Here is a 230,686-nt window from a genome sequence, read left to right as displayed (position 1 = left end):
CTAAGATTCAGGCCAAAGGCGACTGGCTGGTGGTCGATATGCCCGGGGAAAGCCAGGCGGTGTTCAATCGCAAAACCGGCTTGCTCGAACAGCTGCGGGTGAAAGGGGAGATGCTCCTCTCGCCCGAGTCCGATTTGCCGGGCATCGAGTTTAACCCGAACGTTTGCTTTACCGACGACCGGACCGTTTGGCAGTCGCCGAATATGAAGAAGGATATTGCCGCCGGTCTCAATGATTTCGTGCGCAAGAACGGCACGGTTAGTGTGGTCGATGCGCCCGCCGGTATGGTTCGGATCAAAGCCGAATGCGACTACTTGGCGAATGGACACGAGTACGGTTTCCGCCATATCGCCTACTATACAATCCTGTCCGACGGCACGATTCAGGTCGATAACGATGTGCGCAAGCTTGATTTGGCTGTCAGCTCCATGCAGATGCGTATCGGCGCCCGCCTGCCACTCAAGAAGGCGTTTGACCGGGTGGAATACGCGGCGCTTGGGCCGTATGAAAACTACAAGACAAGGAGGACCTCCGGGCGTTTTGGGCACTACAAAGCGGATGCCGAGTCGATGAAGGGCCGCTACGTGCGTCCGCAGGAGAGTGGAAACCGAGGCGATCTCGAATGGATGGCCATGCAAAACAAGAAAGGCGTCGGTTTGATGATTATCTCCGACGAAACGGGGAACGGTTCCGTGATGGGGCATACCGCCCAGGAGATGAAACAGGTTCGTCACTGGAGCGCGCTGCCGCAGAGCGATCGTTGGATCCTGCGATATGACGCCGCGCTCTCGGTGTTGAATAAACAGCCGAATCTCGACTTCGCTGATCGGTACCCCTTTAGCTACACGATTCGCCTGCTCGATGGCAGCGAACCGGTCGAAACCCGCGCCGCGCGCCGCGTGCCTGCCGGGGTTAAATATGAGATTTCCAACACGCAGGCGCTGAAGATGGACGGCAAAGTGATCGAGCTGCCCTGCATTTCCGAAAAGGCGAGCGTTGAGTTTAGTGGGCTCAAGGAATCAAAATATGTCGACACACTGCTGACCACCCAGAGCGCGACCGCTGCGTTCATCTCAAACAAAGCGAACGATCCGTGGGTGATTGTCGATTTGGGCGCAGCGCAAAAAATCCGTGCGGTGACGATTCTAAACCGCATGGATGGTGGAATGAAGCACGCCAAGAATTTGCACGTTTGGGTTTCCAGCGATAAGCAGAAATGGAAGCAAGTGTTCCAGGGCGAAGAGGCGCAAAAAGATTGGACGATTTCGGTGAATCCGGCGAAGGAAGCTCGCTACGTAAAAGTGGGGCTGGTAGGTGATCGGGTGACCTTTAGCCTCAAAGGCATTAAAATCTTCGGCGAAGCCAAGTAAAAGAGACGCACTCTACCCAGTTCCAGCTCAGCGAATTTAAATTAGTTTAGTAAGGAGATAAAATGAGTAAGAAAAAGGTACGTTGTCCCGCCTTTCGTGTCCACCATAGCCCTTGGGCGACGGCTGGAAGGCGGAAGATGAGCATGGGAATGCTCTGTTTAATAGGCGCGGTCTGTTCCTTTGGCGGGCAGGTTTCTATGGGTGGAGCGTCACGCTCCCCCCTTCGAGAACCTCAGGACAGGCCGAATGTGATTTATATTCTGGCGGACGATCTCGGCTACGGCGAGGTCGGGTATAACGGGCAGAAAAAGATCAAAACGCCGGAGCTCGACGCGATGGCTAAAGCGGGAATGAAGTTTCCCGCTCACTACACCGGGAATGCGGTTTGTGCGCCGTCGCGCTGTTCACTGATGACGGGAAAGCATCCGGGAAATGCTTATATTCGAGCCAACAGCAAGCTCTACCCGAACGGGCAAACGCCGATTCCGGAAGATTCGGAAACCGTCGCCAAGCTGATGCAACGTGCGGGCTACGAAACCGCGCTGATTGGAAAGTGGGGGCTCGGTGGCGTGCTGGAAAACGTGGATAATCCGGTGCTGAACAGCGGCCATCCGCACAAGCAGGGGTTTGACTATTTCTTCGGCTATGCCGATCAGCGAAGGGCGCACAAGTATTATCCCGATTTTCTGTGGCGCAACACCGAGCGGGTGATGCTCAATAATAAAGCCAACGGTGCGGATAGCGATAACGATTACAGTCACGACCTGATGACCGAAGAGGCGGTGACGTGGATTACCGAAAACAAAGATAAACCGATGTTCCTTTATCTGGCCTACTGCATTCCGCACACGGAATGGCGAGTGCCAGATCTCGGCGAATATGCCGATAAGGACTGGCCCGAAGAACATTTCAAAATCCAGGCGGCGATGGTTTCGCGGATGGATCGCGATATCGGGCGTGTTAAGCGCTTGCTCGAAGAGCTCGGCATTGCGGACAACACGCTGATCATGTTCAACTCCGATAACGGCACACACGCCCTGAAAGGAACGCGCGAGTTTTTCGAGGCGACCGGCGGGCTCAAAAAATCGAAACGCTATGTGTATGAGGGCGGAATCCGCTCGCCGATGTTCGCCTATTGGCCCGGCAAAGTTCCCGCCGGAACCACCTCCGATCACATCTCTGCCTTTTGGGATTTTCTGCCGACGATGGCGGAGTTTACGGGTGAGCCGGTTAACGGCCCGACCGACGGCATTTCGATGCTGCCGACGCTGCTTGGGTTGCCGGAAAAGCAGAAGCAACATAAATATCTTTACTGGGAAAACTATGCCGGTCGCCCCTCAGCGGCGGTGCGGATGGGGAACTGGAAAGGGGTTGTGCCAGATTTCAGATACCCAGAAAAGATTGAGCTCTACAATCTGGAAGGCGACGAGCTTGAAAACCAGAATGTGGCGAAGCAACATCCCGAGGTGATGAGCCAGATCAAAGAAATTATGGCCGAAGCGCATACACCGAGCCCGTTGTTTGATATAAAATTCGATGGATTTTACAATGTTGAAGAGGCTTGCCGGATCAACGGCGTTAAAGTGATCAATCCCGAAGAGCAGAAGTTAAAGAAGCAGGCCGAGAAAAAGAAAAGGCAGCTTGAGGCGAAGAAGAAAAAGCAGAGCGCGAATAAGAAGAAATAGAGTTCTACATAGCGTCTAGGATTCAAAGTTTAAATGCAACGGATTGCTTGGCTGTATCGTTTTAGACTGGATAACAGGATTATCTGGATTTGATCCGGTAAATCAGAAAGCATGCGAGCACCGGAATGGAAATGAAACGAGGTCAATTTATAAAAAAATTGTGGCGTGCCAGCTGTGATTGAACAGGATTCATTCAGAACCATCATGTATATCCTGTTCATCCTGTAAAAAAAAGCGTTCGCACCGTTTCCGTAGAAATATAAAAAGGAGCATAACTATGAAAAACATTAGACGACGTAAATTTATGCAGCTCTCCGCGCTGGGTCTCGCGGCGGGTGCTGTCGCGAAAGCTGACGGCCTGGTTCCCGTTGCGCCAACAAAGAAAGCGGATGCATCGCTTAAAAACGAGGTGGACGTGTTGGTGGTCGGCGGCGGAACCGCCGGTGTGGTTGCCGCGATTCAAGCAGCGCGAGCGGGCGCAAAGACGATGATCGTAGAGCGCGGGACGCAGTTGGGCGGAACGATGACCACCGGCGGCGTGGCGTGGCCCGGAATCTTTGGCGCGTGGGGCAAGCAGGTGATCGGCGGAATCGGCTGGGAGCTGGTGAAAGAGAGCGTCGAACTCGATGGCGGCGAAATGCCCGACTTTTCGGTTTATCTGAAACCGCACTGGAAAAACCAAGTCATGATCAACCAATTCCTCTATGCGCTGCTGGCCGAGGAAAAGTGCGAAAAAGCGGGCGTGGATATCGCAACCTACGAATTTCCAACTCAGGTGACTAAAACGGGTAAAGGCTGGACGGTCACCTGTGCCGGATTCGGGACGCAGCGTACGGTGAACTGTAAGCAGATCATTGACTGTACCGGCGGTGCCGCAGTGGTGGGGCTGATCGGGGGCGAGCGCTTGCGCGAAGCAGAGACTCAACCCGGCTCCTATCTCTTCAAGATAGGCAAACCGCTTGATCCCGGTCGGGGACAGTGTAAGCGCTTTGCTGTCGAGGGGGCCGATTCGACCAACTCTCGCACGGTAACAGCTGCGAATCTCTTTGGTCGAAAAATGCTTCTTGAACGGTTGCGCGGCAACCCTAAAAAGCAGCTCATGCATATGCAGCCCGAAACCTCGTTCCGCGAGAATTATCGCATTATGGGCGAAGCGTTTATTACCGAGGCGGATTACGTCGCCGGCAAGTCGTATGACGATGGGGTCTGTAATGCCTTTTATCCGATTGATCTCCACACCATGTCGGGGCTGAAGGGCAAAAAATTGAAGTCAGGCATTGTGCCGATCATTCCGTTGGGCGCGCTGATCCCGAAAGGCTGTAAGAATATTATGGTGGCGGGCCGTTGCGTATCGAGCGACCGCATGGCCAACTCCGCGTTGCGCGTTCAGGCGCCTTGTATGGCGATGGGTCAGGCGGCAGGAGCCGCCGCGGCGCTGGCGGTTGAGAAGCAGACCACGCCGGGCGCGGTTCCGCTTCCCGAACTCAGAGCGCTGCTGGAAAGGAACGGCGCCATCTGGGCCGGAGAATCCATCTAAAAAAAACGTCCACCCATTGGAGCTTTTATTCCAGACCTTGGAAAACGTGAAAGGCGGGACGACATACCGCCTCCCCCTACTGATTTCAGTAGGTTTCGCGATCTTCTGAGTCGGGTATATTAGATGCTGTTTTTATTCCACTGCATTCTTGCAGGAGCATGATGAAAAATTCTGGACGACGTAAACATATGAAGAAAAAAACGATCATCAAACTGGCGGGCTTGTGCCTGGTTGTGGCGGGTGCGCGCGCCGATATCGCGCCGGAATCATTTATGAATCCGCCCGACTCCGCCAAGCCCGGCACCTTCTATTTCTGGATGAACGGGCACGTTTCCAAGCCGGGCATCACCAAGGATCTCGAGGCCTTCAAAAAGGTGGGCATCCGCAGCTTTGTTACGTTTGATATCAATTGGTTTATTCCGCATGGGGGAGTGACCTACAATTCTGACGAATATCACGACTGTTTGGATCACGCCGCGTCCGAAGCCGATCGACTCGGGTTGGAAATGGCGATGAAAAACTGTTCCGGCTGGACCTGTTCCGGCGGGCCCTGGATCATGCCGGAACACTCGATGAAAACCGTGGTCTGGACCGAGGCCCGGGTTAAGGCGGGCGACAAGTCGGTTCAGCTGAAGCAACCCGAAGCTACGCGTGAGTTCTATCGCGATATCGCCGTGCTGGCGTTCCCCACGCCGAAGAATAACGACTACCGCCTCGAAAACTGGATCGGCAAGTCGCTGAACGACAAAAAGTCGATGGAGCTCCTTAAAATGAAGGCGGTGCAATACAATATGTTTGCTCCGCAGACTGCGGCATCCCCTCAAGACGCGTTGATTTCGCCGGAGGAGGTAATCATCCTTTCGGACAAAATGGATTCATCCGGGAAGCTGAACTGGAAACCGAAATCCGGCGACTGGACTGTTCTGCGCTTCGGCTACACCAGTACGGGCATAGAAAACAAACCGCCGTCGGATGGCGCGAAAGGGTTGGAAATCGATAAAATGAGCCGAGCCGCCGCCGATGTGCATTGGAAAAATTTACTGGATCGGGTGGCCGCGACCGCGAAAAAACACGAATCCTTCCAGTCGATCACCATCGATAGCTGGGAAGTACATCATCAGAACTGGACCGACGGATTTGACAAACTCTTCGAAGAGCGCAATGGGTATGATTTGATTCCCAAATTGCTCTGCCTCAGCGGTCGGGTGCTGGAAAGTACCGAAACTACCGAGCGCGTTCTTTGGGATCTGCGCCGGACTATCAGCGATTTGGTGTACGAGAATTATTTCCTCTATTTCTACGAAAAATGTCACGCTAACGGCCTCGATTTGATGGCGGAACCCTACGGCCCGGGTCCGTTCGATACTTCGCGTGTGGCGAAGCTGGTCGATTGGCCGATGACCGAGTTTTGGTTTAATACGCAAAAAATAAACCAAGTGTCAAAAGGGTGGAGCTGGACCAGCCAGGTGGTCGGGGGCGCTGTACGGCTGAGCGGCAAAAAAGTACTAGGCGCCGAGTCCTATACGCGTAGCCATGGCGACTGGACCGCGCATCCCTATCTGATGAAAACGACGGGCGACCGGATGTTCTGTCAAGGGGTCAACCGTTTTATATTTCACACGTCGGTGCATCAGGCGTTCCGCGATGATGTGAAGCCCGGCGTAACCCACGGGCGGTTCGGATTCCAGAACCATCGCAACAACACCTGGTTTTATGAAGGCGAGGCGTGGATTAAATACATCACGCGTTGTCAGCACATTCTGCAAACCGGAGACCATGTCTCCGACCTGTTGGCACTTGAAGGCGAAGAGCGCGCCTTCCGCTCTTTTGCGGGAAGCGAAGGGCTCGATTTAGACGGGGTTAGGGGGCACAAGATTGATTTTGGGGAAATCGGCACCCTTGACGAATTGTCGGTGGACAAAGAAGGCTTTCTGCGCGCGAGTTATAAAGGGAAGCTGTTGCCCAACCGCTATAAAATGCTGGTAGTAAACAAGGCTTCACTGATGAGCGTGGAAACCGCCCGGAAACTGGGCGAACTGGCGGAGCAGGGCGTTCCCGTGTTTGCCGCGCGACCGATCCGTACCCCGCACTTTACGAATGCAAAACGCAATGATGCCGAACTGCAAAAGCTCGTCGCAACATATTGGGATTCCGGCAAGATCCAGGACCCGAACGACGTCAAGCAGGCGCTGGATAAAATCGGCGCGGATTGCGAACTGCCCGACCAGATGGAATATGTGCACCACAAGCTGAATGGCGCCGACTATTATTTTGTGAGCAATCAGACGTTTGGCGAACGCCAGGAACGGATTCGCTTCCGCCAAAGCGGCAAACAGCCCGAATTGTGGCATCCGGAAACGGGCGAGATTGAACCGGCGCAAAACTGGCGCATAACCCAGGACGGGCGAACAGAGGTTGAACTCCAGCTGGAACCCGCCGAATCGGTATTTGTCGTTTTCCGAGAGCCGACCGCCGAAAAAGGTGGCGCAGCGCCCAAAATGGAATATCACGCCGGAGCGGAGCTGAAAGGACCGTGGACCGTCGCATTCTCCCGACCGTTCGGCCCGAAAAAACCGCAGGTTTTCGACAAGCTGATCCCGTGGAATGAACACACGAAAGAGGAGATCAAATACTTCTCTGGCACCGCGAGCTATCGCAAAACGTTCAACCTTTCCGCCATCCCGAATCAGGCGATCTATCTCGACCTCGGTCAGGTGGACGTGATGGCGCGGGTTTTGCTCAACAGCAAAGATCTCGGAGTTTTGTGGAAACCGCCGTTCCGTGTAAACCTTTCCGGCGCGCTTAAAAAAGGCAAAAACGAATTGGAAATCCGCGTCACAAACCTGTGGGTCAATAAACTGATCGGAGAGTCCCGCTTCCCTGAAAGCGGCAAAATCCACGGCGCGGGTGCCTGGCGAAAATACGCCTACCAGAAGTTTCCCGATTGGGTGCTTTCAGAAAAGCCGATCCCGGAGGGGCATCGCAAAACCTTTGCCGTCTGGAGTCACTATGAGGAGGGCGGCGAGCTCCTTCCCTCGGGGCTAACGGGACCTGTCCGTTTGATGGAAATGTCTGAAACCAAATAACTACGAAGGAAAAAAAGAGTTCTGCGTGTTCGAGAATCGGGCACCGTTTGCCAAAGCCGTAGAGGCGGCACGCGAACGCAACAGAAACGCTGGAGTCGAAGCTGGCGAAAATAAAAACGCGAGGTCGTATATCAAAGGCGCGTCAGAAATCTTTTTTGACCTGCTGGCTCAAGGGACGTCGAAAGACAAAAAGCAGGAGATAAAAAATGAGGACAATGAAATCTAAAATTATAATGATGGTGTTTTGCCTGGCTTCAGTCAGCAGTTTGTATGGGAAAACCATCTCGCTTGCTGGAGAGTGGAGCCTGGCGCTCGATCCGGAAAACAAGGGGCAGGAGCAGGGGTGGCATGCCGCATTGCCTTTGGGATGCGGTTCACTCAAACTTCCCGGGACGCTGCAGGAGCAGGGCTACGGAAACATACCCAATTTCGAAACGAAATGGATCGCCAAGCGCGTTATTAAGCAAAACTTTCCCAACTATTTCGTTCATCCGATGTACAGCCGCTATCGTGAAGACGCGCATTTCCGTTTCCCGTATCTGCTGAACCCCGAACGTCACTATGTCGGCCCGGCATGGTATCAGCGCACGGTAACCATCCCGGAATCATGGAAAGGCCAGCGCATGTCCCTCTTTCTGGAACGATGCCACTGGCAATCGAGTCTCTGGGTCGATGGCAAAGCCGTCGGCACAAACGACGCGATGGGCATGCCGCACATCTACGACCTGTCGTCGCTGAAGCCGGGCAAGCATACGCTCACCATCCGTATGGATAACAGCATGCTGTTCAACCTCGGCATTGATGCGCACAGTATCTCCGACCAGACCCAGTCCGCGTGGAACGGAATCATCGGCCGCATGGAGCTGCAATGCTCCGCGCCGGTGTTTATTGAAGACGTGAAAATAGTTCCCGACGTGGCGAAACGGCAGGCGCGGATGACGGTTATAATCGGCGACCAAACAAAAAAACCGGGTTCCGGCACACTGACCGCCGTCGTTTCGCATAAGGGCAAAACCGTGCTCAAAAAAGAGTTTCCAGCAAAATGGGCCGCGAACGGCGGCGAGCAGGAAGTCGTGCTTGAGCTGGGTAAAAAAGCGGTGCTTTGGGACGAGTTCAATCCGCACGTTTATGATGTGGCCGTCTCGCTCAAAAACAAAAAGATGAGCGTGGACTATGCAACCTCGTTCGGGTTGCGCGAAATCAAGCGCAGCGGAAACCGGTTGTTGCTGAATGGCAGCCCGATCTTCCTGCGGGGTACGCTCGAATGCTGCGTTTTTCCGCTTACCGGATACCCGCCGACCGATCTGGAATCGTGGCTCAAGATAATGCGTAAAGCCAAAGAGTACGGGCTGAACCACCTCCGCTTCCACTCCTGGTGTCCGCCCCGCGCCGCTTTTCAGGCCGCCGACCTCGAAGGGGTTTATCTCCAGCCGGAAGTGAGTATGTGGGCGGGTCTGACCGAAGAGGAAAAATTCCAGTGGGCGCTGGCCGAATCCAAGCGCATGCTCGAAACCTACGGCAACCACCCCTCGTTTCTGCTGATGGCGCTCGGCAACGAAATGCATGCAGAGCCGGAATATCTAGCCGAAATGCTGGGAACCTGGCAGCAGGACAATCGCCGGATCTATTCCGGGGGCTGCAACTACAACCGCGCGCTCAAGGACAAGGCCGTCGGCGAAAAGTATGACTTCTTCGTGGGCGTAAAAGGATACAGTGCAAAACTTAAAACCACCGATTCCGCGCGCTACCTCGCGGCAGGTAAAAACTACTTCATCACCCGCCCGCCGCAAACAACGATCGATTGGCGCGAAGTGATCAGCTCGTTTAATATGCCATTCATCTCCCATGAAACCGTACAGCGCGCCAGTTATCCGGATCCCGCATGGCAGGCAAAGTATACCGGCAGTTTTCAGCCGGCCTATTTGGCGATCGCAAAAGATCAGCTCGCCGAACGCGGTATGCTCGACCAAGTCCCCGATTTTGTCGAACACTCCGGCCGCTGGCAGGTTCAGCAGTTCAAGGAAGAGATCGAAGCCTCGCTGCGTACACCGAATATGGCCGGCTTCCAGATGCTGGGACTGCAGGATTTTCCGGGGCAGGGCACCGCGCTGGTCGGCGTGTTGGATGCCTTCTGGGAAGATAAAGGCTATGTGACCGGTAAGGAATTCCGCCGCTTTTGCGCACCGACCGTTCCGTTGGCCCGGATGGAAAAACGGATCTGGTCGCCCAACGAAACCTTCGAAGCGACGGTGGAAGTGACGCATTACGGCGCCGAACCGATCCCGAACGCGAAGGTAGAAGTTCAGGTTTTGGGGCCGGATAAAAAAGTGCTCTTCTCTGAGCAACTGACAAAAGCGGTTTCCATCGGCGGCGCCATTCCGCTGACCACCATCAGCGTTCCGCTGTCGAAATATACCGCGCCGGCAAAATACAAACTCGTTGTGCGGGTCGATGCGCACGAAAATGACTGGGATTTCTGGGTCTACCCGCAAAGCCTACCGGCTGAAAAGAAAGGCGACGTGTATATCACCCCGGTTATGGATAAGCGTGCAATGGACCGTCTCCAGTCGGGCGGCACGGTGTTGCTGTTGCCCAAGCTTCAGCTCTTGAACGGAAACCTGCCGCAATGCTTCACCAGCACCTACTGGTGTACAGTCTACGCCAGCAGAGCCGCACAAACTATGGGCCAGATTTGCGACCCCAACCATCCGCTCTTCGCCCATTTCCCGACCGACAAAACCACCAACTGGAACTGGCACGAACTGCTGGTCACCGCACGTCCAATGATTCTGGACGAATGGGAGATGGAACATGCCTGGCCCAAAACGTATCGGCCTCTCATCCAACCGGTCAATGACTGGAACACGAACTACAAGCTGGCGCTGCTGGCTGAAGCCAGGGTCGGCAACGGCCGGCTCATCGTCTGTTCCATGGACCTGACATCCGATTTGGATACACGTCCGGTCGCCCGTCAGTTCCGCTATTCGCTGTTGCAATACATGAACAGCGACGCATTTGACCCCGATACAGAAATCACTCTCGATCAACTTAATGCCCTGTATCTGGTTAAAGCGGTCGAAAAGAAACAATAGGAATATAGAAAAAGTGAAACATATGAAAAAACTAGTTGCAGCTGTTTTAAGTCTGGTGATTTTCACAACGGCATATGCTGCCCCAGATAATCAAAGCGGAACGGATGCAGACAAGCCCAACATCATTTTTGTTCTGACCGATGATATGAGCTGGGGCGAAATGGGCTGCAGCGGTAACAAGATCATTCGCACACCAAACCTTGATCGGCTCTATGAGCAGAGCCTTCGATTCAGGAATTTTCATGTGGCATCCTATTGTGCGCCGACCCGCGCTCAATTGATGAGCGGAAGGCACGAGTTTTTTGCCGGGGTCACCGACACGCGGTATGAGCGCGATAATCTGCGCGACGACATCACCATCCTGCCGCAGTACTTCAAACAAGCCGGATATCGCACCGCTATGATCGGCAAATGGCACCTTGCCAGCGTAGAGACGGGGCTGACGGGCAAGCCGCTCGCCCCTTACAAGCGTGGATTCGACATGGCGCTTTACGTCCGCAATCAAGTGAATCGCTTTAATCCTTTCTTGAGCAGAAATGGAACGCTGGAAAAATTTGAAGGCTATTGCGGGGATATCCTTTTCGCTGAAGCGATGAAGTGGATTGAAAATGGCGATGTGGAACAACCCTATTTTCTTTATCTCGCCACCAGCATTCCACACGGCCCCGTGGCGGCACCCGAAGAGTATCTTGCCCTTTATCAGGACTCCGGCTTAACCAAGAAACAGGCGGGCTATTACGCGATGGTATCCAACGTTGATACCAATATGGGGCGGTTGATGCAGTGGCTCGAAAAACGGCAGGGGAAACGAAAAACGATCCTTATTTTTATGACCGATAACGGACATGCGATCAGTGGGTATCAAGGAGCCGGCCACAATGCCGATGGTACGCTTCAGCCGGACGGGCTGTATAACGCCGGACTTCGAGGCGGGAAAAACCAGCAGTGGCAGGGCGGCACCTGCGTTCCGTTTTTCCTCTATTGGCCCGGGGTCGCGGATGCCGCTCGGGATAACACTACGCTGGCTAGCGGAATGGATATTCTACCCACGTTTTGCGATATCATTGGGGTCAAGCCCGATGATCCGGGGCTTCAGGGACACAGCCTGCTTAACGATGTTTTGGGCAAACCAACGAGCGTCCCGAAAGATCGCATTCTTTACAATCACTGCGGTCGCTGGACCTACCCCGCGGAGTTGGAAAGCTTTAAATATAATGCCTCTGTCATTACAGATCGATACCGCCTGGTGTGGGAGAGGAAGGGGAAGTCAAACAAGGACGCTGAAAGGAGTTTGGCGCTCTACGATTACCGGTCAGACCCAGGCGAGAAACAGAACGTGATCGACCAGCACCCCGAAGTCGCGAAACGCCTGCAGGAAGCGTTCGAGCCCTGGTGGGAGGAGGCAAAGAGGGGGATGGTCAACGACCTGCATCAACTCAAAACGGGCAACCTCATTGGGACTAAACCCAAAAAAAATAAAGATGACGCATTGAAAAAACGGAAAGAGAAAAAATGAAAAATGAAGTGAATGTATGCTTGCCGTCTCGCTCAGCGGGACGGCGAGTGATCATTGGTGCACTATGTTTCATGGCCGCGCTTTCGGCCTTCGCAGGTCAGGGCAGGCCGAATATCGTCTTGATCAATGCGGACGATATGGGCGTGGGCGATGTGTCGGGGCTGAACCCGGAAGGAAAAATCCCTACCCCACATATCGACAGCATGATCGACAATGGGCTGGCGCTCTTAAATGGGCACAGCAGTTCGGGCGTCTGTACCCCGAGCCGGTACAGTTTGTTGACTGGGCGTTACAGCTGTCGCGCTTCAATTAGCGGTCAGGTTGCGAAAGGAAACAGTCCGGCACGTGTCGAAGAGGGGCGCACGACCCTGGCTTCGCTTCTCAAAAAGTCCGGATATCGAACGGCCATGATCGGCAAGTGGCATCTGGGTTTAGATTGGAAGCCTCTTCCGAATGCAAAGCAGAGTAAAAAAGGTGTCATTGCTCTTAAGGATATCGATTACAGCAAGCCGTTTGGCGGCGGGCCAGTCGATCGCGGTTTTGACAGCTTTTTTGGTATTGCCGCCTCGCTCGATATTCCGCCCTATGTTTGGTTGATCGACAACCGCGTGAGCGAAGTGCCCACAGAAACACAGCCCGCCGTCAAGGGTAAGCAGGCACCGGGTGGCTATATGCGCGAAGGCCCGAAAGCCGCCTCGTTTGAAATGGTGGATGCGTTGCCCCGTATGGGCGATGAAGCGGTGGACTTGATTAAGGCGTGTGCACCCGAAGCAAAAGCGGGCACGCCCTTCTTTTTATATCTCGCGCTGAACTCGCCGCACACCCCGATTGTCCCGTCGGCGGAATGGGAAGGCAAAAGTGCGATTGGCACAAAGTATGCCGATTTCGCGATGCAGACCGACGGCGTGGTGGGTCAGGTTTTGAACGCACTGCGCGAGGCGGGTCTGGAAGAAAACACCATCGTCATCTTCACCGCCGATAACGGCTGTGCGCCCCACGCAGATTACACCGTCCACTTGGAAAAGGGACATAATCCAAGCTACATCTATCGGGGGCAAAAAGGGGACCTGTACGAAGGCGGAAACCGAGTGCCCTTTGTCATCCAGTGGCCGGCCGGCGCACCGAAAGGGCGCAGAAGCGACCAGCTGATTTCCCATGTCGATTTTCTGGCTACCTTCGCCGAACTCACCGGACAAAAACTGGCCGACAACGAGGGCGAAGACTCGATCAGTTTTCTCCCGCTCCTGAAAGGAGTCTCCGACACCTCGCCGCGTAAAAGCGCCATTTATAATACGATTAGTTCTAAACTAGCGATCACCGACGGCGACTGGAAACTGATCGTCGGAGAGGGGTCGGGCGGTTGGACCCGCCCCGGCGAACGCTATATGAAAACCGCGTTCGGAGCCGTGAAGGATGAAAACCCGTTGCCGATGGGCCTATTCAACCTTAAGGACGATGTCGGCGAATATAAGAATCTTCTGCTGGAATATCCCGAAGTGAAGCAGCGCGTGTTCGAGAAATTGAAACACGATCTGGAGCGGGGCCGTTCGACTCCGGGGAAACCGCAGGCAAGTAACATCAATCGCCTTGACTATCTAGACCGAGAAAAGGGCAAAGGCAAAAAGAGCAAAGCGAAATAGGGCAAATCATGAGAGCGAAAGCCATAAAAAGCTGAAATGGTCGGGCCGCTTAATTCGTCATTTCGAGTTTTCAGTTCCGGTTTTTGCGGTTCAAAAGCTGGCGCCCGGTAAATCGTTAAAGTCGTTGAAGCCGGAGGAGGGGATTTTTTCGCGGGAATTGGCGTGATTCGCGGTCAAAACATGAGCCCGCACCGCCTCTACGTTTTGCAGCCCTCCCTTGGAACCTTCCGTGTTTTCAGCGTGTTCCGTGGTGAACCTCTTTCAACCTCCCTGGAAACTTTGGCCTTCGTTTTTCCAATGCTTGGAAAAGCTGAGTTCCATTTTTCCAATGTCTGTAAGAATCTGTTCCAGGGGTTGGAAAGGTTGATTTTTTGCGTTTTGCGGCTCCTAACAGCCGTCGCATGAAAAGGTACGTTGTCCCGCCTTTAGGCGGCTCGGTTGAGCGGCTTTGCGGAATGGCCGCCTTCCAGCCGTCGCTCTGCGAGCTATGGCGGACACGAAAGGCGGGACAACATACGGTATTACCCCTACTGATTTCAGTAGGTTACGCGGCCTGCTGAATCGGGTATACTGACCACAGTTTTTATTGAAAAACAGTGTAAAAAGAGTAAAGTATAACCATGAGCAGCAGAGGAAGAAATCATATCAAGATGAGTGGTCTGGATGTCGTTTTGCGGGGTAGAAGATATGGCCTGATTCTGAGTGTTTTTATGAGTATGATCCTGTGCGGTCCGCTTGCCGCATATGCTGAAATGGAGGTCGGCTTTACCCCGCAGGCTGGGGATGGCCCGGCATGGACCACGAACAATCTCGCCATGCTCCTTGACGTCGAGAAGAACTGGCCGAAGTCTTTTCAGCATGTCGATTCGATATGGTTGAACATATCCATTCTAAAAACAAATCCGATTAATACCTCTGACGCTATTTTAACGGAACTGATCAATTTCATAGATGAACATGATCTGAAGACAGGATTTGGGATGTCAGGCTATAGTCTCATAAGAATAGCCCCCGACGAATTCGAAACGGGCGCGGCGTATCAGCAGAGAGTGGAGATCCCGTTACTTCAACGGTGGGTGGACCTTGGCGGAAACGTCGACGCTACGCAGTGTGACGGCATTTTTGGGAAAGCTTGCAAAAATGCGGTGACATCCCGGAAGAGTTCCGGTGAATTTGCAATAGATGGCACCTACTTTATTCCCAACGGGGACACCAATAGTATTTCGGCAGGAGACCTCAATTTCGGCATTAAAGTTGATGATTCTACCAGTACTTCTAATAGGAACGGATATATTATGTACAGCGCTGAAAGCATACATACTCGTTTCGGCACGGGGTTCCCCGCTTCATCTCCTTATCCTGACAATGCGGACCACTTCATCGGTGTTTTTTATGAGGAAAATCAATGGTGCTGGTCGAACCATAAAACCGGGTCGAAATGGACTTTCACCCCTGAAGCTACAGATATCCTTGTCGCCACTGCGTCTTTTGCCGATTCGGCTTCGACGGTTTCTTCTCTGGCCGGTGTAGATACGAACGAATATGGCATTAACAAAGGTTATGCAAGCGGCGATCTGGAATTTTTAGCTAATTGTTGGGGTCCCGATATGAGAGTGGAGCTGGATGATGTGACAAATATATGTGCCATAATTGCAGATGCATTTAAAGAGTTACAGACCGCATTCCCCGGTGTCGAACACGGCATAAACGAAAGCTTAATGGCTACTTTCGCGTTCGAGTATGAGGGGTATGGCACGAATGACATGAATGTCAGTGAGTATGTCCCCCCATTATTTTTCAGAGACTACATAGACATCTTATTGGAGGAATGCACCAACAACGGAGTCGTGCTCTCGCGCTTTTGTTCGACGCCACACGTAGTCGCGGAATCGAATTTTCTGTTGGGCACGAAACTGGACACTAGTGCGATGCTCGATCCAGAACTCCATTGCCTTGAACGGATGCGCCAGGCCTTTGCGTACCTCCATGATCGCGGCGTTGATACCGGTATCTTTCTGGTAGGCAAGTCCTTCGGTGGCCACTCCGACCTCTACTGCCAACTGGCTATCAGGGCTATGTTTAAGGGCTTTGCACAGGCAAACATCCATCCGGGGACCGATCTTATGTTTTCGGGCTGGCACACGTATCCGACCTACCTCGGCCCGGAAACACTGCAATACTCGCAAATGAACACCATGATGAAGGTTTTGGAATCTGAAGAGTTCAGAACCATGATCGACGGTCTGCCCTCTCCCTGGTGGAACCAGGACGTTGGCGCTCCGGGCGCAGCGGGCGGCGCCAGTCACACGGGCGGCACGTTCACCGTGATCGGCGCCGGCGACGACATCGGGGGCACCGCGGACAACTTCCACTATCTCCATCAGACGTTGAGCGGCGACGGCGAGATCCAGGCGCGTGTGGTCAACCATGATGCCTCCAACGCCTGGGCGGAGGCCGGCGTGATGATCCGCGAGACGGTTGCTGCGGGTTCCAAGCACGCGTGTCAGAGTATCACCATCGGCAACGGATCGAGCTTCCAGTACCGGACGGCCACCGACGGCAGCAGCGGGAATACGACGCCGGGCGACGGCATGGTTGTGCCGTACTGGGTAAAGGTGGTGCGCAGCAACGACACGTTCACGGGATACAGTTCGAGCAACGGGACCAATTGGAACCAGATCGGCACGCAGAGCATCTCCATGCAGGACGATATCTGCATGGGGCTGAGCGTAACATCGCACACCACCGGCACGCTCTGCACCGCGACTTTCGACAACGTGACCGTCGTCGGCGCCCCGACAACACCCACCAACACGATCCCCATCACGCCGAGCCCGGCGGTGGGGTCGGGGAAAATCACAAGCTCATGTGATAATGAATATGAGATATGGGTAAATGGTGAATATCTGGGTTCAGCGGGCGGGTGGAAGTCAGCTGAAAGCTATTATCCCGATCTTGATAACGGCGATGTGATTGCCGTAAAAGCAATAGATTCTGGTGGAGGTGCAGGATGCTTAATGGCAGAGCTGGAAGTGGGTGAAAGCGTCATAGGCACCAGTACGGACTGGAAAGTAAGTTTAAGCGGCCCGACGAATTGGCAAGACCAGACCTTTGATGACTCAGGCTGGACGAATGCTACTGATTATGGCGCATATGGTGTAAGCCCATATAGGTATCAAGTTGTCGGAATGCCTACAAATACCCCTGCGCACTGGATTTGGTCGTCTGATAAAGAGAATGACGATACGGTGTATTTCAGGTACACCGTTGCTGGTGCCACCACCACCATACCCGCGACCTCGACGACGACCGGGGATTCCAAATTCATCCTTCAGTGGAATGCGGTCACCGGCCGTGTCTACAGTGTTTGGGGAACCACAAACCTGTTTGTGCCGTTTGAGCCGTGGGCAACCAACATCGTTCATCCCGATGCCGCCTTCACGGACGCCGTTCATTCGCTGGAGAGCAGTGCGTTCTACAAGATCAAAGTTGAAATGCAGAAGACCCAGCAGGTTAATGAATAAAAGCCGTCCCAAAAGGCTTCCCGAAGATCGAAGAAGAAATAGCGGAGGCATCGCCGCCGCTGCAGGGTTGACCGCAAAGCCACTCAACCGAGCCGCCTAAAGGCGGGACAACATACCTTTTCATACCCTACTGATTTCAGCAGGTTGTGCGGTTTTTCAGGTCGGGTATATTAAACGCTGTTTTCGTTGGAAAGTTTGAAGAATCTGGATCTGAGTAGGGTGTGGGAGAATGGAACAAAGACCTAAACGTCGTTATTTCGCAAAGCATGCCAAGTCGAGCGCCGCCCTGGTGAGTCTGGGGATCCATGCCGTGCTTATCGTTGTTGCGCTTTCATTTGTGGCGGTTACCGTCATAACGAAAGAGGATCAGATCTTTGAAGCGAAAAAGGTGAAACGCCCGAAAATGGCGCTCAAAAAGCTTCAGGTTCCGGTGAACATTAATAAGAAAAAAGTGCAGAAGCCCAAGTTGCGCAAGCGCCTTGTTGTGCAACCCAAACTTAATCAGCCCATTCCTGATATCAAGATGCCCGAAATTACGGGCGTCAAGGGCGGGCTTGGTTCGGCCGGTGACGGATTGGGCGGTGCGGGAAGCTTGGGATTCACCATGCCGGAAATCAATATTTTCGGCCTGAAGAGTCGCGGGGAAAAGGTCTTCCTGATTCTGGATTGCGGCCCCTCCATGATGGTGGATGAGCGCGGCGGCATCCCTGCCTTCAACATTATCAAGAACGAGCTGCTGGCCATTGTCGAAAACCTGCCCGACACAACCCTCTTCAACATTTCCGTCTACAGCAAGAGCGGTACCTATCTGCTGTTTCCCAAGATGGTGTCGGCCACCCCGGGCAACGTGGCCAAAGCCGAGAAGTGGTTGCGCCCCTTGAACCAATTCAAGCCGGGGATGGGAAACCGGGACTACGGCCCCAGCACCCTCGGATCCGGTGGCATGGGCTTAACCAGGACCGACGTTGCGGAACCACCGCTGCGCAGCGCCAGCTACTGGCTCCGTTCCGCCTTGATCGCGATGCAGCAACAGGCCGATACCGTGTTTGTACTCACGGAAGGCTGGGGCGCCTTGCATTATGTGAAGGAGGTTTTTGAGGGGAAAGCGTGGTCGGAATCCAAAATGGCGCAGTTCAAGGAAGCGGTCGAGAAGGCCAAGCGTATGTTTGCGGAGGAAAACCGTCAGCGGCGCGAGAAGGGATTGCCGCCGAAGGTGCTGCCCAGTACACGCGCGATCGTCAACACCTATGTGCCCGGTACCAAATTCCCGCCCGGCAATAAAAAGAAGCATCAATATGGTCCCGGCGAGGTCGAGGAAGGCATGAAAGCCGTCCGGAAAAAGCATGCCAATGGGGCCGGGAGCCAGATCCGCAGCGGCGTGAAGAAAAAGAAGGATAAGTTTTCCTTCAACGTCGTCCATTTCACGACCAAGGCGAACAATGCGCCCATCGGAAAGTTCAAGACGCTGACCAACGATCTGGATGGCGACTACAAGCGGCTCGAGGGCCTCGACGCCATCCGCTTCAATGCCTCTTCCGCGCCCGAAGCGGTTGCCCCGGCACCGCAGCCGGAATCCGCGCCCGAAGCGGTTATCCCGGTACCGCAGCCGGAATCCACGCCCTCAAATCCGGAACCAGAGAAATCCACGGTTCCGGCCCCGACCGAACCCGAAAAGAGATCCGGACTTTCAGATTTCTCGAATCCTTTGTATGCAGGCATTGAGTTAAGTGAAGAGCAGAAGGCGAATATCCTTGCCACCGAGGTCGATGTGACCGGAATGGATAAGAAGGCAAGGGCCGTTGCCACTAAAGGACGTAAAAAACAGATATTTAAAATCCTTACAGCGGAGCAAAACAAGATATTTGCTGAAAATGCTCAACGGATTAAACGGGGGTAGAAAGAGACGTAGCTCGCAGAGTAAAGTCACCCCCATGCGTTTTACCCCTACTGATTTCAGCAGGTTGCGCGGTTTTATGAGTCAGGCATAATGAATGCTGTTTTTTATCAAAATCCCTATCAGAGGACTTAAATATGAATACGCTGTGTTGTTCCGCCCTTCGGCGGCGAGTGATTATTGGTGCGCTTTGTTTGGCGAGCGCATTTTCGGCGTCTTCCGCAAAGAAGCCCAATGTGTTGTTTATTCTGACCGATCAATGGCGGGCGCAGGCACTGGGCTATGCGGGCGATCCGAATGTGAAAACGCCGCGTCTCGATAAACTCGCCGAAGAGGGCATCAATTTTGATACGACGGTTTCGGTCTGCGCGATTTGCACGCCGTATCGTGCCGCACTGCTGACCGGACGTTTTCCGCTCAGCACGGGAATGTATGCCAACGACCTCTATCTGCCGGCCGAAGAGATCACGATGGGCGAACTCTTCAAAGCGGCGGGCTACAATACGGCCTATATCGGCAAATGGCATCTCGACGGACACGGCCGCAAAAGCTATATCCCGCCGGAACGCCGTCAGGGTTTCGATTACTGGAAAGTGCTCGAATGCACACACGTCTATAAGCAATCGCAATATTACGATAACAACGACCCGAAGATCAAAATGTGGGACGGCTACGATGCGTATGCTCAAACGAAAGACGCGCAGGCCTACATCCGCAAGCATGCGACCGACGACAAACCGTTCCTCTTCTTCTTCTCGTTCGGCGGTCCGCACTTCCCGCATAAATCGGCGCCCGAGGATTTGAAGGCACTCTATCCGCCGGAATCGTTGAAGTTGCGTCCGAATGTTGAGTTCACGGAAAAATATCCGGAAGCCAAAGTCCGCGAGGAGCTGCAAGGCTATTACGGACACTGTACCGCCATCGATAAATGTGTTGGCGATTTGATGGATACTCTGGATGAGCTGGGGATCGCAGACAATACGATCGTTGTTTTCACGTCTGATCACGGCGAAATGATGGGCTCGCACGGGAAAGTACCCAGCGCAAAGCTCCATCCGTATGATGAGGCGAACCTGGTTCCGTTCCTGTTCCGCTATCCTCCGTTGACTGACGGAAAAGCGCGGAAAATTAAAACCCCGCTCAATACGCCCGATATTCTGCCGACCTTGCTCGCGCTGACGGATATTGAGATCCCGGACACGATTGAAGGCGAAGACCTTTCGGTATTGATTAAAGAACCGGGCAAAGAGATCGGCCGCGCGGCATTGACGATGCAGATCAAGCCTCAATCGACTTTACGCATCCCGTACCGCGGCGTTCGCACCGCCCGCTACTGGTATGCCGAGCAGGCGGATAACGGAGAAAAACTCCTGTTCGATTGCGAAAAAGATCCGTATCAAATGAACAATCTGTATGGAAATCCGGAAGCAAAAGCGCTTCAGACGAAGATGGCAGAACGGCTGAAAGAGGAGTTGGTTAAGGTGGGCGATTATCCGTTCAAAGGCGCCGGTCATTATAAGGGATATCTGGATCGTAAAACCGGAATCCCGAAAGACGGTCCGGGAACAGAGCGCAAACTGAGCGCAAAGAATCTCGAAAAGATGAAGGCCAAAAAGAATAAAAAGGCAAAAGAGTAGGGGGAAGGCATGTTGTTCCGCCTTTAGGCGGCCATTCCGCAGAGCTGCTCAAGCGAGCCGCCTGAAGGCGGAACAACATACTTATGGGAAGAATCAAAAGGATGAATAGGAGATAGGTATGATGAAAAAAACGATGACCGCGGCATTAGTCGCAATGATGTGGATGGGTGCGCTTTCAACGCTGGCCGCGCCGCGCCCCAATGTAGTGATTCTTTACGGCGATGACGTCGGATGCGGCGATGTCGGATATGGCGGTTCTAAACTGATTCCGACCCCGAATATTGATGCCCTCGCGAAACGCGGCATCATCTTCACCGACGGACACTGCTCCTCTTCGGTTTGCTCGCCTTCACGCTTTGCGATGCTGACCGGATCGCATCCGCTTCGCAGCGGATTGAGCGTTATTGCTCCGGGTGGCCCGCTTGCCATTCAGCCGGACACCTTCACCCTGCCGGACCTGTTCAAAAAAGCGGGCTACAACACCGCCGTTATCGGTAAATGGCACTTGGGTATCGGCCCCGGCGAAGGCCGTGTTGGTAATGCGGACTGGAATGGCGAAGTGAAGCCGGGGCCGCTCGAAATCGGATTCGATTATTCCTTCCTGATCCCGAGCACGAACGACCGCGTGCCGTGTGTCTTTTTGCGGAATCACCGCGTAGTGAATCTGGATCCGAACGACCCGATCTATATCTCCGGCAAGCCGATTACTGATAAGCCGAACAGCACGCAATATCCGAATGGGAAAGCCAATCCGGAAGCGATGACGACCATGAAAAGCGCCAAAGGCCACAACGGCAGCGTGATCAACGGCATCGGGCGTATCGGCCATATGGTGGGCGGAAAAGCCGCACTTTGGGACGATTACACGATCTCGGATGTAATGGTTGATGAGGCCCGCAAGTTCATTGCCAAGCAGAAAAAAGACGAGCCCTTTTTCCTCTACTTCCCGTCGCAGGCGATCCACACACCGCGTACGCCCAATAAGCGTTTTCAGGGAAAAACCAAGCTCGGTCCGCGCGGCGATTCGATGGTCGAGTTCGACTGGAAAGTCGGCGAAATCATCAAGGCACTCAAGGAAAAGGGCGTGCTCGAAAATACAATTGTTGTCTTCAGTAGCGATAACGGCCCCGTTTATATCGACGGCTACGAGGACGGCGCCACGATCGATAGAAAAAATAATCCCGGCGAGGAATTCGATCGCGGGCACGACGGATCGGGTCCGTATCGTGGCGGAAAGTATATGCCGCACGATGGCGGTACGCGCGTACCGTTTGTGGTCAGCTGGCCGGCCAGAATCAAGCCGGGCGTTTCCGCTGCGACCGTGGGGCAAATCGACCTGTTCGTCTCGTTTGCGAGCTTGCTCGATATGGAGCTTCCCGAAGGCGCAGCCAAGGATAGCCGTGATTTGCTTCCGGTATTTATGGGCGAGTCAGACCAAGGCGTCGACTACCTGCTCCAGGGGTTTAAAGCGCAAAAGGCGCTTCGCTACAAAAACTGGAAATATATTCCGGGTCGTAAGAAGACAAAGGATCCGGAACAGCTCTATAACCTCGCTGAGGATATCGGCGAGCAGAACAACCTTGTCGAGAGCAACCCGGAAATGGCTCAACAACTGCGCGAGATGTTGAGCAAAATCCTGGCCGCAGATTCGATGAAGGACTTTGAATAGAGGGTAAAAGGTACATCTTTGAAGAACACAAATAACACTCGAATGAATATCGCGATCCTGTGCTGTGCAATATCGATTGGCAGTCTTTGCACGGGAGAAGAACTGCAACCAGCCCCATGGAAGCAGAGGCATACGGTCTTATCCCATACGCCGGCAAAAGAATGGAGTGAAGCACTGCCTGTAGGAAACGGCCGTCTGGGGGCCATGGTGTTTGGCTCTTATCCCAAAGAACATATCCAGCTGAATGAGGATACGATCTGGGCCCAGGCTCCAATTAACCGGCATAAGCCGGGTACAGAGTCCAGCTATGACAAGATGTGGAACCTTTGCCTGAAGGGGGATTATCGGGCGGCTCATGAGATCATGGAAAAAGAGGTTATCGTGAGGGGGCGTCAGGGATCCTATCAGACCTTGGGGGATTTATGGATCACGCATGTAGAGCCTGCTTCGCAACACACATTGACAGAGGGAACCCTCCGGGAACTTGATCTGAACACCGGACTGATTACGGTCAATCAGGCACTGCAAGGTGGTGGCTCATTGATTCAGAAAATTGTATCCAGTCCGGTAGACGATTGTATTGCAATCGAGATCCGTTCAACTGAAAAGAAGGGACTGAACTTCGACTTGTCGATGACTCGGCCTGAACTGGAAACCCGGGGGAAAGCGCGATCGGATCATGAGCTTGTTTTTGAGGGGCGTGCACAATACGCCAAGGAGCCATATCAGTTTGGCACGTCTTTTTATACGCTGATCAAGGTGGTTCCTGAAGGCGGCGTTGTACGCGGAGTCGATGATCATCTGGAGATTCGTGGTGCGCAATCGGTCGTGATCTTGATCACCTGCGCGACGGATTATAACCGGAAATCACCGCGAGAGCCTCTTTCCGACGGCTGGAAAACGCGCGCGGAAGACGATTTGGCTGCTGTTGCAGCAAAAAGCTGGGATAGCATCTACAATGAGTCGGCGTCGAGTTTGTCTGCCTTAATGGCGAGATGTGAGTTTGATATTGGAGATAGCCCGGAAGCGATCACCGCGCTTTCAACACCAGAGCGGATCAAACGACTCAAGGATGGGCATGCCGACCCTGACCTGCTCGAGACGTACTTTCAGTTTGGCCGATACCTCTTGGCATGCAGTTCCCGTCCGGGAACGATGCCGGCGAATCTGCAAGGCATATGGGCGCACAAATTACTGAATCCGTGGGGCGCTGATTTTCATTTTGATGTGAATGTCCAAATGAATTATTGGCCGGCCGAGGTGTGCAATCTGTCGGAATGTCATCGTCCGATGCTATGGATGTTGGATAAATTGCGGGATGAAGGCCGGGTCATGGCGGAAAGTCTTGGGGCCGAAGGAGTGTGCTCTGCCATTACAGCGGATGGGTGGTTTGGTGCCGCGTCATTGCCACGTAGGCCGCGTTGGGGCGGATCCATGGTAAACGGGCACTGGGCGATGAGTCATCTCATGGAGCATTACCGCTTTACGCAGGATTCGGACTATCTGAAAAACGACGCATTCCCAGTACTCAAAGAAGCTGCGGAATTCGCCGTGAGCTGGTTGAAGGAAGACCCGCGTACCGGAAAACTGGTCGGCAGGGTGAGCTGTTCACCTGAGAATACGTTTTCATACAAAACCGAGACCGGTGAAGAGGTCGAGGCGGAGGTCGCCATTGGCACGGCGTATGATTTGTCGATCTTCTGGCAATCCTTGACCGACTATCTGGAAGCCGCCGCGATCCTGGGCGTTGAGGATGCCTTTACGACTGAAGTGGAAAAGGTATTAAAGAACTTGGAGGAACCGCGTATCGGCGCTGACGGGTCAATCCTCGAGTGGGGAGTGGAAGTGACGGAAACACAGCCCTATCATCGGCATCTTTCCCATATCATCGGCCTGTATCCGTTAAGCCAGATCACAGCCAAGCGCACCCCGGAACTATACGAGGCTGCTGAAAAATCATTTTTGAAGAGGGGGGACTACGGAACGGGGTGGAGCGGGGCCTGGAAAGTGAGTTGTGCTGCGCGCTTGTATGACGGGAATAAAGCACGGTTTCTTCTCTCAAACCTTTTAGCGCAAAACACCATGGACAACCTGTTCAGCAAGATTAAGCCCAAGGGCGTGTTGTTCCAGATCGATGCGAATTTCGGTTTCACGGCCGGGGTTGCCGAGTTGTTGATCCAATCCCATGAAGGGGAGATTCACCTGTTACCGGCTTTGCCGGATGATTGGAAGAATGGATCGTTCAAAGGCTTGAAGGCACGCGGCGGATTTGTGGTGGATGTTTCCTGGAAAGACGGCGAACTGGAACAGGCGGCAATCACCTCATTGGCAGGTACCCCCTGTAAGGTGCGTTACGGGTCAGAAGTGAAATCCTTTGAAATCAAGCAGAACGCGAAGCGAACGATTCAACGATCTGAGTTTTAAGAGGGATATTGGCTTGCTAGGGCAATACGAGGAGATGAAGTGATAGGATTTAGGACAACAACGATTATTTCAGCCTTGCTGATGGTTACAGCGGCATATGCCGCGCCGGAAAGTCGCAGCGGGACGGATGCAGACAAGCCCAATATTATCTTTGTCCTGACGGATGATATGAGTTGGGGCGAATTGGGCTGCAGTGGCAACGAAATTATTAAAACACCCAATATCGATCGACTCTATGACCAGAGCCTGCGGTTCAGGAATTTCAATGTGGCGGCCTATTGCGCGCCGACGCGCGCCCAGCTGATGAGCGGGCGGCATGAATTTTATGCCGGGGTTACCGATACGCGCTATGAACGCGACAATTTGCGCGATGACCTTAAAATCCTGCCTCAGTATTTTAAGGATGCCGGCTACCGAACCGCCATGATCGGGAAATGGCATTTGGCCAGCTTGGAGACGGGGACAACGGGAAAGCCGCTCGCCCCTTACAAGCGCGGGTTCGATATGGCGCTTTACGTTCGCAATCAAGTGGGTCGGTTTGACCCTGCTTTGAACCGAAACGGAAAAGATGAGAATTTTAAGGGCTATTGTGGGGATATCCTGTTTGAGCAGGCGATGAAATGGATTGAAGAGGGAAATCAGGAACAGCCCTATTTTATGTATCTCGCCACCAGCATTCCGCACTCGCCGCTTAAGGCTCCCAAAGAATACCTCGCGCTGTATGAAGACGCTGCCTTAGGCAAGGGGCAAAAGAGCTATTATGCGATGGTCTCAAATATCGATGAGAATATGGGACGCTTGATGAAATGGCTGGAGAACCGACCCGATAAAGACAATACGATTCTTATTTTTACGACGGATAACGGACATACGGTTAGGTGGGGCGGTCATGACAAGGATGGGTTTCTTATGGAAGATGGCCTGTATAACGCCGGACTGCGGGGCGGAAAAAATCAGCAGTGGCGCGGAGGATCCTGCGTTCCCTTTATTTTCCACTGGCCCGGCGTTGCGGATAAAGCGCGCGATAACAATACGCTTGCCAGTGGGCTGGATATCATCCCTACGTTCTGCGATATCATCGGAGTCAAGTCAGATGATTCGGGGCTTCAGGGATACAGCCTGTTCAACGATATCCTGGGCAAACCTTCGAGCATTCCAGAAGACCGCATGCTTTTTAATCACTGCGGGCGTTGGACCTATCCCACAGAGATCGAGAGCTTCAAGTATCATGCAGCCGTCGTCACCAAACGATTCCGCTTGGTATGGGAGACGAAGCAGAAATCACAAAAGGACGCGAAAAGAACGTTGGCACTCTACGATTACCGATCCGATCCCGGCGAGAAACAGAATGTGATCGAGCAACACCCGGAAGTTGCAAAACGGTTGGCGGCCGCATTCGAGCCTTGGTGGGAAGAGGCGAAGCAGGGGATGGTTAACGATCTGCACCAACTCGAAACGGGTAATCTGGTTGGACCCGAATCCCAAAAAGCCGCGAGTGACGCAACGCCGAAAACAGAGAAGGGCAAAAAGATGACCCTCGAGGAAAAGAAGGCCCAGAAGCGTGCAAAATTTATGGCGGCCAAAAAGGCAAAAAAAGAAGCGGCTGAAAAGGAGTAGAAGAAAATGAGCAATAGAAATATGACTATCAGAAAAGTATGGATGACATTCTCGATCCTTTGCGTTGGTTCCCTGTGTTCCTTCGCGAAAGCGAATCCGGCATTGGAACCGGCCAGGGCGGATCGGGTGCTCTGGAGCAACAAACCTGCAACCGATTGGAAACAGGAAGCCTACCCGATCGGCAACGGCGGTTTCGGCGCAATGCTCTTCGGTGGTGTACCCAATGAGCGTGTTCAGTTTAATGCCGACACGCTCTGGGTCGGGGACGAGAACTATAACGGCGTCTACCAGTCGTTCGGCGACCTGTTCATTGAACAGCCCGCGCACGAAACATTTACGGATTACCGCCGCGAGCTGGATCTTCCCAACGGGATTCAGCGTACGCGCTACACCAGCGGTGGTGTGACCTATACCCGTGAGGCCTTTGCCAGCCGTCCGGCCGGTGTCGTGGTGATCCGCCTGACTGCCGACAAGCCGGGCGCGCATACTGGGCGCATTCGCCTGACGGACAATCATGAGGCAACGATCACTGCCACAGGTAACAGTATGGTTTCCGCCGGATCCATGAAGGATCATAAACCCCTCCAGGGAAAGGATAAAAAGCAATTACGGCATGGCACCACAAGATATGAACGAAATCTCGAGACTGCTCCCTACGAATACAAAATCCACCTCGATTATGAATCGCAGGTCCGGGTGCTGAACGAAGGCGGAACCCTTGAAGCCGGGGACGGTGCGATTTCCTTTAACGGTTGTGACAGCGTGACGATTCTGCTGAGCGGTGATACCAACTTTGAGATGGACCGGAACAAGGGCTGGACCGGGGCGCATCCGCATGACGAGCTTGAAAAAGCCATGAAGTCGGCAAGTGCGCAGGGAGTCGACGCCCTGCTGACCGCGCATCTTGCGGATTACCGGACGCTGTATGACCGTTTCGCTCTGGAGCTGGGAACAACCCCGGCCGATGTGCTGGACCTTCCGACATACGAACGGGTTTTACGTGTCCGTGAAGGCGCGGCTGACCCTGATCTGGAGGAACTGCTTTATCAGTTTGCGCGCTACCTGATGATAGGCTGTTCCCGCCAAGGGAAAGCGCCGGCCAACCTGCAGGGCCTGTGGAATGACCTCGACAAACCGCCATGGCGCGGTGACTATCATTCGGATGTCAATTTGCAGATGAACTACTGGTTTGTCGACCAGGCCAACCTGTCCGATTGCTTCTCACCCCTGGCGGAATGGATCCATGCGATTCGTGACGTCAAGAAAGAGTTCACCAAGGAGCATTTCGGGGAAGAGACGCGCGGCTGGGCCACGCGTGCCGCCAACGGGCTTTTCGGCGGCTCCTGCTATCTTATTTCGAAGGGTGATGCAGCCTGGTTGGCGCAGAACCTTTGGGACCATTACGCCTTCACGCTGGATGAGGACTATCTGCGCAACCGGGCCTACCCGGTGATGAAGGAGCTGTGCGAATTCTGGCAGGACACGCTCAAGGAACTTCCGGATGGTCCGCACAAGGGCAAGCTGGTCTCTCCGGACGGATTCTCGCCCGAGCACGGCCCGATCGAGGACGGGGTGAGTTTTGACCAGCAACTGGTCTGGGACCTGTTCACCAACTTCATCGAGGCGTCCGAGGCGCTGGGCGAAGACAAAGCCTTCCGCAAGCAGGTCGCTGACATGAAAAGCCGTCTGCTGGGGCCGCAAGTTGGGAGCTGGGGCCAGCTCCAGGAGTGGATGGTCGACCGGGACAGTAAAAAGGGGCACCGTCATGTCTCGCATATGATCGCCATTTATCCGGGCCGCCAAATTTCCCCTCAGCGAACACCTGAATTCGCAGAGGCCGCCCGCGTTGCTCTTAATGCACGCGCCGCGACGAAAGCCACCGGCTGGGGCAAAATGTGGAGGGTCAGCCTCTGGAGCCGTTTGGGAGATGGAGAGCGGGCTCACGACATTAATATGGCGTGGATGAAAGGACATTTGCCGCTCAACCTGCTGGCGGAAATAAATCGAAGCGGCTCTGCTTTTCAGATTGACGCAAATTTTGGTTATGCGGCGGGGGTCAACGAAATCCTGCTCCAGTCACATCTGGGCTATATGGAGCTACTGCCAGTCCTGCCCAAGGCCTGGGCGAACGGTTCTGTCAAAGGGATGAAAGCCCGCGGTGCCTTTGTGGTCGATATGGCTTGGGAAGACGCAAAACTGAAACAGGCCACGATTCTTTCCGGGAAAGGAGCCGATTGCAGGCTCAAGACCAGCGCCCCGGTGACGGTGACGCACAAGGGGAATGCCGTTAAAGTAACAAAGAATGATGACGGCAGCATCTCATTTCCGACCGAAAGCGGTAATTCCTATACGATTGCGCCGCGTTGAAGAGATTAGAGTGGAGAGAAAATGAACAATAGAATGAATAGGGTATGTTTTCCGTTCCGCTCAGCGGGACGGCGAGTGATCATCGGTGCACTATGTTTCATGGCTGCGCTTTCAACGTTTGCGGCGAAGTTGCCCCTTCGACAAGCTCAGGACAGGCCGAATATCGTGTTGATCAATGCGGACGATATGGGCGTGGGGGATGTGTCGGGGCTGAACCCGGAAGGAAAAATCCCGACGCCACATATCGATAGCCTGATCAATAACGGGCTGGCGCTCTTAAACGGGCACAGCAGTTCGGGCGTCTGCACGCCGAGCCGGTACAGCTTGTTGACAGGGCGTTACAGCTGGCGCGCTTCAAATAGCGGTCAGGTTGCGAAAGGAAACAGTCCGGCACGTGTCGAAAAGGGACGCACGACGCTGGCTTCGCTCCTCAAAAAAGCGGGATATCGGACGGCGATGATCGGCAAATGGCATTTGGGGTTGGATTGGGAGGCGCTCCCGGGGGTAAAGAAGGGCAAAATCATTGCGCTTAAAGATATCGACTATACCCAGCCGTTTGGCGGGGGACCGGTTGACCGCGGTTTTGACAGCTTTTTCGGCATTGCCGCCTCGCTCGATATTCCGCCCTATGTCTGGCTGATCGACGACCGTGCAAGCGAAGTGCCCACAGAAACACAGCCCAACGTCAGGGGTGAGCAGTGTTATATGCGCGAAGGCCCGAAGGCGAAATCGTTCGAGACGGTAGATGTATTGCCGCGTATGGGCGATGAGGCGGCCGCCCTGATCAAAAAGTGTGGGCCCGAGGCAAAAAAGGGAACGCCCTTCTTTTTATATCTCGCGCTGAACTCGCCGCACACCCCGATTGTCCCGTCGGCGGAATGGGCCGGAAAAAGTGCGATTGGCACAAAGTATGCCGATTTTGCGATGCAGACCGATGGCGTGGTGGGTCAGGTTTTGAACGCACTGCGCGAGGCGGGCCTGGAAGAAAACACCATCGTCATCTTTACCGCCGATAACGGCTGTGCGCCGCATGCCGATTACACCGTCCACTTGGAAAAGGGTCATAATCCGAGCTACATCTATCGGGGTCAAAAAGCCGATTTGTACGAGGGTGGGAATCGTGTGCCGTTTGTCATCCAGTGGCCGGCCGGAGCACCGAAAGGGCGCAACAGCGACCAGCTGATTTCCCATGTCGATTTTCTGGAGACCTTTGCCGAACTCACCGGACAGCAACTCGCCGACAACGAGGGGGAAGATTCGATCAGTTTCCTCCCGCTCCTGAAAGGAACCTCCGACAGCTCGCCGCGTAAGAGCGCCATTTATAATACGATTAGTTCTAAACTAGCGATCACCGACGGCGACTGGAAACTGATCGTCGCGCAAGGGTCGGGCGGTTGGACCCGTCCCGGTGAACGGTATATGAAAACGGCGTTCGGGGCCGTGAAGGATGAAAACCAGTTGCCGATGGGCTTGTTCAACCTCAAGGACGATGTCGGCGAATATAAAAATCTGTTGCTGGAATATCCCGAAGTGAAGCAGCGCCTGTTCGACAAATTGAAACACGATCTGGAGCGGGGTCGCTCCACGCCGGGTGCGCCACAAATCAACAACCTCAATCGGCTGGATTACTTGGACAAAAAGCCGTCCAAAAAGGCTTCCCGCGAAGCGAACAAGAAGAAAAAATAGCGGCGCTCGCCGAGCGCTTTTTAACTCACGCAAAGGCGCGTGAAAGACCTTTGCATGCAACAATACGATGGAGCTGCTGCGGAAAGCCGGATTCATGATTGGCGGAGCACCGCAAGCTGAAACGGAGAGGAGAGAGTGTGGACTCAAAAGGGAAAGTTCTAAATGCGCTGAGCCATAAAGGCGGGGCGGTTCCGGTGGATCTTGGTGCGGGGGGGCAGACCGGTCTGCACTGCACCTGCGTGGCGCAGTTGCGCGATCACTACGGGCTCGAAGAGCGCCCGGTCAAGGTGCATGAGCCGTTCCAGATGCTTGGCTGGGTGGATGAGGATTTGCAGGATGCCATGGGCGTTGACGTGGCTGCGCCGATGCCGGGCGGCACGATGTTTGGAACCGCCAACGAAAACTGGAAAGAGTGGCGTACGCCGTGGGACCAGGTCGTTTTGATGGCGGGAGGCTTCGAGACCCTTGAAAACGAAAAGGGCGTGTTTGTTTATCCGCAGGGGGATCGCTCGGTCGAGCCCTCTGCGCATATGCCGGACGGCGGTTTTTTCTTCGATGCGACGAGCCGCGGCAGCGGCTTCGATGAGGACGAATTGGACGTTGAAGAAAACCTGGAAGAGTTTGGTCCGGTTTCTGATGAACAAATCCAGAACATGCGCATGGCGGCGGATGAGGCCGGTAAGACCGGGCGCGCGGTTTTCGGCGGACTGCCCGGAACTGCCCTTGGAGATGTGGCACTCGTGCCCGCGGTGCAATTGAAGGCGCCGAAGGGTATTCGCGATGTGGAGGAGTGGTATGTCTCCACCGCGATTCGCCAGGACTATATTCACGAGCTGTTTGAAAAACAGAGCCAGATCGCGGTGGAAAACATTAAACGCATCGCACCGGTTCTCGGGGATTCAGTCGATCTGGTGTTCTTGTGCGGCACCGACTTCGGAACTCAAAGCGGAACATTCTGTTCGCCGGAAACGTTCCGCGAGCTGTGGCTACCCTATTACCGGAAGATGACGGATTGCATCCATGAGCTGACGAACTGGAAGGTCTTTAAGCACTCCTGCGGCGCGGTAGAGACCTTTATGCAGAACTTTATCGATGCCGGGGTGGATATCATCAATCCGGTCCAGTGCTCCGCGACCGGGATGGATCCCAAAGCGCTGAAGGCGTGCTATGGCGACAAACTTGTTTTTTGGGGCGGGGGCGTGGATACACAAAAGACGCTTCCATTCGGAACGCCGGAGGAGGTGCGCAAGGAGGTGCTGGAACGTTGTAAGACCTTTTCTCCAAACGGCGGATTCGTGTTTAATGCCGTTCATAACGTGCAGGCGCAGACGCCGATCGAAAACATCGTCGCCATGATTGACGCCGTTAAAGAATTCAATAAAAGGCAATCATGAACACAAACTATACATTCAACGTCAGATATATCTTTCAAATCTCACTGGTGGCTGCGCTGGGCGGACTGCTGTTCGGATACGACTGGGTCGTAATCGGCGGCGCCAAACCGTTCTACGAACCTTTCTTCGATCTGGTCGGGGAAAGTAAGGCGTGGCTGGCCGGATGGGCCATGAGCTCGGCGCTGGCCGGTTGTCTGGGCGGTGCCCTGCTTTCGGGCGGAATCACCGACCGCATCGGCCGCAAAAAGGTGCTGGTGACTGCGGCGGTCATGTTTACGGTTTCCGCCGTCTGGACGGCGCTTTCGCAGGATTTCACCTCGTTCATCATCGCCCGTATCATCGGCGGTGCGGGCATCGGGCTGGCCTCCAATGTTTCGCCGATGTATATTGCCGAGGTTTCGCCGGCGCACATGCGCGGCAAGTTTGTCTCCGTTAACCAGCTCACGATTGTGATCGGTGTGCTGGCGGCGCAGATTGCCAATCTGGTGATCTACAACAGCCACCCGGTCGATACCGGCGCGACGGCCGATGTGATCCTTGAATCGTGGAACGGCCAGTTCGGCTGGCGCTGGATGTTTGCCGCCGAAACCATTCCGGCCGGACTCTTCTTTTTTATGGCGCTGATTATCCCCGAATCGCCGCGCTGGCTGCTCAAACAGGGGCGGACGGCCGAAGCCGAAAAGGTGCTCGCCAAAATTGGCGGAGCTGATTATGCGGCGGCTGAGGTGGCTGATATTGGAGACACGCTTGCCGGTGAAAGCGGCAAGATTAACTACAAAGAACTGCTCCACCCGAAGCTGTTGAAAATTCTCGGGCTCGGTATCTTTATTGCGATGTTCCAGCAATGGTGTGGTATCAACGTGATCTTCAATTATGCGCAGGAAATCTTTGAAGCCGCCGGTTATGACGTGAGCGGCATGATGTTCAACATCGTGATCACCGGCGTCGTCAACCTCGTCTTCACCTTCGTGGCGATCCACACCGTCGACCGCTGGGGCCGCCGCCCGCTGATGCTGCTCGGATCCGGCGGGTTGATGGTGACGTACGCCATCCTTGGCGCCTGCTATCACTTCCAGATGCAGGGTGTGATTGTGTTGATCGTCGTACTCACCGCGATCGCCTGCTATGCGATGACGCTTGCGCCGATCACCTGGGTGCTGCTCTCTGAAATCTTCCCGAACCGTATCCGCGGCGCGGCCATGAGCCTTTGTGTTTCTGCGCTCTGGATCGCCTGTTTCGCGCTCACCGTTACCTTCAAGCCGATCAATGTGGCGCTCGGTGCGGCGGGTACGTTCTGGCTCTACGGTGCCATCTGTCTCGTCGGATTCATCGTCATCAAATGGATGGTGCCGGAAACCAAAGGGAAATCACTCGAAGACATCGAACGCGAACTGGTGGATTAAGGAGATAGAACATGAGCACAATGAAATCTATTGGTGGGTGCGGTTTGGTGTGGCGTCCCTAAGTTAGGTAAAACAGGTGTGATGCAAGTGAGATTGAGCTGATAAATTCAGGATGCGGAGCGGGGAAAAAGATCAAGTAGAGCTATGAGAAGCCGGAATACAACCAATGTCTTACAATCAAGGCGCAATGGAATAGCCGTTCAGCTTGAACGGAGGGGTGCGGTTTGATGTTGGCGGCGGCAGGACTACGCGGCTGCGCGGTAGTAGTGCGAAATGATCCCGCCGAGCTTTTGTTCCCGTTTGATCTCGCCTTCCGTAGTCGGCGTGAAATCGACATTGAGAACTTTATTGCCGATCTCCTTGCCTTGATGAGGCCGTGTGAAATTATAATGCGCCAGCCACTCTCGGTTGATGTATTCAAGGTGTTCAAGGCTCAGGCAGATAAAGTGGTCAAGGCATTGGGATTTCACGGTTTTTACGTAGGCTTCAGAAAATCCATTCGCTTGAGGGGTGCGTGGTGGCGTTCGGGTTATTGTCGTTCCCGAACCTTCCCAGAATGCATCGAAGCTCGCAGCGAATTTGGTATCACGATCACGGATCAGGTGGCTTGCTTCGATGCCAATATCATCCAGCCACATGGATGCATTTCGCGCTTGTTGAAGCACCCATTTCTCATTGGGGTTAAACGTAGCCGGACTCATAAAAACACGACGACTTCCAAGGTGGATAAATGCCAGCACGTGCGCGTCGAATTTTCCCTTGAGCGTATAAATAGGCTTCGTAAAAAAGTCGATAGCGACCAGGGTTTCAATGTGCGAGCTAATAAATTTAGACCAAGTGCTATCGGGGTTCTTGTACGCCTTATCCGGCACCGGATTGAGGCCGTTGCGTTTCATGATGTCGCGAATGGTTGTAAGACCAATTTTGATTCCCAACTTTTTCAGTTCTCCAAACACTGTCATCCCATAGCTCTTAAATAAAAAGGCTGGTAAGTGCGTCTTAAATCCTCCACTCGGAGGGTATGAAAAAACAAAGACAAAAACACAAACCAGCCGGACATAGGTATACTACCTTGAAACAAATGTGCAATCTGATTCCCGGACACATGGTGTCGAACCTTGCGAAGAAGCATGGCGTAGACGCCCGATGCCGGACGTACGCGCCGTGGAGCCATGTGGTTTCGTTGATGTACGCCCACTTCTCGCACGCGCTTGGACTCAATGATGTGTGCGACGCGCTCCAGATGAATGCGGCGGCGCTCTCGACTATACGAGGTGCAGTTCCTCCTTCGCGCAACAACCTGAGCCATGCGAACAGGGTCCGCAGCGCGGACATGGCTGAAGAACTCTACTGGAGCATGATGAAGCATCTGATGGATACGGTTCCGGGCTTCGCGAAAGGCAAAGTTCGGCGCGGATACCTTCGGCGCTTCAGCAAGGCGATCCATGCGATGGACTCGACCACGGTCCAACTGGTCGCCAACTGCATGGACTGGGCGAAGCACCGCCGTCGCAAAGCCGCGGCCAAGTGTCATCTGCGCCTCGACCTGCAGAGCTTTCTGCCCCGGTGCGCCATCGTTGATACGGCGAAGCACCATGATAGCACCAAGGCGCAGGCGTTGTGCGCAGGGCTCAAATCCGGTGAAATCGCCGTGTTCGACAAGGCTTACACGAAATTCGGGCATCTCTACGAACTGACGGAGCGCGGCATCTGGTGGGTAGGCCGGGCCAAGGACAACATGCAATACGATGTGGTGCGCACGCTCGAAACTACCGGACACAAGCGCATCATTCGCGACGAGGTGATTGAGATGGCGCTCGAAAAATCGAAGGAGGCCTACCCGAGCGAGCTGCGCCGCGTCGTTGCCCTCGTGGAGATCAACGGCAAAGATGTCGAAATAGTCTTCATGACCAACCACATGGAGTGGAGCGCGTGGACGATCGCTGAACTCTACCGTTGCCGATGGGACATCGAGGTATTTTTCAAAGAGATCAAGCAGACGCTCCAGCTCTCCGACTTCCTCGGCTACAGCGCCAACGCCGTTCGCTGGCAGGTCTGGACGGGGCTGCTGGTGCATCTGCTCATGCGCTGCCTGGCGTTCATGCACGGGTGGGGACACAGCTTCAAGCGTCTCTTTACCGTTGTGCGCGCCGCGCTGTGGCGACGCTGGGATCTGACGGCCTTGCTGGAATCCTATGGGACAGCCAAACCACCCAGTCGTATCAGAGGAGCACCGGAACAGGCGTATCTGCCGGGGTTCGTCTAAAAGCTGTGGGACAGCCAACTGTTTAAAACGGGAAACCATCATTAACCTTCGATAAAAAATCGAAATCGACTAAATGAACCGAACATCAAAAACCTTAACAAAAACGGGCGCTTATACTTCATTAGCGTTCTCTATGGGATGACAGTGAAGTTATTTCAAGCATTCATTTGTTTAGCTGTAATCGCGTTGGGTGGGGCATCTGCGCACTCAGAGGAGGCTATTGACCGAAAAGCTGTCGTATCGCGGCATCATATCATTGATCCTCCAATCGACATGCCATTGCCGCTGGGCAATGGTGAGTTCTGTTTCGGTGTGGATGCTACCGGGCTGCAGACATTGGATGGAAATTCATTTTCCCATTGGGGCAAACATACGGCTCCTCTTCCTCCTGGCGTTACAGAAAAAGATATCCCGGAAACGGGTACTTTTGATCGTGGACGGATCAAGGGGCACATGGTTACTCCTAAAGAAAAAGGGATGGTTTGGAGATGGATGTCTGATAATCCATGGCCGGTCCATCTCGGCAGGCTTCGGTTTATCGACGCTGAGGGCAAGGTTCTTGCTTCCGAACATATAAAAAATCCGAAGCGGAAACTGGACGTGTGGCAAGGGATACAGGTGGCCTCGTTTATGTATGAAGGCGTCGAGGTCAAGGTGGAAACGCTGGGACTGTCTGATCAGGACGGAGTGGCTGTTCGAGTGCAGTCGGAACTGTTGCGGGAAGGCAAAATGGGTGTTGAACTGGATTTCCCCATTGCGGATGGAAAAAGAAGATATAAAGCCGAAGGGGGACCTTGCGAGGTTCACAAAACCATGATGACGGTCACTGGGAACGAACTCTCTTTTGAGCGGCAGATGGATAATGACATCTACAAAGGGGGCTGGCGAATCTGTGAAGGAACCGCAAGCTTCAATGCGTACCCCGAAGAACGTAAGGCCCGACTGATCCCTCGTGATGGAGATGTTCTTTCGTTTGTTTGTCTGTTCGGTCAGACCCAACCGGGCTCCGCATCGTATACCGACTTTGACGTTACCAAAAAGCAGACCGCTGACTTTTGGGAAACGTTTTGGATGAGTGGAGGGGCGATTGATCTTTCCCTGAGTAAAGATTCGCGCTGGAAAGAGTTAGAGCGTCGTCTGGTTCTTTCCCAATACCTGATGCGAACCAATAATGCCGGTTCGCTACCCACCGCTGAATACGGACTCATGGCATTCGGGGGTTGGGCCGGTCAGTTCCATATGGAAATGGCCTGGTGGCATATGGCTCATTACGGGGTTTGGGATCGTTGGCACCTGGCAGAGGAGGCATTGACTATGTATCAGCGATTTCTTCCGATTGCCCGTAAACGGGCGGCCCAGCTCGACTACAAGGGGGCTAAGTGGGGCAAACAAAACAGCCCTGACGGAAGAATGAAGCCTTGGGACGGTAACTTAGGCCTGAGCTGGCAACAGCCGCACCCCATATTTTTTGCAGAGCAGGAGTATCGGCTCAATCCCGATATAAAAACGCTGGATAAATGGAACGAGGTGGTTTTTGCCACCGCTGAATATATGGCCTCGTTTCCAGTGAAAGATGAAGAAGGGCGGTATAAGCTGGAATTTGTCGTCACGGCAAATGAAAACGGAATTTGTCACAACCCGGCTTTTGAATCGGCGTATTGGCGCTGGGGGCTGAACAAAGCTCAGGAGTGGAGAAAGCGATTGGGCATGAAGCCCGAAAAGAGCTGGCAGGAAGTGAGTGATAATTTAGTCCCGCTGACGCTTGAAAAAAATCCTAAGACGGGGGAGCAGGTCTTCGCATGGTGTGAGGAGTGGGTGTGGACGAACCCGAAAAATAGAACCGACTATGGACACCCGGATCAAATCGGCGGGTTTAGTTTTGTTCCGTTTGTCGACGGAGTGAGTCCGCAGATTGCGGCTAATACGGTCCGGCACATTAACGACAGCTGGGTGTGGACCCGGTGTTGGGGGTGGGACTTCCCCTGGGCGGCTATGGCTGCGGCCAGAACAGAACAGCCTGAACTGGCAGTTGAACTGTTGCTTAAGGATAATCCTCGAAACCACTATTCTGAGCGGGGCATCAATGGCGACTGGTATTTACCGGGCAACGGCGGCGTACTCTACGCGGTAGCCATGATGGCGGCCGGTTGGGACGGGGCTCCCGAACGCCATGCGCCCGGTTTCCCGGATAACGGGCAATGGAAGGTGCGCTGGGAGGGACTTAAGCGTGCACAGTAATTTAGTATTCAGAGATTCAGGAGGTACTATGATGAAGAAAATTAGTTTGATAGTCAGTGGTCTTGTAGCGGCGGTTAGCATCCAGGCTGCTGAACAGCCTAACATTGTGTACATGATGCTGGATGAATGGGGCTATTACGAGATGTCAAATCTGGGTCATCCGCTTCTGGAAACACCAAATATGGACCAATTCAGAAAAGAGGGCATGCGTTTTACGCAGATGCTGGCAGGATCCGTCGTATGTGCGCCCACACGCGCAACCCTTATGCTCGGGAAGCATTCCGGTCATACCAGTGTACGGGTAAATGATGGTTCGACTCCGATTCGCGCTGAAGATGTGACACTGGCAAAAGTGATCAATGATGCCGGGTATGCTGTTGGTGGGTTCGGGAAATGGGGGATTGGCGATCGTGGTACCGAAGGAGTCCCTGAAAAGCACGGCTTTGACATTTTCTACGGTTACTACAATCAGGGCCATGCACATTCCTACTATCCGGACTGTCTGATAAAGAACAGTGAACTTGTTCCGCTGAAAGGAAACGTAAATCATGCATTCAAAGGGGAGACTTTTTCTCAGTATCTAATTCACGATGAAGCCAAGAAGTTTATTCGTGAACACGCGGGCAAACGACCTTTCTTTGCTTATCTTCCCTATACACCACCTCATGCGTATTACGGAATCCCTGAAAACGATCCGGATTATTTGAAATACAAAGATAAAGACTGGGATGCCCCGCCGCATCACAGAAATCCGAAGGTTGCTCCGCCGGATGAAGCACAGCGTTATGCAGCATTTGTATCTATGATGGACCGACAGCTGGGTGAAATTCTAGCCATCCTGAAAGAAGCCGGAGTGGATGATAATACCATCGTTATCTTGACGGGCGATAATGGAGGGAGTTGTAAGCCGTTCAGTAGCAAGAAGTATCCGCATGGGTTTTTTGGGCCCAACAAAGATCCTAAAACGGGCGTGGTGTTTCGCTTAGGGAAAGGGCACGTCTATGAAGGAGGATTGCGGGTTGCCTATCTGGTGCGCTGGCCCGGGAAAATAAAAGCGAATTCGACCTCGGACCACCTCGGCTACTTCCCCGATTCTTTTCCCACCCTCGCGACTTTGGCCGGGGCGCAAATTCCTCAAGAGATTGACGGTATCTCCTTCCTGCCAACCTTATTGGGGCAGGATGACCAACAGAAGAAACATGATTATCTGTACTGGGAATACAAGGGACAGGTAGCCGTGCGTCAGGGAGATTGGAAGCTGATAACCGATTCAGCATATCAAAAAAAGGAACTGTATAATCTCGCAAGTGATGTATCTGAGTCAGACAACATTGCAGAACAGCATCCTGAGATCGTTGGGCGGCTTATGGGGCTTGCAAAAGAATCTCACACCCCGGAAGTAAATGGCAAAATCCTCGACAAATCAAAGATATGGCAGGGGAAAAACAGACCCAAGGCGTATGTAGAGTAGAAATCATGGTTCATAATACCGACCTCGAAATGCGGGAGGAATCTCCCTTGGCCGCTGCGGAGATGGAGGGTACGAAATGATTTCAGGAGCGATTTTGTTAAATAAAGGAAATAGATGATGTTTGCAGATAAGAAAACTTTTTTGGCTATGGCGATGTTATTTGCGGTGATGGCTTCGGCGGAAACCAAACCCGAATGGGCCGACCGGGAGGTGTTTGAAATAAACCGCTTGCCGGCGCACGCGTTTACGCATCGGTTCCCGAATAAAGAAGCCGCCCGTCCTGAACCGGACTGGGAAACCCCGTATCACCCGGACCGCTATAAAATGCTGAACGGAATGTGGAAATTCAAGTGGAGCGAGAATCCCGCATCGGCGCCGAAGGATTTTTATGAAGCGAACTACAGTGTGAAAAGCTGGGACGAGATTCCTGTGCCGCTGCCGTGGCAGATTGCCGGATACGGTCAGCTCTATTATTTTGCCAGCGGGATGCCGATGATTTCCGAGCCGCGGAACGGGGTGGCGGGAACATTAACCGGCGATGACCTGGATCTGTTTAATAATAGACCCGGGCCTGTTTACAGCGCAAAGGCGACAGAAGGCTGGGTGCCGACGAAATTTAATCCGGTCGGTTGCTATGTGACGGATTTCACGGTTCCGAAAAACTGGGCCAAAGAGCGCGTGGTGCTGCATTTCGGCGGCGTGAAAAGCGCGTTTTACTGCTGGCTCAACGGCGAGTTTGTCGGCTATTCGCAGGACAGCTTTACCCCCGCCGAGTTTGATATTACATCGTTGCTGAAGAAGGGCGAAAACCGACTGGCAGTGAAGGTCATCCGGTGGAGCGACGGAACCTATATGGAAAACCAGGATATGATCCGTATGAGCGGGATCTTCCGCGATGTGTATATCGTTCAAACCCCGAAAACCTATATTGAAAACTTTTTCCTCGTGCCGGAGCTGAGCGATGACCTCGCAACGGGGATGGTAAAGCTCGACGTTGATCTGGATGGATCGTCCGAGCCGCGCACGGTCGAATTTGAGCTGTTCAATAATCAGACCGGAAAGCGGGTGCTCAATCAAACGGCAAAATCCAGAGAGGGCAAGGTCCGGTTCACTGCAGAGATCAATAACCCCGACCGCTGGCATGTGGAGCAAGCGAATCTATACACGGCTTTCATCACCCTCAAAAAGGGGAACAAGGTTGAAGAGGTGCTTCGTCAGGATGTCGGATTCCGCAAGTTGACGTGGGATGAATTCGGAAATATGTACCTGAACGGTGCCCGCTATATGATCCGCGGCGTGAACGCGCACGATACTAGCGAACACACCGGTCGCACCCTCAGTTACGAAGAGATGGTCAAAGATGTGACCACCATGCGCGCGCTCAACATCAACAGCCTGCGAATGGCGCACTATCCAAAAGACATCCGCTACTATGCACTCTGCAACCGCTACGGCATTGCGGTGGCGGATGAAAATAATATGGAGAGCCACACCTTTGACCGCATCTACGCGGATCCGAAAGTCGAGCCGCTGTATCGTCCGCAGGCGCTTTTCCGCATGAACAACATGGTTCAGCGCGATAAGAATATGCCTTCGATCATTATGTGGTCATACGGCAACGAGCAGTTTCCTAAACATCTCGAAGAAATCCCAACGCTCACGGCGCTATGTGCGGCTACTAAGAAAACCGATCCGACCCGCCCCGGCTTTGCAGAACGGACGTTTCACAAGCATACCGATAATAACATCCATCTCGATGACATTGAATTTATCGCGCCGATGTACAGCGGATTTAAAAACTATGCCAAGTGGAATAAGAGCGGGCAGGATCGTCGCCCGTTCCTGATGTGCGAATATGCGCACGCGATGGGCAACTCCGTGCCGAACCTGAAGCGGGAATGGGATTTCTTTGAAGCGCACCGGGGAATGAACGGTGGATACATTTGGGACTTTGTCGATCAGTCCGTTCTGATGGAAGTAGAGGGGCAGGAAGGCAAGCACTGGACGTATGGCGGCGACTGGGGCGCGTTTGATTCCAGCAGACAGTTCTGCAACAACGGCGTGGTGCTGCCGGACCGTTCATTGAACGGTAAGTCCTACGAAGTGCGCGCGGTCTATCAGCAGGTTCAGTTCGATGCGTCCGGAAAGCCCGGCGTGGTGAAGGTTAAAAATAAATTCGCGCTCCGGAATCTCAGCGATTTCGATTTCCGCTGGACGTTGCTCGAAAACGGACGCGCGGTCGAAAGCGGATCCGTGAACTTCGATCTGGATCCGCTGTCCGAAACCGAGTTCAAGGCTCCGATTACGCTCTCACTCAAAAAAGGCGCGCGGTACGACATCAACTTTGATGTTTCGCTGAAAGCCGACGAGGTTCGCGGCGTGAAAGGCGATTTTGTGGCGGCGGGTCAAATTTCGCTGCAGGCGAAAGCGGAAGTGGAGGCTTCAGTTTCGATGCCCAAAGGCACACCGAAAACCCGAACCCAGGGCGATCGGCTTATCGTCGATATCGATAATGGACAGGTCGTCTTCAATCAGAAAACCGGTCTGCTCGAACAGCTGGTTGTAAAAGGCGAGAAGCTGCTTGTGCCGGAATCCGATTTGCAGGGCATCGAGTTTAATCCGAATATGTGCCTGGTCGATGACATGGCGGTCTTTAACAAGCCGCAGAAGGTAAAAGATGATATTGCCGCAGGACTCCTCAGGATGAAACGCTCGAACGGCAGCGTTGTGATCGTCGATTCTCCAGAGGGAAGTGTTCGCGTCAAAACGGTTTGCGACTACCTGGTGGACGATCTGAAGCGGGGACTGCGTCACACCTCAACCTATACGATTTTATCGGACGGTACGATTCGGGTGGACAATGATATTAGCAAGCTGGGTCTTCCTGCCGATTCACTGCAGCTTCGCATCGGTGCCCGCCTGCCGGTAATCAAGGAGTTGGACCATGTTGAATACGCGGCGCTCGGTCCGTACGAAAACTATGATATGCGTAAAACCTCTGTTCGGTTCGGTCACTTCGAATCCGATGCCGCTTCCATGATGGGGCATTATGTGCGTCCGCAGGAATGTGGAAACCGCAGTGGACTCGAGTGGATTTCGATGCAGAACGCGCAGGGTCTGGGGTTGGTCATTGTGTCGGATTCAACGGGACACGGTTCGGTCATGCCGAACACCGCGGAGGAAATGGATGCGCACCGGCATCAGACCGCGTTGCCGGAAAAGGACCGCTGGATTCTACGGTATGATGAAAAACTTTCGGTGATGAGAAAGGCGCCGAATATCAGCTTTTCCGAGCCGTTTGAATTCGGTTACACCATCCGACTGCTCAATGGAGCCGAAAATCCGGAAGCCGCGGCCTCCCGCGGATTACCTGCACAAACGAAGTAGCACATTGTTAATGAGGGGCAGGTTGTATCTCATCAGCCCCTGAGATTTTGTTGAGCAGCGGGAAGGCATGGTTTTGACAGGATGTAGTTGATTTGCGGTGCAGCCGTTCTGGCTAGTCCGCCATAGCTCGAAGAGCGACGGCGGCAGTGACGGAATCACCGCTTGTCGTTCGGACGGTTCGTTCCCGGGATTCATGATATTTGAATTAAATAAACGAATGGAATTGATCTTAGGTCCCCGGAATGACAGATTGTATTTTTAATGTGGAGATGCGATTTATGAAGAATGTCTTTAAGTGGATACTGTGCGGGTTGGTTTTTGCAGGAAGCGTGGCGGTGGCTGTGGAGCAACGCCCTAACATTTTAATTATTTTTGCCGATGACCTCGGCTATGGCGATGTCGGGTGCTATGGCGCGACGAAGCTGAAGACGCCGCATATTGACCGCATTGCGAAAGCCGGGGTGCGGTTCACAAATGCGTATACGCCGTCGTCGACCTGTTCGCAGTCGCGGGTGAGTTTGTTGACCGGGCGCTACTGGTGGCGCAGTCCGCTGCATCCGCCGAAGGGTGTAATTGCTCCGGCGGGGCCGAATGCGCTGCTGGAGAAGGGGATTGAGCCGCTGCCGAAGTTTTTCCAGCAAAACGGCTACCGCACGGCAGCGTTCGGGAAATGGCATGTCGGGGTCGGGTATGGTGAAACCTATACGGATCGGTATGACTGGAATCGCCCGACAATCGAGGGCGGGCCGCTGGCATCGGGTTTTGACTATTTCTTCGGTCTGGCCGCCAATGTGGTAAACGAGCCGGCCTTTTACATTGAAAACGACACGTTTGTCGGGCGCGGTCCGAACGACCGCATTGAGGTGAATGGCAAGAAAGTGACGCCGTGGACGCCGGACGTTCTCTATAAAGAAGATGAGGTGGGGCAGGATACCGCCCGCAAGGCGGTGGAATATATTGAGTCCGCGCCCACCGATAAACCGCTGTTTCTCTATTTCGCTTCAACGGTTCCGCATAAGCCGATTACGCCTGGAACGCCGTTTGTCGGCAGCAGTGAATGCGGGGTCTATGGCGACTTTGTGCAGGAACTGGATTGGCAGGTCGGGGAGCTGATTGGCGCGCTGCGCAAAACCGGACGACTGGATAATACGATGATCATTTTCACCAGCGACAACGGTGCTGTGGTGGCCAAAGATGAGGAGTTCGCAAAAAAATGGCATCTGGAGCCGATGTGGGAAACCTATGCTGCGGGTCATCTCAGTAACGGCGAGTTGCGAGACGGCAAGCACGCAGTCTACGATGGCGGCAGCCGTGTGCCGTTTGTTGTCAGCTGGCCGAAACACATTCCGGCCGGAAAGAAGACCGAAGGTTTGTTCTGCCTGACCGATGTGTATGCCACTGTTGCAGATCTGTTTGAAACGCCGGTTCCCGAAAGCGCGATCGATAGCCAGAGCTTCTGGCCGGTCTGGTCGGGAAAAAGCGTGGCATCACCCCGCGAAACGGTTCCAGCGCGCACCTCCAATTCCATTTTTTCAATCCGCGAAGGAAAATGGAAATACATCGAGCACGATCCTGCCAACCCGACCAAACGGGTATCTGAAAACAGCGACCAGCTCTATGATCTCGAAAACGATCCCGCTGAAAAGAACAATGTGTTCAGCCAATATCCCGAAGTGGCCGAACGGCTGAAAAGGGAGTTAAGCAAAGTGAAGCCCGCAACGAAAGCGGTTAAGCCGTCCGCCGGCAACCTGCTGCTGGAAGGAAGCTTTGACAAAATGAAGGGAAGCAAGCTGCCCTCCGGCTGGCAGCTGAAAACCTTCAAGAAGGGTAGCGACATCGGCTCGGCCTCCGTGGAGGCGGTAAAGGACGGCGGTAATCCATGCCTGAAGTTTACCTGTGAGGGCGGAAAGTGGTCTTTAATAAGCCGCGCGGTGGATGCGCAGGTGGGAGCGACCTATACGCTTACGCTGCGTACCAAGGCACTGGACAGCCCGACCCCGGCTACGTTGTATCTGGTCAGCCCCTGGGAGCTGGTTGAGCAGAAGGATGGTGTTATTCCGACCGAGTGGACGACGGTTACAATGACGGTAAAAGCGGATAAACTGCGCAAGGGGAACAATCTGCTGATGCGAGTCGATCTTGATGGAACCGGTTCCATCCTGATCGATGATGTAACGCTTATCTCTGAATAACAGGATGCTGATTATGAAAAATGGTCTTAAATGGATAGTCGTTGGTTTGGTTGCGGCGGGCAGCGTCGTTTCCGCGGCACCGCAAAAGCCGAACGTTGTTGTTATTTTGGCCGATGATTTGGGCTGGATGGATTTGGTGAGCTATGCCTCGCGGGTAAAGAACGTGACGCCGGAAGCGTGTTTTTATGAAACGCCGCATCTTGATCGGCTGGCTAAACAGGGGATGAGCTTTACACAGGCCTATTCCGCCGCGCTCTGTTCGCCCGGTCGCTCGGCTCTGTTGACGGGGCTGTATCCGGCGCGGTTCGGCTTCCTGACGGCGTCAGGGCATATGAAGGGGAGTTATTCTTCGCGCAACACGACGCCACCGGCCGGATATCACATTCACGACCGAAAGAAAAATACGCCTGAGCAGACGAATCCCGCGCTCGGTTACATTGGGGCGCCGTTCACCTATGCGCTGCAAAGCGGGCAAGCCCATGACGAGTATGATGCGCTTACGATTGCCGAAGCGCTTAAAGGCTACCGCAGTGCGATGCTTGGCAAATGGCATCTCGGTGCCTTGGGAACGGAGGGCTATCAGCCGAAAGATCATGGGTTTGAGGAACTCGCCTATTTCGATCATGGCGGTTCGCCCTATTTTGATTGGCAGCAAAAATGGAACGGAAAAGGCGAAGGCAGTTGGAAAAGCGGAGGGAAGACTGGCGAGGATCTCGGTATCGAATACCTGACCGACGATTTAACGGAACGTGCCGTGCGCTTTATCCGCGAATGCGATAAAAACAAAGAGCCGTTTTTTCTCTATTTCGCACAATTCGCGGTTCACTCGCCGCGCGAAGCCAAGCCCGAGGATATCGCCTATTTCGAAAACAAACCGACCCGTGGCTGGAATGGGCACTCAATGCCGGAATATGCGGGTGTATTGCGCGGACTCGATAATTCAGTTGGACGCGTAGTGGATGAGCTTAACAAGCTCGGGATTGCCGAGAATACCTTGATCATTTTCATGTCGGACAACGGCGGGATTAATCGCGAAAACGCCACCTCGAACCTTCCGCTTCGCGAAGGAAAGGGAAAGTTGTACGACGGGGGCGTGCGTGTTCCGTTTATCGCCTATTGGCCCGGTCAGATCAACGGCGGCTCGAAGTGTGAGATCCCGATCGGTGTCGAAGACATCTTTCCAACGCTTCTCTCGGTGGCGGGCCAGGCGGACGATTTGAAAAATCTTGATGTCGATGGACGATCGATTCTGCCGCTGCTAAAGGATCCGGAAAACAAGGCGAAGCAATATACCCGCGACACCTTTTTCTGGCACAAAGCGGGCGGCGGGCTCGATAAAAAAGGGAACTACTCGCCCACCCGTACGGCCGTGCGCAAAGGCGACTACAAGTTGATGTTTGACGAACAGGGCTATCTGGAGCTCTACAATCTCGCGCAGGATATCGAGGAGAAAAACGACCTCTCCGAAAAAATGCCGGAAAAGACGACGGAGCTTTTCAAGCTGCTCGATGAAATGATCGACGAGGTGGTTCCTATGAAATATCAGCGTCGCCCGAATCCGCTCTACGATCCCGAAGCGAATGCAAAAAGCAAGGTTTCGCCTTACCGCAACCTGCGCAACCTGCCCATTCCAACCGTTGCCAAACCGGTCTCTAAGCCTAAAACGGTCAAGGCCGCCCCGGCTTCCAAGGTCCGCATCTGGGCGAAAGGAAAGCCGCAGCAGAAGGATGGCTCGTTTGTGAAGATGTTTGTGAACCCGAAAGGGAAGACGATTGTTACGCTGCGGCAGGCCGACGGAAGCGAGGTGAACATTTCGCATAAAGTGATGACTGCGGAAGACCTCGCCTATCTTGAATCCATTTCAGCCCAGGCAACGAAATAATGGAGCAACTCATGAAGGGAAGTTTAATTGCCTTAACCAGCCTGCTCGTCCTCTCCGCCGACGCGCAGAAGAAAGCCCCTCGATACGACGCATCCGTTCCTGCGCCCACTCAGGTCGGCATTCGCTACGGTGAACACGAAAAGCATGTGATGGATTTCTGGAAGGCGGAGTCCGATACACCGACCCCGCTGGTTTTTGTGATTCACGGCGGCGGTTGGAAGGGCGGCAGCAAAGAGAGGCTCAGCAAGTTTGTCGATGCGGAAGCGCTGCTGGAGGCAGGCATTTCGGTGGTGGCGATCAACTATCGGCTGATGGGCGATATCGAGGGCGATGTCCTGCCGCCGGTGAAAGTGCCGCTGCACGATGCCTCCCGCGCATTGCAGTTTGTTCGCAGTAAAGCGGAGGAGTGGAATATTGACAAAACGCGCATCGGTGCGGCCGGTGGTTCCGCCGGCGCCTGTTCCAGCCTTTGGATCGCCTATCATGATGATCTGGCTGACCCTGCGAGCAACGATCCGGTGGCTCGGGAATCAACCCGTCTCTTCTGTGCTGCCGTAACCAATCCGCAGACCAGCCTCGATCCGAAGCAGATGAAGGAATGGACGCCAAACAGCAAGTATGGCGGACATGCCTTCGGAAAGAAAAGCTTTGCCGAGTTTCTGGCCGACCGCGAAAGCATCCTGCCGTGGATTGCCGAATATTCCCCCTATGCGCTGGTGAATGCCGACGATCCTCCGGCGTATCTGTATTTCAAAAGCGCCCCCGCCATCGGCGAGGTGCAGAAAGACCCGACCCACTCGGCCAACTTCGGCGTCAAACTACAGGAGCATTGCCGGGCACTCGGTGTGGAATGCGAGCTGGTTTATCCCGGGGTCCCCGATGTGAAGTTCGAGACGCCGACAGATTACCTGATTCATAAACTCAACTTGCGATGAACTGTTGATGATGAGAATCATGTTTAAATGGATGGTTTCGATGTTGTTTTGGGCATCGTTCAACTGTGCGGCGGATGCAGGGTATCGGCCGGAAATTTTTAAGAAAGTAGAACCGGTCTACATCGATCAGTTTGATAAGGATGGGAAGGTGAACCGGGCATTCTGGCAGGTTAAGCAAAAAACCGTCTGGGTTGTTAAGGACGGCATGCTGGTCGGAAGCCCGTCGAGCAGGGAATATCAGGAGCATGTCCGAACCGAGGGGGATGGCATTCATACAGGGGCGAACCCCGTCATTATCCTGAAACCCGTTCCCGAGGAGTTCGTGTTGAGGATGCGGATCAAGTATGAAGGGGATGCCAAGGCCGTGAAAATCGATATCGGGCACCACATCAACAGCTTTATTTTCACGAAGGAATCTACCCGGATGAAGTTCAACAAGAAGGCGACCGCCGAGTCGGCCATCGCGTTCCCTGTCAATACCTGGGGCGAGCTCACTTTTGAATTCAAAGAGGGAAAGTTGCTTTTCGGGGTAAACGGGGAGAAGGAGGTCATCGAGAAGGGTTCAATCAGCATGGCGGATAGTCTCCAGGTCGATATCAAGGGGATTTCCCAAGGTAGGGTTTTGATTGATTGGATAGAGCTGTACCGTGGAATGGAGTAGGATGGATTCCTGCCATTATTAAAATCCAATGCAGAATCTTCCAAAATCTGGAACAGGAATATGGTTATGAAAAATGTAGTTAAGTGGTTTGTTGCACTGCTTGTAGTTGGTTCGTTTGCGCACGGCGCAGAGCGACCGCCTAACATTCTGCTGATTATTTCGGATGACCAGGGGTACGGGGATTTCGGTTTTACGGGAAACAAGCTGGCCGATACGCCAGTGCTGGATCGGCTCTCGAAAGAGGGCGCGTTTTATCCCCACTTTATGGTTGGCCCGGCCTGTACGCCGACACGCTCGGCACTGCTGACGGGTCGCAACCATCTGGATGTCGGCGTCTGGGGCGTCGGCTCGCGCGGCGATGTGCGGCGCGACGAGGTGCTGATGCCGTCGTTCCTGAAACCGTCCGGCTACAATACCTGGCTGTTTGGTAAATGGGACGGTGCAAAGATGATGGAGCTTGACCCGGTAGCGCGCGGCTTCGACTGGTTCTGCGGCATCGGCGGCGGATACCTGCAGAAGCGTCCGCTGCTCTGCACGCCGGTGGGTGGCGAGTGGACCGAGGGCTGGTCGGCCGAGCTGATCACCGATGCGGCCATTGAAAAAATCAAAGAGTCGGGCGATACGCCGTGGCTGATGCATATGGCCTACATTATTCCGCACCTGCCGTGGGAATGCCCTGATTCCTATGCCGACCCGTATCGTAAAAAAGGGTATTCGGAATCGTTCGCTCAGTGCTATGGCTCCATTAAACAGATGGATGACCAGATCGGGCGCCTGCTCGATGCGGTGCGCGACGCGGGGCAGGAGGAGAATACGATTGTGATTTTCTTCAGCGACAACGGCCCAACCGAAAATACGCCAGCCTATGTCAACGAAAACTTTAAACGTGCAACGTTTTCCGATGATTGGAAACTGCGCAACGCCTGCGATCTTACCGGTGCGAAAGCGGAAGTGTGGGACGGCGGCATCCGCAGTCCGCTGCTGGTGCGCTGGCCGGGCAACATCAAGCCGGGTATCCGGAAGCATGTTCCGATGGTGGAGGATATTCTGCCGACCGTGCTCGACCTTGCGCAGATTCCCGAAGCCAAACAGCCGAAGCATCTGCCGTTTGATGGTCAAAGCATTTATCCGTCGCTCAAGGATCCCGATTATGCCGATGAACGCGATATTTTCCGCATCGCCCTGGATGGCCCCGGACAGCCGGGGGACGTCACGCCGTCTGACATTATTGAGGATGCCCGGGAGGCGGACTACAGCAAGCTGCACACCGTGCTGCGGCGGGGGAACTATAAATTTCACCATCTGCCCGGCGGGCAGTTCCGCCTTTATGACATGATCAACGATCCCGGCGAACAGAACGACCTGAGTGCAACCATGCCAGAGCGCACCGAAGAGCTGGCGCAACGCTGTCGCGCACGGTGGGAAGACATCGCCTCGCGCAACCGGACCTTCCCGATGCGTCAGTTAAAAATCGACAATGTGGATCGCTGGGCCAAGTCGTGGACGCTGCGTGCCAACCAGGCGCTCCATTTTGAAGGTGAAATGCAGTCCATCTTTTACGGCGGAGCCCGAGGCTTCAGTTCGCCCGGCGACCGCGCAGATTACACGGTCGAAGTGCAGAATCCGCTCACCGTCTCTTTCGTTGCTGAAGGGAAGGGGCTCGACCAGTGCGCGCCCATCGATCTACTGATTGACGGCAAGCCCGTTGAAGTTAAAAGCCGCGATGCGAAACAGATTGTTTTCGGCTCGGCCACGCTGCCGGCCGGCAGCATACCGCTTGCGCTGGCCGTGCCCGTCGATGCCCAGGCCGGCTCCGCCGATGGGGAAGTGATCCAGATCACGATAGCACTTGTGCAGTAATCTTATGGGAAAGCCATGGTGAAAATGAAACAGTGGATCAGCCAGCTGGGGCTTTTGCTCTTTGTGCTTCCTTTAAAGGCGGCGGAACCCGCTCCCATGCAGATGTCGATTTGTCCGGCGATTACAACAGGACAGAAAGCGGATGCTGAGACTGTGTTCCGTTGTTTTGAAGATCTGTTCGAACATCGGTTGGATGAATGGAGCTACGTTGCTGAAAACCTATCGCAGTTTAAGTTTTATTCAACACCTATGGGACGCCTGTGCCGAGGCGAACCTGAATTGCTTCGCACCATTATGCAGCGGCTGTCGGAACTGAATCTCGGAGTGGGGATTGAAGTCGGTATTCGACATGGCCACGAAAACCTGATTAGTCGGTTGCTCGATCCGATTACGGAAGCGGGAGGTCGGGTTGATTTCCTGGTGACCGACAACGTATTTATTAAATCACAGGGCTGGGCGAAAGAGGAGTATAACTGGAGCTATGAGGAGGCCGTAGAGCGCTATGCGACGTTTGTCGCGGGAGTGAAGGAAAAGTATCCGAATATAAAAATCGGTATGATCGAAGCCGCATTTCGCTTTTACTGGGAGGATCCGGAACAGTTTCCCCCCGAAGGAAATCCTAAGAAGTCGCAGGGTGATCTGAAGGAACTGCTGCTGGATGTGATGAAGGCCTGTGAGGAGAAGGGTACGAAGCTGGATATGTTCCAGCCCGAATATTCCTATCAGCGGATTGAAAATACCCGAAACGGTTGGGGTAAGCTGAAGGCGATGGAGCAGTTCTGCCGGTCGAACGGGATGGATTTTATTTTCCTCTTTAACGACCATGAAGGTGGAAACGTATCAAACCAGGCCTTTTATGAAGGGGTGATACATTGTCTGCAACAGGTGCAGAAGCATGATCTACGGCCAACGATGGGCACCATACAGTCCTGGTATAAGCATCCCACCGTCGAGCTGCCGGAGGATGAGCCGTATACCTTTATGAATCTGGCCCGCGATTTTATTCACACCCATAAGGGCAAACCGCTGCCGCCGAAGTTCAGGGTGGTTGCAACCTCATTAGGTGGAGCCCAGATGGTGCTTGCGGATCGCAAAAACAGGCCGCTGAAGGTAAAGGTTTTTTCGGTATATGAGGAGGCCGCGGTGCTGCTTGATCTGAAGAGCGGTGCGCAGCGGAAGATTGCCTTCGAATTGCTGGCCCCTGAAAGCGTGGAGCAGCTTCGGGCTGCGAAGAACGAAGTCGGCAAAGCCGGCTATGTGGTTGAACTCGTGGATAAGCAGGGGCGCAGCATGAACTGTGTGGTGCTTTCGGTTGCGGAACAGCAGGTGAAGGTCCGGCCTGCCGATCGTGAGGCTGTACGCGATATACCTCTTTCGGCGTTGTCGCCACAGAGTATCGATTTGCTGGATTTTTTGGAGAAGTGATTATGTTCAACTTAACGGTTATGAAGAATGTGAAGAGGTTGGTGGTGTTTGGGCTGTCTGTTGCTGCTTTTCAATCGGCAATCGGAGATCGGCAATCGGAAATGCCAAACATTCTGCTGATTATTTCTGATGATCAGGGCTACGGGGACTTTGGGTTTACAGGTAACGATGTGGTGCAGACACCGGCGATTGACCGGCTCGCTGCAGAGTCGGCCTTTTATCCCTATTTCATGGTCGGCCCGGCCTGTACGCCGACGCGATCATCGCTGTTTACCGGTCGCAATTATCTGGATACCGGGGTCTGGGGAGTTGGCTCGCGCGGCAAGGTGCGGCGCGACGAAACGCTGATCCCGAAATTCTTCACCCCATCCGGCTACAAAACCTGGGCGTTCGGTAAAATGGATGGCGGTCTGGAAATGATGGAAATGACGCCGTCGGACCGCGGGTTTGATTGGTTTTGCGGAATCACCGGCGGGTATCTGCATCAACAGCCGGAACTCTGGACACCGGAAGGGCGTACGTGGACGGAGGGTTGGTCCGCGGAGCTGATCACCGATGCGGCGATTGAAAAAATCAATGAGGCGGGAGATACACCCTGGCTCGCGGTGATGGCGCACATTATTCCGCACCTGTGGTGGGATTCACCGGAGTCGTATGCCGAGCCGTTCCGCAAAAAAGGCTATTCGGAAGATATTGCCCAGTGCTATGGCTCGATTAAGCAGATGGATGATCAGATCGCCCGGTTGCTCCAGGCGGTCGAGGAAGCTGGCCAGGCGGAACATACGATTGTGCTGTTTATGAGTGATAACGGGTCGCTTGATGCGATGAACAACCGCGAGATGGGGGTCTGGGAAAACAGTGAACCCAAACGGCCGCATTCGCCGGACTGGGGCATTCGCAATCCGGGCAATCTGATCGGCCGCAAGGGCGAGGTGTGGGACAACGGTATCCGCAGTCCGCTGCTGGTTCGCTGGCCCGGAAAAGTCAAGCCCGGCATCCGCAAGCAGCCGGTCGGCGTGGAAGATGTACTGCCCACACTGCTGGAGCTGGCTCAGATTCCGGAGGAGAAACATCCGGAGCATTTCCCCTTTTCCGGAACAAGCTTCAGCGGCTCGCTGAAAGATCGAACGTTTAGCGATGATCGCGACATTTTCCGCCTGGCAACCGGCGGCCCCGGCGTTCCGGTCGGAGAGGGTGCCAATACGCCCGATATGAAAACGCTGCGGTACTCTTCCCTGCACACCATTCTGCGTAACGGGAACTATAAATTCCACCATCTGCCGGGGGGCGAATTCCGTTTGTACGACATGGAAAAGGACCCGGCCGAGCAAAACGACCTGAGCGCAGAATATCCCGAGCGCACCGAGGCCATGGCCCAACGCTGCCGGTTGCGCTGGGACGATATCGCCGCGCGCAACCGCACCTTCCAGATGCGGCAGCTGCGGATTAACAACGCCGACCGACCAGGCGCATCCTGGAATATCAACGTGCTGCAGCCGTTGCGTCTGACCGGCAAAATGGACATGCACGATTATCTCGGCGGCGTGAAAGGATTCCGCTACCCAGGGGACCGCGCCGACTACGCGGTTGAAGTACAGAAGCCGCTGACGGTCTCTTTCATCGCCGAAGGTACAGGTTTCGACCGATGCGCACCGATCAGCCTGCTGATTGATGGGAAACCGGTCACTGCCAAAAGCCGCTCGGCCGAAAAAAACGTTTTTGGCCCTATTGCTTTGCCGTCGGGAACGGTCCCGTTTTCGTTGGCCGTAGCGAATGATGCCAAAGCTGGCACGGCGATTGGTGAGGTGCTTAAGTTGACCCTGAAGTTGGAGAAATGATGAATAGATTGAAAACAGCTATTTATGTTGCGCTGTTATGCGGCGTGTTTAATGCCCATGCCGATCAACCGAATATTGTGCTGATTATGGCGGATGATCTGGGGTTTATGGATATTAACCCAACGGCGGAATTCGCCACAGACACACCGGCGAACGATCAATATTATGAAACACCGCATCTTAATGACCTGGCGAAAGACGGGGTTGCCTTTTCGCGCTGCTACAGCATGCCGCTCTGCTCGCCGTCGCGCGCCACGATTATCACCGGTCGCAACGGGGCGACCTTCGGGTTCAACAATGCTACGGCCATGAGAGCAGGCAAGTTTACGTTTGCCCAGAACGGGTTGGAACCGCCGGCTGAGTACCAGTTTCATGATAAGATGCCCGGAACGAATCCGACGTTTCCGGTCGCTACGGCAACGGGAAATTATGCCCTGCCGAACGGGCTGCCCGACAGCCGGGGGCAGAAGGTGTATTCGCTGGCGGAAATGCTGCCGGAGTATCGAAGTGCCTTCCTCGGCAAGTGGCATATCGGCGGAAACGATCTGGAAGGGCACCGCCCGCAGGATTTCGGGTTTGAGGCGATCACCTACGAGGATGAGGGGTGGTCGAAATATCATAAAGGGGTGCGTAAAAAATGGCACCATCCCGGGCCGGAGGCGCAGACCGAATATTTGACCGACGATCTCACGGAGTTGAGCACAGACTGGATTCGCAGGCATGTCAAAAAGCAACCGGAGCAACCGTTCCTGCTCTATCTGGCGCATTTTGCGGTTCATGGACCGATCGAGGCCAGGCCGGAGGATGTGGCCTATTTTTCAACGAAGAAAACCCGCGGCTGGAACGGGCAGGACAACCCTGCCTATGCTGGAATGATCCGGGCGCTTGATGATTCCGTCGGAGCGATCCGCGCGACCCTCAAGGAGTTGGGGGTAGCGGACCATACGATCATCGTGTTTACCTCGGATAATGGCGGTCAGGCCGTCAAGAAGGGGGCGCGCTGGACCAGCAATACGCCGTTGCGCGGACAGAAAGCCCAGACGTTTGAAGGCGGAATCCGTGTGCCGATGATGATGTATGTGCCGAATGGAGAAAGGCACCGGGTCGACACGCCGGTTACGTTGGAAGATGTTGCCCCGACCTTGACGGCCCTGGCCGGTAAGCAGGTGCCTGAAAAAATCCAGAAGCAGTGGTCGGGAAAATCGCTGGTTCCGCTGTTACAGAATCGCCCCGACGATTTTGAAAAACGCGCGGTCTTTATCCATGAACCGTATTACAGGCCGGATCACCTTACGGAAGGTTCTCCGATGACGGCCCCCAGTTCGGTGATGATTGAAGGCGACTACAAACTGATCGCCTACCATGACGGAGTGATGCGGCTGTTTGATCTGTCGAAAGACATCGGCGAAGCCAAAGACCTTTCCGCATCGATGCCCGAACGGGTAGGGCGCATGAAAAAGGCGTTGGCCAAATGGCGTTTTGAACATATTCCCGCCCGGTATGACACCAGCCTGAACAAGCGTTACAACCCGCAGGCTGATAATGCGCTGCCCGAGCCGGTCGGTCCGCTTTTTGTACGGTAGGGAGTTAAGTGATGAAGTCAGGTGGAATGCTAAAAACAGTTCTGATATTGGCAGTTCTGTGCAGCAGTGCTCTGGCTGAAAATCCTTCGGGCGGTATTGACACCCACATTCATCTGTATGAACCGGCAGGGTTGGACTGGCTGAAGCCGGATAATACGCGTTTAAACCAGCCCCACCACGCGGAACGGTTCAAGGCGGTTTCTGCCGGCACGCCCATCACATGGGCCGTTGCGGTTGAGGCGGGGACCAGCCTGGAGCATAACGAATGGATGCTGGAGCATGCAGCCGACAAGCCGGTTGTGGCGGCAGTCATTGGTAATCTGGATCTTGCCGATCCCGAAACCGGGGACATTCTGGAACGGTTTGCTCAAAATCCGAAGTTCCGGGGGCTGCGGAACCGTGCACGCGGGAAGGTCGATTTTTCCGATGAGACGGTCCGGAAAAATATCCGATGGCTGGAAGGTCGGAAAATGGTTCTTGAAACCGGTCTCGATCTGCACACTCGTACAGACATTGTTTCAATCGCGCAACGTTATCCTGATCTCACCATCATCATCAACCATATGGCCGGCGGACGACTGGATACTGAAAAGCAACCGCAAGGCTGGTGGGGGCCATTGGTTGAGGAACTGGGCGAGTGCCCTAATGTTTATTGCAAGCTATCCATGTTCGATGCCGTGTTTCAACATAACTACAGCCCGGACCGGCTAGATGCGTTATTTAATCCAATTATGGATGCCTTCGGTCCCGACCGGCTGCTGTTCGGCAGCAACTGGCCGATCTCCCCCGATTATGAAGGCATGTACAACCTGTTTGCGCAGCAGCTTTCGTCAAACACGGCACTGATGACTCGGATTCTGGTTGAAAATCCACAGAAAGCCTACCGCCTTGATCTCGCGGGCGAATAACGCTTGTGAAGCGTGCATTGATTTTCTCGAGATAAAGTAATCCACCGCTGATTACTAAAATCAGCCGTTATGCATGTTGTGTAAAGCGTCATTCGTTGTACTATTTATTGTTTGTGTTTTGGGCAACGTGGTGGTGTTTGCCAAAGGGATTTACCAAGGGTGTTGTTTATGGGTATGAATTTTCCGGCGATTACCGAAGTTTAACGTTGGATACGGCTGAGGCGGGTCGGTAGCTTGAAAATCCGCCCAATAATCGAGGAACGGAGAAGGTAGAGTATGAAGATGATAATTAAATTGTTGGTTGTTTTGTGCTGTGCAGCCTTTGTAGATGCCGCGTCACGCGGTCCGAACATTATAATGTTGTTTATCGACGACCTGGGCTATGGCGATACCGGGCCGTTTGGCTGCATGGATATTCCGACGCCGAATATCGACCGGCTGGCCAAAGGGGGCGTTGTGCTGACGCAGGCATATGTCACCAACCCGCCGTGCTGCCCCAGCCGTTCGAGCCTGATGATGGGGATGTATGGCCAGCGGTTCGGCAAATATGGTATGTCGCGCGGCATGCCGATTCCGGAGGACAAACCGACGTTTGCCGAAGTGTTCCGCGACAACGGATACACCACCGGGCAGATTGGAAAATGGGATCTGGGTGATAAGTGGCAGGGGCCGTCGGCTCGCGGGTTTATGGAAGTGGCCGAGCTGCCTCCGCGAATCAAGAAAGGAAACCATTTCCTGTGTAAAAACAAGGATGGTGAAGTGGTTTGGATTACGGAAATCGATGGGGATAACCTGATCGAGTTTGTGGATCGGAACCGCAAGGCCGACAAGCCGTTTATGATGTATTGGTCGCCGTTGGCGGTTCATTCGTCGCACCGGGATATTCCGGAGGAATTAGCAAGCCGCACGACAGCACCGCCGAAGCGGCGGAAGCTGGGTGGAGGTATCGTCTGCCTCGACGATCAGGTCGGCAAGCTGCTCGACTATCTCGATCAACATAAGATGCGCGAAAACACGCTCATTATTTTTTCGAGTGATAATGGTGCGAACACGGGCGAGGGGGGCACCTCGACCCCGTACCGGGGTGGAAAGGGAAAAGATACCCAGCAGATCGGCTGGACGCTTAGTCCGTCCATCGTCTCCTGGCCGGGCACCGTTCTGGAAGGAAAACGATTCGACGGCATGGCGTGTACCTTCGACTTCTATGCCACCATGCTGGCGGCCGCCAACCTGCCGGTTCCCGAACACATCGATGGAATTGATCTGATGCCGTACCTGAAGGGCAAAAAGAAAGGCGATGTTCACGAATATATCTACTGGCTCAACAAGGAACCGACCGATCCAGAGCATCGCCACCTGGTTGCCGTCCGCTGGAAAAACTGGCGGCTGTATCGTCATGTGGAAACCGATGCATGGCAGCTGTTCGATCTTGAAAAAGACCCGCAGGAAAAAAAGGACGTGGCTGGTCGCTTTCCCGAAGTGGTTGAGCGGCTTGCCCGCAAACACGGAGAATGGAAAAGCACGCTGGCGCCTTGCTGGAAAAAGCCGGAAGAAAAATATAGAAATCCCGGTGCCGCTACCCCCCAAGGATATGGCTGGGTGATGACCGATGGACGGGCGGTTCCGCCGAAAATTGAGAAATAAGGAAGGGCATGTCGAAAACGAGTTGTTTGAAAGGGGTGGTTGCTGTTGCCACCGTGGCAACGGCAGGTGCGGGAACGCTTGAACCGCTAGAGCGGATTGGTATTGAGCCAGGCAAGGACGGGGCGCAGTTTGTGCTCAAGGATTCCGAGACGCCTTTTCATGTATCAGGCTTTAACTATATCCGCCTGCGCAAGGAAGACGGAACGCCCGGCGGGGATCATTCGACCTTTGAAGCCGATACAGAATTCTCGAAGGCCGATTATGATCCAGACCGCGCCGAGGCCATGTTTCAGAGACTGGAGGATTCGGGTTACAACACGGTTCGTGTATTCATCATCGGGCGCGAACCCTTCAATCCCGGTATCGCCGGGGAATACAAAACCACGAAAGGGCTCTATGAACCCTATATGGAAAACGTGCTCGATTTCCTGCGCCGCGCGACCCGCCATAATATCCGCGTTTTTCCAACCTTTGGAGACGGCGAGCTTCCGAACAACGACTATTTCCTGAAGCGTTTCAACGGGGATAACGAGGAGAAAAACCTGTTTATCCTTTCTGCGGAGGGCGTGGATGCCCGGGTGGAATATATCACTTCCTTCCTGTCGTATATTAAGGCGAAGGAGCCCGCGGTACTGCCGACCCTGCTGGGGCTGCAGTGCCAGAACGAGGCGAACCTCGAGGCCGATAAACTCCCCTTCAGCCGGATTGAAGGAAACTTTACCGCGGCCAATGGAAAAACCTATGACCTTTCCAGCACGGAAGAACGCCAGGCGCTGATGGACGAGGGCTATCGCTATTATCATGGTCGTGTGGTCGATGCCGTGAAGGCGATTGATCCGGAGATGCTGGTCTCCGAGGGCGTATTTGTGCCGGCGGCGGTCGGCAAGGATACCGAAAATTCGGCCGGTCTGTGGCCGGAGAAATACAGGGACAAACGCTATCCGCCCACGCTGACGAGCCTGGGCGACGGCCCGCTCGACTGTCTCGATGTCCATATTTATCGCCACAACCGTCGTAAATCTGTCGAAGAGGCGGTGAAACACAGTCTGGATTCTACCGGATTTTATGCCCCCGAAATGGCGGAGATCCGCAAGATGAAACCGATCATCGTTGGGGAATTCGGCGCCTTTGACTTTATGGAAAAAACGTTCGAGGAAGGGGTCGACAACATGGTGATCGTCCGCGACCTGGTGCTGAAGGAAAGGGTGAACGGTATGCTGTACTGGACCTACGACTGTCTGGAGCAGAAGCTGCTCTGGCATGCGACCGACGACTGGGATCTGTTCTACAGCAAGCTCGGCACCTTTGAGCTGGATAAGGATTAGTCGTCGCAATCGTAATGTCAGATCGAATTTACACAGCATGATTGTTCAGAAACAGGAATTTTTTTATCGCGCAGAGGCGCAGAGGTCGCAGAGGACGTTTCCGGATTGAGTAAATGCTCTGCGGCTCTGCGAGGAAGACTTCTTTGTTTTGGTTACGGTGGAATGGGATGTGGAACTATGGAAATGGATGAGTTTTCACTGAATGGGAGGCAATGGCCGTTTACCCTTACGGAGGGGATGTTTACAGGTCCGGATGGCCGGGCGTATGATATGAGTCAGGATGACCAGCGGCAGGCGTTGTATGAGAATTCGATCCTCTCCTATCATGCCCGGGTGTCCAAGGCCGTTAAAGAGGTGGTACCTTCCATGCTGGTCGGGGAGGGTGTTTTTGTCCCGCGCGCGGTCGGCAAAGATTATGAGGGAAAACATTACGGCATACGGAACATGGGCAGGCGCGATCCTCGCTGTCCGCCCAAAGCCTCCACGATCCTGAATGGGGCGTTGGATTTTGTTGATGTCCATGTCTACTACACCAAGCCATCCACCACGCTGGAGGAGAGCTACCGCCTGGATATGAAGAGCACCGGATTATATTCGCAGGAGATGCAGGGTGTTCTGAAGGATAAACCGTATATCCTCGGAGAGTTCGGTTCCTTTAAGTTTATAGCCACCACGTTTGATCAGGCTCGCAAGAACATCCTTAAGACCCGAGATCTGGCCCTGGGCGATAACGCACAGGGGTACATGATGTGGACTTTTGATACTTTTGAGCAACGGTGCATCTGGCAGGCGATGGAAGATGAAGCCTTCCTGAAGGAGCTCTCGGATTAAATAGGGCAATGCTGAAGTGTAAATGAATTAAGACTGGATAGGGGTGGAAATATGAACATAAAAAAACTGAAAATCCGTGATCTATGGGGCTATGCCTCGGGCGAAGGGGCGAACTCGATCACCATGAACGGGATTGCCAACTATGCGATGCTGTTCTACACACAGATTATGGGGTTGAGCCCAGAGCTCGCCGGTATCGCTTTTGGAATCGGAACCATTTATGACGCGTTCACCGATCCGGTCATGGGCACGGTTTCCGACCGAACCACGAGTCGGTTTGGGCGGCGCCACCCGTATATGCTGATCGGTGGACTGCTACTGGCCGTCCTGTTTTTCTTCCTTTGGTTTGTGCCGGAATCCTTTCAGGGTGAAAAGCGGCTCTTCGGGTATCTCGTGGGTATCAACATCCTCATTAAAACCGCCTTTACGGTCTTTGTGGTGCCGTTTACCGCCCTTGGATTTGAAATGTGCAAAACCGATGATGATCGCGCCCGGATTCAGGGCGTGCGGTGCGGTTTCAACATGATCATTAACATAGTGTTCGGCGGACTGGGCTGGATCCTGTTTTTTCCCGACGGAAAAGCGGCGGACGGAACGAAGATAGACGGAACGAAGATCGCGGAAAATTTTAATGGCATGGGGGTCATACTGACGGTCTGTGCCCTGCTACTGGTTCTCTTCTGTGTTTTTGTTACCTTTAAATTTTCCGACAAGGGGCAGCTTAAGATTGAGGACAAAGACCAAGGGAATCATCTGAAGGCATTTATCCATGACCTGAAGGATGTCTATTCCGATAAACTGGTCTGGTTTGTGTTCGGCTTTTTCGGGCTGGCCCAGTTTTCCATGATGGTGGTTTCGCAGGTGCAGATGTTTACCTATGTGGAATACATGCGGTTTTCCGCTCTGGAAAAAACCTTCGTGCATACGGGCGGGATGGTCGGGTTCATGCTGGGATCTCTTCTGCTCGGCGGATTAGTGAAGCGGCTGGATAAGAAAAAAACCGGATACCTCGCCATGATTATCGGTTCCGCGGGCTGCCTCGCGCTGCTGGCGATTTTCAGCGGTGGGCTGATGGAACCGAAAGCGGTTCAGCTGTTTGTGGACTATAAAGGCGAAGCCTTCCATCTTTCTGCGGTGGTCTTCGGAGTTTTGCAGACGCTGTGGTGGGGCGGATGTGGGATTTTGGTGCCGCTGGCCATGGCTATGATCGCGGATCTTTCGGCGCTGAAAAAACTGAAAACCGGCGAGGTGACGGAGGGGCGCTATGCCGCCGGATTCTCTTTCTTCATGAAGGCTGCCACAGCGCTCGGACTTTTTGTGACCGGCTATATTCTCAAAGGGGTCGGCTATGTTTCCGGTGCGGAAAAGCAGACGGCCGATACGCTCGATAACCTGGCGCTGATGACCTTCATCGTCGGGCCGGTCCTGATGGTGGTTTCCTTTTTTATCCTTCGGAAATATCCGATTACGCATGAAACCATGGACGAATTACGTGCTCAGTATGGCGTGGAAGAGGGCTAGGTTCTGAAACGCGACTGAATACATGCAACGGTGCACAACGTTTCCCTTCGGGGAAACGTTCCCTACACAAGATATGCAGAGCAGGGTGTCGCGATCGCTTACCCGAAGGGAATCGATGATAAGAAAGTTTGAATTGAGAGCAGGAGTTTTATAATGAAACTAAAAATGAAAGATTTATTGGTCGCGGCCATGATGATCAGTGCGATGGTGCAGGGAGCGTCCCGTTCCCCGAATGTGCTGTTGCTGACAGTGGATGATATGAACTGGGATTCGCTGGAGGTGACGGGCTGTACGATTCCCGGTATTTCGCCGAACATCGACCGGCTGGCCGGGCAGGGATTCCGTTTTCACCATGCCCATGTGGCCAGCACGATCTTCGGGCCGTCGCGTAACGCGATGCTGACGGGGCGTTATCCGCATTGCTCGGGCAGCATGGGGCATGGACAGCAGCCGCCGGAAGGGTGGGTCGCCCCGGAAGTGATCACGCCCCGCCTGGACACCTACCTGCACGAGAATGGCTATTATACCGGCGCCATCCTCAAGAACAGCCGGCAGCTCAACCCGACCTTTGATATCCGTTTTCATGAAAAGCCGTTCGGGGTCGGCGCGAAAGACCGCGATCCGGATGCGTTTTTCGAACGCACCCAATTGGTGATTGAAAATGCCAAAAACGCGGACAAGCCGTTTTTCCTCTATGCTAACCCGATCGATCCGCACGACCCGTGGCCGCGCACGAAAAGCGAAGCGACCATGCGGGCGGAGTGGAATCCAGACGATCCTTATCCGGAAGCCACCACGCAGTTTGATCCCGATGAGGTGTATGTTCCCGCCTATCTCCTGGATACACCGGAGATCCGCAAACACATCGCCCCGTATTATGATTCCGTGCACCGTGGCGACCTCTGCATCGGAGCCGTCCTCCGCGCTCTGGAGGAGAGCGGCGAGGCGGAAAACACGCTGATTATCTTTCTTTCGGACAATGGAATGCTGCCGCCGGGCGCGAAGCGCTCGCTCTATGACAGCAGCACGCGAACCCCGCTAATCTTTTCGTGGCCGGGAAAGATCCAACCCAGTGTGGTGGATAAAACGCATTTGGTATCGTCCATCGACATCATGCCGACGGTGATTGAGGCGGTCGGGCTGCCGGAAGTGAAGGGACTGGAAGGCAAGTCGCTCTGGCCGATTCTTCAAGGGAATACTCCGGATGAATGGCGTGAGTTTGTCTATGCCGCGATGACCTATTATGCCCAATCGGAACCAAGAGCGTATTTTCCCGGTCGTGCAATGATCGGCAAAGAATATACCTATGTCTTTAATATCCATTCGCTGCGCGACCCGGAGCGTGTGAATGCCTTTGATGCCGGCTATCCGTTGATCCAGATGATGAAGCGCTCCGGAGAGCGGGAGCGCGCCCGCGCGGAGCATCTGGTCCGTCGCCCGCCGGAAGAATTTTATTCCACGCGGAAAGATCCCGGTTGCTGGAACAACCTGATCGGCAACCCGGAGCAAAAAGGCCGGATCGAAAAATATAAACGGGCGCTGGAAGAGGAAATGCGCGCGACGGGTGATCCTGAATCAGTTGTGTTTTCAAACTGAGTGTCAGATAACGTACCTAAGCTTTAGAAATAACAGAGAGATAAGAAATGATTAAGTGGATGGTTGTAGGGTTGGTTTTTGCATGCGGTGCTTTTGCTGATGTAGATGGCGCGTCACGTTCGCCCAACATTCTGCTGATTATTTCGGATGACCAGGGATATGGGGATTTCGGGTTTACGGGCAATAAGGTGGTGCAGACTCCAACCCTGGATCGGTTATCAAGGGAGTCGGCGTTTTATCTGCACTTTGTGGTCGGGCCGGCCTGTACGCCGACTCGCGCGTCGTTGTTTGCCGGTCGTCATCATCTCGATATGGGCGTGTGGGGTGTGGGCTCGCGCGGTCGGGTGCGGCGTGATGAAACGCTGATGCCGAAGTTTTTCTCTCCGTCTGGCTATGCGGCCTGGGCGTTCGGTAAAATGGACGGAGGGCTACATATGATGGAGATGACGCCCATTGACCGCGGATTTGATTCATTCCTCCCGGGGGCGGGGTATGCCCAGAGAAATAAGCAGGGCTGGGGCGCGGAGCTGATCACAGATGCCGCAGTTGAAAAAATACGGCAGGCCGGCGACAAGCCGTGGCTGGCCTACGTGGGCTATGTGATTCCGCATCTGGATTGGTATTGCCCCGAGTCCTATGCCGAACCGTTTCGTAAAAAGGGCTATTCGGAAGATATTGCCCAGTGCTATGGCTCGATCAAACAGATGGACGACCAGATTGCGCGCCTGCTGAAGGCGGTCAAGGAAACCGGTCAGGCGGAGAATACTATTGTGCTCTTCATGAGTGACAATGGATCGCTAGATGCGATGGGGCAGCAGGAGATGGGCGTCTGGGAAAACGCGAAACCCAAGAATCCGCACTCCCCGGATTGGGGGATTCGTAATCCTGGAAACCTGATCGGCCGCAAGGGCGAGGTCTGGGACAACGGCATCCGCAGTCCGCTAGAGCATATCACGATTGTAATGCCGTAATGTAGCACGATGAAAACCAACCTTCTGCATCCTTGGCCGTTACGGCCTCAAAAGCATTTGTGATTGCAGCGGAAAGCTCTTCCCGGGTACGGGCCTCGAGCTTTCTCAGCAGGCTCTTGATCTTGCTCCACATCTTTTCGATGGGATTGAAGTCGGGGCTATATGGGGGAAGAAAAAGAACCCGTGCTCCGCGACTTTCGATCATGATTATGGCCGCTTCGTCATAATGTGCGCCCAGGTTGTCCATGACCACGACATCCCCGTCATGGAGGCTCGGAGCCAGCACGACCTCAACATAGGTCCGGAAGGCGAGCGAATCCGTGGCCCCGGGCAACTCCATGGCTGCTGTTTCTCCGTTCAGCCGGATTGAAGAGATCAATGTCGTGGTGCACCAATGGCCATGCGGAGCATGGGCATAGAGGCGGGACCCGCCGGGAGATCGTCCTCGCAACCGGGTCATGTTGGTCTTCGCCCCGGATTCGTCTAGAAACACCAGCGCATGCGGATCCAGGGTAGGAAGCATCTGCATCCACTGTTCTCTCTTGAGCTTTACATCTTCACGTTCTTGCTCGCTGGCGTGAAGCGTTTTTTTTAAATCGGTATCCGAGCCGATCCGAAGCCCGTTTAACCGACATGATGGAGGCCGTGGTTCCGCTCATATCCCGAAGTTCTTCCAGAGTGGCGTCGGGATGTTCGGAGATGAGCCGGTCGAGATACTCCAGGTCACCGCCCTCAAAAACAGCATGGCGGTGTCCTCTAGGCAGCGGGGACGTTCGTCCGTTCTGCCTGTAGCATGAAAGCCATCGCTGGAAAGTTCTGATATCCACATCGAACATCCGGGCGATATCGGACTGGGTTCCCTTGCCCGACTCATAGGCTTCAATTGCTTTCTTACGCACTTCGGAAGTTGCTATGCCCATGAACATGAGCATAGCAATTAATTGCGGCATTTCAACCGTTAAATGCTCTATTGGTTCGCTGGCCGGGAAAAATTAAACCCGGAATCCGCAGGCATGTGATCGGCGTGGAGGATGTGCTGCCTACGTTGCTAGAGCTCTGCCTAATTCCGGAAGATAAGCATCCGGAGCATCTCCCGTTTTCCGGGACGAGCTTCAGCGGCTCATTGAAAGACCGCAGGTTTTCGGATGATCGCGACATTTTTCGTCTGGCTTCCGGTGGTCCCGGCACCCCCGGCGGGGCGGGGCAAGGGAATCCGGTCGTGGCGGACGGAGTCAGCTATCGAAAGCTGCATACCATTTTACGCAACGGAAAATATAAGTTCCACCATCTGCCGGGCGGCGAGTTCCGTCTGTACGACATGGAAAAAGACCCGGCCGAGCAAAACGACCTGAGCTCAAAATATCCCGAGCGCACGAAGGCGATGGCCCAGCACTGCCGTGCGCAGTGGGAAGACATTGCCGCACGAAATCGCACGTTCCAGATGCGACAGCTTCGAATCAACAATGCCGACCGTCCTGACAAGGCGTGGAAAATCCCGGTTCTTCAGCCGCTGCATCTGGAGGGCGATATGAATATGCATGCCTGGCTCGGCGGCGTGAAAGGGTTCCGTTCTCCGGGCGACCGGGTGGATTATGCCGTTGAAGTGCAGAAACCGCTCACCGTTTCAATCGTTGCAAAAGGGAAGGGATTCGACCAATGCGCACCTATCGATTTGCTGGTTGATGGAATATCGGTGGAAGTAATAAGCCGCTCGGCGGACAGGATCCTCTTCGGCTCCGTTGATCTTCCGGCGGGAACCACGCCGCTCTCACTGGGCGTGCCTGCCGATGCGAAAGCCGGATCCGGCGTTGGTGAAGTGATTTCTGTGACTTTACATCTGGAGAAATAATGAAGAAAAAAGGACATCGGAATCAACCTTTGGAGCGTTAAGGAACACCTGACGACGGAGGAACTGGCAGAGGGAATCCGTTTTCTGAGCAGTTTCGACTCTTGAGAATCCTGACCTGCATGCAGGGCTATCCGGCTGTTGGCGGTAACGCGGATCGTCTCGTGCTCCAGAGCTGGATGGACTATCCAGGCCAGACCGGGCCTGAAACCCTCACTAACTCCTTCCTCAACGTCACCAAACAGCAAATGGAGCTCTATTTTTAGGAGTGATGCTTTCGGTTTTCTGTCTGAAAACCTGCCTGTGGCGCGTCTCTCTGATAACAGTATTGGAATTTATATGTGGAATAATATATTACAAAGTGTATTGTTAGTGGGTGAGTTCAGTTTCTGTGAATCAGGATAGCAGGGGTAGAAGAACCAGCTGTGAAATGAAGGAGTTTATTTGTGCATAAATCGCTCATACCGATCGGTGAGTTGATCGCGGCATACAGGCCACATATTTCGTCGGCCGGTTCCGGTGATCTTTGGCAATTGAACTATTCCATTGTGCCCATCAGTGCCAAAAGCCTGCAGAGTATTAACAGCTATGACGGCGGAACGGCATCCATTTCGAAGAAAGGTAAAGGTGAATTGAGCGTTGAGCTGACGACGCTGCTGAGCAACCGGAAAATGAAAAACAGCCAGAAATTTGTGTCCCGTCAAAAATTGGATCCGGATCATCCCGGCGTGCTCCGGAATTGGGAGTGCATGTGTGGGGTCTATTTAAACGGGCAGCCGGACCCTCAAACCCGCAATGCATTTTGGGGGAAGGTTTCCGGTAAAACCGTTTCCCTGAACTACGACCGTGCGCAGAAATATACCATTTCCCACGCGCTCTATTCGTTCTGGAGTCTGCTGGAGCTGATCCCGACGCTTTCGGCGGATGAGTCCCGCACCCTGACGCTTCTGGAAGGCGGGGAAATGATTAAAGAGCCCTGCCTGCTGAGCAGCTCTGGAACAACGACGGCTGTTGTCGGCGGGAAACCCATCGAGCTGGAAGGGTGGGTGCTTACAGGGCGCGGCATACATCCCACCTGGTTCTGGAAAGAGAAGGGTGGCCCGGTCCTGTTTATTGCGGCGACCACGGTTTTTTATGTGCTGACCGGGGAGGGGCTGGCCGTCGGGAAAAAACCAATGAAGCCCATGCAGAAGTCCGCTGCTAAACCGGAAAAGATTGTGCCGAAAACTTCCGAACAACAATGGACGATCACGTTCAAGCATCAGAAGTTCGGCGAAAGGACCAAGACAATTACGGTGCTGGGCGAGGATGAAAGAGGGATCTATTACAAAGATCTTAATGGGAAGAAAGCTTTGCTGGTGAAAGACCGGATTATCAAGGTGGTGAAATAATGAAACAGGCTCCCAGTGCTTTAAATCGTCGAAATTTTATCGGGCTCTATGCTGCCGGAGCGGCGGCTCTTTCGGCAGGTCGTTCCATAGCGGCCTCGCCGGGAAAACAAAACACGAAACCCAATGTACTCTTCATCAATGTGGACCAGCTGTCCGCCCAGGCGCTTTCCTGCTATGGATCAATGGAGGTCTCGACGCCCTGGATGGATTCCATTAAGGAGAATGGCTTTGCGATTGAGCAGTCCTACAGCGCGGATCCCGTTTGCTGTCCGGGCCGGGCCGCCTGGTTTTCGGGGCGGTACACGAGCGAAAACCGGGTGGTACTCAACGGCATGCCCATGGTGGAAGGGTTGCCGTTGCTGAGTCAGGAGCTTCAAAAGGGCGGCTATTATACGGCGCACTTCGGTAAATGGCATGTACCCGGACGGGACGTGCATCAGATGTTTGACTTGACCCACGACGACCAGCTGATGGGCGAACACCAGGATGCGATCACTGCACGGTCCGTCGCCGGTTTTATCTCGAACCATAAGGGCGACAAGCCGTTTTTCTGTGTGGCGGGCCTGTTGAATCCGCATGACATCTGCTACTGGCGAAGGCTTAATGAGCCGGCGTCGGATCTGCTTCCTGAAAATGTGCCGGAGGAAGAACTTCCGCCGCTTCCTCCGAACTTTCATTTTGATGAAAAAGAGCCGCAGAACGTGGTGATATTCAACCGGAAGAAAATCCAGAAAATGGACGAGTGGAGCGAGCTGCAGTGGCGCTACTATATCTATGCCTATTACCGCTATGTGGAAATGGTGGATGAGGCCGTAGGGGTAATGTTGCGGGCACTGCGTAATTCCCCGCATGCCGACAATACGGTGGTTGTTTTTTCGGCGGATCATGGTGACGGGTTCGGCCGGCATAAACTCGCGTTGAAAAACACGCTCTATGATGAAGTCGTGCGGGTTCCGCTCATCTTTTCCGGTCCCGGAATAAAAAAGGATGTTTTTAATACGGACTGTTTTGCATCCGGCGTGGATCTCTTTCCGACTGTGATGGATTTTGCGGGGCTTGAGCCATCCTGTCGTCTTTCGGGCTCTTCCCTGAAAAAGGTGCTCCAGGGCCGGCCGTCGGAGCGTCCTGAATATGCCGCGGCACAGGTGAGCGTAGACGGTCGGATGATCCGTACGAAGCAGTATAAATACATCACCTATGAGGGCGACCCGGTGGAAATGCTTTTTGATATGAAGTCCGATCCGTGGGAAACCCAAAACCTCGCCTCATCCGCGGCCCATCAGGAGGTGCTGAAGGCGCATCGAAAACTCCAGCAACAGCACGAAGCCTCGCTGGATAACCTCACGCCGCCTGAAAGCGGGTGGCGGGAAAATTTGCAAAAGATTAAGGCTTCCGCATGAGCGAGAATTACCACTGGTCGTTTGACGATAATGTGATGCTTCGGAAGACGATTTTTCCGAAGGGCTTTTCGGCGGCGGAGAGTACGCTGCCGACGGGGGCGTTTGATCCGTCGTCGGACTGGGAAAATTCGTATGACCTGGTGTATTCCGGACCGCAGGATTTTACGGAGCCGAACAAATATATTTACGGATCGCTGCGGCTGGGCGCAACGTTTGCCGGCAATTCGGTTCGGTTGACGGTGAACAGCGTGCGGCAGATGGGGCAGAATTTTCCGAGGGAGCGTGAGTTTTTGACGACGGCATTTGACTGCAACCGGGATGAACTTTTTTCGTTGAAGGATTCGTCGCACTGGAAGATTGAAGCGGAAACGCGCAATGTGCAGAGCGCGCCGGCTGCGCCGTACCGGACCTACTTTCAGAAAGGGTCGCTGAACCAGGGCCGGATTTATAAGAAGGGTGCATCCGGGAGTTCGTATCTATACCGGCAGGCGGAGGCCGGGCCGGTTGCCTGCAACTGGAGTCTGCTGGCCGCTGTGCAAACCATGCCGCGTGACCGGCGCATTTCCTTTTCTTACTTTGAAGATCTCGAGCGTTTTTCATCCGGGCACTCGATTGCATTTCTCGAAGATTTTGAGGCGGATTTCGGCGGTCGCAAGGTAATGCTGCACGGCTACACGCATAAAGGGCCGGGCATTATTCCTTCGTATTACTGGGTTGACGGTTCCGGACGGCTGCTGCAGCAGGCGGGCTACAACACCTATTTCAGCGGCAAGTGGCATGTGCCCGGTAAAAAAGTGCGCGACCTTTTTCATGTGTTGCACGAGGGCAGCTGGTGGGGGGAGATGACCGATACGGAAGTGACCCGCAGTGCTGTTTCTTTTCTGGACCACTATGATGGCTCCAAACCGTTTTTCCTGAGTCTGGGCTACCTGAATCCGCACGATATATGCATTACACCCAGCTACGATGCCGAGCGCTCGACCAAGGTCGATGGCATCAAGATTCCGCCGTATGTTGCGGACGGCGTGCTGGAGGAGGGCGAAATTCCACCGCTGCCGGAGGCGCATGAATATGATCCCCGCGAGCCGGGAATCCTGGTGGCCTGCAAGCGCGGATCAGCGAAGAAAAAGAAGGCTTCGTTCAATGATTGGGGCGATGATCTGTGGCGGATGCACCGCTATAACTATCACCGTTTCACCGAGATGGTGGATCGTCAGGTGGATGTGTTGCTCGACGCGCTGGAGCAGTCGGACTTTAAGGACAACACATTGATCATCTTTTCGTCTGACCACGGGGAGGGAATCAGTCGTCACCGGACGGTGGCCAAGTCGACGTTTTATGACGAGGTATGCCGCGTGCCGTTTATTGTTTCAGCGCTAGGAAAGCTGAAGGTCCGCAAAGGTATTCGGGATGATCAGCATCTGGTGTCCGGCGTTGATCTTGGGCGGACGCTGTGCGACTACGCGCAGGCGGACAGCGCGGCACTTCCGCACGGACTGAGCGTTCGTCCGCTGGTGGAAGGCCGGGAAGCCGACTGGCGCGAGTTTGTGTATGCGGAAAACAGCAACTATATGCACATGGTGAGCGACGGTACGATCAAGTATGTACGCGAATATATCGAGAACGATGAAATAACGGGTGTGCCCCCCTGCGCGAAGACGCACGCAACCGGGGTCGAGCAGTTGTTCGATCTGGAGCGCGATCCGAATGAAGGGCGTAATTTTGCCTACGATCCGGAATATAAACCGCAGCTCGAACGGATGCGCAAGGCGCTGGATCAGCTTGAAGATGAGCGGATCGCGATCAGGCCGGTTGCGACCCAGGCGCAGAAATTTATGAAGCAACGAACCGCGGAGATCAGAAAGAACAAGATTCCGCAGAGTTATTGATCACCAAGCACGCTAATCACGCGAATAGATCTGGATTCGTGCGATTCGTGAAATTCGTGATCAAAAAATACAGTTGAAAAGGTGAAGTATGAATAGGTTGAGTAAAGCAGTAGTTTTGTTGCTGGTGTTTGCAGGCGCGGTTTCGGCGGCGAAAGAGAAGCCGAACTTTTTGTTTGTGATGGTTGATGATATGGCGCCGGACGCCATTTTCCATAATCGCTTTGATTTCCTGGAGACGCCGAATCTTCAGCGGTTGGCTGATGAAGGCGCGGTATTCAATAATATGTTTGTGACGACGTCGCTCTGTTCGCCGAGCCGGGCGTCGATTCTCACCGGAACCTATTCGCACATTCACGGCGTGCGTTATAACGAGATTCAAGACCCCGAGCCGCATCTCGAACAGTTCCCGCAGACCCTGCAGAAGATCGGTTATAAAACTGCATTGATCGGCAAGTGGCATATGGCGCACCACGCCCGCCCGCGTCCGGGGTTTGATTACTGGCTTAGTTTCAAGGGGCAGGGCGTTTACAATAATCCGGAACTGAATATCAACGGCGACTTCGTGAAGCAGGAAGGATATATTACCGATATCCTTACGGATAAGGCGGTCGATTTTATTTCCGAAAACAAAAATGATCCATTCTGTGTGCTGCTTTGGCACAAGGCGTGTCACGCCAAGTTTACACCGGCCGAGCGGCACAAAGATGCGTTTCCGGATGCGAAAATCAAAGAGCCGGAAAGCTGGTCGCTTGATTTTTCAGAAAAGCCGACGTGGATGCGCCGCGAAAAAATCTTCGGCCCGCATTATAAAAAATGGGTCGCCAGCGAAGGGTTAGAGGTGCCGGCAAAACTGTCGCCCCAAAAATGGGCTCCACCCGCACAGTGGTTGGATATGCTCCGCTGTATGCTGGCCGTGGATGAAGGCGTCGGCCGGGTGATGGATCTGCTCGAAAAGCAAGGGCGGCTGGATAATACGGTCATCATTTTCATGGCGGATAACGGCTGGTTTTATGGCGAGCATCGCCGCGGCGATAAGCGCCTGGCTTATGAAGAATCCATTCGTGTTCCGTTCGCCATGCGCTATCCCGCGAAGCTGAAAGCCGGAAAGTCGATCGATGGCATGGTCGCCAATATTGATATCGGTCCGACCATCCTCGAACTGGCTGGAGCACAGACTCCGAAAACGATGCAGGGCGAATCGTTTGTTCCCGTGATGGAAGGCAAGGCGGAAGGCCGTACCGATCCGTTCTTCTATGTCTATTTCCAGGAAAAATATGCGCCGGCCATTCCGACGACGCTTTCGATCCGCACACCGGAATGGAAATATATTCATCTTCCGTATGAGAGTGCCGCCGAGGGCAACGTTGACGAGCTCTACCGCCTCGGCAAGGACCCGAACGAACTGAAAAATCTAATCCACTCGCCTGAAGCCGCCGCGCAGCTGAAAAAAATGCAGCAACTGCTGGCCAACGCGATGGAGCAGTACGAGTACAGCGAGCCGCCCTATAAATATGAACCGCCGCAGAAAGACGAATGATGAGGCGGCTAAACGTGGGAACTTTACATATAGGGACGCCGGGGACGGCGTCCGGACAGCGGGGACACTGTCCCTCCAGAAAATCCGGACAATCGCGATATTTTAACTATGGGGTAGTAATTTAATGGTTTCGATAAGTGTAGGACGTGGCTCTTTGCGACGCGAAGCGAGTCTGTGCGACAGCCAGACAACCAAAGGCCGCGTGATGAACGTATTGATAGGAGTTTTGACGATGAGTGCGCTGATTGCGAGAGCTGAGATGAAACCGCTCGAACGGATTGCGGTTAATCCGGGGATCAATGGGGCGGAATTTGTTCTGAAGGATTCCGGGAAGCCCTTCTTTGTGAAGGGCTTTAATTATGTTCGTCTGGAACAGGGGCATTCGACCTTTGATGCCGCCACCGACAGCACCGAAGCGCACTATGAACCGGAGCGTGCCGAGGCCATGTTCCAAACCCTGGAAAAACACGGCTACAACACCGTGCGGGTGTTCATCATCGGCCGCAGCAAGGCCAACCCCGGCATCGGCGGAAACTACGACACGACGCAGGGAAACTATGAACCCTACATGGATAACGTGCTCGATTTCCTGCGGCGGGCGACGCGTCACGGGATCCGCGTCTTCCCCACCTTCGGCGACGGCGAGCTGCCGCGGAATGCCTATTACTATGATCGGTTCAGGAAGACCGGAAACAACAAGAACGTCATGATCCTCACCCAGGAGGGCATCAAGGCGCGCATCGAGTTCATCACCTCCTTCCTGGCGTATGTGAAAGAAAAAGAACCGGCCCTGTTGCCGACACTGCTGGGGTTGCAGTGCCAGAACGAAGCCTATCTAAAGGCCGATGCCTGGCCTTTTTCGGAAACGGAAGGGGAGTTTAAGGCGGCCAACGGAAAGCACTACGATCTTTCAGATACGAAGGAGCGGCAGGCACTGATGGATGACGGCTACCGCTTTTATCATCAGTGTATGGTTCGGGCTGTTAAAGCCATCGATCCCGACATGCTGGTGGCCGAGGGGGTTTTTGTTCCGCGGGCGGTCGGTAAGGATTACGAAACAGACGCCGGTCTGTGGCCCGGCCGGTTCAAGGATGAGCGCTATCCGCCCACGCTGACGGCGCTCGGTGACGGTCCGCTGGATTTTCTCGATGTCCACTTTTATCGAGGCAATACAAAGGAATCCGTTGAGCGGGCCTTTGAAAATAATCTGGCATCAACCGGCCTGTTCGACAGGGAGATGAAGAACATTCGAATGAAGAAACCGCTGATCATGGGCGAATTCGGCGCGTTTGATCACGTTGAAAAAACGTTCGAGGAGGCCGTCGATAATATGGTCATTGTTCGCGATCTCGCACTGCAGGCGAACGTGAACGGTATGCTCTACTGGACCTACGACTGCCTGGAGCAGAAACGGCTCTGGCATGCGACCGACGATTGGGAACTGTTCTTCAGCAAAATGGGAACGTTTGAATGATGATCAGGGAGATTGTTGCAGAAAAAGTAGAACGAGCGTCCCGCTCGTTTAAGCAAGCGGGACGCTTGCTCTACATTCTGAATCTATGCGCGCTGGGCACTTTTGCTGAGTTGTCTACTGGTTCGCTCTTTACCGACAACATGGTACTGCAGCGTGATAAGCCGATCATTGTTTGGGGTACAGCTGAGTCGGGCGAAAAGGTAACGGTTCAATTTGCCGACCAGACGAAGTCTGGAGTGGCGAGTGCCACTGGCAAGTGGAAGATAACACTTGATCCTATGCCCGCCTCTTCCAAACCTCGGAAGCTTCAAGTTTCAGGTTTCAAGTCTCAGGTTTCATTCGCCGACGTCCTCGTTGGCGAAGTCTGGTTCGCGGGTGGGCAGTCCAACATGCGTTGGGCGTTGTGGAACACCGACGGCGCGGCGGAGCTCTTTGAATCCGGTGGGGCGGAGATTGACGGACTGCATCTGTTTGCCATGTCGGAAATCGTGAATGAGCTGGATGCAGATCTTCCGATTAAAGGATGGCAGAAATGTACGAAGGAAAGCTCAACTGCCTTTTCCGCGGTGACGTGGTATTTCGGACGCGCACTCAAAGAACGGTTTAAGGATGTGCCGGTCGGGCTGATTATGTCGGCCCGCGGCGGAACCCCGGCGGAGGCCTGGATGGATTCGGATTTTGCGGCCGGCTGCAAGCCGTTCACCGAGTATGCCGCCTGGTGTGATGCAGCGTATCAGGAGAAGTATGCCGGTTTTGATGAATATAAGGCGGCCTATATTCAGTACAAAGAGGACTGGAAGGCGTTTGTGCATAAAAAGAGCCCGGAGAAGCCGGTCGAACCGATGGGGCCTTATCACGCGCACCGGGCAGGCGGGCTGTATGGAACAATGATCGCACCGATCCTGCCGTATTCGGTTCGCGGCGTGTTGTGGTATCAGGGCGAATCCAACATGTGGCGGGCTTATGACTATCGCTTCGTGCTCAAAACGCTGATTGGTAACTGGCGGAGGGATTTTGAAGATCCGTCCCTGCCATTTCTGGTGGTGCAGCTGCCGGGCTTCGGGTGCGGCGGCGCGGAGCATCCCATCTGGGCGGTTGTGCGCGACTCGCAGGTGACTGTGGCCGCCGGCGATGCGAACGTTGGAACCATTCCGATTCCGGAACTGGGCGACGAGAAGGATATTCATCCGCGCAACAAGCGCCCGGTCGGTGAACGAATCGCGCGTTATGCACGCGGAGCGGTCTATGGCGATAATATCCAGTTTGCCGGGCCTTCATTTGAGTCGGTCGAGTTCGCGGCAGGTAAAGCAATTGTTTCGCTGAAAGACACGAAAGGATTGAAGCAAAAGGGCGATGCGATACGTGGATTCAGCATTGCCGGATCGGACGAGCTGTTTGTAAGCGCAACGGCGGAACTGAAAAAAGGGAAGCTGGTCATCAGCAGCCCGGAGGTAAAAGAACCCGTCGCGGTGCGTTATCTGTGGTCCAACTGGATCAATCCGACGGATGTGACCCTGTTTAACGGTGCCGGGCTCCCGCTGGCACCTTTCCGGAGCGACGACTGGAAGGTCGTGACCCAGAAATAGTTTAACCCTGCATCTATCCGAGTTGGAAAAGAACAAGAGAGAGTAAGATGAGTAGAAAATGGAAATACGTATCGCTTCTGGTCTGGAGCATGGTCGTCAGCGTTTCGCAGGCAGATCCGCTTATGGAAACCTTTAAAAGCCCTTCCGAGGAGACCCGTCCGTGGTGTTATTGGTATTGGGTTGGAGGCGATATTACCGCGGAAGGGATTACCAAAGACCTGGAAAATATGGCGGAGGTCGGTATTGCACGCGCGATGATCGGTAACGTCGATGTGGGCGTGAAAACCAATAACGGGCAAGGCAGTCCGGTCGAAGTGCTCTCACCAGCGTGGCGTGAGCTCAAAATGCATGCCCTGCGCGAGGCGAAGCGGGTCGGCGTAGATATTTATTTCTTCAACTGCCCTGGCTGGAGCCAGTCGGGGGGACCGTGGATTAAAACGGAGCAATCCATGCGCCGTGTAATCTGGAGTGAGGTCAACGCCAATGGCGGCCCATTTAAACAAAAGGTCCGGGCGAAAGGCGTCCCTGGCGGGGGCAGTCAGGATATTGCGGTGCTGGCGGTTCCGCAGCTCAACAGCGTCTCGATTGAAGGGGAACCTTCAGAAAAACAATATATCTTTTCGCACAGCGAACCCTTTACCGCCCGTTCACTCTCCATTCACGGTGCTGTGAAAGGGACCTTGTTTGCCTTCCGCAACGGGAAACGCGAAGCTGTCGCGCAGATCGATGTCAGGGCCGGATTCGCGAAAACGGATTTCCTGCTGAAAGAGGCGCAAACGGTCAGCTTTCCTGATGTTACCGCGCAGCGGTTTGAACTCGATTATGAGAAACCAAAACCAGCAGGCAGGAAAAAAAAGAAGAATAAACCGGTAAAGGCCGTGCCGCCTGCCCGGGTGTCTCTCTCGTCCGAGCCGAAAGTCGCGCAGGTGCTCAATAAACAGATGGGGCGGATGCATCCTACACCGAGCCCCACCTGGGACTCCTATATTTTTAAGGATAGCGTCGAGCCGGAGGACACATCCGTGCTGGTCGGGCAAAAAGAGATGATCGACCTCAGCGACAAGCTTGATGCTGACGGGGTCTTGAATTGCACGCTGCCCAAAGGAGAGTGGCGGATTATCTATTTCGGAATGATCACTACAGGAGCAAAGAATCATCCGGCTGCGCCTGAAGCGAAGGGACTGGAAGTTGATAAAATGAGCAGGGCACACACACGGCATCATTTCAATTCCTATGTCGGCTCGCTTTATCAGCAGATGACGTCCGAAGAAAAAGCGGCGTTCAAAGGCATCACCATCGACAGCTACGAAGTCGGCGCTCAGAACTGGACCGATGGATTTGCTGCCGAGTTTGAAAAACGGAACGGCTACAATCCGATTCTGATGCTGCCCACATTTACCGGAACCGTAGTCGACAGCGCCAAAAAGTCCGACCGGTTCCTTTGGGATCTGCGCCGGACGGTTGCCGACATGATTGCCGAATGTTATCTGGGTGGTCTTCGGGATGTTGCGAATGAACACGGCCTGGTGCTCTGGTGCGAACCGTACGGCCATTGGGGCTATCCCGGCGACTTTACGATTTACGGTGGTTATGCCGACCAGGTGGGCGGCGAGTTCTGGTCGAAAGGAAACCTGGGCAATATTGAATGCCGGGCCACCAGTTCGGTTGCGCATACCTACGGGAAGCGCCGCACGTATGCGGAGGCCTTTACCAGCGGACTCAACCTTCAGGATAATCCCTACAGCTTTAAGGCGCGCGGCGAACGGATGTTCTGCGACGGGATCAATCATTTTGTCCTGCACGTCTATCTCCATCAGCCCCGCACTGGCGGAATGCCGGGTAGAAATGCAGGATTCGGCACGGCGTTTCATCGCAATACGCCATGGTTTAACGAGGGGCAGGGCTGGATCAACTATCTGCAGCGATGTCATACCATGCTGCAATGGGGCGATCCCGCCAACGACGTGCTGGTTTATATCGGCGACTTTGCGCCGCAGATGACCGGCCCCCCGAATCCTGTGCCCAACGGGTACCAGTATGATTACGTCGGCTCCGACGCCATCCTGCGTAAACTGGATGTGGTCGACGGCAAATGGGTCACTTACGACGAAAACGATCCGAATCGGATTTCCGCGAGCTGGAAGGTGATGACGATGCCGAACACGCTCAAACACATTCGCCCGCATATCCAGAAGCGCATTGATGAGCTGGAGAAAAAAGGCGGCCGGATTATCCGCTCGGTTCCGGTAAGCGCGGAGCAGTTGAACCTGCCACCCGCTGTTTCCGGCGAGAGTTGTGCGATCCGCTGGCTTGAACGCAAACTCGGCGATCAGCACCTGTTCTTCCTCTCCAACTTTGAGAAGGCGGGCACGTTTTCGGCTATGTTCCACGTGAAAGGAAAACACCCGGAACTCTTCAATCCGGTAACCGGCGAAATCCAAAAAATCGCCCGTTTCGAAGAGACGGCGAGCGGAACGAAAATCGAAATCGATGTCAAAGATCCAGCCGATTCTTTCTTCGTGCTGTTCCGCGAGAAAGCGACGGTTCCGTCGGTGGTCAACGCATCTGCTCCGGTCAGCGATCTCGACCTCTTTTACAACGCGAAAAATGAACTCGTCGCTCAAACCGGAAAAGCGGGGACGTACACGCTTACGATGAGTGACGGAAAAATGCACTCCGTTGCAGTTAAAGCGGATTCGAAGTCGGTAAATATCGATGGATGGAAAACCGCATCGACCGATAACGAGGGTTTCACCGAAACACGTGTTGCCGAATTCAGCCTGCCGAAAAACTTCGGCAAGAATCAGCGTGTGATGCTGGACCTGGGCAATGTCGAAATCATGGCGCAGGTGACGCTTAACGGAAAAACCTTCGACACCCTTTGGATGCCGCCGTTTGCCCTGGATGTAACCAAAGCACTTAAATCCGGAAGAAATAAGATCGCGGTTCGGGTCACCTCCACTACGGAAGGAAAACCGAAGCTCGGCGAAACCGTCCAACTGAATACGGTAAGCAGAGAGACCGTAAAATGAATATAACCGCTGTACTAACTGGTTTGTTACTGGGCGCGTTTTGCGTTAGTGCGGAATCGGTCGGGGCGGATAAAATTACTCCGGTCGAGTTGCGTTGTGAGTATCTGCAAAATCCGCTGGGGATTGATGCGGTTCAACCCCGGTTAAGCTGGCAACTGGAATCCGACACGCGCGGCCAAAAACAGACCGCTTATCGGATCCTCGTTGCGAGTTCCGCTGAAAAACTGAAGCAGGGGCAGGGCGACCTTTGGGATACGGGCAAAATCCAATCCAGTCAGACGAGCCAACTCGCCTACAGTGGGAAAGCACTCACAAGCCAGACGCAGTGCTTTTGGAAAGTGATGGCCTGGGATGTTGACGGCACACCGTCTGATTGGAGCGAGTCCGCGCACTGGACGATGGGCTTGCTCAGTCCTGCCGATTGGAAAGCCGAATGGATTGGTTTTGATAAAGGCACACCCGAGAAGGAACAAAAGCCTGATATTACGATTACCAAGGCGGTCTATGGTGCAGAGGATAAGCCGGAGAAGCGGGTCGACGTAACCGAAAAAGTTCAAGCGCAGATAGCAGCTGGAAACTACAAGGTAGGAGCGTCCAATGCGCTGGTTGGTGAAGACCCCGCACCCGGGGAAAAGAAGGTGTTGCTGCTGGATTTCATTGCCTATGGGAAAGTCAAACAGGTGAAGGTTCGTGAAGGCAAACGGACCATATTGACTTCGGGGAAATATGCTGACGGAAGAGTCCAAAGCTTTTTGCCGGCTCCCCATCTCAGAAAGGACTTTAAGCTGAACGGGTCGGTCGCACGCGCCACGCTGTATGTTACGGCGCAGGGATTTGCCGAAATGCATCTCAACGGAAAACGGGTCGGCGACGAATACTTCATGCCCGGTTGGACTGATTACCGGCAGCGGATCTACTACCGCACCTATGATGTCACCTCGATGCTTGAGTCGGGAGACAATTCAATTGGTGCGATTCTCGGGGACGGCTGGTTCCGAGGAAATATCGCCTCAAAAGGGCAGAATCAGTATGGAAAACGTATCCGGGTAAGAGCGCAATTGCAGATCGATTATGCGGACGGACGTTCCGAGCTGGTGGTATCCGACCTGAGTTGGAAGGCTGCCTTTGGTCCGATTCTGGAATCCGACATGCAGGCAGGCGAAACTTATGACGCCCGCAAAGAGATGCCCGGTTGGGATCGTTCCGGTTTTGACGCAAGCAACTGGTCCGCGGTCAATGCCGGATCGGCATTAAAAGAGGAACCGCTGATTCAGGCTTATCCCGGCGTGCCCGTTCGTAAAACACAGGAGCTACCGACTGTTAAACTAAGCGAACCGCAGCCCGGGAAATTTGTATTCGATCTCGGTCAGAATTTTTCGGGTTGGATTCGTTTGAGAGTAAACGGCGAAGCAGGCGAGAAAATTGTGATGCGCTTTGGGGAAATGCTGAATGCCGACGGAACCGTGTATACCGAAAACCTTCGTTCGGCGCGAGCAACCGACACCTACATCTGTAAAGGCGGCGGCGAAGAGGTCTGGGAACCGCACTTTACGTTTCATGGGTTCCGCTACGTTGAAATGACCGGACTCAACAGGAAGCCGAACCTGGAGACGGTCACGGGGATCGTCGTCCATTCCGATGCACCGATGACCAGCTCGTTTGAGTGCTCCAATCCGATGTTGAACCAACTCCATCGCAACATCGTCTGGGGGCAGCGCTCTAATTATCTGGATGTTCCCACCGACTGCCCTCAACGCGACGAACGGATGGGTTGGACGGGGGATACGCAGGTCTTCATCCGTTCCGGATCCTATCACCAGAACGTGTCCGCGTTCTTTACCAAATGGATGGTTGATCTGATGGATACCCAGAACGGAGCCGGTACGTTTGGAAGTCAAGCGCCGGTGTTTTACGGTCACGGCAGTCCGGGCTGGGCAGATGCCGGCGTGATCTGCCCCTGGACGATTTTTTACATCTACGGCGACGTTCGAATGATCGCGCAACACTATGATCAGATGGCGCGCTTTATCGAATACTGTAGAAGCAAAGGACTCAAGGGGCCGGGCGATGTCGGATTCGGAGATTGGCTGGCGATTGGATCACAATCGCCTAAGGAACTCATCTCGGCCGCCTATTTTTCGTATTCGACAAGCCTGATGGTGGAGATCGCAGATGCATTGGGTAAGACGGAAGATGCCGGGAACTACCGCCAGTTGTTGGCCGCGATTAAAGCTGAGTTCCAGAGCAGCTTTGTTCAAGCGGATGGAACGATTGACGGCCATTCGCAGACTGCTTACTGTATGGCGATTTGTTTCGACCTGCTCAGCGATGAGCAGCGTGAGCAGGCCGCCGCGCATCTGGTTGAACGGGTGAAGGCGAAGGAATATCACTTGTCGGTCGGCTTTCTGGGCGTGAACATTCTCTTGCCTGCCCTCACCGAAATCGGACGGAGTGATTTGGCCTACCGCCTTATCCAAAACAAAACCTATCCGTCTTGGGGCTATTCCATTGAACAGGGCGCGACCACGATATGGGAACGTTGGAACAGTTACACCAAAAAGGACGGCTTCGGGCCGGTAAAGATGAACTCCTTTAACCACTACGCCTACGGCTCCTGCAGTGAGTGGATGTTCCGCAGTATGCTGGGTATCGACACCGACGGCGCGGGTTACCGGAAAATCAGAATGAAACCCGAATTCGGCAAAAGCGTACCGTGGGCGAAAGGGCATTACGATTCCATCCACGGGCGCATTGGCAGCGTTTGGAAATGGAACGACGGAATGTTCGAATGGGCGGTTACGATTCCGCCCAACACAACGGCAACGGTCTATATGCCAGAAAACGCTGCATCACTGACCGAATCCGGAAATCCCATCGCAAAAGCGAACGGGGTAAAATTCCTGCGTACCGAAAAGGGACGAGCGGTTTACGAACTGCAGTCGGGACACTATTATTTTAAGACAAAGTAGAGGGGAAGCAGAAGTGATACGTGTAAAAGGTAAAATTTTCATGGCGTTCTTAATGGGCGCGCTTTGTGCGACGGCCGCCGAAAAGCCGAATGTGCTGCTGATTGCGATCGATGATCTGAATGACTGGATCGGCTGTATGGGCGGACACCCGCAGGCGCAGACGCCGAATATGGACCGGCTCGCCGCGCGCGGGGTACTGTTCAATAATGCCCACTGCCAGTCGCCGGTCTGTAATCCATCGCGCGTTAGTATGATGAGCTCGCTCTATCCGAGCACCTCAGGCATCTACTTCCTGAACCCCGATATCAGTGAATCTCCCGTCGCCAAGGACAGCACCATGATGCCGTTGCGTTTTCAGGACGAAGGCTATTATGTGACAGGTGCCGGAAAAATCTTCCACAGCGGCAAGCAGCACCAGGACTATCTGCCGAACTGGGCTGGAGCCTTTGGTGGCTTTGGTCCGTATCCCGAAAAGAAAATCAGCCCGTTCCCGGGGATGAAATTGTGGGATTGGGGCGTATTTCCGGAAAGGGATGACCTGATGCCGGATTATAAGATTAGTGCATGGGGCGCTGAGCAACTGGCTAAGGAGTACGATCAACCGCTGTTTTTGGCCGCCGGTTATTGGACCCCGCACGTCCCGCAATATGCACCGCAGAAATGGTTCGATATGTATCCGCTGGAAACCCTGCAGTTGCCGAAGGTGGCAGAGAACGATCTGAAGGATATTTCGGAATACGGGGTCAACATCACCCGGCTCAAACATGTTGCGCCGACCATGGAATGGGTCGAAGAAAACGATCAGTGGAAGCCGTTGGTGCAATCCTATCTGGCCTGTGTGAGTTTTGTGGATCATCAGATTGGAAAGTTGCTCGATGCGCTGGAGACCAGCCCATACAAAGACAATACCTACATTATCCTCTACACCGACCACGGTTTTCATCAGGGCGAAAAAGAACGCTTCGCCAAGCGCAGTTTGTGGGAGGACGGCACCCGCACACCGATGATTATTGCCGGTCCCGGCATTGTTGAAGGCGGCGTCTGCTCCAAACCTGCCCAGTTGCTCGACATTTACCCGACGCTGTTGGAACTCACTGGCCTGAATGCCGATCCCAAACTCGAAGGGAATTCACTCGTTCCGCTGCTGAAAAACCCGCAGGCCGATTGGCCGCATACTGCGCGGACAAGTTTCGGACCGGGGAACTATTCGATCGTCTCGGAAGGGTATCGCTACATCCATTACAACGACGGCTCGGAGGAGTTTTACGACCGCACCAAAGACGCGCACGAATGGAACAACGTGATTGCCAATCCGGAATACGCAGCAGTGATCCGAAAACATCGCGCTCAGGTTCCGCAGGAACGTCACGAAGTGCTGGGTCAAAATTCAACTGGTCATAAATCATTTGCCGCAAGCGAAGCGGTCAGTCGGGGCGAACCCGTTCCCGACGATAAGCCAAAGAAGAACAAGAAAAAAAAGGGGAAAAGCAAGTGATGAAGGTAATGAATTCATTCAGTTTCGCCTTCCGTGTCCGCCCTAGTCTTTGCCCGAAGGGGGGAACTTGGCGTGTGATGGTCGGGGTGCTCAGTTTGTTGAGTTCAGTTGCTGCTTTCGCAGCGCAGAAGCCGAGTGTGTTGTTGATTAATGTGGATGACTGGAATGATTGGAACAGCGTGCTCAAGGGGCATCCGCAGGCGATTACACCCAACATCGAGCGGCTGGCCGAACGCGGGGTCACGTTCAGCAACGCGATCTGTGCCTCACCGTCGTGCGGCCCGTCGCGTCCTTCGCTTTTTACCGGCATCGCGCCGTCGCGTTCCGGTAAGATATCAAATGACAGCCGAGGACCCTGGCGCTTTTATGTGGGGCCGGATGCGGTGACCATTCCTAAACTCTTTTCGCAGAACGGTTGGAAAAGCATTGGCATCGCGAAGAACTTTCACAGCGGGGATGAACCCGAATTCGATACCTACATTCCGCCTTTCAAAACGCCGAAAAAACTCAAAGGCGTGGGGATTAAATTGAACGCCTCCGCCATTTGGGATATTGCCGATATCCCCGCCTCGGAAATGGGCGACTATAAGGCGGCGACGGCGGGTATCGAAGCGATTGCATCGAATGTGAATCCGCTCTTTCTTTCGGTCGGCATTTTCCGTCCCCACGTTCCGTGGATTGTGCCGCAAAAATATTTCGATATGTACCCCGTTGAAACCTTGCAACTTTCCGAACGGCGCGAAGACGATCTGAACGATTTGCCGGAGCGCTTTAAACTGGTTGCCGGTTTTGAGGCCAAGTTCGGCAAGGGCTATCACGACATGCTGGTCGAAAAAGGCTACGACAAACAGTTCGTGCGCGCCTATCTGGCGAGTGTCACGTTTGCCGACGAACAGGTCGGCCGCATTCTGGATGCGTGGTATGCCAGCCCGTACGCCGAAACCGGCTACGTCGTGCTGTGGAGCGATCACGGCTATATGCTCGGTGAAAAAGGTGCGTGGTCTAAAATCAAGCCGTGGTACGACTCGTCGCGCAGCAATTTCATGATTGCGGGGCCCGGTCTGCCGAAAGGTGCGGTTTGCGGCAAAGCGGTTTCGCTGCTCGATCTCTACCCGACACTCGTCGAACTGATCGGCCTGCCGAACCCGCCGCAAAGACTGGACGGAAACAGCCTCGTTCCGCTCCTTAAAAATCCGAACGCCGATTGGGATCGCCCCGTGCGGATGACCAGCCAGATGGACGGCGTCTTTTTTGAGTCGATCCTCGATAACGATTTCCGCATGACCCGCCTGGCGACCGGTGAAACGGAGCTCTACAAGCTCGCCGACGATCCGCACGAATTCAGAAACCTGGCGGCGAACCCGGAATATGCGCCGGTGATTAGAAAGCTCGAAAAACATCTCTCGTTCAGCTATCCGGAAATCCCCGCCGACGGCTGGGTCGAGGCGGAATCGGTTCCCGCGCAGACTTCGGCGGACTATAACCGTCGCGAAAATTCCCATTACCCGAGAACGGACGCAAACGCATCGGGCGGGAAAATTATTTGTGTGGATTTTAAAAAAGGGCCGAACACGTATATCGAATTTATCTTCGATGTACCCGCAGCCGGAACCTATCGGATCGGCGCGACGGTTGCAGGGTCCGGAACGTACTCGGTGTTGGTGGACAATGTGAAAAACGATGCCGCGCAATCGGAAGCCGCTTATCCAATGAAAACGATCGGCATGTTGGAGCCTTCCGGCGCGCTCAGCGACGTTCGAATCGGCGTGGTTCGGTTTGACGAGCCGGGTCTCAAAATTATCCGCTTCGTTTCAACCGGACCGAAACAGCAGGTGAAATTCGACCGGCTCCACCTGTTTAAAGACGACAGCGCGACGGTGGCGGAAGCGGCCTTGCCCGTCGCCGCTCCAAAAACATCAAAACGCCACACAAAATCCCCCGGAAAAAACAGCTGGGCCTCGCCGGAGGAATGGAGTCGGGATAGATCCGGATTAGAGTGGCTCTTCCCGTATATCGACCAAAACCGCGACGGTAAGATCGATGCGGCGGAATACGAAGCTCTGCAGCAATTTAAGAAGAAGCATGGCAAGCACTGGAAGGATCAGGCTCGCAAAGAGCTGGAGACCGCAGGGAGAACGCAATGAACAACAATCAAGTGGGACGTCGTAACATTCTGAAATATTCCGCCGTGGGCATTGCAATGGCCGCCACGGCAAGAGCGCAGGCGGAGGAGCAGGCGACCGCGCGGGGATCGAACGGGAAGCGGTATAAAAAAGAGACGCGGAAAACCGAGGTGCTCGTGGTGGGCGGCGGAACGGCCGGTACCCCTACATATTTTAGTAGGTTGCTCGATTTTGAAAAACGGGTAATTTTTGTGGCTTCTCATGTAACAGAAGAAAAAAGGATTATTCGTATGACTAATAAATATAACCTGATTGCAGGGCTCGTTTGCTTCTGCCTGTCTGCAGGCAGCTTTGCAGCGGAACGACCCAATTTGCTGATTTTATTGACGGATGATCAAAAGCTGGATTCGCTGGGTTGCTACAAGCAGGAGCAGCCGCTGCCCACCCCCAACATCGACAAGCTCGCTGCTGACGGCATTCGATTTAACAATGGGTTCGTGACCACACCCATCTGCGCCATATCACGTGCCTGCATTTTGACCGGACGCTACTCCTGTAAGAGCGGGATGACCAAATTTAAATCGCTTATGCCCCAACCGGTTTTTGAAAAAAGCTACAATATGCTGCTCCAGAATGCGGGGTACTACACCGGCCAGATCGGTAAATACGGGGTTCGCTCGACTAAAGAACAACTCGCACGCTTTGATTTCTATGATGCCAGCATGGATCAAGGGCCGATGTTTCGGAACTATAAGGGCAAAAAGCTGCATGACAGTGCCTGGCTGACGCAACGGACGTCCGATTTCCTCGACACGGTTCCCGCAGGGAAGCCGTTCTGTTTGCAGGTCAACTATAAGGCACCGCACGCCTCGTCCTGTCCGGCACCGGAAGATGATCATCGGCTCGACGATTATATCTTCGAGAAGAACCCGCTGGATAATGAAGAAGCCGCGGCACTGGTTCCCGAAATTGTGCGCAATAGCTTCCTCGGGGTCTGTTACTACAAAGACCTGTACGGCGGTTCAGGGTTCAACCCGATCGGCGGGAATTATAAGGAGTTGTATGGCGACGGAGATCCTAGCCTGTTCTCTCGGCAATATTATGAGAAAATCGCCAGCGTCGAACGCTCCGTCGGGCAGATCCGGGCGATGCTCGAAAAGCGCGGCTTGGCCGATAATACCGTCATCATTTTCCTCTCCGATCACGGGAACCATTTCGGCGAAAAACAACTCTACGCAAAATGGTCGCCGTACGAGCAGAGTCTGCGGGTTCCCTTTATCGTCTACGACCCGCGCCCGCAGGCTCAAAAAGGGCAGGTGCGCGATGAAATGGTGCTGAACATTGACGTTGCCCCGACGCTCCTCAGCCTCGCCGGCGTTAAGGTTCCTGAAGTGATGGATGGCAAAAGCCTGCTCCCGCTAATCACGAGTGCCTCGCCCGTAGAGTCTAAAGACTGGAGAACGGAGTTTTTCTTCGAGCATTATCATTCAGGTTGCAAAGGCGTGTACATTGCCCGTAATGAAGGCGTTCGCACGGTCGATGCAAAGTATCTGCGCTGGATCGATCCCCCTCAACCGATCGAAGAGGTGTTCGATTTGAGCAAGGACCCGGACGAACTTAAAAATCTGGTAAACAATCCGGAACATCAGGAACGGGTGAAAAAGCTACGTTCAACTTTCGATGAATGGCGTCAGGCTAATCCGGCAAATTACGAACACATTCCCAGCAAAACGTTCAATGCTCCCGAAATCGATTGGGCTCAATTCAAAAAGAAAAATGCCAAGGACTATAAGAAAATCGCGGCAGCGGTGAACCAGCTCGGTGTGACTTGGGAACAGGCCACTGACGACTGGGAAACCCGTAAGAAAATTTGGAACGCAACGAAGATCTACTATTAGAGGAAACGACTCATGATGCTGAAGAAAATAAAAATAATGGGTGTTGCGCTTTTGTGTGCGGCTTCTGCAACCCAGCTGTTTGCGCAAGGCTCTCAACGCGGCACGGCGCAACCGCCCCTGCACACAGCCGACTTTTCGGTGTTCGCCGAAGCAGATACGATGGACGTTTTTCTGCTGGTGGGGCAGTCCAATATGAAGGGGCGCGGCATGATCGATATGACCCCGAAGACCCAGGCGCGGAACCTGTTTTTCCATTCGAAAAAAACAGCAGTGGTACGTCAGTCGTGATCCTTTGCATGCCCAAGGGACGCCGGATTTGCTCGACGGTAGCGATAATGCCGGGACGGGGCCGGGCATGAGCTTCGCAATGACCTTGCTCGAGCAGCATAAGCAGTGGGCGATTGGCTTGGTCCCCGCCGCGGTGGGCGGAGCACGGATCGACCTATATAAAGAAAACGGAAAATTATACGACCGTTCGTTAATGCTCCTGAACGCGGCGCGGAAGGAATCGCCGCTCAAAACGGAGGTCAAGGCAATCCTCTGGCTGCAAGGCGAGTCGGATGCGACAAAGGCAGGTTGTCTTTCGTATGAGCAAAAGTTGCTCGATCTCGTGGATCGCTATCGAGCGGATTTGGGTACCCCGGAGCTTCCCTTTATCGCCTGCACGATTGGCAGTTTTCTGAAATCCCACAAAAAGTTGAACCAGGGCGAGAAGATCAATGAGATTCTGCTGAGCCTCCCGTCCTAGCGGAAGCATACCGCCTGTATCGATGCCCGCGATCTCACGGGCCACATCGGAGACGAAGTGCACTGCAGTACACAGGCTCAAATCGAAATCGGCAAACGATTCGCCGCCGCCTATCTGAAACTAACCGCATCGGGAAAAACAGAATGAAGAAACAGATTGGATTTTTAATGGCACTGTTGGCTTTTGCGGCTCATTCCGCCGAGCGCAAGCCGGATATTGTGGTGGTGCTGTGCGACGACATGGGCTATTCGTCGGTCGGCTGTTTTGGCGGGGAGATTCAGACGCCGAATATTGATCGATTGGCTGACACGGGGATGCGCTTTTCGCAATTCTACAACTGCGCCAAATGCACCTCGACCCGAATCTCGATCATGAGCGGTCAGTATGAAGGGCGGGCCGGAGGGCGAGCGTTGAAGCACTCGGTTTCCATGGGCGAGGCACTGCGACCGCTGGGCTACCGCACGATCGCCGTGGGGAAGTGGCATCTGGATGAAAAGAAAGATCCGACCCAATACGGATTTGACCGTCATTTCGGACATCTCAACGGGCTGTGCAACTATTTCACCGGGAACGAGCATTACTGGAAAAACGGGAAACCTTTTAAAAAATTCCCCAAGGATTTTTACGCTACGGACGCGTTCACCGATTTCTCGATTGAGAGCATAAAAGAGTCCATTGCCGAAGCGCCGGAACGTCCGTTTTTTCTCTATCTGGCCTACAATGCGCCGCACGGTCCGCTGCACTGCAAGCAACAGGATTTTGAAAAGTATGCGGAGACCTACAAGGTGGGTTGGGACAAGATTCGCGCGGCTCGGTATCAACGCCAGACCGAGATGGGACTCATCGATCCGAAATGGAATCTTTCGCTGCGTCCCGATTTTATTCCGACATGGGATCAATTGCCCGAACCAGAGAAGGCGGTGCAGGCTAAGATCATGGCGGCGTATGCCGGTATTGTCGATAATGTGGATCAGAATGTGGGACGGCTGGTTGAGTATCTGAAAGAGGCGGGGCGCTGGGAGAATACCCTGTTCATCTTTCTTTCGGACAACGGCGCGAGCCCGTTCATGAATCCGAAATTCAAAAACCGCGAGCCGTGGGATCCGGCAAGCACGATTAATGTGGGAGTTGGTTGGGCCAATGCCGACAATACTCCGTTCGGCTGGTTCAAGCAGAATCAGCACGAAGGCGGGATCAGTACGCCCGCCATTGTTCACTGGCCGGCGACCATCAAAGAGCAGGGAACCATCAACGACGAACCGCTGCATGTGATGGATGTTTTGCCCACCTTGCTTGATGTCAGTGGTGGACGCTATCCCAAGAGCTTCCCCGATCGCGAGATCCGCGCGCCTTCCGGCAAATCCTTCCTGGCTCTTCTTCAAGGCGAGAATAAGAAGATCCACGACGAACTGTTTTTCCAATATTCAATCAACCGTGCACTGCGCGTGGGCGACTGGAAGATCGCTTCTGCCCGCAATGGTCCATGGGAACTCTACAACCTGGCAGACGACCGCACTGAAACTCAGAATCTGGCGACAGGGTTCCCGGAAAGGATCAAAGCCATGCAGGCACGCTGGCATGAAATGGCTAAATCAGTGACCAAGGTGAACGATAAGTATTCCAAACCGGTCGGCGATTCGATTATTGAGTGGGGAAAAGATCAGAAGAACGTAAAGAAAAAGGATCCCCGTCAAGGTACACCCGGGAATTTCCATGAGATGGGGAAAAAGAAAAAGAAATGAAAACGATTGAGATTTACTCATGATTAAACAATTTGTATTACTACTCTCACTGTTGGCGGTTACAGCACAGGGCGCTGAAGAGAAGCGCAAGAACGTGTTGCTGATTATTTCGGACGACCAGGGATATTGCGAACTCGGCAGTTTTCTCTCCTTCGCCACGCCTGACACCCTACAGCCCATGAAGAAAGATATTCTGAAAGGCATGCTTAAGACCAAGGGGGGTCGAGAGGCGGTGCAGGTCTGCTTCGATGCCGTAAAAAAGGCCACGCCAAACCTTGACCGCATTGCTGAGAAAGGGATGCGTTTTACCAATTTCTATGCGGCGCCCACCTGCGGGCCTTCGCGCGCGGCGTTGATGTCCGCCAGGTATCCGCAACGATTTGGTGCCTATTCGAATACAGAACTGAGCGATGGTACAGGCGTGCCGAAGGCTGTTGGCTTCCCGGTGAAGGCATTTGCCAATGCGGGTTATCGCACCGGCATTTTCGGTAAGTGGCATCTTGGCAGGGAGGAGGGCCAGCACCCCAACGACAAGGGGTTCGATACCTACTTCGGCTACGACCGTGCGCATACCGACAAGTATGACTCATCACACCTCTACCGGAACAAGACAAAGGCAAAAGCCGAAGGATGGCTCTGCGATCAGATGACTACCGAGGCTCTCGGTTTTCTGGATCAGTGCGATAAGGAGAAGAAACCCTTCTTTATCTTTTTCTCTCTGTGCGAACCCAAACCGCCGAGCCCAACCCCGCCGAAGAAATATATGGATGCCATTAACTCCGGATCTTTCGTTGTGGATTCGCATTTCGGCAGCATCTATGGCATGGATTATAACGTCGGCAAGCTCCTCAAGAAGATCAAAGCCATGGGCGTTGAAGACGATACCATGATTCTATTTGCCTCGGACAATGGGCTCAATAACGGGGTCTGGCGTGAAACCCCGGACTACCGGGAGAAGAAGAATAAAAAACCGACGGGCAAGGCGGCATGGCCGCGGGTGTCTATTCCCGGCAACGGTCCACTGCGCGGTGCCAAGTGGAGCGCCTGGGAAGGTGGCGTGCGGACCCCGATGTTTGCCTATGTCCCCGGCGGAAACTCCGGCCAGAGCGGAGCCCTGCAGCACATGATTGATTTGATGCCGACTGCTCTCGATTACGCAGGAGTCAAAGCCGATGTTCCCATAGACGGAAAGAGTTATCTGCCCCAACTGACGGGTAACTCGAAAGGCGATCCCCGGCGCACCTTGTTCTGGGCGCACCTGGATGCCATCCCCATGGCCATTGACGGACATCCAGAATTGAGAACAGTAGAAAAAGAGTTCAAGACGAAGAAGCGCAAGCACGTGGACTATTTCGCCTCATGGTATGCACGAACAGGCAAATGGAAACTCATCGGCTGGAATAGTGAAAAACCACTACTCTTTGACGTCGCTGCTGATCCGGGGGAATACAAGAACCTGGCGTCACAGCACCCAGAGGTGGTCACTGAGTTGCGCAAAGCATTCCTGAAGTGGATGAAGGAGAATAAGGAACCCTATGTCGGCAAGAAAGAAATCTGGCAACGTATGATGGAGGAGAACTAGACCATGATACAAAATATTAAACCAATGCATCTGATTCTCCCGGCAATAGCGCTGTTCAATATGGCGGTCCATGCTGGGCAAGTGAACGCTCCGAAAAATTTTATCGTCATTTTGGCGGACGATTTCGGCTATGGCGACATCGGCTGTTACCGCGAGCTCTTTCAGGGCGGCGATGACCGGACGCTGGCGCATAAGTTTACGCCGAACTTCGATAAACTGGGGCGCGATGGCGTCCGTTTTATGCAGGCATATACCACCAGCTGGTGCGCGCCCGCTCGTCAAAATCTGCTTTCCGGGCGTTGGTGCAACCGCGCCGATAATGTCCAGCGTCCATGGATGGGCAAGCAGTTGCGCGATCTCGGCTACACCACCTGTTTTGTCGGCAAATCGCACGGCGATAATTCGAGCGCGAAAGTGCTGAACCCGAAGCCCGCAACGGCGGAATATAACGACGGATTTTTCTTTGTCGGCGGAATGCGTAAATTCTATCTGCGCCGAGGTGAAAAATTTCCACGTCGGATCAACTTCAAATCTCAACCCTACGTTGCCAAAGGCGGCGAATATCTCACCGACGTCTTTACCGATTTCGGCACCGAGTTCATCAAACGCTCGGCTCAGGAGAAGAAGCCGTTCTTCCTTTATATGGCCTACAACGCACCCCATTCTCCGCTGGACGGCAAGCTGGAGGACCTCCAAAAGATGTTCCCCGGCGAGTTTGACGGGATCGACGAAGCCGACTGGCGAGAGTTGATGAATGCGTCAGGCGCCCGCAATTTCACGCCCAAACGAAAGAAACGCGCGAAGAAAAAGGGCACCGGATGGTCGCCCGAAACATCGGTTGCTTACCGCCGGATGAAGGAACTGGGCAATGAGAAGTTTATCAAATACAACTTTGCCGCGCTTGTCTATCGCATGGATCTGGGCATCAAAAAGATTATGCAGACGCTCAAAGAGAGCGGGGTCGAAGAGGATACGATGATCATCTTTACCTGCGACAACGGCAGTATCATGGGGTCGAATTATCCGCTCACCGGCTGTAAGTCCAGCCACTTTGAAGGCGGGGTGCGGGTGCCGATGATTTTCTGGTCCAAATCGCTCGCCGATTCAAAAGCGAAAGGGCGTATCGTTGAGGAGCTGTGCCCGACCACCGATATCGCGCCCACGTTGGTCGGGATGGCGACACAAAAGGATCAGCCGGCGTTCCCGTTCGATGGCATTAATCTCTGGCCCTATTTGAAATCAAACACGCCGATCCCCGACGATCAGGTGTTCTATTATTCATCGGGTAGCATCCCGCTCTACAAGGCGTGCGGAGTCTATCTTGAGAAGATGATGGGAACCCTGTCGAAGGAGGTGAGCAAGCGTGCATCCGAATCTTTTGGATCCATTGGGATGAGTGAGGGCATTTTTAATGCGGTTTATGTAAAAGGCAAAGATAAGCTCGTCTACTGGTCAACGACCGACGGTTCTGTTCAGGGCGCGGTGCATAAGGAGCTTCCGACCAATGCGCGTAACACGGAAAGTCCTGAGTCCTTTTTTAAGGAGGAGCAGGTTGTCGGAGGAAAATTACCGACCAGCGAAGCGGGTCAAAAACTGCTGCAAGAGTTCATCGATTACACGAACGTCCGTGGGGCAGGGGAGCTGATGCACGAGCCCGTTTTCGATGGCACGGATACCACGAACGAGAAACGGGCCAGAGAGTATAGGCCTAATTATAAAACTAAGACTAAATAAAGTGAGTCTGATGAAAACGATTATATTTTGCTTTTTTATGTGCGGGCTGTTTATCAGCTTTGGCGCCATCGCGCAGGAGACCGCGTCGGTTACGTTGGAGGATACGGGCGAGGCGTTAATCAATCCTGGGATGGGGTGGACGATGCACTTCTATTCCAACGTCGCGCGCAACTATGGTTCCAAACTGGAACCCTCCGACACACTTGAGGATTTCCCCGGCGTTTCGACGGTTTACCTGCGCCTTCCGTGGGCCTACCTTGAGCCCGAAGAGGGTAAGTACAATTGGGCAATATTGGATACACCCGCGCAGCGTTGGATCGCGGAGGGAAAGAAGATCGCCTTGCGTTTGACCTGTTCTGAAAGCTGGATACCCTTTGCCACGCCTGAATGGGTGAAGGATGCGGGCGCCAAAGGAACTTTTTTTATTCATGGCAAAGGTCCCTCACCAGACGGGAATCTGTGGGATCCGTTCTTCGACGACCCTGTTTATCTCAAAAAACTCGAAGCGTTTATTGCCGCCTATGCCAAACGCTACGACGGCAATCCAAACGTGGAGTTTATTGATGTCGGCACCTATGGCATCTGGGGCGAGGGACACACTCATGCCAGCAGTAAACAGGATAAAATCGAACTCCAGAAACTGCATATAGACCTGCATCTGAAGTATTTCAAAAAAACGCTGTTGTGCATCTCCGACGATTTTGCCGGGCACAGCAAACCGGGGAAGCGGTTTCCCATCACAGACTATGCCTTGAGCCAAGGCGTAACCATTCGCGATGACAGCATCTTGGTGCAACCGGACAGTCGAGCCTGGTATCATGATGAAATGGCACAGGCCTTCTGGCCCACACTGCCGGTCATCCTCGAACATGAGCATTATGGGTCATCCAAGCAACGGGGTGCCTGGGATCCTGATCGGCTGGTCAAATCGGTGGAAGAGTATCATGCAAGCTTTATGTCGATTCACTGGTGGCCTCGGATTGAGCTTGAGGAGAATCGCGAAGCCATCGATCGCATTAACCAGCGCATGGGCTATCGGCTGATGCCGCTTTCTGTAACCTGGCCCAAAGCGGTACCCATCGCTACTTCGCCGGATGCGTTCACTGAACACCTGAATGCCTACCCCTATGGAGATATCAGCAAGAATTTTAAGGTGACCTGGACCTGGGTCAATAAGGGCGTCGCGCCCTGTTACCCCGGCGGCTACCCGGCACTGACCATTAAGGATGAAAAGGGTGGCATCGTTTCCCTGCTGGTGGATGATTCGCTGAATCTGCGCGACCTTGAGGTGGGCGCCATTGGCGAAGCTCCGGTTAAAAAATGGGTCAGCGAATTTATCGTCGGTCTCTATGCCCCGACCACCCGGCCGGGAACCTACGACCTCTATATCTCCGTCGGTAAACGCGACGGAACTCCTACCATTGCCATGCCGTTGAATGGGGATGATGGCCAACGGCGTTACAAAATCGGTCAGATCACTTTGAAACCAAAAGAAGTCGAGGGGCAGTCGGAATGAGAAAGTTATTGATGATCGTATGTGGGCTGTGCCTAACCCAGTCAGGGTTGGGACAGCAATCAGAACCGGTGAGTAAGCCGAATGTGGTCGTTTTTCTGGTTGATGATATGGGCTGGAAAGATCTCGGTTGCTATGGTGCCAAGTTGTACGAAACGCCGAATGTGGATCAGCTCTGCGCGGAAGGGATCCGCTACACGCAGATGTACACGTCCGCCCCGATCTGTTCACCCGCGCGCGCGACGCTGATGACCGGGCGCAATCCGCTAAAACTGGGGATGTGGACCTATACGCATATTCTGTCGCCGGACACAAAAACCATCCTGCCGGGCTACCTCAAAGAGCGCGGCTATCAAACGTGGCACGTCGGTAAATGGCACCTCGGACAAAATTCAGACGGAACCTTGCCGCACCAGCTGGGATTCGACCGCAATATCGCCGGCTCGACGGCGCATCAACCCGGCACCTTTTTCTGGCCGTACAAATTCACACAAGCCGGCACCGATCCTGTTCCGCCGGATAGCACGAAATTCAATAGCCTGATGAGTTCCGGCAAAGCGGGCGAATATCTGACCGACCGGTTGGCCACAGAAACGTTGCAGCTGATCGATCAACGCGACCCGCATAAGCCGTTCTTCCTGAACTTCTCTTTCTACCAGGTTCATAATGCGGATCGCGGTAAGAAAGAGGGCAAACCGGCACTGGTCAAAAAATATCAGCAAAAGATAAACCGGCTGGACCTGAAGCCGACGTATCGCAAGGACCCCAAAACCGGACGGAAACTGCTGACGAGCGAAACCAACCCGAAATATGCCGCCATGATCGAATTGATGGATACCGCCGTCGGCCGAGTGGTCGCCAAACTCAAAGCCATCGGTGAATACGAAAACACGCTATTTCTGTTTCTCTCCGATAACGGCCCTACGGTCAACGATGTGCCGTGCGCGCCGCTCAATGGCGGAAAAAACTCCACCTACGAAGCGGGCGTCCGCGTCCCCGCGATTGCCGTTTGGACGGGAAAAATCAAGCCCGGCACTGAGTATAACGGGCCGGTCTATCTGGCCGATATTTTCAGCACGGTAATGGATGTGACAGGCGCAACATTGCCCGCGGATTATGCGAGCGACGGCTACTCGCTGGTGCCTACCTTTTATGGAAAATCGCTGGACGTAAAACGGCAGCTTTTCTGGTATTTCCCCGAAAACCGACCGCACTGGGGGCAACGCGCCAATGCCGCGCTTTTTGACACCGCAACCCAGATGAAATACATCCTGTTTTTTACGGGTGACGAGGATGAGATGTATCACATCCCGAGCGACATCGCAGAGCGCAAGAACCTGATTAATGAACGGCCCGAACTGGCGAGCCAATTGCGGAACTCGCTCAAAAAGAAACTCAACTCCCTTTACCCGAATCTACCCCCACCACCAGAACAATATAAACCCGGCGTCGAAGCCCGCCTGAAATAAAGAGGAAGAGAATGAAGAGATTAACCACAACCCTGTTTTGTTTGAGCCTGTTAACTTCGGCTCTGGCCACCGAGAAACCTCTTCGACAGGCTCAGGGCAGGCCGAACATCCTCTGGATTGTCGTCGAAGATATGTCCTGCCATTTTGGCTATCAGGGCGAAAAATTGGTGCACACCCCGAACGTCGACAAACTGGCCGGAGAGGGCGTTGTTTTCGAGAACGCCTATGTTGCCGCGCCGGTCTGTTCCGCCAGCCGGTCGGGCATGATTACCGGCATGTATCAAACCTCCATCGGCGCGCACAACCATCGCTCGTCGCGCGGCGCGCATAAAATCCAGCTGCCGAAAGGCATAAAAACGATTCCCGAAATTTTCAAGGCGAATGGCTATTACACCTGCAACAGTCAGGAAAATCCGAAGAGATACGGCAAGGAGGATTACAACTTCGTCTATAGCCGCAAAAAGCTCTACGACGCGCCCGGTTGGTCCAAGCGAGCCAATGGTCAGCCGTTTTTTGCGCAGATCCAGCTGCGCGGCGGAAAATTGCGCAATGTTGAAAAATGGAACGATGAAGTAAACCGCGCGATCCCTGAGCATTTGGTGAGCCCTGATGAGGTAACCCTGCCGCCGTACTATCCTGACTGCGCCGAGTACCGCAAAGATTGGGCGGAATATCTTAACTCGGTAACCTTCACCGACCTCGAAGTTGGCAAGATCATCAAGCGCTTAAAAACGGAGAAGTTGCTGGATAACACCGTTATTTTCTTCATTACCGACCACGGCATCAGTCAGGCACGCGGCAAACAGTTCCTCTACGACGAAGGCGCGCGCATTCCGTTTATCGTCTGGGCCCCAAAACACTTAAAACCGCAGGTTAAAGAGGAGCTCATTGCCCATATCGATATGGCGGCGACTTCGTTGGAGTTTGCCGGAATCAAAATCCCCGAAACTATGGATGCCAAACCGCTGTTTAACGAAAACCATCAACCGCGCGAGTTTGTGGTCACCGCCCGCGACCGGTGCGATGAAACGGTCGATCACATCCGCAGCGTCCGGAAGGGGAATTTAAAATACATCAAAAACTACCTGCCGAATCGTCCCTATCTGCAACCCTGCGACTATAAAGACACCAAGCCTTGGATGCAAAAACTGCGCCAATTGGATCAGCAGGGAAAACTCAATGCGGCCCAAAAAATAGTGACCGCCCAAACGCGTCCGACCGAGGAACTGTACGATCTGTCCGCCGATCCGTTTGAAATCAACAATTTGGCTGCGGATAAAGCCTACGCTTCAAAACTGGAAGAGTTGAGAACCCTCTTGTCCGGCTGGGTAAAAGACACGGGCGATCAAGGAATATCCCCTGAAAGCGAAGAAAGCTACGGCAGTAGTATGGCGGCTTATTTATCAGGTTTTATAAGGCGCAAAGACACCGAGAAGGTTCAATCCATCGAGGCCAATATCGCCGTAATGAAAAAATGGGCATCTGAAGGGAAATAAGCGTATGAAAAAATTAATGCTAATAGGAATGCTGCTGAGCTCAACCGCGTTCGGGTTCGAATTTAAAACCGACTGGAACGCAAAATGGATCGGGCTTACCGAAAAGTCTGCCGTCAATACCTGGCTCGCGTACCGCACCCAGATTGAGCTGGATTCGGTGCCTGAAGAGGTGATCGCCAACATCGCGTGCGACAGTAAATACTGGCTCTGGATCAACGGCGAAATGGCGGTCTTTGAAGGGCAGTTGAAACGGGGTCCCAATCCGAAGGATACCTATTACGACCCGGTCGACATTGCCCCTTATCTGAAAAAGGGCGATAACACCATCGCGGTTTTGATGTGGCACTTTGGCAAACACGGCTTTTCGCATAACAACAGCGGAAAGGCGGGGTTGATTTTTGATACCCCATTGTTTCATTCGGACTCCTCGTGGAAAGTCATCAAGCATCCGGCGTTCGGCATGACCGGAAAACCGCTTCCGAATTTCCGTCTGCCCGAATCCAACGTCCTCTTTGATGCCCGCAAAGATTTGGGCGACTGGACCGCGCCGGCATTTGATGATACCGCTTGGCAAAATGCGGCTGAATTGGGCACACCGCCCTGTCGTCCGTGGGGCCGACTCGCCAAACGTCAGATTCCGCAGTGGCTCGATTCTGGGTTTCGGAAATATGAGCAGGTCACCAAAAAAACAAACAAAGACGGTTCCACAACCGTTACCGGCAAGCTCCCGTATAACTGTCATGTCACTCCGTACATCAAGCTGAAAGCGAAGGCGGGAAAAAAGATCGATATCCGTAGCGATAACTACATCGTGACCGGAAACGCGTGTGTTCGCAGCGAATACATCACCAAAAATGGAAATCAGGAGTTCGAAACGCCCGCTTGGATCAACGGCCATCACATCCACTACAAAATCCCGCAGGGCGTCGAAGTTCTCGAAATCCTTTACCGAGAAACCGGCTATGACGCGGATGTGGTCGGTATGTTCGAATGCGACAACGCGCGGCTGAACGAACTGTGGCAAAAATCGTTCCGAACCCTTTACGTTACGATGCGCGATACCTACTTCGACTGCCCGGATCGCGAACGCGCCCAGTGGTGGGGCGATATGGTTAACGAAATGGGCGAAGCCTTTTACGTTTTCGATGCGGTCAAAGGGCCGATGTTGGCCAAAAAAGGTATTTACGAGCTGGCGAAATGGCAGCGCGACGACAAGGTGCTTTATTCGCCAATTCCGGCCGGAGTGCCGAAACCGGGCAACCGTAAGGCGAGAAGGAAGGACGGCACTTGGTATAAAGAGTTGCCGCGTCAAATGCTCGCCAGTGTGGGCTGGTACGGGTTCTGGTATTATTACTGGTACACCGACGACCAGCAGACGATCGTTGATGTCTACCCGCACGTCAGGGATTATCTGTCGCTCTGGAAATTAGGGGCTGACGGCCTGGTGATCCATCGGACCGGCGACTGGGACTGGACCGACTGGGGCAAACACAAAGATGTGCCTGTGGTGGAAAATGCCTGGCTCTATCTCGCGCTTAAAGCTGCGGTCGAAATGGCGCAACTTTCCGGGAACACGGCCGATATCGCGGGCTATCAGGCGACGATGAAATCGATTGAGGCGAACTTCAACAAAACCTTTTGGGACGGCAAACAGTATCGGAGCGCGACGCATAAGGGGCTGACTGATGACCGCGCCAATGCGATGGCGGTGGTTGCCGGACTGGCAAAACCCGAATATTATCCCGCGATTCAGCAGGTGCTGAAACAGGAGTATAACGCGTCGCCGTACATGGAAAAATATGTGCTCGAATCGCTCTTCATAATGGGTACTGCGGATCAGGCGGTTGAGCGGATCTTGAAGCGGTTCGCCAAAATGATCGATGCTCCGATCTCAACGCTGTACGAAAATTTCGGCGGCGGAGAGGATCGCGCGAATCACGGCACGATCAACCACGCCTGGTCCGGTGGCGGACTGACGATGATGCACCAATATGTTGCCGGCGTGCAGCCCACCAGCCCGGCTTTTAAAACCTATTCGGTCAGGCCGCAAATGGGACCCCTTAAACAGATTCGCACCAAAGTCCCAACCCAATTCGGCACCATCGAAATGGAGCTGAACAAAGCCGAAGACGGAGTACTTTCAATGGATTTGACCTCGCCGACGGGAACCACTGCCACGGCGGTCCTTCCGTTAGGCGAAAAGACGAATATTTTAAAGGTAAATGGAACCGTGGTTTGGATAGCCGGAACGCAAAAAAAATGTCCGGCTGGTTGCAGGTTTCAGGGGATAACGAACAACGAGATCCGGATTGAGCTATCTTCCGGTCAATGGTCTATCGAACTTAAAACAAAGGAGAAGTAAGATGAGAAAAACAACTACGGCATTATTCTGTTTGGGCATGTTGACATCGGTTTGGGCCGGTCAGCAAAGTGAACGCGCCAGCATTGGTCTTGAAAATATCCAGATAAAAGGAGATTTGGAAAAACGGATTCATCGAAATTTTGACCGGTTGGAAAGCGAGCGCTTTCAGCCCATCGTGGATAAAGGGTGCCTTCGTGTTCCCCAATACAGTTGGCCGGGCGATATGGAAGGGCGCACCATTCTGTCGCTGGCTATGTTGCAGCAGGCCGGTGAGCGCGATGCCAAATATCTGCCCAAAACGATGGAAGTGGTGCCCGGTCGGATGAATGAGCTGGGCTATTTCGGCAAAAATTATTTCCCGAAATGTGACGAGCAGCAGCTTTCCGGGCATGGCTGGCTCCTGCGCGGATTGTGTGAGCTGTATCTGGATCGCAAAGACCCCTCAGTTAAAAAGATGATTGAAAACATCGTCGATAATCTGGTGGTTCCGACCCAAGGAAAACACAAAGTCTATCCGATCGACCCGACCACTCGCGCAAAAGGGAAGGGGAGTTATTCTGGCGAGGTTGCCGGAGTGGAAGGCGTCTGGCGTCTTTCGACCGATGTGGGTTGCGACTTCATCTTTATGGACGGTGTCATTCAAGCGGCCGACGTTCTTAACCGCAAAGATATTTACCCGATTATCGACGAAATGGTCGCCCGCTTCCTAGAGGTGGATCTGGTCGCCATCGAAGCGCAGACCCATGCAACGCTGACCGCATTGCGCGGCCTGGTTCGCTATGCGGAAATGACCGATAACCCCGAACTGATCGCCGAAACCGAAAAACGCTTCGACCTGTATGTTCGGGAAGGTTCCACTGAGAATCATGCGAATTACAACTGGTTCGGGCGCCCGACCCATACCGAGCCCTGCGCCTTTATCGATGGGTTTATGGTCGGGTACCAACTTTGGCAAGCTACCGGCAACACCCGCTATCTGGAAGAGGCGCACAGAATCTACTTCAACGGAATGGGGCACGGACAACGTGCAAATGGCGGATTCGGCTGTGATAAATGTCTCGGCAGTAAAGATGCAAACCTTTACCTGAGCAATCCTGAAGCGTGGTGGTGCTGCTCTATGCGCGGTTCTGAAGGGTTGGTCAAAGCGGCGGAATACAGCTTTGTGCAGTCCGGCAATACACTCATGCTCCCGTTCTTTAACGATGCAACCGTCGCCTTTAAAGGCGGCATGCTGAACATTTCCACCGCGTATCCGTACGACGGATCCGTAACGGTTAAGGTGGAAAAAGCACCGGAATCCGGAACCGCGCTATCTTTTTTCAAACCCTCTTGGGCTGGAAAAACGGCCGTCGCGCTTAACGGTAAAAGCGTAGAATCCGCTGAAAAGGATAACTTTGTCTCCGTAAACGCGGCGTTGAAAGCGGGCGACACGCTGGTTTACTCCTTCAAGCAGGAGCCTTATCTGGCGGATACCCACAACATCCACACAATCAAGGGGTATCAAAAGGTGTATCAGGGGCCGTTGGTGCTGGGCGCGATGACCAAAAAGGAAACGACCTTGCCGAAAAACGCTAAGCTAAAGTGGAATGCTCAGACCAAAGAGATCAAGCTCGGCAAATTGAAGCTGGCTCCGATCAATGATGTCATTGATGTCATGTACGATCGCCAAACCTACAAGCGTCAAGTGCTCTGGAAAAAGAACTGATCCCGCGTTGAATGATTAATTCATGTTCAATAGCTGTAGTTTCCTACAGGAGACAGCAGCTATTGATTAAACTATAAATACTGAGAACGGTAAAAACTGGATGGTCCGTGGATTTATAACTTTTAGATAAGGAGACGTTATTATGAACAGAAGAGAATTTACCCGAATTGTGGGCGGCACCTCGGTTGTCACCGCCCTGGCACCGAATTATTTATTTGCTAAAAACACCCTGTCATCTGCTGGTGTTTTGCTGGAAGCCTGCACCTTTAAGAATCGAGGCGGCTGGAAGCTCGATACTCAGTTTTATCAGCAGATGGGTGGCTGTTATTTGTTAGCACACGGGATGGGTAAGCCGGTGGTTGATGCGATGACCGATGTGACCATTCCGAAAGATGGAAAGTGGTATGTTTTCGTGCGCACAAAAGACTGGTGTCCGGGCAACTGGGATGCGCCGGGTCAATTTAAAGTCGCGATTAACGGCAAGGCACTCGATACGACCTTCGGCACCGAAAAGGGCTGGGCTTGGCAGAGCGGAGGCAAAGTAGCACTCAAAGCCGGAACGAATACGGTGACGCTGAAAGACCTGACCGGTTTTGAGGGGCGTATTGATGCAGTCTATTTTTCGAAAGAGAAAAACCCGAAGCTTCCGAGCACACCCGCTGATGTGATGGGCTGGAAAGATCAACTCTCTGGTCGTAGCAAGCTGACCGTGAAAACGGAGCAATATGAGCTGGTGGTTGTCGGGGGCGGAATGAGCGGTTGTGCCGCCGCATTGGCCGCTGCAGAGAAAGGGGTCAAAGTGGCCTTGATCCATGACCGTCCTGTTTTCGGCGGTAATGCTAGTGCCGAAATACGGGTTCACACGCTGGGAATCCACGGTAAGAGTAAGCGGCTTATCGATAAAATTGATACCGAACACTGGCCGAATGGTGATGCCCGCGCCATTCAGGATCAGAAAAAACGTGAAGCTAGCATGAAGGCCAGTGAAGTGGCGCTGTTTGCAAACCATCTTGCGATTGGTTTGGAGAAGGATGGGGATACGATTGTCAGTGTGGACGCCCGGGATTCCCGGACCGGCGTGATCCGCCGTTTTAAGGCGGCTCAGTTTATTGACGCTACGGGTGATGGCTGGCTCGGCTACTGGTCCGGCGCAACTTGCCGTTACGGGCGCGAAGCAGCATCGGAATTTGGCGAGGAGTGGGCTGAACATGGCGACCTGTGGAGCCCGAAAGTGGCGGATAACCGCGTGATGGGAACCAGTATCCTGTGGAATTCAAAACAGGGTCAGACGAAATCGACCTTCCCGGAGGTTCCTTGGGCGCAACCGGTATCAAAGGACTCAGCCAAAATTAACGGCGAATGGTTCTGGGAGTATTCGGACAATGACCTGCATCAGATCCGCGATGCCGAACAGATCCGCGATCATATGTTCCGCGCCATTTACGGTAATTTTTCCAATGCGAAGAAGTTGACGGAGAACGATCTGGTTGAACTGAAGTGGGTGGCCTATATCGGCGGACGCCGTGAATCGCGCCGCATTATGGGAGATCATATTTTCACAATGTCAGACTGCAGGAGTGGTATTGAATTCCCTGACAGCGTAGTTGAAGAGGTCCGGCCCATGGATGGGCATTATCAGCAATCAGAGACCGGATTAAAGTACTCTTATATCTCGAAAGCAATGCACTTTCGGGGAACATACAAAGGCGAGAAAATCAAAAGAAAGACCTATTACATCCCATTTCGTAGTTTATACGCCAAGGACATCAATAATCTTATGATGGCCGGACGATGCTTCAGTTGTTCTCATATCGGGCTCGGTGGTCCGCGCGTGATGAATACCTGCGCTCAGATGGGTGTGGCAACCGGGTGCGCCGCCTCATTATGCATCCAACACAATGCCAACCCGCGCGCGATTGGGAAAGATCACATCAAAGCGCTCCGCAAGATGATCGGCTATACAGCAAAAGGATAGATAGAAAATGAAAAAAATGATAGCCGCCTTCGCGCTTTTTACATCGGTTCTTTCCGGGTTTTGTCACGAAGCCCCTAATGTGTTGTGGATCTACGTGGACGATATGAGCGGCTGGCTGGGCTGTTACGGTGACTCAACGGTTCCCACGCCCAATATCGATATGCTCGCGGAGCAGGGCGTAAAATTTAATCGCGCCTATATGCCCGCGCCGGTTTGCTCAGCGACCCGCTCGGCACTGATCACCGGCACCATGCAAACCTCGCACGGTTTGCATCAGCATCGGACGATGATCAAAAAGTCGCTGCCTGAAGGGGTAACTACGATTCCGCAATTGTTCCGTAAAGCGGGGTACCTTACCTTCAACGAAAAGAAAGCTGACTACAACTTTACCTATAAACAGAACGACCTGTTTTCGCCCGAATTTAAGCGACCCAAAAAGAACGCCATGCGCAGTCATCTGGTCGGACATGATTTAACTTGGCTCAAACAGCTGAAAGGCAAGCAGTTTTTCGGGCAGATCCAGCTTTATGGCGGAAAATATCAGGGCGAAGCGGGGAATAAATATCCCGCCCCAAGCCGCATAAAAGAGAGCGAAGTGACCGTGCCACCGCAGTACCCGGATAATTCCGTGATGCGCAACGCCATCGCCCGCCACTATGAGCAGATCGCTTATTGCGACAGTCAGGTCGGCGCGATTATTGATGCGCTCAAGAAATATGAAATTTGGGATAACACGATCGTCTTTTTCTTCACTGATCACGGTTGCCAGATGCCGCGCGCCAAGCAACATCTTTATGATGAAGGCGCTCAGGTGCCCCTGATTGTTTGCTGGCCTAACGGGAGTCAAAAGCTGGCAGAAAACGGAACGGTTCGTGATGATTTGGTTAGCGGAATCGATATCACCGCCAGCTCGCTCGCGCTGGCCGGAATGGATGTGCCGGACTTTATGGAGGGAAAAAATCTGTTTGCGGAAAATTATCACCCTCGCGCGTGCGTGATTTCGGCCAAAGACCGTATGGGCAACGCGATCGATCACGTCCGTTCGGTCCGGACCGATAAGTTTGTCTACATCAAAAACTACATGACCGACCGGCCGCTGTATCAGCCGGCATACCGCGATAAATTTGCCACTTTCATTAATATCAGAAAGCTGTATGCCGAGAATAAGCTCACGCCGCTGCAAGCCTCATACCATGACGCCGCACAGCGGAAATCCGAAGAGCTCTATGAGTTCACCAAAGATCCCAACCAGCTGAACAATCTGGCTGATCATCCCGAATATGCCGCGATCCTCAAAAAACACCGCGCGCAGCTGGAACAATGGGAAAAAAGTACGGGCGATAAAGGCCTGATCCCTCCGAGCGAGGCGGAACTCAAAAAAGTATATAACGGCGCAAAAGACCGATGCGTGAACCCGGAATACGATATTTTTAAATAAGGTGGAGTGGAAAAAATGATGAAGAAAATAATGTGTGTTTTAGCACTCTGTGGATGCGCCGGTTTGTCAGCGGTTGCCTCAACCGCCTCGCTGGAATCCGGGTTTAAGAAGCCCGCCGATGAATATAAGCCGTGGACCTGGTGGCACTGGATGAACGGGCATGTAACCCGCGAATCGATTACCCGCGATTTGGAAGAAATGAAGCGTTCCGGTCTGGGCGGTTTCGGCCTCTGGAATACGCACGAGGGAATCCCCAAAGGCCCCGTAAAGTACGGAACGCCCGAATGGTGGGAGTTGGTGGAACACACCATGAACGAAGCCGAACGGCTGGGCCTGTTTATGGAAATATTTAACTGCGCCGGCTGGTCGGCCACGGGGGCTCCGTTTGTGACGCCCGAAATGGCGATGCAGGAAGTCGCGTGGACCGAGGCGCGCTTTAATGGTCCCGGCAAGGCGAAGATTCAGCTCACCGTTCCCAAAGCCGTGCTCGGGCTGGAACGGGATATGAAAAAGAATCCCAAGATTAATCAGCGCTATTACATGCCCCGTAAAGGATTAGAGGGTTGTTTTCGCGATCTCGCTGTCTTCGCGGTTCCCTCCATTCCAAAAGGCGAAAAGCCACGGACGCTGAAAAATTGGCGCGAAAAAGCCGGTTTCGCCAAGCTCGCGGGCTACATGAATCCCGACAAGCTCAAGATTCCGAAAAGCCAGTTGATCCGTCAGGATCAGGTTATTGACCTTTCTGAGTACATGAACGCTGACGGATTCCTAGAATGGGAAGCGCCCGCTGGCGAATGGACGATCCTCCGGATGGGATACCAACCGACCGGACGCGGGAACCATCCCGCCGCTCACGGTGGCAGAGGGCTTGAAATCGACAAAATGTCGGCGGCAGCCATGGACTTTTACTGGGAACACTTCCTCAGTCGGGTTGTCCGCCTCGCCGGGGATCGTGCCGGAACCGTTTTTCAGAATATATTGTGCGACAGCTACGAGGCCGGACATCAAAACTGGACCGCCGGGTTTGATCAGAAATTTATCGACCGCCACGGCTACGATTTAAAAAAGGTGCTGCCGATTTTGACCGGACGGGTCATCCAAAGCCCCGAATATACCGAGCGGGTGCTATGGGATTACCGCAAGCTGATCAGCGACATGATCGTCGGAAACTACTACGGGCGGATGCAGGAAAACTGCGCCAAAGCCGGTGTGAAATTCGCGTCGGAACCGTATGGCCGCTACGGCAACGCGAACGATTTTGATATGGCGGGGAAAGTGGATATCCCGACCTGCGAATGGTGGGCCAATTTAAAGCAGCAAGACCGCATTGGCGAAGCGCGGCTCGTTGCGTCTGCCGCCCACACCTACGGACGCAAAGTCGTCAGCTCCGAGGCGTTTACAGGATCGCCAAAGCGGATTTTTGAATCGCACCCCGGCGGCATCAAAGTGCAGGGCGACTATTTCATGGCACAGGGCGTCAACAAATTCTGTTTTCACACCTGGGCGCACGATCCGTACGAACAGGCACCCGGTCTTGGTCTGGGCACCTACGGCTCGCGCTTTGATTCGCGCAATACATGGTGGCCGTATGTGGGAGACTTTCTCGAGTATCTCGCCCGCAACCAGTATATGTTGCAGCAGGGTAAGTTTGTCGGTGATGTGGTTTGCTATGCGGGCGAGGATGCTCCGCTGAAAAGCGGGCATTTGTATCGCGGCGGACATATCCTCAAGGATTTGCCGTACAGCTACGACTACTCGATGTGCAACACCGAAATTCTGATGCAGTTGACCGTAAAAAAAGGGCGCTTGTTGACGAAAAACGGTTCGGATTTCGGTGTCCTGCAACTCCCGCATTCGCCGTGGATGTCGGTCGAGGTGCTGAAGAAAGTGGAGGAACTGTTGAAAGCTGGTGCCGTGATTTCAGGTGCCAAACCCGCCTCGGCACCCGGGAACACCGCGAAAGCGGAGCGCGATCAATTTGCCGCTTTGACGAAACGGATTTGGGGCGCGGCCAATGGCCGAAAGGTCAAATCAAACCAATACGGGCAGGGCGTCATCTATTGGGGCGAGCCGCTTAGCAACATTCTGAAAAAGCACGGCATCGCGCCCGATTTTAGTTTTTCGGTTGTCGGCACACAGAAGCTGGGTAAAACAATGTACCCCGGTGTTGGAATCGACTTTATTCACCGCCAGGTCGGCGCGGATGAGGTTTACTTTTTGAGTAACCAGCACGCGGTGACTAAAACCGTGAAAGCCCGTTTCCGCGTGAGCGGAAAAGTACCGGAGCTTTGGTTCCCCGACAGCGGCGAAATCTGCAAGCTGAGCGCCACTCCAAGCGGTAGCGAACACACCGAAATCGAACTCAAGTTTGGCCCGAACGAGGCCTACTTTGTGGTGTTCCGCGATCCGAGCGTCGCGACCGCGACGAAACCCGCGCCGTGGTCGAAAAAAGAGCAGCAAATCGCGGATTTGAGCTCCGACTGGAATTTGAACTTTTCCAACGGCGGATCAGCGTCAATGGCTCAACTTCAGTCGTGGACGAAACTCGATAAGCTGAAATACCATTCCGGAACGGCGACTTATCAAAAAACATTCGCCCTTACCAAACAGCAGCTCGCGAAAGCCGATGAAATGTTGATCGATCTGGGTCAAGTCGACGTGATCGCCGAAGTCAAGGTGAACGGCAAAAACTGCGGGATCGCCTGGAAACCGCCGTATCGGGTGAATATCGCCAACGCACTCCGCGCGGGCGAAAATAAAGTTGAAGTGACCGTCGCCAACCTATGGGTCAATCGCCTGATCGGCGACCAGCGCTTTAAAGACGATCACGTCTGGACGACGGAGACCGGCTCGACTGCCAGTGGAATGGGACTGAAAAAAATTCCGGATTGGGTGCTCAACAACAGCGAGCGTCCGGTCAAAGACCGCACCGCTTTCTATGCATGGAAATGGGATCACATCAACAGCAAGAAGCCGCTGCTCTCTTCTGGTATGCTTGGTCCGGTAAAACTAATCGCCCGCTAAAAAAGGAACTGTTATGAAATTGAAAATTGCACTACTCGCCGCTTGTACGACCGCTTCGCTGCAGGCTCAGCCGCCTAACATCGTCCTGCTTTTTTCCGATGATGCGGGTTATGCCGACTTCGGGTTTCACGGCAGCACCGAGTGCCAAACGCCCCGTTTGGATCAGCTCGCAAAACAGAGTATTCGCTGCACGCAGGCGTATGTCAGTGCCTCGGTGTGCGGACCGAGTCGGGCAGGGCTGCTCACTGGGCGCTATCAGCAACGGTTTGGCTTTGAAGAGAATAACGTGCCGAGAGCGATGAGCGATGCCGGGTTGACGGGCGAGGATATGGGATTGCCGCTGGATCAGAAAACCGTCGCCGATTATTTGAAAGCGCAGGGCTATCGCTCCATCATTTTGGGAAAATGGCATCAGGGCGGAGCCGACCGGTTCCATCCGCTCAAGCGGGGGTTCGATGAATTCTACGGATTCCGCGGCGGCGCGCGGAGCTATTACGCTTACAAAAAGGGCCAAAAAGTCGATCCACTCAACTGGATGGAGCGCGATTTTGCGGGCTTTAAGGAGCACGACGGCTACTTAACCGATGTACTCGCCGACGAAGCCTGCGCCTTTATCGAGCGGAACCAGAAAGACCCCTTCTTTGTGTTCCTCTCCTTTAATGCGGTGCATGCCCCGATGCACGCGCGCGACGAGGATATGGCCCACTTCCCGAAATTGAAGGGGAACCGTAAAAAGCAAGCGGCAATGATGCTCGCCATGGATCGGGCCTGCGGCCAGGTGCTGGATCAACTGGAAACCCTCGGCTTAGCCGAAAATACGCTCGTCGTATTCACCAACGACAACGGCGGAACCCCGCAAAACTCGGCAAAAAACGATCCGCTCAGCGGCGTGAAGGCCACCCATCTAGAAGGCGGAATCCGTGTGCCGTTTCTGATCAAATGGCCCGGCAAATTTACAGCCGATACGACCTATGCACATCCGATTTCGCTGCTGGACCTTTTGCCGACCTTTGTCGACGTTGCCGGTGGAGCCGACACGCTGCAGAAAATTGACGGCGTCAGCCTGCTTCCGTATCTGACAGGCAAAAAGGCGGATCGTCCGCACCAAACGCTCTACTGGAAAAAGGAGACGCGCGCCGCCATCCGCGAAGGCGACCTGAAGCTGATTCGTCTGCCGGATCGCCCCGCCGAGCTCTATGATATTTCCAAGGATCCCTCCGAGGTGAACAACCTGGCTGCCGCGCAGCCGCAAACAGTACGGGAACTCTACAAAAAGATTTTTGCCTGGGAGCTCGAGCTCGAACGCCCGATCTGGCAGCTGAAGCGGAAGTATGAAGGTTCTTCCATGGAGCGCTTCGACGGCTACCGGCAAAAGTGATGACAGGAGAACGAGAGAGTAACTTTTATAATAGATTGAAGCGCACCCGGACGAAGTCGAGTTGGGCACGGCGAATGCCGGGCAGCGAAGCGGCAAACTTGAAACTCGGAACTCCCTCCCACCCCTACACGATTGTGTAGGTTGACTCATTTTTTTTGAGGGGATAAATTACCAACTTTTGCAGAAATCTGGGCAGTGAAAATGAAAAAGGGACACAGGATGACGAGATGGATTGCGGGCATAGGGGTAGCGTTGGCGATGGCGGGAACCTGTGAGCTTCAGGCCAGTGAGTTTTCCGACAAGATTCAGGCATCTTTTGATGCTGGGAACCCCAAGCCGACTAAAATTTTCAAGCTTCGCGATCAGGTGGAGGTACACTATTTTGCGCCGACCCAACCGATCGAAAGTGGAAACAATCCGGCATTCGTCTATATCCATGGCGGCGGTTGGAGAGGGGGTAACCCCAAAGGTTCCTATCGGTGGTGCCGCTATTTGGCCGAGCACGGGGTTTCGGTGTTCACTATCCGCTATCAGCGTGCTAACGAGAAAAAGGGAATCAAACCGATTCAGTGTGTTAAAGATGCCAAAACGGCGATGCGCTGGGTGCGCGCGAATGCCAAGAAGTTCGGTATCAATCCCGATAAAATCGCGGTAGCTGGAAATTCGGCGGGCGGCCACCTCGCTACGGCGCTGGTAACGATTAAGAATTACACCGATGCGGGCGACGATCTCAGTGTCAGTTGTCGTCCCGATTTGCTGTTGCTGGCTTCGCCGGTTATCGATAATGGCCCGGGTGGCTACGGAAATGGACACCCAACTACGAAGCAGGCCGATTACCGAGTTAAGGGGTTCTGGCGCGATTTTTCGCCCATTCACAATTTGAACAAAAATCTGCCGGATTCCTTTGTGATCATGGGGGATGAAGATCCGCTGATTCGGGTGGTGTCGGTCGAACTGTTTGGCCAGGCGGTGGCGGAGTCCAGTAGCGAATTCGAGTGGTGGGTTTTCCCCGGAAAAGGGCACGGGCTTTTTTCCTCCAAAGAATCGTACCTCACTCCGGAACTGATGCATATTTTTTATCGCTGGCACGTATTTTTGGCCAAGCACGAATATCTGCCCGCGCCGCTCTCTGCGGGAGATGAGGTTCAAACGCTTGTAGAAAAGAAAAATTAACGAATAAGGAAATCGAACATGCAAAAATTAACTATTGCGATCTGTTGTTTGGGAATGTTGGCATCGGTTTTCGCTGGCTCGACCAGTGAACGCACCAGTATTGGTCTTGAAAACATTGAGATCAAGGGCGATCTGGGAAAACGGATTGACCGAAATTTTAATCGGCTGGAGGAGGAACGTTATCAGCCTATCCAAGACACGGGTTGCTTTAGGAAAGCTAATTACCGGTGGCCGGGCGATATGGAAGGCCGCACCATTCTTTCGCTGGCGATGTTGCAGCAGTCCGGTGAGCGCGAAGCAAAATATCTGCCGAAAATAATGGAGATGACGCCGGGTCGAATGAATGAGGTGGGCTATTTCGGCATAAATTATTTCCCGAAATGCGACGAACAACAGCTTTCCGGACACGGCTGGCTTTTGCGCGGATTGTGCGAGCTTTATGCCGATCGTCAAGACCCCGCGGTCAAAACGATGATCGAAAAGATCGCCGATAACTTAGTGGTGCCGACCCAAGGCAAACACAAGGTTTATCCGATCGAGCCGAGAACACGCGTCAAAAATAAAGGCAAGGTTTCCGGCGAGGTGCTCAGTGAAGATGGCATCTGGCGGCTCTCCTCGGATGTCGGCTGCGATTTCATCTTTATGGATGGGGTCATCCAAGCCGCCGACATTCTTGGTCGAAAAGACCTTTACCCGATTATCGACGAAATGGTTGCCCGTTTTCTGGAGGTGGACTTGGTCGCTATCGAGGCACAAACCCATTCAACGATGACGGCACTACGTGCCCTGATTCGCTATGCAGAATTGGCGGATAAACCCGAGTTGATCGCTGAAGCTGAAAAGCGGTTTGATCTCTATCTTCGTGAAGGCTCCACGGAAAACCACGCGAACTACAACTGGTTCGGACGCCCGACGCATACCGAACCTTGTGCCGTAATCGATGCCTTTATGGTGGCCACCCAACTTTGGCAAATTTCGGGTAACCCGCGTTACCTCGAACAAGCGCATAAAATGTACTTCAACGGAATGGGGCACGGGCAACGTCAAAACGGCGGATTCGGTTGCGACAAATGTCTGGGTGCTGAAGGTCCATTTATGCAGATAAAAATGCCGGAAGCCTGGTTCTGCTGCACCATGCGCGGCTCGGAAGGATTGGTGAGAGCTGAAGAGTATGCTTTTGTGCAATCGGGTGATACGCTGATGCTTCCATTCTTTAACGACGCTACCGTCAACTTTAAAGGCGGCACGTTCCAAGTTACCACGGCGTATCCCTACGAAGGCGTCGTAAGCGTTAAAATGGAAAAAGCACCGGAAGCCGGAACTGCGCTCGCCTTCTTTAAGCCCACTTGGGCAGGAAAAACGGAAATTACATTGAATGGCAAATCGGTTAACGCCGCAGAAAAAGAGGGCTTTGTTACCGTGAACGCAGAGCTGAATGCGGGCGACGCCCTTGTTTACACTTTTGAACAGGTTCCGTATTGGGCGGAAACGCAGAACATCCATACGCTCAAAGGCTATCAGAGGGTCTATCAGGGACCGCTCCTGCTTGGAATGATCACAAATAAAGAGCTGATTTTGCCGGCGGACGCTAAACTGAGTTGGAATGCGGAAACCAAACAAGTGGACGTCAGCGGTAGCGATGTGAAGTTGTCGCCGATCAACGACGTGATCGATAACAACTACCAGCGTAGGGGCTACAAGCGCCAAGCGCTCTGGAGAAAGAAATGAAAAAATGGATAACCTTGTTGTTGGCGACATCTGCCGTGGTGGCTGTGGCGGCTAAATCCCCGAACCTCGTCGTCATCATGGTCGACGACCTCGGGTTTTCGGATCTCGGCTGTTATGGTTCCGAGATTGAGACTCCGAATCTGGATGCGCTGGCGGCGAACGGCTTGCGCTTCTCGCAATTCTACAATACCGCCAAGTGCCACTCCTCCCGCGTCTCGCTGCTCTCAGGGCAATACTGCATCGCGGCGGGTGATACCGAGCTGACCCACGCGGTGACCTCGGCGGAAGTGCTCGAAGAGGCGGGCTATTTCACGGCAATGACCGGAAAGTGGCACCTGAAAAAGCAGCCCACCGATTTCGGCTTCAACCGCTATTTCGGACATCTCAGCGGCGCGTGTAATTTCTTTAAGGGAGACGATACCTTCCGTCTGAACGGTGAGAAATGGAACGTTCCGAAATCGGGCTTTTACACGACGGTGGCGAATGTCGATTTTGCGCTGGATTTTCTGAAGGAGGCGCGGGAGAGCGAAAAGCCGTTCTATCTCTACGTGGCGTTCAATGCCCCACACGGTCCGCTACACGCCTTGCCGGAAGACTACGCCAAATACAAAGGGCGCTATGACATGGGATGGGACAAAATGCGCGATGCCCGGATCGCCAAACAGAAGGCACTGGGCTTGCTTTCAAAAGAGTTGGATCCGTCGCCGCACCCCCCGGAAGTCCGGGCATGGGATAAGCTCGTCCCGTGGCAGCGCGACTATGAAATCAATAGGATGGTGACTCTTGCTGCCATGATTGATCGCCTGGATCAGGAAGTGGGGCGACTGGTTGAGGATTTGAAGCAGCATGGCGAACTCGAGAACACCATGATTCTGTTCATCTCCGATAATGGGGCCTGTCCGTACGACGTGGGAGCATTTCGACTGAATATTGAACCGACCAACGCAGGCGCTTTCTTCAGAGATTCCACGGGTTGGGCTTGGGCACGCAATGCGCCGTTTCGTTATTACAAACAGAATCAGTTTGAGGGGGGCATCAGTACCCCCGCCATCGTTCACTGGCCGGCGGGCTTGAAAACGAAGCCCGGTGCCATCGTCGATACGCCGGCGCATTTGATTGATGTACTGCCGACATTGGCCGATCTGGGCGATGCTGAAATCCCAACCACGCATTCGACGCGCGACTTGCGCCCCGTTTCCGGTGTTTCCCTGCGCTCGGTTTTGGAAGGGGAGGAACTCAAGCGTTCGGAGCCGATCTATTTGCAATTTTATACGGATTGGGGACTTCGTGACGGGGATTGGAAGTTGGTGAGCTTTAAAGGTCAGGAATGGGAACTTTACAATATGGCCAATGACCGCACCGAACTCAATAATCTGGCCGAGTCACAGCCGGAGCGGTTGAAGGCGATGATCGCAAAATGGAGAGCCATATCGGCCGAGGTCCTTCATTCTGAAGAATTGGCGAATGCACAGGTAGTCCCAACGGAGGATCCGAGAACGAATGATCGCTGGACGGTGTACAGTGACTCTGACAAGCCGCCGGTACGAAAACCAAAGAAAAAGCGGAAGAAGGCCAAGTAATGAACAGCTTTCCGACACCAGAAAAGGGATAGACAACCTGTTTTGACAGGGCCAAATCTTAAATTAGAAGATAAGAAATGAAAAAGTGGGTTTTAACGGTATGCGCGCTCGTTGTCATGGTGGCGATTTCAGCCAACGCGGCATCGAGTGATGCATCACGCTACGTCACGTTTGAAGGCAAACAGATTCCGGTGATCAAGATCGCCGATGTGTTGGTTGTCGGCTCGACACTGGATGCCTGTTTCTTGGCATCTACGTTTGCGAAAGAGGGCAAAAGCGCGGTGCTGGCCTCGGCTGGCACGTCGCTTCCGCATGAACTGATTATGTGTAAACGCCCGTGGGTTAAACGCGAATGGTTGAATTCGAGTGACGCGGAAATCAACGCGTTCCTCACCGGATGCGTCGAGAAGGAGGCGGGAGAAGATTCGCTCCTCGATATGATCAAAGTCACGGAGGGGCTGGAAGACCTGCTTCTCGATTCGGGCGCGTCACTGCATTACGACCTGTTTCCGTGCGGTGTGGCGCGGGCGGACCGTCGGATCACTGCCGTGGTGTTTGCTTGCAAGGGCGGGTTGGTTGCCGTTCAAGCCGACACGGTGATCGATTACACGCCCGATGCATTGATCGTTACGTCGGCCGGCGGCGAAACAAAGGCACGCTCGTCCGCCGAAAAGGGACTGCTGGCTCGCTACAGTTATCTCTGCAATGAGGAACGCAGTGCGCCGATTGCCGTGAAAGGCGTGCCGGAACTCGCAAACGGTCAGATCGTAATGCACGGTCCGTTCGCCGAGTTTAAGTTGCGGTTGCCGGTTGCGAAAGGCCATTTCCCGGAAGCAACCTACAATCAGGAAGCGCGGCGCATTGTTCTGAAGGCTTCCCCCCAGACCGGTCTGCAATATGTCCGTGGCGGAAACACGTTGCTTATGGATCCGGCGCGGCGGATTGTCAGCCGCTCAAAGTCCGGCAAGTTGACGTTGGACGCATGCCGCCCAGAAAAACTGGACAATGTTTGGGTCTGCGGGCCGATGGCGGATGTCGACGATGAACTCGCGTTGAGTATGGTTGAGCCACTCGCCGGTCCCTCGTTCGTTCCGCTGTTGAAAAATGTCGTTACGAAACCAGCCGGAACGCTCGACGGGGTGCTGCAGCTCGGAACCGCTTCGAAAAAGAGCACGTCAGGAACCGCCTCTTTCGATGCCATAGCGCCGATTTACAGCACCGGAAAACAGGTTGCGGCCCAGCCCGGAACGTTGCCGGTCGTTGCGACCTGCGACCTGCTCGTGGTGGGTGCCGGAACGAGCGGAATGCCCGCCGCACTGGTTGCATCCAGAAAAGGCGTAGATACGATTGTCGTAGAAAAGTTTGGCGACGGCGGCGGAACGCATACGATTGGCGGCGTTTGCAAATACTGGTTCGGGCGCGAGACCGATTTTGTGGGGCAGCTGGATCAGGATGCCGCCCAAACGATGCAGGCGACGGGGATGCCGAAGTGCATGGGTATGTTGGACTGCCTGATGCGCGCCGGGACGCGTATGCTGACCCACACGCTGGCCGTGGGCGCGGTGGTTGATGGGGAAAAGATCAGTGGCGTTGTGGTCACGACGCCGAACGGGCTGGGCGTGGTTCAGGCAAAATGCGTGATCGATGCAACCGGCGATGCCGATATCGTGGCGCGTGCTGGCGGTGCTTTTTCCTATGGTCCAACGCGGGACGCGATGACCCTATTCTACTCCTTTGCCCAGTTCATCGGAACCAATCCGGAAGCGCGACGCCACTTCGCGTTTGTAGTCGATTTTCGCGACCCGACCGACCTGAGCCGGGTTTTGGTAGCATCACGCCGCTTCAAAAAAGCGGCAAGAAAGGGTAATCCCCAAAAAGGGAGTTCTCCTCAATATTACCTGACCCCGCGTGAATCCAGAAATATCGAGGGGAGTGTTCGGGTAACCTACGCCGATATTATGTCGAACCGCCAATTTGAGGACACGATCGCGGTCTGCAAAGCTGATGTGGACATCAAGGGCATCGCCGACAGCGACCTGTCGTTCTGCGGCTATGTTACCGACTGGATGGAGACCTTCTTGGTTCAGATTCCTTATCGCGCCCTGCGCCCAGTGGAGTTTGACAACGTTCTGGTGGTCGGCAAAGCGATGTCCGTCGACCATGATACGCTGGCGCTGGCTCGCATGCAGCGCGATCTTATGGCGATAGGCGGTGCGGCGGGACTGGCCGCGGCGCAATCCATCGGGAATAATCAGTCGTTTGGCGAGATTGATATTAAAGCCCTCCAGCAAGGAGTGATCGGCCTGGGCGCACTTTCTGCCGAAGACTTGAGCGGAACACAAGGTGTGAAAGATAGTGCCTTGCCGGAAATTGATAGTGCTCAACTTAAGCAAATGGCCGACCAGCTCGCCGCCGGCAAACTCAAGCTGATGGACAAGGTTTCACTGTTGATGCGACCCGAACAATCTTTGCCGCTACTCAAAGCGGCGTTGGGAAATGCTACAGGAACGGGACGCCTGGATCTTGGGAAGGCGCTCTGTTTTCTCGGTGATCGCCAGGGTGCGGATGTGCTGCTGGAGGAATTGGAACAGAGCCTCAAAACCCCCGGTCTTTCCAAAAAGAGCCACGTGAAGATGCGGCATGATACCCCCGACCACGCTTCCGCGCCGGAGATAACCTACTGGGTCAACTCGCTTGGGCGATCGGGTGATTCCAGAGTGATTCCGTTGATGACCGAGATTGCGAAGCGGGTCGAAATGAATCCCGAAAAATCCGACGTGATGTTCAACTACGTTTACAGCATCTGCTATGCCTCGGATCGATTGGCCGACCCTGAATGTATTCCGGCGCTAAACCTGCTTGCCAAAAAGAAGGGAATTTCTGGTAGCCGGCTCCCGATCGGTACCGATCCGCGCGAAACCGGTAAAGGGAAAGCAAGCATTATGGAAGATCGCTACGCCTATCTGGAATTCAGCATCGGACGGGCGATGGCGCGTTGCGGATCGAAACAGGGCTATGAAATGATGATCGACTACCTCACGGATATTCGCGGCTTTATTGCCCGCAGTGCCCACGAAGAGCTTGCGGCACTTTCGCAGCGTGATTTCGGCTATGACCCGCAGGCGTGGAAAGCTTGGCTTAAAACGGCAACGGTTTCGCCAATCAAATATGCAGGGAGATAATTCATGAAAAAACAAGTCGCACTGATGGTGCTTGTGGTTTTCGCGTCGGTCTTGGCCTATGCGGAAGTGTCTAAACCGAATATTCTCTGGCTGGTGATGGAGGATACCTCTCCCAATTCTTTCGGGTGTTATGGGGATCCGTATGCCCATACGCCGAACATAGACCGGATCGCCGCCGAAGGGATTCGCTATGGACGTGCGTTCAGCACAAACTCTAGTTGTGCCCCATCGAGAAGCTCGCTGATAACCGGTGTTCTTGCCACCTGTCTGGGAACAGGCAATCAACGAAGCACGCATGATATCCCTGATTTCATCAAAGGGTTTCCAACCTTCCTGCGGGAAGCGGGATATTACACCTCCAATTATTATAAGACTGACTACAACACCTCCGCCGCAAAACGGCTCATCAAAGAGTCCTGGACCAGGCAGCGCGGAAAATATGAAGATCGACCCAAAGGAAAACCGTTCTTCTCGGTGATCAACTTCGGAGATTCTCACCAGTCCAGAGAAATGACCTGCTCTTATGAGAAATACATTGCGGTAATCCGGAACAAGCTCTCGGAAGAGGAACAGCATGTTATTGAGGATGCTTCAATCCCCCCGTATTTTCCCCAGACCCCCATCTCACGGCGCACGATGGCGCGCGTGTATGACTGCACCACCATGGTGGACAAGCAGATGGGGGTGGTTTTGGATAAGCTGGAGCAGGACGGACTTGCAGATGACACGATCATTTTCATCTATGCCGATCACGGAGAGGGGATTCCACGTGCCAAATGCAGTCCCGTCTTTGGCTACCAGATCCCTCTGATCGTTAAGTTCCCCAAAAAGTATCAGCATCTGGCTCCTTCTGCTCCGGGTTCGGTCTGCAATGACATTGTCACATTCGAGGACTTTGGACCCACAGTGATCAGCCTGGCAGGAGGTAAGATACCCTCTTACATGAAAGGTTATGTTTTTCTGGGCAAAGGCCGTGAGCCCGCCGCGCGTAGTTATACCTTTGGCAGTGTTCACCGGACGGCAGAAGTTATCCGCAACTCGCGCACGATCCGAACTGACCGATATCAGTACAACCGCAACTACATGCCCCATATTTCGGAAATGCACGGAACCGCCTATTTCGATACTTCGGAGATAACACCGGAGATAAAGAACTGCTATAAAAAGGGAGCTCTCACAGGTTCCACTCTGGACTTTGCTGATCCGACCACGCCACCCGAAGAACTCTACGACGTCAAAAAAGATCCTCACAAGATTCGGAATCTGGTGGACTCGCCTGAGCATAGTCATGTCCTGAATGAGCTTCGGGGTACTATGCACCAAGAGATCATGCAAAGACGTGACGTTATGTTTCTTCCTGAATATGAAATGGCTGTTCGCGCAAAGGGCTCGACTCCATATGAGATCCGCACAAATGACGAAAAGTACCCTCTCAAAGATATTCTCGCGGCGGCGGATTTGGTTGGCGGTGGCCCCGACGTATTGTCGCGTCAGGCGGAATTCCTCGATCATCCGGACGACATTGTTAAGTATTGGGCCCTCATCGGGCTAATATCTCAAGGAACGGCGGCATCTGGCGTGGTTGACAAAGTGGCTCCACTCCTTAGATGTTCTACGACGGACACCCGGATTGCTTCAGCCACTGTTCTTCTATCCCTGGGCAAGCATCGGGAAGAATCCGGCAATGTGTTGAAGAAAGAGATTATCAATACAAGCGGACCAACGGCCTACAATGTTCTGGCCGCAATCGAAGCATTGAGATACCTCAAAGAGAAGGCTCCCGATTGTACAGAAGAATTGAGCAGAGCGCACATTATCCACAAGGCAAGAGGTGCAAAATTCCTGTCTTACATTGGATATTGTCAGCAATCTTTTGGTTTGCTTCCAGAGAATCCCTCCCGTAAGAAAAAATGATCGTTCACTTTTCCGTCCACAGACAGGTAAGAAAATCGGAGATAAAATGAATATAAAGCACTGTCATCCCATAGCTCTTAAATAAAAAGGCTGGTAAGTGCGTCTTAAATCCTCCACTCGGAGGGTATGAAAAAACAAAGACAAAAACACAAACCAGCCGGACATAGGTATACTACCTTGAAACAAATGTGCAATCTGATTCCCGGACACATGGTGTCGAACCTTGCGAAGAAGCATGGCGTAGACGCCCGATGCCGGACGTACACGCCGTGGAGCCATGTGGTTTCGTTGATGTACGCCCACTTCTCGCACGCGCTTGGACTCAATGATGTGTGCGACGCGCTCCAGATGAATGCGGCGGCGCTCTCGACTATACGAGGTGCAGTTCCTCCTTCGCGCAACAACCTGAGCCATGCGAACAGGGTCCGCAGCGCGGACATGGCTGAAGAACTCTACTGGAGCATGATGAAGCATCTGATGGATACGGTTCCGGGCTTCGCGAAAGGCAAAGTTCGGCGCGGATACCTTCGGCGCTTCAGCAAGGCGATCCATGCGATGGACTCGACCACGGTCCAACTGGTCGCCAACTGCATGGACTGGGCGAAGCACCGCCGTCGCAAAGCCGCGGCCAAGTGTCATCTGCGCCTCGACCTGCAGAGCTTTCTGCCCCGGTGCGCCATCGTTGATACGGCGAAGCACCATGATAGCACCAAGGCGCAGGCGTTGTGCGCAGGGCTCAAATCCGGTAAAATCGCCGTGTTCGACAAGGCTTACACGAAATTCGGGCATCTCTACGAACTGACGGAGCGCGGCATCTGGTGGGTAGGCCGGGCCAAGGACAACATGCAATACGATGTGGTGCGCACGCTCGAAACTACCGGACACAAGCGCATCATTCGCGACGAGGTGATTGAGATGGCGCTCGAAAAATCGAAGGAGGCCTACCCGAGCGAGCTGCGCCGCGTCGTTGCCCTCGTGGAGATCAACGGCAAAGATGTCGAAATGGTCTTCATGACCAACCACATGGAGTGGAGCGCGTGGACGATCGCTGAACTCTACCGTTGCCGATGGGACATCGAGGTATTTTTCAAAGAGATCAAGCAGACGCTCCAGCTCTCCGACTTCCTCGGCTACAGCGCCAACGCCGTTCGCTGGCAGGTCTGGACGGGGCTGCTGGTGCATCTGCTCATGCGCTGCCTGGCGTTCATGCACGGGTGGGGACACAGCTTCAAGCGTCTCTTTACCGTTGTGCGCGCCGCGCTGTGGCGACGCTGGGATCTGACGGCCTTGCTGGAATCCTATGGGACAGCCAAACCACCCAGTCGTATCAGAGGAGCACCGGAACAGGCGTATCTGCCGGGGTTCGTCTAAAAGCTGTGGGACAGCCAACTGTTTAAAACGGGGAACCATCATTAACCTTCGATAAAAAATCGAAATCGACTAAATGAACCGAACATCAAAAACCTTAACAAAAACGGGCGCTTATACTTCATTAGCGTTCTCTATGGGATGACAGTGAATATAAAGTTAAATGTTAGTCAGTTAAAAATCGGATTCCTGTCCATCTTCGCCACGCTTGCGTTTCAAGTGGGCGCGAGCGCGGAAGGGGTTATTGAGACCGCCAAAGAAATTCCATTAGCCTACGATGTGGATGTGGTTGTGGCGGGCGGTTCGGTCGCCGGGGTGGAAGCGGCTTGTGCCGCCGCCGATAGTGGAGCCTCGGTACTCGTCGTTGAATCGCGCCCGTATCTTGGGTACGACCTCTGCGCGAGCCAGAAACTATGGCTCAACCCCGAGGAACAACCGTTAACAAAAATTACTAAAGAGCTGTTTAAAGCTTCGCGCCAGATAACTCCGCTACAGGTAAAATCCCTGTTAGACCGCTCTTTGTTGACGCGTAAGGTCAAATTTATGACCGGCAGCTTTCCCGCCGAACTGCTGGTGGATGAGCAGGGCGTGCCGAGTGGGTTGACGATGATGAACCGCAGCGGCCGTCAGGCGATTCGCGCGAAGGTCATAATCGATGCCACCGAAAACGCGATCCTGACCCGTCAAACCGCCGCAAAATTCGCGCCCTTTAAACCGGGTAAAAAAACATTCAAATACACGGTGATCGGCGGTGATTTGAAAGAAACGGGAACGAAAGTGCCGAGTTTAACTTTTAAATCTTCCATCACAAAGGGACGGGGAAAGAATAGAAAAACAGAGAAGAAGACCCACTCTGTTTACGAGTACAGCTTCCCGCTCGAATACAATGCCGACACCTTCCGTGAGCGCAGCCGGGTCTTGAACGAAGTCCGCTCAAAAGTCTACGACCCCAATATGGTCGACCACTCCGAGAAGCTACGCTACACGCCGGATAATGTGGTGGCGGGTGGTGTTCGCCCGAAAGGCGTCGATCACCTTTATGTCCTGAACGCTTATTCCGGTGAGCAGAAGAGCCTGCTGGGATTTGCTAGAGTGGGCGAAGAAGTAGGGCGCGAAGCGGCGAAGAAGGCGAAAGCCCGTGTCGTCCCCGCCAGCTTACAATACGCTCATACGAGTGATGCAAAGCCGAGCCTGGCCGTAACGGAGGTCGAGCCGTCGTTCCGTTTTCGGAATAGCCCTCAATTAAAACTTGGTAACCATGAGTTGCCGGTACTCGGGCGCTGGGATGTTGTCGTAGTTGGTGGTGGGACCTCGGGCGCTCCTGCCGCATTGGGCGCCACTCGCTCGGGCGCTAAAACGCTGGCGATCGAGTATATGGATGAGCTCGGCGGGGTCGGCACGGCCGGCTTGATTTCAAGGTACTGGTTTGGATTTCGGTTTGGTTATACCGCTGAAATCGATAAGGCGCTGGGTACAAAAGAGGAGTGGAGCCAAATTCAAAAATCAGAATGGCTTCGCAGTCAGCTGATTCAAAGCGGCGGCGAGGTATGGTTTACCAGTTTTGGGTGTGGCACCGTGATGGACGGCAACAAAGTCACGGGCGTGGTGGTCGCTACGCCGTTCGGTCGGGGCGTGGTGCTGGCGGATGTGGTGATTGATAGTACCGGTAACTCCGATATTGCTGCGGCCGCTCATGCGCAAACGCACTACAGCATCTCCAAATATGGCGACCTGTCCGTGCAGATTTCAAATAATCCGCCCCGCAAACTCGGCGCCGGAACAACGAACCCGGCTCGTTATATGCTGCATGATAACGATGTCTTCGATCGCTGGCACCTGAAGTTGTCAGGTAGAAAGACGGGAGGAAAAGTTCACGATATGGCGCAGCTTATCCCGTCGCGGGATCGTCGCCGCTCCATTTGTGACTACACGCTCACCACCGAGGATATTCTCACTAAGCGCACCTTCCCCGATACCATCAGCCACCACAAAAGTAATTTCGATGCCGGGGCGCATCCGGATACGGAGATGTTTTTGGTGAAAGATATGAAAGGACCGGTTTTTACCTGCGATATGCCATACCGCTGTTTGACGCCTAAAGGTCTGGAAGGAGTTCTCGTCACCGGGCTCGGGGCCAGTACCACGCGTGATGCGATGACCTTAACCCGTATGCAGCCTGACCTGCAGAACCAGGGCTACGCCGTTGGAATGGCGGCGGCCATGGCGGTGGACCGGACCAGGGGGCTGGTGCGGGAAATCAACCTTAAGGAATTGCAGCAGGCTTTGGTGGAAAACGGTTGTCTGGAAGAACGGGTTCTTGCGGACGTGGATTCTTTCCCTCTGAGCCAGGAAGCGATACGGCAGGCGGTAAAACAACTGAACGCCCTTACGATCGGGGTTCACCAAAAACCAGAGCACGACGATACGCACCGTGCCTTAGCTGTAGTGATGAGCCACCCGCAGCAGTCCATTCCTTTGTTAAAACAGGCTTATGCGAAAGCGTCAAATCCCGATATTAAACTGAACTTTGCCCGAGTTCTGGCCATTCTGGATGATGCAACCGGCAAGGACACATTGATCGCAGCGGTGCGGAATGCTCCGGATTGGGGAAATGGCTGGGATTACAGTAACCAGCGCAAGTATGCGAACACCTTTGGGGAAGTAGACCGCATGGTCATTGCCACTGGATTCCTGCAAACGCCGGATGTGGTAGAACCCTTGCTGGGAAAATTGGATCAATTGACGATGGAGAGTCCCTTATCTCACTACAAGGCGATCTGCCTGGCTCTGCGAATGAACAAAAACGCATCCATGGCCAAGCCGGTGGCGGATTTCCTGAATAACAAAGGACTCACAGGGCATGCGCAAGTGCTGGATTACTATGACGGAAAAAACACGCCTGCCCGAAACCCGTTGAGCCCAAAGGGTGGTAAGGAGCTGAACCGAAAATTCAAAGAGGTTCTGGTGGCCGCACTGCTTTACGAATGCGGGGATTACCAAGACGTAGGAAGAAACATTCTGGAAGCCTACACCAAAGACGTTAACGGGCACTTTGCTGAATATGCCCATCACGTTTTAACGCATGGTACCGCAATGAGTGACAGTAAATAATTTGGGGGGAATAATGAAGAGCCTCAAACGTATTGTGAAATGCTTTTTGATGGGGGCCATCTTGGCCGCACCGCTTTTCTGCAGCGTCTCCGCTGCGGCCGAAAAACCCAATATTATCGTCATCATGGCCGATGATATGGGGTTTTCGGATCTCGGCTGTTACGGCGGCGAAATTCAGACACCGAACATCGATCAACTCGCCAAAGAGGGCGTCCGCTTGACCGGCCTCAGGAACGCCGCCCGTTGCACACCGTCGCGTGCTTCCCTGCTGACCGGACGTTATTCGCACTCGGTCGGAATAGGGGCGATGTCGAAAGATGAGGAACTGCCCGGTTATCGAGGGCAGCTTTCGGCGGACGCCCCGACGATGGCCGAAATCCTGAAACCGCATGGCTATGCCACCGGCATTGTTGGAAAGTGGCACCAGACGTTTACCGGTAAGTCTACTCAGAAGCCGTTGTTCCCGCTCGACCGCGGTTACGATTTTTTCTACGGAACCTGGTGGGGGGCGAAGGACTATTTCAGCCCAAAGTTTATGATGAAAAACGGCGAGCATATCGATGACAATACCCCATATCCTGACGACTTTTATCTGACCCATGCCTTGTCCGATTCCGCAATAGAATTTGTTCAGAACCAAATAGATCAGAACCGCCCGTTCTACCTCTACTTGGCGCACTACGCGCCGCATGCGCCGATTCAGGCTCCGGCAGATCGCGTTCAAAAATGTTTCGATCGCTATATGGCAGGCTTTGAGACTCTCCAGCGCGAACGCTTTGCCCGTCAGTTGGAGCTCGGCGTCGTTCCGGAAAATGCAAAAATTGCCGCCGGGATGCCCTCATGGGATAAACTTAACGATTCCCAAAAACGGGAATGGGCGAACATGATGGCGACCTACGCCGCGATGATCGAGATTATGGATGACGGCATTGGGATGCTTGTCGAATCACTGAAAGCGAATGGGCAATACGACAACACCCTGATCTTTGTCTTGAGCGACAACGGATCCACCCCGGAGCGAAAGGGCAGCGCAACATATGCTCAACTCAGCAATACACCTTACCGCAGTTATAAGGCCCACACCTTTGAAGGCGGGATTGCGTCACCGCTGATTGTCAGCTGGCCCACCAAACTGCGTGAATACGCCGGCACTCTACGGCACGGACCATGCCATATAATTGACATCCTGCCGACCTGCCTGGATGCGGCGGGCGTAGAATTTCCGAGCGAATTCCGCGGAAAAAAAGCGGTACAGCCGGATGGCAGAAGCATTCTGGACGCTGTCAAGGGGGCGGAACTTCCACCGCTACCGTTTTACTGGGAACATCTGGGTCGTCGTGCGGTTTATCAGGACGGTTGGAAACTTGTCGCCGATGGAGCGAAAAGCCCGTGGAAACTTTACAACCTGATGGCTGACCCCACCGAACAAAACGACCTTTCAAAGCAGTTCCCCGAACGTGCTGACGGACTGAAACGCGACTGGACAAACTGGGCCAAGGAAAACCAAGTCTATCGCCAGAAGAGACCCAAAGGCAAACAGTAATGTTTTCCAATGATTGGAGCATATAGGATCCTTTGCTCCACATCTTCGAGAAGTCTCCGAGTGTTATTTCCAGACATTGGAAATCCGCCGGTCAAGCTGGCTCCTCCAAACCTTTTAAGAATATTGCTGGCAAAACGTTTTCAGCGGGTGGGTGCCAAATCAATATGGGGCGGTGAGGTGACAGTCTGAACATGATCAATCCGACTTCCGGGTTTTAAAAATAATTGAAAAATAGAATTGCTCTGTAATATAAAATATGACAGATTGTATTAATTATGAGTCGGAGAGATAAAAATTTTGGGTGGGGTTGCCTGGTAGCCGGTTTGGCGTTGGCTGGCGTATTGACCGGTTGCGGGCCGAAGGAATCGGAGCAACGTGCCGGATCGCGATCGGAAACCCTTAATCAGGTCGGTCAGACAGAGTCTGTGCGCGATTCGGGGCTCGGGATCTGGTATGGGCCAGCGTCGCTCAATACGGTGACGCGCGGAATTCGTGATGATTTTCTGGGCCAGTTTACCGACATCGGTAACTGGCCGACGGTGTATGGCGAAACGGCCGTGTTTAAGCAGTTCATTGAATCGCTGGGTGGAACAAAGTACAGCGATGAAGAGTTGAAACAGCTGGCGACCTTTACCCGCGAAGCCGGACTCAAATGTGCTTTTGAAATCGGTGCACTGCGCTGGGATCCCAAGCTTTACGGCGAGGGGAGCGGCGCTAAATATGCCGCGCAGGAAATCAAGGTGCTGCAGCGCTGGGTGGATGCCGGGGGAACGGTCGATTTTCTGAGTACCGACCATGCGGTGATGTGGAACGTTGGTCTCTGCCTGCAGGGTGCCAAGCCGATGGCCCCGTATGTTAAAGATCCGGATTGGCGCATCGTGATGGATGAGGTCGTAATTTCTCTTTCCATGATTCACGAGGCTTTTCCGAATGCCAAAATCGGCATGATTGAATCGCTCGGTTATTTTTCAGTAGGAGAAAACTACACCACGACTGATCCGCTGTGTATTTATCCCATCGACCTTGAAGAGTTCCTGTCGACCGCCAAACAGAAGCTTGGTGAGCGCGGCGTGGAGCTGGATCACTTGCACATTGATTTCAGCTATCAGGACTGCCGTTATGACGGTCGCAATGAAAAACGGCTGGACTTCGGGCGCATCATGGCTGCGGAAGGCATTGTTAAATCGATCGGCCTCGACAGCGGCATGATCATCAATGCTTTCGATGATATGTCGTATGTTGGTTCGAACACAGTACAGGAACAAGAAAAGGCGCAGAATGCGGCGGAGCGCAGTGCGTCCGCTGTGGACAACACCCTTGAATATTTTGACGGATACGTCGCCGCAGGCGGCGAACCCGATACATGGATTTTACAGCGCTGGCAACCCTATCCCGACGTGACCGGTCCCGAGACCGTCCGCGACACGGATATGGGTGTGAGCCGACTGCTGGTGAACAAATTAAAACGACTAGAGGAATAAGTTATGGCTGACAGTGGAACATTAACGGAAATCATTCCCGCCGAATTCGGCGGTGCTGCGGAAAAAATCCCGTTCGAATACAAGGCGGACGGAAAAGAGCTGTGCATTGCGACGCCGGAGCCGGATCGCACACTGCACAATATGATGTATAACCCGAACTACCTGACGATGCTCGATCAGGGTAACTGCGGGATGGCCAAGCACATGTCGCCGGCGGGGCGCAACTGCAAGATTGTGCAGAACGATCGCTTCGTTTATGTGCGCGATGCGGAGAGCGGTGAATATTTTTCGGTCGGTTTTGCACCGGTCTACAAGGACTACGAGCGCTACGAATGTCGCAACGGGCAGAACTATCAGGTGGTGGAAAATGTCACCGATGGCATTGAAGCCGTCTGGCGCATCTACGTGCCAGCCGGTGAAGATCCGGTGGAAGTGTGGGACGTCCGCTTGCGCAATGTGGGGGACCGCACGCGCAAGATGCAGCTGTTTACTTATGTCCCGATGAACTGCGATGGCGAAGACCTCTACTGCGGTGAGTTGCACCGTATTGCTGAATATCTGCCGGAACAGCGGGCGATCTTTGTCTGTATGGATGCGCCGCGCTATCTGGAGGGCGTTGACCTGCCGTGGCATAATGGCTTTATGGCGGTTAATCGTAATCCCGATGGCTGGGATGCCAGCCTGGGTGCCGTGATCGGCTCGCGCCGCACCACGCAGAATCCGCTGGCGGTGGAGCAGGGTAAATGCTCCAACTCAAAATGTGCTATGTTCAGCCCGGTGGGAACGCTGCAGATTGAAATGGAGCTGGCTGCCGGTGCGCAGGATGAAGTGCGCTTTATGATCGGCGCCTGCGATGCGGTGCCGATGATTGACAAGCTGACCGCAAAATATCTCTCGGCCGGTTCCTTGGAATCCGATGTTCATTTTGACGCGCTGTTGAAAGTGGAAAACGATCGTGCTGCCAATCTCCAGGTGAAGACGCCCGATGAAGTGTTGAATAACATGATCAACGTCTGGAGTCCGAAGCAGATTGATTATGGCGTGGTCTGGACCCGTTGGGGCTTCAAGGGCTATCGCGACATAATCCAGCAGTGCCAGGGCGCGGTGATCCAGCAGCCGGAAGCGGCGCTGGACCAGTTGCTGAAGGCCTGTGCTCACCAGTATGAATCCGGGTTCGGGCTGCGCGGCTGGCATCCGATTGATGACCTGCGCTACGCCGACAGCTCGCAGTGGATGATCGGGGCGTTTTCGGAATACCTTGCCGAAACCGGCGATTTCCAAACCTTGGAAAAAACGGTTCCGTTCTTCGATCAGGGCGAGGCATCGGTTTATGAACATCTGCGCCGCTCGCTTCTACGTTTGCGTGAAGACCGCGGGGCGCACGATCTGAATCTGGTTTTCTACGGCGACTGGAACGATTCGCTGACCGGCGTCTGCCGCGAAGGGCGTGGCGAGAGCGTCTGGCTTTCGATGGCCTTTTGTCGCAGCTGCCTGATTCTTGCGGACATTGCGGAGCACATCGGTAAAGCCGATGATGCTGCTGAATATCGCCTGTGGCAGAAAGAGATGGCCGCGGCCATTAACGAACATGCCTGGGACGGCAACTGGTATATCTGCGCACTGGATGATGATGCGAATGCGATCGGCTCGCAGCAGAACGATGAAGGAAAGATTTTCCTTAACATGCAGAGCTGGGCGCAGCTTGGAAAAGTGGTGCCGGAAGATCGCTGGGAGCAAAGCTGGAGCAGTGTTGGGCAAATGCTCGATTCCGGCTGGGGCCTGATGCTGAATTGGCCGGCCTACACAAAATATGTGCACAACGTCGGGCGCCTGAGCTCGATCCGTCCCGGTGCGGCTGAAAATGCCAGCGTCTACACCCATGGCAATGCCTTCATGTTGTTGGCCTTGCTTGAGCGTGGCATGGCCGACGAAGCGTATGAGCTGTGGAATGCCGTTCAGCCCGGTAACCCGGAGCGCCCCGTGCTCAACCAGCCGAACGTCTTCTTTAATGGATATTATGGTCCTGACAGCGAAAACCGCGTCGGTATGGGCGAGCACTCCTGGACGACGGGTTCCGTGCCGTGGATGTACCAGTGTGTGACCGAGCACATGCTCGGCGTGCGCCGCACACTCGGCGGTTTGGTGATTAAGCCGTGTTTGCCATCCGCATGGGAAACGGCTTCGGTGCAGCGCATTTATCGTGGAACCACCTACGACATCCGTATCGCTAATCCGGCTAAAAAAGCCGGTTCCGCCGTGGCATCCATCACCGTGGACGGCCAACCGCACGATGCATCGCAACCACTTCCGATCGACGGTGAAAAGCATACCGTAGAAGTCGTGCTGGAGGCCTAATACATATAGAACGTGCAGTCCTCTGTTAGTGCGATCCAGCAGGAATGATTTTCATTTTTGCTGGATCGTTGAGTATAAGAGGCTAAATCGGATTGGTGTTGCCCCTGGCGCGACACCATTCAACAAACGGTATCGGTTTATTAAGGAGTTTTATGAAGGCATCCAAATGGATCTGGTGCGTGCAGAAGAGTCTGCGCGAATACAATCAAACCGTACTCTTTCAAAAGGAGTTTGAAGTAACCAAAACGGATGGTGCACGGCTGCAGATTACGGCGGACAGCTGGTATCGCGTTTCGGTAAATGGCACCTGGATCCATGACGGGCCCGCGCGCGCCTATCCGGATTACTTTCAGTATGACGAACACGATCTTTCTGCCGTGCTCAAACCGGGTAAGAACACCATCGAAGTGATCGCCCGTTATTTCGGGATCGGCACCTTTCATCAGATTCCACAGGCGGCCGGATTGCGCGCCGCGATACTGGTCGATGGCGAAGTCATCGGCACCGATGCCTCCTGGCAGGCTGCACCGTCGAATGCATGGCAGCAGTGGACTCCCAAGATTTCCATTCAGATGGAACCATTCGAGGAATATGATGCGCGCCTTGAAAAGATCCTCGACTGGCAGCCCGCCGTTGAAGTGAAGCGCCCCGGAAAACTTTTCCGCCGCAATACGCAGTTGCTCACCAAAAAACCGCGTCGCCCGAAAGGGGAGCCGATCATTGCCCGCGTAAAAAAAGGAGAGCCGCACTGGTGTGTTCCGGTTACGCAACTAGCGCATGGCGAATTGGTCGAAGCCAATTTTTATACCAGCCGGCCGGTGGTGCTCGGTTCCACGCTCACCGTTCGCAAAAAGCAACCCTTTGATTTCGGTTCCAATGAATGGAAGATATCGGTAAACGGCCACCTGCTTAAAACGGGTAAGGTGACCTTGAAACCCGGCAAGCATGACGTCCGTTTTTTCTGTACCAGTTTCTATGGCCATAACAAGGAGCTCACCTTCCCGTGGCGCAATCTGAAGGGGTGGGGTGATTGGACGGTTTCAATCGCTGCAACATGCCTGTTCCTCAATAATGACCGACGCTGGTTTGCCAGCTTTGAAGATAAAGAGGCTCAAAAGGCCGAACGGCGTTGGCAGAAGGCTATCGAGCAATATCCGAAAGGGTTTTCTGCTTTGGATCGTCCGGAGGAACAGATCTTCATGGAAGATCCGGCTGCAGAGTTTGCTGCACGCCAGAAGGTAGGGACGGCTCGCCGAGCGGTCCGCAGTCAAGCGGGCGGCGCTTTCATCGAAAACGCCCTACCTGCTGGAGTCGCGGAATACTGTTACGATTTTGGTGAACAAACCTGCGGCTATTTTGAGTTTACGGTCAAGGCCGAAGAGGGGGTTATCATCGACCTCAACGCCGTTGAGTACATTACCCCCGAAGGAACCATCCAGCATACGCTGCCGTTCAACCGCAATGGCATGCGCTATATTACGAAGAAGGGGGTCAACCGCTTCAGGTCGCTCAAGCGTCGTGCGGGACAATATCTTTTCGTGACCATCCGGAATGCAAAGTCCCCGGTTGAAATTAAATCGGTGCGCATTATTGAATCCACCGCACCGGTGACGCCGGTTCAACCATTCAAATCGAGCGATCCGGCTTTGAATAAAATCTGGCAGATGTCCGAGCGCGCGCTGAAGCTCTGTATGGAGGATACGTTTACGGATTGCCCTCTCTACGAACAAACGCTCTGGATTGGCGATGCCCGGAACGAGGCGCTCTATGCTTTTGCGGCTTATGGGAATTATGATGTTTCCGCGCGGAGCCTCGAACTCGGGGCGCAGTCGCTTGATCAGTTTACCATAGTCGGATGTCAGGTTCCGTCGTCGTGGGACTGTCAGCTTCCGGCCTGGAGCTTTCTCTGGGGCATGCAGGTCTGGGAACACTATTTTCATGCCGGCGACAAGCGCTTCCTTAAAAAACTGTGGCCCGCCGTTTTGAAAAACCTGGACGGTGCCGAGCAGTATAAAGATAAGCAAGGCCTCTTCAGCGGGCCGCTGTGGAATCTTTTGGAATGGGCACCGATCGATCATGACAACGAAACCTTGCTGCACAACAGCATGCTGTTGGCCGGTGCGCTGAAAGCGGCCGAAAGCTGCGCTGAAGTTTTGGGTGAAGCAAAGGCAGCAAAGAAGCTGAAAACCCGACGCAATAAGCTGATTCGTGCCATCAATGCGCAGTGGGACGAAGAGCGGAGAAGCTATCCGGACGCACTGCTGGATGCAACCGGTAAACCGAGTACCAAAACCTGCCAGCACACCTCCATGCTGTCGATCATGTGCGATGTGGCCGATAAGCGCATCCAGAAGCCCGCACTCAACAACCTGCTTAATCCGCCGAAAGACATGACCACCATCGGATCTCCCTTCGCGATGCAGTTTATGTATGAGGCGCTTGAGAAAGTCGGTGAATATGATGCGCTGCTCGATTCGATCCGTACCAAGTTCCAGCCGATGATTGATGTCGGCGCCAGTACCGTTTGGGAAATGTTTGCAGGCAGCGACTTTGATACGCACGGTTTTCCGACGCGCAGCCACTGTCATGCCTGGGCATCGAGCCCGATCTGGTTCCTGACCCGTATTGTACTGGGGATTCGTCAGACTGCGGCGGGCGGCACAGCCTTTGAAGTCAGCCCGCGTCTGTGCGGCCTCACGCAGGCGAGCGGTTCCATGGCTACGCCCAAAGGGCCAGTACATGTGGATTGGAAGATCTTCGGCAAAACCCTGCGGGTTAATATCGGGGCTCCAAAGGGCGTTAAGGTCGACGTTGAACACAACACAAGCCTCCGAGGTTTGGAGGTCGTTGTTGAGAATCATCGAAGTACGGTATCCGTTAATTAATGGAAATGTATACCGAAATTTCATTGGGTGAATTGAGCGATCATATTGACCGGATGCTTGATGGAAAATTAAAGGAAAGAACGATTGTGGATATGGAGGCTGTATGAAGCGGTGTGAACAATTAATTTTTTGGACAGTCTGTTTTGCGGGGATGGTGATGACTGCCCACTCGGCCGCGCGACCGAATATAGTTTTTATTTTTACGGACGATCATGCCACCCAGGCGATCAGTGCTTACGGTGGAATCCTTGCGAAAGTCGCACCGACCGCGCACCTTGACCAGCTTGCGGCTGATGGAATGCGGTTTAACCGTTGTATGGTGGGTAATTCGATCTGCGGGCCGAGTCGCGCCACCATTCTGACCGGTAAGCACAGCCACAAAAATGGTTTCAAGGTGAATGAAAAAGGGGTGTTCGACGGTTCGCAGCAATCCTTTCCCAAGCTGTTGCAGAAGGCGGCGTGCGCGTTCCGTTTATCGCCTACTGGCCTGGTAAAATTAAGCCGAACACATTCTGCGATCTGCCGATTGGCATCGAAGATATGTTCCCGACCATTATGAATGTGGTGGGACAAGCCGGCGATTTGGACGCAATGAGGTTGGACGGGCAATCGATTTTTCCGCTGCTCGAAGATCCGAAAAACAAAGCCAATCAATACACCCGCGATACCTTCTTCTGGCATAAAGCCGGCGATCCTCGCAGTGCGATTCGAAAAGGCGATTACAAGTTGATCTATGACGATCAGGGCTATCTCGAGCTCTACAACATCGCGCAGGATATCGAAGAGAAAAACGATCTCGCCGAAAAGATGCCGGAAAAAGCGCAGGAGCTGGTTAAGCAAATCGACGTCATAATCGACGAAGTCGTGCCGCTAAAATATCAGCGTCGTCCCAACCCTCTGTATGATCCCGAAGCCAACGCAAATAGCAAGCTGCGCCCCTATCGGAATCTCCGCAACCTGCCGGTTGAGAAACTGACCGGTAGTGCGGCGGTCCGTAAAAACCCGGCACAGAAACCCGCTGTATCTACGAAGAAATCCAGCGCCCACCTGATGCCTGCCGGCAAAACGTTTGAAAGCCGGGTTTGGGCTAAAGGAAAAAAGCAGGAGATGGAAGGATCGCTCGCCGATATTTTCGTGAACCCGAAAGGCAAAACAATTCTGACCATCAAAACAGCCAACGGTCAAACGAGCATGCTCGGTTCGAAGGTGTTGCAGGCGGACGATTTGAAATACCTCAAAAGCGTCGGCGCCAAACTCCCCGCTAAATAGGACAGAGGAAGAAGGGATGAAAAACTCGAGGAAATTCTCAGTTCCGGTCGAATGATCAATGTGAGTGCAAAAACGAAAAAATCAAAGGGTAGAAATCCAAGTCACTGTCATCCCATAGCTCTTAAATAAAAAGGCTGGTAAGTGCGTCTTAAATCCTCCACTCGGAGGGTATGAAAAAACAAAGACAAAAACACAAACCAGCCGGACATAGGTATACTACCTTGAAACAAATGTGCAATCTGATTCCCGGACACATGGTGTCGAACCTTGCGAAGAAGCATGGCGTAGACGCCCGATGCCGGACGTACACGCCGTGGAGCCATGTGGTTTCGTTGATGTACGCCCACTTCTCGCACGCGCTTGGACTCAATGATGTGTGCGACGCGCTCCAGATGAATGCGGCGGCGCTCTCGACTATACGAGGTGCAGTTCCTCCTTCGCGCAACAACCTGAGCCATGCGAACAGGGTCCGCAGCGCGGACATGGCTGAAGAACTCTACTGGAGCATGATGAAGCATCTGATGGATACGGTTCCGGGCTTCGCGAAAGGCAAAGTTCGGCGCGGATACCTTCGGCGCTTCAGCAAGGCGATCCATGCGATGGACTCGACCACGGTCCAACTGGTCGCCAACTGCATGGACTGGGCGAAGCACCGCCGTCGCAAAGCCGCGGCCAAGTGTCATCTGCGCCTCGACCTGCAGAGCTTTCTGCCCCGGTGCGCCATCGTTGATACGGCGAAGCACCATGATAGCACCAAGGCGCAGGCGTTGTGCGCAGGGCTCAAATCCGGTGAAATCGCCGTGTTCGACAAGGCTTACACGAAATTCGGGCATCTCTACGAACTGACGGAGCGCGGCATCTGGTGGGTAGGCCGGGCCAAGGACAACATGCAATACGATGTGGTGCGCACGCTCGAAACTACCGGACACAAGCGCATCATTCGCGACGAGGTGATTGAGATGGCGCTCGAAAAATCGAAGGAGGCCTACCCGAGCGAGCTGCGCCGCGTCGTTGCCCTCGTGGAGATCAACGGCAAAGATGTCGAAATGGTCTTCATGACCAACCACATGGAGTGGAGCGCGTGGACGATCGCTGAACTCTACCGTTGCCGATGGGACATCGAGGTATTTTTCAAAGAGATCAAGCAGACGCTCCAGCTCTCCGACTTCCTCGGCTACAGCGCCAACGCCGTTCGCTGGCAGGTCTGGACGGGGCTGCTGGTGCATCTGCTCATGCGCTGCCTGGCGTTCATGCACGGGTGGGGACACAGCTTCAAGCGTCTCTTTACCGTTGTGCGCGCCGCGCTGTGGCGACGCTGGGATCTGACGGCCTTGCTGGAATCCTATGGGACAGCCAAACCACCCAGTCGTATCAGAGGAGCACCGGAACAGGCGTATCTGCCGGGGTTCGTCTAAAAGCTGTGGGACAGCCAACTGTTTAAAACGGGGAACCATCATTAACCTTCGATAAAAAATCGAAATCGACTAAATGAACCGAACATCAAAAACCTTAACAAAAACGGGCGCTTATACTTCATTAGCGTTCTCTATGGGATGACAGTGTTCTCCAAATATTCTTTTGTATCCCCAGCCAAGGTTTTCTGTGACGAGTTTAAGAATCAATTGGATCGTTCCTGCTTCCGTTTCCGGTCGTCCCCCTTTGCGCTTCGGTTTTTTACCCGCTTTCTTTCGCTGCCAAGTGCGATAGGTTTTAGGCTTAACCACCAGCATCACATCGGAGATGTCATGGTCGATCAAAGCTCCAAGTCGCATCAATTCCGTACGCTCCTCTTTCTCCGTGATGATTCGTGGATCATCAATCCGATCACGAAGCATTTTAATCTGATATTTAAGAATCTGAATCCGCACATCATATCTAGGCATGTAAAACCTCGAAAGAAGGATGAATACCACCTGCAAAAATCTAAAATTATCGTTTGTCTTACCCAAAATAATAATCCTCAAAACTTGCTATCAATAATGAACTTATGGGAGGCGATACCTTTTCGCACCCCTAAGAAATCAGCAAAGCTGCAAAATTTACCTGAAGGATGCTGTTCGGGCTACCGAAAAGCAGAGATCGGGAGAGCAATAAAAACATATGATTGACAAATATAACTCTAAGGTTATATGTTGAGCGCCGTTATGAAATGGGATGTCGAATATACGGATGAATTTGAGGGCTGGTGGGAATCGCTTTCCGAAGCTGTGCAGGATGACGTTGTGGCTACTGTAAATCTGCTTGGCGAAAAGGGGCCATCTCTCCCGTTTCCATTCAGCTCGGGAATAGCTGGATCCAAGCATAGTCATATGCGTGAGTTGAGGGTTCAGCATGCAGGTGACCCGTATCGGGTATTATATGCCTTTGATTCCAGACGATGTGCGATCCTGTTGATTGGCGGAAATAAGGTTGGTAATAACCGTTGGTACGATGAATTCGTTCCTCAGGCGGATAAGATATACGATAAACATATGGAAGAATTAGAGAAGGAGGGTTTGCTATGAGTAAGTCATTCAAAAAGCTATTAGCCGATATGCCCGAAGAGCGCCTGGAAAAAATAAAAATCAAGACTGAGGTCCTGAAAAATGAACTGGCTCTAAAAGAGTTACGCCAGGCTATGGAATTGACTCAGGAGGAGCTGGCCAAGGAGCTGCATGTTAATCAGGCTGCAGTTTCAAAGTTTGAAAGTCAGTCGGATATCTATATTAGCACGTTGCGCAAGATTCTTTTTGCTATGGGTGGAGAACTTAGGATCGTTGCTCACTTCGATGATGGCGATGTTCTAATCAATCAGTTCGATGATATTCGTAAAAGTGAAGCCGTGGCGGTGTAATTTAGACTGGGGTTGTAGAGGAGGGTGAGTTCGCATCGCTATCCAGTCAGGAGTACCGATCTGGATGATCGTTCAAAAAGCGAAAATCGGGTCGTTTTGATCCGGTTTCGCACTTTTTTGTTGCAAGTCATTATCAACACGAAACTTAATTTTCAGGATTCCAAGTTCGCATTACTATCCTGATCGGTACCGAGTCGGATGGAGAGTCGTTTTAGAGAGGTTCGCATTGCTGTCCAACCGGGCCGACCTGTCTGGATGAATGCTAAAAACGCATTTGCATCACATTGACTTTTTTTTTCGCTAATAATTGTGGAATCCATTCATTGAGCGAATGGTCTGACAGGACATTCCCCACCGAAACCTTTATAAGCGTCGCGACCTTAAGGAATGCATGATCGAAGCTCAATACGACGAGAACATTTGCATGCCGCGAAGCAACCCACTCCTTATGGCATTCCGAGAGGTCGAGAGCCGCATCGCTACACTCCAGACTCGTGCAAGGGATCTATTCTACGCAGTTGTACTGTTTCAGAAGCTCTGCCCTGAATGCGGGGAGCCGGAACTTCAAATGGTACGCGATGCGCTCGCTGTGTGCGCAAACTGTTCGTCACAGGTCGATCCTACGCTGGTATTTCAGACCTGTCCGGATTGCGAATCCAAGCTGGTTCTGAAGGTATGCCACTACTGGTGTCCACGGTGCCGTCAACCTGTGCGATCCATCTACAATGTTGAGATCAAAGTCTTCAACGCGGCCTACTTTCGGGAAAAGATGCAGGCGTCGCGGGACCAGAAGCGCCGAAAACAGGAAATGTCTCGGCAGATGTTCCGACACACGCACTCAGATCCTCTTGTGATGTGTGAGCCTATGTCGATCGATCAGGTGCCGGGGCTGGAGATGGATCTGAACGCCATCATCGCTTCCGTCGTTCCCGATGAGCTGCGCCAAGCAGTCGCGGAACACTTCGACCTTGAGGTCTACCGCCATCACCTAATGGCCCTGGTTCAGGGCTGCGTCGTCGAGTTCGAAGGCATACGTCAACTCATTGAGGACGCGAAGCTCGATAAGATATTCCGGTTTGTCACGGCCATATTCCTGGAGCACGAGGGACTGCTGGAGATCGAACAGATAGAGGGAGGCAGGCTTCGCCTGGCAGGGAAATGAAGCTCAATGAAAAGGACAAAGCCTTCCTGGAGCGGCTTCAGAAACTCATCGACCAGGACGCGGTCTGGATCGAACGAACGTTTGACTCGCCGTTCTACTTCGTGCTGCGGGGTAACTATGGGGAACACGTAGAACGTCTCTTCAAGCTGACCCGCCAGGGTGTGCGATGGCGATTCTGGCGACTTTTCAATGATATTTACGTATCCGCCTACGAGACCATCATCTTCATCGAGAAACAGCTCGGAACGGGGTTTCGTCAGGATGCCCTGATCATCGCCCATGATCGCTTTATCCAGCGGCAGCGGGCGTTGACGGAACCATCATTCCGAGAGGTGAATCCCTATGCCGGTAAGAACAAAGATTGAGATGAACCCGGCTTTGGCGCGACGGATTTCAGGTCTTGACGATCTCGCCCGTATTTTCTTTCCGGACAACCGCAATCACCAGCGGGCTTTTGTAGCCATCTGGCTTGAGATCAAGTACGCCGACAACCAGTTCCTTCTGTCCAGCACGGATATTTCATCTCGATACGAAATCTCTTCTCGAATCCTCGATATCGTCCGCGCGAAGCTCAAGAAGCTGGGCATTATCAAACGCATCAGCCACTTTAATCCTACATACGGCTACCGCTCCGGCTGGGTGTTCTCCAGCCGATGCTCCAGCATGTTACAGAAGATGGCAAGAATGCTCAGAAGTTACGCAACAGCCACCCGTGATTCCATATCGGAAGAAAAGGACAGAGCGTCCTTACACTACGTTTAGACTGCTACAGGCATCACTTTCATCATCAGACTTGTTTTCTCGTCGGTGTTGTTCAAGCAATCTACATCATTAAGCGGTCTCCCAAATGACAAGGGATTTGCCCTCCTATGGATCGGGCATCTGGATGGTTTTCTTACTCAGTACAAAATCACCAACCAGGCTGTAAGGCTCCATAATCCCACCGTAGCGAACAGATTTTTCACCAAATCGCGCGGTTTTTGGTGGTTGCATTGTCTGAAGCCAGTAGGTGCGTGTAATTTTAACAAGAAGAATTTCACGGGAGGGACGTTTTGACAGCAGTTTTGCCCTAAAAACCGCTGCTGGATGAAACATCCAGTCTGTTTCTGCCGCTCATCTCTATGAATTCAACTATTCAGAATGGAGATGTTTCATGCCGGCGGATAAGGATATTAACCTCATGGTGGTCGCAGCCGAACTGAGGGTTTCGACCCCGATCCAGCTTGCGCAGTTTCTCGATACATCAGAGCAGATGGTTCGACGGCGGACGCGGCGCCTGGCAGCGGATGGGTTGCTCAACATCGGCTCTCGCGGCATTGGACGCCGGCGCGGTCGGCCGGAAAACCTGTTCTCCGTCACGGAATCAGGTGTTCAGTTTTTAAAAGAACACGGGCGGCTGGATGCATGTGTGAAACCTTCCTCGGTCACTGACTCGGGCATCGGCACTCTGATAGACCATCAGGTTATGCTTAACTCGGTACGGTGTGCCCTCGAGCAGACCGTCAGGCTAAAGCCGGAACTGACTCTACGCTTCATCTCCTCAACATCTCCTTCACATGTAAAGAAAACCGGGGCACCGATTATATCGGATCATGTTGAAAGTGCAGATGGTGAGTCTTTTTCCTTCACTCCTGACGCGGTGTTTTGTCTCACTGACACGACGCAAGACAAAGGGCTCCTCTTCTTTATGGAGATTGACATGGGCACGGAAAGGGTCGCGGCACGAAAATCAAAAGCTATAAGCGATGTGCGGCGCAAGGTGCTTGTCTACCGTACATACCTCGGTCGAAATGGCTACAAACGATACGAAGACCCAAACTGGTTTAATCGAAAACTCCTTGGGTTCAGGGTGCTGCTGGTGACATCAAGCACACCTCGTCTGGAGTCGCTTTGCACATTGACGCGCGAAATGGCCCCGAGCGACTTCGTGTGGCTCACCTGCGACGCGTTACTGATAGATTCGGGCCTCGATGCTCCAGTGTGGCATGGTGGTGGCGAGGAATCTCCGTATTCGATCATGGGAGCAAATCGGGAAGTCGAATCTTGGAAATCTGTATAACCTTGCTCGTCTCGGCATCTTACTGGCCCTGTTTCGATTCGTTTTTTGATTCCGTGTTATCTTATCATCCCGTATAGTTCATTTGTATCACGGAAAACGGGTTATGAAAGGTTTAGGATCCATTTCAGCATCCAAGGCGCTCGAGTTTCTCGACTCGGAAGAGGTGCAGTGCGCCCTTGCCTCGGCTTTCCCCGGCACGCAGACCAGAGAAGGCAAGAAGGCTATTCTAAATCGGGGGTTTTGGGTGTTTGCATCGGGGGCTGTAAAAGAGGCCAAACCGCCCTCTACGCAAGTAAAACTTCTACATTCATTGTACAGCAAGTTAAAGGAGCATTTGCTGACAAATGAAGAGTATGGCGATGTGCTATGGATGGATTTGAAGAACGATCCGACACGGGAGAAAACCAGGGAACATATTCACAAGAAGCTAGCGGACGAAGCCTCGCCCTTGGGTCGGATTGTTATTGCGATTGTTTGGACAAGCAAAGACTACGGATATCGCCTCAGCGTGATGCCTTCTGCCCAAGTCGCGCAAACCATTCGATCCCAGAAGGGGCCAAGGCCGGCGGAGCAGCTTGGCATTGCTTCTGATGCAAGGGAGCGCAGGATGTTTCAGATCCAGCGATCTGCGCCGGTGGTTCTTCATCGGTCTGTCATTGACAAGAATGTCGAGACAGCCCTGTCCGGCAATCTGGCCGATATACTTATTCTACCTGGTGGCTTCCAGTCAGGAAAATCTACTTGGCTCCTTGATTTCCATCAGCGAAACCGACGTTCCTCGGTCTACTATCCATTTTGCGAAGACGATACAGAACTGCAGCGGGAATCCTGTCTTGCGGAATCTCTTGCTGTGCAACTGACTAAATTTACAGGAGTGTCCGGCGCGGCCAAGTCTGTTCGTGGAGTAGATTCCTGTGCGAAGTTAGGGGAATTCGTTGCTGCGCTGGGAGCCAAACTGGATGGGCTTGATGTTCTGGTGTTGCTTGATGGGATCGACCAATCCGGCGATGAGCTTCTTGGCCGGATACTCACAATGATCCGACAGTATCTTCAGGGAGGAAAACGACCACTCCGTTGGATACTTACGGTTCGCTCTCCAAGTCCAGCTCAACTGGCCTTGTGTAGTCTACCTTGTTCTTCGGTTGTTTTTTCGTTTGATGAAGAATCCTGTGTTTTGGAGTTCATACAATCCTATTTTGCTGTTGCATCCTACGATTGTTCCAGCCTGGAGAAAGTAGCCAATGAGGTGTATGAACTGTCAGGCTCCAACATCCTCCTCATGAGGAGAGTCGCACACGATATGCTGGAGGCAGAAGATGTCGAATAATGGTGGCCAAATCAACACAAGCAGTATCGCGACGGAGTCCCTGAACCGTACCCGGCAAGCATGCCCCGAGGAGAAATGGGAGGACTTGCTCCGGCTGCTTCAGGCTCTCGCTCTGTTGCCGGAGGATTCTCCGACGGAATTGTTGCCGTACTTAACCGGCTGGGATAGTCACAGCATTTCGCGGCTAGCTTCGTTGGCACCGGAAATTATCCAATCATCTCCTGTAGGTCACTGTATTCTGCGCCCTCCCTCCCTGCGTATGAAGGTTTTGCTGCCACCAATCACGCCATTCGAAGTGAAGAACTCGCTGCAACATAATCTGGCAAAGAGATGCTCAGAGGTCATCGCAGATGACTCCCTGGAAGGAAGCCATTGTCGATATGCGTTTACATTTTTGGTGCTGGGAATACGTGATCCGAAGATTTACCTTGATCTTGTTACAGATTCTGTGTTGCGAACTTTGCGAACCAAGCCCGAGACCACTCCCGAACAATTTCAGAACCTGTTGCATCGTCGCGTCGAAAGTTCACTGGCTTTGCACCCTGATGGGGATGCCGATAAACATATTCTGGCGGCCGCAACGCTGGCTGAATCGAACCGCCGGATGGCAGAGCGAGGGGATGTTATCCTTTCACTCTGGCAATCCGAAGCTACCCTCGAGAACATTATACCCCATCTCAGTTATTCTCTTACCGAATCAAGCGTCATAGAGTTGATTGCCACGGCGGAAGCGGCGGCTGTCAGAAACTGTCCAGCACTTACAGCCAAGCTTGTTGAAGCGTGTGCATGCCTCGAAGAGCAACTACAGGAGAATGCCGGAGATGCCATCTTAGGTATTTTGAAGCCACTTTGGGGGCATCGATATGCTGGCAGTGTGGTTGCGCGACTCGCACTGGTCGATACACAAGCAGCCTCCGCAATGCATAGGCTTTTTCTTTCGGCAGTTAAGGAACTGGGGCACGCGGGACCTGTCTTCGATTATTGTGCCCGGCTACTGAGCTCCCTAGATGGAAAGGATAAATCATTCTGCCGTGAAGCATTGAGTTCTACTGTGCGTAAGGCTGGCGCGCAACTACCTACTGTTTCAGAGCATTTGGCTCGTTGTGGCATGAAGCCCAGTTTTGATGCCAACCCCGGTGATGAAGAAAAAGTCTTACATGAAGAGATATGCCGGAACCATTACAAAGATGCAGCCGACATACTTGACACCGTTGATGGGAAGTCGCGCTCTGCCTGTGCGCCCGAATTGCGGAAACACCTGAATGCCTACTGGAAACTCAATAAACCCGATGCTTCGACGCGTGTAGGGGATATCATGACCTTTTTCCTGTCAACGGGGATCATGCCAAAACCATTCGCAACCATGCTTCGGGATTCCGTTGCCGAGGTGTTGGAGGAAGATTCCCTGTTTTGGATCAATGACTACGAAAGTTATCGAAAATTGTTGCGTGCTGCGGAGTATTTGGTGAACGAAGCAGAGAACCACCAAGTCGTGAAACTCGTAATCGATAATTTCCTTAAACGGCGGATTGATGAGATTCTACTCTTATGGGCTTCCATGGGTGACTGTGAGCTTTGCGCGGTCGCGTTGTCCGTCGCATTCAAGGTCGGAGACGATTACCTCAAAGACACCTGGGATAGAATGTGGAAGGCTGCTGGAAAACTCCGCAAAATGGAAGGAGTGCGAGTACGATTGGCCGGACTCTCACTCCTGCTGAATCATGGGAGCTCTGTGGGATGTGAGTGGCTTAATGAGCATATGATCCGTCAACTGCTTCGACTTCGGATTTCCTCCGAGAAGAAAGCGGCTTTGCGTGCATCAATGCAGTCGCCTCCCGTTGATGGAGCAGATTATGATCGTTGCCTATCCATTCTCTCCTCATTGAAGCCTATCCCGTCCCCGGTTCTTGGAACCATCCCTCATCCGGAAGCGCTCGCCCGGTTTTGCTCCAGTTGTGTCGGCCAGATCGGATTCCACACGCGAGATATGGCAGGACATCTTCTAGGATTAAGGGAACGGTTCGTTACGCAAAGCGATGAAAATAGTTTTCTTCGAATCTCTATAAAGAATATTCCCGACCCTCAGAGCCGGCGCGACATACTCCATGCGATACGAGTGATGTATACAGAGGATGAGCGTGCCCACCTGTGTCTATCGGTTGAATTGCGATGCCCCGGGACACTGCGGGCTGCGGATGTGGAAGGAGTAAACCTGAGCAAGATCGATGGAATGGATTTCCTGCTATATGCCGGTGTGATTATGGCTGAGAACAAAGAGCATCAAGCTCTGCTTCTTTCCCGGCTTCCATCTATACGCGAAGTGTCCAAACGGGCCTTGCTGATTCATCAATACGTTGAGGCTGAGAAATGTGGGCCGATGCTCGACAGTCCCCCTTCAACCCTGGAACCGCTTTCGATCGACAGGATCGCTTGTTCTGCGCTGGGAGAAGTGAAGCAGATAGATCTCGATACGCTATTGGTTCTCGAGCAACACCTAACCTTTGACCTTGAAGGTTTCAGGGTTTTGCACATGGCCAGCCAGAATGTGGAGGGCACGCTTCCCGGTGCCTTCATCAGAAGGCAAGTTGAACGCGTATTTCCCTCACTTCGGCAGACAGGTCGACGGCAGACGGATGGGACGATAGACCAACCGCAGTCACAGAACGGATTCAACTTCGAAGACAGCAAGGGGCTTGGGGAAGAGGTGCTGCGGTGTGGTGACGAGGAAATGCGAATAGATCTCTTCGCCATGGTCGCCCAGGAAATATCCGCCTGTGGAACCTGGATTAGCGTAGGATTCCTTGACACGGCGAATGCGGTGCTCCGTGAGCGTCCCCTTGAAGAGCCGCTCTTGATTAGCATTCGGCGTTTCCCGTTGCAGTTCGAGGAACGTTACCATTCCGCCTTCTATGGGCGGTTGGTAAGATACCTTGGAGATGCCAACCAAACGATTCGTGAGGAACTCTGGTCCCAGGCAAGTGTGCTATGGTTCGTACAGGACGACGATCCCTTGAAGCGTGTAGGCCCACTCTCGCAAGCCTTTGGCATACTCATGCCCGAAGACACACCGGGACTCTACGTAGATGTGCTTCGCCATCATCTTGACGAACTGCTGGAAGCAGCAAGAAAAGTCGGGGCGGCGTGCCTGTTCTCGGTTCTTGCAGCGCTTTTCGAGGACATAGAGATCTGGTTGGAGGTTTTTCATGCTCCAATTGCGGATGCGTTTGGGGAAATGCTGGACAATCTGCCAGAGCTCGAGCGCGATGTTTCCGAGGAAATAATGCAGGACTTCCTTTCGGGACTGAATGACGTAACCAAAAGTGAAGAGGGGGTTGGATTTGTTTCCGATGTATGTTCCGAGAAGGCCTCCCGATGGGAAGTGTTTATGAGCCGTCTAGCGGGGCGCCGAGACAGCTATGGCGATCTCGAGACATGGGCCCAGGAGCTTTCCAGGAATATCGTAGCCAACATATGGCCTGGCGATTCTGCTGCCCTGTTATGGATTGACAGTTTCAAGGCCGGAGGCGGCGAAGATGTGATGTGGCTGGTGAAAAAATTTACGCATTCAATGGTGAAAGGCCCTGGAGGTGCGAAGTGGGCCGATCTATGCGATGAACTGATCGACGGAGCCGAACCCGAAGCACCTCCCGAGGAATGGCACCTGTTTGAAGCGTATTGCAAGCATTGGAGCAGCCTTGTGCGCGAATTGCATACCCGGCAGAATACGGGGGAATCCGTCCCGTTCGTTGTTCTCGATTCCGAAGACTATGAACTTTTTTTCCTATGCATGCGAGACGGACCGGATCTTGTGGAACAAAAAGTCGGGGCTCTAAAGTTGTTTAAACAGATCTTCGTCGAGAATCCCGAGTTTATTATTGGTAGTGGCTCTTCGAGGGTGGCGATTCTCGAGATGGTAGGGGAGGTGTTTGCCGATCATCCATGGAAAGAGGCTTTTGCTGAGGCCTTTTTGGAAGTGGCGGAAGCTGAATCATCCATCTACGGTAGAGTCAAATTTATGTTACTGGCAGCCTCTTCTCTGAGAAGTGCCACTGTCCTTCGCGGAATATGTGATCTCTTGACGGACAAGAATCTTGCCGAATGCATACTGGGAGCAACGAAGGATGATCTCGCATTCGCCATTCGGGTAGGGACTGTTTTCCAGTTTAGAAGCCTCTATCCCACCATCGATTCAGAGAATATGGAAGCCAGCGAGGATCTTGCCTTGCTACAAAAGCAGGCACATGCTTATCGCATGTATGTACTCAATGAGGTGCAAATCGACGGAATTGAAGAACTCGCATGGACTTCTGCGCAAGCATTCAAAGAAGGTTCGAAGTGGGCTCAGTACTTTGCGTCTGCAGCAGAGGTGTGTTTGCAAGATGCTTCGCCGGCGAAAATACCGATTCCTTACTGGTGGCGTATCGCCAGGTGCGCAAGATTAACCGGTTCCCCGCATTTATTGCAGTTGCTTTGTCGGTTGCGAAACGCCTGTGCACCAAACACCCCCATTCCTCCCGAAGTGGAACACGAAGTCCTGTCCGTCCTTGTTGATTATGTTGAGACTCCACAGTTTCCGGAATTGTATGGCTATGTGCACTCCTTCCGTGTTGGGCCATCTGAGTCCGGTGATGACTCGCACAATCGGTTTCTTGCTGAGATCCCCTTGCGGCTTTCCCGCGCCTGCGACTCCCTGACGTAGTCTCCAGAGGTGGATCCCCGGCCTTCACCGTGAGGTTTGGGGAGTTACCTTGGGGAGTTACAACTGGCACCCACAATCGACAACTGCCGCTTCTGTCCCCTTACTCTTGCTCACGTGATCGAGCTCCGCACTGCGGTGTTCGGATTCAGCGAAACTAGCAAGCAGAAAGGGCAAGAGATGAAGACACAAAATAGTCTGGGATTATGGAAGCCATCGAACGAGGGGCTTCCGGGCAAAAAATCTACGCACGACTCCGCTCTCGTTGGTATTAAGACGCTGCAATGTGACTATGCCTGCGATGAGGTTAAACAGGAAGAGCGAATCCTAATTCACCGCTCGGAAATCGAATCCATCCGTTGCAATACATTAGAGTGGGGCGATACCGAGACCGGGGGACACCTTTACGGGGCATACACTGGGAGCGGAACGCCGATTGTTATGCTGGCTACGCCACCTGGTCCACAAGCCGTGCATTCCACTGCAACGTTCATTCAGGATATCAACTATTTTCGGCGTTGCAGCGAAAAGATCTATAAGCGGTTTGGACTTTGTTTTATCGGGCGATGGCACTCGCACCACGTCATGGGGCTTCGTCGCCCAAGTATGGGGGATATTGCGTCTGCCAGCTCAATTATGGCCAAAAACTGCATCCCTACCTTTGTCGAGCTGATCACCACAATGAGCCCTTCAAAGGGCAATGTCACCATTAACGCATACATATACAGATAGGAGGTTCATGATGAAACCTATACCAGTAGAACTTGTTCCGCTTTCGGAAATGAGCCCTATACGCGAACGATTGTTAGGGAGCATGGTGCTATCCCCTCATAAGGGCTACGGGTGCCAATATGCCGGGCATACTGACGCATCGACCCTTAATGAGGCTTCCATAGATCCTTGCCCTCAACTGAAATCGCTCGCCAAGGGAATTGCTTCGCTTCCTGACCCGGTGGCTTCCGCTGTCAAGGTTCTCCCTGGCGAAGTGGATGGTGACGCTACCATCGAAATACCTTTACCTGGAGGCGGGATTGCGTGGATTGGCTTCTTCCAAAGCTTAGGCGATGGCAAAACTGTTGTTCTCTGCCAAACCGATCTTGAGGATGAACCCATGGATGTCTCCCGGACGATCAATCCCCGCGGATTGGATCTAAGGCTAGATCAAATCTATTCGCGGTTGTGTTCGTTCGTGGGAGGTGAGTCAACCTCTCCGGCACGCAATTCATCTCCTGCTGATGACACTGGCAAGAGTAAGGCGGTGACCGCTGTATCCAGCAAAGGCTCCAGTGGAGACCGCAAACGATCCGGTAAAAGCACCCCAGCCAAAAAGAAAGTCCGGCGCACACGCCCACGCAGGGGTAAAGGAAAAACGAAACAGCGCTCCAAGGGGCGCAAGCACAAGAAAGGAAAACGGTAAGTAACATGAGTACGATCATCAACAGCATTAATATGGTAATAGCCATGCAAGTGTATTTGATGCAATTGCACTTCCCCCACTTTCAAATGGTTAGGGTGAAGGAAGACGAGGCCTACTTCGAGGGGTGGGTGGCCGGTGAGCAGGACAGCATCGATTACCAATTGCGGCTTTACTTCAACCCCCTCCTTCCCGAGGTGTGCCCCGCACTGTACGTGTGGGCCCCGCTGATTGTGCCTCGTATGCCCAGCGGCTCTATAAACGAGGTCGGTGCAACTCACGCGTACCATACATTAAGTAATGGACCCGAAGGGAGGGTTCAGATCTGCCACACAGCCTCGAGTGACTGGGATGCGAGCGTTACTTATGTTCTTCCAATTCTTAAAGGGAATTTGTGGTGCATCGCCCACTCTGCACACATGCAGGACGGGAGTTCGATTTCAGGTTACTTCATGTGATGTACACAGAAAGAAGCTAAACAGCAAACATAGGAGAGAGCAATGACTGACAAAGAGAAAATCCAGCAGATGATGTGCGCCGGTCCTGCGGTAGGCATACAGGCTGCCAGCCAGAGGCTGGTCTTCAATCCTGAAAGCAGGCGCCTGGAAATCGCATCGGTCGACGGTACCACCAAGAAGAACATGTTAAGGGTGGTGCCTAAAGACGAGCTGCTTCAGATGGATCGCGGAGAATTGCCACATCAACAACGACAGGAGAACACAATGACGAACAAAGAGAGAATCCAGCAGATGATGCGCGACATGGCCAAGGGCAAGCAGGCTTCCAACCATGTGATTTATGGCCTTAAAACCGAACGCCTGAAGGTCACATCGACCGATGATGCCGCCAAAAAAGACGTATTGAGGGTGACACCTGAAGACATGAAGCTCAGCCACTCATGTGCCGCATCTTGGCAGGAGGCTGAACAATGAAGACACAGTACTGCATGGCTGCTGACGGTGCCAATGTGGAACGCACTATCCGGAAGCGTGATAGCTTTCTTGTATGGTTCACCATGCGGGTGCCTAAAAAGGGGGCGCTTCAGATGGGAGCCTGAGAATTACCACAACAACCATAGGAGAATAAAATGACCAACAAAGAGAAAATCCAGCAGATGATGCGTGACATGGCCCAGGGCAAGGAAACTGCCAGCCAGATGATGGTTTTTAACCCTGAAACCAAACGCTTGGAGGTCGCATCGGCTGACGATGCCGCCAAAAAAGACATGCTGAGGGTGGTACCTGAAGACATGAAGGTCAGCCACTCACGTGCCGTCTCGTGGCAGGAGGCTGGAAAATGAAATCACAATTTTGCGCTACTGTCGACGGTTCCGATGCGGAACGCGCTGTTCGGAAACGGGATGCCATTCCTGTATGGTTCACCGTGCGGGATGGCATCGTTTTCACCTCGCTGGGGCCGCGTGCCCACGCGGAGGGTACCATTGAAGGAGTCATCCAGCTCGTTGACAGGGATGACTCTTTGCAGAGCCGCTTAAGAACGGCTCCAATCCAATTATGTGTGCAACTGGATACCTCTCCGGACCATTCATCAAATCAATTGGATGCGGTTATACATATTGACGGTGTAAAATATCGGGTTAGTGGAACCGTTATTGATGAACGAGGGAAGGAGCAACCGTGCCGGATTCAAGTGGTTCCGGTTAGGAAAGAACTCTATTCCCGCGCCCGTGGACTTATAGAGACGAGTGTTTTGGCGGATAAAACCGTATTCTTCAAGGGTGTCGGATCGGTGGGGTCCACGGTAATTCGTTTATTGGCACAGTCAGGGGTTCAGAAGTTTATCTTCATGGATCAGGACCGTCTCGAGGTGGCAAACGTTATCCGCCACGAAGCCGGACTCTCCGACATTGGCCGTTACAAAACGAAGGCGATGGCGGACATTGTAAGGAACAAGAATCCGTACGCTGAAATCACGACATATGAAGAAAAGGCAAGCGATAAAAATATCGATCTTGTTCGCGAGCTGGTGCGGCAGACCGACATCTGCATTGATACGGGCGACCAACGGGAGGGGAAGCTTCTCCTGAACCGGGTGTGCCGAGAGGAGGGAACACCTCTGATCATCAGTGGAGCGTTCCGTCGGGCATACGGGGGCCAGGTTCTTCGGGTGAAACCCGAGGGGTCTGCCTGCTACCAGTGCTTCGTGCAGATGCTTGCCAAGGACGCATCCGCATACACCGATCCGGAAGCCGAAACCATAGCGTATTCGGACCGACCGGTTCCTATTGAACCGGGGCTGTCGGTCGATATCGAGCCTATCGCCCAGATGACGGCCAAACTCGCCCTCCAGGAGTTGTTGAAGGACCAGGACACCACCCTTCGCTCGCTGGACGAGGATCTCGAGGCCAACTGGTACCTGTGGCTGAATCGCCGCGAGCAGGGATCGCAGTACGAATCATGGGACCCGTTGGGATACGGAATCGACGGCATGCGGGTAATGCGGTGGTACGGGATCAACTTCGAGGCCGCACCGTCGTGTCCTGTTTGCGGGGACTTCGTCCAGCACCTTGCCGAGCAGGCCAATATCGATTTGTCCGATGACGGCGTGCGCGAGCTTCTCTCCCATTGCGAAATAAATGGAGAGGATCATGCTGGCTAAAGCCAAAGCATTTTTGCTTGTAAACATTCCGGATCCGAGGCCTGCCAGACTCCGGGCCATGGCCGCAAATCCGGTTCGGGCGGCCTGGGATGCCCTGAAACAGATTCTAAGGTTTGTGTCTGATCTAAAGCCGGGATCGATAACGGCAGGGCTGCGCTATGTCTATGTCCCGGAGCAAACGGCTGGCGGCGTACGGGATCGGCTGAAGGTATACCCATATATTTCAGGCGGGGATGGTGCTGAATTGGAAGCGGTGGCCTCGATTCTACGTCGAGGCTCCGTTTCGAAATTCTTCACTCTGGTCGAGGATCAGCTTCCACCTCTGGATGACTCTCTTTCAGCCGCCTGCCGGATCGTACGTTCATATTCTTTTATCGAACCGCTCATTCCATGCGATCTGAATGCCGACATCCCAGGCCAGTATTTCGTCTGCAATCCATTTGAACCGAATGACGACAACGACTTCTCGGGCCTTGATCGTGTTCTGGACGGTTTTGCTGAAGCGGCTGTGGTGGATATTGCTGTTTGTCCAGCAGACATCCAGCAACTTCGAATCAGCAGTACGCAGTATCTTGAACATGTCACCCGAATCAACCGCCATTGGGATGCGCATGAGGAGCCTGCCTTTCGGATGGATCCATTGTCCGATGATCCCCGCGCACGGATGGATTCGCCGGTTCTCGCTCCGCATCGCTATCCCGACCCCAGCGCAGCCGAGACATATCGGATGCATCAGAAGATTCACGATGGTCTTCGAAACGCACAGCTTAACTTCCACATAGTTGTACTTGCACATGATGCGGCCACTGCCCATCTGCTGGCATCAACGGTCGCCGAAAGTGCATTCGAAGAGGGCGCCTACAAGCTGGTGTTGGGATCCGCCGGCTGCGCCGTCACGAATGTAAAAAACGGGCTTGAGTCGAATTCAGTTATCAAGGAGGAAGAGTTGCCGGACGGATTTCAGGGACTACCCCCGCAATATCAAAAACTCGCCCAACTTCTGAATACGGCATCCGTCAGCGAACTCGGCGGGATATTTCGACTGCCCATGGCTACATCCGGGCCGTTTTGCTGTGCGAATCGGGACACCGATCCTCCGTGTGAGCCGGAAGGCAATACCATTCCGATCGGAGTAGACGACCTCGGAGAGACCAGAAATGGGGATGTAGTTCGAGGTATTTCACCGAAGACGTTGACACGGCATCTTTTCATGTCGGGAATGTGCGGCAATGGAAAGACCGTGCTGTTGATGTCGCTCCTGATTTCCCTCTGGCGGAAGCGGATTCCCTTTTTGCACATCGAACCGGTCAAGACGGAGTCACGGGCACTCAAGCAGCTCGGAGAAATCGAGTATCCGGGTGCATCCGATCTGGCGCGGGATCTGCGCATATACACACCAGGCAATAACACGTTGTCCCCGTTTCAGATTAACCCATTGCAGGTTCCTGAAGGGATTTCCATTGAAGAACACATCAGCATGCTCGAGTCCTGTTTCCAGGCAATCATGCCAATGTCGGGGCCTCTTCCGGGTATTCTGAGAGAGGCTTTGGAACGCGTATACTGGAACCGTAAAGAGGAAGACGTTCCATGCATCACAGATCTCCTTGCTGAAGCGGAGGCGGCCTTGCAGGCAAAGGGCTATGCTCCATCAACCTATTCGGACCTCCGTGGAGCCATGGATACGCGTTTAAACAGTCTGACACGCGGCGCGATGGGGCGTGTGCTGCAAGGCAGGCGCGATAATCCTTCAATGACAGAACTGCTAAGATCTCCGGGCATTCTGGAACTGGAGCGCCTGTCTCAGGATCATGCCTGTTTCCTCACTCTTTTCATTCTTATGCGGCTCCGACAGGAACTACGTTCAATGCCACCGGCGGATGGAGACCTGCGCTATGTACTGATTATTGACGAAGCCCACAACATCGTAGGAACCAACACGGACGCAGCACCATCCGAAGATTTTCCGGATCCAAAGGCATACGCGGCGGAGTGCGTGTCGCGATTGCTGGCGGAATTTCGGGCGCTGGGTATTGGAATCATTATTGCCGACCAGATGCCTTCAGCCGTAGCGGCGGAAGTCGTCAAGCATCCCGGAACGAAGGTGACGTTTCAGCTTACCCATAGTGAAGACCGCGCCACTATCGGCGCCGCGATGCTCTTCGGCGATTCGGAGTACGAGGAGATTGCTCGCCTGCGCCCGGGGCATGCATATCTGTTTGCGCCCGGCTACCACTATCCTCAGCGCATCCGTACGGTGAACCTGCACGAACACCTGGATCTATTGCCGCCCACGGATTCCGCCCTTCGAGACCTGATTAAGCACGATGATTGGTTCCTGATTGCGATCGAGCGGCGCATGGAAGATCAGGCAGCTCATCTGCAGTGTGCCATGGATGATTTTGACGATATGCGTGTAGCCATTCTTCGGGAAGTGGCAGTCACCATGGCCCGGTTACCTATGTTTCAGCATCAAATACGTGCGTCCCGTATGCGCAAGGAAAAAGATGCGTTGATCCGGCAAGTCGAGGGGTTACGGCGGCGGCTCGAGTCGAGGCTTCGGTATTTTCAAAACGTTGAACTCACCAGATGGCTTCCGGATGACTGCGAGCGGGATTCGCTCAGCTCGGAATTGCGCTCGTGGATTGATCACTTGGAGCGACGGTGGCGGGAGGTTATGCAGCCGGACGTTAAGGCCGCCCTGACGCATCTGGTTTCAATGTTGGAACGTATCAAAGCGCTGACTTCAGCGCGGAAAGGAAGGCACGAAAATGAAACGAAATAAAGACACCAAAGGCCGTGGTGAAATCTCCGAGACGGTCGATCACTCCAATTCGGACATGGATGAGAAACTGGGCGATCTGGACAAGGTTCAGCAGGATGTCGCTACGGTCCGTGACACGTTGGCCAGTCTGGAATTCGGCGGGACATCCGAGGGGGCGGACGCGGTCGAGCAATCGATAACGGATGCCGAGAACATAACGGTCGATGTATTCGATCAGCAGGATGGCGAGCTGGATGACATGCAGTCGGGCAGCCAGGAGTTCCAGAGTGAGCTGGAGGATCATTCCGCCTCGGATCAATCCGACCTCGAGCGTGTCTCCGAGGCCAGTGGCAGGTTGGAAACGGATGAAACTGTCAGCGAATTGGTGAAAGCCAAGGAAGCCGCGCTGCGTGACATCGATTTCCTGATGGAGCAGATCGAACGCGCACAAACGGCTCGGGACGAAAGCGAGCGCACGCAGGAAGACTACAAACAGAGCGTACATTCGGGAGGGCAATAAGATGATCGAGTATCAATTGGGGCCGGATGAAAGGTTTGTGGACATTTATGAACCTCGTACGAAGAGTTATGACGCACTTCATTCCCATCGTTTGGTTGATCGGGTGATGTGTGAGATGGAGTCTCTGCTGAAGGATCTCGAGGACTACCATCCCATGATGCCGAAAGTGGATGACGGCGGAACATCGGAGTGTCCATTCGCCGAGGACATATATCGGGAGAAGCAGAAGCGGGAGAAAAAGGTTTCGGAGAAAGCCAACACCCTCCGTGACATGAAGGCGGAACTGGATCGCGAAGTTGAACGTTGCAAGCGGAACCTTCAACGCATTTCTGTTGATGCATCCAAAATCAGCACCGGTGCAGCGCAAGAGAAGTACGCCGAAGGACTGGGGCGTCAGGAACGCGAGTATGTGGAGGCCTCCAGGCTGAAGGATGAGGTCGTGGAGCTTCTTCATCGGGTGGATGCGACGCTTGCCGCGTCCCGCAAGAAGAGTTTTCCCCTGCCGTTAGAAGAGCAAATGCCCAGTAGCGGGATGAAAATGTCCGCGAGTTCATATCCCGATGACAACGATAACCATGAGTTGACGCAAGAGGTGAACGACCTCCTGTCGATGGGGCCGAGGGGGAGAAACTAAAGTAACTTCGCAAGGATTGGAACTAATGATCTGGAACACAAAGGAACTGATCGGCCTAGGAGTCGGAGGAGCGGAGCCGCGAGTTGATTTGTACTCGCCGGAGGATCTATCCCATGCGGTGAGCACGTATCCTTCGGCCAATGGAAGCATCTATGCCTTTGATTATTCGCCCGATGGTACAGGTATGGTGATTGGAAACCGGAACGGTGATGTCGATACCCTGCGTCTTGCCGACCCGACATCCTTGTACTCCGGTGAATGGAGCGCGCAGGCGCTGCCTCACAGGGTTGCGGGGGTAACCCAACTCATTTGGACATCAATGGACGCGGTATGCATCTTGAACGAAAGCGGGGCTGGCTGGTGTTGCAACCCCAACAGCGAAGCCTCGTTCATGTCATTTATGGAGACCGGCAGCCGAAGGCTTGCAGCCCTTTGCCGGACGGAAGGGGACGAAATCCTGGGTTTTGCGGAAGACGGCACGTTGCTTGCGTGGCGAAACGGTGAATGGGAGTCGCCAGAGTGTTTCCACGGAAATCCCCCTTGCTGGAACAACCTGCATGCACGGCCGATCCATTGGAGTGCCGCTGGCGCGATCATCTACGTTTCGCCGGGCCGGCGGCTCTCTGTGCTTGACGCGGCCAGCATGGAGCCTCATTCCAATGCTCCGGACACATGCGCTACGGACTGCATCTCCGCCGATGACAACTTCTTGCTGGCGGTTGACGCGGGAACCCGAAGCGCACGCCTTTGGGATAGCGGTTTTAAGGCCATCAGGCGCATTGGCGGCCTTCCTCGGGATCTGGTTCAGTGCGTCCTCCTTGATACTGAACAACATAGTGCCCTGGCAGTCGATAAAGCCGGTAATGCTCTGCTGCTCGATCTTTCAGCGCACAAGGCGCGTGTGGTATCGCGGCTTCCCGGTTCGGACTACCGCGTGTGCACAGCGCGGCCACGCAAGGTTCGGCAGGCAGCGCATGAGCAGCGAATTCATGCCGAAGCAACGCAGGTGGCCCAGGAGGCACTGAGTGCCATAGGGCGCGGCGAAGTTGAGGGCCGTAGTTTGGATGCCCTGGACGCAGCCGGATACGGACATGTATCATATGCGCTCCGCGCCAGCGTTGCGGAAAAAGACAACGATTTGGCTGAGGCAATCCGCCTTACCCGCATGCAAGTCGATAGCTTGCCGCCAGACAATCCCTTCTCGGCAGGTTCGCTACAGCGCTACCGCCGGCTTCTCTCCGAGGCGGGGCTTCTGCCTCTTTCCGGGCAAGACGGGCCTGGTGCGCATCCATGCGGTTCCCAAAACCGGGATGCGCCGCATCTTGAGGTCATGGCCATGCCCGGGACGATGGAAACCCTCTGCGAATGCGCAACGGCTGCCGGCATCCCTGTTACGGGTTGCTGGCACATCAAGTCCCTTTCGGCGATAAATTGTGGAGGCACTCAAGTAGCGCCGACCCGGTTTGCTGCAAAATACAACGATGTCGGGAGGGCGCCAATGGCGTGCCCGGCAACCATGCGCCTTGGCAACACGTCCCCGTCCTCCGTTCGCCAGGCGGTTTTATTCCCGATGGAGCAGGGGAGTTCCATCAGCCTGATCTTGGGCTTCGAGTCGAAGGGCGGCTTTTCGGCTGTCGAGCCTATCGTCGTATTCAGTCCGGTGCCGGTTTCTGACGGTACAAGTGTTGCCGGGCGCAACGTCCAGATGCTTGCAGATTATCATCATCTAATGGGTTCTGATGCAACCAAAGCGCGGCTGGCGGAGTTGATTCGCACGAGCACGCATGTTCTCCGCCGCATCATTACAGAGTCACGGTCCCTATGTTTCCGGAAGGGGGAAGTCAAATGAGCAAACAGAAGATGCAAGAGAAGGACGTTATGCCGAACCGAGATAATGCTGTAGTCGGATATGCATCCGATTCTCCCAGGGTGATGCTTTCGTCCGAACGAATCGATCCGGGCGAAGTCATATCCGGCCGCTATGAAATAGGGAATGCCATTGCGGGCGCGCCGCGGCATCTGGTGTGTCGGGCCCGGGAAAATGTGTCAGGACGCGAAGTGGTTCTGAAGATATGCCGCGAAGCAAAAAGTGCGGAAGGGGATTCTGCTTCCGGATTAAGAAACGAAGCTCGCATCGCCGAGCACGCAGGGCATCATCCCAATGTTCTGACATACTATAGCATAGACCACCTGCGAAGCGTTCGGGGCGACACCTTGCTGGCCCTTGTCACGGAAGCGGCTCCTGAAGGGTCACTCAGAAACCTCTACGAGCGAAATGCCGACAGTACATCCATTGAAGATATTTTTGCTGTTATCCGCCAAGTATGTGCCGGCCTTTCGCATTTGCATAACAAGGGAGTTCTTCATCTCGATCTTAAGCCGGAAAACATCCTGCTGTTTGGAAAAACGGGCAAACTTGCCGATTTCGAATCCTCGGTCATTCTCGGCTCAACGGACGCTCACCCGGGCGACGATCAAGGGGATGGATTAGAGATCCGAAAGGGGACAAAGGCCTATATGGCACCGGAGCGGTTCGTGGTTCAACGTGTCGCGGAACTCGGTCCGGCAGCGGACATTTATTCCCTGGGAATCATGCTCTATGAGCTTGTCGGCGGCTCGGGACGACCTCCCTGGACGGGATCGGCTCAGTATATTCGTGACGGCCATCTGAGAAAGGATCCTCTTCAAGGATCTACGATGGGGGCGGCGGTAACCCGGATTATTTCCAGATGCCTTCAAAAGGATCCGGGCCAGCGGTACCAGTCCATTGATGAACTGCTGCCGGATCTTGACGCAATGGAGCAGGAGATTGCCGAAACGAACGAGCCGTGCGTTTGCGATCAGGAGCCGAGCGTCGAAGCCAAGGCGGAAGCCGATGCAATATATCGCGAGCTTAATCAGTCAGCGTCGACCGGAGAAATTGAGGAGATGCTTGAACTGCTGGCCGAAGCGGAGAACATCTACCCCTCGCATCCCGAGGGACGTCTGGCCAGCCTCCGGCTTGGGCGCCGTGTCCGGGCATTCAGCAAGAGTATCAATTCATGTGCCGAAGCAATGGCGTCAGGGAATCTCTCCAGAGCGTTACAGCATGCCAAGGACGCAGCCAATATTAATCCCGAGTCGGTGCCAGCTAAAAAACTCATTGGATATTTGGAGCCAAAAGTGATTGAAGCCGACCTTCTGGGGGCTCTTGAAAAACGGGATTTCGAGCAGGCGCTCAAATGCGCCGAAGCTCTGGACGATCTGGAATTCAACGTTTGTGAATTGCCGGAACCAGGAGTGAAGTCATGAAAATATCATATCCAGTAGATTCATATTGCGACCGAAGCACGGGGCGGAAGGAGATTCCCTGCGACGAATCGTCGCTGCCGGATCTTGCCCGCAAAATATGCAGAAAACGTAAGCGCGATGCGCTGGCATGCATTCATGAGCGGCCGTTCTGCCGTTTTGCCGGATGCAGCAATGGAAGGATCATCGACTTCCTGTCCTACTTGAACGACGAAGCGGAGAACGCAGGGTATTCGTTTATCGACCGCGCATACGACATGACCATCGACAAGTTTGCCAAACTTCCTTCTGCAACGCCGGGTGAGCGCAATGGAGTGGATTGTACCCGGTACTTCGGTGCGTACCTTTCATTCATCGAGAAGAAGCAGGAAATACTCCGGACTATGCATCCTCTTGCCCAAGAGCAATTCGAGGCACGCGCCCTGCAGCGTCTGGTTCGGCATCATTACGAGTTGTCCCTGCGCGAAGCGCGGCGAAACGGTCGCTCCAGCCGGTACGTTATCCGCGCCAATGGGAAATCCATTACCGTTTTGATGCCTAAGCAAATCGCCGGCGCCGCACGCCGTAAATGGATTGCTGAAAATGCAGGAACAGTCGATCCAGGGAAACCTGGGGAACGGGAGCGCATTCAAATGCTTATCGATGATCGTCTGTCGGGTCTCCTGATCGGGGACATTCATGAGGAAACAATGATGACGGATCCGTCCTATGGAGTGCATATGCCGCCCATCCCGGGAGAAGACCATCTGGGGCTGACGGCTGCGGGGCTCGCCGAGGCTGTTGTTGAAGAGAAGACGCAGGGGATCTACAGGCTTAGGCCGGCTATTCAAAAGCTTGGAAGGAGTGAGCTGGCATCACTCATAAGGAAAATCTTCAACGGTTTGTCGGAGGGCGACTACCGTCCGTCTGAACTTGCCCGCGAATATGGCCTTTCAAAATCATCGCTATCGCGTTTCGCCGGGACAGGGTGGGGCAATCATGACGGCTCTCCGCAGGATCGGATGCCGGATCTTTGGCTCAATACGGCGAAAGTGTTGTCCAGCGACCCCGAATTCGCGGAAGCCGCTGACTGCTACCTGAAACGCCTGGACTCCAGGTCTGGAAACCAACGGAAGGAGGATGGCCATGAATAGCTATGAACAGCTTTACTTTATCCCGATTCTGGATGACGCCACCAAACAGGTTGATCGACGGGACGCCTACCGGGACGCACTCTCCAGTATAGATGCCATGGGTGCCTTGCCCGGGTACCATGCCGGTCATCGTCTGTTTCTGCAATTCATCGCGGCAGCCAGACCATCCTCGTTTCCAGGTCTGCTGCTCGAATGTGACGGGGAGTTGGTGGCTCGTATAGCAAACTACTCAATAGGCGAGGAGATACTAATCTCCGACTTGTTGCCAGGGCATTATCGTCTTTCCTTGTCAATCGGTCGGGTCATATGGATCCAAGGGCTGGAGGCCCGTGACCTACTTTGGTTCTCGGCCTTTCCCTCCGCTCCAATGCGGCTTGCGGCAACCTCCGGCGATGAAGAGCCCGTCCCATCCATTGAGGATACGGTCATGGATGGAGCTATCACGGTGCGGGTTTTCCCGGGGCTCCATTCCGGAACCATTTCAATCAGGATCGCGCCATGAAACGTAACCCTCCATCTGTAATCGGCCGTGCGAAGACCGTGCTGGTATTCGAGAACGGTAGTGCGCCCAAGGCTGTGGTCACCGCCGTGATCGCAAAGGCGCAGGAGTGTGATAAACCGGATCGACTCACCATTGCCGGCACGCTGCGGTTTGATCTGGCTACTCTCCGGCATATCGAGGAGAATGTGCTGCCAGTTGTGGATTCAATATGCGCCGGTCTTGGCATAGGCCCGTTCGGATTTGAACTGTCCGGCGTTAACCTGTCCGCGGCATCCAACGCCGATGTTGGAATAGATGTCTCCGGCTTTTCCGCTGACGCGCCCGTTTTCGCGGCCATGCTGTCGGCCGCCCTTAATATTCCCTTGGTTCAGGATGTCGTTCTGACGGGGCACATGGCATCGGTTTCCGGCGATATCCGTCTGGTGCGGCATATCCCTGCAAAGATTCAGGCCGCGATCGACGATGCCGATATCGAAGGGTTTCTCTATCCTGATGTTGATGCGGACAGCTCCAACCGTTTCCTCCCGGCTGAAGAGCGCAAAATCCTGGTTGCAGCTATCCAAAAAGCACGGCGGCACATACGTATTACGGCGGTACGTACGATTGAAGGGATTATCTCTGCGGTTTTCCTGGAAGAGGACATTGTACGATCAGCCTTAAGAACTGGATTCGGACTGCCGGATGACATCGATTCCGCAGGGGATGATCCGGTTATGCGCACAATCCAAAAACTGGGAGGCCAGATTCCTGAGCGGTTCCATGTGGTTCTTAAAAACACGGTCGCCTCGGGCGATTCCAGGGAGCTGAAACCTCTCCTATCCGAGTGGTCGGATTCATATCTGCGGCGCAGCCTTTATCCGCATGGATTCGGCACCCGCCTCCGGAAACTTCTGAGTGTAATTCCCCTGGAGACCCAGAGGGGACTTGAGTATCCCCTGGTTCCGGTCAGTACGTGCATACGCCTCAGTCAATACGCCACCGCTGACGATGGCGACGATGTCGTCGCGCTATATGATGCGGCAACACGCCGCCGGTCGACACACTACGCACATCTTCATCCGTCTGCGGACGATGGCCCGGTGTCCAGCACGCTTGCGATAGTCACGGCCGAATTGCAGCCGGAAAACCTGGCGGAAAGAATCGGCCTTCCTATCGACAGGGCACGCGCCGGTTACGCACTTTACAGTGTCACATCGGAGTCCCAGGCCGAGACACTGGGTGTGGCGGCGGCCTTTTATCTCCATATGACCCAGGCTACGGGCCGAACCGGAGAGCATGTGACTGCGGAAGAGGTCATGCCTGAGGCCCATGCATTGATGGGGGAAGCCTTTGCACGCGAAGGTGGAGGAGTTGCCGCCTATGCTGAGGCTAGGGATGCCACGCGCGGTGGGCTGAGACACGTGTTGGACCGTATGGCTGATGAGTATAAGAAGCGAAGGCAGGAGGAGTATATCCAGTTTATCCTCGCCACGGCTTTCGATCGAGAAGACTACCGGGCGAGGGTTGCATTCATGGAAGATTTTCTGAAGGCGCACCCGGAGGCGCTACCGCCGCACCTTGCCTCCGAGCCGCCGGAACGGTTCGCTGACCGGTATGATGTGATCATCCGGTCATTTGTAGATTCGATGGAACAAGTAAAACGAGTGATTGGCACTCTATAGAATAGGAGACAAAAAATGACGACAATACAGCAGATAATGGATGCTCTGGAAGAGCGGAGCATTGCTCGCAATATTGGTATTCCGCATGACGAGGCACGCATGCGGTATCCCTTGTCGAGCAACACGGTAGGTTCGTTCGAGGCGTTTGCCATGGTGACAGGCGATTACCTCAACCATCACACGGCAACCTGCGTTACGAACGGAGGGCGCATGTCGACCGGACAGGCCCAGAGCAGAGCGAAGGAAATGATTGAGCGTGAATATCGCAACAACAATGGTGGCGACATCGTCTCTGCCTACAATGATGCCCATGATGGCACGAATGGCGGTATGCGCAGGATCCTCGACATCATTGCCGATGCCTGCAAAGCGGAGGCGGTCCAGCACTACGTGCGGTCTGTATTCGACAGCTACGTCGCTCCTAATTCATGGGAGGACAAAGTGGAGATTATCCGGCAGTTCATGCAGCACTTCGATGCCAGCATTCCTTCAAGCGTACGCAGGGATCAGCCGGAGCGATATGCACAAAACTACCGCGATCTCATCGACGCCTTTGTCCAGGGACTGCGCAAGACATCATCGATGTTTCGGCGGCTTTAAATGAGGGCGGGGCTATGACAACAAGCAGACTCCAGCGCCTGTTGGCCAACATCGAGGGTATTCCCGACCGCATCGATCAAAAGGTTGATGCGGCGCTGAATGGCTTCACCGCGAAGTTCGCCATTCTCACGGACTGGGATTCGTATTGTGAATGCCTTGCCCGCTGCCTGACCCATGTGGAGGCTTCCTTGCTGGGAATCAAGCCGGGCCCCGTTGATGTCCAGTTCTGTTCCGGTCGGTGTTGGCATTTGTTGAAACGGAAATATGGGGACAGCGCGGCGCAGGCGGCTTTTGAAGAGGTAAGAACTGGAAGCGGCGGAGGGCTGCGCGGTGTATTGCGCACTCTGGCATTGGAGTATGGTGCGGAATACTCGCGCAATCTGATATCCGTCACGGTGGAATCGTATTGTTCTCATCGAAGCGTCGAGCAGTTGATCGCCGACGCGGAAGAATACATAGCGGCATACCGCCGGATCCTGCCATCAGAGATCTCGGAAGGATCCGGGGCGCGCATCCATTCCAATTTCCGCAAGGCCCTCAAGCAACATCCGGATCTAATGCGTCGGTTGCGCAGAACACCTATGCGTTAAAAAGGCCGTGCAGGTTGCAACAGCTCTCCCTGCGCTGCCGCTATCTTATAACAGATATGCAGATTGCTACGATAGATCAGGTGAGGCTTGAGCGCGCTGCCCCGAGGATGGCGGCGAAAAAGCTCATGTCCCTTTTATCAATGGAAATAGCCAAAGGCTGTTCGCCGAAGATAGAGGTGGAACCCGTGCGGTTGGAGCCGTGCTATGCACTGTTCGGTGTGGAGGATAATACTGAACAGTCAACGGCGATTCCGGAAGTTCCCATTGTTTCCGGTGAGTGGATCAGGCTGCGCATCTGGGTGTCGCCTGAGCAGAAATGTGATTGGAACAGGTCTGAGATCCTGCTGAAGTCCATGGCCAGCCTGACCCATCGTGTCGCATTTGAGATCTCTGGAAATATGCAGTCCATCACTATTGGCCTGCTTGTGCATAAAGCGGACGCCTATGTGCTTTCCACAATATTTCGCGGGCTGTTTGAATGCTCGGAAGTTACGGTTGATCGGGAGCCGTTGCTGGAATGTGTCGATAGGGGGCGGGATACGCGCATCTATCTGGCCGACTACTATCCCGATCCGCCGTACTCCCATTTGCTGACATCGTACGAGGAGCTGAACTCTCCGACGTTTATGTCCCTTATCCAGGCGTTGTCGCAAATTCCCGCCTCCGATATAGGCTTCTACCAATGTGTATTCCAGCCCGTTACGGCGACGAATGACTGGCACCGCAACGTGAAACGTTTGCTGGATTTGGAATATGAAATCAATCTCCATGGGCTCTACAGTCTGGGGCGGCGCATCATGCAGCAGGCCCCGTCGGGCGATCTCCGGAGCATGGCAAGCGATGTCGAAATGAAAGCCCACAATGATCGGCCATTCTTCAATGTGGCGGCCAGAATCGGTGTTATTACCGGAAAGCCTCATCCGCCTCCAACGCTTTTGGCCGTAATGGCCTTCATGAACCTTTATCAACATGGAGGGCGCCCGTTGCGCCATGTTGGAGACCGGGAGTATCGGAAAGCATTCACGGATTTGGACATGCTCCGGATGATCCAGCGAGGGACGGTCTATCGTCCGGGCTTTCTTGTGAATTCCCGCGAACTGGTCGGCCTGGCCCATCTGTTCCACGCCAAACTCGTCGAGCAGCGCAGGCTCCCCCTTGCCGCATTGGAGACATTGCCGGTCAGGGATCAATCCCTCCACAGCGGGACGTATATTGGCGACAGCCGGTATGCCGGTGAGAAGCAGCGTGTTTGCATCCCTGAAGATATCCGCTCCCGCAGCACCCATATTCTTTCCGCCGCCGGAATGGGAAAGAGCACGGTTTTGTTGAACATGCTCCGTCAAGACATTGAAGAGGGTGGTGGGGCCGTGTTCATCGATATTCATGGGGATGCCGTCAAACAGGCCCTGACAATCATTCCGGACGAGCTGCGTCATCGCACCATCTATTTCAATCCCGGCGATCCCGATTGGGTGCCCCTGTGGAATCCATTGACCTTGGACGCCGGAGAAAATATTTACCGGAGGGCAGACGATATCGTCGGAGCTCTACGGCGGGTGTTCTCGGACTGGGGTGATCGTTTGGAGCATGTCATACGAAACGGACTCATCGGGTTGTCATACCTGAAGCACGCATCGTTGCTTGATCTTTACTGCCTGGTTCGGCAGGGGAGTTCGGAAAGCGAAGAATTGAGGCGGATGATCGTGGAAGCGGCCCAGGACGAACCTGTCAAAAAGTTCTGGCAGCACGATTTTTTGAAGGACTATCGTAAAACCGACCTGCAGGCCCCCAAGCACAAGCTGTCGAAGCTGGTGTCCGCCGGTAATGTGTCGCTCATGCTTTCCCAGTCCGAAAACCGTATCAGTTTCCGGCGGATTATGGATGAAGGCATGATTCTTCTCGTCGATCTATCGTCCGTGGGCAATGATGCTGGGGAGATTCTCGGTGCCTTCATGCTCTCCCTGTTTCTTAACGCGGCCATGAGCCGCAGCGACACTCCGATTGAACAGCGGAAACGATTTTCGATCTTTGCGGATGAGGCACACCGGTTTGTTGCAGCGAATGCCCTGGAAAACATCATTGTCCAGGCGCGTAAGTTCGGGATCAACCTATGTCTGGCCCACCAGTATCTGTCCCAGTTCGGGACGCGCCAGGTGGACGCCTTGTCTACCGCCGGGACAACGATTCTTGGGAAAGCCGATAAGCGCGATAGCCAATTCTTTGCAAAGGATATGCAGGATCTTGTTGATCCGAAGGATATCATGAAGCTGGAAAAGTATGAGATGATCGTGCGGATTGGAAAAGAGGTCGTGCGAATGGAAACAAGGCCGCCACCTGAAGCCGAGAGCGGGGATTGGAGGGCGATTCTCGAAAACACGCACCAAAACTACTGCATGCCGGTCGATGCGGTCCGGAAAGGCCTGGCCCGGCGGTCCGAACGATGGAACTCGCCGTTCCGTGACCTGTCCGCCGATGAGATGGGATGGAGCTTTACGGAAGAGGATTTGGCCTATGAAGAATTTTAATGGAAGTCCCTCTTCAATTTTGCACCGTCTGGAAGTTGAACTGGCCGGTGCGGCTTGCGTGTGCGGGTTTGATGATGCCGCCGCCGAGTACGTGCCGGCCACGGACGCACCGGCATCATTGGCTGAATTTGAAGCAGAGATCATCCGCTTCACACGTCACCTGTTTGAGAGAGGGATGACACCTTCCCGCCGCATCTCGGATTCTGAGGCATACGTTGCCGGCGTAGAAGCTCTGGAGCGCGCCTATTCCCAGAAAACCATGGGAGGATATGCATCGGCAATCATTGAGGTTCTCGAAGACGGATCAGCCGAAATCGATACGATTCTGCAATGGCTCGCGGAGGCATTGAAGGAGCAGGAGCTAGCCCTCCATAGGTCATGTGTCCTGGACTGTTTTCTCCATGGACTTGATTGGAATTCCAGAATGCATCTCGCGAAGGAGATCCAATCCCGATACGGGTTTGGCGACGACGCCGTGTTCGGCGGGCTGGAACTGCATGCCCTCGCGAATCATCTCGCAACCTTGCTGAATAGCCATTTGATGGCTGAAGAAATGCCGAGGGCGTTGACTCTATCTGAAATGACCTGATCGCATCTGCCGCTATCCTTGTGAAGAGATTGAACTCCTCAGCAGTGTTCACATTGAAAGGATAGTTTCAGGAATGCACACTACGCAGAAACAGATTGAAATTTTTCGCAGTCGTTTCGCCGGTCGCACGGATGTGTACGGTACGTATGACTTCAAAAGCGGGCGAAGCTGGCAGGTAAAGCAACCGGTGACCGTTGATGTTGTCTGCCGTCACCTTGCCGGTGTTCAGCCGTTAGGAGTTTATCCTCTGGTCGGCGATAAAGTGTCTTTTGCTGTGGTGGATTTTGATTCCCACGACGCAGCGCTGCCGTTAGCCTTTCGTTCCCTCTCCAAGGATGCCGGCATTTGTACGTATATTGAGTGCAGCAAGTCCAAGGGATATCATTGCTGGTGGTTCGTCGAACGTGGCGGTGTGGAGGCCCGACTGGTGCGCCGCACCATGCAAGCCTTGCTGAAACAAATCGGCGCTCCATCAACGGAAGTGTTTCCCAAGCAGGATCGCCTTTTTACACGGAAACAGTACGGCAACTTCATCAACCTGCCTCTCTTTGGGCAGCATGCATCGATAGGACGCACGGTATTCCTGAATGAACAGATGAAGCCTTTCGATGACCAATGGTCGATGCTGGCGGGGATTGAGACGGTGTCACGAAATAATCTGCTCCGCGTCGCAAAGGAAGAGTCATCCAATTCCGGTCACGCCGCATCTGCCAACCACAAGGCCACGACCAATGGCAGGAAATACGGCCTGAAGCCCTGCGCGGAAAGGATGCTTGCCGAAGGAGTCTCTGACTACCAGCGCGTTGCCTGTTTCCGCCTGGCGATTCAGCTAAAACTGGCCGGTTATGCTTACAACCAGACTCTTGCGATCCTGAGCAGTTGGGCCAGCCGCAATCGTCCCAATTCGGACAAGTCTATTATCCGAGAATCTGAAATTCAAACCCAGGCACGTTGTGCGTATAAGGGAAACTATCGCGGCATGGGATGCGAAGACCCTGCCGTCATGCCGTTCTGCGATTTGTCGTGCCAGCTCAAATTAGGCCATTCCATTGAGGGGAGCACACGATGAAACCGGCAACGATTGAACTCATAAAGAATGTCCTGTCCACCGATGATACGGTATTGCCGACAGACGCACAGAAAGTGTTGAAGCAACTGGCAGCGGTCAATGGGGAACAAAAGCCGCGGCCTGGCACCATTAAAGAGGCGGCAAGAATCCTTGATGTACATCCGGTTACCGTCCGGCGTTATGCCAAGGCCGGACTTTTAAGCACAATCCGCCTTTCCGCCCGCAAAGTACGCTATAACCTGAATGAGGTGGAGCATCTGGCTCAAGCCGGGATTGATTAGCTTAAAGACGGATCAATGTTTTGGGGTAAGAATTTTTGGAAATACAGAATACGAGTTATCGTGCTGTGAGGTTAATGAAAACCGCCCTCGCCCCCGTTGCTTAGGTGGAGAGCCTGGTGTTAAACAATATCTGGAATCCAGGAGTTTAGGTAAAAGATGGTGGTGGGGGATGGATTTGGTAGCTGTACGTTTCTCTCGTTAAGTGATGATGAAGTCATTGAGCCAGTTCCTCCCGGATCTGCTCCCAGTTCTCCGCCGTCATCGCCTTTAGTTTCTCCTTTGCCCATTTTGGGATGGGAGAGGGGAGCTCTTCAAACTCAGCATCGCCGATGTCTGAAGGCATCGCGAGGGCCGCTTGCTTGGCGGCCTTTTCGCCGATGTGCGTATAGTGCGCGGTCATGGCTGGATTGCCATGGCCAACAATAGCCTGTACGACTGCCTGTGGCGTCCCTCGTTCGGCCTGCAATGACACGAAGGTATGGCGAAGCGAGTGGAAGCCGACTTCCACCACAGCGCGTTTGCCAGTCGATACCCGGATGTATTCTCCGGGTTTGTCTGGATTTGGTTCTAGTCGGTAGCCGGTGCCATCCTTGTGGGTTTGAATGCCCTGCGCCTCGAAGTGCCTTTGGGTTTCGCGGAAAATGATCGATCTGCGGATGCATTGCCCGTCCGCATTATGGTACGTATAGAGTTCTGCATATTTCGGCACGACATAGCCCTTGCGCTTACTTTTGGGCGTCCTCGAAAGTCGACTGTGTAGGACAGCTGCTATTCCGATGGTAACGGGCGCGGCCTTGTGGCTCTTGATCTTGTTTGGTACACGGCGAATAATGCCACGGTTTAGATCAACTTCACCCCATTTCAAGGTTGAGCAATCGCCTAACCTCAAGCCAGTAAATGTCCCAATGTAAAGTAGGGTTTTCAGTTCGCCAGTGGCCGCGTTGAGAACGGTCTGTAGCTCCTCTAGGCTTAGTTCGCGGCGGGCTTCGGTCTTTAGTTTTTTACTTTTTATTTTTTCGAACGGATTGGATTCGAGTAGGGCGGGGTCTTTTAATGTATTGAAAAACAACTTCAAAAAGCATGTGTGTTTATTGTAGGTATTTGGGCTAATCTTTTTCCGAGAGAGATGGCTAGCGTAGTCAAGGGCCACCTTGGCAGGAATGTCGCGCAGATATTTAACTTCAGATTTGTGCGCCTGAACCCACTTGGCGAAATTTTTCCAGTATCCGCAATAACGCCTTAGAAGATCATCTCCGCTATCGAGTCGTTCAGGGCTGGATGTGTAAGCATCCCATGCGTCGGTGATGGTCAGTGGTGGGTTTACATCCTCGACGGCTTGTGCATGTTCCCGCTCTGCTGCCTCAAGTTTTGCTTTGACGGCGTGGAGTTGGTCTGTCTTGTTGGACGTGATGAACGGTGCTGTAATCCTTGACCGTTCCTTTTCGGCTTTATCTTTGTCGGTGATGGGTTCACCGTTTTCGTCAACTAGCCGTTGGCGGGTGCGTTTCCCGTTTACACGATACTCAAGGTAGTATATCCCTGAGTGCGGATCGCCGGCGGAGTATTCCTTTCCGTCTTTACCGCGCTTGTATAGTCGCCCGGTTCCGCGTTCGCTGTAGGTGGCCTTCTTTTTTGTGGAAGCCTTTTTCATGCTGAACCTCCTCCATTGTTACGTTCTGTTTATATGTGATCCAAACAGTATGTAGAAAGACGATTCTAATCAATTGAAATACCACGGAAATACCACTATATAATTAAATAATGCTATAAATAAAGGGTTGCATGTAGTTCGGCACGGGATTCAAAATCCCGCACTTTGGGATATGTGGGTTAGAGTCCTTTCCTCGGTACCATTACCTTATATGCTGTTATCGTTGGTTTGTTTCCTGATTCGATGTTGTAAATAGATCGCTTTTGTTACTAACAGATCCAACTGTCAAACCTCCTGAAGTACATCTGAAATACATCAGAGCGGGCTCTCCAGCAAATACGGGGCGAGGGCGGATTTCTTTAATCATATGGTTCTCCCCGAAAGGGAGAGCCCACTATGACTCTCAACCTGTAATTCTCGAAATTCTTAATACCTTTAGCCCGAGTGTATCCGGATGAGAGTCTGCGTGGTTGTAAATGAGCTTGTCGGTGTCGTTGCACCTGAATCCAATTAATCCTCTAGTTGACATTTTTTATCACCACTATAGAGGGAGGACTGCCGATTTAAATGGCTGACTCCCTGTCGGTGGAATTCAGGGTTCAACGCCCGTCAGCGGCGTTTTATAGAAACCGGATAGGAGTTGTGGAGCCTATGTTCGGTATTCTGATTGGAGCAACCAGACCGTAATGCTCACCGGGTTCTACCCGAAGCAGCGTTATCCCGAAGCACTGCGCAGAATAAAATACCGCGACCCCGAAGGGCGGGTGCTGGTGTTTCTGACCAACGATTTTTCACTGCCTGCCCTGACGATAGCCGAACTCTACAAGGCTCGGTGGCAGATCGAACTATTCTTCAAATGGATAAAGCAACACCTGCGCATCAAGGCCTTCTTCGGCACGAGTGCCAACGCCGTCAAGACGCAGATTTGGATCGCCGTCTGTGTTTATCTGCTCATCGCCATTACGAAGAAGCGGCTGAAAATCGAACAGTCGCTCTACACAATTCTACAGATATTGAGCGTGTCCGTTTTCGAGAAAATGCCGCTTTTACAGGCGTTTCAGGACGGGGAATGCAAGAACAACGGGGGCGACTTTTTCAACCAGTTGCAGCTGTTCGACTAATACTGGGACACTAGTGATAAAAAGGATAGAATTATAACCACCTCTATTTTACTTTTTTCATATCCCTTTCGGGCATTTTTTTAGAGAATGGAATCTCGTTTCGCAACATTTTTCCTGCCATCCCTGTTAACCAAAGGTAGTGATCGGGTGGCACCTCGTAGGGCACAAAGCGAGTGCGCGCCTTAGACCCTTTGGGCTTGAGGGGCACGACTTGTACGCACTTAAATATCGCCGTAGCCTCATCAACCTCATCGAACATTGCCACATAAATCATCTCTGCTCCTACTTCGATGTTTACTGTCAAATTAGCCCAAAAGTACCTTCCCTTTTCTCTCGGAACTTCATTAAATTCTTTGGTGGGCTGCATGTTGTGCCAGCTAAAACCGGGATTTGCTACAGGAACAAAGTCTATACCATTTTTTTTACACCATTCCATATCGGCTGTAATGCGCTGTTTTTTTTTCGTTTCTACCTCCTCAATAGTAACATCACCTCCCATCCATGGAAAAACAATGTCCACTTTTTTAAAGACTTCATGTAAATGAGGGTCAGAAATAGAACGCTGGTCTAATGTTCGCCATGTGGGAGAGGTTCCCACTAAAACAGAAAAGTTATTTGCTTTAAAGTAATCAATGATTCTTTCTGTCTCCTCTAAAGAGTAGTGGCCACTTCTGGATTTGTTCCCTACTCCCCATAGCCCTATCAATGGTTTTCCGTTATGGTGCAGGTAGTTCTTAGTATTTCGAAAATCGTACTTTTTGTTGATTCCTTCAAAGTCAGTTATAAGTGCGTCGTACAACTCTTGTCCTTCAGATTTAAACCTACTCATGTCATACATCAAACAGATAGCTCTGTCATACTTTTTTGAGGCTTTCATGGCATGGTTAAGAACAGTGTCTATCGCATCTTCTCTTCTTCGAAGATGATCTACAAATCGTTGTATAAATACCCCATCAATGCCATACTCTTTCATCCAACGAAAGTGAGTCATGACAGTACTTTTATCATACGAACTGAAAAGATAGGCGGGTTCGCCATTGGGATAAACAAAGTTGGTTTTATACTTCTTTTTATACTCAGCGGTGTATGGCCAACTATCAATGCTTATATACCCTTCTTTAATACGTTCTTCAGTCGAATAGTGATTCCAGCTTTCGCCACTTCCGTCACCTTCGCAATTAAACCACCCCTGATAACCTGCCATAATCAACCCTTTGTATGTGGGATACATTTTGTTGCCTGCCGAATAGACATTACCACAACAGATAATGAGAACGATAATAGGTAATGCCCTTGCGTAAAATTTACTTTTAATTTTTTTATTCATGATATTTAGATAATAATTCACATACATATTCCAGTGTCATCCCATAGAGGGCGCTAGCCGAGTGCTACCGCTCGAGTTTGTTATTTCAAATACTCATCAAAAAAATTATATATCGCTTTTAATGTGTGTGGATTAGACGTTGTCTGATGTTCGTCAAACGGTTCTTGGGTATAGATAAAGGGAACGCTGTTCTCTTTGAGTTTTCGTGACAGTGCTCTTACCTGCTCTACCCGGTCAGCATCTGCCGCTCCGGTTGATAAAAAGATGGGGGGAGCTTGTGGCGTGACGTAGCTTATGGACGAAAATCTTAAATACAACGTGGGATCTTGCGTATAGTCACCGAAATTTTCTATCAGACTGTCTTTGTATTTTTTACGTGTAAGCGGATCTCTTACTGCTTGCACCAAGTCAAAGCGAGAGGCGAAAAGCAAAGCAACTTGTATACTCTCATTTTCTTCATAGTAATACCCCCCCTTGTCCGTGGCTTTTTGATGATCAAAGGCTAAAAATGAAACAGAAGAACTCCCTTTGGAAAAACCAAAGGCGCCTATCTTATCCTTGTCGATATGGTACTGGTGGGCATTATGACGCAACACTCTCACTGCGGATTTTATCTTTGCTGAGGGCATTACATCATTCTCCGGGGCGGGATGATCTATTTTTGCCGCAGCGTATCCATGGATTGCAAAACCTTCTATCAGTGCGTCATCAAATTTGGTGGATTGCTCATTGGACATCCTTATAGCTTTGCTGTGTGATGATTGCATCACCAATGGCACGGCCACCTTGCTCTTGTAGGGATACCAAATATCCATTGCGTGGCTGCCGGTCTCATTTTTATAATATTCTATATTAAAAGCAATAGTATAGCCCTCCGGTATCACAAATACTCTATCGATATTAAACACGTAGGTTTTTTGCAGTGTGTTTACAAAATGACGTAGAGCAAGAACATCTTTATTGATAGTGGGTACCTCGGCGCGCTGGTCCTCTTGGTAATCAACGACTGCAACATGACAGCCCCCCTCGGTCAGCAAGGTTATTATCTCTTTGTTGTATTCACCACTGTGATGAGGCAAGCCTTTTAAATAAAATACCAATGGCGTCTCTTTTTGTGCGGTGTCAGAAACAAATATCTCTACCGGCATTGCACCCCTTATGACACTTTTAAAAGTGGGGGTGGGAGTTGGAGTAGGTTCTGAATTTGCAGATGCGGTTACCCCACAAAAAAAGGACAGGGCAATTGAAATCAAAATCCGGGTCACCCCAAACTTTAACGCGCCAAGCCACTCCGTTGGGAATAAGGTACTAATCGATTTTATAATGCCTTGTTTGTTCATATACTTTGCCACTATTGAGACCTGAATACTTTGTGAGGTTATTTCCGGTGAATGCCTACTCTTACTTCGCTAAGTCATCCACTAAACGAATGAATGGTCCTTCGATATTTCTTATCCCTGTTTCAGCATTTACGTCTTTAAGAAAATTATCTAGTTCAGTTTCCAATTCTTTTGCAATCTCAGGATTGTCCTTTATAACATCGGTAGTTTCGCCCAAATCATCAGCAATATTGAACAGCTCTACTTTAGGTGTGTTTTTATATTTTGTTTCTTTCGACCAGTATTTAATTAATTTAAAATCTCCCTTGCGAATAGCACTTCGGGGTAATCGATGCGATGATTGGTGATAAATGAAGTACTCGCTATTTCGTTCTACTTTTTCAATACTTTCATCCAGAAGTAATGGAACCATACTACCGCCATCAATTACTTCTGTCATTTCAACCTTTCCGCCTGCCAGTTCGGTAAATGTTGGCAGGAGGTCTAACCCAGACACTGGTATTCTGCTTACTCTATTTTCTTTAATTCCTGGGCCGGCAGCCATAAACGGAACCCGCAAACCACCTTCATAAAAGGAGTGTTTTCCGTCACGCAGAGGAATGTTCCGGTTATGCTGAGTTGAATAATAAGCTTCAACCAATTTTTTATTTTCGTCGATTACTGCAATTTGGTTTAACGATAACCTTCCTCCATTGTCCCCCATTAAAAATATATAAGTATCATTTTCTATCCCCTGATCTTTTACAAAATCCATAATCATTCCAACCCCGGTATCCAAATCTTTAAGCATGGCTGCAAATTCAGGATTGGTATGTCGTTCACCCTGTTTTTTGTTTTTGAAATACTCGTAAGTTTCTTTTCGTGAAACCAAAGAAAGGTGTGCAGCGTAATGCGAAAGCTGAACGTAAAAGGGTTTCCCTTCAGCAATACTCTCTTTCATAAAATATTTTGCGCGGCTTGTAATACCAAAAATATCCTTGGCATTTTTATCGTCCCAATGCCCACTGGGCTTACTCCCTCTTTTACTCTTTGACGGATTTCCAATATGGTTCTCCTTCATGTATTCATCGGCAGCTTTCGTATACTCTCTAACATTCAAAAATCCATCACCGAAAATCTCGCCACCGCTGTTAGCTGTCATTCCATCGTCGTAATCAAAACCGGCATCTTTGGGATGCATGGCAATGTGCCATTTCCCAAAATGAGCCGTTTTATAATTGGAATCAGCTTTTTTAATGGCTCGTGGAATCGTTAACCAGTCCGCTGTTTTTTTGTGCCAATCGGAATCTTTATTGTAGATATGCCTTGCCGCATTTTGCCCGAACATTAAACTGTTTCTACTAGGCGAACAGATTGGATTCGGTGCATAACCGCTCGTAAACAATACTCCTGACTTAGCCAGTTTATCCATGTTTGGCGTTTCGAAATAATCGCTTTTCGACTCCGGGATATTGGGGTCAGCTCGGTGCGAAGTGTGTGTCCAACCCTGATCATCGGTTAGAATGAAAATAATGTTCGGTTTTTTAGCAGCACGATTGTTTAAGGCCATACAGGACGCGGTAAATAATATCGTAGTTGAAAAAATCACAGTTTTAATTAAGTGTATTTTGTTCATGTTTTTTCCGATTATTTAATAAGGTGCATTATTTCTTCTGGGTAACACTCTTCCAATATTGCTGACTCACCTTCTTGAGATGAGCAACGACTTCAGGGTATTCTCCTACCAGATTCTTTGCCTCACCCAGATCGTTAGGAATATCGTAGAGTTCAGTCTTCTTGCCTGTTACAACCAGCTTCCATTTCCCTTCGCGGACGGCCCAGGCCTTTCGTGATTTCCAGTTAAAACTCTTGTGAGCGGAGGGCGCATCCGCAGACTTGATGATTGGCATCAGACTCTTGCCATCAATTTTGTGGTCTGCAGGTGGGAGTTTGCACAGCTCCAGGATCGTCGGATACCAGTCGCAACCCGTAGCCACTTGGTTGCGAACCTGGTTTTTGGGCAGATGTCCGGGCCATGAGATGATGGCCGGAATGCGCAGTCCGCCTTCGTAAAGGCTTAATTTTTCACCGCGATGCGGACCGGAGCTTCCGCCGCCACCGTGGGCGCGAACCTCCTTAGATGCTCCGTGATCGGACTGGAATATCACAATGGTATCCTTCGTGAGTCCCAGATCATCAACTTTCTTGAGTAACGCGCCGATTCGCTCGTCGGTAGTTGAGAGAAACGCCGCATAGAGATTGCGCGGATAAGGAAGATCTTTATAGTATTCCAGCCATTCAGGTGATCCCTGGTAGGGGTAGTGGGGCGTGTTCATAGCGAAGTAGATAAAGAATGGTTTGTCCTTGTTTTTGTCGATGAACTCGCCGGCTTCTTTGACCATGAGGTCCGGGAAGAACTCTCCATTGTGAAACACTTCTTTGCCGTTGCGCCATAGATCGTGTTTGTTTGGTCCGCTCCAGTAGAAGAAGTGGGAGTAGTTGTCGATGCACCCGACCAGATGTCCGAAGGAGTAATCGAAGCCCTGGCCGTTGGGGATGGTCTGCTCCGAATGCCCGAGATGCCATTTGCCAATATGTGCCGTCGCATAGCCGGCTTTCTTGAGTTCTTCCGCGATCGTTACTTGGGATGACGGCATGCCAACGCTGTTGAGATCGACGTTGCCGTTCAGTCCGCCGTGCTGCGGTGTGCGACCGGTCAGGAGCCCGACACGCGAAGGAGAGCAGACCGGGGCTGCGGCGTAGAATTGCGTAAATCGCACGCCGCGTTTCGCCAACGAATCCATATATGGCGTAACCAGATCCTTGGCGCCGTAGATGTTCATATCAACAGAGCCCTGATCATCAGTAAAGATGATGATAACGTTTGGCTTTTCAGCAACACGATTGCTTAAGGCCCTACAGGAAGCGGCGAATAACATCGTCGTTGATAAAATCACAGTTTTAATTAAGTGTATTTTGGTCATGTTTTTTTCCTTTTTTTATCTTCTTAATTAATCATTTCAGCTTTCGCTCTTCCGCCCCATCCAACAGAGCGCACTGGCGAACCAGGCGATGGTCGCGACGAGCATCAGCGTTTTGTTCAATTCAAGCGTGATCTTTTCCGCATAGAAAAGAAGCGGCGCGACCACGAGCAGCACAAGCGCTAGGTAAGAGATAATTTCCATTATTTTTTTCATTAGGCCTCTCCCTTTTGCTGAAGCTTGCTTAGACCGATGTAGAGCGCGGTGGCGATGAACCAGCCCGGCAGCGAAACAAAGTAAATCTGGAATTGCGGTTTCCCGGTCAGAACCAACCCGACGCAGATCGCTAGCGTGGCAATCCAGGCGATGCCCGCCGCCCAGTTGATAGAGAGCTTCCGGTGCTCTGCGTAATATTGCTTGAGACCCAATTTCGGCAAAATCCAGAAATCGGCGAAAACCACCGCGCCCATCGGCATGAGAATTAGACCATAGAGCGCCACGAATCCGAGCAACCGCATGGCGATGGCCGGAAACATGCCCGCCAGCGTGGCCAGCAGCCCGGTACCGATCGTGACGGCGAAGCGCGACTTGTTCGGCATGATCGCCTGGAACGCGAGCCCCGCGCGGTAGATCGTTGGGTTGGCCGTCGTCCAGCCCGCAATAATCACGCAGATAAGCCCAGCGACGCCCGCAGCGCGATAGGCCAGCGGACCGGGCAATACGTTGGTGTTCGTTGGATCCATATGCAACTGCAGCGCATACAGGATTGACGCGGCAAGCCACGCCATGAAATGGCCGACATACATGCCCGAGGCAGAGGCGACGCCGTGCCATGATTTTTTAGCAAAGCGCAGCACCGAGAGGTCGGACATGCCGACATGCATCGCCATGTTGCAGAACCAGGCAAAGAAGGTGACGTGCCAGAACGTAAACTTAATCTGACCCGGCAGCGGATCGCCGCCCTTCCAGATCGAGGTCGTGCAGAGTTCCCAAAGGCTGGAAAGCGAGTTTACTTCCGCTCCGGTCACTTCAATGAATTGACGCAAGCCGATAAACCCAAACCCAAGGAATACCAGCACCATCCAGGGTGCGGCGATATTGGCGACCTTCGAAACCGTATCGTACCCCGCGGCAGCAACCACGGAGATGATCGTCCCAATGCCGAGCACGGCCAGCACCCAGCCCACACTATTGGGCAGCAAATCGTTCAGTCCCGGCATCGGAAAATTAAACCAGACGCCCAGAGCCGTGGCCGACACCGTGATCATCGAACCCGCGAGGAAACAGAACATAATCCCGTTGGCCAGATTATAGAGTGTGACCAAGTTGCGTCCGCAGATCTTTTCGAGTTGATAATAGAGCGTCAACCGGCAGCGCATCGCGATCGGGGCACAGAGGAACATCCAGCTCAGTACGGCCAGCAGATTGCCCAGAAATAATCCGCCCAGCACGTCGAATGCACTCACGCCCGCCGCGACGAACAACGGACCGATCATGAGTTCCGTTCCGGCGCAGTGTTCACCGGCATACATACCGACAAAGGCCTTCAGCCCCCGCGTCTTCGATTCAGGCACCGGCTCGCGCTCGAACTCACCATGTTTTTCCTGCTTTTCTTCCGTCATGGTTGACTCCTCTTTTCAGTCGCCGTGTACGCCTTGTGTCCAGTCGAATTTTTCCCGAGAATCGGGTGAAAGGTGATCGGTATCGCAGCACGATGTTGCTCCAGCACATTTTTCCTTTCCGGATTACCGGCTAGGTTATTCCATTCGTTCGGATCGGCCAGTCGATCGTAGAGTTCTTCGGATCCATCATTGTAATGAATATGGCGATACCGCTCGGAAACGATGGCTACATTGCCGGGCCCGAAACTACTGCGAGCCACATGCGGCCAGTCGGTCGCCGGGTTTTTCAGTAAAGGTTTCAGCGAATGCCCCTCAAGTTTCGGATCGGATCTCAACCCGGTCAAATCGAGCAGCGTCGGGTAGATATCAAGCAGTTGTACGGCCTTGTCGCAGATTTTAGCTTTAGCCATTCCCGGGCCGGCTATGATAAGCGGCACACCCGCGCCGTCCTGCCAAAGGGTTCGTTTGGCAAAACGCTCCTTCTCACCCAGATGAAATCCGTGATCGGTATAGAGCACGACGATGGTGTTGTCGGCATAGGGGCTGGCGTCCAGCGCATCGAGTACCCGCCCGACCTGATGATCCACAAAGCTAACGCATGCCAGATAGCTCTGTACCAGCGGTTTCCATTGGTTGTTTTCTTTCGCCCATTCCAGGGTTGGGGCAATGTGTTTCAGTCGAGTCAGGTTGATGCCATACTCAGGCACATCCTCCAGATCGTTTTCACGCACTGCGGGCAGTTGTACGGTTTCGAGCGGATAGAGATCGAACCATTTTTGCGGCGCATACTGCGGCACATGGGGACGATAAAACCCGACCCCCAGCCAAAACGGTTCATTATGTTCCTGCTTCAGCTGCGCTTCGGCCCAGTTCGCAATCTGATGGTCAGGCATCTGCTCGTCGCGCGCGGGAAAGGCACCCCAGTCCCAGAGCGGACTACCAATAAAGGGGCTGAGCTTCTTTTCCGGCAGTGGCCCGAAACCGCCGAAACCACCGCCATAGTTCGGGATGTAGGCCTCGTTCTGTCTGCCGCTGTGAAACAGCTTCCCGGCTCCCGTCACATGATAGCCCTCGTCCAGAAAACGCTGCGGCATCAATGTGCTTTTCATAATGACCGGCGATTCCGCGGGAGGCGGATTCAGAAAATAGATGCCGGAGGTTTCGGGATATAGCCCGCTCATCATGCTGGCGCGCGACGGATTGCATACCGGCGACTGGCAGTGCGCGTTGGTGAATAGCACGCCCCGCTTCGCCAGTCGGTCGATATTGGGCGTCTTCACCTGCGGATGCCCGCCCATGCAACCAATCCAATCGTTAAGATCATCGATCGCAATCAGCACTACATTGGACGGTTGCTTTGCCTGAGCTACACCGATAAGCAACAAAGCAATCAAGACAGCAATGAAGCGTTTTACCATGAATTCACCCTCCGTTCTTTGAGCGGATACCAGCCTTCAATAAGCGTGGAGAGATGGCTGACTTTTTCCGAGTTACCACGGGCTAGATTATTTTTTTCGTTTGGATCGTTCTTAAGGTTGAAGAGTTGCGGGCCAAGCATATTGGTCTTGTGATTACGGTTGTCCCGACTTTTGCCATCGTAGGTAAGCATCAGTTTCCAGTCACCTTCAATGACCCAGCGATACAGTAGCGAAGCTTCGGGGTTTTTAATATCCGCAATATCATGAGCAAAGCATTCTCCAAAGATTGCTTTACGTTTAATAGGCTTCTGTTTTTCCATTTCAGGTAGCAGGTTCAATCCTGGAACAGGAATGGCAGGCGAGTCGGCACCGGCCGCAGCGAGGATCGTGGGAAAAATATCGAGGCTGATAATCGGCTCCGGGCGATCCTGCGGCTTGAGTTTAGCTGGCCAGCTGAAAATGGTGGGTTGACGGGCACCGGCTTCGTAGGGTGTGCGTTTGGAGCGTGGCGCATAGCCATTGCTGTCCGTGCGCTGAACCCAGCCGTTGTCGCTGAGATAGACGACCAGGGTGTTTTCCAGAATGCCCTTTTGCTCAAAATAGCTGAGCAGTTCGCCGCAGGTTTCGTCGAACCATTCGCACATAGCGTAGTATTTGGCTACGGGTAACGGGTGCTCAGCTTTGTATTTCTTCAGCAGTCGTTCAGGCGGCGTGTGCGGCGAGTGCGGCATAAAGGGTGCATACCACATAAAGAAGGGCTTTTCTTCGGCCAAAGCCATATCGATAAAGTCGGTGCACTCCTGGATTCCTTCACGGCCGATCTTCAGTCCGTCGTCGCCATGACGCCCCCCTTTTTGCGGGAATCCGCGGGTCATGCCGTGGGTAAAACCGCCGCGCCTGTAATTGCCTTCCCACCACTTTCCGCTTTGATGCGTCAGGTACCCTTGGCGAACCAGCAGCTCAGGCAGCGTATCGAATTCGTCGATCTTGGATATCAGGGAAGCCTTCGCCTTTCTATAGGCTTCCGGCGATGTGTTGTAGCGCTCCTTTGAAGGATCATTCCCGGTAATCCCGTTACGGTGACCGTAGTGCCCGGTGACAAGATTCATCAAGGACGGGCGGCACAGCGGTGTCGCGACATACCCCCGACGAAAAAGCACACCGCCTTCGGCCAGTTTATCGATGTGAGGCGTCTTGATGTCCGGATGTCCCATGAATGAATAGTCGGTCCAAGACTGATCATCACTGAGGATGAGCAGGATATTCGGTCGCTCGGCGGCCGGTGCAGCACATACCCCAAACAGCAAAACAGCTGACATCGAACCCATCCATTTATTCCAACTCATAACAACCTCATTGAGTAGCCTATCGTTGCACTAAAAAACTTCCGTCAAAATATCCCGTCGAATTTCGAATGGCTACCTCTCCAACTCAAACTGATAGGATCCCGCCACTACGGTTTCTGATTTACGATCGTTCGGAAATTCGATGGTGGCTGTGGTGTTGGGCGGTACGACAACCTCCAGCACGACTTTATCGTCCACTTTTTTATTTGGGGCATCTCGGCTCTATTCACGGTGAACTCCATTTGTTAAATAGTATCTCTAGACTGAGCCGTTTATCCGACACATCTACCCGTTTACGATCTTTAGTCTTATATAGGACTGTTGACGGGTTTAGAAACCGAGGCCGCTTCTGCCTACACGCCTACTTCCGGCGCATCTACGAAAAGTTCCATGTTCATTACCGCTCCGAAGCGGTCGCCAAGTTCACAGGGTTTAAATAGCGGCTAGTCAAGCAGCCTGTTTTGGGCATGGATGGCTTTTAGGCCTGTTGCTGGAATCTTGATGACTTTGCGGTCGTAGGTTATGAGGCCATTGATTTCCCCTTCGACGTCGGTGGTCTGCGTGTAGACTCCGGCGCCAACGCCTTGTTCTTTCAGCTTGCCCAGCATGCGGATGGACTTCGCGTAGCGCTCCTTGTATTCATCGATCGTTTTCGGCAGGCCGCCATAGCCCCAGTTACGGGTCTGGATATTCCACAGGTGCCCTTCGACTGGCCAGCCGTGTCCGCCAAACTCGCCGACCACTTTAATGTAGTCATCGAATTCCGGATTATCCATCGGGAATATCGGATGGGGATACTCATGATGGTCAGCAATATCACCCACCGGGAAAAAGTTTCCGCCACTGGCAATATTGATCGTGCGGGTTGGGTCATAGGCTTCGATCCATTCACCAACTTCCATCGTACGGTGTTGTCCCCAACGTTCGTTAAACGGAACCCATACGACAATGGAGGGGTGGTTATAGAGCTGATCAATCATCCCTTTGAGCTCAGCCATCCATTGTTCATGGGCCCAGTCCGGCCACTCCTGATCAAGCTTCTTGATCGGAGAGTTGGGTTGGGTGAGTCGTTTCCATTTCGGCCATTCAGCTTTATTATTTTTGCCACCACCTTGGGCTCCACCGGAAATCTGATCCTGCCAGACCAGCATGCCCATTTTATCGCAATGATAGTAATAGCGGCGGGGTTCAACCTTGATGTGTTTGCGGATCATGTTGAATCCGGCTTCCTGGAGATATTTCATATCAAACAGCATGGCTTCTTCCGAGGGTGGCGTCAGCAATCCATCGGGCCACCAACCCTGGTCGAGCGGACCCAAGTGGAAAATTTCTTTGCCGTTCAGCGTCAGGCGCCAGTTGCCGTTTGCATCCTTCTGTTTGCCGACTTCGCGAATGCCGAAATAGGATGTAACCACATCCAAGGTCTTACCCGTGTCATCGACCAATTCAACCTTAAGGTCATAGAGTGTCGGAGATCCGGGAGACCAGAGCTGTGGAGATTTAATGTTCAGGGTTTCTGTTCCTGTGATAACTTCCTTCCCGTCTAGGTAAGCGGTGGTTTTAATGGTCCCTTTACCTGAAATAGTCGGTTTAATGGAGATGTTTCCGGATATTTTGGTGTCGATTTTTAGGGACTGTATATAACGCTGCGGAACTGTTTCAAGCCATACTGTTTGCCAGATTCCGGAGACGGGGGTGTACCAGATGCTTCGGTTCTTCTGTACCTGTTTGCCGCGTAGCTGATAGGTGCCGAGCTGATCGGTGGCATCGAGCACTTTGACGATGAGGGTGTTGTTGCCGGATGTTACCGCATCGGAAATGTCGAAACTGAAGGGCAGACTGCCGCCAATATGTTCTCCGACTTTCTCACCATTCACCCAGGCTTCAGTCTTATAATCGACCGCCTCGAAATGAAGCAGCAGTCGGCTGTTTTTAGAGACGTTGTGTGTAAACAAGCGCTTATACCAAAGAGCTTCGGACGCCTGAAGTTTGCGGCCCACTCCGGAGAGGGGCGCTTCCAGAGCAAAAGGTACAAGAATATCGCCATCCCATGCAGCAGGTTGGGATGCGTCCTTTTCTACAACGGCATAATTCCAGAAACCATTCAGGTTTTTCCAGTTAACCCGTTCCATCTGTGGGCGGGGATATTCCTGCCAGACATGGTCAGGGTCCAGTTTCTCGCCCCACGGGGTGAGCATGGTGTTTTCCGCCGGTTTCCAATCCTTGGAGCCGGCAAATGTAGTTGTGGCCAATAGTAATAAAATCGAGGCAATACGGTGCATGGTTGATATCTCCATTCATTATTTAAAAGCGTAGTTAAGCAGGTAATATCCCGCCTGTCACGTCACCTAAAGTAACTACAGCGCTTATTGTTAGTTTGGGTGACATGACATATTTTCTGTTTCGACGATAGCTTCTAAAGCATGAAGAAAAGAACATATTTGGTCGATAACCTGCATTTTGTTTACGGTTTCACTGGCTATGGAGCAGCCCTTTCTGCAGGTGCTTCCACCCACCCGAACATCATCGTCCTGCTGGCGGACGATGCAGGGATTGGCGACGACCCGCCGTATCTTCGTTTTTTCGATATTAAGCTGGAGCACATCGGTTACAGACCCCGAACATTCAGAAACTGGAGGATGAGGGGGACGCTCTTTACCAACGGTCACTGCGCTGGCGGGGTTTGTCAGCCGAGTCGTTTATTTTATGCGTTACAACGGGGTGCTCTTTGACATTGTGGGCATCAGTGGCGATTCGGTAGAGACGTTGAAATACTTCCAACAGGCCGAGCAGCTTAACTTTACCCTGCTTTCCGATCCGGACGGAGCCCTTGCCAAAGCTTTTGGAGTGCCAGTGCGTGACGGTGTAAAATCCATCACTCGTACCGTCGATGGAAAAGAAGTGATACTAACCCGAGCCAGTACAGCTTCCCGTTGGACGTTTGTGATCAACTCGCAGGGTAAGATCGTTTACCGCGATGACAAAGTTAACGCCACAGCCGATCTTGGGAATATTCTCGAATTTATAGGCGAAGCCTCCGAGTAGACTTCCTCTTGAAATAAAAAAGCGCCCGCCCGAGAAGAGGGAAACGGGCGGACGCTTAGGTGTTCAGGGGAAAAAATCTATTTAAAGGTGGCCTCGGCTTCGATGCTGATTTTTACCTCGTCCGCAATCATGGCAGGTTTGCCGTGGTCGATTCCAAGGTCGCGGCGGTTTAGCACGGTATTGCACTCGATGCCGATTAGCGTTGCGCCGCGTTTTCCTTCGACTGGGCCATTAATGATGATTGGCAGCACAACCGCGCGGTCAATGCCGAGCACATTCAAGTTCCCGGAAACATCAAATTCTCCTTCGCCAGTTTTTTTAATCGAGGTGCTTTTAAAGGTCATCTTCGGAAATTTTTCCACATCGAAATAATCTGCATTTTTAAGGTGGGCATCGCGTTTGCCGTTATTGGTATCAATGCTACCGATTTCAATTGAGCCCTCGGCCGACTTTAGGGTTTTGGTTTTGACGTCATAGTCGAGCGTTCCTTCGAAGGTATTGAAGGTTCCTTTCGTATTACTCACCATCATGTGTTTAACAGAAAAGCCGATTTCAGCATGGCCGCTATCGACCGTAAAAGTTTCCGAGTGTGCCCCAGTTGCCAAGGCGAGTCCGAGTAATCCAGTAAGTATTCTATTCATAATAACCCTTTGCTTTGTTGATGTTGGTAGGTGAGATGTTAAAGGTGAGAAAGTGTTCAATTTAATATGTGATTAATGTGTGAAGCGGCAGGCCGGGTAACTTCATGCCAGACATGGTCTGGGTCCAGTTTCTCACCCCACGGGTGAGCATGGTATTTGCCGCCGGTTTCCAATCCTTGGAACCGGCAAATGTAGTTGTGGCCAAGAGTAATAAAATCGAGGCAATACGGTGCGTGGTTGATATCTCCATTCATTATTTAAAAGCGTAGTTAAGCAGGTAATGTCCCGCCTGTCATGTCACTTAAAGTAACTACAGCGCTTGTCATTAGTTTGGGTGATATGACATTTTTTCTGTTTCGACGATAGGTTCTAAAGCATGAAGAAAAGAATATATTTGGTCGATAACCTGCATTTTTATTTCCTGTTTCACTGGCTATGGAGCAGCCCTTTCTGCAGGTGCTTCCACCCACCCGAACATCATCGTCCTGCTGGCGGACGATGCAGGGATTGGCGACGACCCGCCGTATCTTCGTTTTTTCGATATTAAGCTGGAGCACATCGGTTACAGACCCCGAACATTCAGAAACTGGAGGATGAGGGGGACGCTCTTTACCAACGGTCACTGCGCTGGCGGGGTTTGTCAGCCGAGTCGTTTATTTTATGCGTTACAACGGGGTGCTTGATCGCAAAGGCAACAAGCTGATTGCGGTTGATCAGTCTGACGGTTCCTACAAACCGCATGCCTTCTAGCGCCTCGATCGTGATCCTGGCGAAAAGAACAACCTCGTCAACTCACCCGAATTCCGGAAGGCCATTAATGCTCTGCTGCCGAGGCAGAAAACGGGGCAGGGGAGCCTCCGGACAAGGCGAGCGAAATCATCGATGTCTCCGAGCACCGCCGCGCGCCTTCCCCAAAATGGCGCGAGCTCATCAAGAAAGTGAGGGAGGCCGATCCATGCTATGCCCCAAATGTTCGTGCGAAATGCGCATCGTCGCCCTCATCGACGAACGCGAGGTCATTGAACGCATCCTGCGTTACCTGAGCCTGTGGGAAGAGGGTACCCGCCTGAATCCCGCCCGTGCCCCGCCGACGGGCGAGTGGATGATGGAGTTGTTTCCCGAAGATCCATTTCCAGACTATCTCGCGACCACTGTCGTCACGTGGCAGCATGGAACCGGTTATGGACTACGACCTTTGCGCGAACGCCTGAGGTTTCGCGGCAGGGGTGGTTTGTCTGAAACGAGACCGATTTGCTAGTCACCCGCCGCGCCGGATCTCGCGGTGGATGGTACGAGCGGGACGGCCAATACGCATTCCGACTTGAGCTGTGGAGAGCCCTACTCGCTGACGTATCTCTCTCTGAATGCGCTCTTCCCAATTCAAATGCTTGTTCTTCCGTGTCTGGTTGATGTCTTTAGTTTGCCTCATACCGATGTCCCTTTCCTTTGTTTTGGTAGATGGAGAAAAGGTTCATTTTGGCATGAGGCTCTTCATTCTCCAATTTCGGACAGTTAGATTTACAGTCTACCAGCGGTGTAATGTGTTTAGGTGACATGACAAAGACGTCGTCCTCAGTTACTGTTTCTTCAGAACATGAGGGAAGGGGTCTCATGAAGCAGGTATAGTAAACCTAAATAAGGAGAAATAAATGAAAAGATACATCATGATACTCGCGGCAGGCTTGGTGGCCGGTGCCGCTTTGGCGGATACGATCATCACTCCAACTTCCGTGGTACTTACGGATAATGGAGATGGCAATCTCATTGAAAACGCCGGCGGAGACGCTTGGTTTAATGGATCGGGTCTGTCTGACGCGACGATTGTTGAAAACGGAGATACAGTCCCCGCTGTTTTACCAACGCATGGCTATGGGGAAAACTTTACTCGTATGGCCAGGGTTCGTTTTGCGACAGGTGGCCTTGCAGAACTCACGTTTGATCTTGGTGGAACCTATGAAGTTGGCGGGGTGATTCTTTGGAACTTGGGACTGGATACCCACTCAGATCGCGGTGTTGAAAACGCAGCAATCTCCTGGTCTTCGGATGGAATTAACTTTACTTCCGCTGAAACGCTCACGTTCGCGCAAGGCCCGGGTACACAACAACCGATCGCTGGTGAAGAACAAACGCTCGGCACGAGCCTTCCCGGGGTTACTCATATCCGTATGGCGCTCGATAATTTTAATGCAGCGAAGACTCAGGTTGCATTTTCTGAAATCAGAATGGTCGCCGTTCCGGAACCGGCTACACTCGGTCTGCTTGGAGCATTTGGCGGTGCAATTTTATTCATCCGTCGCCGTTTAATGATCTAATCGTATTCTAAGAATATGATGACAACACCGGTTCATTTGAGCCGGTGTGTTTTTTTGTTTTCGGTCGGGAGATATCCCGGTTTATTTTCGCGGTGCGTGGAGGGGCCGACGCTGTCTGCCCGGTCGCGCGGAGCGCGACTCTCCAGTTGAATGGTCGGTGGTGCGTGGAGGGCCGGTCAACGGGTTGAATAAAGGCAGTATATGCTCAATCCCTTCATCGTGCTACATTAGCAGGAATTTTATTGAGCGAATAGGGTAGGCAGTGGTCTCTGGTATTGTGCTGATTCGGTGTAAATTAGGAAACAGGTATGAAAAAAAAGTATGCATATTGTTCTTCGTGGGTTTGATTGCGGCTATTGCTTCAGCGAATACGATCATCAAGCCGGTCTCGGTCGTGCTGACGCCATCAGGTTCGCAATATCTTCAAAACGATCCCGCAGTACATTGGTTCGATGGATCGGGTCTGTCTGACGCGACGATTGTGGAAAACGGGCATCCGTTCGTACTGCGTCATCGTCGGGTAGATTGCCTTGATGATCATCATTACCCGTTCGACCAGTAACGTACCAACCGCCCCACCGATCAATCATCGGTGTTTGATGCGTGACCGTTAGATTGGCGACGACCAGCCGTATCTTCGTTTTTTCGATATCCAGCTGGAGCACATCGGTTACAGACCCCGAACATTCAGAAACTGGAGGGTGAGGGGACGCTCTTTACCAACGGTCACTGCGTTGGCGGTGTTTGTCAGCCGAGTCGTTATTTTATGCGTAACAACGGGGTGCTTGATCGCGAAGGTAACAAGCTGATTGCGGTTGATCAGTCTGATGGTTCCTGCAAACCGCATGCCTTCTACCGCCTCGATCGTGATCCTGGCGAAAAGAACAACCTCGTCAACTCACCCGAAGTCCGGAAGGCCATTAATTCTCTGCTTGATCAGGTGAACAGCCGTGGTGGCTTGTACTTAGTTTGAGTGACATGATTTACACCAAATTGTATGTTACGCTCCGTTCTTTCGTTGGTGTTTCAATTCAAACAGGAATGAAGGATGACTCTCATGCGTATGTATACCAAAATTCTTTTTTCACTATGGTATGTCTCGTCGGCATTCGGAGCGGATAAGCCCAACATCGTTAATTATCTGGCAGATGATCATGGGCGGGCGGAATCTTCCGTTTATGGAAGTTCCGAGGTTCGGACGCCGATGATGGCGTCTTTGGCGAAGGACGGTTTGGTGTTCGACAACGCGTTTGTGGCATCGCCCGCCTGCGGGCCGAGCCGATCGGCCTTGCTGAGTGGTCTGATGCCAGTCTTGACAAAAAAACAAGTCTCCCACTACATCTTTCACTATAATTTTCACATGAAACCGACCTTTTCGGGGGTGTCTCCGAATCACCTAAAAAGCGATTTCCTATCAATATGATAAAACAAACGAGGTGTGTTATGTTCTTTCGATGGTCCAGTGTGTTGGTTTTGATTACAATGGCGATGCTGTCACGCGCGGAAGTGAGTTTTCAGGACGATTTCGACCGAGCGGACGACAACGATATCGACGCGCTCGTCAATGGCATGGGTGGCCTGGCTGCGCCGATGACCTATAGCGAGACGGATAGCGCGGGGAGCGACGCGATCACGCGTGTGTTTGGAAATGAACTAAAATTAGCCGATGGCACCAGCGCCAGCGTGGTAGGGCTGACCTCCTATAATTTCACGAACGCTGCGATATTGGCCGAAGGCGGCTTTAGCATCTCCATGAACATTACCGACAACGGAACCGAAACCGACACTGATCGTTGGTGTGGATTCGGTATCGGTCTTTCCTTCTCCGAAATGGAGCTTCTGGATCTCGATTTCAGCGGCAACAACGGACCGCGTGGAAAGTATTCTGGAAGCACTGCGGGCGTAGCCGATTTTTTTGTGGGCTGGTCTCCAGCAATCGGCGGAAGCATCCAGATATTTACATCCGGGACAGCAGGCGGAGTATCCCACCCGGTTACCGCTCCAGCTGGAGGTTTGCTCCAGGCTGATTTTTTCTTTGATGAATTCACCTCCGGTGCGGAGGTTTTGGCGGTGGTCTATTTTGATGGCGCTGAGATTTCCCAGACCCAACTTTCATGGAATGGCACCATGGAAAATTTCGTAGCCTTGAGCGGCCGCCAGAACGGTTCGGGCATCGCGGTCGACAATCTATCCATCGCTTCGCCGATTGGCGATCGACCGGTCATTGATAATCGACCGGTCATTGATGGTGCCGACTATTTCCAGGTGCTTGCCGGTTCCGCATCGAATTCGCTCGACATCTTGCGGAACGATGAAGGCGATGGATTAACGTTGCTCTCGATCACGATGCCGACCAACGGCTCTGCCTTTGTGGGAGGTGACAGCGTGGTCTATACCCCGAACGGGGGTTTTTCCGGTCTGGACGGATTTCGTTATACAACGGTGGACGGTACTTCGGCAACCAGCTCCTGGGAGGTTGTGGTGGATGTCCGCGAATATCCCAACTTTGTGCTGATCTACACCGATGACCAAGGCTGGACGTCGCTTTCGACCATGACCGATACCAACCGACTCTATTCGAAGAGCGATTATCACCTTACGCCAAATATCGAAAGACTGGCGGCCGAGGGCATGCGCTTTTCGCGCGCCTATTCGCCAGCCCCGAATTGCTCGCCGTCGCGCTACGCGGTGCAGACCGGAAAAACCTGCACGCATCTCGGGTTTACGGACATCACAAACCGGAACAACGATCCGACGCCGAATACAGGCTATCTGCTCATTTCCCCCGGAAAAAATGTCACGGAAATCCAATCGGAGGAAACCACCATTGCCGAGCTGCTGAAAACTATTTCCGCGGCCGGATATGCCGCTGCGCATTTCGGCAAATGGCATTTAAATGGCGGAGGGCCAGGCGCTCACGGATACGATGCCCATGACGGCGCAACGGGCAACGCGGAAGGGAGCGCGGGGCCGGACAACGTGGCGGTGGGAGATCCAAAGTTGATCTACAGCATGACCGGTCGCAGCACGGCCTGGATGGAAAGCACGGTTGGAGACCGGGTCCCGTTCCACCTGCAGGTGTCGCACTACGCGGTGCATAGCGACATCCAGTACTCGCAAGCGGCCTACGATGTCTATGAAGGAATTCCACTTGGCACACGCCACAGTTCACGTACCTATGCGGCCATGGTCACCGATATGGACAATGGTATCGGGCTGGTGCTCGAAAAGATCGACGAACTGGGCATCCGCAACAGCACCTATGTGATCTACCAAGCCGACAACGGTGCGCCTGCGAAGCTTTCCGACAATACACCTTTGCGCGGCTATAAACCGGAACAATGGGAAGGGGGAACACGCGTGCCCTCCTTCGCACGCGGTCCCGGAATTCCGGCGGAATCCCAGTGCGATGTTCCGGTGATGGGAATCGATATTCTGCCCACCATCTGGGAGTGGGCGACCGGTTCCGTTGCAGGCCTTCCGGCCAATATCGACGGCGCAAGCTGGGTGGAAACCATCAACCGGATAAACGCTGGGAATCAGCCATTCCCAATGATTGAGCGCCCAGGGGAAATGGTTATTTATGCGCCGCACTATGTTGTGCTTTCGGATCCTAAGGACCAGCGTCCGCGCGCCGTGATCCACGACGGCGACTACAAGCTGGTCGTCCAGTTCGAGACCGGTGCCATCGAGCTCTACAACCTGGAAGACCGCATCGAGGAGGATGACGATATTTCTGCCATCGACGTTGGCAAGAAGTGGGAGCTGTGGCTCCGATTGCGCGACTATATGAAAGCCAACAACGCCCTCTATGCATTGCCCGATGCCGACAATTGGCCGGGCAGCGACGGCGTTCAAGACGCTGACGTCGACAACGACGGCCTCCCCGATGAGTGGGAAGCAAGCGAGTTGCTGACCTTCGCACTGGATGGTACTGCAGACACAGATCAGGACGGTTTTACCAACGCTGAGGAGCAGGCGAACGGCACCGATCCGCTTATGCCGGAATCCATCACCATTGATCGCGATCTGCATCCCGCCAACGGCACGCTTCGGCTGTCCTGGTTTGGTGTGCCGGGGGAATCCTTCATCGTGGAGAAAACCACGAACCTGATATCCGGGGCATGGGTGGCCGACCAGATTGTCTACACGGATGATGGCTTCGATGCCGAAGTTAATCTCCCTACTTCCACGGACAAAGCCTTCTTTCGTGTAAAAAGAAGAGTACTTGATTAAAAAAAAAGGTGTCAGTGAGGACATCCGTACATTTTCTGAAGCTCGCGTTTCCACTTCCTTACCGTGACGTCTTTCGTGTCTTCAACGTTTCGAAACGCACGGCTGACATTCGCGCGACTGCCCATATCAAGCTCCCCTGCAATCCATTCAAGTCCCATTGGGGTCTTTTTCCGAAGGAACCACGCAACAACCTCCTTGCGCGGATCCTTCTTTTTCAACCGCTCTTTTTCCCCGAGATCCAGCCCAACAACCGCACTAGCCTGCCGGAGCAACCGAACGGCTTCGCTTTCATCATGCATTCGTCGCGGCTCGCCGGTCATCGATTCCCGGTTCAGTTTTTCAAGACTCGCATCCAGTTCATCGCGCAGTTCCGTTTTAAACTCATCGGTTCCGAAACACCAGCCCCGCTGCAAATGTCTATACCGTTCCGCGCGGGCCGCTCCGTCAACCGGATCGCCTTCCTCGGCTACACGCTCCTCCAGAGACCTCAAATATTACTTCCGAGCCGAATGGCCATGCATCCGCCGCGTCTGCTCCTCCACAATCCTTCCGAGTTTCAACCAGGGTGGATCGCCGCGAGCAGGCCGTCCCAGATACCAGCTGCTCGACCATTTGAAATCCTTCAAACCTGGCCAGCCGGCCCCGCCCGTTAAATGCGCCCGGGGCGGATTCAAATGCACATAATCGCAGGCGATGCGAAAATACCCGGCCTCTTCAGGATCAATCACAACCGATTTGTAGCGACCTTGAAATAAATGGCCCCACTTCTTATTTTGCGCGTTGTACCGCTTCGTGTACGTACCCTGAAACCATTTCATCCCCGCCAACCAGGTTTGCTTCCGGCGTCTCCAGCACCATATGAATATGGTTGGGCATCAAAACGTACGCGCATACCTTCCAGCCCGTCCGCTCGCATACCTCCCCAAGAGTCTTCAGAAAGATTTTCCTGTCGCCGTCGTTCTCAAAAATATCCTCCCGGCGTTCCCCCGGCACATCACATGGTATGTCGCTCCGGCATATTCAATTCGCGGTTTCCTTCCCATGAACAAGATCAAAACACCATCAACACGTTCTTGTCATCAATAAATGTACGGATGTGCTCACTGACACCTTTTTATAGGGGATATCGTCGAAGTCGGCGTGGATGGAGTGGGTAGTCAAAAATCTAAAGTGCAATAGCGTGTGATTAGATCGCCGCATGAAAAAAGGGATCGCCTTGTCGATCCCTTTTCGTTTCCAATAATGGGTAAAATTTAGAACTGGTACCGCCAGCGCCTCGGATCTACTCAATGATCAGCCGAATGAACTGTTGTGTCGCGGTGGTCGGAATGGAATTTGTGACAACATCGAATACGCTCCCGGTGACGTTGGTAGACACGACCGCGTAGCCTGCGTTGGTCCAGCCCGGCCCGTCGACCAGATCTTCTTTGGTTTCGATATAGTAAACCAGATTGGAGTCGTCTGTGCGCTGTGCATAACTATACACAAGTCCAGACCCGACGAATCCCAATACGGGAAGGTTTCCGTCGACGAATCCGTTCGTTGGGTCGCCTCCCATGCCGTATTCATAAAGGTTCGAGAGCCCGTCTTTATCGTCGTCGCCCAACGCCCCTTCAGCTAAAACATGGCTGTTGGACCAGGCAGCAAACCCGTAGTCGGGCACCGGCCTTACGATAAATCCGTGATCGCCCCATAGGAACATCTTACGCGTTTGCTGATCGCTTCCAACTGGATCAGTATTTTCATAGAAAAGCACCCAGGCGTCATCGTGATAATCTGTCGGGATCGAGCCGTTAAAGTACTCGTATTCCGCGTTATACCCTAAGATATCGGTCTTAATCTGAGTGCCTGCAACTGTGTCAATGTCCCATATAGCAACTTCCGCACCGTATCTTCCGCTGACTACGGCCTTGAATCTGGTATCTGACAGGCAAATAAAGTCCATCTCATTCTCACCGCCATTCCAGCCACCGGTGAAAAACCACTGGTCTGTCCAGCTTGAACCAGTCCAGCTCCAACACTGTGATTTGTTGCCGAACTGGGCTACCATATGCGGATTACCCGCTGGGGAAGTCCTGACAATGCCCACACTGACCTGAGTGTAATTAGGGTCACTTTCATCAAGATCATCCGGGTTAGAGTCAAAGACCAATGTATAAGCGTCTGAATCTGCTTTATTCAACGGCATCATCGAGTTCAAATTAACGCCTGCAGCATTTCTCCATTGGCCATCAGAGGTATCGAAAGACATATAGTAAAGATTCTGCTTGTCGCCACCGGATCCGCCTGGATGGTAGTTGTACTGACAGTCAATGATAGTATCGCTGTGTCTTCTCTTTGCAAAGTAGGCATACCATGTTTCGACACTCGTATGAGCCAAAATTCTAACTTCCGAGTCCCATGTAACACCGTTATTGGTAGACATCTGGTAAGTCCAGTCACTTACATGCGAACCGTGCCTGTTAAAGAAGTAGATGTCACCATTAGCAACTTTGACAGGCTGCGAATAGGTGCCATATACAGAAATGTCACCTGTATTGTCACCGCCTGGTGCCGGGTTCACCCGTGTCCAATCACTGCTGCTACCAATATCTTCAGACAGATTAGATCTGACATGGATATTCTCACCAGAGCTGTAACCGCCATAACTGTTGCTGCCGGCAAGAGCTGATGTACCACCATGACCACCAAACATTACATGGATATGACCGTCGTCACTAACGACCAGTACAGGTCTGCCATGGTTGTCATTGTCAGACAGCGGATTTGTACCGACCTTTACGGGGCCTTTCCACTGTTTTGTAGAATGGTTGTAACTGCAGATAACCGGATCCATACTATTCATGCCCTGGTAAACAATATAGGTCTTACCATTGAAATAGTGGGCCGGCGGATGCTGAGGAGTTAATGTCAGCGGCCTGTTAAAACCAGACGTGTCAAAATAATCATCTCCGACGTCTTGTACATAGAATGAGAATACGTCAGACGTGATATACGGAACTGTTGTGCTAATACTGCTGTCGTAAACCTTGATGTACCAATTGTAATCTGTATCAGTTGATGGAGATATCGATACGGAGGTAACGCTCTGCTTGTTGACAACCTGGGTGGTTGGTGTAGCGCCAGTACCAAAGAATACATCACAGGTTACTGTTGCGCCACCTTCGAGCGGAGACGGTAATGACCATTGAAGCTGGCTGGTAGTATAGGCAGCACTTGACCCATCTGCAGGAGTTGGAGTAAATGCATATGGTCCTACTTCCAATATGGTTTTGAGTAATATTCTGCTATACGAAACGAAAACCATTTCATCAAGACCAGTAGTAATCCATCCATCGTCAATGTATCCCTGCATCTTGTCTTCTATATTACCGTTGAATATTACTGTGCCGTCCAGGAACGCCCAATTAGCTGTAGAGCCGCCCTGTCTCATCGTTATACCGCCACTGTCGATCGTACCGCCGGTCATATTGAAATCAACATCTCCGCCAGCAGTCATACCAATCCAAAGGCCTCTACCCGTCAGCGTTCCGCCTGTCATGTTAAATGTCACGTCGTTGGTGGCGAGATTACCTATGTAATACTTTACATCAACAACATCCAGCGTTCCGCCATTGAGGTTAATAGTAACTGTACCGCCCCCAGCTGCGTTTCCTGCAAACAGCGCTTCCTGAACTGTCACAGTACCGTCATCAATAGTAAGGGTTGCATTTGCAGCGCCTGAGGTACCCTCAGCCAGAGAAATATACTCGGTAGTGTATAGAGTGCCGCTGACAACTGTCACAGCACCGGTTGAGTCACCTGAGCCAACAATTACCCGCTTGGCTGTAGCGCCTGCTGCGGTGATAACAGGACCTGGTGTCATGTTGATATAAGCAGTATGGGCAGTAGTAGGAACTTCGCCAAGGCTCCAGTTCGAATCTGTATGCCAGTTCTGATCTCCACTGGTATTGTTCCAGTAGTTATATGTGCCTGTTATGTCTGTAAGAACAACCGTTGTATAGCTGGGATTTGTGACATTGAAATCCACTACCAGTTGATTAGATGCATCGGTTGTGATCCATTCATCTCTAATGTAATCCTGGATCTTGACTTTATGATTATTACGGAACTTTGCAATACCACCAGTGTAGGACCAATCGGCGTCAGCGCCATTCTTCCTCATTATGATACCACCACAATCAATGGTGCCGCCGGTCAAGTTGAGGTTACCGCTTCCATTAGCAGCATTTCCAAGCCAGATCGCTCTACCATTTATAGTACCACCGGTCATATTAATCGTTGCGTCGTTGTTGGCGAGATAACCGATGTAATACTTACCATCGACAATATCCAGCGTTCCGCCATTGAGGTTAATAGTAGATGTACCGCCCCCAGCTGCGTTTCCTGCAAACAGCGATCCCTGGACTGTCACGGTACCGTTTTCAATAGTAAGGGTTGCATTTGCAGCACCTGTAGTACCCTCAGCCAGAGAAATGTCCTCGGTAGTGTATAGAATGCCGCCGTCAACTGTCAGAGCACCGGTTGAATCGTCTGAGCCAACAATTACCTGCTTGGCTGTAGCACCTGCTGCGGTGATGACAGGACCTGGTATCATGTTGATATAAGCAGTATGGTTAGTAGTAGGAAATACGCCAAGGCTCCAGTTAGCTGGATTAAACCAGTTCTTATCTCCACTGGTATTGTTCCAGGAAATATCAACAGCCTGGACAGTGCCGCCGGTAAAAAGCACCAGCATAAACAAAAACAATAAAAACTTTTTACACATAATACCTCTCCTTAATTAGAAGCTTTGGATTCATTCCAAAGCATCTGTGTTCACTTGTTTAAAAAAACTAACAGAGGACGACGCCTAGGTCATGTCACCTAAATACACGACGCCGCGAACCTTAAGGTCTTTTGTTTTAGTGGGGTATCGGTGTGGAGTCCATTCAGGATTCTGGGGAGGAGGGCGGCATACAGCGAGGTCCCGAGCAGTGCACCCTGCGGTCATACCTCCTTGCCGGCATGATGAATGCGCATAGTGATAATGAGATGTCGGCAAAGCAGAAACGTGCTGTCCGCAGAATTCTCGAAGAGCTCGTCATACCGGCCAGTCATTCCATCATCTACCGCTCTGGCATGAACCCCAAGATCCGACGCAACTTTGAGATCTTTACCCCCTGCGACTTTGCCGTTCGCTACGCTCTCTCCTGCACATTCGTGCAGGCTGTCTCCCTTCGGTCGGCTTCTCGCCGCCATCACCCAGCACATTCCCGACATGATTGCACCAGCAGACCGCAATCTCTTCCAGCTCGTGCGCTACTACGGGTGGTACTCCACCAAAATGCGCGGCAAACGCAGCAAGCAGGCAGGTGAACAGCCGTGGTGGCTTGTCGTTAGTTTATGTGACAAGATTTACACCAAATTGTATGTTACGCTCTGTTCTTTTAGTTGGTGTTTCAATTCAAAAAGGAATGAAGGATGACTCTCATGCGTATGTATACCAAAATTCTTTTTGCACTAGTGTATGTCTCGTCGGCATTCGGAGCGGATAAGCCCAACATTGTTATTTATCTGGCGGATGATCATGGGCGGGCGGAATCTTCCGTTTATGGAAGTTCCGATGTTCGGACGCCGATGATGGCGTCTTTGGCGAAGGACGGTTTGGTGTTCGACAACGCGTTTGTGGCATCGCCCGCCTGCGGGCCGAGCCGATCGGCCCTGCTGAGTGGCCTGATGCCAGCCCGCAACGGAGCCGAGGAAAACCACCAAAAGCCACGGCCGGAAACACAGATTATGGTCAAGCAGCTGAAAGCTGCAGGGTATGAAGTAGCGGCCTTCGGAAAGGTGGCCCACAACGACTATGCATCGATGGTGGGCTTCGACGCTAACATTTCAAAAAAGATCGGGCTGGCTGAAAACGTTGATAAATTCCTCCACCAACGGAAATCCGACAAGCCGCTTTGTCTGATGGTGGGTGATCGACGACCGCATGTGCCGTGGACCAGGCAGATGGACTATGATCCAGCTAAACTTACTTTACCTTCCTGGTTTATAGATACGCCGGAAACTCGCGAGCATTGGGCGCGCTATTTGACCGATATCACCGGAATGGACGCTGAAATGGAAAAGGTCGATGCGGTGGTGCGCAATCATTTTGGCAATAATGACTGCCTGTTTATCTACACCGCAGACCACGGAGGGCAATGGCCGTTCGGGAAATGGAACCTCTACGACCACGGCACCCAGGTTCCACTGATTATCCGTTGGCCAGGGCATGTGTCTGCAGGAGCACGAACGGAGGCCATGGTTAGCTGGATCGATATTTTCCCGACGCTCCTCGATCTGGTCGGCGGAACGGCGCCCGACGGCATCGATGGCAAATCGTTCGCCGATGTGCTGCTGGGCAAGTCGGACCACCATCGTGATCTGATCTACACCACGACGACCGCCGATGGGGCCATGAACGTCTATCCGATCCGCAGCGTGCGCACGGAGCGGTTCAAATACATCCGCAACATCAATGCGGATTGTTACCACTCCAACCATTCTGATATTCTCCGTAAGGACAGGGCGGGGGGCTACTGGGACTCGTGGGACGCAGCCGCAAAGAAAGATCCTAAGGCCAAGGCCATCATCGCCAAATATTACCAGCGTCCGGCTATTGAATTCTTTGATCTTGAAAAAGATCCTAATGAACAGGTGAATCTGGCGGGCAATCCGGAGTATAAAAAACAGATCGAAAAAATGGCGGGTAGGGTGGATGAATGGATGAAGAAACAGGGCGATACCGTACAAATGCAGCGCGATCCTTATCCCCTGAGCGGCCCGACTCCGCATGAGGTTCAGCAAAAAACTCAAAATAGGAAATAAGCGATGAAGGTTTTAATACTCATTATCGGTTTTTGTGCCGTACTCGCACAAGCCGCTCAAAAGCCGAATCTGGTCTTTATGATTGCCGACGACTGCACGCACCGTGACATCGGTTGCTATGGGGGACAGGCTTACACCCCCCATATTGATGCGGTGGCACAAGAGGGTATGCGGTTTACCCACTGCTTCCAGACGGCGCCGATGTGTTCGCCGACGCGCCATACTATTTATACGGGGCAGTATCCCGTTAAAAGCGGCGCCTATCCGAATCACACGTATGTGGATGCCGGAACCCCGAGCATCGTCCAATATCTGAGAGACTTAGGTTACCGGGTAGCGCAGAGCGGCAAGACCCATGTGGCACCCAACTCCGTTTTTGCCTGGGAAAAAATACCGGGTGGCAAAAATCCGGAGTTCGATAAAGTCGATGCATTCATGGCCGACTGCAAATCTAAGTCAGAACCGTTCTGTCTGCTCCTTTGTTCGAATGAGCCGCATACTCCTTGGAATAAGGGCGATGCCTCTCGCTATCCGCCTGAGAAGATCAAGCTGCCGCCGTATTTCGTGGATACGCCGGAAACGCGTGAAGGAATGTCGCGCTATCTGGCCGAAGTCACCTACTACGATTCGCAAGTGGGTGAAGCGGTCCAACTATTGGAAAAGAATGGACTCGCAAATAACACTCTGCTGATTGTGGTCAGTGAGCAGGGCAGTTCGATGCCGTTTGCCAAATGGACCTGCTACGACAACGGGTTGCAGTCGGCTTTTATCGCCCGCTGGCCGGGTAAGATTAAGCCCGGCTCTGTGAATCCGGCCATGATCGAATATGTTGATATCCTGCCGACCTTTATCGAAGTTGCGGGCGGTGAGCCCGCTCCGGTGCTGGATGGCGAAAGCCTGCTGCCGGTCTTCGAGGGGAAGCAGGAGCATAAGAAGTATGTCTATGGCGAAATGACCACCCGCGGCATCAATAGGGGCTCCAAATACTTTGGCATCCGCTCGGTGCGGTCGGAGCGCTTTAAATATATCTGGAACTTTACGCCAGAGGCCGAATTCAAAAACGTATGCACCGTATCGAAGGAATTCCGGAGTTGGGAAGCCAGAGCCGACGCAGGTGATGAGCGGGCGAAGAAGTTGGTTCAGGCCTATACGTTCCGTCCGGAGGTCGAACTGTATGACATCGGCAACGATCCGCTCGAAATGAACAATTTGGCCGGCAATCCCGAACACAAAACGGTTATGGCCGAACTGCGCGCGGAACTGGAGCGGTGGATGGCGCATTGTGGCGATGAAGGACAGGAGACTGAAATGAAAGCGCTTGAACGCATGGAAAAAAAGGTAAATCAGAAAACCTCCAAGAAAAATAAATAAGGACTATTTTAATGGTTGGAAAAATAATAATGCTGGGAGGTTTTGTTGCGTTATTGGGAATCTCATCGATCGCTGATAAACCGAATATTGTTCTGATCATGGTCGATGATATGGGCTATTCCGACATCGGCTGTTATGGCAGTGAAATCCATACGCCGAATATTGATGCGTTGGCCAAAAGCGGCGTCCGCTTCTCGCGGTTCTACAACGGTTCCCGCTGTTGCCCGACCCGCGCCAGCTTGATGACCGGTCTGCACTCGCACTTGACGGGCATCGGCCATATGACCGAGTCGCCGAATGTGATAAAAAACAACGCGGGTGAGGAGGTTCCGAATTACCAAGGTTTTATGAATCGTGAATGTGTGACGATTGCGGAAGCGTTGAAACCCGCGGGCTATGCGACGCTGATGGCTGGTAAATGGCATCTTGGACAAAATAATCAGGACCGCTGGCCGCTGCAACGTGGCTTCGAAAAGTTTTATGGCTGCATCGCCGGTGCAACGCGCTTCTTTCATCCGGAAGAACCGCGTCAAATGACTTCGGGCAATGAAACCGATACCGAGATGAAGAGCACCACGGATCGTCCATTCTACACCACGGACGCGTTCACGGATCATGCGATCCGCTTCATCCAGGAAGAACAGCAGGGACAAGACCGCCCGTTCTTTCTCTATCTCGCCTACACCGCGCCGCACTGGCCGCATCAGGCACACGAGCAGGATATCGATAAATACCGCGGCAAATACATGATCGGCTGGGATAAACTCCGGGAACAACGCTATCAACGCCAGATTGAATTGGGCCTGATTGATCCCAAGTGGGCACTTTCGCCACGCGCGGAAAAGGTTCCGGCCTGGGATACGCTCACTGCGGCGAAGCAGAAGGAAATGGACCTGCGCATGGCGGTTTATGCGGCCATGATCGATCGGGTGGACCAGAATGTCGGCAAACTGATGAAGGCGTTGGACGGGCAGGGTAAAGCCGAAAACACGCTGGTGCTGTTTCTTTCGGATAACGGGGCCTGTGCTGAAGGCGCGGTACTCGGACGCGGCAAGATCATGAATCCCGAAAAGCGGAATCAGGAACATGCAAATAATTATGGCGAAGCCTGGGCGAATGCATCCAGCACACCCTTTCGACTTTATAAACACTACACGCACGAGGGCGGGGCGGCCACGCCCTTTTTAATGCATTGGCCAGCGCGCATCCAACCCGTGGAACAATGGTATGAAGCGCCCACACAGTTGATCGATATCATGCCGACGTTACTTGAACTGGCCGATGCGGACTATCCAAATAATTTCCATGGGAATACCATTCATCCCTTGCGCGGCGTTTCGCTTGCACCTGCATTCGATGGTGTGCCAATTTCCCGTTCCGCCCCGATGTTTTCCGAGCATGAAAATAATGCGTTTATCATGGATGGAAAATGGAAGCTGGTCGGCCGGGGTGTGGCCGAGCCTGCGGGACCGAATAAGGAGCGTTGGGAACTTTACGATCTCGAGGCCGACCGCACCGAACTCAACAACCTCGCAGGCTCACAACCCGGGCGCGTTGCGAACATGGCAAAGGCCTGGAAGGCGTGGGCCGACGAAGACAAGGTTTATCCCAAACCCGCTTCGAAAAAGAAAAAGAAGAAGTAATGCATAGCGGGTACTGCGTAATTTCCGGTAGTGGAGTTGCGAATCACGAATTAAGAAGTATGAAAAGGATGCCATGAAAACAGCCCTAACTCTCTGCCTGCCGGCCGTCTTGAACTCAGCCAGCGCAACTATTCCACCCCATATCATAGTGCTCCTTGCGGATAATATGGGCATGGGGGAAAAGCTGCTGCCGCTGACGGTTATACCGGACGGAAAGAAAGCAAATAAAATCCGGGCAAGGCCGTAAATCTGGGCGAACCGGTCACATGGATGCAACCTTCTGAAATTACCGGCGGTTTTGTAATGCCGCCGATCCCGGGTTTTTTCAATATAAGATCTGGTTTGCGCGCGTTGAAAACAGGAGCGTCAAAAATAGGTATTGAACTGGGTAAAGGGAACTTATTTTGCTACGACTAATTATCATGATTTTTTTACGTTTCAGTAGATTTTGCCTGATCGGTCTGTTGTTCATCTGCGCGGCCATAACGTCTGATGCGGTGGAATCGGAAATCGTGTCGTTGGGCGATCAAATGTTCCAGATCCGCACCTGGCAGGTGGGTGAGGGCCTGCCGTCCAACCAGGTGCGCGATGTGCTACAGACCCGCGACGGTTTTATCTGGGTGGCGACTTTGAACGGTGCCGCCCGGTTTGACGGTATCGAATTTGTTCATTATTCGGTCCGCTCCGCACCCGAATTGGCGAACAATCGGATTACCAAGTTGTTCGAGGATGCTTCAGGAAACCTATTTATGGGCCATGAGACCGGGCATATCTCCGTTTTTTCTGAATCCGGAATCATCGGATTGGATGGTCCGAAGGACTGGCTGGGCGCGGAAGTGGTCGATTTTCATGAAAAACCGGATGGCTCGGTCTGGGCGGAGAACGTTAACGGTACTTTCCTCCCACTTTCCGATCCCCTCGCCTCTAATGAAGGTGTGGGATCTTTCGAGAAAACGTTGAGCGGATGGCGCGTGGATAATAATCGGGTCATTAAACTGAATGTCGATGGGGTGGAAGAAAATATAGTTCCGAGGCCATGGCTGATTAAGGAGCAGGAAATTGAACTGCTGGAGCGCAGAAATGGGGATCTGGTAGCCGGCTCCACGTACGGCGGCATTTTTATCATGCATGGCGGATCGAGCAACGTGACCCAAATCACCGTGAATGATGGGTTGGCTTCAATCGAAGTGCTTTGCCTTGCCGAAGATGCCGAACAAACCTTGTGGGTCGGTACAGCAGCCGGACTCCAATCCATCCGGGCCATGGGCTACACCTCGGTGCCGGACGCGCTCTTTCGTTCTGTAGGGTGGCAGTTTCGGGCATTTCGTTCGATTACTCCCAGGCTCGCAGGCGGAGTCTGGCTGGGAACAAGTAAAGGCTATTTGTACTCCTCTGATGGAAAGGGATTGAAAAGAGTTCCGAATTTAGAAAAATCCGAAACGAGTCGCAGGGCCGTTCTGGAAACACCGGAAGGAACCGTTTGGGCCAACAACAACGGTGGATTCCTTCTGCGTAAGGACGGAAATGAGTTTCATGAGGTAAAAACGGAAAGACGAGGCGTGGATAAAATATGGACCTTGCACCAAGCCGCTGACGGAGGGCTCTGGGCCGGTGGGCGGGAAGGAATATGGAGTAATCCCGATAATAAGGGTTGGAATCTGAAGGTGGGGCGAAGGGAAGGGATTACCGATGTACAGTGCCTGACTTCGGGGCCTGACGGAACGCTCTGGGTCGGCATGGAGTCCGGTGGCCTTGCCTCGTGGAAGAACGATCAATTGGTTCGCGGGATCCTTGCTGAAGATCTGCCCAACGCGCATGTGACGGCTCTCTGTGTTGATAAAGATGATGATTCCTTGTGGATCGGTTTCTACGGAAGCGGCCTGGCACTCTTCCGGGATGGGGTGTTTCTGCCCGTGCCGTTTGCTCAGGAAATGATTTCGCATATCACGGACGATGGCGAGGGACGCCTTTGGGTGGTCGGAGAACACGGCATTGCGATTATAGAAAAAAGTGAAGTGGAACGGTCATTCTCCACCGGTCAGCCGATTGAAACCTATGCGCTTTATGACAAGGAAGATGGCTTGAATCCGGCCATCGACATCAGCGCGGGGCTCTCGACCGCCTGCCGTACCCCGGACGGGCGTTTCTGGTACGCATCCGATCGGCAGTTATCCGTTTTTCAGCCATCGGAAATTCAGTTGTGGACCAACCCGGTTCCGCTCGTGCTCAACACGGTACGGGTCAATGACAGGGTCATACCTCTCCAGAACACGGATTCGATGATTCTTGATCCGGGCGTGCATCGGTTGGATATCCGCTTTTCCGCGCTCAGTTTTGTTTCGCCCAATCGGATGCGTTTTCGCTGTCGTATGGTGGGACTTGGAGAGGAGTGGACCGAACTGGATACGCGTCGTGTTGCGAGCTATCAACGCATTCCGCCGGGAAACTATCGGTTCGAACTTACTGCAGCCAACCGGGATGGAATCTGGAACCATTCGCCGATTGTTTTGAATGTGGTTGTGAATCCGTATATCAGGGAAACGTGGTGGTTCAAGACGGTGCTGTATCTTTTGATTGTCGTACTTGCCACGTTCATATCGCTGGCCATCGCCGACCGGGTCAACCGAAAGAAACTCATCCGCTCGGAGCAACGCCGCGCGGTGGAAGAAGAACGCACGCGTATTTCCATGGACATCCATGATGAAATCGGCGGCGAGCTGACCCGCCTTCAACTCCTGTGTCACCGTGTCTCCATGCTATTCAATAAATCAGGAAACGAAGCGGGGCAGGACACGGTGGTGGAGATTAATCACGTCACCGATAAACTCGTCCAGGCATTCGATGAAACAGTATGGGTGGTCAGTCCCAGCAACGATAATATGGATAACCTAGTGGGCTATCTGTCGAAATATGTGGCGCAATATCTCCGTGCAACAAACATTTCATGCGATCTCAATGTGCCGCTGAATCTGCCCAACCTGCCGGTACCGAGCCCGGTTCGCCACAACCTGTTTCTTGCCCTCAAAGAAGCGCTCAACAATGCGGTCAAACATGCCGAGGCAACCCAGATCAGCTTTACTGTTTTCGCTGAGGGTCAGGTGCTTAAACTAGCCCTTCATGATAACGGAAAAGGGGTCCAATCCCAAGAGGCCGAGCGGTTCCATCGCGGGCTGCGCAGTATGCGTCGACGCATGAAGCTGGTCGGCGGAACATTTGATATACACAACAATGAAGAGGGCGGGGCCACCGTGGAGTTTATGGTACCCATAAAAGAGGATGCTGAGTGATGAGTGAAGCTGTAACGATTGCCATTGTGGACGACCATAAAAGCACGCGGGAACTGATCGCAGACCTGGTCCGTGATGAATCGCGGTTTGAATGTGTTGGTTTATTTCCCGATTTCGATGCTGCCATCAAGGGACTGCCGAACCTCAAGCCTTCCATTGTGCTGATGGATATCAACTTGCCCGGAAAGAACGGGATCGAATGCGTGCAGGAGCTTAAACCGCTTATGCCGGATACCGATTTTGTGATTCTGACTGCATACGACCAGACCGACTATATCTTTAAGGCGCTGTCCTCCGGCGCGGTGGGTTATCTGCTCAAACGATCGATTGTCTCTGAGCTCATTCCATCCCTGGAAGAAGTTGCCGCCGGGGGCTCCCCGATGGATAGCGACATCGCCCGGAAAGTGGTGCAGTCCTTCACACGTGGGGGAAATGAAACCTCCCAAAGCGATGAGTTCAGTACGCTGTCTGGTCGGGAAATGGAAGTTCTGTCACGTCTGGCGCGCGGTCGTTTATGTAAAGAAATCGCCGATGAACTGGATATTTCAGTGAACACGGTAAACACCTACCTTCGCCGTATCTATGAAAAACTCCAGGTTCACTCCCGCGCCGAGGCCGTCGCCAAATTTACCGGCATTGAGTAGGTGCTTTCGGCCAAAAAGCCGAAATTACTTAGGGGTGCGCGGTGTAATGCATTTAGGTGGCATGACAAAAAGAAATCCGACCGTTATCTTATCCATTTACTAAGGACTTGGGTGATATACGCATTTCGTTCTCAAGAAGGACGAATGATGTGCTGGTTATTCAGGTTAGAGAACAAGCATCGGACGGATTTATTAGGAGTGCCGCTCATGGGTGAGCGGCACTGGTGTGAGAGAAAAAACGGTGAGGGGTAGGGGCGACAAAATGAAAAAACTGATTTTAGCCATGGCGATCGTCGTATTGGCGGCGGGAGTTCAGGCCAAAAAAAATGTGCTCATGATTCTGGTAGACGACCTGAAGCCGGAATTGGGCACCTATGGATCAGATTTTGTACATTCCCCAAACTTGGACCAGTTGGCTTCCAGGGGTATGCGGTTTGATCGGGCCTATTGCAACCAGGCTGTTTGTGCGCCATCGCGCAATAACCTGATGGTCGGACTACGGTCGACCTCAACCGGCCTGTATGGCCTCGGTCAGGGCTTCCGCAAAGTGGTGCCGGATGCCGTCACGCTGACGCAATATTTCATGCAGAACGGATACACCGCTGAGGGAGTGGGCAAGGTTTTTCACATTGGCCACGGCAATTATGGCGATGCCGCGTCGTGGAGCAGTCCCTTCCATCCCGATAAAGTTGTTGATTATGTCCTCGAAGAAAGTACGGATGGGCAGCTTACCCGCGAGGAAGCTCTTTTCGCGAACGAGCAACTAGGAAACATCGGGAACCTGCAGCGCGGAGCCGCCTGGGAAAAGGCGGATGTGAAGGACGATGCCTATGCCGACGGACGCATTGCGCTGGAAGGCATCAGGCGGTTGAAAAAATTCAAGGAAAGCGGAGAGCCGTTCTTCTTGGCGCTGGGCTTCACCAAACCGCATCTTCCGTTTTGCGCGCCGACGAAATATTGGGATCTTTACCAAAGCGAGCAGTTTTCCCTGACCGAACGCGATACGCCTCCGGATGGAGCGCCTTCGTATGCGGGAAAACCGAAGGCGCATGAGATGACCGCCTATAAGCCGGTGCCGAAGGATGGGGGACATATTCCGAACGACATGCAGCGTACGCTGATCCATGGCTACTTTGCCTCGCTCAGCTATATGGATGCGCAGGTTGGACGAGTACTTGCAGAGTTGGATCGTCTGGACATGGCAGACGATACCATTGTCATGCTGTGGGGCGATCATGGTTGGCACTTTGGAGATCATGGGTCGTGGACTAAGCATACAAACTATGAGCAGGACAACCGCATCCCACTGATGTTCGTGGCCCCTGGGGTTGCGACGCCGGGATCAAGCACCATGGCTTATGCGGAAACGGTGGATATCTATCCGACGCTGGCTGAGCTGGCCGGCTTGCCGACGCCGAAGGTTTCGCAGGGGCTGGACGGCATGAGTCTGGTTCCGGTGCTTAAGAATCCGAATGCTTCGGTGAGGAATCATGCCTATCATGCCTTCAATCGCGGGCCGCGTATCGGCCGCGCCATCCGCACCGATCGCTACCGCATGGTGGAATGGAAGCGCCCCGGCGCTCCGGAAACCGAGGCCGAGTATGAACTGTATGATTATAAAATGGATACGCTTGAAAAGAAAAATATTGCGCAATCAAGCCCTGAAGTACTTTTTGACATGAAGGCCATTCTGGCAACACACCCGGAAGCCAAGGCTTCGGACAATGGAAAGAAGTCGAAGAATAAAAAATAAGCAGGAGAGAATGAAATGAAGAGAAATCTATGGGTTGGAATGCTCGGGTTGGTCGGAATCCTGGCCGGATGCGCCTCGGTCAAGACGGCCGACTTTGATGACATCAAACTCTACACCCTCAAGAACAAAGCAGGTACCACGGTCAAAATCACGAACTATGGCGCAACAGTGACTTCCATCGTCACGACCGACCGCGAGGGGCAAATGGCCGACATCGCCTTGGGTTACAATGATGTCTCCGGTTATATGAACGCCGTGGACAAGCCCTACTTTGGATCCATTGTCGGCCGCTATGGCAACCGCATCGCGCTGGGTAGATTCAGCATCGATGGCGAAGAGTACGAACTGGCCACCAACAATAACGCCAATCACCTGCACGGCGGGGTCATCGGTTTTGATAAGGTGGTGTGGGATGCGGAAGTGATCGGAGCCCATGCGCTCAAACTTTCTTATCTGGCGAAAGACGGGGAAGAAGGGTATCCTGGAAACCTTCAGATCGCGGTCACGTACACGCTGACCGAAGACAACGAGCTGAAGATCGACTATGTAGCAACGACCGATAAAAAGACGCCGGTGAACCTGACCAATCACACCTACTTTAACCTCAAGGGCGAAGGGGAAGGAACCATTCTGGATCACGAACTGATGATCAATGCCAAGGCGACCACGCCCGTCGATAGCGGTTTGATTCCCACCGGTAAGATTCTTCCGGTAGCTGGAACTCCGTTCGACTTCACTACGGCCAAGGCCATAGGTCGCGATATTGGAAAAAAAGATCAGCAATTGGAATACGGCCTAGGCTACGACCATAACTGGGTGCTGGATAAAGGCGATAAGGATGGAAAGATGACCTTGGCCGCAACCGTCTACGAACCAACCACCGGCCGCTTTATGGAAGTCTTTACCCAAGAGCCGGGCATACAATTCTATTGCGGAAACTTCCTTGCGGGCAATCTGAAGGGCAAGGCGGGTAAAACCTATGTGAATCGCGGCGGCTTCTGCCTCGAAACCCAGCACTATCCCGACAGCCCCAATCAGAAAAACTTCCCAAGCACCATTCTGAATCCAGGCGAAGAATACAAAACCATGACTATTTACAGGTTCAGCGCAAAGTGATGTAACGTCGCTTTTCGCATATTGCGGTGTGCCAGAGATACCGCTCTTTATGTGCCACGGGCTGCTTCAGGCTTTATCCTGCTTGGTTTTTCGGGCTCTTCACGGATGTGCGTTTTTGGGATGACAAACCTCTGCGAGTTCTCTTCGGCAGGACACGCGCCCACCGCTTTGCGGAGAGGCACGTTCTACAGCATTTTGAAGCAAAGTCGAGACTCAGACATTTGCTATAGAGCTTCCGCGTCGGCTGGCCTCTGTATATTCCGATCCGCGTTCCGTACGGCGGGAAATAAAGGGGAGCGGAACAGGACATAAGGTGTTTTCTGTCGCTGTATGTATCTACTCAAAAAACGCACATCCGAGAAGAGCCGGTTATTCGGTCAAAAAGCCGAAATTACATATGGGTGCGCGGTGTAATCTGTTTAGGTGACATGACATAGACGGCGTCCGCTGTTACTGTCTCTTCAGAACGTGGGGAAAGGATTCCCACTGAAGCACGCATAGTAAACCATAACAGGAGGAGTACAGAATGAGTAAAGTGACAAGAATCATCAAACAGTGTTTGGCCATGTTGACGGTCATCACCTTCCCGCTTGCTGGGCAGGCCACGGTATTGTGGCACGACACGTTCGAACGCGCAGCCAACGGCACCGGCAACGGCACCGAAGCGTTTAGTCTGGATGAATCGAGCGGCGGCATGTCCGGTACGTTGTTCGGCACCATCTACCAAAGCTCGAACACCTACTTAGAGGCAACGGGGGGCAAACCGGTGATCACCACCAACGGCACCTTCGCCTGCGAGCAAGGCTGGGTGGCCACGGGGCTCAACTATGACTTTACCGAGGCCGATCTTGAGACGGTTGCTTCCGGCGAATTCGCGGGGCAATACCACATGCGGGTTTCATACGACAAGTTTCATTATACGACCGGCCTCGCTGCGAACGATGTCTTCGATCGAGCTATCGGCTTCGGTATTTGTTATCAATCTAACTCGATCGCTGCAGGAAGCATGGTGAACTGGGGTGTTACTGGCGCTGCTAATAACCTCAAGGGACTGCGTCCGGGCTATGATACCACTACAGCCGCCCGTAACTCCACGGGTGCTCCCGGGGCAATGTACTTCGACATTAGACCGGCGTTCGGGGGGAATAATAGTGTTGGCGCCAGGAACTCCCCCCACCTCGCGGCCTATTTCAACGGAGTAGGCAAAGTTGAGACTCCGTATATGGGAATAGTCAATGGCGAATCCACGCTGACGGTTGACTTTTTCTTCGATGGTCCCGTCGCTAACGGTACAGTGTGCACCTACTTCGTTTACATCGATGGATCGTATGCCGCTGAAATCAGTAATACTCGCGTGTTGAATCACGACGAGTGCTACCTCGCCTTCGGCACCCGCGGTGCCGTCGACCCAAATGGCGCTGGCTTCGATAACTTAAAGATCGAGACCTTCGACTTCAACCCCCGTCCTCCGATGCTGACCTCCGTCGCGCCCAGCATACAGCCGTTGACCGACACCTGGACGTTGATCAACCCATCTCTTACTAATATAGCTGTCCTCTCGAACCAGTCAGAATCGGGGTTCACCGCGTTCCTCCCAGACATCAACCCCAGCGAGGCTGCGGGCCATCCCATTGTTCTGCAAGCGTTCGCCGATAGTGACATTTCTCAGATTGGGCAGTCGTTCAGTTTTGATTTTGATATGATTGTGGATGACATCTCCGAGCAATCCAACAACTCGTGGAATATGTACGTCTACGATACCAACACCAACTACGAAATCGGCTTTCGGTCTACCTGGGGACCTGCCGATACAAGCAAGAGTTTTCAAATCAGGATCGGCCAAATAATGGCCAGCGATTCACAACTCTCCAACGCCAATGTCCACGCCACGGATTATCTCGGCTCGGGAAACGTATATACCAACTTCCTACAGGGCGACTTCTTTGGTAGAGCTATTCCTAAAGTAACTTCTTCAGGTAATGCCGAATCACTCTATGCTGGCTTGAGCGGCGACAATGCTGCTGACTTTTTCGGCATCTCGGATAGCACTGTTGTCGTCCATTATTCGGCAAGCATCAGCAGAATCGAGACGAATAAGCTCGTTTTGGAGATCGCATGGGGAGACAGCGCATCGAACACGGTGTCGGGGGGCGCTTCATTTACACTCCGCGAGGATTGGTGGGCAAACGTTAACTCAAAGGATGCCATGGGGGGTATAGATGCGTTTAGGCCCACGGGAGGATTCACGAGCTTGAATGGCATCGGCTTTGAGGCGTCAGCCGGGGACTCGCCATTCTTTCCACAGACTTCGGGCAGTTACACGATCAGCAATCTGGTGCTGTCAACCACGAGTGTCCTACCCGACGGATATGCTTTCGCCGTAGCGGATGTTGCGGTCGATGGCTCCGATGACAATCTGTTGACGCTCAGTAGCGGCACGGGCGTGGTTGACGCGTTGTATACGGTTATCGCAACAACGGATTTGGTTAACGAGGACTGGACCACAAATGGCGTGTACTTAGCTGAGTCTGGGGTCATCACCATTCCTGCCGCGGACGTCCCGGCAGGCGATCAGGTCTTCTATGGTGTGTCATTGCAGACTGGAGTTGTTGGGGAGTAGATCGGCCTGATTGAGCCGAAGAGGCGCCTCCCTCAAGAGGCGCTTCTCCCTTAACACACGAATACGCGATAGGCATGAAAAGTTGAAAGGGGATCCTCGGATCCCCTTTTTTATAATGATGGCGCGAGAGCACCAACGGCAAAATACCGAAAATCATTGCTGTTATTTTTTTATTAGATACATGGGGTTATAAATATGGTCAGGAAACAGAGATTTGTACGTTTTAATATTTTTTCAGTAATTGCAGTAGGCCTATTTATCACACAGCCCGGTTCTAGTCTGGCTGCAGAGTCTGACGTGGAGTACTTCACGGATAACGGCTATGGCAATCCAACTGCCACCATGCAGCACCCCAGCGGTGAATATTTTGAGGGAACTACTTATGTAGCCTACCAGGGTCCTCACGAGGACCCTTATGTGTGTTCCTATGAGCATTCAGCGAAGAAATGGGCAGGGCCCTACCAAGCCGGTGTAAATCTTATGGGGCAGGAATATGATGCGATTACCCGCGAAGGCAAGGTCGATAATCACGGCAGACCGTCGATGATTATTGATGCAAAGGGCTATATCCATCTTGCTTTTGGCGGTCATGGAGGTGTTCCTTCTTTAGGTGAAAATTCACAGGGTGCTCAGGGCCGAGGCAAACAGACCCACGTGGTCTCTAAGCGTCCCCGCGATATCACCGAGTGGGAGGAACTCGAGAATATCTCGCCTTTTGGTACCTACAGCCAATGGGTAAAAATGCCGAATGGCGATTTGTATTTATTTTTCCGTCACGGTTCTCACCAAAGCGACTGGGTTTACCAGAAGTCTACGGATGCAGGCAGAACATTCACCTCCCCGAAATCCGTTCTAAAGTCAAAACCCCACACCGGCTATGAGGGCCCGCATGATGCATGGTATGTATGGTTCGCCCCCGGCAAGGATAATACAATAACGGCCTCTTATGTTTATCACTTGTGTGACAAGTCGGGTGCGGGCCGTCATACAAATGCCCGTTACAATTATTATTACATGATGATGAATACGGACGATGGTTCATGGCAGAATATCCAGGGCCAGAAATTGGATATTCCCGTAACAAAGGAGGTCGCTGATAAAAGCACCATGATCGTCGATACCAATAAAGAGCGGGCGAACCATGGCACATGCCGCGTAGACGAAAATGGTAATCCTCACCTTTTCTTCAGGCACGATGACGGTCACGTTCGTTACATCAGGTGGCTTGGCGATTCCTGGCAAAAACCGGTTAGGGTCGTTCCCGGCAATAGAATTCAAGACGGCGACATCCTGGTCGACTCACCGTTGAATGTCCGCTTGTTACTGAGTCATAAAGTTGCCGGTGCAGGTACGGTCGGTTATTGGCGAACGACCGATGGCGGGTTGACCTGGAAGAAGGATAAACCCCTGATCACCTCGAAAAAAGCTAACTTTAAATACGTCAGCTCCCTGATGCACAACGCCAATCCTGAGGCCCTGTTGCTATTGAGCGAACACATATACGGTCAGGAGCACCAGTATCGCAAGATGATTTTACTCGGCGATAATGGCCCCGTCACAAGACCTGAAAAGCAAGCCAGCAACCTTGGTGATCGTCTCCAGGAACTCCAAAAGCTTAAAGCTGAAGGCAAACTCGATGATCAACCCAAGGGAAGAAGGGGCAGAACAACACCGCGTGAATAATCGGGTTAAAACGAACCGAAGATCAATGAACTCGCCTGGCGTGAACCGCGCGAGGGCAGGGGATCATTGGAGCGCATGGTCTAGGCAGGGGGAGGGGTAGAAAATTCCCGGCCGAGGCCGTCGCCAAATATACCGGCATTGCGTTGGGTCATTCGGCCAAAAAACCGAAATTATTTATGGGTGCGCGGTGTAATGGATTTCGGTGACATGACACGACCATCGTTCTCTGGCATTCTGTTTTCTCTGCAGTGGGAACATGTCTTCTCATGATGAAAACAGATGAGTGGGGAGTATGTATGAATGGAAAACACGAAGGAGCCGCCCCAAAGTCTAAAACATCACCAAGCCCATATATGATAATGAACAATTAGCAAAAGGCAGCACATGAACAAGTTAAATCAAACACGCAAGGATGTAATTTCCATTCTGTTGACGGTCATGACTGGAGTCTTGATTCATACCGGCATGTACCAGACAGCCCACGCAGATCCCGCCAGTTATGTCGATCCGCGCATCGGCAACATTGCCCCCTTCCTGGTGCCGACCTACCCGACCTATCAGCAGCCCAATCAGATGCTCCGCATGTATCCCATTCGCAAAGACTATACCTTTGATCAAGTGCAGTATTTTCCACTTCAGGTTATGTGGCATCGCGGCAAAGGCATTTTGAAGATGCGTGTAGCACGCGGCCCGGTCACAGCGGCCAGTTGGAACCGGAAAATGGCCTATGATCACGATCTGGAAGTCGTCCATCCCTGGCGTTTCGAGACTTATTTAATTGAAGATGACATCACCCTCGGTTTTGCACCCGGCAAGAAAACGGCCATCTATCGTTATAACTTCCCTAGGGCAACGCAAAGTCATATATTGATTGAGGGAACGGGCAAAATGACCGCCAAGCTGGTCGAACCACATGCCGTGAACATCACGGAACGCATTACGAAAAAAAGCCGTAATCCGGAATTGGCCCCGGTAACGATGTCAGTCTGGTGTTATGCCGAAGTGACCGATGGGCAAGGTCGGCCTGCCCAAGGCATGAACATCATCATTGATAAGAATACGCTGCGCATCGAATGTGGTAAAAAGGCCCCGAAAACCATCTTGCTGAAATATGCAATTTCGTATGTCAGTCAGCAGCAGGCTAGGAAAAACTTTGACGCAGAACTATCTCACCAGAACTTTGAAGAACTCAGTGTCAGCGGCAAAGCAGCCTGGGATGGTGAACTCAACAAAATCAGGGTTAAAGGTGGGACGGATGCGCAGAAACGCTCCTTTTACACAGCCCTTTACCGCACACACGAACGCATGATCGACATTGCCGAAGACGGTCAATACTACAGCGGTTACGATCAGTCGATCCACAAAACAACCCGCCCCTTCTACGTAGACGACTGGGTATGGGACACCTACCGGGCTCAGCATCCCCTGCGCACCATCCTGGCCCCCCAACAGGCCCAGGACATGTTGCATTCGTATGTGGAAATGTACAAACAAAGCGGGTGGATGCCGACCTTCCCCCAGGTATTCAGAAATCATGCCTGCATGAACAGTTATCACTCGTCCGTTCTTTTTCTGGATGCCTACCGCAAAGGACTCACCGACTTTGATATAGAAGCCGCCTACGAAGGCGTGCGCAAAAATGTCACCCAGGGCAGCTGGATTCCCTGGCGTCAGGGATCCAAAGCCACGGCCCTCGACCAGCGCATGAAAGACCTCGGTTTTATGCCAGCCCTGCATCCGGGTGAAGAAGAAACTGAGCCACTGGTGGATGGATTTGAACGCCGGCAATCGGTTGCTATTTCGCTGGGGCGCAGTTTTGATACCTGGGTGCTGTCTGAATGGGCCAAAGAATTGGGCAAAAAAGAAGATTACGTCAGGTTTGCTGCCATTTCTGACCAGTACAAACGCCTCTGGAGCGAGGAGTATAAAATGTTCATGCCCAAGGACGATAAGGGCGAATGGATCGATATCAATCCCAAGTCCGCGGGCGGCAGGGGCTACCGCGACTATTACGACGAGAACAACGGCTGGACCTATGCCTGGCACGTCCCTCACGCGATCGACGGACTCATCGAATTGCTGGGCGGAAAAGAGCAGGCCCGTAAACGGCTCGACCAGCTCTTCCGTGAACCACTGGGCATGTCACGCATGGCATTCCATGTGAACGGTGCCAATTCAACCGGTATGGTAGGTCAGTTTTCCATGGGCAACGAACCGTCCTTTCACATTCCCTATCTCTACAACTATTGCGGCGCGCCCTGGAAAACCCAGCAACGCACCCGGTTCCTGCTCGATGTCTGGTTCAAAGACAACCTATTTGGCATTCCCGGCGACGAAGATGGCGGCGGCATGTCCGCCTGGGTGGTTTTCACGGCCATGGGCTTTTATCCGGTCACGGCGGGTGAACCCGTTTATGCCCTCACAAGTCCTGTGTTTACGGAAGTCGCCATGGATGTGCCCGGTGGGCAATTCAAAGTGCTCGCACCAGCATCAAGTAAGGTCAATAAATATATCCAGAAGGCAGAGCTAAATGGCAAACCGCTCAATATGCCGTTCATCACGCACGATCAAATCATGGCAGGCGGTATACTGACACTGGATCTGGGTGACAAGCCGAATCGCAGTTGGGGAGTGAAATAGAAATCATGGAAACTGAAAACAATCCGACAAACTATAAAAAACCGTTCATCACCATCACGCTACTCTTCTTTTTATGGGGCTTCATCACCGTCATGAACGACGTACTGATTCCCTACCTCAAGGAGGGGTTTGATCTGACCTATTTTCAGGCGGGACTGGTTCAGTTCGCTTTCTTTGGCGCATTTTTCTTCGTGTCACTGATCTATTACCTGGTGTCGCTTTCCAAAGGCGATCCGATCAACCGCGTTGGCTACAAGACCGGCATCATCGTGGCACTGCTCGTTTGCGGCGCGGGTTGTGCCCTATTTTATCCGGCGGCGGAGTTTCAGAAATATGGATTCTTTCTCGGTGCGCTGTTTCTGCTCGCAACCGGCGTAACGCTGCTGCAGATCGCAGCCAATCCCTACGCGGCCATTCTAGGAAAACCCGAGACGGCTTCCAGTCGCCTCAACCTGGCGCAAGGCGTCAATTCGCTGGGCACCACCATCGCCCCCATCATCGGCGGCCTCCTGCTCTACAAGGTTTTTGCCCATGGTGGAGAAGTCACGATCGATTCCATCAAACTGCCGTACCTGATCTATGGATCGTTGTTCGTTGTGCTGGCCGTCATTGTCTGGCGCAGCCATTTGCCGAAATTCGCCAGCGATGAAAAGGTGGAGAAGGGACTCGGCGCATTGCGATACCCGCACCTGCGTTTCGGTATGATTGCCATTTTCATGTATGTCGGCGGCGAAGTGGCTATCGGCAGTTATCTCATCAACTACATGATGGATGGCGCGATCATGGGGCTACCGGAATCGACAGCAAGCCTCTATCTGGCCTACTACTGGGGTGGGGCGATGATTGGACGCTTGTGCGGCGCGATATCGCTGAGCGACATCGCCAGCCAGTCGCGTAAATACGCCTACATGGCCGTCACCGCCATCGTGGTGTTCCTCGTGGTTTATCTGGTCACCGCGATTCGCATCGAAGACGGCGAATTCTTAATGGCGTTCATGACACCCGCTCAGGTCGGTCCGTTCCTCGTGATGATCGTTTTAAACTTCATTGCCTTCATTTTCGGCAAGGGTCATCCGGCCCGCGCGCTGGGTGTGTTTTCCATCTGCCTGGTCGTGCTGCTGTCCATCGCGGCCTTCACTGGTGGATCGCTGGCATTCTGGGCAGCGCTGGGTACCGGGCTGTTCAACTCCATCATGTGGTCGAATATTTTTACGCTGGCGATCAAGGATCTGAAACAATATACCTCGCAAGGTTCATCCCTGCTCGTGATGATGATCGCGGGCGGTGCGATTGTGCCGCTGATTATGGGCGCGGCGGCCGACCGGGTGGGCATCCAACTGGCCTTCGCCGTGCCGATTATCAACTATATCTACATCGCGTTCTATGGATTTGCGGGCCATAAGGTGAAAGAGGTTAGCGGGGCATGAGCTATTCAAACGATAAACGTATTGTCCTGACTCTCGACGCGGGGGGCACCAACTTTATTTTTTCCGCTATCCGGGGAAATAAAGAAATTATCGAACCCGTCGGCCTGCCGGCCGAAACAATGGTGTTGGAAAAAAGCCTCGCCACCATCGAAGCCGGATTCCGGCAGGTGATGGACAAACTGGACACTGCACCGGTGGCAATCAGCTTTGCTTTTCCGGGGCCAGCCGACTATCCCAACGGGATCATCGATAATGTGGGCAACCTTCCGGCTTTCGCGGGTGGTGTGGCGCTTGGCCCCTATCTCGAAGCTCAGTTCGACCTGCCTGTATTCATTAATAACGATGGCGACTTGTTCGTATATGGCGAAGCCATTGCCGGCCTGTTGCCGCGCGTTAATAAAATGCTGGAAGCGGCCGGCAGCCCAAAACGCTACCAGACGCTCTTTGGCGTTACGCTTGGAACCGGCTTTGGTGGAGGCCTGGTTCACAAGGGCGAGCTGTTTATCGGCGACAACTCCAATGCCACGGAAATCTGGCTGATGCGCAACAAAGTGAAACCGGACTGTATTGCCGAGATTGGTGCCTGTGCTCGTGCCGTGATTTTCCGCTATGCAGAATTGACGGGTATTCCACTGGATGAGGCTACCGCGCCCGGAACAAAAGAGATTGAAGATATTGCTTTGGGAATTTCAGAAGGGGATCAGGCCGCGGCGGTTGAGGCCTACCGGCAGTTGGGTGAAGTGTTGGGCGATGCGCTCTCAAATGCGATGACCCTCATGGATGGTCTGGTTGTGATGGGCGGTGGAGTCTCTAAAGGACATCGTCTTTTCATGCCGGAATTGATCCGTGAAATGAACGGAATAATTAAGGGCTATAACGACGACGAATTTGATCGAATCGTTCAGAAGGTATTCAATCTCGAGTCCGATTCGGAAATCAAACAGTTCCTCTCCGGTGAACCGAAAGAGATTACGGTGCCAGAGAGCTCCCGGACTATTTCATATGATCCGCTGAAGCGGATCGGAATAGGCACCTCCATGCTGGGAACCAGTCGGGCCGTATCTATCGGCGCCTATGCCTTCGCCCTGCATGAAATTGATAAAGCGGAAGCCGCCGTGGTTGAATAGACGTCGGAGTTGGTTCTATAAGATAAGAACCGGGCATCTGTAAACGCAGTTATTTGTGTGCTAACAACCGTTTTCGTATTTCATCAAAATTTTCTTCAACCAGGAGCAAGGATATAAATGAATAATAAACCAGTAAGGATAGTAATAGCAGGTTCCATATTTTTTGCCTTAGTTGGACTTTCAAATGCAAAAGAAATGGTCGATTATGTTGACCCGATGATCGGTGCGGTCACACTCGGCGCTAATGGTGAGCACGGCAAGTATTTTGGAAGGACATTTCCTGGTGCAGCTACTCCGTTTGGCCTTGTTCAGCTAAGCCCGGATACGATCACAGGCTCCGGGGATCATACTTCAGGGTACAGTTACAATCACGATGTCATCGAGGGGTTCAGCTTTACGCACATGAGTGGAGTGGGCTGGTATGGCGATCTCGGTAATTTTCAGGTAATGCCAACTACCGGCAAGCGACTATTTAATCGCAGGTACATCGTTACCAAAAGGATCAAGGAGACTGATCTCTTTGAAGATTTTCCTGATGCGATGGACAATGCAGCCTCTAAGTATTCCCATGATCAGGAACATGCGAGTATCGGCTACTACAGTGTAGACTTGCTGAGATATGATATTAAGACAGAAGTGACCGCTGCACCGAAGGCAGGGATTATACGATTTACGTTTCCTGAAAATAAAACAAGCAGGCTGCAGATTGATCTGGCAAGGCGAATCGGGCAGACTCAGCGTTGGCATGAACACAGCACCCAGAAGGTCGAAGTTCTGGACGACCAGACTATTCAAGGCTATATGAAGTGCTCAAGCGAGGACGGAGGATGGGGGCATGGCAAGGGCAATGTGAATTACACGTTGCATTATTACGCGAAGTTCAGCAAGCCATTTAAAAGATTTGGTGTATGGGATAAAGACCAGGTAATGGAAGGCAAAAAGAATTACATCGGTACCAATACAGGTTTTTTTGCTGAATATGAAACGGCTAAGGATGAGCAGGTCATGCTGAAAGTCGGGATATCCTTTGTGAGTATTGAGGGAGCGAAGGCAAATTTAAGACATGACATTGCTGACTGGGACTTTGACGGAGTACGAAATAAAACAAAATCGCTGTGGTCAGATGCGTTTAAGACGATTGATTTTCAGGGCGGCAGTGAAAAACAAAAAACTATTCTGGCAACTTCCCTTTACCATTGCTTTATAGACCCGAGAGTAGCTTCTGATGTTGATGGCTGGTATGTCGGTGCTGATAACAAAAAACATAAAACCAAAGGTTTTTCATACCGCACAGTGTTTAGCGGATGGGACGTTTTTCGCAGTCACTTTCCATTTCTGACGATTGTCAGGCCGGATATTGTAAATGATGAGATCAATTCACTGCTTGATATGTCAAAAAGGAGTGGGAATGATTATTTGCCCCGCTGGGAAATGCTGAACTCTTATTCGGGTTGCATGTTAGGAAATCCCGCCGTATCAGTGATCGTTGACGCCTACGAAAAAGGCATAAGAAATTATGATATTGCCGAAGCTTATAAACAATGCAAAAACTCAGTCGATAAATTTGGAAACCAGGAGCACGGGTTTACACCGGGTAGTATGTCAAAAACACTTGAGTATGCTTATACCGACTGGTGCGTTGGCCGCTTTGCTGAATCACTGGGAAAAGATCAGGATTCAAAAGAATATTACCAACGCTCTATGGCGTATAAGAATCTTTGGGATCCAGACGTCAATTGGATGCGTACAAGAAATATTAACGACAAATGGAGAAAGTGGGACGGAAGAACCGGTTTTGAACAGGGGACAACTGAGAGCAATCCATACCAGCAGGGCTGGTTTGTCCCTCATGACGTTGCCGGCTTTGCTGAATTGATGGGTGAAGATTATTTCGTTCAGGAACTTAAATCTTTTTTCAAAAAGTCACCAGATGACTTTTTCTGGAACTCCTATTACAATCACTCAAATGAGCCGGTGCATCATGTTCCATATATGTTCAATTATGTAGGCCTTCCGTGGCAAACTCAAAAATGGACACGCGAAATATGCGAAAATGCCTACGGACTCGGACCTCTGGGCCTGAGGGGTAATGAAGATGTTGGTCAGATGTCGGCTTGGTATGTTCTATCTGCAATGGGTTTGCATCCGGTCTGTCCCGGCGATAATGTTTACCTGTTGACAAGTCCCGTCTTTGACAAAGTGACAATAACATTGGATCCTGATTATTATAAGGGCGGTAAATTCACGGTGGTCGCAGAAAATAACTCGCCGGAAAATATTTATATACAGTCAGCCAAACTAAACGGTAAGCCATTAGAGCGAGCTTGGATCACGCATCAGGAGATTGTTGCTGGTGGAACCATTGAATATAAGATGGGGCCCAAACCTAATAAGAAATGGGGCAGCGATCCGCAAAACAAGCCTCCATCGCTGTCAAACTGAGTGATTTGGAGGCGGTAGATAGGATGAGAAGGCAGTTGAGAGAGGTGTCCGGCCTCCATACGAGCTGTGATAAAATCACGCTCAACAAATAATCGCACTCAAGGTGCAAGGAGACCGAACATGAAGAAACGTAATACAATCGGAATGGATATGGGAGATCGGAGCCATAGTATTTGCATACTCGACCCGGCGGGTGAGGTCGTTTTACGCAACACGGTTGGCAACACAGCGGTGGCGCTTCGCAAATGCTTCAAGAAACAGAAGCCGGCATTGTTTGCCATCGAAGCGGGAACCCATTCTGCTTGGGTAAGTCGCATGCTTGAGGATATGGGGCACGAGGTTCTCGTCGGGAACCCACGCAAGCTGCGGGCCATCTGGGATAGTAATGAAAAAAGTGATGTGCGCGATGCCGAGATGCTTGCCCGTATTGCACGCGTTGATCCCAAATTGTTATATCCGATCCAGCACCGTAGCCGGGAGTCCCACTTCGACCTGCTCAACATCAAAGCACGGGACTTGCTGGTCAAGACCCGAAAAATGCAGATTGCCCATGTGCGGTGTGTGGCCAAGAGTTTTGGTGAGCGCGTATCGAAATGCAGCACCAAATGCTTTCATCGCCGCTCGAATGAGGAACTGTCTGCGGAGTTACTTGAAGTTCTTTCCCCCGTGCTCGAGAGCATTGAGGAACTGAGTTTTAAAATCACGGAGTATGATAAACGGATCAAGAAACTCAGCGAGGAAAAGTATCCCGAAACAGCGGTGCTGAGAGCGGTGTCGGGCGTGGGCCCGATCACTGCACTGGCCTACATCCTCACACTCGAAGATCCGAAGCGTTTCAAAAAGAGCCGAGATGTCGGGCCATTCCTGGGGCTCGTTCCTCGCCGGGATCAATCGGGGGATATGGATAAGCAGCTCTCCATTACCAAGGCAGGCGATGTTGCCTTACGGCGACTTCTCGTCGGGTGCGCCCAGTATATATTGGGTGCGTTCGGGCCGGAATGTGAACTGCGGGAGTTCGGGCTCAAATTGGCTGACCGAGGCGGGAAAAACGCAAAACGCCGCGCCGTGGTGGCCGTGGCCCGCAAGCTGGCCGTGCTCTTGCACCGGTTATGGGGAGACAAAGCGGCCTATGATCCCTGCCACCAGCAAACTCGCAAGGAGCTGACCCAAGCCGCATAGTTTTCATTCACCGACCTTTTACAAAGCAAAAATAATTTAGAGGAGACCGCTGAAGGATTTTCGAAATCAACCCACCATTTAAAGTCCCGTCCGGGTGACTGCGGTTACAGTCTTGAGCTAGAGCCACATGCTTGGGTTCATCAAAAAGCTCGCCCCGTAGATAGCAGCGCCCCATGACGGATCCTACAATGCACCGGATCAAAAGCGGATCCACAAAGAGTGCGGATAAGAGCAAGACGGAAATGGGAAGTTGAGTATCGGAATCCGTCGCGCCGGATTATTGAATTTGACATGCCTTCTCATAAGAGACTGTAAATTAAAATGCCCAACTTTTCTCGATTGCGAGTGCTTCATGCCGCCAGCTCCTGAATGAACATCTCTTCTGCGGTTTTAAAATTCAGGATCTTGCGGGGTCTTGCGCGCGGCCGTTTATGTAAAGAAATCGCCGATGAACTGGATATTTCAGTGAACACGGTAAACACCGACCTTCGCCGTATCTATGAAAAACTCCAGGTTCACTCCCGCGCCGAGGCCGTCGCCAAATATACCGGCATTGCGTTGGGTCATTCGGCCAAAAAACCGAAATTATTTATGGGTGCGCGGTGTAATGGATTTCGGTGACATGACACGACCATCGTTCTCTGGCATTCTGTTTTCTCTGCAGTGGGAACATGTCTTCCCATAAGGAAATTTAGAATCGAAATCAAACAAGGATCATTACATGAAATTCGATCGACACCATTTTATCAAAGCGGGGGCTGCGGCGACCGTTGGCTTCCCGTCGATTGTCCGCGCTCAAGGGCTGAATGAAAAACTACAGGTCGCGTTCGTGGCGGTTGGCGGAAAAGCCAAAATTCATACTCGGGAATGCCATGAGGCGGGGCTGCAGTGCGTAGCGTTCGCCGATGTGGATAAACAGACGTGGGACGGTGTTCTTGGCAAAGAGGGATGGCAAGGCGCGTCGGGCTACACGGACTGGCGGGAGATGTTCACGCGGCACGGCAAGGAGATTGACGTTGTGTTTGTGTCTACGCCGGACCATTCCCATTTCGCGCCCACCATGACCGCGATCTCCATGGGCATCCATTGCTATACGGAAAAGCCGCTGACGTGGTCGGTACGCGAGGCGCAGCTGTTGACCGCGGCCTATGAAAAACAGAAGAATGTGGTGACCCAGATGGGTAACCAGGGCCATTCGATGCAGGGCTGGCGTGTTGCGTATGAGCTGATCAAGGGCGGCGCCATCGGCGACGTGAAGGAATTCCACACCTGGACCAACCGACCCGTCTGGCCACAGGGCGGCGACAAACCGAACTATACGGATGCGGTGCCGGATTATTTGAACTGGGACGCGTGGATCGGCCCCGCCGCGATGCGCCCCTTCGCGGGGCCAAACGCAGAAGCTAAACCAAAGAAAAATGGGAAACTGCGCGGGACGTACCATCCGGGTACGTGGCGTGGATTCGTGGACTTCGGTTCCGGCGCGCTGGGAGACATGGCCTGCCATACCACCGACGGCATCTATAGCATCATGAATCCAGGCTACGCAGCGACGGCCGAGCCGCTCGAAATGACTGGTCCCGTAACCGATCAGTATCCCGCCGGCATGGTGGTTAAGAGCACCTACCGGGCTTCCAACGGCCGCCCCGGCTTCGCGACCTATTGGTACGAGGGTAAGAATAAAAAGGGTAAACCCTACATGCCCGAGACTCCTGAGGAACTGAAGGTGGATGGCGCGAAGCTTCCACAGACCGGCAATCTGATTGTCGGTACCGAGGGCAAGATGCTGGTGCAGGGCGACTACTGGGAGAGCCCGCGCGTCATTCCGGAAGCGAAACGCCGCGCGTTCGGGCGACCCGAGCAGCTGCTAGAACGTTCGCCGGGCCACCACGCGGAGTTCTTGATGGCCTGCCGCGGCGAAACGCCGCGCGAGTTCAGCCAGTCCAACTTTTCCTATTCTGGCCCCATGACCGCCAATATCCAGCTGGGCAACCTCTGCGCTCGCGCCGGGAAAAAGCTCGTTCTCAACGAAGCCGGCGAGATCGTCAATGACCCGAAGATCAATGAACTCGCCTGGCGTGAACCGCGCGAGGGCTGGGGACCATTGGAAAGCATTGTCTAGATAAAGTCTATGATATGAAACGAGCTATGTTAGGTACTGTCCTGTCGGCCATGATGCTGGCGACGCTGGCTATTGAAACCATCGCGGTTGCAGCAAAACCCAACGTGTTGTTCATCATGGCCGATGACCTTAACACCGCGTTGAGCGGATATGGGCATCCGCAGTGCAAGACCCCGAATCTAGATAAATTGGCGAAGACCGGTGTTTCATTCACCCGCGCCTATTGCCAGTATCCGATTTGCGGTCCATCGCGTGCGTCGATCATGACTGGGCAATATCCCGATAAAAACGGTGTATTGGATAACGGCGGCAAGGTGAAGAAGGATCGAATAACCTTACCACGGCTGTTTCGGGACAATGGATATTGGGTAGGCCGTGCCGGCAAGATCTACCATCTGGGCGTCCCTGGTGAAGTGATGGGCGGCTTGTCGGCCTCGGATCATGCGCCGTCCTGGGATTATGTGTACAACCTGCATGCCATGGAATCGCTTACCCCGGGGAAGGCGGAGGATTTGACGGGGGAGGACTCGACCTCCAAATACCCGGAGCTACGCGAGGAGTGGAAGCGGCGCAAGCCCGGTATAAAAAAGCTGATGATCCCCGGCAACCACCAAGGGAGTGACCAAGTCGTTGTGGAAACCGCCGACGACAACCGCTTGCTCGCCGATGGCATGAGTGCCGATCGGGCAATCGAACTCCTGCGTGCCCGCGCCGTGGATAAAAAACCATTCTTTCTAGGTGTTGGTTTCCTCCGTCCACACGCTCCCTATGTAGCCCCTGAGAAGGATTTCGCGCAGTATGACTATCGCGAGATGAAAGCGCCAAGCGTTGCTGAGTACGCCAAGGCGGATATCCCCGCGCAAGCGAATGGCAACGACATGCAGCCGGATCGAACCAAGCGCCGAAAAATTCGACGCGGTTATTACGGGTCGGTCAGCTACATGGATCGCATGGTCGGCCGTGTGTTGGACGAACTGGATCGATTGGGGCTACGGGAAAATACGATCATTGTTTTTGTATCCGACCATGGATATCTCCTCGGTGAACATAACGCGTGGGCAAAGAGTAAGTTGTGGGAGGAATCGACGCGTGTGCCCTTAATCATCTCAGCCCCGGGGCAATCGGCCTCCGCCGTTGAATGCGACCACTTTGTGGAACTGGTTGATTTGTATCCTACGGTTGTAGAGCTGGCGGGGCTGCCTGCCGATACGGGCACGCAGGGTTTGAGCCTCGCGGAATTACTGAATACGCCTCAAGCGGTTTTCGGGCGACAGGACGCGTTCATTCAGGTCGAGGGCGGCTATGGTCTGCGGAGCGGCAAGTGGGCATACATGTGGTATTCTGCCACGAAGAAATACGAGGAAGGTTTCATGCTCTTTGATATGGATAAGGATCCGAAACAAATCCGTAATCTGGCCGCCAACCCGGAATATGCCGAAACCAGGGAGCGGCTCCACCAGCGCCTGGTAGAGCGAAAAGAGTCGGCAAAGAACGGATAAAAAAACCAAAGGAGTACATCATGTTAAAAAAGGTCATTTTGAGAACAATCGTATTGTGGGGAGCAGGTGCCGCGATGGCGCTTCAAGCTGCACCTGAAAACCGTCCGAACATTGTATGGATCTTTTCGGACGATCACTCCATTCAAACCATCGGCGCTTACGGCGGCCGATTACAGAAATTGAACCCGACGCCGAATCTTGATCGCATTGCAAAGGAAGGCATGCTGTTCGACCGTTGCTATGTCGGGAATTCCATCTGCGCGCCGAGTCGCGCCACGCTGTTGACCGGGAAGCACAGCCATCTCCACGGCAAGATCGATAATCAAGGAGGCTTCAACCACAACCAGCAGCAGTTTCAGAAAATCCTGCAGAAAAACGGCTACCAGACAGCGATGATCGGAAAGATCCATCTGAACGGAAAGATGCAGGGCTTCGACCATTGGGAGGTGCTGCCAGGGCAGGGCGATTATTACCAGCCCAGCTTCATCAGTGACAAGGGCAGGTATACGGAAGAGGGCTACGTAACCGACATCATCACCGATAAGGCGCTCAAGTGGCTGGATAGCGGGAGGGACAAGGATAAGCCGTTCATGGTGATGATACACCACAAAGCCGCGCACCGCAGTTGGATGCCTGCGTCGCGCCATGTGGGCATGTACGAGAATCTCTTCATCCCCGAGCCGGATAGCCTGTTCGACGACTATGCCACCCGCGGCGTCGCGGCCCACAGCGCGACCATGACGATCCGCGATGAAATGAGATTGGAATCAGACCTCAAGCTCTACACGCCGAAGTCGTGGGAAAAATACGAAGCGGAAAAGAAAAAGATGATTGCTGCGGGAAAACCCTTCCCGCCGGCCGGCGGCTGGGAATTCGGGGCCTATTTCCGCATGACCCCCGAACAGCGCAAAGTTTGGGATGATGCCCGCGAGGCGAGCAACCAGAAAATCCTTGCGAAGGGAGAGGCCTGGCTGAAAACCCCCGAAGGAGTGAAATGGCGCTATCAGCGCTACATGAAAGACTACCTCGGCTGCATCGCAAGCCTTGATGAAAACATCGGGCGTGTTCTCGACTATCTCGCCGAATCCGGTTTGGATAAAAACACGATCGTGATGTATTCATCGGATCAGGGATTCTATATGGGCGAACACGGCTGGTTCGACAAGCGCTTTATGTACGAGGAATCGTTCCGCACGCCGCTGATCGCCTATTGGCCGGGGCATATCAAACCGGGTTCGGTGAACACCGATCTGGTGCAGAACATCGACTTTGCCGAAACCTTCCTTGATCTGGCCGGTGCGCCCGTTCCGGACGACATGCAAGGAAGGAGCCTGGTTCCCTTGCTTGAGGGAAAGACGCCTAAGGACTGGCGGGAATCGCTCTACTATCACTACTACGAATATCCGGCCATACATAACGTACGACGCCATGAAGGCGTGTTTAACGGTCGCTTCAAGCTCATCCGGTTCTACGGAAAGGGTGTTCCCAATGGCGAGGAGTGGGAGCTGTTCGACATCGAAAAAGATCCGGAGGAAATGAACAGTGTCTACGGAAATCCGGAATATGCCGCCAAGATCGCCGAGCTGAAAAAGGAATTGCTGAGATTGCGTGAGGTTTACGAAGTTCCTGAGTGAGGCCGACACCGCGGGGGAATGACCCGTCGCGGTCTCGGCAGGACAGCCATCGGTAATGCAGAAATTCTGCGCCCATCCGGAAAAGGCGGTCGGCGAGCTCTCTGCCCTCCAGATGCAGGTGCTCCAGCTGCTTGCCCGCGACCGGCCGCCAACTTTGCGCTACCCGCCGATACCGGGAAAGCCTGGAGCAAGGCGCGCCTCGTCGATCTCGAAACCGAAGAGCTTGCGCTGGATGCCAACGGTGCGGTGAATCTAGACATCACCAAGAAGAAGATCATCACGATCGAATTCTTGCCCTAAACCAGGAGTACGAATATGAAAAAACGACTGCTTACGTGGACATGCATTGGGTTGGTTTCTTTCGCGGTTGCCGCGAAGAAGCCCAACGTTGTTTTCATCCTGACCGACGATCAGAGCTGGGACTCGATTGGCTTCATGGGTGGCAAGGTGCATACGCCGCGCCTCGACCTGATGGCCAAGGACGGACTCTTCCTCTCCGACTTCAACGTCACCTCCACCGTCTGTTCGCCCTCGCGCTACAGCTTCCTGACGGGACGCTATGCCGGGCGCTGCACGGGCGAACGTTTCATGCACGAGCATCCGCTGGGCGATCAGACGCAGGTGGAGAATATTGGCGAGCTGGAGCCGGATCGCTGGAACCTGCCGAAGGTGTTGCAAAAAAGTGGATACAAAACCGGGTTTGTCGGCAAAAGCCACTTGATCAACCATGAGTGGATCAACGGCAACTGGGATAAAACCGGCTTCGAGCGCTATGCGCAAGACGCCGATCCCGCTGACCCGGAAGTCAGCGCCAAGATGCGCAGTAACCATCAAAAGTGGTGCGAGGCCATGAAACCCTATGGCTTCGATTATGTCGATGGGTACTATTGCGCCAACCTAAAGGAGTTGCGAAACGACGCGCTGAACGTGCACAATCTCGACTGGAGCGTAAGCAAAGCATTCCAATTTCTGGAGGAGAGCAAGGACGAGCCGTTCTTCCTCTATTTCTCCACCACGCTGCACCACGGACCCGCGCCCTGGAAGAACAAGGTTTCGCTCGAAGCCGATCCGCGCATAACCGGCGAAGGCTTCGTGAAGGAGGGCTTCGATGTCATGCCGTTGCGCAAAGACGTGCTCAAGCGTAATCGCGAGGCGGGCTTTAAGGATAAGCAGGCCTATGCCCTCTGGCTCGACGACGGTGTTGGCGCCATCATCGACAAGATCAAGAAGCTCGGCCTTGAAAAGGATACGCTGATTGTCTTCGTGTCCGACCACGGTTCCTATCGCCACGGCAAAGCCACGTTGCACGACTATGGCATGCGCGTCCCGATGGTGCTTCAATGGAAAGGGAAGATTAAGCCCAACACAAATTACGACGGCATCGTCGGCAACATCGACTTTGCCCCGACGATTCTGGATCTCTGCGGGATCAAGCCGCCGGCCGACTATCAGATGGACGGCCTCAGCATCAAGCCCGTCCTGTTCGGCAGCCAGAAGCCGGTGCGCAATGTCCTTTTCGGCGAAATGGGGCATTCGCGCGGCGTGAAAACCAAGGACTGGAAATATATCGCCGTGCGCTATCCGGAAGAACTCCAGAAAAAAATCGACCGCGGCGTAAAGTTCAAGGGCTTCGAAGGCGCTAAGCTGGATCGTCCCTACCTGACGCGTAACGGGCACCTCGGTCACTATGCCTCGAGCCACAATCCGCACTATTTCGACCCCGACCAGCTCTACAACCTCAAGACCGATCCGGAAGAAAACGACAACATCTACGAACAGAATCCGGAAGTGGCCCAGCGCATGATGAAGGAACTTTCAAAAGCATTGCTTCAGTTTGAAGAGCGCCCGTTTGGAGAATTTACGAAATAAGGCTTAAAGGGTTGTCCCAATGTGGAACCACGACCGGTTCCACGCTATGGATCGTTGTGAATTAAGAAGAGGATAGGAGAGTTGGACTACGCGTTCATGATTTTCTACGTACTGGTTCTAATCGGCATGGGCTTTTACCTGAAGCGGCCGACTACCAGATCGACGGTGTCAGCATGAAGCCCGTCCTGTTCGGCAGCCAGAAGCCGGGGCGCAATATTCTCTCCGGCGAATTCACTGATGGAAAAGAAATCAAGGTAAAAAAATAGAGGGTGGAAAGATGAAGGGCGGTGGAGCAGGTTTTTCCACCCCCGATGTTTCTATCTTGAATTAAAAAAGATGTGTTGTTTGTAAAGGTAATGGGAGCGGACTAATGGGTTGTTTTGGAGCGATTGACTATATTCTCATGGGGCTTTACTTGGCGGTGCTGATCGGTCTTGGCATCTACTTGAAAGGCAAGGCGTCGGAGAGCATCGAAGACTATTTCATCGGAGGGCGGAAGATGCCCTGGTGGCTTTTGGGCATCTCGGGGACGGCGCAGTTTGTTGATATTGCCGGAACCGCGTTAATCATTTCGCTTCTTTTCATCATGGGACCCAAGGCGCTGTTCATCGAAATAAGGGGCGGGATTTGTATCCATATGGCCGTTGTGATGTTGTGGACGGGGAAATGGCACCGGCGCAGCGGTTGCATTACCGGGGCGGAGTGGTCGATCTTTCGGTTTGGCTCCGGACCGTCTGGGCAGGCTTCACGGATCGTGACCGCCATTGCGGTGCCGATCTTCATCATCGGAATGGTTACCTACCTTTCGGTTGCGGTTGGAATATTCTTTTCTATGTTCCTGCCCCTGTCTCCCGTGTGGTGCTCGCTCATCATTATCGGGATAGCGTGTGCCTATACCGCCATGAGCGGATTCTACGGGGTGGTCTTCACCGACCTTATCCAGTCGGGCATCATCATCGTCGCATCGATCGTTATCACGGTCATGGCGCTCGGTAAAACCTGGGGTGGCGAAGGGTTCCCAGCCTTGGCCGAACAGGTGTCGGGAATGAGCAATTGGATGAGTGCCGTTCCGGCATGGAAATCCGAAATGCCCGCCGGATACGAGAACTATAGGTTTATCTATATTCTGGCCATGTTCTATCTTTTCAAGGCGGTTGTGATTGACGGGTTTGGCAGTGGCGGAGATCCAAAATTTTTCGGTGCCCGTAATGACCGCGAATGCGGAATCCTCACCCTCATGTGGACCAGCCTGATGACGGTGCGCTGGCCGCTCATGATCGGTTGCGCTATCCTCGGCATCTACTTCATCAGCCAGAAGATTCCCGACCAGAGCGTGCTGAACGAAGCCGCTGTTGCGATTAAGGCGGAATATGGCGGTGTTGAAGCGGCCCAATGGAAAGAGAAGGTTTTCGATATCCAGAAGAATCCCGAAAAGCATTCCAAAGAGCTGATTGGAACGCTGAAGGGCAGCCTTGGGGATGACTGGCAAGGAAAGTTGATGCTGACTAATTATGACGGCGGTGTGAACGGGGAACGGCTGCTTCCTGTGGTTATTATCAATATGATACCCAACGGGCTGAAAGGGCTGATCCTTATCGCGCTCCTTGCCGCCTGCATGTCGACCTTCGATTCCAATGTAAACTTTGCAGTTGGGTTTTTGACCCGGGACCTCTATCAGGCCTACGCGCGGCCTAAGGCAACCCAAAAGGAACTGATCCGCGCCAGCTGGTTCTTCACCTTCCTAATCGGCATCATTGGATTTATATTTTCCCTGAATGTGCAGCGGATCGAAGGGATCTGGGGATTCCTCATGATGGGGCTGGGTCTCGGCTTCATGGTTCCCGGATTTATTAAGTTCTATTGGGCTCGCTACAACGGATGGGGATTTTCCGGCGGCATGATTGCCGGCATGCTCTGCGCGATTTCCATGAAGATTTCCGATTTCAATCTCGGTAGCATTATCATCGATCGCTTCGGCATTGACTGCGGCGACCTTGAAGGATTTATCCGGGGCGATATCGGATCATTTATTACGGTTGCCCTGTTCGGCATCATCGGCGTACTCGTCGGCACCTTGACAACCAAGCCGACGGATCACGAAGTCTCTAAGAACTTCTTCCTCAAGACGAAGCCGTTCGGTTCGTGGGGTAAGTTCCACAAATACCTTGATGAAGAAACGCTCAAGACCATGAAGAAAGAGCATCGGGACGATTTGATCAGCCTTCCCTTTGCCGTCGTTTGGTATTTCCTGCTGATGCTTCTCCCCATTCAACTGGTGCTAGGAAACCTCGGTGCGGAATTTGCATGGAGCATAAGCATTTTCTTGGTCTGCTCGGTGGCGCTGTATTTCTTTTGGTTCAGGAATTTGCCAACGGCAAACAAATATGAAGATTAGGCGGTAGATGAGGCTTCCTGCCTCGTTGCCGGAACCCGTGAAAAGTGAATGCAGCTCGAACGGGAAAAAGAAGGGCTGCAACAACTCGTAGAACGGCAATCGCTATCTCGCGTGGGCGTTCATCGAGACGGCTACCTTATTGGCAATCGGTCCCTATTTTTTTCTGCGCGCCGGCCGTTCGATTACATGGTTAGGTTCCAGTAGAGCGCCCGATGTCTCGAACGGTCCCACGGTAATGACACCGGTCAGTTCGGCCTTGCCGTCCATGGTGTGGAAGTGGTTGCCTTGCTTGCTGAAGGTGAGGTTGGCGGCGTACACGTTTCCGCCCTTGAGCAGGAGGCCTTTCCCATGCCGATAGGCGCGCATGTTTTGCAGGGTGAGCGTGCCGTTTTCGATTTCGGCCAGCAGGTCGGTGCGGCCCCATACCATGCTGTTGATCAGCGTGGCTTCGGAGTTAAAACCAGCTCCGAGTTTGATGGCGGTTTTGTTCTGCGAGGACATGGCGACGAGTTCGGAATTAATCATATAAATTTCGCCGTGACCATATTCAAAATAGCAACCGATTTTAGAGCCGTCGGTTCCGTGGCCGTGGCTAATACAGTTGATCGCGCCTTTACCGCCCTGCTCGACAAAATGGATACCGTAGAGCGAGCCGAATACAAAGTTCTGGTAGAGGAACTGGTTTGCGGTATCGCCAACCACAAGTGCGTCCATATTTTCTTTCTGATACGTCCAAAACAGGCCGCCGGTTCCGCTTTTGATGTCAGCTTTCGTCCTGTTGGCATAGAGCGGGTTGCGATTCGGGACCCGGGACCAGTAGTGCGGGTTGAACTGCATGTTTTGCACCACGCCGTTTCGGCTGCCGCCGCCAACGGCAACGCCGATCATGAAAGGTGCGCCGGAGGGATAGTCGATAAAATGGTTATCGCAGCGGTGCGTCATGAAATCGATAAATTTAAAGGGGTTGGACGCATTGACGTTAATGATGCAGATATCGCTGCCACGCCCTTGAATCAGAAAGGGGTATTCCTTTACATCATTAATGCTCTGCTCCGGATAGTTAAAGGAGAGTCCACGCATGCAACTGGCCGATTCCATTGTGATAGTGGGAGCGTCATCCTGGGGATAGATGTGCAGCACACTACCCGCACCCATGGTGTGATGGGGAACATCATGAATGCCACGCAGTTCAACGCAGCCTGCTATGTTCAGGTGACCTTTAATCCGATAGTCACCGCCGGGAAGAAAGACGATGCCCCCGCCTTTTCGGGCTTGTTCATTGATTGCGGTTTGGATGGTCTGCGTGTCGTCACTTCCAGAGGTTGGAACCACCACCATATCCACCCGTGGCGGGACAAAGGGTTGCACAAAATCGACGGGGTAATCAGGGATCGGGTTGAGCGGTAGTTTTTCGTCTGAATTTTGAAGGACAGAATCTTTCGCATTGTTTCGGATAGCGGGTAGGGAGCTGGGATAGGTGTTGCCCGCGAGAATCACACCGATTACTTGTTTTTCAATCTGAATCTGACTGCTTCGATTTTCCAGTGCCGAACCCAAAATGGAATGAGCCCCATTTTTCAGTTGAATGTTTCCGCGCAGTATACGGCACTGGTCCAGCAGGATACTGCCGTCTCCATTACATAAGATCGCGTCTATGCCACTAAAAATACAAGAAGAGAACATGACGGCGGATTTAAATTTCTCATCCAGCAGGACGCCGTGATCGATTCCGTCAAAAGAGCACTCCGTGAACACCATGCCGAAGGGGTTGGTTTTTTCCACTTCCAAGGCCGTCCCGCAGTTTCGAATGCTCAGATTATAAAACTGGGCGTTGGCCGCACCACGTACGCCTTCCGAGATAAAATAGCCACGGCTGTAACCGTCGATTTCAACATGGGCGACATATTCCCAGTCGGAGCGGAGCATATGGATGGCCGTACCATTCTTTTTGATCCAGTCGATTTTACGCGGTGCTTCGGGGAGTTTGCTCTGGCACCACCAACGCGGCGAAAAATTGATTTTTTCCAGTCGGCCGATATCCGTGGTGGAATCGTATTGGATGCCGGTTTTAAGCGGGGTGCCGTAGACATTGCGGACGAGGTGGAGTTCGTTTGCGCCGGGGCCGATGCGGATGCCCTGATAGGGATTCACCAGCGTCAGGTTTTCGAAGGTGGCGTTATTTCCGCCTTTTTGGATCAATGTCCACGGGTAAGGATCCGGCTTCAGCGGAGATTGTGCCGGGTACCAGATGTTCAGATCCATAATACCCCCGCAGTAGTCCACAGAGATGAAGGGCGTACCGTCGGGATCGCCTTTTCCGCCCAGCGGCATCAGAAGCGTTCCGCGTACACCGGGCTCCTCTTTGGTCGGCTCTTTCCAATCCCCGCGAAGCGTGACCGACGGGGGAATTTCCAGGCTCCCTTTAAACGTATATTTTCCTTCCGGCACAAAGACCGTTCCGCCGCCGGCTTCCTTCATCGCATTCAGCGCATTCTGGAAGGCCTTGGTGCAGTCTTCATTCCCGTCACCTTTCGCGCCGAAATCTTCCACATTGTATCCGGCAATAACCACATCTTTGGTCGGATACTTGGTTTTTATGATCTGCCACTCCGGTTCTGAAGAGGCAGCGTGTAGCGTAGTGGATAATGAGAACAGTGCAATGGCCATGCAACTGAGCTTAAGGTAAAATGACCGCGACGACGCGAAGGCGCGAAGTAATTTGGATCTATAACCTTTGTTTCTTTGCGGCTTTGCGGGCACTAATTGTTTCGGTTTCTCTGGAGTATTCATATCTATTTCAGGGTGCGGACCTTGATGTCCTGGTAGTAGGTGATACTTTTCGGGTCGTGGCCCTGAAGCGCAAAGGTGCCGGAGCTGAGTCTGCGATCTTTAAATTTTTCCAAGGGTTGGACGTCGGCCGGTTCAGTGAATTCGTTAACGACTTTTCCATCAACTGAAATGGTAATAGTTTTGCCCTTAACGCGGATTAGAAAATCGAACCATTCGCCGTCTTTGGACGGCGCATCGTTCAGGACGTCTTGGACCGCATAGATGCTGCCGGTCTTGCGCTTGTCCTTGTGGGTTGAATTCACCTGGGCTTCATAGCCGTGGGTTGGCCAGCCTGTTTCCTGGTATTCCGTGTGGAAGAATACGCCTCCATTGGCGCCGGGCGTGGTTTTGACCTTCGCACTGAACTCGAAATCGGTGAATTCGCCGGGGATGGAATCGGTTCCTATCCAGAAAAGGTGGGAGCGACCGCCTTTAACCTGCAGGGTATTGCCATCGACGATGCTGAAGCACCCCGGAGTTTCGCTAGCTTTCCAACCGTTCAGGGATGAACCGTCAAAAAGGGGGTTCCAGTCTCCGGCATATGTTAGTGAAGCGCTCAGCAACAGTATTCCTAGTACACATTTCATAATTATTCTCCGGTTGGTATGACCCCAATAAATTCATTTGGATAAAAAAGTTTATTTCGTCCTTCCATTGGACCGTTGCATCGTTCATCTGCGCATACGTTTCAGCGGACTGTAGTCTTCGTAGAGATGGTTATCGTGGTTCCCAGATGATCTGACCACCAGACCTGTTGAATACCACATCTCTATGTAGTTGCGCAAAATCAGTCATACTT

At 53.0% G+C, this 230,686-nt stretch carries 161 protein-coding genes and 2 pseudogenes (1 of these 163 cut by a window edge); 138 read left to right on the top strand and 25 right to left on the bottom strand.

Annotation, left to right across the window (positions count from 1 at the left end; all coding sequences use genetic code 11):
- The 18 genes from E9954_RS10555 to E9954_RS10470 form a co-directional block, all read left to right on the top strand.
- Nucleotides 1–1,370, top strand: partial view of a glycoside hydrolase family 2 TIM barrel-domain containing protein gene (locus E9954_RS10555; RefSeq protein ID WP_136079137.1) — the final stretch only. Its footprint begins 2,356 nt before the window's first position; 1,370 of the gene's 3,726 nt are visible here — the last part of the coding sequence; the start codon falls outside the window, past its left edge; its stop codon occupies nucleotides 1,368–1,370.
- Between the two features lie 248 nt (nucleotides 1,371–1,618).
- Nucleotides 1,619–3,055, top strand: a complete 1,437-nt coding sequence (locus E9954_RS10550) for an arylsulfatase (RefSeq protein ID WP_222847139.1) — start codon at nucleotides 1,619–1,621, stop codon at nucleotides 3,053–3,055.
- A 277-nt stretch (nucleotides 3,056–3,332) separates the two neighbouring features.
- Complete coding sequence (locus E9954_RS10545; protein ID WP_136079136.1) at nucleotides 3,333–4,592, top strand: FAD-dependent oxidoreductase; 1,260 nt, start codon at nucleotides 3,333–3,335, stop codon at nucleotides 4,590–4,592.
- Nucleotides 4,593–4,780: 188 nt separating this feature from the next.
- Nucleotides 4,781–7,678, top strand: a complete 2,898-nt coding sequence (locus E9954_RS10540) for a glycosyl hydrolase (RefSeq protein WP_168442151.1) — start codon at nucleotides 4,781–4,783, stop codon at nucleotides 7,676–7,678.
- A 25-nt stretch (nucleotides 7,679–7,703) separates the two neighbouring features.
- Nucleotides 7,704–7,904 (top strand): hypothetical protein, encoded by a 201-nt coding sequence (locus tag E9954_RS10535; RefSeq protein WP_136079134.1) that lies wholly within the window; start codon nucleotides 7,704–7,706, stop codon nucleotides 7,902–7,904.
- Nucleotides 7,885–10,770, top strand: a complete 2,886-nt coding sequence (locus tag E9954_RS10530) for a sugar-binding domain-containing protein (RefSeq protein WP_136079133.1) — start codon at nucleotides 7,885–7,887, stop codon at nucleotides 10,768–10,770. The genes E9954_RS10535 and E9954_RS10530 overlap by 20 nt, the downstream gene beginning before the upstream one ends.
- 22 nt (nucleotides 10,771–10,792) lie before the next feature.
- Entirely contained in the window at nucleotides 10,793–12,286 is a 1,494-nt protein-coding gene (locus E9954_RS10525; RefSeq protein ID WP_136079132.1) for an arylsulfatase, read from the top strand.
- Entirely contained in the window at nucleotides 12,283–13,926 is a 1,644-nt protein-coding gene (locus E9954_RS10520; RefSeq protein WP_136079131.1) for a sulfatase family protein, read from the top strand. Before E9954_RS10525 ends, E9954_RS10520 begins: the two co-directional genes overlap by 4 nt.
- A gap of 650 nt (nucleotides 13,927–14,576) precedes the next feature.
- Nucleotides 14,577–17,450, top strand: coding sequence for a DUF1349 domain-containing protein (locus E9954_RS10515; RefSeq protein ID WP_136079130.1), 2,874 nt, complete (start codon nucleotides 14,577–14,579; stop codon nucleotides 17,448–17,450).
- 229 nt (nucleotides 17,451–17,679) lie between these two features.
- Nucleotides 17,680–19,347, top strand: coding sequence for a hypothetical protein (locus E9954_RS10510; protein WP_136079129.1), 1,668 nt, complete (start codon nucleotides 17,680–17,682; stop codon nucleotides 19,345–19,347).
- 134 nt (nucleotides 19,348–19,481) lie between these two features.
- Complete coding sequence (locus E9954_RS10505; protein WP_136079128.1) at nucleotides 19,482–20,981, top strand: sulfatase family protein; 1,500 nt, start codon at nucleotides 19,482–19,484, stop codon at nucleotides 20,979–20,981.
- A 118-nt stretch (nucleotides 20,982–21,099) separates the two neighbouring features.
- Nucleotides 21,100–22,650, top strand: coding sequence for a sulfatase family protein (locus E9954_RS10500; RefSeq protein WP_222847138.1), 1,551 nt, complete (start codon nucleotides 21,100–21,102; stop codon nucleotides 22,648–22,650).
- Between the two features lie 42 nt (nucleotides 22,651–22,692).
- Nucleotides 22,693–25,074: a glycoside hydrolase family 95 protein gene (locus E9954_RS10495; protein ID WP_168442149.1), complete on the top strand. Its 2,382-nt coding sequence runs from the start codon at nucleotides 22,693–22,695 to the stop codon at nucleotides 25,072–25,074.
- Nucleotides 25,075–25,155: 81 nt separating this feature from the next.
- Complete coding sequence (locus E9954_RS10490) at nucleotides 25,156–26,691, top strand: arylsulfatase (protein WP_136080209.1); 1,536 nt, start codon at nucleotides 25,156–25,158, stop codon at nucleotides 26,689–26,691.
- A gap of 6 nt (nucleotides 26,692–26,697) precedes the next feature.
- Nucleotides 26,698–29,058 carry a glycoside hydrolase family 95 protein gene (locus E9954_RS10485; protein ID WP_222847136.1) on the top strand — a complete coding sequence of 787 codons (2,361 nt, stop codon included), beginning with the start codon at nucleotides 26,698–26,700 and terminating at the stop codon, nucleotides 29,056–29,058.
- A 21-nt stretch (nucleotides 29,059–29,079) separates the two neighbouring features.
- Entirely contained in the window at nucleotides 29,080–30,744 is a 1,665-nt protein-coding gene (locus E9954_RS10480) for a sulfatase family protein (RefSeq protein WP_136079126.1), read from the top strand.
- A gap of 137 nt (nucleotides 30,745–30,881) precedes the next feature.
- Nucleotides 30,882–32,138, top strand: a complete 1,257-nt coding sequence (locus E9954_RS10475) for a uroporphyrinogen decarboxylase family protein (protein ID WP_136079125.1) — start codon at nucleotides 30,882–30,884, stop codon at nucleotides 32,136–32,138.
- Nucleotides 32,135–33,541: a sugar porter family MFS transporter gene (locus tag E9954_RS10470; RefSeq protein ID WP_136079124.1), complete on the top strand. Its 1,407-nt coding sequence runs from the start codon at nucleotides 32,135–32,137 to the stop codon at nucleotides 33,539–33,541. The genes E9954_RS10475 and E9954_RS10470 overlap by 4 nt, the downstream gene beginning before the upstream one ends.
- A gap of 245 nt (nucleotides 33,542–33,786) precedes the next feature.
- Here the strand turns inward: E9954_RS10470 and E9954_RS10465 are convergent, their stop codons facing one another.
- Nucleotides 33,787–34,503, bottom strand: coding sequence for an integrase core domain-containing protein (locus tag E9954_RS10465; protein WP_222847135.1), 717 nt, complete (start codon nucleotides 34,501–34,503; stop codon nucleotides 33,787–33,789).
- 59 nt (nucleotides 34,504–34,562) lie between these two features.
- Between E9954_RS10465 and E9954_RS10460 the strand changes: the two genes are divergently transcribed.
- The 13 genes from E9954_RS10460 (at nucleotide 34,563) to E9954_RS10400 (ending at nucleotide 56,187) form a co-directional block, all read left to right on the top strand.
- Entirely contained in the window at nucleotides 34,563–35,807 is a 1,245-nt protein-coding gene (locus E9954_RS10460) for an IS4 family transposase (RefSeq protein ID WP_136079123.1), read from the top strand.
- Between the two features lie 144 nt (nucleotides 35,808–35,951).
- Nucleotides 35,952–38,045, top strand: a complete 2,094-nt coding sequence (locus E9954_RS10455; protein ID WP_136079122.1) for a hypothetical protein — start codon at nucleotides 35,952–35,954, stop codon at nucleotides 38,043–38,045.
- A 28-nt stretch (nucleotides 38,046–38,073) separates the two neighbouring features.
- On the top strand, nucleotides 38,074–39,516 hold the full coding sequence (locus E9954_RS10450) for an arylsulfatase (RefSeq protein ID WP_222847134.1): 1,443 nt from the start codon (nucleotides 38,074–38,076) through the stop codon (nucleotides 39,514–39,516).
- Nucleotides 39,517–39,663: 147 nt separating this feature from the next.
- The gene (locus E9954_RS10445) at nucleotides 39,664–42,903 is read left to right on the top strand and encodes a glycoside hydrolase family 2 TIM barrel-domain containing protein (RefSeq protein WP_168442148.1); all 3,240 of its coding nucleotides are present in this window, start codon (nucleotides 39,664–39,666) and stop codon (nucleotides 42,901–42,903) included.
- Between the two features lie 278 nt (nucleotides 42,904–43,181).
- Nucleotides 43,182–45,095 carry a sulfatase-like hydrolase/transferase gene (locus E9954_RS10440; RefSeq protein WP_168442147.1) on the top strand — a complete coding sequence of 638 codons (1,914 nt, stop codon included), beginning with the start codon at nucleotides 43,182–43,184 and terminating at the stop codon, nucleotides 45,093–45,095.
- 13 nt (nucleotides 45,096–45,108) lie between these two features.
- Nucleotides 45,109–46,977 (top strand): sulfatase, encoded by a 1,869-nt coding sequence (locus E9954_RS10435; protein ID WP_168442146.1) that lies wholly within the window; start codon nucleotides 45,109–45,111, stop codon nucleotides 46,975–46,977.
- A gap of 11 nt (nucleotides 46,978–46,988) precedes the next feature.
- On the top strand, nucleotides 46,989–47,912 hold the full coding sequence (locus tag E9954_RS10430) for an alpha/beta hydrolase (RefSeq protein ID WP_222847133.1): 924 nt from the start codon (nucleotides 46,989–46,991) through the stop codon (nucleotides 47,910–47,912).
- A gap of 7 nt (nucleotides 47,913–47,919) precedes the next feature.
- Nucleotides 47,920–48,573, top strand: coding sequence for a hypothetical protein (locus E9954_RS10425; RefSeq protein WP_136079117.1), 654 nt, complete (start codon nucleotides 47,920–47,922; stop codon nucleotides 48,571–48,573).
- Between the two features lie 66 nt (nucleotides 48,574–48,639).
- Nucleotides 48,640–50,433 carry a sulfatase-like hydrolase/transferase gene (locus E9954_RS10420; protein WP_168442145.1) on the top strand — a complete coding sequence of 598 codons (1,794 nt, stop codon included), beginning with the start codon at nucleotides 48,640–48,642 and terminating at the stop codon, nucleotides 50,431–50,433.
- A gap of 15 nt (nucleotides 50,434–50,448) precedes the next feature.
- The gene (locus E9954_RS10415; protein WP_136079115.1) at nucleotides 50,449–51,858 is read left to right on the top strand and encodes a hypothetical protein; all 1,410 of its coding nucleotides are present in this window, start codon (nucleotides 50,449–50,451) and stop codon (nucleotides 51,856–51,858) included.
- 101 nt (nucleotides 51,859–51,959) lie between these two features.
- Nucleotides 51,960–53,696 (top strand): sulfatase-like hydrolase/transferase, encoded by a 1,737-nt coding sequence (locus E9954_RS10410; protein ID WP_168442144.1) that lies wholly within the window; start codon nucleotides 51,960–51,962, stop codon nucleotides 53,694–53,696.
- Nucleotides 53,693–55,279 carry a sulfatase-like hydrolase/transferase gene (locus E9954_RS10405; RefSeq protein ID WP_136079113.1) on the top strand — a complete coding sequence of 529 codons (1,587 nt, stop codon included), beginning with the start codon at nucleotides 53,693–53,695 and terminating at the stop codon, nucleotides 55,277–55,279. The genes E9954_RS10410 and E9954_RS10405 overlap by 4 nt, the downstream gene beginning before the upstream one ends.
- Nucleotides 55,280–55,305: 26 nt before the next feature.
- A complete protein-coding gene (locus tag E9954_RS10400) occupies nucleotides 55,306–56,187 on the top strand; it encodes an amidohydrolase family protein (RefSeq protein WP_168442143.1) in 882 nt (293 codons plus the stop codon).
- Nucleotides 56,188–56,337: 150 nt separating this feature from the next.
- Here E9954_RS10400 and E9954_RS33885 read toward each other — a convergent pair whose 3' ends face one another.
- Nucleotides 56,338–56,517 (bottom strand): VHL beta domain-containing protein, encoded by a 180-nt coding sequence (locus tag E9954_RS33885; RefSeq protein ID WP_136080205.1) that lies wholly within the window; start codon nucleotides 56,515–56,517, stop codon nucleotides 56,338–56,340.
- On the opposite strand from E9954_RS33885, the gene E9954_RS10390 reads away from it, so the two are divergent.
- The 6 genes from E9954_RS10390 to E9954_RS10365 all read left to right on the top strand — a co-directional run bounded on the left by E9954_RS10390 (nucleotide 56,464) and on the right by E9954_RS10365 (nucleotide 64,075).
- A complete protein-coding gene (locus E9954_RS10390; protein WP_136079111.1) occupies nucleotides 56,464–57,831 on the top strand; it encodes a sulfatase family protein in 1,368 nt (455 codons plus the stop codon). The two genes, E9954_RS33885 and E9954_RS10390, sit on opposite strands and share 54 nt — an antisense overlap.
- A gap of 8 nt (nucleotides 57,832–57,839) precedes the next feature.
- Nucleotides 57,840–59,156, top strand: a complete 1,317-nt coding sequence (locus E9954_RS10385; protein ID WP_136079110.1) for a glycoside hydrolase 5 family protein — start codon at nucleotides 57,840–57,842, stop codon at nucleotides 59,154–59,156.
- 183 nt (nucleotides 59,157–59,339) lie between these two features.
- Nucleotides 59,340–59,987: a hypothetical protein gene (locus E9954_RS10380; protein ID WP_136079109.1), complete on the top strand. Its 648-nt coding sequence runs from the start codon at nucleotides 59,340–59,342 to the stop codon at nucleotides 59,985–59,987.
- Between the two features lie 51 nt (nucleotides 59,988–60,038).
- Nucleotides 60,039–61,508, top strand: coding sequence for an MFS transporter (locus E9954_RS10375; protein WP_136079108.1), 1,470 nt, complete (start codon nucleotides 60,039–60,041; stop codon nucleotides 61,506–61,508).
- A 153-nt stretch (nucleotides 61,509–61,661) separates the two neighbouring features.
- The gene (locus E9954_RS10370) at nucleotides 61,662–63,104 is read left to right on the top strand and encodes a sulfatase family protein (protein WP_136079107.1); all 1,443 of its coding nucleotides are present in this window, start codon (nucleotides 61,662–61,664) and stop codon (nucleotides 63,102–63,104) included.
- A 47-nt stretch (nucleotides 63,105–63,151) separates the two neighbouring features.
- Complete coding sequence (locus E9954_RS10365) at nucleotides 63,152–64,075, top strand: sulfatase-like hydrolase/transferase (RefSeq protein ID WP_136079106.1); 924 nt, start codon at nucleotides 63,152–63,154, stop codon at nucleotides 64,073–64,075.
- Here the strand turns inward: E9954_RS10365 and E9954_RS10360 are convergent.
- Nucleotides 64,056–64,598 carry an IS630 family transposase gene (locus tag E9954_RS10360; RefSeq protein ID WP_246046704.1) on the bottom strand — a complete coding sequence of 181 codons (543 nt, stop codon included), beginning with the start codon at nucleotides 64,596–64,598 and terminating at the stop codon, nucleotides 64,056–64,058. The two genes, E9954_RS10365 and E9954_RS10360, sit on opposite strands and share 20 nt — an antisense overlap.
- Nucleotides 64,599–64,632: 34 nt before the next feature.
- Nucleotides 64,633–64,974 carry a helix-turn-helix domain-containing protein gene (locus E9954_RS10355; protein ID WP_168442142.1) on the bottom strand — a complete coding sequence of 114 codons (342 nt, stop codon included), beginning with the start codon at nucleotides 64,972–64,974 and terminating at the stop codon, nucleotides 64,633–64,635.
- A 116-nt stretch (nucleotides 64,975–65,090) separates the two neighbouring features.
- On the opposite strand from E9954_RS10355, the gene E9954_RS10350 reads away from it, so the two are divergent.
- The 41 genes and pseudogenes from E9954_RS10350 to E9954_RS10150 all read left to right on the top strand — a co-directional run bounded on the left by E9954_RS10350 (nucleotide 65,091) and on the right by E9954_RS10150 (nucleotide 133,885).
- Nucleotides 65,091–65,924 carry an alkaline phosphatase family protein gene (locus E9954_RS10350; protein WP_136079103.1) on the top strand — a complete coding sequence of 278 codons (834 nt, stop codon included), beginning with the start codon at nucleotides 65,091–65,093 and terminating at the stop codon, nucleotides 65,922–65,924.
- A gap of 101 nt (nucleotides 65,925–66,025) precedes the next feature.
- Nucleotides 66,026–66,187 (top strand): hypothetical protein, encoded by a 162-nt coding sequence (locus E9954_RS32425; protein WP_168442141.1) that lies wholly within the window; start codon nucleotides 66,026–66,028, stop codon nucleotides 66,185–66,187.
- Between the two features lie 180 nt (nucleotides 66,188–66,367).
- Complete coding sequence (locus tag E9954_RS10345) at nucleotides 66,368–67,312, top strand: hypothetical protein (protein WP_136079102.1); 945 nt, start codon at nucleotides 66,368–66,370, stop codon at nucleotides 67,310–67,312.
- Complete coding sequence (locus E9954_RS10340; protein ID WP_136079101.1) at nucleotides 67,312–68,712, top strand: sulfatase family protein; 1,401 nt, start codon at nucleotides 67,312–67,314, stop codon at nucleotides 68,710–68,712. The genes E9954_RS10345 and E9954_RS10340 overlap by 1 nt, the downstream gene beginning before the upstream one ends.
- A complete protein-coding gene (locus tag E9954_RS10335) occupies nucleotides 68,709–70,601 on the top strand; it encodes a sulfatase family protein (protein ID WP_136079100.1) in 1,893 nt (630 codons plus the stop codon). Before E9954_RS10340 ends, E9954_RS10335 begins: the two co-directional genes overlap by 4 nt.
- Before the next feature lie 88 nt (nucleotides 70,602–70,689).
- Nucleotides 70,690–72,138, top strand: a complete 1,449-nt coding sequence (locus E9954_RS10330) for a sulfatase family protein (protein ID WP_136079099.1) — start codon at nucleotides 70,690–70,692, stop codon at nucleotides 72,136–72,138.
- Nucleotides 72,139–72,370: 232 nt separating this feature from the next.
- Complete coding sequence (locus tag E9954_RS10325) at nucleotides 72,371–73,612, top strand: hypothetical protein (protein WP_136079098.1); 1,242 nt, start codon at nucleotides 72,371–72,373, stop codon at nucleotides 73,610–73,612.
- On the top strand, nucleotides 73,609–75,198 hold the full coding sequence (locus E9954_RS10320) for a sialate O-acetylesterase (RefSeq protein ID WP_136079097.1): 1,590 nt from the start codon (nucleotides 73,609–73,611) through the stop codon (nucleotides 75,196–75,198). The genes E9954_RS10325 and E9954_RS10320 overlap by 4 nt, the downstream gene beginning before the upstream one ends.
- 47 nt (nucleotides 75,199–75,245) lie before the next feature.
- Nucleotides 75,246–78,230: a glycosyl hydrolase gene (locus E9954_RS10315; protein ID WP_136079096.1), complete on the top strand. Its 2,985-nt coding sequence runs from the start codon at nucleotides 75,246–75,248 to the stop codon at nucleotides 78,228–78,230.
- Nucleotides 78,227–81,199, top strand: a complete 2,973-nt coding sequence (locus E9954_RS10310; protein ID WP_136079095.1) for a family 78 glycoside hydrolase catalytic domain — start codon at nucleotides 78,227–78,229, stop codon at nucleotides 81,197–81,199. The genes E9954_RS10315 and E9954_RS10310 overlap by 4 nt, the downstream gene beginning before the upstream one ends.
- Nucleotides 81,200–81,239: 40 nt before the next feature.
- Nucleotides 81,240–82,694 carry a sulfatase gene (locus E9954_RS10305; protein WP_136079094.1) on the top strand — a complete coding sequence of 485 codons (1,455 nt, stop codon included), beginning with the start codon at nucleotides 81,240–81,242 and terminating at the stop codon, nucleotides 82,692–82,694.
- On the top strand, nucleotides 82,694–84,838 hold the full coding sequence (locus tag E9954_RS10300) for a sulfatase (RefSeq protein WP_246046727.1): 2,145 nt from the start codon (nucleotides 82,694–82,696) through the stop codon (nucleotides 84,836–84,838). Before E9954_RS10305 ends, E9954_RS10300 begins: the two co-directional genes overlap by 1 nt.
- Nucleotides 84,835–86,715, top strand: a complete 1,881-nt coding sequence (locus E9954_RS10295; protein WP_136079093.1) for a sulfatase-like hydrolase/transferase — start codon at nucleotides 84,835–84,837, stop codon at nucleotides 86,713–86,715. The genes E9954_RS10300 and E9954_RS10295 overlap by 4 nt, the downstream gene beginning before the upstream one ends.
- Before the next feature lie 12 nt (nucleotides 86,716–86,727).
- On the top strand, nucleotides 86,728–87,003 hold the full coding sequence (locus tag E9954_RS10290; RefSeq protein WP_136079092.1) for a sialate O-acetylesterase: 276 nt from the start codon (nucleotides 86,728–86,730) through the stop codon (nucleotides 87,001–87,003).
- A 4-nt stretch (nucleotides 87,004–87,007) separates the two neighbouring features.
- A pseudogene (locus E9954_RS10285) lies at nucleotides 87,008–87,610 on the top strand (sialate O-acetylesterase).
- A complete protein-coding gene (locus E9954_RS10275; protein ID WP_136079090.1) occupies nucleotides 87,607–89,205 on the top strand; it encodes an arylsulfatase in 1,599 nt (532 codons plus the stop codon). The pseudogene E9954_RS10285 and the gene E9954_RS10275 overlap by 4 nt, the downstream one beginning before the upstream one ends.
- Before the next feature lie 19 nt (nucleotides 89,206–89,224).
- Complete coding sequence (locus tag E9954_RS10270) at nucleotides 89,225–90,787, top strand: sulfatase family protein (RefSeq protein WP_136079089.1); 1,563 nt, start codon at nucleotides 89,225–89,227, stop codon at nucleotides 90,785–90,787.
- Nucleotides 90,788–90,790: 3 nt separating this feature from the next.
- On the top strand, nucleotides 90,791–92,521 hold the full coding sequence (locus tag E9954_RS10265; protein WP_136079088.1) for a sulfatase family protein: 1,731 nt from the start codon (nucleotides 90,791–90,793) through the stop codon (nucleotides 92,519–92,521).
- The gene (locus E9954_RS10260; RefSeq protein WP_136079087.1) at nucleotides 92,451–94,037 is read left to right on the top strand and encodes a beta-galactosidase; all 1,587 of its coding nucleotides are present in this window, start codon (nucleotides 92,451–92,453) and stop codon (nucleotides 94,035–94,037) included. Before E9954_RS10265 ends, E9954_RS10260 begins: the two co-directional genes overlap by 71 nt.
- Nucleotides 94,034–95,503, top strand: coding sequence for a sulfatase-like hydrolase/transferase (locus tag E9954_RS10255; protein WP_136079086.1), 1,470 nt, complete (start codon nucleotides 94,034–94,036; stop codon nucleotides 95,501–95,503). The genes E9954_RS10260 and E9954_RS10255 overlap by 4 nt, the downstream gene beginning before the upstream one ends.
- A gap of 11 nt (nucleotides 95,504–95,514) precedes the next feature.
- Entirely contained in the window at nucleotides 95,515–96,999 is a 1,485-nt protein-coding gene (locus E9954_RS10250; RefSeq protein ID WP_136079085.1) for a sulfatase family protein, read from the top strand.
- Nucleotides 97,000–97,003: 4 nt separating this feature from the next.
- The gene (locus E9954_RS10245; RefSeq protein WP_136079084.1) at nucleotides 97,004–99,361 is read left to right on the top strand and encodes an alpha-L-rhamnosidase-related protein; all 2,358 of its coding nucleotides are present in this window, start codon (nucleotides 97,004–97,006) and stop codon (nucleotides 99,359–99,361) included.
- Nucleotides 99,309–101,066 (top strand): beta-L-arabinofuranosidase domain-containing protein, encoded by a 1,758-nt coding sequence (locus E9954_RS10240; RefSeq protein WP_136079083.1) that lies wholly within the window; start codon nucleotides 99,309–99,311, stop codon nucleotides 101,064–101,066. The genes E9954_RS10245 and E9954_RS10240 overlap by 53 nt, the downstream gene beginning before the upstream one ends.
- 142 nt (nucleotides 101,067–101,208) lie before the next feature.
- The gene (locus E9954_RS10235) at nucleotides 101,209–103,041 is read left to right on the top strand and encodes an FAD-dependent oxidoreductase (protein WP_136079082.1); all 1,833 of its coding nucleotides are present in this window, start codon (nucleotides 101,209–101,211) and stop codon (nucleotides 103,039–103,041) included.
- Nucleotides 103,042–103,048: 7 nt separating this feature from the next.
- Nucleotides 103,049–104,479, top strand: a complete 1,431-nt coding sequence (locus E9954_RS10230) for a sulfatase family protein (protein WP_136079081.1) — start codon at nucleotides 103,049–103,051, stop codon at nucleotides 104,477–104,479.
- Nucleotides 104,480–104,494: 15 nt separating this feature from the next.
- Nucleotides 104,495–107,503, top strand: a complete 3,009-nt coding sequence (locus E9954_RS10225; RefSeq protein ID WP_136079080.1) for a glycosyl hydrolase — start codon at nucleotides 104,495–104,497, stop codon at nucleotides 107,501–107,503.
- Nucleotides 107,504–107,516: 13 nt separating this feature from the next.
- A complete protein-coding gene (locus E9954_RS10220) occupies nucleotides 107,517–108,881 on the top strand; it encodes a sulfatase (protein ID WP_136079079.1) in 1,365 nt (454 codons plus the stop codon).
- Between the two features lie 219 nt (nucleotides 108,882–109,100).
- Nucleotides 109,101–110,054 (top strand): alpha/beta hydrolase, encoded by a 954-nt coding sequence (locus tag E9954_RS10215; RefSeq protein WP_168442140.1) that lies wholly within the window; start codon nucleotides 109,101–109,103, stop codon nucleotides 110,052–110,054.
- Nucleotides 110,055–110,072: 18 nt separating this feature from the next.
- Nucleotides 110,073–111,782: a glycoside hydrolase family protein gene (locus E9954_RS10210; protein WP_136079077.1), complete on the top strand. Its 1,710-nt coding sequence runs from the start codon at nucleotides 110,073–110,075 to the stop codon at nucleotides 111,780–111,782.
- A complete protein-coding gene (locus E9954_RS10205; RefSeq protein ID WP_136079076.1) occupies nucleotides 111,779–113,362 on the top strand; it encodes an arylsulfatase in 1,584 nt (527 codons plus the stop codon). Before E9954_RS10210 ends, E9954_RS10205 begins: the two co-directional genes overlap by 4 nt.
- Nucleotides 113,363–113,439: 77 nt before the next feature.
- Nucleotides 113,440–116,544 (top strand): FAD-dependent oxidoreductase, encoded by a 3,105-nt coding sequence (locus E9954_RS10200; protein ID WP_136079075.1) that lies wholly within the window; start codon nucleotides 113,440–113,442, stop codon nucleotides 116,542–116,544.
- 3 nt (nucleotides 116,545–116,547) lie between these two features.
- Nucleotides 116,548–118,458 carry a sulfatase family protein gene (locus E9954_RS10195; protein ID WP_136079074.1) on the top strand — a complete coding sequence of 637 codons (1,911 nt, stop codon included), beginning with the start codon at nucleotides 116,548–116,550 and terminating at the stop codon, nucleotides 118,456–118,458.
- A 126-nt stretch (nucleotides 118,459–118,584) separates the two neighbouring features.
- A complete protein-coding gene (locus tag E9954_RS10190; protein WP_136079073.1) occupies nucleotides 118,585–119,829 on the top strand; it encodes an IS4 family transposase in 1,245 nt (414 codons plus the stop codon).
- A gap of 144 nt (nucleotides 119,830–119,973) precedes the next feature.
- Nucleotides 119,974–122,937 carry an FAD-dependent oxidoreductase gene (locus E9954_RS10185; RefSeq protein WP_168442139.1) on the top strand — a complete coding sequence of 988 codons (2,964 nt, stop codon included), beginning with the start codon at nucleotides 119,974–119,976 and terminating at the stop codon, nucleotides 122,935–122,937.
- A gap of 13 nt (nucleotides 122,938–122,950) precedes the next feature.
- Nucleotides 122,951–124,480 carry an arylsulfatase gene (locus E9954_RS10180; protein ID WP_136079071.1) on the top strand — a complete coding sequence of 510 codons (1,530 nt, stop codon included), beginning with the start codon at nucleotides 122,951–122,953 and terminating at the stop codon, nucleotides 124,478–124,480.
- Between the two features lie 275 nt (nucleotides 124,481–124,755).
- The gene (locus tag E9954_RS10175; protein ID WP_136079070.1) at nucleotides 124,756–125,961 is read left to right on the top strand and encodes a hypothetical protein; all 1,206 of its coding nucleotides are present in this window, start codon (nucleotides 124,756–124,758) and stop codon (nucleotides 125,959–125,961) included.
- 3 nt (nucleotides 125,962–125,964) lie between these two features.
- The gene (locus E9954_RS10170; protein ID WP_136079069.1) at nucleotides 125,965–128,316 is read left to right on the top strand and encodes a GH36-type glycosyl hydrolase domain-containing protein; all 2,352 of its coding nucleotides are present in this window, start codon (nucleotides 125,965–125,967) and stop codon (nucleotides 128,314–128,316) included.
- A gap of 152 nt (nucleotides 128,317–128,468) precedes the next feature.
- The gene (locus E9954_RS10165; RefSeq protein ID WP_136079068.1) at nucleotides 128,469–131,201 is read left to right on the top strand and encodes a family 78 glycoside hydrolase catalytic domain; all 2,733 of its coding nucleotides are present in this window, start codon (nucleotides 128,469–128,471) and stop codon (nucleotides 131,199–131,201) included.
- A 103-nt stretch (nucleotides 131,202–131,304) separates the two neighbouring features.
- Complete coding sequence (locus tag E9954_RS10160; protein ID WP_222847131.1) at nucleotides 131,305–131,760, top strand: sulfatase-like hydrolase/transferase; 456 nt, start codon at nucleotides 131,305–131,307, stop codon at nucleotides 131,758–131,760.
- A complete protein-coding gene (locus tag E9954_RS10155; RefSeq protein WP_342793724.1) occupies nucleotides 131,661–132,470 on the top strand; it encodes a sulfatase/phosphatase domain-containing protein in 810 nt (269 codons plus the stop codon). The genes E9954_RS10160 and E9954_RS10155 overlap by 100 nt, the downstream gene beginning before the upstream one ends.
- 170 nt (nucleotides 132,471–132,640) lie before the next feature.
- Entirely contained in the window at nucleotides 132,641–133,885 is a 1,245-nt protein-coding gene (locus tag E9954_RS10150; protein ID WP_136079066.1) for an IS4 family transposase, read from the top strand.
- Nucleotides 133,886–133,996: 111 nt separating this feature from the next.
- Here E9954_RS10150 and E9954_RS10145 read toward each other — a convergent pair whose 3' ends face one another.
- Nucleotides 133,997–134,419 carry a hypothetical protein gene (locus E9954_RS10145; protein WP_136079065.1) on the bottom strand — a complete coding sequence of 141 codons (423 nt, stop codon included), beginning with the start codon at nucleotides 134,417–134,419 and terminating at the stop codon, nucleotides 133,997–133,999.
- 195 nt (nucleotides 134,420–134,614) lie between these two features.
- Here E9954_RS10145 and E9954_RS10140 point away from each other — a divergent pair, with 195 nt between their 5' ends.
- From E9954_RS10140 to E9954_RS10120, 5 genes are all read left to right on the top strand, one after another.
- Nucleotides 134,615–134,974 carry a type II toxin-antitoxin system RelE/ParE family toxin gene (locus E9954_RS10140; RefSeq protein WP_136079064.1) on the top strand — a complete coding sequence of 120 codons (360 nt, stop codon included), beginning with the start codon at nucleotides 134,615–134,617 and terminating at the stop codon, nucleotides 134,972–134,974.
- Entirely contained in the window at nucleotides 134,971–135,303 is a 333-nt protein-coding gene (locus E9954_RS10135; protein WP_136079063.1) for an XRE family transcriptional regulator, read from the top strand. Before E9954_RS10140 ends, E9954_RS10135 begins: the two co-directional genes overlap by 4 nt.
- A 391-nt stretch (nucleotides 135,304–135,694) precedes the next feature.
- Entirely contained in the window at nucleotides 135,695–136,465 is a 771-nt protein-coding gene (locus tag E9954_RS10130) for a hypothetical protein (protein WP_136079062.1), read from the top strand.
- Nucleotides 136,462–136,830, top strand: a complete 369-nt coding sequence (locus tag E9954_RS10125) for a hypothetical protein (RefSeq protein WP_136079061.1) — start codon at nucleotides 136,462–136,464, stop codon at nucleotides 136,828–136,830. Before E9954_RS10130 ends, E9954_RS10125 begins: the two co-directional genes overlap by 4 nt.
- The gene (locus tag E9954_RS10120) at nucleotides 136,808–137,227 is read left to right on the top strand and encodes a hypothetical protein (RefSeq protein WP_136079060.1); all 420 of its coding nucleotides are present in this window, start codon (nucleotides 136,808–136,810) and stop codon (nucleotides 137,225–137,227) included. Before E9954_RS10125 ends, E9954_RS10120 begins: the two co-directional genes overlap by 23 nt.
- A 105-nt stretch (nucleotides 137,228–137,332) precedes the next feature.
- Here the strand turns inward: E9954_RS10120 and E9954_RS10115 are convergent, their stop codons facing one another.
- Nucleotides 137,333–137,560, bottom strand: coding sequence for a hypothetical protein (locus tag E9954_RS10115; RefSeq protein WP_136079059.1), 228 nt, complete (start codon nucleotides 137,558–137,560; stop codon nucleotides 137,333–137,335).
- Between the two features lie 58 nt (nucleotides 137,561–137,618).
- On the opposite strand from E9954_RS10115, the gene E9954_RS10110 reads away from it, so the two are divergent.
- The 24 genes from E9954_RS10110 to E9954_RS10000 all read left to right on the top strand — a co-directional run bounded on the left by E9954_RS10110 (nucleotide 137,619) and on the right by E9954_RS10000 (nucleotide 164,733).
- Complete coding sequence (locus E9954_RS10110) at nucleotides 137,619–138,524, top strand: replication-relaxation family protein (protein ID WP_136079058.1); 906 nt, start codon at nucleotides 137,619–137,621, stop codon at nucleotides 138,522–138,524.
- A 103-nt stretch (nucleotides 138,525–138,627) separates the two neighbouring features.
- Entirely contained in the window at nucleotides 138,628–139,851 is a 1,224-nt protein-coding gene (locus tag E9954_RS10105; protein WP_136079057.1) for a hypothetical protein, read from the top strand.
- The gene (locus tag E9954_RS10100) at nucleotides 139,841–144,550 is read left to right on the top strand and encodes a hypothetical protein (RefSeq protein WP_136079056.1); all 4,710 of its coding nucleotides are present in this window, start codon (nucleotides 139,841–139,843) and stop codon (nucleotides 144,548–144,550) included. Before E9954_RS10105 ends, E9954_RS10100 begins: the two co-directional genes overlap by 11 nt.
- Nucleotides 144,551–144,727: 177 nt before the next feature.
- On the top strand, nucleotides 144,728–145,279 hold the full coding sequence (locus E9954_RS10095) for a hypothetical protein (RefSeq protein ID WP_136079055.1): 552 nt from the start codon (nucleotides 144,728–144,730) through the stop codon (nucleotides 145,277–145,279).
- 7 nt (nucleotides 145,280–145,286) lie between these two features.
- Nucleotides 145,287–145,964, top strand: a complete 678-nt coding sequence (locus E9954_RS10090) for a hypothetical protein (protein ID WP_136079054.1) — start codon at nucleotides 145,287–145,289, stop codon at nucleotides 145,962–145,964.
- 5 nt (nucleotides 145,965–145,969) lie between these two features.
- Nucleotides 145,970–146,419: a hypothetical protein gene (locus E9954_RS10085; protein ID WP_136079053.1), complete on the top strand. Its 450-nt coding sequence runs from the start codon at nucleotides 145,970–145,972 to the stop codon at nucleotides 146,417–146,419.
- A gap of 42 nt (nucleotides 146,420–146,461) precedes the next feature.
- Nucleotides 146,462–146,893 (top strand): hypothetical protein, encoded by a 432-nt coding sequence (locus E9954_RS10080; protein ID WP_136079052.1) that lies wholly within the window; start codon nucleotides 146,462–146,464, stop codon nucleotides 146,891–146,893.
- Nucleotides 146,890–147,018 carry a hypothetical protein gene (locus E9954_RS33480; protein ID WP_281281208.1) on the top strand — a complete coding sequence of 43 codons (129 nt, stop codon included), beginning with the start codon at nucleotides 146,890–146,892 and terminating at the stop codon, nucleotides 147,016–147,018. Before E9954_RS10080 ends, E9954_RS33480 begins: the two co-directional genes overlap by 4 nt.
- 30 nt (nucleotides 147,019–147,048) lie before the next feature.
- On the top strand, nucleotides 147,049–147,261 hold the full coding sequence (locus E9954_RS10075; protein ID WP_136079051.1) for a hypothetical protein: 213 nt from the start codon (nucleotides 147,049–147,051) through the stop codon (nucleotides 147,259–147,261).
- The gene (locus E9954_RS10070) at nucleotides 147,258–148,580 is read left to right on the top strand and encodes a HesA/MoeB/ThiF family protein (RefSeq protein ID WP_136079050.1); all 1,323 of its coding nucleotides are present in this window, start codon (nucleotides 147,258–147,260) and stop codon (nucleotides 148,578–148,580) included. The genes E9954_RS10075 and E9954_RS10070 overlap by 4 nt, the downstream gene beginning before the upstream one ends.
- The gene (locus E9954_RS10065) at nucleotides 148,570–151,362 is read left to right on the top strand and encodes an ATP-binding protein (protein WP_136079049.1); all 2,793 of its coding nucleotides are present in this window, start codon (nucleotides 148,570–148,572) and stop codon (nucleotides 151,360–151,362) included. The genes E9954_RS10070 and E9954_RS10065 overlap by 11 nt, the downstream gene beginning before the upstream one ends.
- A complete protein-coding gene (locus E9954_RS10060) occupies nucleotides 151,349–151,861 on the top strand; it encodes a hypothetical protein (RefSeq protein WP_136079048.1) in 513 nt (170 codons plus the stop codon). The genes E9954_RS10065 and E9954_RS10060 overlap by 14 nt, the downstream gene beginning before the upstream one ends.
- Before the next feature lies 1 nt (nucleotide 151,862).
- Nucleotides 151,863–152,495, top strand: coding sequence for a hypothetical protein (locus tag E9954_RS10055; protein WP_136079047.1), 633 nt, complete (start codon nucleotides 151,863–151,865; stop codon nucleotides 152,493–152,495).
- A 25-nt stretch (nucleotides 152,496–152,520) separates the two neighbouring features.
- Entirely contained in the window at nucleotides 152,521–154,344 is a 1,824-nt protein-coding gene (locus E9954_RS10050) for a hypothetical protein (protein WP_136079046.1), read from the top strand.
- Nucleotides 154,341–155,786 (top strand): serine/threonine-protein kinase, encoded by a 1,446-nt coding sequence (locus E9954_RS10045; RefSeq protein WP_168442138.1) that lies wholly within the window; start codon nucleotides 154,341–154,343, stop codon nucleotides 155,784–155,786. Before E9954_RS10050 ends, E9954_RS10045 begins: the two co-directional genes overlap by 4 nt.
- On the top strand, nucleotides 155,783–156,916 hold the full coding sequence (locus E9954_RS10040; RefSeq protein WP_136079044.1) for a hypothetical protein: 1,134 nt from the start codon (nucleotides 155,783–155,785) through the stop codon (nucleotides 156,914–156,916). The genes E9954_RS10045 and E9954_RS10040 overlap by 4 nt, the downstream gene beginning before the upstream one ends.
- On the top strand, nucleotides 156,909–157,418 hold the full coding sequence (locus E9954_RS10035) for a hypothetical protein (RefSeq protein WP_136079043.1): 510 nt from the start codon (nucleotides 156,909–156,911) through the stop codon (nucleotides 157,416–157,418). The genes E9954_RS10040 and E9954_RS10035 overlap by 8 nt, the downstream gene beginning before the upstream one ends.
- Nucleotides 157,415–159,079: a Lon protease family protein gene (locus tag E9954_RS10030; protein ID WP_136079042.1), complete on the top strand. Its 1,665-nt coding sequence runs from the start codon at nucleotides 157,415–157,417 to the stop codon at nucleotides 159,077–159,079. Before E9954_RS10035 ends, E9954_RS10030 begins: the two co-directional genes overlap by 4 nt.
- A 15-nt stretch (nucleotides 159,080–159,094) precedes the next feature.
- On the top strand, nucleotides 159,095–159,679 hold the full coding sequence (locus E9954_RS10025) for a hypothetical protein (protein ID WP_136079041.1): 585 nt from the start codon (nucleotides 159,095–159,097) through the stop codon (nucleotides 159,677–159,679).
- A gap of 14 nt (nucleotides 159,680–159,693) precedes the next feature.
- Entirely contained in the window at nucleotides 159,694–160,269 is a 576-nt protein-coding gene (locus tag E9954_RS10020) for a hypothetical protein (protein ID WP_136079040.1), read from the top strand.
- A gap of 125 nt (nucleotides 160,270–160,394) precedes the next feature.
- A complete protein-coding gene (locus tag E9954_RS10015) occupies nucleotides 160,395–162,794 on the top strand; it encodes a type IV secretory system conjugative DNA transfer family protein (RefSeq protein WP_168442137.1) in 2,400 nt (799 codons plus the stop codon).
- Nucleotides 162,781–163,383, top strand: coding sequence for a hypothetical protein (locus tag E9954_RS10010; RefSeq protein WP_136079038.1), 603 nt, complete (start codon nucleotides 162,781–162,783; stop codon nucleotides 163,381–163,383). Before E9954_RS10015 ends, E9954_RS10010 begins: the two co-directional genes overlap by 14 nt.
- A 73-nt stretch (nucleotides 163,384–163,456) precedes the next feature.
- The gene (locus tag E9954_RS10005) at nucleotides 163,457–164,452 is read left to right on the top strand and encodes a TOTE conflict system archaeo-eukaryotic primase domain-containing protein (protein ID WP_136079037.1); all 996 of its coding nucleotides are present in this window, start codon (nucleotides 163,457–163,459) and stop codon (nucleotides 164,450–164,452) included.
- Nucleotides 164,449–164,733: a helix-turn-helix domain-containing protein gene (locus E9954_RS10000; RefSeq protein ID WP_136079036.1), complete on the top strand. Its 285-nt coding sequence runs from the start codon at nucleotides 164,449–164,451 to the stop codon at nucleotides 164,731–164,733. The genes E9954_RS10005 and E9954_RS10000 overlap by 4 nt, the downstream gene beginning before the upstream one ends.
- A 214-nt stretch (nucleotides 164,734–164,947) precedes the next feature.
- Here the strand turns inward: E9954_RS10000 and E9954_RS09995 are convergent, their stop codons facing one another.
- Nucleotides 164,948–166,384 carry a tyrosine-type recombinase/integrase gene (locus tag E9954_RS09995; protein WP_136079035.1) on the bottom strand — a complete coding sequence of 479 codons (1,437 nt, stop codon included), beginning with the start codon at nucleotides 166,382–166,384 and terminating at the stop codon, nucleotides 164,948–164,950.
- Nucleotides 166,385–167,058: 674 nt separating this feature from the next.
- On the opposite strand from E9954_RS09995, the pseudogene E9954_RS09990 reads away from it, so the two are divergent.
- Nucleotides 167,059–167,505: pseudogene (locus E9954_RS09990) on the top strand (transposase); the annotation flags it as partial.
- Between the two features lie 43 nt (nucleotides 167,506–167,548).
- On the opposite strand, the gene E9954_RS09985 reads toward E9954_RS09990, so the two are convergent.
- From E9954_RS09985 to E9954_RS09950, 10 genes are all read right to left on the bottom strand, one after another.
- Complete coding sequence (locus E9954_RS09985; protein ID WP_136079034.1) at nucleotides 167,549–168,853, bottom strand: glycoside hydrolase family 71/99-like protein; 1,305 nt, start codon at nucleotides 168,851–168,853, stop codon at nucleotides 167,549–167,551.
- Nucleotides 168,854–168,912: 59 nt separating this feature from the next.
- Complete coding sequence (locus tag E9954_RS09980) at nucleotides 168,913–170,172, bottom strand: prolyl oligopeptidase family serine peptidase (RefSeq protein WP_136079033.1); 1,260 nt, start codon at nucleotides 170,170–170,172, stop codon at nucleotides 168,913–168,915.
- Between the two features lie 61 nt (nucleotides 170,173–170,233).
- On the bottom strand, nucleotides 170,234–171,787 hold the full coding sequence (locus E9954_RS09975) for a sulfatase (RefSeq protein WP_136079032.1): 1,554 nt from the start codon (nucleotides 171,785–171,787) through the stop codon (nucleotides 170,234–170,236).
- Between the two features lie 28 nt (nucleotides 171,788–171,815).
- Nucleotides 171,816–173,135: a sulfatase-like hydrolase/transferase gene (locus tag E9954_RS09970; RefSeq protein ID WP_136079031.1), complete on the bottom strand. Its 1,320-nt coding sequence runs from the start codon at nucleotides 173,133–173,135 to the stop codon at nucleotides 171,816–171,818.
- Nucleotides 173,136–173,171: 36 nt separating this feature from the next.
- Entirely contained in the window at nucleotides 173,172–173,348 is a 177-nt protein-coding gene (locus E9954_RS32420; protein ID WP_168433640.1) for a hypothetical protein, read from the bottom strand.
- Nucleotides 173,348–174,754 (bottom strand): purine-cytosine permease family protein, encoded by a 1,407-nt coding sequence (locus tag E9954_RS09965; RefSeq protein WP_136079030.1) that lies wholly within the window; start codon nucleotides 174,752–174,754, stop codon nucleotides 173,348–173,350. The genes E9954_RS32420 and E9954_RS09965 overlap by 1 nt, the downstream gene beginning before the upstream one ends.
- Nucleotides 174,751–176,172, bottom strand: a complete 1,422-nt coding sequence (locus tag E9954_RS09960) for a sulfatase (protein ID WP_136079029.1) — start codon at nucleotides 176,170–176,172, stop codon at nucleotides 174,751–174,753. Before E9954_RS09960 ends, E9954_RS09965 begins: the two co-directional genes overlap by 4 nt.
- Complete coding sequence (locus E9954_RS09955; RefSeq protein ID WP_222847129.1) at nucleotides 176,166–177,518, bottom strand: sulfatase family protein; 1,353 nt, start codon at nucleotides 177,516–177,518, stop codon at nucleotides 176,166–176,168. The genes E9954_RS09960 and E9954_RS09955 overlap by 7 nt, the downstream gene beginning before the upstream one ends.
- Nucleotides 177,519–177,590: 72 nt before the next feature.
- Nucleotides 177,591–177,716 (bottom strand): alpha-L-rhamnosidase C-terminal domain-containing protein, encoded by a 126-nt coding sequence (locus tag E9954_RS33880; RefSeq protein ID WP_168442136.1) that lies wholly within the window; start codon nucleotides 177,714–177,716, stop codon nucleotides 177,591–177,593.
- A 245-nt stretch (nucleotides 177,717–177,961) separates the two neighbouring features.
- Entirely contained in the window at nucleotides 177,962–179,800 is a 1,839-nt protein-coding gene (locus E9954_RS09950) for a glycoside hydrolase family 2 protein (RefSeq protein WP_222847128.1), read from the bottom strand.
- 141 nt (nucleotides 179,801–179,941) lie between these two features.
- On the opposite strand from E9954_RS09950, the gene E9954_RS09945 reads away from it, so the two are divergent.
- Together E9954_RS09945 and E9954_RS09940 are read left to right on the top strand one after the other, a co-directional pair.
- Nucleotides 179,942–180,250: a sulfatase-like hydrolase/transferase gene (locus E9954_RS09945; RefSeq protein ID WP_136079027.1), complete on the top strand. Its 309-nt coding sequence runs from the start codon at nucleotides 179,942–179,944 to the stop codon at nucleotides 180,248–180,250.
- On the top strand, nucleotides 180,225–180,563 hold the full coding sequence (locus E9954_RS09940; RefSeq protein ID WP_136079026.1) for a redoxin domain-containing protein: 339 nt from the start codon (nucleotides 180,225–180,227) through the stop codon (nucleotides 180,561–180,563). The genes E9954_RS09945 and E9954_RS09940 overlap by 26 nt, the downstream gene beginning before the upstream one ends.
- Nucleotides 180,564–180,640: 77 nt before the next feature.
- On the opposite strand, the gene E9954_RS09935 is transcribed toward E9954_RS09940, so the two are convergent.
- A complete protein-coding gene (locus E9954_RS09935) occupies nucleotides 180,641–181,204 on the bottom strand; it encodes a YceI family protein (RefSeq protein WP_136079025.1) in 564 nt (187 codons plus the stop codon).
- Between the two features lie 955 nt (nucleotides 181,205–182,159).
- Here E9954_RS09935 and E9954_RS09925 point away from each other — a divergent pair.
- Complete coding sequence (locus E9954_RS09925) at nucleotides 182,160–182,462, top strand: hypothetical protein (RefSeq protein WP_136079024.1); 303 nt, start codon at nucleotides 182,160–182,162, stop codon at nucleotides 182,460–182,462.
- Here E9954_RS09925 and E9954_RS33875 read toward each other — a convergent pair whose 3' ends face one another.
- Nucleotides 182,463–182,633 (bottom strand): helix-turn-helix domain-containing protein, encoded by a 171-nt coding sequence (locus tag E9954_RS33875; protein ID WP_136079023.1) that lies wholly within the window; start codon nucleotides 182,631–182,633, stop codon nucleotides 182,463–182,465.
- Nucleotides 182,634–182,853: 220 nt separating this feature from the next.
- On the opposite strand from E9954_RS33875, the gene E9954_RS09915 reads away from it, so the two are divergent.
- The 5 genes from E9954_RS09915 (at nucleotide 182,854) to E9954_RS09895 (ending at nucleotide 187,752) form a co-directional block, all read left to right on the top strand.
- Nucleotides 182,854–183,516, top strand: coding sequence for a PEP-CTERM sorting domain-containing protein (locus tag E9954_RS09915; RefSeq protein ID WP_136079022.1), 663 nt, complete (start codon nucleotides 182,854–182,856; stop codon nucleotides 183,514–183,516).
- 262 nt (nucleotides 183,517–183,778) lie between these two features.
- Nucleotides 183,779–184,078: a hypothetical protein gene (locus tag E9954_RS09910; protein WP_168442135.1), complete on the top strand. Its 300-nt coding sequence runs from the start codon at nucleotides 183,779–183,781 to the stop codon at nucleotides 184,076–184,078.
- A gap of 204 nt (nucleotides 184,079–184,282) precedes the next feature.
- On the top strand, nucleotides 184,283–184,489 hold the full coding sequence (locus E9954_RS09905) for a hypothetical protein (RefSeq protein WP_136079020.1): 207 nt from the start codon (nucleotides 184,283–184,285) through the stop codon (nucleotides 184,487–184,489).
- Between the two features lie 84 nt (nucleotides 184,490–184,573).
- Complete coding sequence (locus E9954_RS09900) at nucleotides 184,574–184,939, top strand: sulfatase-like hydrolase/transferase (RefSeq protein ID WP_222847127.1); 366 nt, start codon at nucleotides 184,574–184,576, stop codon at nucleotides 184,937–184,939.
- Nucleotides 184,940–184,959: 20 nt separating this feature from the next.
- Nucleotides 184,960–187,752 (top strand): sulfatase-like hydrolase/transferase, encoded by a 2,793-nt coding sequence (locus E9954_RS09895; protein WP_168442134.1) that lies wholly within the window; start codon nucleotides 184,960–184,962, stop codon nucleotides 187,750–187,752.
- Nucleotides 187,753–187,763: 11 nt separating this feature from the next.
- Here E9954_RS09895 and E9954_RS09890 read toward each other — a convergent pair whose 3' ends face one another.
- From E9954_RS09890 to E9954_RS09875, 4 genes are all read right to left on the bottom strand, one after another.
- The gene (locus E9954_RS09890) at nucleotides 187,764–188,243 is read right to left on the bottom strand and encodes a hypothetical protein (protein ID WP_136079017.1); all 480 of its coding nucleotides are present in this window, start codon (nucleotides 188,241–188,243) and stop codon (nucleotides 187,764–187,766) included.
- Between the two features lie 3 nt (nucleotides 188,244–188,246).
- Nucleotides 188,247–188,579 carry a hypothetical protein gene (locus tag E9954_RS09885; RefSeq protein WP_136079016.1) on the bottom strand — a complete coding sequence of 111 codons (333 nt, stop codon included), beginning with the start codon at nucleotides 188,577–188,579 and terminating at the stop codon, nucleotides 188,247–188,249.
- Entirely contained in the window at nucleotides 188,521–188,745 is a 225-nt protein-coding gene (locus tag E9954_RS33870; RefSeq protein WP_168442133.1) for a transposase, read from the bottom strand. Before E9954_RS33870 ends, E9954_RS09885 begins: the two co-directional genes overlap by 59 nt.
- Before the next feature lie 289 nt (nucleotides 188,746–189,034).
- A complete protein-coding gene (locus E9954_RS09875) occupies nucleotides 189,035–192,520 on the bottom strand; it encodes a BNR-4 repeat-containing protein (protein ID WP_136079015.1) in 3,486 nt (1,161 codons plus the stop codon).
- Nucleotides 192,521–193,224: 704 nt separating this feature from the next.
- Here E9954_RS09875 and E9954_RS09870 point away from each other — a divergent pair.
- From E9954_RS09870 to E9954_RS09770, 22 genes are all read left to right on the top strand, one after another.
- Nucleotides 193,225–194,607, top strand: coding sequence for a sulfatase family protein (locus E9954_RS09870; protein WP_168442132.1), 1,383 nt, complete (start codon nucleotides 193,225–193,227; stop codon nucleotides 194,605–194,607).
- A gap of 3 nt (nucleotides 194,608–194,610) precedes the next feature.
- Nucleotides 194,611–195,978 (top strand): sulfatase family protein, encoded by a 1,368-nt coding sequence (locus E9954_RS09865; RefSeq protein ID WP_136079013.1) that lies wholly within the window; start codon nucleotides 194,611–194,613, stop codon nucleotides 195,976–195,978.
- Between the two features lie 11 nt (nucleotides 195,979–195,989).
- Nucleotides 195,990–197,621: an arylsulfatase gene (locus E9954_RS09860; RefSeq protein WP_136079012.1), complete on the top strand. Its 1,632-nt coding sequence runs from the start codon at nucleotides 195,990–195,992 to the stop codon at nucleotides 197,619–197,621.
- Between the two features lie 73 nt (nucleotides 197,622–197,694).
- A complete protein-coding gene (locus tag E9954_RS32410) occupies nucleotides 197,695–197,868 on the top strand; it encodes a hypothetical protein (protein WP_168442131.1) in 174 nt (57 codons plus the stop codon).
- A gap of 175 nt (nucleotides 197,869–198,043) precedes the next feature.
- A complete protein-coding gene (locus tag E9954_RS09855; protein ID WP_136079011.1) occupies nucleotides 198,044–200,908 on the top strand; it encodes a sensor histidine kinase in 2,865 nt (954 codons plus the stop codon).
- Entirely contained in the window at nucleotides 200,908–201,552 is a 645-nt protein-coding gene (locus E9954_RS09850; protein ID WP_136079010.1) for a response regulator, read from the top strand. Before E9954_RS09855 ends, E9954_RS09850 begins: the two co-directional genes overlap by 1 nt.
- A 262-nt stretch (nucleotides 201,553–201,814) precedes the next feature.
- Nucleotides 201,815–203,305: a sulfatase gene (locus tag E9954_RS09845; RefSeq protein ID WP_136079009.1), complete on the top strand. Its 1,491-nt coding sequence runs from the start codon at nucleotides 201,815–201,817 to the stop codon at nucleotides 203,303–203,305.
- Between the two features lie 15 nt (nucleotides 203,306–203,320).
- The gene (locus tag E9954_RS09840) at nucleotides 203,321–204,421 is read left to right on the top strand and encodes an aldose epimerase family protein (protein WP_136079008.1); all 1,101 of its coding nucleotides are present in this window, start codon (nucleotides 203,321–203,323) and stop codon (nucleotides 204,419–204,421) included.
- A 526-nt stretch (nucleotides 204,422–204,947) separates the two neighbouring features.
- Complete coding sequence (locus E9954_RS09835; RefSeq protein WP_136079007.1) at nucleotides 204,948–207,041, top strand: hypothetical protein; 2,094 nt, start codon at nucleotides 204,948–204,950, stop codon at nucleotides 207,039–207,041.
- 195 nt (nucleotides 207,042–207,236) lie between these two features.
- Nucleotides 207,237–208,724, top strand: coding sequence for a BNR-4 repeat-containing protein (locus E9954_RS09830; protein ID WP_136079006.1), 1,488 nt, complete (start codon nucleotides 207,237–207,239; stop codon nucleotides 208,722–208,724).
- A gap of 384 nt (nucleotides 208,725–209,108) precedes the next feature.
- Nucleotides 209,109–211,364, top strand: coding sequence for a GH92 family glycosyl hydrolase (locus E9954_RS09825; RefSeq protein ID WP_136079005.1), 2,256 nt, complete (start codon nucleotides 209,109–209,111; stop codon nucleotides 211,362–211,364).
- A gap of 5 nt (nucleotides 211,365–211,369) precedes the next feature.
- Nucleotides 211,370–212,791 (top strand): sugar MFS transporter, encoded by a 1,422-nt coding sequence (locus E9954_RS09820; protein WP_136079004.1) that lies wholly within the window; start codon nucleotides 211,370–211,372, stop codon nucleotides 212,789–212,791.
- Nucleotides 212,788–213,918, top strand: a complete 1,131-nt coding sequence (locus E9954_RS09815) for an ROK family protein (protein ID WP_136079003.1) — start codon at nucleotides 212,788–212,790, stop codon at nucleotides 213,916–213,918. The genes E9954_RS09820 and E9954_RS09815 overlap by 4 nt, the downstream gene beginning before the upstream one ends.
- 117 nt (nucleotides 213,919–214,035) lie before the next feature.
- Complete coding sequence (locus tag E9954_RS09810; protein WP_136079002.1) at nucleotides 214,036–216,360, top strand: GH92 family glycosyl hydrolase; 2,325 nt, start codon at nucleotides 214,036–214,038, stop codon at nucleotides 216,358–216,360.
- Between the two features lie 120 nt (nucleotides 216,361–216,480).
- A complete protein-coding gene (locus E9954_RS09805) occupies nucleotides 216,481–217,539 on the top strand; it encodes an IS110 family RNA-guided transposase (RefSeq protein ID WP_136079001.1) in 1,059 nt (352 codons plus the stop codon).
- A 369-nt stretch (nucleotides 217,540–217,908) separates the two neighbouring features.
- Nucleotides 217,909–218,160: a response regulator transcription factor gene (locus E9954_RS09800; protein WP_136079000.1), complete on the top strand. Its 252-nt coding sequence runs from the start codon at nucleotides 217,909–217,911 to the stop codon at nucleotides 218,158–218,160.
- A gap of 100 nt (nucleotides 218,161–218,260) precedes the next feature.
- Nucleotides 218,261–219,661, top strand: a complete 1,401-nt coding sequence (locus E9954_RS09795; protein ID WP_136078999.1) for a Gfo/Idh/MocA family protein — start codon at nucleotides 218,261–218,263, stop codon at nucleotides 219,659–219,661.
- Between the two features lie 26 nt (nucleotides 219,662–219,687).
- Nucleotides 219,688–221,160 carry a sulfatase gene (locus E9954_RS09790; protein ID WP_168442130.1) on the top strand — a complete coding sequence of 491 codons (1,473 nt, stop codon included), beginning with the start codon at nucleotides 219,688–219,690 and terminating at the stop codon, nucleotides 221,158–221,160.
- A gap of 20 nt (nucleotides 221,161–221,180) precedes the next feature.
- Nucleotides 221,181–222,794, top strand: coding sequence for a sulfatase family protein (locus tag E9954_RS09785; RefSeq protein WP_168442129.1), 1,614 nt, complete (start codon nucleotides 221,181–221,183; stop codon nucleotides 222,792–222,794).
- Nucleotides 222,795–222,812: 18 nt separating this feature from the next.
- Nucleotides 222,813–223,094, top strand: coding sequence for a hypothetical protein (locus E9954_RS09780; protein ID WP_136078997.1), 282 nt, complete (start codon nucleotides 222,813–222,815; stop codon nucleotides 223,092–223,094).
- Nucleotides 223,095–223,109: 15 nt separating this feature from the next.
- Complete coding sequence (locus E9954_RS09775; protein ID WP_136078996.1) at nucleotides 223,110–224,663, top strand: sulfatase family protein; 1,554 nt, start codon at nucleotides 223,110–223,112, stop codon at nucleotides 224,661–224,663.
- A gap of 370 nt (nucleotides 224,664–225,033) precedes the next feature.
- Entirely contained in the window at nucleotides 225,034–227,058 is a 2,025-nt protein-coding gene (locus E9954_RS09770) for a sodium:solute symporter family transporter (RefSeq protein WP_136078995.1), read from the top strand.
- 153 nt (nucleotides 227,059–227,211) lie between these two features.
- Here the strand turns inward: E9954_RS09770 and E9954_RS09765 are convergent, their stop codons facing one another.
- Both E9954_RS09765 and E9954_RS09760 read right to left on the bottom strand, forming a co-directional pair.
- On the bottom strand, nucleotides 227,212–229,725 hold the full coding sequence (locus E9954_RS09765) for a glycosyl hydrolase family 28-related protein (RefSeq protein ID WP_168442128.1): 2,514 nt from the start codon (nucleotides 229,723–229,725) through the stop codon (nucleotides 227,212–227,214).
- Between the two features lie 125 nt (nucleotides 229,726–229,850).
- Complete coding sequence (locus tag E9954_RS09760; protein WP_136078993.1) at nucleotides 229,851–230,474, bottom strand: 3-keto-disaccharide hydrolase; 624 nt, start codon at nucleotides 230,472–230,474, stop codon at nucleotides 229,851–229,853.
- Nucleotides 230,475–230,686: the final 212 nt, after the last annotated feature.

Origin of the sequence: Pontiella desulfatans, assembly GCF_900890425.1 — a bacterium.
GTDB lineage: Bacteria > Verrucomicrobiota > Kiritimatiellia > Kiritimatiellales > Pontiellaceae > Pontiella > Pontiella desulfatans.
Note: the sequence above shows the minus strand (reverse complement) of the source record. Positions and strands in the feature narration are given on the sequence as shown.

Coding starts and splice junctions, on each gene's coding strand:
- E9954_RS10165 (WP_136079068.1), top strand. CDS start 128,469: ATGAAGGCATCCAAATGGATCTGGTGCGTGCAGAAGAGTCTGCGCGAA.
- E9954_RS10070 (WP_136079050.1), top strand. CDS start 147,258: ATGAAATCACAATTTTGCGCTACTGTCGACGGTTCCGATGCGGAACGC.
- E9954_RS09965 (WP_136079030.1), bottom strand. CDS start 174,754: ATGACGGAAGAAAAGCAGGAAAAACATGGTGAGTTCGAGCGCGAGCCG.
- E9954_RS10140 (WP_136079064.1), top strand. CDS start 134,615: ATGAAATGGGATGTCGAATATACGGATGAATTTGAGGGCTGGTGGGAA.
- E9954_RS10000 (WP_136079036.1), top strand. CDS start 164,449: ATGAAACCGGCAACGATTGAACTCATAAAGAATGTCCTGTCCACCGAT.
- E9954_RS10175 (WP_136079070.1), top strand. CDS start 124,756: ATGAGTCGGAGAGATAAAAATTTTGGGTGGGGTTGCCTGGTAGCCGGT.
- E9954_RS09800 (WP_136079000.1), top strand. CDS start 217,909: ATGAACATCTCTTCTGCGGTTTTAAAATTCAGGATCTTGCGGGGTCTT.
- E9954_RS09840 (WP_136079008.1), top strand. CDS start 203,321: ATGAAGAGAAATCTATGGGTTGGAATGCTCGGGTTGGTCGGAATCCTG.
- E9954_RS10330 (WP_136079099.1), top strand. CDS start 70,690: ATGAATAGGTTGAGTAAAGCAGTAGTTTTGTTGCTGGTGTTTGCAGGC.
- E9954_RS10410 (WP_168442144.1), top strand. CDS start 51,960: ATGCCAAACATTCTGCTGATTATTTCTGATGATCAGGGCTACGGGGAC.
- E9954_RS33875 (WP_136079023.1), bottom strand. CDS start 182,633: ATGAGGCAAACTAAAGACATCAACCAGACACGGAAGAACAAGCATTTG.
- E9954_RS10220 (WP_136079079.1), top strand. CDS start 107,517: ATGAAATTGAAAATTGCACTACTCGCCGCTTGTACGACCGCTTCGCTG.
- E9954_RS10435 (WP_168442146.1), top strand. CDS start 45,109: ATGAAAAATGGTCTTAAATGGATAGTCGTTGGTTTGGTTGCGGCGGGC.
- E9954_RS09995 (WP_136079035.1), bottom strand. CDS start 166,384: ATGAAAAAGGCTTCCACAAAAAAGAAGGCCACCTACAGCGAACGCGGA.
- E9954_RS10170 (WP_136079069.1), top strand. CDS start 125,965: ATGGCTGACAGTGGAACATTAACGGAAATCATTCCCGCCGAATTCGGC.
- E9954_RS09945 (WP_136079027.1), top strand. CDS start 179,942: ATGAAGAAAAGAACATATTTGGTCGATAACCTGCATTTTGTTTACGGT.
- E9954_RS10490 (WP_136080209.1), top strand. CDS start 25,156: ATGGTTACAGCGGCATATGCCGCGCCGGAAAGTCGCAGCGGGACGGAT.
- E9954_RS32420 (WP_168433640.1), bottom strand. CDS start 173,348: ATGAAAAAAATAATGGAAATTATCTCTTACCTAGCGCTTGTGCTGCTC.
- E9954_RS10510 (WP_136079129.1), top strand. CDS start 17,680: ATGGAACAAAGACCTAAACGTCGTTATTTCGCAAAGCATGCCAAGTCG.
- E9954_RS10295 (WP_136079093.1), top strand. CDS start 84,835: ATGAACAACAATCAAGTGGGACGTCGTAACATTCTGAAATATTCCGCC.
- E9954_RS09970 (WP_136079031.1), bottom strand. CDS start 173,135: ATGACCAAAATACACTTAATTAAAACTGTGATTTTATCAACGACGATG.
- E9954_RS09935 (WP_136079025.1), bottom strand. CDS start 181,204: ATGAATAGAATACTTACTGGATTACTCGGACTCGCCTTGGCAACTGGG.
- E9954_RS10270 (WP_136079089.1), top strand. CDS start 89,225: ATGATTAAACAATTTGTATTACTACTCTCACTGTTGGCGGTTACAGCA.
- E9954_RS10480 (WP_136079126.1), top strand. CDS start 29,080: ATGAACAATAGAATGAATAGGGTATGTTTTCCGTTCCGCTCAGCGGGA.
- E9954_RS09775 (WP_136078996.1), top strand. CDS start 223,110: ATGAAAAAACGACTGCTTACGTGGACATGCATTGGGTTGGTTTCTTTC.
- E9954_RS10465 (WP_222847135.1), bottom strand. CDS start 34,503: ATGACAGTGTTTGGAGAACTGAAAAAGTTGGGAATCAAAATTGGTCTT.
- E9954_RS32410 (WP_168442131.1), top strand. CDS start 197,695: ATGAAAACAGCCCTAACTCTCTGCCTGCCGGCCGTCTTGAACTCAGCC.
- E9954_RS09825 (WP_136079005.1), top strand. CDS start 209,109: ATGAACAAGTTAAATCAAACACGCAAGGATGTAATTTCCATTCTGTTG.
- E9954_RS10520 (WP_136079131.1), top strand. CDS start 12,283: ATGAAAAATGAAGTGAATGTATGCTTGCCGTCTCGCTCAGCGGGACGG.
- E9954_RS10010 (WP_136079038.1), top strand. CDS start 162,781: ATGAAGAATTTTAATGGAAGTCCCTCTTCAATTTTGCACCGTCTGGAA.
- E9954_RS10265 (WP_136079088.1), top strand. CDS start 90,791: ATGATACAAAATATTAAACCAATGCATCTGATTCTCCCGGCAATAGCG.
- E9954_RS10405 (WP_136079113.1), top strand. CDS start 53,693: ATGATGAATAGATTGAAAACAGCTATTTATGTTGCGCTGTTATGCGGC.
- E9954_RS09875 (WP_136079015.1), bottom strand. CDS start 192,520: ATGTGTAAAAAGTTTTTATTGTTTTTGTTTATGCTGGTGCTTTTTACC.
- E9954_RS09760 (WP_136078993.1), bottom strand. CDS start 230,474: ATGAAATGTGTACTAGGAATACTGTTGCTGAGCGCTTCACTAACATAT.
- E9954_RS09820 (WP_136079004.1), top strand. CDS start 211,370: ATGGAAACTGAAAACAATCCGACAAACTATAAAAAACCGTTCATCACC.
- E9954_RS10040 (WP_136079044.1), top strand. CDS start 155,783: ATGAAAATATCATATCCAGTAGATTCATATTGCGACCGAAGCACGGGG.
- E9954_RS10050 (WP_136079046.1), top strand. CDS start 152,521: ATGATCTGGAACACAAAGGAACTGATCGGCCTAGGAGTCGGAGGAGCG.
- E9954_RS09795 (WP_136078999.1), top strand. CDS start 218,261: ATGAAATTCGATCGACACCATTTTATCAAAGCGGGGGCTGCGGCGACC.
- E9954_RS10530 (WP_136079133.1), top strand. CDS start 7,885: ATGAGGACAATGAAATCTAAAATTATAATGATGGTGTTTTGCCTGGCT.
- E9954_RS10500 (WP_222847138.1), top strand. CDS start 21,100: ATGATGAAAAAAACGATGACCGCGGCATTAGTCGCAATGATGTGGATG.
- E9954_RS09805 (WP_136079001.1), top strand. CDS start 216,481: ATGAAGAAACGTAATACAATCGGAATGGATATGGGAGATCGGAGCCAT.
- E9954_RS10415 (WP_136079115.1), top strand. CDS start 50,449: ATGGTGAAAATGAAACAGTGGATCAGCCAGCTGGGGCTTTTGCTCTTT.
- E9954_RS10060 (WP_136079048.1), top strand. CDS start 151,349: ATGAAACGAAATAAAGACACCAAAGGCCGTGGTGAAATCTCCGAGACG.
- E9954_RS10130 (WP_136079062.1), top strand. CDS start 135,695: ATGATCGAAGCTCAATACGACGAGAACATTTGCATGCCGCGAAGCAAC.
- E9954_RS10055 (WP_136079047.1), top strand. CDS start 151,863: ATGATCGAGTATCAATTGGGGCCGGATGAAAGGTTTGTGGACATTTAT.
- E9954_RS10115 (WP_136079059.1), bottom strand. CDS start 137,560: ATGTTTCATCCAGCAGCGGTTTTTAGGGCAAAACTGCTGTCAAAACGT.
- E9954_RS10390 (WP_136079111.1), top strand. CDS start 56,464: ATGAAGATGATAATTAAATTGTTGGTTGTTTTGTGCTGTGCAGCCTTT.
- E9954_RS10485 (WP_222847136.1), top strand. CDS start 26,698: ATGAGCAATAGAAATATGACTATCAGAAAAGTATGGATGACATTCTCG.
- E9954_RS10290 (WP_136079092.1), top strand. CDS start 86,728: ATGATGCTGAAGAAAATAAAAATAATGGGTGTTGCGCTTTTGTGTGCG.
- E9954_RS10200 (WP_136079075.1), top strand. CDS start 113,440: ATGAAAAAGTGGGTTTTAACGGTATGCGCGCTCGTTGTCATGGTGGCG.
- E9954_RS10505 (WP_136079128.1), top strand. CDS start 19,482: ATGAATACGCTGTGTTGTTCCGCCCTTCGGCGGCGAGTGATTATTGGT.
- E9954_RS10065 (WP_136079049.1), top strand. CDS start 148,570: ATGCTGGCTAAAGCCAAAGCATTTTTGCTTGTAAACATTCCGGATCCG.
- E9954_RS09980 (WP_136079033.1), bottom strand. CDS start 170,172: ATGAACAAACAAGGCATTATAAAATCGATTAGTACCTTATTCCCAACG.
- E9954_RS10225 (WP_136079080.1), top strand. CDS start 104,495: ATGATGAAGAAAATAATGTGTGTTTTAGCACTCTGTGGATGCGCCGGT.
- E9954_RS10470 (WP_136079124.1), top strand. CDS start 32,135: ATGAACACAAACTATACATTCAACGTCAGATATATCTTTCAAATCTCA.
- E9954_RS09860 (WP_136079012.1), top strand. CDS start 195,990: ATGGTTGGAAAAATAATAATGCTGGGAGGTTTTGTTGCGTTATTGGGA.
- E9954_RS10180 (WP_136079071.1), top strand. CDS start 122,951: ATGAAGAGCCTCAAACGTATTGTGAAATGCTTTTTGATGGGGGCCATC.
- E9954_RS10460 (WP_136079123.1), top strand. CDS start 34,563: ATGAAAAAACAAAGACAAAAACACAAACCAGCCGGACATAGGTATACT.
- E9954_RS10310 (WP_136079095.1), top strand. CDS start 78,227: ATGAATATAACCGCTGTACTAACTGGTTTGTTACTGGGCGCGTTTTGC.
- E9954_RS09940 (WP_136079026.1), top strand. CDS start 180,225: ATGCGTTACAACGGGGTGCTCTTTGACATTGTGGGCATCAGTGGCGAT.
- E9954_RS10030 (WP_136079042.1), top strand. CDS start 157,415: ATGAAACGTAACCCTCCATCTGTAATCGGCCGTGCGAAGACCGTGCTG.
- E9954_RS10025 (WP_136079041.1), top strand. CDS start 159,095: ATGACGACAATACAGCAGATAATGGATGCTCTGGAAGAGCGGAGCATT.
- E9954_RS10230 (WP_136079081.1), top strand. CDS start 103,049: ATGAAAAAAATGATAGCCGCCTTCGCGCTTTTTACATCGGTTCTTTCC.
- E9954_RS10275 (WP_136079090.1), top strand. CDS start 87,607: ATGAAGAAACAGATTGGATTTTTAATGGCACTGTTGGCTTTTGCGGCT.
- E9954_RS10365 (WP_136079106.1), top strand. CDS start 63,152: ATGATTAAGTGGATGGTTGTAGGGTTGGTTTTTGCATGCGGTGCTTTT.
- E9954_RS10315 (WP_136079096.1), top strand. CDS start 75,246: ATGAGTAGAAAATGGAAATACGTATCGCTTCTGGTCTGGAGCATGGTC.
- E9954_RS10160 (WP_222847131.1), top strand. CDS start 131,305: ATGAAGCGGTGTGAACAATTAATTTTTTGGACAGTCTGTTTTGCGGGG.
- E9954_RS10150 (WP_136079066.1), top strand. CDS start 132,641: ATGAAAAAACAAAGACAAAAACACAAACCAGCCGGACATAGGTATACT.
- E9954_RS10035 (WP_136079043.1), top strand. CDS start 156,909: ATGAATAGCTATGAACAGCTTTACTTTATCCCGATTCTGGATGACGCC.
- E9954_RS09845 (WP_136079009.1), top strand. CDS start 201,815: ATGAAAAAACTGATTTTAGCCATGGCGATCGTCGTATTGGCGGCGGGA.
- E9954_RS10525 (WP_136079132.1), top strand. CDS start 10,793: ATGAAAAAACTAGTTGCAGCTGTTTTAAGTCTGGTGATTTTCACAACG.
- E9954_RS10020 (WP_136079040.1), top strand. CDS start 159,694: ATGACAACAAGCAGACTCCAGCGCCTGTTGGCCAACATCGAGGGTATT.
- E9954_RS10255 (WP_136079086.1), top strand. CDS start 94,034: ATGAGAAAGTTATTGATGATCGTATGTGGGCTGTGCCTAACCCAGTCA.
- E9954_RS10300 (WP_246046727.1), top strand. CDS start 82,694: ATGAAGGTAATGAATTCATTCAGTTTCGCCTTCCGTGTCCGCCCTAGT.
- E9954_RS09810 (WP_136079002.1), top strand. CDS start 214,036: ATGAATAATAAACCAGTAAGGATAGTAATAGCAGGTTCCATATTTTTT.
- E9954_RS10135 (WP_136079063.1), top strand. CDS start 134,971: ATGAGTAAGTCATTCAAAAAGCTATTAGCCGATATGCCCGAAGAGCGC.
- E9954_RS09765 (WP_168442128.1), bottom strand. CDS start 229,725: ATGGCCATTGCACTGTTCTCATTATCCACTACGCTACACGCTGCCTCT.
- E9954_RS09790 (WP_168442130.1), top strand. CDS start 219,688: ATGTTAGGTACTGTCCTGTCGGCCATGATGCTGGCGACGCTGGCTATT.
- E9954_RS09955 (WP_222847129.1), bottom strand. CDS start 177,518: ATGAGTTGGAATAAATGGATGGGTTCGATGTCAGCTGTTTTGCTGTTT.
- E9954_RS09895 (WP_168442134.1), top strand. CDS start 184,960: ATGTTCTTTCGATGGTCCAGTGTGTTGGTTTTGATTACAATGGCGATG.
- E9954_RS09925 (WP_136079024.1), top strand. CDS start 182,160: ATGCTATGCCCCAAATGTTCGTGCGAAATGCGCATCGTCGCCCTCATC.
- E9954_RS10205 (WP_136079076.1), top strand. CDS start 111,779: ATGAAAAAATGGATAACCTTGTTGTTGGCGACATCTGCCGTGGTGGCT.
- E9954_RS09770 (WP_136078995.1), top strand. CDS start 225,034: ATGGGTTGTTTTGGAGCGATTGACTATATTCTCATGGGGCTTTACTTG.
- E9954_RS10305 (WP_136079094.1), top strand. CDS start 81,240: ATGGCGTTCTTAATGGGCGCGCTTTGTGCGACGGCCGCCGAAAAGCCG.
- E9954_RS10190 (WP_136079073.1), top strand. CDS start 118,585: ATGAAAAAACAAAGACAAAAACACAAACCAGCCGGACATAGGTATACT.
- E9954_RS10235 (WP_136079082.1), top strand. CDS start 101,209: ATGAACAGAAGAGAATTTACCCGAATTGTGGGCGGCACCTCGGTTGTC.
- E9954_RS10400 (WP_168442143.1), top strand. CDS start 55,306: ATGCTAAAAACAGTTCTGATATTGGCAGTTCTGTGCAGCAGTGCTCTG.
- E9954_RS09865 (WP_136079013.1), top strand. CDS start 194,611: ATGAAGGTTTTAATACTCATTATCGGTTTTTGTGCCGTACTCGCACAA.
- E9954_RS09975 (WP_136079032.1), bottom strand. CDS start 171,787: ATGAACAAAATACACTTAATTAAAACTGTGATTTTTTCAACTACGATA.
- E9954_RS10430 (WP_222847133.1), top strand. CDS start 46,989: ATGAAGGGAAGTTTAATTGCCTTAACCAGCCTGCTCGTCCTCTCCGCC.
- E9954_RS09915 (WP_136079022.1), top strand. CDS start 182,854: ATGAAAAGATACATCATGATACTCGCGGCAGGCTTGGTGGCCGGTGCC.
- E9954_RS10250 (WP_136079085.1), top strand. CDS start 95,515: ATGAAGAGATTAACCACAACCCTGTTTTGTTTGAGCCTGTTAACTTCG.
- E9954_RS09900 (WP_222847127.1), top strand. CDS start 184,574: ATGCGTATGTATACCAAAATTCTTTTTTCACTATGGTATGTCTCGTCG.
- E9954_RS09780 (WP_136078997.1), top strand. CDS start 222,813: ATGACCCGTCGCGGTCTCGGCAGGACAGCCATCGGTAATGCAGAAATT.
- E9954_RS10420 (WP_168442145.1), top strand. CDS start 48,640: ATGAAAAATGTAGTTAAGTGGTTTGTTGCACTGCTTGTAGTTGGTTCG.
- E9954_RS10320 (WP_136079097.1), top strand. CDS start 73,609: ATGATGATCAGGGAGATTGTTGCAGAAAAAGTAGAACGAGCGTCCCGC.
- E9954_RS10385 (WP_136079110.1), top strand. CDS start 57,840: ATGTCGAAAACGAGTTGTTTGAAAGGGGTGGTTGCTGTTGCCACCGTG.
- E9954_RS09815 (WP_136079003.1), top strand. CDS start 212,788: ATGAGCTATTCAAACGATAAACGTATTGTCCTGACTCTCGACGCGGGG.
- E9954_RS10195 (WP_136079074.1), top strand. CDS start 116,548: ATGAAAAAACAAGTCGCACTGATGGTGCTTGTGGTTTTCGCGTCGGTC.
- E9954_RS10080 (WP_136079052.1), top strand. CDS start 146,462: ATGACTGACAAAGAGAAAATCCAGCAGATGATGTGCGCCGGTCCTGCG.
- E9954_RS10440 (WP_168442147.1), top strand. CDS start 43,182: ATGAAGAATGTCTTTAAGTGGATACTGTGCGGGTTGGTTTTTGCAGGA.
- E9954_RS10090 (WP_136079054.1), top strand. CDS start 145,287: ATGATGAAACCTATACCAGTAGAACTTGTTCCGCTTTCGGAAATGAGC.
- E9954_RS10125 (WP_136079061.1), top strand. CDS start 136,462: ATGAAGCTCAATGAAAAGGACAAAGCCTTCCTGGAGCGGCTTCAGAAA.
- E9954_RS09830 (WP_136079006.1), top strand. CDS start 207,237: ATGGTCAGGAAACAGAGATTTGTACGTTTTAATATTTTTTCAGTAATT.
- E9954_RS10380 (WP_136079109.1), top strand. CDS start 59,340: ATGGATGAGTTTTCACTGAATGGGAGGCAATGGCCGTTTACCCTTACG.
- E9954_RS10445 (WP_168442148.1), top strand. CDS start 39,664: ATGGCGATGTTATTTGCGGTGATGGCTTCGGCGGAAACCAAACCCGAA.
- E9954_RS09785 (WP_168442129.1), top strand. CDS start 221,181: ATGTTAAAAAAGGTCATTTTGAGAACAATCGTATTGTGGGGAGCAGGT.
- E9954_RS10495 (WP_168442149.1), top strand. CDS start 22,693: ATGAATATCGCGATCCTGTGCTGTGCAATATCGATTGGCAGTCTTTGC.
- E9954_RS09960 (WP_136079029.1), bottom strand. CDS start 176,172: ATGGTAAAACGCTTCATTGCTGTCTTGATTGCTTTGTTGCTTATCGGT.
- E9954_RS10100 (WP_136079056.1), top strand. CDS start 139,841: ATGTCGAATAATGGTGGCCAAATCAACACAAGCAGTATCGCGACGGAG.
- E9954_RS10340 (WP_136079101.1), top strand. CDS start 67,312: ATGAAACAGGCTCCCAGTGCTTTAAATCGTCGAAATTTTATCGGGCTC.
- E9954_RS10005 (WP_136079037.1), top strand. CDS start 163,457: ATGCACACTACGCAGAAACAGATTGAAATTTTTCGCAGTCGTTTCGCC.
- E9954_RS10075 (WP_136079051.1), top strand. CDS start 147,049: ATGACCAACAAAGAGAAAATCCAGCAGATGATGCGTGACATGGCCCAG.
- E9954_RS09835 (WP_136079007.1), top strand. CDS start 204,948: ATGAGTAAAGTGACAAGAATCATCAAACAGTGTTTGGCCATGTTGACG.
- E9954_RS10095 (WP_136079055.1), top strand. CDS start 144,728: ATGAAGACACAAAATAGTCTGGGATTATGGAAGCCATCGAACGAGGGG.
- E9954_RS09905 (WP_136079020.1), top strand. CDS start 184,283: ATGCGTAACAACGGGGTGCTTGATCGCGAAGGTAACAAGCTGATTGCG.
- E9954_RS10120 (WP_136079060.1), top strand. CDS start 136,808: ATGCCGGTAAGAACAAAGATTGAGATGAACCCGGCTTTGGCGCGACGG.
- E9954_RS09870 (WP_168442132.1), top strand. CDS start 193,225: ATGCGTATGTATACCAAAATTCTTTTTGCACTAGTGTATGTCTCGTCG.
- E9954_RS10375 (WP_136079108.1), top strand. CDS start 60,039: ATGAACATAAAAAAACTGAAAATCCGTGATCTATGGGGCTATGCCTCG.
- E9954_RS10325 (WP_136079098.1), top strand. CDS start 72,371: ATGAGTGCGCTGATTGCGAGAGCTGAGATGAAACCGCTCGAACGGATT.
- E9954_RS10360 (WP_246046704.1), bottom strand. CDS start 64,598: ATGCTTCCTACCCTGGATCCGCATGCGCTGGTGTTTCTAGACGAATCC.
- E9954_RS10085 (WP_136079053.1), top strand. CDS start 145,970: ATGAGTACGATCATCAACAGCATTAATATGGTAATAGCCATGCAAGTG.
- E9954_RS09850 (WP_136079010.1), top strand. CDS start 200,908: ATGAGTGAAGCTGTAACGATTGCCATTGTGGACGACCATAAAAGCACG.
- E9954_RS10425 (WP_136079117.1), top strand. CDS start 47,920: ATGATGAGAATCATGTTTAAATGGATGGTTTCGATGTTGTTTTGGGCA.
- E9954_RS33480 (WP_281281208.1), top strand. CDS start 146,890: ATGAAGACACAGTACTGCATGGCTGCTGACGGTGCCAATGTGGAACGC.
- E9954_RS10045 (WP_168442138.1), top strand. CDS start 154,341: ATGAGCAAACAGAAGATGCAAGAGAAGGACGTTATGCCGAACCGAGAT.
- E9954_RS09855 (WP_136079011.1), top strand. CDS start 198,044: ATGATTTTTTTACGTTTCAGTAGATTTTGCCTGATCGGTCTGTTGTTC.
- E9954_RS10370 (WP_136079107.1), top strand. CDS start 61,662: ATGAAACTAAAAATGAAAGATTTATTGGTCGCGGCCATGATGATCAGT.
- E9954_RS10545 (WP_136079136.1), top strand. CDS start 3,333: ATGAAAAACATTAGACGACGTAAATTTATGCAGCTCTCCGCGCTGGGT.
- E9954_RS10215 (WP_168442140.1), top strand. CDS start 109,101: ATGACGAGATGGATTGCGGGCATAGGGGTAGCGTTGGCGATGGCGGGA.
- E9954_RS09950 (WP_222847128.1), bottom strand. CDS start 179,800: ATGCACCGTATTGCCTCGATTTTATTACTATTGGCCACAACTACATTT.
- E9954_RS10245 (WP_136079084.1), top strand. CDS start 97,004: ATGAAAAAATTAATGCTAATAGGAATGCTGCTGAGCTCAACCGCGTTC.
- E9954_RS10015 (WP_168442137.1), top strand. CDS start 160,395: ATGTCCCTTTTATCAATGGAAATAGCCAAAGGCTGTTCGCCGAAGATA.
- E9954_RS10540 (WP_168442151.1), top strand. CDS start 4,781: ATGAAGAAAAAAACGATCATCAAACTGGCGGGCTTGTGCCTGGTTGTG.
- E9954_RS10110 (WP_136079058.1), top strand. CDS start 137,619: ATGCCGGCGGATAAGGATATTAACCTCATGGTGGTCGCAGCCGAACTG.
- E9954_RS10105 (WP_136079057.1), top strand. CDS start 138,628: ATGAAAGGTTTAGGATCCATTTCAGCATCCAAGGCGCTCGAGTTTCTC.
- E9954_RS10515 (WP_136079130.1), top strand. CDS start 14,577: ATGAGTGGTCTGGATGTCGTTTTGCGGGGTAGAAGATATGGCCTGATT.
- E9954_RS10450 (WP_222847134.1), top strand. CDS start 38,074: ATGATGAAGAAAATTAGTTTGATAGTCAGTGGTCTTGTAGCGGCGGTT.
- E9954_RS10335 (WP_136079100.1), top strand. CDS start 68,709: ATGAGCGAGAATTACCACTGGTCGTTTGACGATAATGTGATGCTTCGG.
- E9954_RS10210 (WP_136079077.1), top strand. CDS start 110,073: ATGCAAAAATTAACTATTGCGATCTGTTGTTTGGGAATGTTGGCATCG.
- E9954_RS10260 (WP_136079087.1), top strand. CDS start 92,451: ATGGCACGGATACCACGAACGAGAAACGGGCCAGAGAGTATAGGCCTA.